This is a genomic window from Streptomyces sp. NPDC006259, from assembly GCF_042870975.1.
GTDB lineage: Bacteria > Actinomycetota > Actinomycetes > Streptomycetales > Streptomycetaceae > Streptomyces.
On record NZ_JBIAHY010000002.1, the window covers coordinates 166,585 to 394,112 of the forward strand.

186 protein-coding genes, 4 pseudogenes and 2 riboswitches (2 of these 192 only partly in view) are annotated in these 227,528 nt (G+C 73.0%); of the genes and pseudogenes, 86 read left to right on the plus strand and 104 right to left on the minus strand.

Annotated elements, in window-relative coordinates; genetic code table 11:
- Both ACFYO5_RS06940 and ACFYO5_RS06945 read left to right on the plus strand, forming a co-directional pair.
- Positions 1–29, plus strand: partial view of a phosphatidylinositol-specific phospholipase C/glycerophosphodiester phosphodiesterase family protein gene (locus ACFYO5_RS06940; RefSeq protein ID WP_388705095.1) — the final stretch only. Its footprint begins 832 nt before the window's first position; the window shows 29 of its 861 coding nt (coding positions 833–861); its start codon lies off the left edge, out of view; the stop codon is at positions 27–29.
- A gap of 142 nt (positions 30–171) precedes the next feature.
- Positions 172–366 carry a hypothetical protein gene (locus ACFYO5_RS06945; RefSeq protein WP_388705098.1) on the plus strand — a complete coding sequence of 65 codons (195 nt, stop codon included), beginning with the start codon at positions 172–174 and terminating at the stop codon, positions 364–366.
- Positions 367–410: 44 nt separating this feature from the next.
- On the opposite strand, the gene ACFYO5_RS06950 is transcribed toward ACFYO5_RS06945, so the two are convergent.
- The 3 genes from ACFYO5_RS06950 to ACFYO5_RS06960 form a co-directional block, all read right to left on the minus strand.
- The gene (locus ACFYO5_RS06950) at positions 411–1,589 is read right to left on the minus strand and encodes a phosphodiester glycosidase family protein (protein ID WP_388705101.1); all 1,179 of its coding nucleotides are present in this window, start codon (positions 1,587–1,589) and stop codon (positions 411–413) included.
- A 203-nt stretch (positions 1,590–1,792) separates the two neighbouring features.
- Positions 1,793–2,335 (minus strand): GNAT family N-acetyltransferase, encoded by a 543-nt coding sequence (locus tag ACFYO5_RS06955; RefSeq protein ID WP_388705104.1) that lies wholly within the window; start codon positions 2,333–2,335, stop codon positions 1,793–1,795.
- A gap of 77 nt (positions 2,336–2,412) precedes the next feature.
- Complete coding sequence (locus ACFYO5_RS06960) at positions 2,413–3,147, minus strand: TioE family transcriptional regulator (protein ID WP_388705108.1); 735 nt, start codon at positions 3,145–3,147, stop codon at positions 2,413–2,415.
- Between the two features lie 58 nt (positions 3,148–3,205).
- Here ACFYO5_RS06960 and ACFYO5_RS06965 point away from each other — a divergent pair, with 58 nt between their 5' ends.
- On the plus strand, positions 3,206–4,408 hold the full coding sequence (locus tag ACFYO5_RS06965) for an erythromycin esterase family protein (protein WP_388705111.1): 1,203 nt from the start codon (positions 3,206–3,208) through the stop codon (positions 4,406–4,408).
- 450 nt (positions 4,409–4,858) lie between these two features.
- Here the strand turns inward: ACFYO5_RS06965 and ACFYO5_RS06970 are convergent, their stop codons facing one another.
- A complete protein-coding gene (locus tag ACFYO5_RS06970; protein ID WP_388705114.1) occupies positions 4,859–5,308 on the minus strand; it encodes a carboxymuconolactone decarboxylase family protein in 450 nt (149 codons plus the stop codon).
- Between the two features lie 311 nt (positions 5,309–5,619).
- On the opposite strand from ACFYO5_RS06970, the gene ligA reads away from it, so the two are divergent.
- Positions 5,620–7,734, plus strand: coding sequence for an NAD-dependent DNA ligase LigA (gene ligA / locus ACFYO5_RS06975; RefSeq protein ID WP_388705117.1), 2,115 nt, complete (start codon positions 5,620–5,622; stop codon positions 7,732–7,734).
- 51 nt (positions 7,735–7,785) lie between these two features.
- Here ligA and ACFYO5_RS06980 read toward each other — a convergent pair whose 3' ends face one another.
- The 6 genes from ACFYO5_RS06980 to ACFYO5_RS07005 form a co-directional block, all read right to left on the minus strand.
- On the minus strand, positions 7,786–9,387 hold the full coding sequence (locus ACFYO5_RS06980; protein ID WP_388705120.1) for a polyamine aminopropyltransferase: 1,602 nt from the start codon (positions 9,385–9,387) through the stop codon (positions 7,786–7,788).
- Between the two features lie 11 nt (positions 9,388–9,398).
- Positions 9,399–9,839 carry a DUF350 domain-containing protein gene (locus tag ACFYO5_RS06985; protein WP_356562981.1) on the minus strand — a complete coding sequence of 147 codons (441 nt, stop codon included), beginning with the start codon at positions 9,837–9,839 and terminating at the stop codon, positions 9,399–9,401.
- Positions 9,840–9,908: 69 nt separating this feature from the next.
- Positions 9,909–10,313, minus strand: a complete 405-nt coding sequence (locus ACFYO5_RS06990) for a DUF4247 domain-containing protein (RefSeq protein WP_388705124.1) — start codon at positions 10,311–10,313, stop codon at positions 9,909–9,911.
- A complete protein-coding gene (locus ACFYO5_RS06995; protein ID WP_388705126.1) occupies positions 10,310–10,801 on the minus strand; it encodes a DUF2617 family protein in 492 nt (163 codons plus the stop codon). The genes ACFYO5_RS06990 and ACFYO5_RS06995 overlap by 4 nt, the downstream gene beginning before the upstream one ends.
- A 236-nt stretch (positions 10,802–11,037) precedes the next feature.
- The gene (locus ACFYO5_RS07000; protein ID WP_388705129.1) at positions 11,038–11,655 is read right to left on the minus strand and encodes a DUF6629 family protein; all 618 of its coding nucleotides are present in this window, start codon (positions 11,653–11,655) and stop codon (positions 11,038–11,040) included.
- Between the two features lie 104 nt (positions 11,656–11,759).
- Complete coding sequence (locus ACFYO5_RS07005; protein ID WP_356562989.1) at positions 11,760–12,173, minus strand: VOC family protein; 414 nt, start codon at positions 12,171–12,173, stop codon at positions 11,760–11,762.
- 167 nt (positions 12,174–12,340) lie between these two features.
- On the opposite strand from ACFYO5_RS07005, the gene ACFYO5_RS07010 reads away from it, so the two are divergent.
- Both ACFYO5_RS07010 and ACFYO5_RS07015 read left to right on the plus strand, forming a co-directional pair.
- A complete protein-coding gene (locus tag ACFYO5_RS07010) occupies positions 12,341–13,423 on the plus strand; it encodes a nitrous oxide reductase family maturation protein NosD (protein WP_388705133.1) in 1,083 nt (360 codons plus the stop codon).
- Positions 13,424–13,469: 46 nt separating this feature from the next.
- Complete coding sequence (locus ACFYO5_RS07015) at positions 13,470–14,498, plus strand: methyltransferase (protein ID WP_356562993.1); 1,029 nt, start codon at positions 13,470–13,472, stop codon at positions 14,496–14,498.
- Positions 14,499–14,567: 69 nt separating this feature from the next.
- On the opposite strand, the gene ACFYO5_RS07020 is transcribed toward ACFYO5_RS07015, so the two are convergent.
- The 11 genes from ACFYO5_RS07020 to ACFYO5_RS07070 all read right to left on the minus strand — a co-directional run bounded on the left by ACFYO5_RS07020 (position 14,568) and on the right by ACFYO5_RS07070 (position 25,028).
- On the minus strand, positions 14,568–14,903 hold the full coding sequence (locus ACFYO5_RS07020) for a TcmI family type II polyketide cyclase (RefSeq protein WP_356562995.1): 336 nt from the start codon (positions 14,901–14,903) through the stop codon (positions 14,568–14,570).
- 17 nt (positions 14,904–14,920) lie between these two features.
- Positions 14,921–15,400 carry an SRPBCC family protein gene (locus tag ACFYO5_RS07025; protein ID WP_356562996.1) on the minus strand — a complete coding sequence of 160 codons (480 nt, stop codon included), beginning with the start codon at positions 15,398–15,400 and terminating at the stop codon, positions 14,921–14,923.
- A 1-nt stretch (position 15,401) separates the two neighbouring features.
- Positions 15,402–15,659, minus strand: a complete 258-nt coding sequence (locus ACFYO5_RS07030; RefSeq protein WP_356562998.1) for an acyl carrier protein — start codon at positions 15,657–15,659, stop codon at positions 15,402–15,404.
- Positions 15,660–15,721: 62 nt separating this feature from the next.
- A complete protein-coding gene (locus ACFYO5_RS07035; protein ID WP_388705137.1) occupies positions 15,722–16,972 on the minus strand; it encodes a ketosynthase chain-length factor in 1,251 nt (416 codons plus the stop codon).
- The gene (locus ACFYO5_RS07040) at positions 16,969–18,237 is read right to left on the minus strand and encodes a beta-ketoacyl-[acyl-carrier-protein] synthase family protein (RefSeq protein WP_356563001.1); all 1,269 of its coding nucleotides are present in this window, start codon (positions 18,235–18,237) and stop codon (positions 16,969–16,971) included. The genes ACFYO5_RS07035 and ACFYO5_RS07040 overlap by 4 nt, the downstream gene beginning before the upstream one ends.
- On the minus strand, positions 18,234–18,695 hold the full coding sequence (locus tag ACFYO5_RS07045; RefSeq protein WP_356563003.1) for a cupin domain-containing protein: 462 nt from the start codon (positions 18,693–18,695) through the stop codon (positions 18,234–18,236). Before ACFYO5_RS07045 ends, ACFYO5_RS07040 begins: the two co-directional genes overlap by 4 nt.
- Before the next feature lie 63 nt (positions 18,696–18,758).
- Positions 18,759–19,913 carry a SchA/CurD-like domain-containing protein gene (locus ACFYO5_RS07050; RefSeq protein ID WP_356563005.1) on the minus strand — a complete coding sequence of 385 codons (1,155 nt, stop codon included), beginning with the start codon at positions 19,911–19,913 and terminating at the stop codon, positions 18,759–18,761.
- Positions 19,914–20,063: 150 nt separating this feature from the next.
- Positions 20,064–20,741, minus strand: coding sequence for a class F sortase (locus ACFYO5_RS07055; RefSeq protein ID WP_388705141.1), 678 nt, complete (start codon positions 20,739–20,741; stop codon positions 20,064–20,066).
- Between the two features lie 115 nt (positions 20,742–20,856).
- Entirely contained in the window at positions 20,857–21,324 is a 468-nt protein-coding gene (locus tag ACFYO5_RS07060) for a hypothetical protein (protein ID WP_388705144.1), read from the minus strand.
- Positions 21,325–21,546: 222 nt separating this feature from the next.
- Positions 21,547–23,235, minus strand: a complete 1,689-nt coding sequence (locus ACFYO5_RS07065) for an FAD-dependent oxidoreductase (protein ID WP_388705147.1) — start codon at positions 23,233–23,235, stop codon at positions 21,547–21,549.
- 218 nt (positions 23,236–23,453) lie between these two features.
- Positions 23,454–25,028 carry a hypothetical protein gene (locus tag ACFYO5_RS07070; RefSeq protein WP_356563010.1) on the minus strand — a complete coding sequence of 525 codons (1,575 nt, stop codon included), beginning with the start codon at positions 25,026–25,028 and terminating at the stop codon, positions 23,454–23,456.
- Between the two features lie 256 nt (positions 25,029–25,284).
- Between ACFYO5_RS07070 and ACFYO5_RS07075 the strand changes: the two genes are divergently transcribed.
- The 12 genes and pseudogenes from ACFYO5_RS07075 to ACFYO5_RS07130 all read left to right on the plus strand — a co-directional run bounded on the left by ACFYO5_RS07075 (position 25,285) and on the right by ACFYO5_RS07130 (position 37,390).
- Entirely contained in the window at positions 25,285–25,578 is a 294-nt protein-coding gene (locus ACFYO5_RS07075; protein ID WP_388705150.1) for a DUF6355 family natural product biosynthesis protein, read from the plus strand.
- A 205-nt stretch (positions 25,579–25,783) separates the two neighbouring features.
- Positions 25,784–27,040 carry an ATP-grasp domain-containing protein gene (locus ACFYO5_RS07080; RefSeq protein ID WP_388705153.1) on the plus strand — a complete coding sequence of 419 codons (1,257 nt, stop codon included), beginning with the start codon at positions 25,784–25,786 and terminating at the stop codon, positions 27,038–27,040.
- Positions 27,037–27,864, plus strand: a complete 828-nt coding sequence (locus tag ACFYO5_RS07085; RefSeq protein WP_388705155.1) for a hypothetical protein — start codon at positions 27,037–27,039, stop codon at positions 27,862–27,864. Before ACFYO5_RS07080 ends, ACFYO5_RS07085 begins: the two co-directional genes overlap by 4 nt.
- The gene (locus tag ACFYO5_RS07090; protein WP_356563015.1) at positions 27,861–28,949 is read left to right on the plus strand and encodes a pyridoxal-phosphate dependent enzyme; all 1,089 of its coding nucleotides are present in this window, start codon (positions 27,861–27,863) and stop codon (positions 28,947–28,949) included. The genes ACFYO5_RS07085 and ACFYO5_RS07090 overlap by 4 nt, the downstream gene beginning before the upstream one ends.
- A 38-nt stretch (positions 28,950–28,987) precedes the next feature.
- Positions 28,988–29,128, plus strand: a pseudogene (locus tag ACFYO5_RS07095) (pyridoxal-5'-phosphate-dependent protein subunit beta); the annotation flags it as partial.
- On the plus strand, positions 29,125–30,156 hold the full coding sequence (locus ACFYO5_RS07100; protein WP_388705158.1) for a mandelate racemase/muconate lactonizing enzyme family protein: 1,032 nt from the start codon (positions 29,125–29,127) through the stop codon (positions 30,154–30,156). The pseudogene ACFYO5_RS07095 and the gene ACFYO5_RS07100, both read left to right, overlap by 4 nt.
- A complete protein-coding gene (locus ACFYO5_RS07105; RefSeq protein WP_388705160.1) occupies positions 30,140–31,411 on the plus strand; it encodes an MFS transporter in 1,272 nt (423 codons plus the stop codon). Before ACFYO5_RS07100 ends, ACFYO5_RS07105 begins: the two co-directional genes overlap by 17 nt.
- Positions 31,408–32,208, plus strand: coding sequence for a class I SAM-dependent methyltransferase (locus tag ACFYO5_RS07110; RefSeq protein ID WP_388705163.1), 801 nt, complete (start codon positions 31,408–31,410; stop codon positions 32,206–32,208). Before ACFYO5_RS07105 ends, ACFYO5_RS07110 begins: the two co-directional genes overlap by 4 nt.
- Before the next feature lie 289 nt (positions 32,209–32,497).
- Positions 32,498–34,072: an ABC transporter substrate-binding protein gene (locus tag ACFYO5_RS07115; RefSeq protein ID WP_388705165.1), complete on the plus strand. Its 1,575-nt coding sequence runs from the start codon at positions 32,498–32,500 to the stop codon at positions 34,070–34,072.
- Positions 34,069–35,040, plus strand: coding sequence for an ABC transporter permease (locus ACFYO5_RS07120; RefSeq protein WP_388705167.1), 972 nt, complete (start codon positions 34,069–34,071; stop codon positions 35,038–35,040). Before ACFYO5_RS07115 ends, ACFYO5_RS07120 begins: the two co-directional genes overlap by 4 nt.
- The gene (locus tag ACFYO5_RS07125) at positions 35,037–35,843 is read left to right on the plus strand and encodes an ABC transporter permease (protein WP_388705169.1); all 807 of its coding nucleotides are present in this window, start codon (positions 35,037–35,039) and stop codon (positions 35,841–35,843) included. Before ACFYO5_RS07120 ends, ACFYO5_RS07125 begins: the two co-directional genes overlap by 4 nt.
- Positions 35,840–37,390 carry an ABC transporter ATP-binding protein gene (locus ACFYO5_RS07130; RefSeq protein WP_388705171.1) on the plus strand — a complete coding sequence of 517 codons (1,551 nt, stop codon included), beginning with the start codon at positions 35,840–35,842 and terminating at the stop codon, positions 37,388–37,390. Before ACFYO5_RS07125 ends, ACFYO5_RS07130 begins: the two co-directional genes overlap by 4 nt.
- A 6-nt stretch (positions 37,391–37,396) precedes the next feature.
- On the opposite strand, the gene ACFYO5_RS07135 is transcribed toward ACFYO5_RS07130, so the two are convergent.
- The 6 genes and pseudogenes from ACFYO5_RS07135 to ACFYO5_RS07160 all read right to left on the minus strand — a co-directional run.
- The gene (locus ACFYO5_RS07135) at positions 37,397–38,146 is read right to left on the minus strand and encodes a YqjF family protein (RefSeq protein WP_388705173.1); all 750 of its coding nucleotides are present in this window, start codon (positions 38,144–38,146) and stop codon (positions 37,397–37,399) included.
- A 205-nt stretch (positions 38,147–38,351) separates the two neighbouring features.
- Complete coding sequence (locus ACFYO5_RS07140; protein ID WP_388705175.1) at positions 38,352–39,182, minus strand: energy-coupling factor ABC transporter ATP-binding protein; 831 nt, start codon at positions 39,180–39,182, stop codon at positions 38,352–38,354.
- Positions 39,179–39,928: a cobalt ECF transporter T component CbiQ gene (gene cbiQ / locus ACFYO5_RS07145; protein ID WP_388705177.1), complete on the minus strand. Its 750-nt coding sequence runs from the start codon at positions 39,926–39,928 to the stop codon at positions 39,179–39,181. The genes ACFYO5_RS07140 and cbiQ overlap by 4 nt, the downstream gene beginning before the upstream one ends.
- A 6-nt stretch (positions 39,929–39,934) precedes the next feature.
- Entirely contained in the window at positions 39,935–40,336 is a 402-nt protein-coding gene (locus ACFYO5_RS07150) for an energy-coupling factor ABC transporter substrate-binding protein (RefSeq protein WP_388705180.1), read from the minus strand.
- The gene (locus tag ACFYO5_RS07155) at positions 40,333–41,034 is read right to left on the minus strand and encodes an energy-coupling factor ABC transporter permease (RefSeq protein WP_356563036.1); all 702 of its coding nucleotides are present in this window, start codon (positions 41,032–41,034) and stop codon (positions 40,333–40,335) included. The genes ACFYO5_RS07150 and ACFYO5_RS07155 overlap by 4 nt, the downstream gene beginning before the upstream one ends.
- A gap of 29 nt (positions 41,035–41,063) precedes the next feature.
- Positions 41,064–41,249, minus strand: a riboswitch (cobalamin riboswitch).
- 108 nt (positions 41,250–41,357) lie between these two features.
- Positions 41,358–41,567, minus strand: a pseudogene (locus tag ACFYO5_RS07160) (phosphatase); the annotation flags it as partial.
- Positions 41,568–41,768: 201 nt separating this feature from the next.
- On the opposite strand from ACFYO5_RS07160, the gene ACFYO5_RS07165 reads away from it, so the two are divergent.
- The 3 genes from ACFYO5_RS07165 (at position 41,769) to ACFYO5_RS07175 (ending at position 44,035) form a co-directional block, all read left to right on the plus strand.
- Positions 41,769–42,254 carry a MarR family winged helix-turn-helix transcriptional regulator gene (locus tag ACFYO5_RS07165; protein ID WP_388705184.1) on the plus strand — a complete coding sequence of 162 codons (486 nt, stop codon included), beginning with the start codon at positions 41,769–41,771 and terminating at the stop codon, positions 42,252–42,254.
- 186 nt (positions 42,255–42,440) lie between these two features.
- Positions 42,441–43,433: a YihY/virulence factor BrkB family protein gene (locus ACFYO5_RS07170; RefSeq protein WP_356563040.1), complete on the plus strand. Its 993-nt coding sequence runs from the start codon at positions 42,441–42,443 to the stop codon at positions 43,431–43,433.
- Positions 43,434–43,486: 53 nt separating this feature from the next.
- Positions 43,487–44,035: a phosphatase PAP2 family protein gene (locus ACFYO5_RS07175; protein ID WP_388705188.1), complete on the plus strand. Its 549-nt coding sequence runs from the start codon at positions 43,487–43,489 to the stop codon at positions 44,033–44,035.
- A 199-nt stretch (positions 44,036–44,234) separates the two neighbouring features.
- On the opposite strand, the gene ACFYO5_RS07180 is transcribed toward ACFYO5_RS07175, so the two are convergent.
- Positions 44,235–45,191 (minus strand): helix-turn-helix transcriptional regulator, encoded by a 957-nt coding sequence (locus ACFYO5_RS07180; RefSeq protein ID WP_388705191.1) that lies wholly within the window; start codon positions 45,189–45,191, stop codon positions 44,235–44,237.
- A gap of 258 nt (positions 45,192–45,449) precedes the next feature.
- On the opposite strand from ACFYO5_RS07180, the gene ACFYO5_RS07185 reads away from it, so the two are divergent.
- The 6 genes from ACFYO5_RS07185 to ACFYO5_RS07210 all read left to right on the plus strand — a co-directional run bounded on the left by ACFYO5_RS07185 (position 45,450) and on the right by ACFYO5_RS07210 (position 53,858).
- Positions 45,450–45,746: an ANTAR domain-containing protein gene (locus ACFYO5_RS07185; RefSeq protein ID WP_356563045.1), complete on the plus strand. Its 297-nt coding sequence runs from the start codon at positions 45,450–45,452 to the stop codon at positions 45,744–45,746.
- 145 nt (positions 45,747–45,891) lie between these two features.
- Positions 45,892–48,840, plus strand: a complete 2,949-nt coding sequence (locus tag ACFYO5_RS07190; protein WP_388705194.1) for a BTAD domain-containing putative transcriptional regulator — start codon at positions 45,892–45,894, stop codon at positions 48,838–48,840.
- Complete coding sequence (locus ACFYO5_RS07195; RefSeq protein ID WP_388705196.1) at positions 48,830–50,869, plus strand: BTAD domain-containing putative transcriptional regulator; 2,040 nt, start codon at positions 48,830–48,832, stop codon at positions 50,867–50,869. Before ACFYO5_RS07190 ends, ACFYO5_RS07195 begins: the two co-directional genes overlap by 11 nt.
- Positions 50,870–51,097: 228 nt before the next feature.
- Positions 51,098–51,970, plus strand: coding sequence for a helix-turn-helix domain-containing protein (locus ACFYO5_RS07200; protein WP_388705200.1), 873 nt, complete (start codon positions 51,098–51,100; stop codon positions 51,968–51,970).
- Between the two features lie 181 nt (positions 51,971–52,151).
- On the plus strand, positions 52,152–53,123 hold the full coding sequence (locus ACFYO5_RS07205) for an alpha/beta hydrolase (protein ID WP_388705203.1): 972 nt from the start codon (positions 52,152–52,154) through the stop codon (positions 53,121–53,123).
- A gap of 18 nt (positions 53,124–53,141) precedes the next feature.
- On the plus strand, positions 53,142–53,858 hold the full coding sequence (locus ACFYO5_RS07210; RefSeq protein ID WP_388705205.1) for an alpha/beta fold hydrolase: 717 nt from the start codon (positions 53,142–53,144) through the stop codon (positions 53,856–53,858).
- A 36-nt stretch (positions 53,859–53,894) separates the two neighbouring features.
- On the opposite strand, the gene ACFYO5_RS07215 is transcribed toward ACFYO5_RS07210, so the two are convergent.
- The 6 genes from ACFYO5_RS07215 to ACFYO5_RS07240 all read right to left on the minus strand — a co-directional run bounded on the left by ACFYO5_RS07215 (position 53,895) and on the right by ACFYO5_RS07240 (position 59,380).
- Positions 53,895–54,878, minus strand: coding sequence for an epimerase (locus ACFYO5_RS07215; protein ID WP_388705207.1), 984 nt, complete (start codon positions 54,876–54,878; stop codon positions 53,895–53,897).
- Positions 54,879–54,959: 81 nt separating this feature from the next.
- Positions 54,960–56,963: a flavin monoamine oxidase family protein gene (locus tag ACFYO5_RS07220; RefSeq protein ID WP_388705209.1), complete on the minus strand. Its 2,004-nt coding sequence runs from the start codon at positions 56,961–56,963 to the stop codon at positions 54,960–54,962.
- A 185-nt stretch (positions 56,964–57,148) separates the two neighbouring features.
- Positions 57,149–57,874 carry a metallophosphoesterase gene (locus ACFYO5_RS07225; RefSeq protein WP_356563061.1) on the minus strand — a complete coding sequence of 242 codons (726 nt, stop codon included), beginning with the start codon at positions 57,872–57,874 and terminating at the stop codon, positions 57,149–57,151.
- Positions 57,871–58,107: a BON domain-containing protein gene (locus ACFYO5_RS07230; RefSeq protein WP_356563173.1), complete on the minus strand. Its 237-nt coding sequence runs from the start codon at positions 58,105–58,107 to the stop codon at positions 57,871–57,873. The genes ACFYO5_RS07225 and ACFYO5_RS07230 overlap by 4 nt, the downstream gene beginning before the upstream one ends.
- A 164-nt stretch (positions 58,108–58,271) precedes the next feature.
- Positions 58,272–58,964 (minus strand): hypothetical protein, encoded by a 693-nt coding sequence (locus ACFYO5_RS07235; RefSeq protein WP_388705212.1) that lies wholly within the window; start codon positions 58,962–58,964, stop codon positions 58,272–58,274.
- Between the two features lie 155 nt (positions 58,965–59,119).
- Positions 59,120–59,380, minus strand: a complete 261-nt coding sequence (locus ACFYO5_RS07240) for a hypothetical protein (RefSeq protein ID WP_388707102.1) — start codon at positions 59,378–59,380, stop codon at positions 59,120–59,122.
- Positions 59,381–59,596: 216 nt separating this feature from the next.
- On the opposite strand from ACFYO5_RS07240, the gene ACFYO5_RS07245 reads away from it, so the two are divergent.
- Entirely contained in the window at positions 59,597–60,355 is a 759-nt protein-coding gene (locus tag ACFYO5_RS07245) for an IclR family transcriptional regulator (RefSeq protein ID WP_388705215.1), read from the plus strand.
- Between the two features lie 101 nt (positions 60,356–60,456).
- Positions 60,457–61,662 carry a PP2C family protein-serine/threonine phosphatase gene (locus ACFYO5_RS07250; protein ID WP_388705218.1) on the plus strand — a complete coding sequence of 402 codons (1,206 nt, stop codon included), beginning with the start codon at positions 60,457–60,459 and terminating at the stop codon, positions 61,660–61,662.
- Positions 61,663–61,774: 112 nt separating this feature from the next.
- Here ACFYO5_RS07250 and ACFYO5_RS07255 read toward each other — a convergent pair whose 3' ends face one another.
- Both ACFYO5_RS07255 and ACFYO5_RS07260 read right to left on the minus strand, forming a co-directional pair.
- Positions 61,775–62,518: a CbtA family protein gene (locus tag ACFYO5_RS07255; RefSeq protein WP_388705221.1), complete on the minus strand. Its 744-nt coding sequence runs from the start codon at positions 62,516–62,518 to the stop codon at positions 61,775–61,777.
- A gap of 15 nt (positions 62,519–62,533) precedes the next feature.
- Positions 62,534–62,752 (minus strand): CbtB-domain containing protein, encoded by a 219-nt coding sequence (locus ACFYO5_RS07260; RefSeq protein WP_266452728.1) that lies wholly within the window; start codon positions 62,750–62,752, stop codon positions 62,534–62,536.
- Positions 62,753–62,814: 62 nt separating this feature from the next.
- A riboswitch (cobalamin riboswitch) is annotated at positions 62,815–62,886 on the minus strand.
- Between the two features lie 113 nt (positions 62,887–62,999).
- On the opposite strand from ACFYO5_RS07260, the gene ACFYO5_RS07265 reads away from it, so the two are divergent.
- Positions 63,000–63,605, plus strand: coding sequence for a histidine phosphatase family protein (locus tag ACFYO5_RS07265; protein WP_388705224.1), 606 nt, complete (start codon positions 63,000–63,002; stop codon positions 63,603–63,605).
- Positions 63,606–63,689: 84 nt separating this feature from the next.
- Here the strand turns inward: ACFYO5_RS07265 and ACFYO5_RS07270 are convergent, their stop codons facing one another.
- The 3 genes from ACFYO5_RS07270 to ACFYO5_RS07280 form a co-directional block, all read right to left on the minus strand.
- Complete coding sequence (locus ACFYO5_RS07270; protein ID WP_388705227.1) at positions 63,690–64,226, minus strand: DUF4396 domain-containing protein; 537 nt, start codon at positions 64,224–64,226, stop codon at positions 63,690–63,692.
- A gap of 109 nt (positions 64,227–64,335) precedes the next feature.
- Positions 64,336–66,618 carry a heavy metal translocating P-type ATPase gene (locus tag ACFYO5_RS07275; protein WP_388705230.1) on the minus strand — a complete coding sequence of 761 codons (2,283 nt, stop codon included), beginning with the start codon at positions 66,616–66,618 and terminating at the stop codon, positions 64,336–64,338.
- A gap of 115 nt (positions 66,619–66,733) precedes the next feature.
- Entirely contained in the window at positions 66,734–67,033 is a 300-nt protein-coding gene (locus ACFYO5_RS07280; RefSeq protein ID WP_388705232.1) for a heavy-metal-associated domain-containing protein, read from the minus strand.
- 752 nt (positions 67,034–67,785) lie between these two features.
- On the opposite strand from ACFYO5_RS07280, the gene ACFYO5_RS07285 reads away from it, so the two are divergent.
- The gene (locus ACFYO5_RS07285) at positions 67,786–68,166 is read left to right on the plus strand and encodes a hypothetical protein (protein WP_388705234.1); all 381 of its coding nucleotides are present in this window, start codon (positions 67,786–67,788) and stop codon (positions 68,164–68,166) included.
- Between the two features lie 75 nt (positions 68,167–68,241).
- Here the strand turns inward: ACFYO5_RS07285 and ACFYO5_RS07290 are convergent, their stop codons facing one another.
- The 4 genes from ACFYO5_RS07290 to ACFYO5_RS07305 form a co-directional block, all read right to left on the minus strand.
- Positions 68,242–69,402, minus strand: coding sequence for an RICIN domain-containing protein (locus ACFYO5_RS07290; RefSeq protein WP_388705237.1), 1,161 nt, complete (start codon positions 69,400–69,402; stop codon positions 68,242–68,244).
- Positions 69,399–70,898: a family 43 glycosylhydrolase gene (locus ACFYO5_RS07295; RefSeq protein WP_388705239.1), complete on the minus strand. Its 1,500-nt coding sequence runs from the start codon at positions 70,896–70,898 to the stop codon at positions 69,399–69,401. The genes ACFYO5_RS07290 and ACFYO5_RS07295 overlap by 4 nt, the downstream gene beginning before the upstream one ends.
- Positions 70,899–70,912: 14 nt before the next feature.
- Positions 70,913–74,188, minus strand: coding sequence for a discoidin domain-containing protein (locus ACFYO5_RS07300; protein ID WP_388707104.1), 3,276 nt, complete (start codon positions 74,186–74,188; stop codon positions 70,913–70,915).
- 474 nt (positions 74,189–74,662) lie between these two features.
- Entirely contained in the window at positions 74,663–75,691 is a 1,029-nt protein-coding gene (locus tag ACFYO5_RS07305) for a LacI family DNA-binding transcriptional regulator (RefSeq protein ID WP_388705241.1), read from the minus strand.
- A gap of 284 nt (positions 75,692–75,975) precedes the next feature.
- Here ACFYO5_RS07305 and ACFYO5_RS07310 point away from each other — a divergent pair, with 284 nt between their 5' ends.
- Genes ACFYO5_RS07310 through ACFYO5_RS07325 form a run of 4 tightly spaced genes read left to right on the plus strand, consistent with a single transcriptional unit; the run spans position 75,976 to position 81,228 of the window.
- Positions 75,976–77,292: an ABC transporter substrate-binding protein gene (locus ACFYO5_RS07310; protein ID WP_388705243.1), complete on the plus strand. Its 1,317-nt coding sequence runs from the start codon at positions 75,976–75,978 to the stop codon at positions 77,290–77,292.
- 53 nt (positions 77,293–77,345) lie between these two features.
- Entirely contained in the window at positions 77,346–78,326 is a 981-nt protein-coding gene (locus ACFYO5_RS07315; protein WP_388705246.1) for a carbohydrate ABC transporter permease, read from the plus strand.
- Between the two features lie 28 nt (positions 78,327–78,354).
- Positions 78,355–79,176, plus strand: a complete 822-nt coding sequence (locus ACFYO5_RS07320) for a carbohydrate ABC transporter permease (RefSeq protein WP_388707107.1) — start codon at positions 78,355–78,357, stop codon at positions 79,174–79,176.
- Between the two features lie 3 nt (positions 79,177–79,179).
- Positions 79,180–81,228: a glycoside hydrolase family 127 protein gene (locus tag ACFYO5_RS07325; RefSeq protein WP_388705249.1), complete on the plus strand. Its 2,049-nt coding sequence runs from the start codon at positions 79,180–79,182 to the stop codon at positions 81,226–81,228.
- A gap of 73 nt (positions 81,229–81,301) precedes the next feature.
- Here the strand turns inward: ACFYO5_RS07325 and ACFYO5_RS07330 are convergent, their stop codons facing one another.
- Positions 81,302–82,768, minus strand: coding sequence for a non-reducing end alpha-L-arabinofuranosidase family hydrolase (locus tag ACFYO5_RS07330; RefSeq protein ID WP_388705252.1), 1,467 nt, complete (start codon positions 82,766–82,768; stop codon positions 81,302–81,304).
- A 953-nt stretch (positions 82,769–83,721) separates the two neighbouring features.
- Between ACFYO5_RS07330 and ACFYO5_RS07335 the strand changes: the two genes are divergently transcribed.
- From ACFYO5_RS07335 to ACFYO5_RS07370, 8 genes are all read left to right on the plus strand, one after another.
- Positions 83,722–85,152, plus strand: a complete 1,431-nt coding sequence (locus ACFYO5_RS07335) for an endo-1,4-beta-xylanase (protein WP_388705255.1) — start codon at positions 83,722–83,724, stop codon at positions 85,150–85,152.
- A gap of 101 nt (positions 85,153–85,253) precedes the next feature.
- Positions 85,254–86,558, plus strand: coding sequence for an RICIN domain-containing protein (locus ACFYO5_RS07340; RefSeq protein ID WP_388707110.1), 1,305 nt, complete (start codon positions 85,254–85,256; stop codon positions 86,556–86,558).
- A gap of 381 nt (positions 86,559–86,939) precedes the next feature.
- Positions 86,940–88,118 (plus strand): SDR family oxidoreductase, encoded by a 1,179-nt coding sequence (locus tag ACFYO5_RS07345; protein WP_388705257.1) that lies wholly within the window; start codon positions 86,940–86,942, stop codon positions 88,116–88,118.
- Between the two features lie 86 nt (positions 88,119–88,204).
- On the plus strand, positions 88,205–89,788 hold the full coding sequence (locus tag ACFYO5_RS07350) for a PfaD family polyunsaturated fatty acid/polyketide biosynthesis protein (RefSeq protein ID WP_388705260.1): 1,584 nt from the start codon (positions 88,205–88,207) through the stop codon (positions 89,786–89,788).
- Between the two features lie 69 nt (positions 89,789–89,857).
- A complete protein-coding gene (locus ACFYO5_RS07355; RefSeq protein ID WP_388705262.1) occupies positions 89,858–95,878 on the plus strand; it encodes an SDR family NAD(P)-dependent oxidoreductase in 6,021 nt (2,006 codons plus the stop codon).
- An 87-nt stretch (positions 95,879–95,965) separates the two neighbouring features.
- A complete protein-coding gene (locus ACFYO5_RS07360; RefSeq protein WP_388705265.1) occupies positions 95,966–103,657 on the plus strand; it encodes a beta-ketoacyl synthase N-terminal-like domain-containing protein in 7,692 nt (2,563 codons plus the stop codon).
- Positions 103,654–105,930, plus strand: a complete 2,277-nt coding sequence (locus tag ACFYO5_RS07365) for an MMPL family transporter (RefSeq protein ID WP_388705268.1) — start codon at positions 103,654–103,656, stop codon at positions 105,928–105,930. The genes ACFYO5_RS07360 and ACFYO5_RS07365 overlap by 4 nt, the downstream gene beginning before the upstream one ends.
- Before the next feature lie 331 nt (positions 105,931–106,261).
- A complete protein-coding gene (locus tag ACFYO5_RS07370; protein ID WP_388705271.1) occupies positions 106,262–107,707 on the plus strand; it encodes a GMC oxidoreductase in 1,446 nt (481 codons plus the stop codon).
- 150 nt (positions 107,708–107,857) lie between these two features.
- Here the strand turns inward: ACFYO5_RS07370 and ACFYO5_RS07375 are convergent, their stop codons facing one another.
- The 4 genes from ACFYO5_RS07375 to xylB all read right to left on the minus strand — a co-directional run bounded on the left by ACFYO5_RS07375 (position 107,858) and on the right by xylB (position 114,398).
- Positions 107,858–109,381 (minus strand): aldehyde dehydrogenase family protein, encoded by a 1,524-nt coding sequence (locus ACFYO5_RS07375; protein WP_388705274.1) that lies wholly within the window; start codon positions 109,379–109,381, stop codon positions 107,858–107,860.
- A 163-nt stretch (positions 109,382–109,544) separates the two neighbouring features.
- Positions 109,545–110,813, minus strand: a complete 1,269-nt coding sequence (locus ACFYO5_RS07380; RefSeq protein ID WP_388705277.1) for a GAF domain-containing protein — start codon at positions 110,811–110,813, stop codon at positions 109,545–109,547.
- Between the two features lie 916 nt (positions 110,814–111,729).
- Complete coding sequence (locus tag ACFYO5_RS07385; protein ID WP_388705279.1) at positions 111,730–112,938, minus strand: ROK family protein; 1,209 nt, start codon at positions 112,936–112,938, stop codon at positions 111,730–111,732.
- Between the two features lie 14 nt (positions 112,939–112,952).
- Positions 112,953–114,398, minus strand: a complete 1,446-nt coding sequence (gene xylB, locus ACFYO5_RS07390; RefSeq protein WP_356563108.1) for a xylulokinase — start codon at positions 114,396–114,398, stop codon at positions 112,953–112,955.
- A 116-nt stretch (positions 114,399–114,514) separates the two neighbouring features.
- On the opposite strand from xylB, the gene xylA reads away from it, so the two are divergent.
- Together xylA and ACFYO5_RS07400 are read left to right on the plus strand one after the other, a co-directional pair.
- A complete protein-coding gene (gene xylA / locus ACFYO5_RS07395) occupies positions 114,515–115,681 on the plus strand; it encodes a xylose isomerase (RefSeq protein ID WP_356563110.1) in 1,167 nt (388 codons plus the stop codon).
- 440 nt (positions 115,682–116,121) lie between these two features.
- A complete protein-coding gene (locus tag ACFYO5_RS07400) occupies positions 116,122–116,379 on the plus strand; it encodes a hypothetical protein (protein ID WP_388705284.1) in 258 nt (85 codons plus the stop codon).
- Between the two features lie 247 nt (positions 116,380–116,626).
- Here the strand turns inward: ACFYO5_RS07400 and ACFYO5_RS07405 are convergent, their stop codons facing one another.
- Together ACFYO5_RS07405 and ACFYO5_RS07410 are read right to left on the minus strand one after the other, a co-directional pair.
- Positions 116,627–117,910 carry an SWF or SNF family helicase gene (locus tag ACFYO5_RS07405; RefSeq protein WP_388705286.1) on the minus strand — a complete coding sequence of 428 codons (1,284 nt, stop codon included), beginning with the start codon at positions 117,908–117,910 and terminating at the stop codon, positions 116,627–116,629.
- A complete protein-coding gene (locus ACFYO5_RS07410) occupies positions 117,907–120,729 on the minus strand; it encodes an SNF2-related protein (protein WP_388707113.1) in 2,823 nt (940 codons plus the stop codon). The genes ACFYO5_RS07405 and ACFYO5_RS07410 overlap by 4 nt, the downstream gene beginning before the upstream one ends.
- Positions 120,730–121,028: 299 nt before the next feature.
- On the opposite strand from ACFYO5_RS07410, the gene ACFYO5_RS07415 reads away from it, so the two are divergent.
- Complete coding sequence (locus ACFYO5_RS07415; RefSeq protein ID WP_356563116.1) at positions 121,029–121,211, plus strand: hypothetical protein; 183 nt, start codon at positions 121,029–121,031, stop codon at positions 121,209–121,211.
- Between the two features lie 52 nt (positions 121,212–121,263).
- On the opposite strand, the gene ACFYO5_RS07420 is transcribed toward ACFYO5_RS07415, so the two are convergent.
- Together ACFYO5_RS07420 and ACFYO5_RS07425 are read right to left on the minus strand one after the other, a co-directional pair.
- On the minus strand, positions 121,264–122,109 hold the full coding sequence (locus ACFYO5_RS07420; RefSeq protein ID WP_388705289.1) for a hypothetical protein: 846 nt from the start codon (positions 122,107–122,109) through the stop codon (positions 121,264–121,266).
- A 136-nt stretch (positions 122,110–122,245) separates the two neighbouring features.
- Positions 122,246–122,581 (minus strand): hypothetical protein, encoded by a 336-nt coding sequence (locus tag ACFYO5_RS07425; RefSeq protein ID WP_388705291.1) that lies wholly within the window; start codon positions 122,579–122,581, stop codon positions 122,246–122,248.
- 98 nt (positions 122,582–122,679) lie between these two features.
- Here ACFYO5_RS07425 and ACFYO5_RS07430 point away from each other — a divergent pair, with 98 nt between their 5' ends.
- Positions 122,680–123,576, plus strand: a complete 897-nt coding sequence (locus ACFYO5_RS07430; protein ID WP_388705294.1) for an oxygenase MpaB family protein — start codon at positions 122,680–122,682, stop codon at positions 123,574–123,576.
- Positions 123,577–123,641: 65 nt separating this feature from the next.
- Positions 123,642–123,955 (plus strand): annotated as a pseudogene (locus ACFYO5_RS07435) (hypothetical protein); the annotation flags it as partial.
- A gap of 3 nt (positions 123,956–123,958) precedes the next feature.
- Here the strand turns inward: ACFYO5_RS07435 and ACFYO5_RS07440 are convergent.
- On the minus strand, positions 123,959–124,558 hold the full coding sequence (locus ACFYO5_RS07440; protein WP_388705296.1) for a class I SAM-dependent methyltransferase: 600 nt from the start codon (positions 124,556–124,558) through the stop codon (positions 123,959–123,961).
- Between the two features lie 152 nt (positions 124,559–124,710).
- On the opposite strand from ACFYO5_RS07440, the gene ACFYO5_RS07445 reads away from it, so the two are divergent.
- The 5 genes from ACFYO5_RS07445 to ACFYO5_RS07465 all read left to right on the plus strand — a co-directional run bounded on the left by ACFYO5_RS07445 (position 124,711) and on the right by ACFYO5_RS07465 (position 129,862).
- Positions 124,711–125,502 carry an MHYT domain-containing protein gene (locus ACFYO5_RS07445; RefSeq protein WP_388705299.1) on the plus strand — a complete coding sequence of 264 codons (792 nt, stop codon included), beginning with the start codon at positions 124,711–124,713 and terminating at the stop codon, positions 125,500–125,502.
- Between the two features lie 46 nt (positions 125,503–125,548).
- Positions 125,549–128,092, plus strand: a complete 2,544-nt coding sequence (locus tag ACFYO5_RS07450; protein ID WP_388705302.1) for a nitrate- and nitrite sensing domain-containing protein — start codon at positions 125,549–125,551, stop codon at positions 128,090–128,092.
- A complete protein-coding gene (locus ACFYO5_RS07455; protein WP_356563130.1) occupies positions 128,089–128,526 on the plus strand; it encodes a roadblock/LC7 domain-containing protein in 438 nt (145 codons plus the stop codon). The genes ACFYO5_RS07450 and ACFYO5_RS07455 overlap by 4 nt, the downstream gene beginning before the upstream one ends.
- A gap of 21 nt (positions 128,527–128,547) precedes the next feature.
- On the plus strand, positions 128,548–128,961 hold the full coding sequence (locus ACFYO5_RS07460; protein ID WP_388705305.1) for a DUF742 domain-containing protein: 414 nt from the start codon (positions 128,548–128,550) through the stop codon (positions 128,959–128,961).
- Between the two features lie 295 nt (positions 128,962–129,256).
- On the plus strand, positions 129,257–129,862 hold the full coding sequence (locus tag ACFYO5_RS07465) for an ATP/GTP-binding protein (RefSeq protein WP_388705308.1): 606 nt from the start codon (positions 129,257–129,259) through the stop codon (positions 129,860–129,862).
- Between the two features lie 14 nt (positions 129,863–129,876).
- On the opposite strand, the gene ACFYO5_RS07470 is transcribed toward ACFYO5_RS07465, so the two are convergent.
- Entirely contained in the window at positions 129,877–130,305 is a 429-nt protein-coding gene (locus ACFYO5_RS07470; protein ID WP_356563136.1) for a PPOX class F420-dependent oxidoreductase, read from the minus strand.
- Between the two features lie 105 nt (positions 130,306–130,410).
- On the opposite strand from ACFYO5_RS07470, the gene ACFYO5_RS07475 reads away from it, so the two are divergent.
- Together ACFYO5_RS07475 and ACFYO5_RS07480 are read left to right on the plus strand one after the other, a co-directional pair.
- Positions 130,411–130,824 (plus strand): roadblock/LC7 domain-containing protein, encoded by a 414-nt coding sequence (locus ACFYO5_RS07475; protein ID WP_356563138.1) that lies wholly within the window; start codon positions 130,411–130,413, stop codon positions 130,822–130,824.
- A gap of 127 nt (positions 130,825–130,951) precedes the next feature.
- A complete protein-coding gene (locus tag ACFYO5_RS07480; protein WP_388705311.1) occupies positions 130,952–131,842 on the plus strand; it encodes a DUF6397 family protein in 891 nt (296 codons plus the stop codon).
- Between the two features lie 10 nt (positions 131,843–131,852).
- Here ACFYO5_RS07480 and ACFYO5_RS07485 read toward each other — a convergent pair whose 3' ends face one another.
- The gene (locus ACFYO5_RS07485) at positions 131,853–132,719 is read right to left on the minus strand and encodes an acyl-CoA thioesterase (RefSeq protein ID WP_388705313.1); all 867 of its coding nucleotides are present in this window, start codon (positions 132,717–132,719) and stop codon (positions 131,853–131,855) included.
- A gap of 40 nt (positions 132,720–132,759) precedes the next feature.
- On the minus strand, positions 132,760–135,273 hold the full coding sequence (locus ACFYO5_RS07490; RefSeq protein ID WP_356563144.1) for a DUF3516 domain-containing protein: 2,514 nt from the start codon (positions 135,271–135,273) through the stop codon (positions 132,760–132,762).
- Between the two features lie 145 nt (positions 135,274–135,418).
- Here ACFYO5_RS07490 and ACFYO5_RS07495 point away from each other — a divergent pair, with 145 nt between their 5' ends.
- On the plus strand, positions 135,419–136,213 hold the full coding sequence (locus ACFYO5_RS07495) for a metal-dependent hydrolase (RefSeq protein ID WP_388705318.1): 795 nt from the start codon (positions 135,419–135,421) through the stop codon (positions 136,211–136,213).
- Between the two features lie 23 nt (positions 136,214–136,236).
- Here ACFYO5_RS07495 and ACFYO5_RS07500 read toward each other — a convergent pair whose 3' ends face one another.
- From ACFYO5_RS07500 to ACFYO5_RS07525, 6 genes and pseudogenes are all read right to left on the minus strand, one after another.
- On the minus strand, positions 136,237–136,491 hold the full coding sequence (locus ACFYO5_RS07500; protein ID WP_388705320.1) for a type B 50S ribosomal protein L31: 255 nt from the start codon (positions 136,489–136,491) through the stop codon (positions 136,237–136,239).
- Positions 136,492–136,569: 78 nt separating this feature from the next.
- Positions 136,570–137,040 (minus strand): DUF5709 domain-containing protein, encoded by a 471-nt coding sequence (locus tag ACFYO5_RS07505; protein WP_356563149.1) that lies wholly within the window; start codon positions 137,038–137,040, stop codon positions 136,570–136,572.
- Between the two features lie 793 nt (positions 137,041–137,833).
- Positions 137,834–137,947, minus strand: a pseudogene (locus tag ACFYO5_RS07510) (aldo/keto reductase); the annotation flags it as partial.
- A gap of 395 nt (positions 137,948–138,342) precedes the next feature.
- Positions 138,343–140,169, minus strand: coding sequence for an ABC transporter ATP-binding protein (locus ACFYO5_RS07515; RefSeq protein ID WP_388705323.1), 1,827 nt, complete (start codon positions 140,167–140,169; stop codon positions 138,343–138,345).
- On the minus strand, positions 140,166–142,022 hold the full coding sequence (locus ACFYO5_RS07520; protein WP_388705326.1) for an ABC transporter transmembrane domain-containing protein: 1,857 nt from the start codon (positions 142,020–142,022) through the stop codon (positions 140,166–140,168). The genes ACFYO5_RS07515 and ACFYO5_RS07520 overlap by 4 nt, the downstream gene beginning before the upstream one ends.
- 581 nt (positions 142,023–142,603) lie before the next feature.
- Positions 142,604–143,053: a MarR family winged helix-turn-helix transcriptional regulator gene (locus ACFYO5_RS07525; RefSeq protein WP_388705329.1), complete on the minus strand. Its 450-nt coding sequence runs from the start codon at positions 143,051–143,053 to the stop codon at positions 142,604–142,606.
- 94 nt (positions 143,054–143,147) lie between these two features.
- Between ACFYO5_RS07525 and ACFYO5_RS07530 the strand changes: the two genes are divergently transcribed.
- Together ACFYO5_RS07530 and mltG are read left to right on the plus strand one after the other, a co-directional pair.
- On the plus strand, positions 143,148–144,959 hold the full coding sequence (locus ACFYO5_RS07530) for an ABC transporter ATP-binding protein (protein WP_388705332.1): 1,812 nt from the start codon (positions 143,148–143,150) through the stop codon (positions 144,957–144,959).
- A 53-nt stretch (positions 144,960–145,012) separates the two neighbouring features.
- Positions 145,013–145,867, plus strand: a complete 855-nt coding sequence (gene mltG, locus ACFYO5_RS07535) for an endolytic transglycosylase MltG (protein WP_388705335.1) — start codon at positions 145,013–145,015, stop codon at positions 145,865–145,867.
- 12 nt (positions 145,868–145,879) lie between these two features.
- On the opposite strand, the gene ACFYO5_RS07540 is transcribed toward mltG, so the two are convergent.
- On the minus strand, positions 145,880–146,965 hold the full coding sequence (locus ACFYO5_RS07540) for an NAD(P)-binding domain-containing protein (protein WP_388705338.1): 1,086 nt from the start codon (positions 146,963–146,965) through the stop codon (positions 145,880–145,882).
- Between the two features lie 92 nt (positions 146,966–147,057).
- Here ACFYO5_RS07540 and ACFYO5_RS07545 point away from each other — a divergent pair, with 92 nt between their 5' ends.
- Positions 147,058–147,480 carry a YjbQ family protein gene (locus ACFYO5_RS07545; RefSeq protein WP_356563661.1) on the plus strand — a complete coding sequence of 141 codons (423 nt, stop codon included), beginning with the start codon at positions 147,058–147,060 and terminating at the stop codon, positions 147,478–147,480.
- A gap of 136 nt (positions 147,481–147,616) precedes the next feature.
- Here the strand turns inward: ACFYO5_RS07545 and ACFYO5_RS07550 are convergent, their stop codons facing one another.
- The 5 genes from ACFYO5_RS07550 to ACFYO5_RS07570 form a co-directional block, all read right to left on the minus strand.
- Positions 147,617–147,838 (minus strand): hypothetical protein, encoded by a 222-nt coding sequence (locus ACFYO5_RS07550; RefSeq protein WP_388705342.1) that lies wholly within the window; start codon positions 147,836–147,838, stop codon positions 147,617–147,619.
- Positions 147,839–148,019: 181 nt separating this feature from the next.
- The gene (locus ACFYO5_RS07555) at positions 148,020–148,610 is read right to left on the minus strand and encodes a hypothetical protein (RefSeq protein WP_388707115.1); all 591 of its coding nucleotides are present in this window, start codon (positions 148,608–148,610) and stop codon (positions 148,020–148,022) included.
- A 402-nt stretch (positions 148,611–149,012) separates the two neighbouring features.
- Positions 149,013–150,281 carry a VWA-like domain-containing protein gene (locus ACFYO5_RS07560; protein ID WP_388705345.1) on the minus strand — a complete coding sequence of 423 codons (1,269 nt, stop codon included), beginning with the start codon at positions 150,279–150,281 and terminating at the stop codon, positions 149,013–149,015.
- Complete coding sequence (locus ACFYO5_RS07565) at positions 150,278–151,546, minus strand: AAA family ATPase (RefSeq protein WP_388705348.1); 1,269 nt, start codon at positions 151,544–151,546, stop codon at positions 150,278–150,280. The genes ACFYO5_RS07560 and ACFYO5_RS07565 overlap by 4 nt, the downstream gene beginning before the upstream one ends.
- A gap of 85 nt (positions 151,547–151,631) precedes the next feature.
- The gene (locus ACFYO5_RS07570) at positions 151,632–153,302 is read right to left on the minus strand and encodes a hypothetical protein (protein WP_388705351.1); all 1,671 of its coding nucleotides are present in this window, start codon (positions 153,300–153,302) and stop codon (positions 151,632–151,634) included.
- A 486-nt stretch (positions 153,303–153,788) separates the two neighbouring features.
- Between ACFYO5_RS07570 and ACFYO5_RS07575 the strand changes: the two genes are divergently transcribed.
- Entirely contained in the window at positions 153,789–155,237 is a 1,449-nt protein-coding gene (locus ACFYO5_RS07575; protein WP_388705354.1) for an alpha-amylase, read from the plus strand.
- Between the two features lie 12 nt (positions 155,238–155,249).
- Here ACFYO5_RS07575 and ACFYO5_RS07580 read toward each other — a convergent pair whose 3' ends face one another.
- The 6 genes from ACFYO5_RS07580 to ACFYO5_RS07605 form a co-directional block, all read right to left on the minus strand.
- Positions 155,250–155,795 carry a DinB family protein gene (locus ACFYO5_RS07580; RefSeq protein ID WP_388705356.1) on the minus strand — a complete coding sequence of 182 codons (546 nt, stop codon included), beginning with the start codon at positions 155,793–155,795 and terminating at the stop codon, positions 155,250–155,252.
- 189 nt (positions 155,796–155,984) lie between these two features.
- Positions 155,985–157,979: a hypothetical protein gene (locus ACFYO5_RS07585; protein WP_388705358.1), complete on the minus strand. Its 1,995-nt coding sequence runs from the start codon at positions 157,977–157,979 to the stop codon at positions 155,985–155,987.
- Entirely contained in the window at positions 157,976–161,452 is a 3,477-nt protein-coding gene (locus tag ACFYO5_RS07590) for a DUF5682 family protein (protein WP_388705361.1), read from the minus strand. The genes ACFYO5_RS07585 and ACFYO5_RS07590 overlap by 4 nt, the downstream gene beginning before the upstream one ends.
- A 413-nt stretch (positions 161,453–161,865) precedes the next feature.
- On the minus strand, positions 161,866–163,035 hold the full coding sequence (locus ACFYO5_RS07595; RefSeq protein WP_388707118.1) for an AAA family ATPase: 1,170 nt from the start codon (positions 163,033–163,035) through the stop codon (positions 161,866–161,868).
- Positions 163,036–163,070: 35 nt separating this feature from the next.
- Complete coding sequence (locus tag ACFYO5_RS07600; RefSeq protein ID WP_388705364.1) at positions 163,071–168,164, minus strand: hypothetical protein; 5,094 nt, start codon at positions 168,162–168,164, stop codon at positions 163,071–163,073.
- A complete protein-coding gene (locus ACFYO5_RS07605) occupies positions 168,161–169,015 on the minus strand; it encodes a DUF4132 domain-containing protein (protein WP_388705367.1) in 855 nt (284 codons plus the stop codon). Before ACFYO5_RS07605 ends, ACFYO5_RS07600 begins: the two co-directional genes overlap by 4 nt.
- Before the next feature lie 203 nt (positions 169,016–169,218).
- Here ACFYO5_RS07605 and ACFYO5_RS07610 point away from each other — a divergent pair, with 203 nt between their 5' ends.
- Positions 169,219–170,586: an alpha/beta hydrolase gene (locus ACFYO5_RS07610; protein WP_388705369.1), complete on the plus strand. Its 1,368-nt coding sequence runs from the start codon at positions 169,219–169,221 to the stop codon at positions 170,584–170,586.
- An 86-nt stretch (positions 170,587–170,672) separates the two neighbouring features.
- Here ACFYO5_RS07610 and ACFYO5_RS07615 read toward each other — a convergent pair whose 3' ends face one another.
- Positions 170,673–171,062, minus strand: coding sequence for a cold shock domain-containing protein (locus ACFYO5_RS07615; protein ID WP_356563685.1), 390 nt, complete (start codon positions 171,060–171,062; stop codon positions 170,673–170,675).
- A gap of 125 nt (positions 171,063–171,187) precedes the next feature.
- A complete protein-coding gene (locus ACFYO5_RS07620) occupies positions 171,188–171,583 on the minus strand; it encodes a DUF5997 family protein (protein WP_388705372.1) in 396 nt (131 codons plus the stop codon).
- 58 nt (positions 171,584–171,641) lie between these two features.
- On the opposite strand from ACFYO5_RS07620, the gene ACFYO5_RS07625 reads away from it, so the two are divergent.
- A complete protein-coding gene (locus tag ACFYO5_RS07625) occupies positions 171,642–172,421 on the plus strand; it encodes a LysR family substrate-binding domain-containing protein (protein ID WP_388705374.1) in 780 nt (259 codons plus the stop codon).
- A gap of 195 nt (positions 172,422–172,616) precedes the next feature.
- On the opposite strand, the gene ACFYO5_RS07630 is transcribed toward ACFYO5_RS07625, so the two are convergent.
- Both ACFYO5_RS07630 and ACFYO5_RS07635 read right to left on the minus strand, forming a co-directional pair.
- The gene (locus ACFYO5_RS07630) at positions 172,617–175,421 is read right to left on the minus strand and encodes a beta-L-arabinofuranosidase domain-containing protein (RefSeq protein ID WP_388705377.1); all 2,805 of its coding nucleotides are present in this window, start codon (positions 175,419–175,421) and stop codon (positions 172,617–172,619) included.
- Between the two features lie 136 nt (positions 175,422–175,557).
- Positions 175,558–176,034, minus strand: a complete 477-nt coding sequence (locus tag ACFYO5_RS07635; RefSeq protein ID WP_388705380.1) for an Lrp/AsnC family transcriptional regulator — start codon at positions 176,032–176,034, stop codon at positions 175,558–175,560.
- 271 nt (positions 176,035–176,305) lie between these two features.
- Between ACFYO5_RS07635 and ACFYO5_RS07640 the strand changes: the two genes are divergently transcribed.
- Together ACFYO5_RS07640 and ACFYO5_RS07645 are read left to right on the plus strand one after the other, a co-directional pair.
- Complete coding sequence (locus ACFYO5_RS07640) at positions 176,306–177,799, plus strand: FUSC family protein (protein ID WP_388705383.1); 1,494 nt, start codon at positions 176,306–176,308, stop codon at positions 177,797–177,799.
- A 739-nt stretch (positions 177,800–178,538) separates the two neighbouring features.
- Positions 178,539–179,579 (plus strand): lactonase family protein, encoded by a 1,041-nt coding sequence (locus tag ACFYO5_RS07645; RefSeq protein ID WP_388705386.1) that lies wholly within the window; start codon positions 178,539–178,541, stop codon positions 179,577–179,579.
- Between the two features lie 163 nt (positions 179,580–179,742).
- Here the strand turns inward: ACFYO5_RS07645 and ACFYO5_RS07650 are convergent, their stop codons facing one another.
- The 4 genes from ACFYO5_RS07650 to ACFYO5_RS07665 form a co-directional block, all read right to left on the minus strand.
- Entirely contained in the window at positions 179,743–180,672 is a 930-nt protein-coding gene (locus ACFYO5_RS07650; RefSeq protein WP_388705389.1) for a sirohydrochlorin chelatase, read from the minus strand.
- Positions 180,673–180,830: 158 nt separating this feature from the next.
- Positions 180,831–181,838, minus strand: a complete 1,008-nt coding sequence (locus ACFYO5_RS07655; protein ID WP_388705392.1) for an N-acetylglucosamine kinase — start codon at positions 181,836–181,838, stop codon at positions 180,831–180,833.
- Positions 181,835–182,512, minus strand: a complete 678-nt coding sequence (locus ACFYO5_RS07660) for a uracil-DNA glycosylase (RefSeq protein WP_388705394.1) — start codon at positions 182,510–182,512, stop codon at positions 181,835–181,837. Before ACFYO5_RS07660 ends, ACFYO5_RS07655 begins: the two co-directional genes overlap by 4 nt.
- 73 nt (positions 182,513–182,585) lie before the next feature.
- Complete coding sequence (locus ACFYO5_RS07665; protein ID WP_388705396.1) at positions 182,586–183,671, minus strand: WD40/YVTN/BNR-like repeat-containing protein; 1,086 nt, start codon at positions 183,669–183,671, stop codon at positions 182,586–182,588.
- Between the two features lie 278 nt (positions 183,672–183,949).
- On the opposite strand from ACFYO5_RS07665, the gene ACFYO5_RS07670 reads away from it, so the two are divergent.
- Positions 183,950–184,522, plus strand: a complete 573-nt coding sequence (locus ACFYO5_RS07670; protein WP_388705399.1) for a hypothetical protein — start codon at positions 183,950–183,952, stop codon at positions 184,520–184,522.
- A 411-nt stretch (positions 184,523–184,933) separates the two neighbouring features.
- Here ACFYO5_RS07670 and ACFYO5_RS07675 read toward each other — a convergent pair whose 3' ends face one another.
- A complete protein-coding gene (locus ACFYO5_RS07675; RefSeq protein ID WP_388705401.1) occupies positions 184,934–186,607 on the minus strand; it encodes an acyl-CoA dehydrogenase family protein in 1,674 nt (557 codons plus the stop codon).
- Positions 186,608–186,680: 73 nt separating this feature from the next.
- Between ACFYO5_RS07675 and ACFYO5_RS07680 the strand changes: the two genes are divergently transcribed.
- Positions 186,681–187,430: a PaaX family transcriptional regulator C-terminal domain-containing protein gene (locus ACFYO5_RS07680; RefSeq protein ID WP_388705404.1), complete on the plus strand. Its 750-nt coding sequence runs from the start codon at positions 186,681–186,683 to the stop codon at positions 187,428–187,430.
- An 87-nt stretch (positions 187,431–187,517) separates the two neighbouring features.
- Here the strand turns inward: ACFYO5_RS07680 and ACFYO5_RS07685 are convergent, their stop codons facing one another.
- Complete coding sequence (locus ACFYO5_RS07685) at positions 187,518–188,324, minus strand: pectate lyase (RefSeq protein WP_356563712.1); 807 nt, start codon at positions 188,322–188,324, stop codon at positions 187,518–187,520.
- Between the two features lie 1,028 nt (positions 188,325–189,352).
- Between ACFYO5_RS07685 and ACFYO5_RS07690 the strand changes: the two genes are divergently transcribed.
- Entirely contained in the window at positions 189,353–190,669 is a 1,317-nt protein-coding gene (locus tag ACFYO5_RS07690) for a PHB depolymerase family esterase (RefSeq protein WP_388705408.1), read from the plus strand.
- 285 nt (positions 190,670–190,954) lie between these two features.
- Here the strand turns inward: ACFYO5_RS07690 and ACFYO5_RS07695 are convergent, their stop codons facing one another.
- On the minus strand, positions 190,955–192,034 hold the full coding sequence (locus ACFYO5_RS07695) for an NADH:flavin oxidoreductase/NADH oxidase (protein WP_388705411.1): 1,080 nt from the start codon (positions 192,032–192,034) through the stop codon (positions 190,955–190,957).
- A 119-nt stretch (positions 192,035–192,153) separates the two neighbouring features.
- On the opposite strand from ACFYO5_RS07695, the gene ACFYO5_RS07700 reads away from it, so the two are divergent.
- Positions 192,154–192,507 (plus strand): helix-turn-helix domain-containing protein, encoded by a 354-nt coding sequence (locus tag ACFYO5_RS07700; RefSeq protein WP_356563718.1) that lies wholly within the window; start codon positions 192,154–192,156, stop codon positions 192,505–192,507.
- A 105-nt stretch (positions 192,508–192,612) separates the two neighbouring features.
- On the opposite strand, the gene ACFYO5_RS07705 is transcribed toward ACFYO5_RS07700, so the two are convergent.
- Positions 192,613–193,992, minus strand: a complete 1,380-nt coding sequence (locus ACFYO5_RS07705; RefSeq protein WP_388705414.1) for an FAD-dependent oxidoreductase — start codon at positions 193,990–193,992, stop codon at positions 192,613–192,615.
- A 189-nt stretch (positions 193,993–194,181) separates the two neighbouring features.
- Positions 194,182–194,826, minus strand: a complete 645-nt coding sequence (locus ACFYO5_RS07710; RefSeq protein WP_388705417.1) for a DUF305 domain-containing protein — start codon at positions 194,824–194,826, stop codon at positions 194,182–194,184.
- A 200-nt stretch (positions 194,827–195,026) separates the two neighbouring features.
- Here ACFYO5_RS07710 and ACFYO5_RS07715 point away from each other — a divergent pair, with 200 nt between their 5' ends.
- Complete coding sequence (locus ACFYO5_RS07715) at positions 195,027–196,529, plus strand: LVIVD repeat-containing protein (protein ID WP_388705419.1); 1,503 nt, start codon at positions 195,027–195,029, stop codon at positions 196,527–196,529.
- On the opposite strand, the gene ACFYO5_RS07720 is transcribed toward ACFYO5_RS07715, so the two are convergent.
- Positions 196,517–197,245 carry a TetR/AcrR family transcriptional regulator gene (locus ACFYO5_RS07720; RefSeq protein WP_388705421.1) on the minus strand — a complete coding sequence of 243 codons (729 nt, stop codon included), beginning with the start codon at positions 197,243–197,245 and terminating at the stop codon, positions 196,517–196,519. The genes ACFYO5_RS07715 and ACFYO5_RS07720 overlap by 13 nt on opposite strands.
- Positions 197,246–197,573: 328 nt before the next feature.
- Between ACFYO5_RS07720 and ACFYO5_RS07725 the strand changes: the two genes are divergently transcribed.
- On the plus strand, positions 197,574–197,834 hold the full coding sequence (locus ACFYO5_RS07725) for a DUF2630 family protein (protein WP_356563728.1): 261 nt from the start codon (positions 197,574–197,576) through the stop codon (positions 197,832–197,834).
- 234 nt (positions 197,835–198,068) lie between these two features.
- Here ACFYO5_RS07725 and ACFYO5_RS07730 read toward each other — a convergent pair whose 3' ends face one another.
- The 4 genes from ACFYO5_RS07730 to ACFYO5_RS07745 form a co-directional block, all read right to left on the minus strand.
- On the minus strand, positions 198,069–198,761 hold the full coding sequence (locus ACFYO5_RS07730; RefSeq protein ID WP_388705424.1) for an HAD family hydrolase: 693 nt from the start codon (positions 198,759–198,761) through the stop codon (positions 198,069–198,071).
- A gap of 75 nt (positions 198,762–198,836) precedes the next feature.
- Positions 198,837–199,508 carry a phosphatase PAP2 family protein gene (locus ACFYO5_RS07735; protein ID WP_388705427.1) on the minus strand — a complete coding sequence of 224 codons (672 nt, stop codon included), beginning with the start codon at positions 199,506–199,508 and terminating at the stop codon, positions 198,837–198,839.
- Positions 199,509–199,563: 55 nt separating this feature from the next.
- Positions 199,564–200,499, minus strand: coding sequence for a M56 family metallopeptidase (locus ACFYO5_RS07740; protein ID WP_388705430.1), 936 nt, complete (start codon positions 200,497–200,499; stop codon positions 199,564–199,566).
- Positions 200,500–200,595: 96 nt separating this feature from the next.
- Positions 200,596–201,153: a DUF5134 domain-containing protein gene (locus tag ACFYO5_RS07745; protein WP_388705433.1), complete on the minus strand. Its 558-nt coding sequence runs from the start codon at positions 201,151–201,153 to the stop codon at positions 200,596–200,598.
- Positions 201,154–201,339: 186 nt separating this feature from the next.
- On the opposite strand from ACFYO5_RS07745, the gene ACFYO5_RS07750 reads away from it, so the two are divergent.
- Positions 201,340–203,052, plus strand: a complete 1,713-nt coding sequence (locus ACFYO5_RS07750; RefSeq protein WP_388705436.1) for an FUSC family protein — start codon at positions 201,340–201,342, stop codon at positions 203,050–203,052.
- A gap of 527 nt (positions 203,053–203,579) precedes the next feature.
- On the plus strand, positions 203,580–204,071 hold the full coding sequence (locus ACFYO5_RS07755) for a MarR family winged helix-turn-helix transcriptional regulator (RefSeq protein ID WP_388707121.1): 492 nt from the start codon (positions 203,580–203,582) through the stop codon (positions 204,069–204,071).
- A 13-nt stretch (positions 204,072–204,084) separates the two neighbouring features.
- Here ACFYO5_RS07755 and ACFYO5_RS07760 read toward each other — a convergent pair whose 3' ends face one another.
- From ACFYO5_RS07760 to ACFYO5_RS07770, 3 genes are all read right to left on the minus strand, one after another.
- Entirely contained in the window at positions 204,085–205,131 is a 1,047-nt protein-coding gene (locus ACFYO5_RS07760; protein WP_388705439.1) for an aldo/keto reductase, read from the minus strand.
- 77 nt (positions 205,132–205,208) lie between these two features.
- Positions 205,209–205,973 carry a VOC family protein gene (locus tag ACFYO5_RS07765; protein ID WP_388705442.1) on the minus strand — a complete coding sequence of 255 codons (765 nt, stop codon included), beginning with the start codon at positions 205,971–205,973 and terminating at the stop codon, positions 205,209–205,211.
- A 71-nt stretch (positions 205,974–206,044) separates the two neighbouring features.
- A complete protein-coding gene (locus tag ACFYO5_RS07770) occupies positions 206,045–206,437 on the minus strand; it encodes a VOC family protein (RefSeq protein ID WP_356563743.1) in 393 nt (130 codons plus the stop codon).
- A 68-nt stretch (positions 206,438–206,505) separates the two neighbouring features.
- Here ACFYO5_RS07770 and ACFYO5_RS07775 point away from each other — a divergent pair, with 68 nt between their 5' ends.
- On the plus strand, positions 206,506–207,045 hold the full coding sequence (locus ACFYO5_RS07775) for a GNAT family N-acetyltransferase (RefSeq protein WP_388705446.1): 540 nt from the start codon (positions 206,506–206,508) through the stop codon (positions 207,043–207,045).
- A gap of 3 nt (positions 207,046–207,048) precedes the next feature.
- On the opposite strand, the gene ACFYO5_RS07780 is transcribed toward ACFYO5_RS07775, so the two are convergent.
- Positions 207,049–207,768 (minus strand): glycerophosphodiester phosphodiesterase, encoded by a 720-nt coding sequence (locus ACFYO5_RS07780; RefSeq protein WP_388705448.1) that lies wholly within the window; start codon positions 207,766–207,768, stop codon positions 207,049–207,051.
- Positions 207,769–208,011: 243 nt separating this feature from the next.
- Between ACFYO5_RS07780 and ACFYO5_RS07785 the strand changes: the two genes are divergently transcribed.
- The 4 genes from ACFYO5_RS07785 (at position 208,012) to ACFYO5_RS07800 (ending at position 211,931) form a co-directional block, all read left to right on the plus strand.
- Positions 208,012–209,409: a DUF6421 family protein gene (locus ACFYO5_RS07785; protein WP_356563749.1), complete on the plus strand. Its 1,398-nt coding sequence runs from the start codon at positions 208,012–208,014 to the stop codon at positions 209,407–209,409.
- Positions 209,410–209,450: 41 nt separating this feature from the next.
- Positions 209,451–210,197: an SDR family NAD(P)-dependent oxidoreductase gene (locus ACFYO5_RS07790; protein ID WP_356564071.1), complete on the plus strand. Its 747-nt coding sequence runs from the start codon at positions 209,451–209,453 to the stop codon at positions 210,195–210,197.
- Positions 210,194–211,264 (plus strand): threonine aldolase family protein, encoded by a 1,071-nt coding sequence (locus ACFYO5_RS07795; RefSeq protein WP_388705451.1) that lies wholly within the window; start codon positions 210,194–210,196, stop codon positions 211,262–211,264. Before ACFYO5_RS07790 ends, ACFYO5_RS07795 begins: the two co-directional genes overlap by 4 nt.
- A 94-nt stretch (positions 211,265–211,358) precedes the next feature.
- Complete coding sequence (locus tag ACFYO5_RS07800) at positions 211,359–211,931, plus strand: transglutaminase family protein (protein WP_388705453.1); 573 nt, start codon at positions 211,359–211,361, stop codon at positions 211,929–211,931.
- Positions 211,932–212,220: 289 nt separating this feature from the next.
- Here the strand turns inward: ACFYO5_RS07800 and ACFYO5_RS07805 are convergent, their stop codons facing one another.
- Positions 212,221–212,949, minus strand: a complete 729-nt coding sequence (locus tag ACFYO5_RS07805) for a lysophospholipid acyltransferase family protein (protein WP_356563755.1) — start codon at positions 212,947–212,949, stop codon at positions 212,221–212,223.
- Positions 212,950–213,139: 190 nt separating this feature from the next.
- Complete coding sequence (locus ACFYO5_RS07810; RefSeq protein ID WP_388705455.1) at positions 213,140–213,556, minus strand: DUF4395 domain-containing protein; 417 nt, start codon at positions 213,554–213,556, stop codon at positions 213,140–213,142.
- Positions 213,557–213,631: 75 nt separating this feature from the next.
- Here ACFYO5_RS07810 and ACFYO5_RS07815 point away from each other — a divergent pair, with 75 nt between their 5' ends.
- The 4 genes from ACFYO5_RS07815 to ACFYO5_RS07830 all read left to right on the plus strand — a co-directional run bounded on the left by ACFYO5_RS07815 (position 213,632) and on the right by ACFYO5_RS07830 (position 216,789).
- The gene (locus tag ACFYO5_RS07815; protein ID WP_356564073.1) at positions 213,632–214,045 is read left to right on the plus strand and encodes a thioredoxin family protein; all 414 of its coding nucleotides are present in this window, start codon (positions 213,632–213,634) and stop codon (positions 214,043–214,045) included.
- A 212-nt stretch (positions 214,046–214,257) separates the two neighbouring features.
- Complete coding sequence (locus ACFYO5_RS07820; RefSeq protein ID WP_388705457.1) at positions 214,258–214,767, plus strand: flavin reductase family protein; 510 nt, start codon at positions 214,258–214,260, stop codon at positions 214,765–214,767.
- A gap of 218 nt (positions 214,768–214,985) precedes the next feature.
- Positions 214,986–215,774 carry an electron transfer flavoprotein subunit beta/FixA family protein gene (locus ACFYO5_RS07825; protein WP_356563759.1) on the plus strand — a complete coding sequence of 263 codons (789 nt, stop codon included), beginning with the start codon at positions 214,986–214,988 and terminating at the stop codon, positions 215,772–215,774.
- Between the two features lie 52 nt (positions 215,775–215,826).
- Positions 215,827–216,789 carry an electron transfer flavoprotein subunit alpha/FixB family protein gene (locus ACFYO5_RS07830; RefSeq protein ID WP_388705459.1) on the plus strand — a complete coding sequence of 321 codons (963 nt, stop codon included), beginning with the start codon at positions 215,827–215,829 and terminating at the stop codon, positions 216,787–216,789.
- A 58-nt stretch (positions 216,790–216,847) separates the two neighbouring features.
- Here ACFYO5_RS07830 and ACFYO5_RS07835 read toward each other — a convergent pair whose 3' ends face one another.
- A complete protein-coding gene (locus ACFYO5_RS07835; RefSeq protein ID WP_388705461.1) occupies positions 216,848–217,777 on the minus strand; it encodes an endonuclease/exonuclease/phosphatase family protein in 930 nt (309 codons plus the stop codon).
- Positions 217,778–217,972: 195 nt separating this feature from the next.
- Between ACFYO5_RS07835 and ACFYO5_RS07840 the strand changes: the two genes are divergently transcribed.
- The gene (locus ACFYO5_RS07840) at positions 217,973–219,277 is read left to right on the plus strand and encodes a DUF6986 family protein (RefSeq protein WP_388705464.1); all 1,305 of its coding nucleotides are present in this window, start codon (positions 217,973–217,975) and stop codon (positions 219,275–219,277) included.
- 98 nt (positions 219,278–219,375) lie between these two features.
- Here ACFYO5_RS07840 and ACFYO5_RS07845 read toward each other — a convergent pair whose 3' ends face one another.
- From ACFYO5_RS07845 to ACFYO5_RS07855, 3 genes are all read right to left on the minus strand, one after another.
- The gene (locus tag ACFYO5_RS07845; protein ID WP_388705466.1) at positions 219,376–219,783 is read right to left on the minus strand and encodes a VOC family protein; all 408 of its coding nucleotides are present in this window, start codon (positions 219,781–219,783) and stop codon (positions 219,376–219,378) included.
- 86 nt (positions 219,784–219,869) lie between these two features.
- Entirely contained in the window at positions 219,870–220,607 is a 738-nt protein-coding gene (locus ACFYO5_RS07850) for a hypothetical protein (protein WP_388705468.1), read from the minus strand.
- A gap of 7 nt (positions 220,608–220,614) precedes the next feature.
- Positions 220,615–221,664: a LacI family DNA-binding transcriptional regulator gene (locus ACFYO5_RS07855; protein ID WP_388705471.1), complete on the minus strand. Its 1,050-nt coding sequence runs from the start codon at positions 221,662–221,664 to the stop codon at positions 220,615–220,617.
- A 201-nt stretch (positions 221,665–221,865) separates the two neighbouring features.
- On the opposite strand from ACFYO5_RS07855, the gene ACFYO5_RS07860 reads away from it, so the two are divergent.
- From ACFYO5_RS07860 to ACFYO5_RS07870, 3 genes are all read left to right on the plus strand, one after another.
- Positions 221,866–222,819: an ROK family protein gene (locus ACFYO5_RS07860; RefSeq protein ID WP_388705474.1), complete on the plus strand. Its 954-nt coding sequence runs from the start codon at positions 221,866–221,868 to the stop codon at positions 222,817–222,819.
- 373 nt (positions 222,820–223,192) lie between these two features.
- Positions 223,193–223,390 carry a hypothetical protein gene (locus tag ACFYO5_RS07865; protein WP_356563775.1) on the plus strand — a complete coding sequence of 66 codons (198 nt, stop codon included), beginning with the start codon at positions 223,193–223,195 and terminating at the stop codon, positions 223,388–223,390.
- Positions 223,391–223,530: 140 nt separating this feature from the next.
- Positions 223,531–224,580, plus strand: a complete 1,050-nt coding sequence (locus tag ACFYO5_RS07870; RefSeq protein ID WP_388705477.1) for an NUDIX domain-containing protein — start codon at positions 223,531–223,533, stop codon at positions 224,578–224,580.
- A 223-nt stretch (positions 224,581–224,803) separates the two neighbouring features.
- Here ACFYO5_RS07870 and ACFYO5_RS07875 read toward each other — a convergent pair whose 3' ends face one another.
- Together ACFYO5_RS07875 and ACFYO5_RS07880 are read right to left on the minus strand one after the other, a co-directional pair.
- A complete protein-coding gene (locus tag ACFYO5_RS07875) occupies positions 224,804–225,520 on the minus strand; it encodes an MBL fold metallo-hydrolase (protein WP_388705480.1) in 717 nt (238 codons plus the stop codon).
- A 65-nt stretch (positions 225,521–225,585) separates the two neighbouring features.
- Entirely contained in the window at positions 225,586–226,941 is a 1,356-nt protein-coding gene (locus ACFYO5_RS07880; protein ID WP_388705482.1) for a dipeptidase, read from the minus strand.
- A gap of 134 nt (positions 226,942–227,075) precedes the next feature.
- Between ACFYO5_RS07880 and ACFYO5_RS07885 the strand changes: the two genes are divergently transcribed.
- Positions 227,076–227,528, plus strand: the 5' portion of a protein-coding gene (locus ACFYO5_RS07885; protein ID WP_388705485.1) for a geranylgeranyl reductase family protein. Its footprint extends 798 nt past the window's final position; 453 of the gene's 1,251 nt are visible here — the first part of the coding sequence; it begins with the start codon at positions 227,076–227,078; its stop codon lies beyond the right edge, outside the window.

Consider the following 227,528-nt stretch of genomic DNA (forward strand, 5'->3'; position numbering starts at 1 on the left):
CCTTCCTCGACGCCCGCGGGAGGGCGTGACCGCGACCGGGGACCCGGCCGGACACCTGGCCGGCCGGTGAACCACTCGTTCGGAGGACAGGTCAGCTGCACGAACGAACCCTCCGCTACGCCACACTTGCGGCCGAATGCCGCGAAATCGGACGTGGCGGAGGAGGTTGACGTGGCCGTTTCCATTTCCGTGGTGCTGTTGCTGCTGATCCTGGCGGTGGTCTTCCTGCGCAGTGGCGGACTGAAGGTCTCGCACGCGCTGGTCTGCCTGCTGCTCGGCTTCTTCCTGGCCGGTACCAGCATGGCTCCCACCATCAACAGCGGCCTCACGGCCACCGCCGACATCGTCAGCAGCCTGCGGCCGTGAGGCTCCGCGGGATCACCGGCTGAGCGCACCCCCGAGGGGAGGATTCACCGTGTGAACACCCCGATGCCGTTCGGCACGGCACGCTCCACCCCGTCGGAGGGGTGGTTGCGCACCGACACCCCGCTCGCGCCCGGCGCGCGGGCCACCAGGGTCGAGGAGCCTCCGCCGTCCAGGCTGAACCCCTCGGTGGCGCCGAGGCTCTTGAGGGCGGCCGCGACCTCGGCGATCGTCAGGCCCCTGCGGTACGCGGGCGCACCGTCGACCGTGAACAGCAGCACACGCCGTCCGCCGTCCGCGATGCCCACCGCGGTGCGCACCGCCGAGGTCCGGGTGTCCAGGCCCGGCAGGGGCCGCCCGCCGCTGAGCACCGGACAGCCGCCGAGGGCGAAGCGGTAGGCGCGCCCCGAGGCGGCGGCGAGGCCGTGGTTCACGGCCACCCGCTGCCCCTCGGCCAGCGTCCTCAGGCGCTGCGCGCCCGCCTCCCGGCCGACCAGCACCGTCGTGTCCGCCGCGATGGCGCCGCTGCCCGGCTTCGCCGAGGCCGACACCATCCGGCCGGCTTTCACCGTCACCTCGTACGTGTCGGTGCCGCACGGCGCGGCCCGCTTGGTATCGGTGCCACAGGTGGCCCGCGCCCGCGAGACACTGCCCCAGTCGGAGTTGTACGCGCCGATGGAGTTCTCCGGCAGCGCGTACTGGTTGAGACCGCCCAGCGGCCACCGCAGACCCGGGGCGGTGACCGTGCCGTCGAGGGTCAGACTGTCCAATCGGGCCTGCCCGTCACCGCTCACCCCGAGCACGTCGTCGGTGTCCGTGCCGGGCGGCAGGGCGGGGCCGAACCGCTGCCCCGTCGGGACGGCGGCCTTGAGTACCTTGCCGTTCGCGATGGCGGGGCCCACGCTCGCGCCGGTCGCGGCGACGCCCGGATGCTGCGCCTCGGAGGTGTTGAAGAAGTCGCCGTTGACGCCGGCGACCGCATTCTGGACGGTGGCCAGCCGCGTGACGGTCGCGCGGGACGCGACCTTCCCCGGATACAGCAGGCCCAGACGCACGTGGGTGTTGGCCAGGTCGACACCGAGCACGTGTACGTGCGTCAGGCCGGCCCCCGCCCGGAGGTCGTACTGCCGGTACACCACGCCATCCGCGATGGTGGTCCCCGTCGCCGCGCCGGCCGGTGCCGCCCCGGTCAGGGCCACGCCGGCGAGCGTGCCGAGCACCGTCACAAGCGCCAGTGACGATCCTCGCGTACGGGACGGATTCTGACTTCGTGTCACATACCCCCCTGTCTCGTGTGGGCGGCCACTTTCTCACGAGGGCCGGGGGGTTCCGCGCAAGGGCGGGCGTGAACACCACGAGAACGGGTGAGGGAAGGCGCGAATCCGGGTGTCCTTCCCCCGTTCCGGCTCGTGCGATGCCGGGCTCCGTGCTAACCGGTCCGCTTGCCGGACACCGGCGCGGCATAGCAGCGCAGCGGCACCACCTGGTCGGGCCCCCACCTCTGGTCCACGCGGCCGAGGTCCTGCCAGCCGAGGCGGGCGTAGAAGGCCGCGGCCGGGTCGGTGGCCACCACGTCGAGCACGGGGTGGCCGCCGAGGGAGCGCGCCTCCCCGACGGCCCGGCCCGTCAGAGCCGCTCCGGCGCCCAGTCCACGCGCCTTCGGTGCCACGAACAGCCGGTTGACGCAGACCGCCGGCACCCCGCTCCCGCGCGCCGCCCACAACGCCGGTGCCGGGTCGCCGTCCTCGCCCCGGCACAGCGCGACGTGTCCGACGATCCGTCCGTCCGCTTCGGCCACCCAGGCCGCCAGGAGGGTCGGCGGGTTCAGCCAGGCGGCGGGTGCGGCCGGCCAGTTGACCGGGTACCGGCTGTGCGCGTGCGTCAGCGCGAGCACGCCGACACAGTCGTCCAGGTCGGCGGGGACACGGGGCCGGACGGAGAGGGCCGGGGTATCAACGGGGTCGGAGGTCACCGCCGTATGCAAGCACGGCGCCCTCGCACCGAGCGACGCGATCGCGGACGACGGGGCGCCGGACCGTGGACGACGGCTCACCCGCGCGCACGGAGATACGCCTCCAGTTCGGCGGCCCCCGCCAGCATCGCCCGGCCGCGCGCGGAGAGCCGGGCGCGCCAGTCGGCGAGGGCGGCCTCCAGCGGCCCCGGTCCGCCTGCCGACCGCACCTGGGCGATCAGCGGGGCGATGCGCTCCAGGGGGTAGCCGCCGCGCCGGAGCTGACGGGCCAGCAGGGCGTCGCGCACGTCGGCCTCGTCGTAGACGCGGTACCCGGTCCGCGGGTCGCGGCGGGGGCTGACCAGCCCGGCCCGCTCCCAGGTGCGCAGGGTCGCGGAGCGGACGCCGAGCCGGCCGGCCAGCGGTCCGATGAACGTCGTCCCTGGTCCCGGCGGTGCGGGCGGTGCGGGCGTCGGTGGGCCGGACTCCAGATCGCGGAGGGCGTTCTCCACGGCGGCGAGAGTCCGCCGGTCCTCGAGGAGTTGGGCATGGCTCTCGTCGACGAGGCGGAACGCCTCGTCGGCCGCGCCCTGGTTCACCGCCCGCATGACCGCGGCCGTCGTCGCGTGGCCGTGGCCCGGCACCAGGGCGAGGAACGCGCCGAGGGCCCGCGCGTGCAGCGGCGTGTAGGTGCGGTAGCCGTGGGGCGTACGCCCGGCGGCCGGAAGGATGCCGGCCTCCTCGTAGTTCCGGACCGCCTGGGTGGACAGACCGTGCGCGCGGGCCAGGTCGACCGGCCGGAGCCGTTCACCGCTTTGAAGGTTTCGCCCCATGATCCTGCCGATACCGTGAGAAAGTCTCCACCGAGTGTTCAAAGATACCGTTGAAGGCATGGCTACCGACATCGAGGACACCGTGTGCGCCGTCGAGGCCGCCTCCGTCATGAGGCTGCTTCCGGCCCGGCCCCGGCTGCTCGCCCTGGGCGAGCCCACACACGGCGAGGACACCCTCCTCCGCCTGCGCAACGAACTCTTCCGGCAGCTCGTCGAGGAGGAGGGCTACCGGACGATCGCCATCGAGAGCGACTGTCTGGCGGGCCTGCTCGTGGACGACCACGTCACCTCGGGCGCGGGCTCTCTCGACGCGGTCATGGAGCAGGGAATCAGCCACGGTTGGGGCGCCTCCGCGGCCAACCGCGAGCTGGTCCGCTGGATGCGCGCCCACAACGACGGCCGGCCCGCGTCCGAACAGGTCCGCTTCGCCGGCTTCGACGGCCCACTGGAGATCACCCACGCCGCGAGCCCCCGGCAGGCCCTCGCCGCACTCCACGCCTACCTCGCGGCCCACCTCGACAAGGACCTGCTGCCCTGCACCGCGGAAACACTCGACCGTCTGCTCGGCGCCGACGACCGGTGGTCCGGACCCGCCGCCATGACGGACCCGGCCCGGTCGGCGGGAAGGTCGGACGACGCCCGGGAACTGCGGCTGCTCGCGGACGAGTTGACGTCCCTCCTGGACGCGTGGACGCCGCACCTGACGGCGGTGACCCCGCGGGACGACCGGGACCGCGCGCGCCTGTACGCGCGCACGGCCACCGGTCTGCTGCGCTACCACTTCTGGATGGCCGACACCTCACCGGCCCGCATGACCCGGCTGGTGGGCACGCGGGACCTGATGATGGCCGACAACCTCCTCGCCCTCGCCGAACGGGGTCCGGTGCTGGCCCACGCCCACAACAGCCATCTCCAGCGGGAGAGGAGCACGATGAGCATGGGCGGGCAGCGGCTGACGTGGTGGAGCGCCGGTGCGCTGGTCGGCGCCCGGCTCGGCGCGGAGTACGCCTTCCTGTCCACGGCCCTGGGCACGATCCGGCACCGGGGGGTGGACGCCCCGGCCCCGGACACGGTCGAAGGGTTCCTGTACGCGCTTCCGGCGGACCGTTGCGTCGTCGACGCCTCCCGGCTGGCCGCCGCTCTCGGCGACCGGCGGCCCGCCGCTCGCGTGTCGCCCTACTTCGGCTACGCCCCGCTCGACCCGGCCCATCTCGCGGACAGCGACGGCATGGTGTTCGTCAGGGACGTCCCGCGCGGCTAGCGGCTGCCGTGACCGGCCGTTCGGGAACGCACGGCGAGGGCTTCCTCAAGCCGGCCGAGGACCCCGACCGGGGCGTCCTGGTCGGCGCGGCCTCGGCGGGACCGGCCGGCGGGGAACCGCTGTACGGCCTGGACGTGGCCGTACCCGCGGAGGTGTCTCGGTGGCGACGCTCCAGCACACGATCTGCCCGCACCCGACGTTCCCTCGCGCCGTGAACCGGCGCCGACGGCATCGCGCTGACGCGCAGGGGGCCTGCGGCACCGCGCGCGGGCGTCGGCGTACGCGGCCTCCCGCGCCGCGGCGTCGGCAGGCAGGGTGGTCGCCTCCGCCAGCGCCCGCGGCGGCACCGCGCTCACGCACCGCAGCCGGCGGCACCGCGCTCACACGCACCCGCGGGGACGCTCCCGCGGGACCGCACGTACGAGAACGCACCCGCGTCGACCGGCCGGGTCAGCGCACCGGGTGCTTGCTCATGACGGACACCCGGTTGAAGGCGTTGATGGTGACCGCCACCCAGATCACCGCCGAGATCTGGTCCTCGGTGAGCGCCTCCCGGGCGTCGGCGTACGCGGCCTCCTGCGCCGCGGCGTCGGCAGGCAGGGTGGTCGCCTCCGCCAGCGCCAGGGCCGCCCGCTCCGCGCGGTTGAACAGTTCGGTGTCGCGCCAGGCGGCGAGCACACCGAGCCGCCGGGACGACTCCCCGGCCCGCAGCGCCGCCCTGGTGTGCAGGTCGAGGCAGAAGGCGCAGCCGTTGAGCTGCGAGACGCGCAGATTGACCAGTTCCACGACGGTGCGCTCCAGGCCCGCCTCGGCGGCGGTCGCGCGCACGGCCTCGGAGGTCTCCAGGAGTGCGTGGTACGCCTTGGGGCTCTGCTTGTCGATGAAGATCCGTCGAGTCATAGGTGAATATAAAACATTCTCGGGAGGGGCTGGGGAAATGCCGCGGACGAGAGGGGCGTCCGAGGAGGCGGAACCCGGCCCGACGCTCGTGTCCCCGGCGCCTCGGCGATCGGAGCCGTCCTCCGCCGATCGCGCCTGCGGCAGGCCGCCGGTCTCACCCGTCGGCGGGCCCCGCGGCGACGCCGGGCTTCCCCGGCGGCCGGAACCGGTGACGGGAGTCCGACGCCGCCCTGGTCCCCGCCTTCGCCCTCGCCCACGTCCTCGGCTTCGCCCGGAGGGCGTTGTCAGTGGTGGGAGGCAGGATGACGGGTATGACGACACCTGCCGCACAGATCGTGGACGCCGCCGCCTACGCGCAGGCGGTCGAGGATGCCGTGCAGGCGTCCGCCGCCTACTACACCGGGGGCACCTCGGTGCTGGACGACGACGCCTACGACCGGCTGGTGCGGGGCATCGCCGACTGGGAGGCCGCCCACCCCGAGCAGGTGCTGCCCGACTCGCCGACCGGCAAGGTGGCCGGCGGCGCCGTGGAGGGGGACGTCCCGCACACCATCGCCATGCTCAGCCTCGACAACGTGTTCTCGCCCGAGGAGTTCACCGCCTGGGCCGGATCCCTGGCCCGGCGCGTCGGCCACGAGAGCGAGCGGTACAGCGTCGAGCCGAAGCTGGACGGCCTGGCGATCGCGGCCCGCTACACCCGGGGCCGCCTGACGCGGCTGATCACGCGGGGCGACGGGACGGCCGGCGAGGACGTGACGCACGCCGCGGGCACCGTCGAGGGCCTGCCCGAGCAGCTGAGCGAGCCGGTCACCGTGGAGGTGCGCGGCGAGGTCCTCATGACGACCGCCCAGTTCGAGCACGCCAACGAGGTCCGCACCGCGCACGGCGGCCAGCCGTTCGCCAACCCGCGCAACGCGGCCGCGGGCACCCTACGAGCCAAGGACCGCGCCTACACGGTGCCGATGACCTTCTTCGGCTACGGCCTGCTGCCCCTCGCCGACACCGAGGCCGGCCTGGCCGCCGCCCTGGGCGAGGCCGCCCACAGCGACCTGATGGCCCGCGCCGCGGCGCTGGGCGTGAACACGACCGCCACCACCTCCGTGCCCGGCGTCACCGTGTCCGGCGTGGAGGACGTCCTGGCACGGGTGCGGGAGATCGCCGCCCTGCGGCCGGAACTGCCCTTCGGCATCGACGGGATCGTGGTGAAGGCCGACCTGGCCGCCGACCAGCGGGCCGCCGGATCGGGTTCGAGAGCCCCCCGCTGGGCGATCGCCTACAAGCTGCCGGCCGTCGAGAAGATCACCCGCCTGCTGGAGGTGGAGTGGAACGTGGGCCGCACCGGCATCATCGCGCCCCGCGCCGTCCTCGCCCCGGTCGAGATCGACGGCTCCACCATCACCTACGCCACCCTCCACAACCCGGCCGACATCACCCGCCGCGACCTGCGGCTGGGCGACCACGTCATGGTCCACCGGGCCGGTGACGTCATCCCCCGCGTCGAGGCGCCCGTCGCCCATCTGCGCACCGGTGAGGAGCAGCCGATCGTCTTCCCCGAGGTGTGCCCGCGCTGCGGATCGGCCATCGACACCAGCCAGCAGCGCTGGCGCTGCGAGAACGGCCGCAACTGCCACCTCGTCGCCTCCCTCTCCTACGCCGCCGGGCGCGACCAGCTCGACATCGAGGGCCTCGGTCACACCCGCGTCGTACAGCTCGTGGAGGCCGGGCTGGTCGCCGACCTCGCGGACCTGTTCACGCTCACCCGCGAACAGCTCCTCGCCCTGGACCGGATGGGCGCGACCAGCACCGACAACCTCCTCGCCGCGCTCGCCACGGCCAAGGGCCGGCCGCTGGCGCGCGTGCTGTGCGCACTCGGCGTGCGCGGTACCGGACGGTCCATGTCCCGGCGTATCGCCCGTCACTTCGCCACCATGGACCACCTGCGCGCCGCCGACGCGGAAGCGATCCAGCGGGTGGACGGCATCGGCACCGAGAAGGCCCCGTCGATCGTCGCGGAACTCGCCGGACTCGGCCCGCTCATCGACAAGCTCGCCACGGCCGGTGTCAACATGACCGAGCCCGGCGCCACCCCGCCCGCCCCGCCGGCCGACGGGGCCGCCGGCACCCCCGAGGCCACCGGCACCACCGGGGCGACCGGCTCCACCGTGTCGGCCGGCGGGCCGCTGGCCGGGATGACGGTGGTGGTCACCGGCGCGATGACGGGCCCGCTGGAGAAGCTCAGCCGCAACGAGATGAACGAACTCGTGGAACGCGCGGGCGGCCGCTCCTCCTCCAGCGTCTCCAGGAGGACCAGCCTGGTCGTCGCGGGGGAGGGAGCCGGCGCCAAGCGCGCCAAGGCGGAGTCCCTCGGGGTGCGCCTGGCCACCCCCGACGAGTTCGCCGTCCTCGTCGCCGACCTCATCGGCTGACCGCCACCGCCCAGGGCGGAGCGGGCCCCGTTCCGGTTCCGCCCGGCGGGCTCAGTAGTTCTTCCACTCGTCGAGCACGTACTCCAGCACCGTCGGCTCCATCAGCGTGCTCGGCCGTACGTCCTGGCGGCGGCGGTCGACCGGGAAGACCGCGGCCGCCTTCAGGACCGCGTCGTCGAGGTAGCGCAGCCGGGGCGCGTCCGGGGCCAGTCGCAGCGGCGGGGGAGTGGTGCCGCCGCGGGCGGCCAGGACGAATCCCCAGTTGCCGAAGCTCGGCACGTCGATCTGGAACTCGGCCGTCGTGTACCCGGCCGCCTCGACGGTCGCCGCGATCGACCAGAACGTCTTCGGCGCGAAGAACGGCGACCCGCTCTGCACCATGACCTGGCTCCGCGGGGTGAGGACCTGGCCGAGCAGCGTGTAGAACTCCACCGAGTACAGCTTGGCCAGCGCCGCCGTGTCCGGGTCCGGGAAGTCGATGATCACCGCGTCGTAGTGCTGCCGGGCGCTGCGCAGCCAGTTGAAGGCGTCGGCGTTGACCACCCGCACCCGGGGATCGGCGAACGACCCGCCGTTCAGCTCGCGCAGGGGTGCGAAGTCACGGCCCAGCTTCGTCATCGCCGGGTCCAGCTCGACGAGCGTCACGTGGCGCACGTCGTCGTAGCGCAGGACCTCGCGCAGGGCGAGCCCGTCACCGCCGCCCAGGATCAGCACCTCGCCGCGTCGTCCGGACAGCGCGGGGTGGACGAGCGACTCGTGGTAGCGGTACTCGTCGACGGAGCTGAACTGGAGGTCGCCGTTGAGGAAGAGGCGCGTGTCGTCACCGCCGGTGAAGGCGGTGGAGCGGGTGACGACGATCTCCTGGTACGCCGTCGTCTCGGCGTGCACGATCGGGTCCTGGTACATCCGCTGACGCGCGGTCACCTCCAGGTCGTCCGCCAGCACGTAGGCGGTACCGAGCACGGCCAGGACCGCCGTCACCCCCGAGAGGAGACCGACCTGGACGAAACGCCGGGTCTGCCGGCGGAAGATGAACAGGACCACGACGACGCCGGCCACCGCGTTGACCGCACCGACCACCAGCGCGCCCCGCAGCTGCCCGAACGTCGGCAGGAGCAGCAGTGGGAAGCACAGCCCGCCGACCAGCGCCCCGATGTAGTCGACGGCGAACATGTCGGCGACGGCGCTGCCCGCCTCCTGCCGCCGGATCCGTTGCAGCAGCGTCATCAGCAGCGGTATCTCGGCCCCGATCAGCAGCCCGACCACCAGCGTGATCACGATCATCGCCGGGGTGTACAGCTGGAGCCAGGCGAACGCCGTGTACAGCACCAGCACGGAGAGTCCGCCGACCAGCGCCAGCGCGGCCTCGACGAGCGCGAACGCGCCGACCGCGCGGCGGCGCAGCGGCTTGGCGGCGAGCGAGCCGAGACCCATCGCGAAGACCATCACGGAGATGACCACGGAGGTCTGGAGCACGGAGTTGCCGATGAGGTAGCTGCCCAGAGCGGTCAGCGCCAGCTCGTAGACGAGGCCGCAGGCGGCGCAGAGGAAGACGGCGAGCAGCAGGAGGAAGCGCGCCCCCCGGGTGTGCCGTACGGCCGGGGGGCGGGAGGGCGCCGCGGTGTCGCGGCCGTGGAGTGCGGTGGTGCTCACGGGTGCGGTGCCTAGGACAGTGCCGCGCCGACCATGAGGGCGGTGCCGAGGTACATCCCGGCCTGCACCCAGGCGGCCGGGTGCGGACGGCCGTCGCTGCCGTCGTCGAGGGCGACCGAGCCCATCTGACCGGGGGTGACGTGGCCGATCACGAGGCCGACCAGCGTCATCACCAGGACCCCGGCGAGACCGTAGAGGAGTGTGCTCAACAGGCCGTAGCCGAGGCCCTCCTCGGACTCGCTGGCCTGGATGGCCTCCATGATGACGAGGCCGACGGCGATCGACTGGCTGCCGAGCAGGACGGCCGCGCCGCGGTTGCGGTCCGTCCAGACCACGTGGAAGAGCTTGCCGGGCGTGACGAGGTCGAGGGCGATGAAGCCGACGGCCATCACGGCGAGGCCCACGACTCCGTAGAGCAGGGCCTGGCCCGTCGACTCGAAGATCTCGGTCACTGTGGTGCCTTTCTTGACGGCGTCGTCAGGGTCTGGTGGTGGGCCGCGCGGGGGCCGGTCGGCCCGGTGTCACTTGCCTTCGCCGGGGCCGCCGCCGCGGAAGCTGGCGCTGTCCGGGTCGGGCCAGTACGTCAGGTAGCGGCTGTGCCGGTGGTATCCGTTGCGGTAGTCCTCGATCTCGATCCGGCTGCCGCTCCGGTACGGCGACACGGTGACCATGTCGTCGCCGTAGCGCAGGAACTGCGTCCGGGCCCCGGTCGCGCGGTCGAGGGCCGCTCGGTGGCCGTGGATGGCGTCGGCGACCTGCTTAGGGGTCCTGCTCGGGACGACCCAGGCCGCGCCGCTCTCGGTGTACTTGTCGCGTATCCAGCCGCGGGGCACTCCGTTGTTGCCGTCGGAGGAGGAGCAGGCGGCGAGCAGGGCCACCGCCAGCACGGCCGCCACCGCCGCGCGGACGAGTCGGGCGCTCTTCATCGGGCCTCCAGCCGCGTGTACGTCGATACGATCTGGCCGTGCTGGGGATAGGTGTGCCAGGTGCGCCAGACGAGCCCGCCGCCCGGCGGTCCGTCGGCTGCCTCGACGACGACGGCCGTCAGCGCCTCCGGCGAACCGGGGAAGACCCCGCACAGGCTGTCGGGGTCGCCGGCGACCCGACGGCGGATCCCCGCCACCCGGTCGCTGAATCCCGCGGGGTCCAGCCGCCGGGTCTCGGCGGTGAAGTCGTAGATCCAGCCGGGCAGTTGACGGGTGTGCGTCCTCGGCAGGCCCTTCACGGATCCCAGCAGGCACGCGACGGTCTCCCGTACGGGGCCGGCGAAGACCTGGTGCGAGGCGCCGAGCAGCCGCAGGCGCACGTCGAGCCCGCCCACGGTCGTCCCGTGCTCGGCGAGGGCCGGTCGCTCGTCCAGGTCCAGCGAGAAGCAGAGCTGATCCGCGTCCGTGTCCAGGTAGGGGGCGTCCAAGGCTATGGCGTGCAGGTGGACCCCCCCGGTCAGATCTTGCTATGAGCGGCGCCGAGTATGGCACATGTGGCGTGGGGGGCCCGACCGGCAGGGGGCGGAGCGATCGATTCCGGGTCCCCGCCGCCGCTCGCCGACCCGCCCGCAGGGTCCTGGCCTACGCGAGTGGCCCGAGGCCGATCGCCGTGCGTGGAGGCGGAGTTGGACGGGTGTCCGGCCCGGGGCCGCCGGGGACGCGTTCACCGGCGGGCGGGCCGCGCGCGGACCCAGCCGAGCAGGAGGACCGAGCACACCGCCGCGAAGGCACACCATGTGGAGACGAACTCCAGGCGCCACAGCGCCCAGCAGGCCAGCGCGCCCACGGCGACGAAGATCCCCAGTACCAGCAGCCGCCGGTCGCCGGACATCAGCAGGGAACCGATCGTGGCCAGGAGGTAGCCGGCGATGAGCGGAACGGGATGTGCCAGGTGGGTCGCATAGCCGATGGTGTGTCCGCGGATCTCGGCCGTCACGGGGCCGACGGCCAGCCCGTGGGCGAGCCCGGCGGCGGTGACGACGCCCACCGCGAGCAGGAGGCCCGAGCCACGGCGGGCGGACGGCGGGGCGGCGCACCAGACGCCCGCGGGCACCCACACCGCCAGCAACGGCAGCGCGATGACGGCCCAGGCGACGGTGGCGGGTCCGCCGCCGCCCCCCGCGTCCCACACCGCCGCCTCGACGAGCTGATGGGCCCCGAGCAGGAGCGGCAGCGCGGCGAGCGGCAGGTCCCGCGCCGCGCGCACCCGCGTCACGCAGGCCACGCCGACGGTGGCGATCCCCGCGCCCGCCACCAGATCGGCCGTCGCACTCCAACACATCGCGCCACCATCGAGTCGACCGTCGCGAGCCCTCGCCCCGCTGTGCGGCCACGCTAACGCCGGGTCCGGCCGAGGCCGCGGATGACGGCGCCGGGCCGCTCGGGTCAGCCCTGCGGCTCGCTGATGTTCACCATCCACGGAATGCCGAAGCGGTCGGTGCACATGCCGAACACGTCGCCCCACATCTGCCTCTCCAGCGGGACGGACACCGAGCCGTCGGCGGACAGCCTCTCCCAGTAGCCGCGCAGCTCGGCGGCGTCGTCGCCGCTGAGGCTGACGGAGAAGTTGTCGCCCGGTGTGACCTGCGTGCCGGGCGGGGCATCCGCGCCCATCAGTGTGAAGCCGTTCGCCGTCTCCAGCATGCCGTGCATGATCTGTTCGGCCTCCGGCGTGCCCTGTCGTCCCGCCTCGCCGTAGGTGTTGAGCGCCAGGGTGCCGCCGAAGACGTCCTGGTAGAACTCCATCGCCTGCCGGGCGTTGCCGCCGAAGCTGATGTACGGGTTGAGGCGCGAGGCCATGACCACCTCCGGGAACGGGACATAACGGTCATATCGGGGGCAGAGTAGCGCGGGACGCCGACGTCGGCCCGTCGGTGCGGAGGGTGGCTGGGGTGCCGGTCCCGCAACACGCCGCCGTACGGCCGATACCGCCGGGCTGCCGACCCGTCGCGCATATCGTCCGGAATATGAAGAAATGCCATTTCGTGTACCTCGCGTGCACCGCGGCGGTCGTGGGGACCAGCCTCGGTGCCGCTCCGGCCTCCGCCGGTCACCCGACCCATGTGGTCCACGCGGGACAGTCGATCCAGAAGGCGGTCGACGCCGCCGCTCCCGGCGACACGGTACTGGTCACCCCGGGCATCTACCGGGAGAGCGTCACGGTGACCACGCCCGGTCTGACCCTGCGCGGCGTGGGCCGCGGCGTGGTGATCCGGCCGGCCGCCGACAAGGCCGCGGACATGGCGGCGGACAGGGCCGCCGACGCCTGCGCCGCGGGCGGCAACGGCATCTGCGTCGTCGGCACGCCGGACCACAAGGTCGAGGACGTCACGCTCGCCTCCCTGACCGTCACCGGCTTCACCCGCAGCGGCGTGTACGCCACCGCCACCGACGGACTGACCGTGCGTGGTGTGACGGCGGTGCAGAACGGGGTGTGGGGCATCGCCCAGGAGGCGTCGACGCGGGGTGTGTTCCGCGGCAACACCGCCCGGGACAACGGTGACGCCGGCCTCTTCCTGGCCAACACGATCAACGCCGAGCAGGGCGCCACCGACACCGGCGGCACCCTCGTCGAGCGCAACCGGCTGGAGGGCAACCGGATCGGCGTCACCGTCCGCCGCCTGCGCAACCTCACCGTCGCGGAGAACCACGTCACCGGCAACTGCGCGGGAGTGTTCATCGTCGGTGACGAGAACAAGCCCAGGGCCGGCGCGGTGACCGTCGCCGAGAACCGCGTCGTGCGCAACAACAAGTCCTGCCCGAAGACGGCGCGGCTGGACGCCCTCCAGGGCTCCGGCATCGTGCTGACCGGCACCGAGTCCACCCTGATCACGCGGAACACCATCAGGGACAACGCCGGGAAGTCCCCGCTGTCCGGCGGCATCGTGCTGTTCAAGAGCTTCGTCGGCACGGCCAGCGAGCGGAACCGGATCAGCGACAACCGGCTGAGCGGCAACTCCCCGGCCGACCTCGTCGACCAGGAGACCGCCAGGACCAACACCTTCGAGGCCAACAGCTGTCAGGTCTCCAGGCCCGCGGGCCTGTGCTGACCGGACGTAGCCACCCGTGAATCCGACGAAAGAGGAAAGGCGGCCCATGACGACCGCAGAAACTGCCCCGGCCCCGTCCATGCGGCTGCGGGAACTGGTGTTCGGGGCGGCCTGTGCCGCCGCCCTGCGCGCGACGGCCAGGCTGGGCGTCGCCGACGCCCTCGGCGACAGCCCGATGGCCGTCGAGGACCTCGCGGCCGCGGTGAAGACCGAACCCAAGCCGCTGCGACGGCTGTTGCGGGCCATGTCCTGCTACGGCGTCTTCGCCGAGCAGGGCGACGGGACCTTCGCGCACACCGAGATGTCCCGCCTGCTGCGCGAGGACGACCCGCACAGCCTGCGCTACATCACCCTGTGGTGCACCGAGCCGTGGACCTGGGACGCCTGGCCCAAGCTCGACGAGGCCGTGCGCACCGGCCACAACGTCGTCGAGGACCTGTACGGCAAGGAGTTCTTCACCTACCTGAACGAGGACGCGCCCGAATCCGCCCTCGTCTTCAACCGGGCCATGACGACGTCCAGCGCGCAGTCCGCGCGGGACGTCGCGCAACTCCTCGACCTGTCGGCGAGCGCTTCGGTCGCCGACATCGGAGGCGGCCAGGGGCACGTGGTGGCGAGCCTCCTGGAGAAGTACCCGACACTGCGCGGGACGCTGCTCGACCTGCCCCGCGTGGTGGAGAACGCCGACCCGCGGCTGCGTCCCGGCGGCGCGCTCGCGGACCGGATGCGCGTCGTGCCCGGCGACTGCCGGGAGGCCATCCCCGTCCAGGCCGATGTGTACATCATCAAGAACATCCTGGAGTGGGACGACGACAGCACCGCCAGGACCCTGCGCAACGTCATGGCGGCGGGCGGTCCCGGCGCACGGGTCGTCGTCATCGAGAACCTCGTCGACGACTCGCCCTCGATGCGCTTCAGCACCGCCATGGACCTGCTGCTGCTCCTGAACGTGGGCGGCGCCAAGCACACCACCCAGAGCATGGTGAGCCGGCTCACGGGAGCGGGCCTGGTCATCGACGACATCCGGCCGGTCAACCCCTACCTGCACGCGTTCGACTGCACCGTGCCCGCGTGACACCCCCCGGACCACCGGCGGCCGGGCACGCGACGAACGCGCGCCCGGCCACCGGTGACCACCGGCGTCTCACGCCGTGGAGTCCCGCTCCCAGCGGTAGAAGCAGTGCGCCATCGCGTCCTTGGGCGAACGCCAGGTCGCGGGGTCGTACGCGCTGACGTACGCGGTCAGCCGCTCACTGATGTCCCGGAACTCGGGGTGCCCGGCCACCTTGGCGATCGCGGGGCCCGGATCCTGCTCGGACTCGATGAGATGCAGGTACACGTCGTCGAACTGGAAGAGACTGCGCCGGGAGACGCCCACGAGGTGCGGCAGTTCTCCACGGTCCGACTCCGCGAACAGCTTCGCGATGTCCGGGGCGGACCCCGGGGCCATCCGGGCGACGATCAGGGCCTGGTGCGTCATCCTGTCCTCCGTCCGGCTCAGTCGGCCAGGCTCGGCACGGGACGCTGCTCCGTGGCCGCCTGCTCGATGCGGTCCCGGATCAGGGCCATCTGGACCTTGGAGTTCCGGTTGATGTTGTCCGTCATCCACGCGTCGTCCACCGGGGCCTCCGGCTTCATCGCGAAGTCCTGGGTCCACACCATCCGGGTGCCCTGCGGCACCTCCTCGTACCGCCACCGGATGTTCATGTGGGCGAACGGTCCGGTCTCGACGCGGCGGGCCCGCACGGTGAGCGTGGAGCGGTCCGCCTCACGCTCGGAGACCCAGCTCCACACCTTGCCGTTCTCGTCGGGGTGCATGGTGAGCCGGAAGGTGGTCTTCTCGCCCTCCTGCCGCAGGATCTCGGCCGAGGCGTACTCGCTGAACAACTGCGGCCAGTTCGCCACGTCGTTGGTCATGTCCCAGACCAGGTCCAGCGGAGCGGCGATGACGATCTCGTTCTCGGTGTGTCCGGACATGTCACGCCCCTGCCAGGAGAGCACTGTTGACCTGATCGAGGAACTGCCGGGGCGTCTTGCTGCGCTCCGCGTCCGGGGGCATCGGTGTGCCGTAGCGGTTCTCCAGCTCGCCCACGATGCCGAGCAGTCCCAGCGAGTCGATGCCGAGGGCGTCGAAGCCGACGTCGTACTGCCGCTGGAGGTCGTCCGGGGCGACGGTGATGCCCGCGGACTTCTTCATCAGTTCGGCCAGTTCCTCGACGGTAATGCGGTCACTCATGCGGATTCCTCTCCTTCGGTTCTGTACCTCTGGTTCTTCTGCGCCTGTTGTTCCGTGCCTCGTCACGAGGTGCCGGCGGCGCCGTGCCGCAGCACCAGCGCCGAGTTCGACCCCATGAGGCCCCGGCTGAGGACCAGTGCCGTGCGCAGTTCGGCAGGGCGGGCCCGGCCGGTCACGAGGTCGAGGTCGTGGCAGACGTCGAAGACGTGCGGGGTGGGCGGGATCAGGCCGTGCTCCATGGCGAGCACCGCCGCCGCGGAGTCCAGCACCGGTGCCGCGCAGTAGCCGCGGCCGGTCCCGGTCTTCGGCGCGGTGACCGGCACCCGCCTGCCGTGCGCGCCGAGCGCGTCGGCGATGGCCAACGCCTCGGCACGGTCCGCCTCCGGCACGCCGAGCGCGTCGGCGAAGACCACGTCGATCTCCTCCGGCGCACAGCCGGCGTCCGCCAGGGCCGCGCGGATCGCTTCCGCGAGACCCTCCCGGGACAGCTCCCACCGGGAGGCGCCGGTGAACGTCGCCGCGTGCCCGGCGAGAGTGGCGCGCACCCGCGCGCCGCGCTGCCGGGCCACGGTCTCCTCCTCCACGACGAACATGGCGCCGCCCTCGGCCGGCACGAACCCGCAGGCCCCCGCCGTGAAGGGACGGTAGGCGCGTTCCGGGTCGTCGCAGGTGCTCAGCTCCTCGTACCCGAGCTGGCACACCATGGAGTAGGGGGCGAGCGGCGCCTCGGTCGCGCCCGCCACGATCACGTCGGTGCCGCGCCGCACCGCCCGGGCCGCGTGCGCCAGGGCGTCCAGCCCGCCCGCCTCGTCGGAGGCGACGACCGAGCAGGGCCCCTTGAAGCCGCGCCGGATGGAGACCTGGCCGGTGCTGGCGGCGTAGAACCAGGCGATCGACTGGTACGGCCCGACGAAGCGGCTGCCCTTGCCCCACAGTTGCTGCAGCTCCCGCTGGCCGAACTCGCCGCCGCCGGAACCGGCCGCGGTGACCACGCCCACGGAGTACGGGGCGTCGCCGGTGTCGGCCTGGCCGAGGCGGGCGTCCTCCAGCGCGAGGTCGGTCGCCGCCAGCGCGAAGTGCGTGAACCGGTCGGTCTGGACGAGATAGCGCTCCTCGACCGCCGCCGTCGGCTCGAAATCCCGCACCTCGCCCGCCACTCGCAGCGGAAGGTGCTCACAGCCCTCGCGGGTGACCCGGCCGAGGGCGCTGAGGCCCTCCTGGGTGGACTTCCAGAAGGACTCGGTGCTGGCTCCGTTGGGCGCGACGACACCGATACCGGTGACGACGGCGCGCCTCGGATGGGGTTCGGTCATCTTTCCCTCTCCCTCGGCCGGTTGAGGACCACCGCCGACTGGAAACCGCCGAACCCGCTGCCCACGGAGAGCACGCTGTTCAGCTTCCGCTCACGTGCGTCACGCGGCACGTAGTCCAGGTCGCACTCGGGGTCCGGGGTCTCGTAGTTGGCGGTGGGCGGCACCACCTGGTGGGCCAGGGCCAGCACGCAGGCGACGACCTCGATCGCGCCGATCGCGCCCAGGGAGTGGCCCACCATCGACTTGATGGAACTCATGGGCGTGTCGTAGGCGTGCCGGCCCAGGGTCCGCTTCACGGCGGCGGTCTCGTGCCGGTCGTTCTGCTTGGTCCCCGACCCGTGCGCGTTGACGTAGTCGACGGCCGTGGGATCGACCCGGGCGTGGTCGAGGGCGTCCTCGATGGCTCGCGCCATCTCCAGGCCCTCGCTGGTCAGACCGGTCATGTGGTACGCGTTGCCGAAGGTCGCGTAGCCGCCCAGCTCGCAGTAGACATGCGCACCGCGGGCCCTGGCGTGCTCCAGTTCCTCCAGGACGAGCACCGCGCCGCCCTCGCCCATGACGAACCCGTCACGGTTGGCGTCGAAGGGACGCGAGGCGTGCGCCGGATCGTCGTTGTTGGACGAGGTGGCCTTGATGGCGTCGAAGCAGGCCATGGTGATCGGGGAGATCGGCGAGTCGGAGGCGCCGGCGATGCAGATGTCGGCCCGTCCCTCCTCGATCGTGTGGAAGGCGTACCCCACCGCGTCGAGCCCGGAGGTGCAGCCCGTCGACACCGTCTGCACCGGCCCGCGCGCCTCGAACCGCTCCGCCACCGTGGAGGCCAGCGTGCTGGGCGAGAACGCGCGGTGCAGATGCGGCTCGGCCCGGCTGTGGTCCACGTCCCAGCGCTGTCCGCCGTGGCTGACCAGCACGTAGTCGTGTTCCAGGCGGGTGGTGCCGCCGACCGCGGTGCCCAGCGAGACGCCCACCCGCCAGGGGTTCTCCCGGCCGAGGTCGAGACCGGAGTCCCGTACCGCCTCCTCCCCGGCGACCAGGGCGAACTGGATGTACCGGTCGCACCGGGCGACCTGCTCCGCGTCCAGCCCGTGCGCCGCCGGGTCGAAGTCGCACTCGGCCGCGATCCGCGACCGCAGCCCCGTCGGGTCGAAGAAGGTGATGCCCCGCGTCGCGGTGCGCCCGTGGGACAGCAGGTCCCAGAACGCCGGTACACCTATGCCGCCCGGAGCGACGACGCCTATGCCGGTGACCGCCACCCGCCGGTTCATGAACCGGCCTGCCGTCGCCCGGCCGTACGGACCGCACCGCCGTGGGCGCCCTCCGCCGCGACGGCCACGGGTTCGGTCTCCTCGGTGTCGACGTGCCCGAGCGGCGGGCTCGGCGCCAGCGGGCCCAGGTGGAAGACCAGACGCGCCTCCACCTTGCCCACATTGCGGAACCGGTGCCGCATGTGCATCGGGATCATCAGCCCCTGCTCGGGCCGGAGCGGGTGCGGTTCGCCGTCGAGGTCGACCTCCAACTGCCCGCACACGACGTACACGAACTCCTCGGAGTACGGGTGGTAGTGCTCACCGATGCGGTCGCCCGGCTGGACGATGGCCACCCCCATGAAGCCGCTGGTGGCGCCGGACGTGGTGGGCGTGAGCATGGCGCGCAGGTCACCGCCGCGCCGGGTGTTGGGCTCGACCTCGCTGAGATCCACGATTCTGGGACGGGATGTGATCACGACGTTGCTCCGTTTCGTGTGCTGTGTCGGCGTGGGCGACCGGCGCCCCGCCTGCCGGGCGGCTCAGGCGTCGGGCGAGCGCCGGTCGGTGACGAGGTCCATGCGGGCGAGCGTGAGGAGACGGTCGGCGGCCCCGTCCCGCAACGCGGAGGCGTCCACGCCCAGCGCGTCGGCGTCCAGCAGGGCCGTCAGCTCGGCCGTCCGGTCCCGGTCCGTCAGACCGAGCACCCGGCCGGCGTCGCTGTCTCCGCCGCGCACGTCGACCAGGCGCACCACGACGTCGTCGCGCTGGAAGATCGTGCTGCGCAGCACCGGGCTCCGCGGGTCGTCCGCCGCCTTCTCGTCCTGCTGGGCGAGGAGTTCGGCCAGCCGCAGGCCGCTGCCCTCGCGCGCCGGGTAGTGGAGCGCGTGCCGTACGGCGTCCTGCCTCGCCTCGCCCGCCGTCACGTGGTGGACGGCCGGCAGGGCTGCGCGGGTGAAGAAGACCCGGGCCGACTCGGGGTCGTCGAGGTCCCGGTCCTGCTCCAGGTAGGGGTTGATGGCCTCCTCGACGGCCCGCACCTCGGGCTGCCGGGCGACGTGCCGCAGGGCGGCGAGCAGGTCGCCGCGCACCTCGATGGCCCGCACGACCCGGTTGCCGTGCATGAACAGGGAGGTGCGGATCAGCCGGGTGGTGTCGTCCACCCGGGGCTCGGGGGAGGCGTAGTCGGCGAGGATCTTCGCGACGGCCTCCTCGCTGCCCGGCTTGACGGTGAAGGTGAGCGCGTGCCGGATCACGCCGTCGCCGATCCGGGGGGACGACTGGAGCCGGCGCTCACCGGGCTCGGCCAGCGCCGCCGGGCCACCGGTCTCGCGCACGACGTGGAACCGCAGCGACCTGGTGTCCCGCACGCAGCTGTGCAGCGGCTCCACCATCCGCACGTGCTCCTCGCTGTTGACCCAGGTCAGGAACGGCGGGGCACTCTCCCACTCACTGGTGATGAGCCACTGGGAGGGGTTCTCGATCGACTGGCACAACTGGTCGCTGACGTGTCCGGGGACCGAGGCGACCTGGTTGCAGAGCTGCTCGTACGCCTCCAGGAACTGCTGCTGGGCCCCGTCGTAGACGTCCACCAGCAGGACGACCCGGAGATGGGAGCCGTCGAAGACGGACTGGGAGACGCGCTGCGACACCTTGCGGGTCAGCGGTGCCGAAGCGGGGGCGGACGTGGTGGTCATCGTGGGGATCTCCTTCGGGGAGCGAGGTGGAACGAACCTCGGTGCGGTGGAGCGACGTGGGCGTGTCTCGATCCTGTGGCGGTCCGGACCGGTGCGCGACCGGGAGGGACTACGCGGGTGACCTGCTCCCCTCGTCCGTGTGAGGTTCCGTCACCTGAGGTGCGCGAAGACCACGAGGTTCTCCGTGTAGTCCTTCACCGTGCGGTCGTAGTCGCCCGCGCAGGTGATGAGGCGGACCTGGGCGTCGGCGGTGTCGCCGTAGACCCGGCTGCTGGGAAAGTGGTCCTTGTCGAACTTCTCGACGCTGTCGACCACGAAGACGGGCGTACGTCCGTCCGCCCGCCGCACGCGGAAGACGTCGCCCTTCTCGAGTTCGCCCAGCCCGGCGAAGACGGCGGCGGAGGTGGCGGTGTCCACGTGGCCGGCGATGATCGCGGTGCCGGTCTCACCGGGGGAGGCCCCCTTGGCGTACCACCCGACGAGGTTGGTGTCGTGCGGCGGCGGGGCCTGGAGCTGCCCGTTGGCGCCGATGGCGAGATCGGTGAAGGGGGCGTCGACGGAGATCTTCGGGATGAGCAGCCGCACGGGGCTGGACCGCGGCAGATGCTCTCCCACCGGCCCGGCGCCGGGCGAGGCCGGTGCGGCCGTCCGCGGGGCGGACAGGACGTCGGGCGGCGGACTGGGCACACCCGCCTGCGGGGAGTCGTCGCCGAGCAGGCGCACCGCCAGCAGCAGCAACCCCCCGACGCACAGCATGGTCAGCCCCCGGCGGGGCTGCCGGGCCGGTTCCGACCCGTCGGAGGAGGAGGCGGAGGAGTGGACAGCCATCTGAGGTGACCTCACTAGCTGGTTCACGGCAGCGGGAGGGGCGGGGCGGAAAGCGAGCCGGGCCGCCACGTGAAGCTCGGGTGGCGGCCACGGCTGCTATGTCGCCCGGCATGGGTCAGGCCAGGCCGTGGGCCGACTTCCTGCGGCGAGCGGCGTACAGGCCGGTCGCGGCGACGGCCAGGACGGCGACGCCGCCCGCGGTCGCGGCGGGCGCGTCCAGCGCGCCACCGCCGGTGTGCATGCCGCCGCGCGGCTTCTCCTCGCCGCTCCAGGACTCCTTCTCCTCACCCTCCTTGGTCCAGGAGGAGTCCTTGCCGGGCTCGCTGTCCTTCTTGTAGGTCTCCGGGTCGTGCTTCGGGTCACGCGCGGTGCCCCAGTCGTCCGCCTCGACGGTGGTCAGCGCACCGCCACCCGTGTGCATTCCACCGCGGGGCGCGTCGTGCTTGGCTCCGTTGTCCTGCTCCTTGCTGTAGGAGGAGTCTTCCTGCTCCCAGTCACCGCCCGCCGCGTAGGCGCCGGGCGCGGCGAGGGCGAGGGCGGCCGAGGCCGCCGCGGTGGCCAGGATCATGCGTGCTGAACGCATAGGGGGTCCTTCCGTCGGCCGGGCAGCTGCCGGTTCGTCAGCTGAGGAGACCCGGCCCCGACGTGATCCACCGTCAGTCACCCCGCGGACTTCCACCACTCAAGGCGCTCAGCCGGGTGAGGGCGGGCGGCGGCCGGGGGAACGGCGAAAGGCCTGTGCCGGCCCTCCGAAGAGCGGCCGGCACAGGCCCCTCGGACGCCCCTCACGGCATCCGACGTCCGGTCAGCTCAGCGCCAGCACCGTGGTCAGGACGCGCCGCAGCAACGCTTCGGGCTCCGGGACCGGGCCGGGCGAGCGCCAGGCGACGAACCCGTCCGGCCGCACCAGTACGGCACCGCCGCTCGCCGTGCCGTGGCGCTCCCGCCAGTCCGCGCCGTCCTCGGGCACCACGTCCGCGTCGGGTCCCGCCCCGACGCGGTACGACACGAGGGGGAGGGACAGCCGGCCGGCCAGCCGGACGGCGGCCTCGTGCCAGCCGTTCGGCCCGTCGGCTCCGGCGTCGCCGTCGCTGAGCAGGACCAGGGACCGCTCGTACAGGTCGAGCGTGGACAGCCGGGTGCCGTCGAGCCGGACCCACAGGTGGGGTGCCCGGGTGCCGGGCTCGCCGGTCAGGGCGAGCTTCTCCGGGACGACCGGCGAGGCGGGATCGGTGCCGACGACGGCGCCCTGGGGGTAGCGGTAGCCGAGGGCCACGTTGAGGATGCCGCGCTGCGGCCCGCCGCCGGCCTCGTCCGCCTTCCCGCCCACGCCGGCCGGCGGGGCGAAGCCGGGGTGGCTGTGCTCGACCGACCGGACCGCGGCCCGGGCACTGGTCGCCTCCGCCACCGGGCGGCGTTCGAGGTCGTAGGTGTCCAGCAGCCCGTGTCCCGCCCAGCCGTCGAGCACGGCGGCCAGCTTCCAGGCCAGGTTGTGCGCGTCCTGGATGCCGGTGTTGGAGCCGAAGGCCCCGGTGGGGGACATCTCGTGGGCGGAGTCGCCCGCCAGCAGGACACGCCCCGAGCGGTAGCCGCGGGCCACGCGCTGGGCGGCGTGCCAGGGCGCCCGCCCGGTGATCTCGATGTCGAGGTCCGCCCGGCCGACCGCGCGGCGGATGTGCTCCGCGCAGCGCTCGTCGGTGAAGTCCTCCAGGGTCTCCCCGCGTTCCGGGTGCCAGGGGGCGTGGAAGACCCAGTTCTCCCGGTTGTCCACCGGCAGCAGCGCGCCGTCGCCGTCGGGGCTGGTGAGGTAGCAGACGATGAACCGGCGCTCGCCCACCACGTCGGCGAGGAGGCGGGACCGGAAGGTGACGCTGACATTGCTGAACAGCTCGCCGGGGCCGCTCTGGCCGATGCCGAGCTGCTCGCGGACGGGGCTGCGCGGGCCGTCGGCGGCGACCAGGTAGTCGGCGAGGATCTTGGTGTGCTCGCCCGTCTCCCGGCTCTTGACCACCGCGGTGACACCGTCGGAACCGGTTTCGAAGGACAGCAGTTCGGTCGAGTACCGCAGGTCGCCGCCGAGCGCGGTGGCGTGGTCGAGCAGGACCGGCTCCAGGTCGTTCTGGCTGCACAGGCACCAGGAGCTGGGGCTGAACCGGGCCAGCCCGCCACCTGGGTCGATGTCCTTGACCAGCCACTCGCCCGGGTCGCCGACCAGGTCGCGGGCCTGGAGGATGCCGTGGTTGTCGGCGAGGGTGGCCGCGGCCCGATGGATCGCCGGTTCCACCCCGGCCACCCGGAAGAGTTCCATCGTGCGGACGTTGTTGCCGCGTCCGCGGGGGTGCCGGGAAGTGCCGGAATGGCGCTCCACCAGGGTGTGCCGCACCCCCAGCCGGCCCAGGAACAGTGAGGTCGACAGGCCCACCAGGGAGCCGCCGACGATCAGGACGGGGACCCTGTGGATCGCGCCGCCCGGTTGGTCGGTTCTTTGGTTCATGATGTGTCTCCAGCACGTCGTGTCCGCCGACTCGGCCGGTACGGCCGGGACGGCCGGGACTCTCATGCATGCCCCACCGGGCGAACGGCGGCTCAGGCTTCACCCGCCTGACCCTCCGGTGACCGGAGCGGCCGGAGCCGTGGCGCACGGGAGGGCCGCCGCACACGCCGGGGAGACGCGACCGGCGGCGACGGCCCTCCGGGGCCGGTTCGGGTTGCTCAGATGCCCGAACCCAGGGTGCGCGTCGTGTAGGCGCACTCCGTGTAGATGTAGCCGGACTCCAGCTTCGCGGTGTCGGTGGCGGGGGTGGAGACGGTGTCCGACGTCGACTTGTGCACGAAGTAGGTGGTGCCGGCCGGCAGGCTGATCGTGCGCTGCGGGTAGTTCTTGCCGCCGCTGCACGGCTCGAAGCCGGGGCTGAGGGTGCTGGACAGGGAGTACGCCTTGCAGCTGCCGCAGCCCTTGAGGGTGAGGCTGCCCGTCACCGGGCCGGTGTACAGGACGGTGACCTCGTCGGGGCTGTCGTTCTTCACCGTGACGGAGATGCTGCCGCCGGACCGTGTCGTGGGCAGGGTCTTGCCGGCGGCCGGCAGGGTCTGGGCGATCTCCGCGCCGATCGCGATCTTCTTCGCCCGAGCCGCGTTCTTGGCGTTCTTGTGGGCCGAGACGTACTCGTTCATCGTCGTCTGCGCGGCTTCGAAGTCACCGTCGCGGTACTGGTCCACGCCGCAGGTGTACGTGCCCGCGTCGGCGCTGCTCGTGGCGCGTCCGGCGTCCTTGGTGAGGGCCGCCTCGATCCCTGCCTCGTCGCCCGGCAGGTCGGCGATGCGGGAGCCGAGGTCGTTCAGCCGCTCGACGGCCGTGCACGGCTCGGCCCCGGAGAGACCCTTGACCTCCCGGGTGACGGCGGCGGCCACGGCCGGTTCGACCTTGGCGGCCTGGTCGGAGTCGGGGAAGGTGGTCAGCAGCTCGCCGAACTGGGCCGCCCAGGTCGACTGTTCGGTGGCCAGGCCCCGCGAGGCGCACTCGTACAGGGCGGTGGCCAGCCGGTCGTCCGGCCACTTCTCCAGGTTTCCGAGGTCGGTGGAGGGCATGGCCTCGGGGACGGTGCGCAGGTAGGTGAGGGGCGCTATCGCCGTGCAGTAGTCGGCGTTCTCGTAGGGGGCGGCGACCGTGGTGTAGAAGGTCTTCATCCGGGTGGGGACCCGCTCGGCGGCGCGCGAGTCGGGATGGTCGGATCTGAGGTCCTCATAGGTCTTGAGCGCTTCGCGGTAGCCGGCCCTGCCGCCGCCGAAGTCCTGCTTGCCGGACGCCGTGACCAGCTTGTCGGCCTCGTCGAGCCGGTCGAGGAGCATCTGCTCCGTCGCCTCCTCCCGCGCGTCGTCGTACAGCACGACGCCCGCGGCCGGTACGGCGAGCAGGACCAGCCCCAGCAGCAGGGCGACGGGCGCTCGCCGCACGATCGCCGTGCGGGAGCGCAGGCCGACGAGCGCGCCGTGCGCCGCGGCCCCGGCGAGGAACACGGCGTACAGGACGAGGGCCGTCACCGGAACGCCGTCCGGGTCGGCCGGGAGGGCCACGAGGAGCAGCACGGCGGTGGCGGTCCAGCACAGCAGCATGAGCACCCAGCGGCGCAGCAGCGCGTATCCGAGCCCCAGGCCGCTGAGGTTGAGGACCGCGACGGCGACGGCCCGCGCGCCGTCCGGCGGCGCGGGCGGGGCCGGTGGCGGCGCCGACGGCATGGGTGGCATGTGGAAACCGTGGTCCTGCATGCCGTACTGATCCCCGGACATGGCTGTCCTCCCCCATCAACAGCGCCCGAACTTCGGTGACTTGTCAGTCTACGGGCGTCGATGCGCGGGTGACAGAGGGGGCGGGTGCCGATCCCGCCGCATGCCGGGTCATGCCCGGGGAGTGGAGGTATCACCCCTTCGGCTCAACGGCGAATCGATTCGCTGGGTGAAAGCGGGGGCGGCGTCCGGCCCGCCGGAGGAACGCGCGGCGATGCTCGGTGGGCCCTTTCACGACCGCTCCTGAAGGAGTCCTGCCTTGCGTGTTCCTCGTACGCTGTTCAGCACCCTCGGTTCCGCCGTTCTCGTCCTCGCGTCGCTGGGCGCGTTGACCGCCGTCACCGCCGCTCCCGCCGCCGCGGACCCGTGCGGCTTCTACGAGACCGGTTCCGACGCCTACTACAACCACTGCACCTCCGACGGCTCGCGGGTGATCATCAAGGTCGAGGTCGCCTGGGCGCCCGACTACGAGCGCTGTGTCGCGCCCGGCAAGACCTGGCTGGGCGCCGCCGACGAGATCCAGGGGGCGTACTACACCGGTCGCACCTGCTGACCGGGGCGCCGGTGGCACGAAGGGCCGGGACGGCTTCGTCCCGGCCCTTCGGCGTGCGGTCATCCGGAACGCCCGGGAAAGGGACTGGTAAATGAAAATGGTTATCGATACCGTGTGGCTGCGCGCAGCCCGGCGTCCTCCCCTCCGGCGAGGACCCGCCGGGCTGCCCTGACGCCTGAACTCGCCGCTGGAACAAAGGGGAATCGTGGCTCATCTGCTGATGGTCGAGAGCTGGGTCGGATCGATGAGCAGGCTGTTGCCACGGGCGATCGCGGAGGGCGGACACACGTTCACGTTCCTCACCCGCGACCTGCACCACTACCTGCGCCCGGCCCCCGAGGGGACGGCGCACCCGCTCCTCGGCGCCCGCCACGTCATCACCGCGGACACCAACGACGTGGACAGGCTGCTCCCCGAGGCCGAACGGCTGCACGCGGCGCTGCGCTTCGACGGCGTCCTCACCTCCTGCGACTACTACCTGCCGGCCGTCGCCCGGATCGCCGCCCGCCTCGGACTGCCGGGCCCCGGCCCCGAAGCGGTCGGGAACGCCTGCCGCAAGGACGCCACCCGCCGCGTCCTCGCCGAGGCCGCGGTGCCCGGCCCGCGCTTCGCCCTGCACGAGGAGTGGGCCGGCCTCGCCCGGTCGGCGCGGGAGATCGGCTACCCGCTGGTCGTCAAACCGGTCGACCTGTGCGCCGGCATGTACGTGCGGCGCGTGGACGACGAACGCCAACTCGGCGACGCCGTGAGAGCCCTGGCCGCATTCCCGGTGAACGCCCGCGGGCAGCGCCGGTCGCCCGCCGTCCTGTTGGAGGAACTGCTGGACGGGCCCGAGGTGAGCGTCGAGACGGTGTCGCACGCGGGCGCGGTCCAGGTGGTCGGCGTGACCGACAAGAGCGTCGGCGGAGCGCCCGCCTTCGTCGAGACCGGGCACATGTTCCCCGCCGACCTCACGCCCGCCGACACCGAGGCCGCCGAACAGACCGCCCTGGCCGCGCTCAAGGCCCTCGGCCTGACCGACGGGGTCGTGGCCCACACCGAGATCAAGCTGACCCCCGACGGGCCACGCGTCGTCGAGGTCAACCCCCGCCCGGCCGGCAACCGCATCACCGAACTCGTCCGCCATGTCACCGGCATCGACCTCGCCGCCGCCTTCGTCGACGTCGCCCTCGGCCGCGCCCCCGACCTGCGGCGCACCGACACCGGAGTGCGCAGCGCCGCGATCGGCTTCCTCGTCCCCGAGCGGGCCGGCACCCTGGAGGCCCTCGACGGCGGCGGCGTACGGGACGCGGACGGCGTCCTGGAGGTGGAACTCACCGAGCCCGGCGGGGCGGTGAGGGCGGCGGGCAGCAACAACGAGTACCTGGGGCACGTCATGGCCGCCGACACCCGCGGCCCCGGCGCCCGCACCCGCGTCGAGGACCTGCTGGCCGGACTGCGCGCGGGACTGGTCGTCCGATGACCACAGCGACCTCCCACGCCTACCAGGACCTCGTCGACCGGGTCCGCGACGGCGCCCTCGGCCCCGACCCGGCCGGGCTGCGCGTCACCGTCGCCTTCACCACCCGGCAGGCCGTACGCCACGACGGACGCGGCACCGGCTACCGCAACGAGGTGCTCAGCCTGCGCCTCGCCGAGGCCGTCGGCTCCTGCGCCGTCGAACCGGGAGAACTCCCGGACGGCGCGCTCGACGACTGCGTCGGCGCCGACGTGGCCCGACTCCTGCGGCACCCCCTGCCGGCGGTCCGGGTCGCGGCGCTGGACGCCTACCTCATGCACGTCACCCCGCACACCCCCGAGCACGGCGCCCGGCCGGTCCCGCTGCCCGCCGGGTCCTCCGTGGAGAAGTCCCGCGCCCGCGCCCGCGCCGTCGTCGAACTGCTCGACCTGCCCGCCGGGGCGACGGTACTCGTCGTCGGTGTCGTCAACTCCCTGCTGGAAGCGCTGCGTTCACGCGGACTGCGCTACCTCCCGAGCGACCTCAAGGGCGGCACCACCGAGTGGGGCGAGCCGGTCCTCACCGACGCGCTCGCCGCGGCCGACCGCTGCCACGCCCTCCTCGTCTCCGGCATGACCCTCGGCAACGGCACCTTCGAACCCCTGCGCCGGCACGCGCTGACACACGGCAAGCAGCTGGTGGCGTTCGCCCAGACCGGCAGCGCCGTCCTGCCCCGCCTCCTCGGCCACGGGCTGACCGCGGTGTGCGCCGAGCCCTACCCGTTCTTCTGGCTCGACGGCGGCCCCGGCACCGTCCACCGCTACGGGTGCCCGGGAGGCGGGCGATGATCACGACCGCCGTCCTCCCCGACGCCCGCCGGGAACTCCTCGCGCTGCTCGGCCGTACGCCCGTGGTGCGCGTCACCGCCGGGCTGCCCGGCGCCCACCCCGGATTCTGGGCCAAACTCGAAGCGCTCTCGGCCGGCGGCATGAAGGCGCGGGCCGCCGTGTCGATGCTGCTGGGAGCCCGCGAACGCGGCGAACTGCGGCCCGGAGCCCCGGTGGTGGAGTCCACCTCCGGCACGCTCGGCATCGGCCTCGCCTTCGCCGGACAGGCCCTCGGCCATCCGGTCGTACTGGTCGGTGACCGCGAACTGGAGCCGTCCATGCGGCAGTTGCTGCGCGCCCACGGCGTCCGCCTGGAGATCGCCGACCGGCCCGCCCTCCAGGGCGGCTGGCAGGCCGCCCGCCTCGCCCGCCTGCGGGAGCTGCTGACCGAACTGCCCGACGCCTACTGGCCCGACCAGTACAACAACCCCGACAACACCGCCGGCTACGCCTCCCTCGCCGCCGAACTCGCCACCCAGCTCGACCACCTGGACATCCTGGTGTGCAGCGTCGGCACCGGCGGCCACAGCGCGGGCGTCGTCGGACCGCTGCGCCGCCACTGGCCCGCGCTGCGCCTGATCGGCGTCGACGCCACCGGCTCCACCATCTTCGGCCAGCCCGCCCGCCCCCGGCTGATGCGCGGCCTCGGCAGCAGCATCCACCCGCGCAACGTCGCCTACGACGCCTTCGACGAGGTCCACTGGATCGGCCCCGCCGAGGCCGTCGACAGTTGCCGCAGACTCGCCCGCGGCAGTTTCGTCACCGGTGGCTGGAGCACCGGCGCGGTCGCCCGCGTCGCCGCCTGGGCGGCCCGCGTGCACCCCGGCGCGGTCGTCGCGACCGTCTTCCCCGACGGACCGCACCGCTACCTCGGCACCGTCTACGACGACGACTTCACCGCCGCGCACGGCATCGACCCCGCCACCGCGGCCACCCGGCCCGTGGAGATACCGCACCCGCACACCGTCGAGGCGACCGGCTGGGCGCGCTGCACCCGCGTCACCGACCCGCTCGGCGCCCTCCGCACCCAGGAGGGGAGCCGATGAAGACCCGCCTGCGCACCGCGCGCCTCGTACTCGCCGAGCACGGCATCGACCCCGCCACCGCGGCCACCCGGCCCGTGGAGATACCGCACCCGCACACCGTCGAGGCGACCGGCTGGGCGCGCTGCACCCGCGTCACCGACCCGCTCGGCGTCCTCCGCACCCAGGAGGGGAGCCGATGAAGACCCGCCTGCGCACCGCGCGCCTCGTACTCGCCGAGCCGCTGCGGATCTCCCGCTCCACCATGGCCGCCCGGGACGCCGTGTGGCTGACCGTCGAGCACGACGGACTGCGCGGCCACGGCGAGGCCGTCACCAGCGTCTACTACGGCCTCGACACCGGCACCCTGTCGCGCCTCCTGGGCGCCGTCGACCTGGACCGCTTCGCCGAGCCGGAGAGCGCCCTGGAGGCCCTGCGCGAGGAGGCGCCGGCATCGCCGCCGGCCGTGACGGCCGCCGTCGAGGCCGCGCTCCTCGACCTCGTCGGCAAGCGCGCGGACGCTCCCGTCCACCGGCTCCTCGGCGCTCCCGCGCCCCCCGTGGCCGCCACCGCCCGCACCCTGGGCATCACCTCGCCCGCACACGCGGCAGCCGAGGCCCGCCGGCTCGCCGCGAGCGGCTTCCGGGTCATCAAGGTGAAGGCCGGCACCCCCGACCCCGAGGACGACATCGAACGCGTCCGCGTCGTGCGTGACGCGGCCCCCGGCGTACGGCTGCTCCTCGACCCCAACGGGGCGTGGACGCCGCGCCAGGCCGGGAGGCTCCTGCCCCGCTTCGCCGACCTCGGCGTCGAGGCCGTCGAACAGCCCCTCGCCCCCGGCGACCCGGAGGCACTGGCCGCCCTGGCCGAGCGGTCACCGCTGCCCGTCATCGCCGACGAGGACGCCGTCGGCATCGAGGACGCCCGGCGCCTCGCCGGACGGGTGCACGGCGTCAACGTCAAGCTCGCCAAGTGCGGCGGCGTCCACGCGGCCCTGCGCATCGCCGCCGCCGTCGAGGGCAGCGGCACCGCGTTGATGCTCGGCTGCCTCACCGCCAGCAGCCTCGGCCTCGCGCCCGCCGTCCACCTCGCCGACCGCGCCCGCTGGACCGACCTCGACGGACACCTGCTCCTCGCGCGGGACCCGTGGAGCGGCATCGGCGGCACCGACGGCTTCGTCCGCGCGAGCGACCGGCCGGGACTGGGGGTGACACATGGGGACCTGGCGTGAGATACGGGGCTTCCCCGTCGCCGTGCGGCTGCTGCTGGTCAACCAACTGGGCGTCAACACCGGCTTCTACCTCCTCATCCCCTACCTCGCCCTCCACCTCGGCGAGAACCTGGGCATGTCGGCGGCGGTCGTCGGCGTCGTCCTCGGCGTCCGCAACCTCAGCCAGCAGGGCCTGTTCCTCATCGGCGGCTCCGCGGCCGACCGGCTCGGCGCACGGGGCGTGATCATCGCCGGGTGCGCCCTGCGGACGGCCGGGTTCGCGCTGTTCGCACTGGGCGACGGACTGCCGGTACTGCTCGCCGCGTCGGTGCTCAGCGGACTCGCCGGCGCCCTGTTCAACCCAGCCGTGCGCGCCTACCTCGCGCAGGAGGCTGGGGAGCGCAAGGCGGAGGCGTTCGCCCTCTTCAACGTGTTCGCCACCACCGGCGCCCTGATCGGCCCACTGCTGGGCAGCGCCCTGCTCCTCGTCGACTTCCGCGCCTGCGCCCTGACCGCCGCCGGCGTCTTCGCCGTCCTCACCGTGGCGCAGGCACTCGTGCTGCCCGCACGGGAGGTGCCGCCCCGGCAGGACAGCGTCCTCGCGGACTGGCGCGAGGTGGCCGGCGACCGGGCCTTCCTCGGCTTCGCCCTCGCCATGGTCGGCATGTTCACCCTGGAGAACCAGCTCTACCTGCTGCTGCCCGACGGCGCCCGCCAGGCCACCGGCTGGGACGGCGCCGCCGGCCTCGTCCTCCTCGTCGGCACGCTCACCAACCTCACCCTCCAGATGCGCGTCACCCGGGCCCTCACAACCGGTGGCCACCGGGCCCGTTGGATCGCGGTCGGGCTCACCCTGATGGGCGTGGCGTTCCTGCCCCCCGCGATGGTGGCCGGATCGTCGTCGGACGGGTGGCTCGACGCCGCACCCGTCCTGGCCGGCGCCGTACTGCTCCATCTCGGCGTCGTGATCGCCTCGCCCTTCGTCATGGAGCTGATACCCGGCTTCGGCCGCCCGGAGCTGACCGGCACCTACTTCGGGATTTTCTACGTCGTCTCGGGCGTCGCCGCCGCCCTCGGCAACACGGTCGTCGGCTGGGCCATGGACACGGGCGGGCGCACCGGAGCCGAGTGGCTGCCGTGGGTGTGCTGCGCCCTGTTCGGCCCGGCGTCGGCGGCCGGAGTGGCATGGCTGCACCGGCGCGGAGCGCTCCCCCCGGGCCCGCCACCCGTCCCCGCGGCCCGAGTGGCCCCGGCCGAGGAGAGGAGCCACGCGTGAGGGACCACACCGCCGGAAACCTCCTCACCGACCACCCCGCCCTCTACGAGGCCCGCTTCCCCGACCCCGACCGGCTCGCCGGACATTGGGCCGAGAACCGCCTGCACCACCACGGCGCCGGCCCGCGCGTCCTCGACATGGGCTGCGGAACCGGCCGCGACGCCGCCCATCTGCACCGGGCCGGCCGTACGGTGACCGGCGCCGACCTCTCCGAGGCGATGCTCGGCCACGCCCGCGTCCACCACCGGGGACCGGTCTACCTCCGGGCCGATCTGCACGGCTTCGACCTCGGCCGGGCCGCCTTCGACGCGGTGGTCTGCCTGGACAGCTCCCTGCTGTACTGCCACACCAACGACCAGCTCGACGGCTTCCTCGCCTCCTGCCGCCACGCCCTCGCGCCCGGCGGGCTGCTGGTCGCGGAGATGCGCAACGGCGCCCATCTCCTCGGCCGTCAGGATCTCCTCGACGGCCCGAGGGCCGACGCGTTCACCTGGCGGGGCGTCACCTACCGCTCGGCCACCCGCCTGTCCGTCGACCGGGAGGCCCAGCTTCTGCGCCGCGTCCGCGTGTGGACCACCGACGACGGCACACCGCCGGTCGAACAGCACTCCGCCTGGCGGCTGTTGTTCCCGCAGGAACTGCGGCACTTCCTCGCCGCGCACGGCTTCGAGGTCCTCGAACTCCACGACGGACCCGGCCCGCGCACCGAACCCCGGTGGCGGGACGGCGATCCGGTCGGCAGGACGGCCGACGGGGACCGTCTGCACCTGGTGGCCCGCCTGCGCATCACGCCCTGACACACCCGCACCTGGTGGCCCGCCTGGGCACCACACCCCGACCCGCTCCTGCGCCTCGTGGCCCGCCTGGGCACCGCTCCTTGACTCACCTGCACCTGGTGGCCCGCCTGGGCACCACACCCCCACCCGCTCCTGCGCCTCGTGGCCCGCCTGAGCACCGCTCTCTGACACACCCGCACCTGGTGGCCCGCCTGGACACCACTCCACGACCCGCCCGCGCCTCATGACCGCCTGAGCACCGTCCCCTGACCCACCGCCACTCCAATCGATCCCACCCGAAGGAACAGCCATGCACGACGAACACCTCCCCGGCCTGCGCCGACGCGGCTTCCTCGCCGCCGGCACGGGGGCCGCCGCCCTCACCCTCGTCGGCTGCGGCAACGGCAACGGCACCGGCGACGACCGGGCCGACAGCGGTGACGGCAGGCCCAGGAAGGGCGGGCGGTTGCGCGCCGCGTTCGCCGGCGGCGGCGCGAGCGAGACCCTCGACCCCCACCTGGCCAACCTGTTCGCCGACGTCGCCCGCGCCAAGGCCCTCTACGACAAGCTCGCCGACTACGGCGCCGACCTCTCCGCGCGGCCCCGCCTCGCCGCGTCCTGGGAGCCCGACAGGACCCTCGCCCGCTGGCGGGTCACCCTGCGCGAGGCCACCTTCCACGACGGCAGGCCGGTCACCGCCGAGGACGTCCTGTACAGCTACCGGCGTATCGCCGACCCGAAGCAGGCCTACCGCGCGAAGGCGTCCCTGGAGCCCATCGACCTCGACGCGAGCCGCGCCACCGGCAACCGGGCCATCGAGTTCGTGCTCAAGCGGCCGACGGCCGAGTTCCCCAACGTGCTGGCCGCGTTCGGCGCGTACATCGTCCCCGAGAACGCCACCGACTTCGACAAGAAGCCGGTCGGCTCCGGGCCCTTCCGGTTCGTCTCCTTCGCACCGGGCCGCTCGGCCGTCTTCCGCCGCAACGACGCCTACTGGGACGGCGCCCCGCACCTGGACGAGCTGGAACTCGTGGTCGTCAACGAGGAGTCGGCCCGCGTCAACGCCCTCCTCGGCGGCCAGATCGAGTACGCCCACGAACTCGCCCCGACGACCGCCCGTGCCCACGAGGGCAAGGGGCGGATCGAGATCGTGCGGTTGCGGGGCAGCGCCATGCAGGCCTTCTGCATGAAGACCGACCGCGCCCCCTTCGACGACAAGCGGGTGCGCGAGGCGTTCTTCCTCATCGCCGACCGCGAGGAACTCGTCGACGGCGCCCTGTCCGGCGCGGGCGTCGTCGGCAACGACCTGTTCGGCAAGGGCTACGAGTACTACGCCGACGACCTCCCGCAGCGCGCCCAGGACCTCGACCGGGCCCGCGCCCTGCTGAGACAGGCCGGCGCCGGGAAACTGAGGGTCACCCTGGACACCTCGGCCGTCGCCGCCGGATTCACCGAGGCCGCCGGCATCTTCCGCGACCAGGCCGCCCGCGCGGGGGTCACCGTCGACGTGAGAATGGGCAGCAAGGACTCCTACTGGAGCGACATCCTCGACAACGGCACCCTGTGCTGCTACCGCTCCGGCGCCATGCCCATCGAGTCCCACCTCTCGCAGCGCCTGCTCACCGCCTCCACCACCAACGCCACCAAGTGGAAGCACCCGGACTTCGACGCCCTGTACCAGCAGGCCCAGTCCACCCGCGACAAGACCGAACGGGCCGCCGTCTACGGGCGCATGCAGCGCCGCCTGTACGCCGAGGGCGGCTTCCTCGTCTGGGGGTTCGCCGACTGGATCATCGCCACCGCCCGCGACGTGCGGGGAGTCGATCCGAAGGCACCCGCCAACACCCTCGACTGGGCCCGCTTCGACAAGGTCTGGCTGGCGTGACGAAGAACCCCGGGACGAGCGGTGTGCGCTCGTTCGTCGCCCGGCGGCTGCTGCTCGGTGCCGCGCAGACCGCGGCCGTCGTGCTGCTGGTCTTCGCGCTCACCGAGGCGCTGCCGGGCGACGCGGCCGTCGCCCTCGCCGGCGACCAGCCCGACCCCGCGCGCATCGCCGCGATCCGCGACGCCATGGACCTCGACCGGCCGGCGTACGAGCGGTTCGCGGACTGGGCGGCCGGCCTGCCGTACGGGGACTTCGGCACCTCCCTGGCCTCCGGCCGCCCGGTGTCCCGGTACCTCGCCGACGGCTTCGGCCCGACCCTGCTGCTGGCCTCCCTCACCCTCGTCCTGCTCGTCCCGCTCGGCCTCGGCCTGGGCGTGCTCGCCGCCCGCCACGAGGGACGGCTCGTGGACCGGCTGGTCAGCTCCGTCACCCTCGCGGTGTACGCGGTCCCCGAGTTCGCCCTCGGCGTCCTGCTGGTGACGGTCCTCGCGCTGAAACTGGCCTGGCTGCCACCGACCGCCGTCGGCTACGGCACCGACCTGCTCGCCCACCCGGACGGCCTGGTCCTGCCGGTGCTCGTCCTGCTCTCCCGGCCGGTGTGCTCCCTGTCCCGGCTGGTCCGCGCCGGCATGGTCGACGCCCTCGCCTCGCCCTACGCCACCCACGCCCGCCGCTGCGGCGTCCACGGCGTCCGCGTCCGCTACGCCCACGCCCTGCCCAACGCCCTCGCCCCGGCCGTCCAGCAACTGGCCCGCACCGCCGACTGGCTGCTGTGCGGGGTCGTCGTCGTCGAGGCGCTGTTCGTCGTGCCGGGCCTCGGCACGGTCCTGGTCAACGCCGTCGCCGAACGGGACGTACCGGTCGTCCAGGGACTGGCCGTGGTCTTCGGCGTGCTGACCGTCGCCCTCAACCTGGGCGCGGACCTGGTGGCGCACCGGCTGACGCCCCGCTCGGATGTGGCCGCGTGACCCGCAGCCGCTTCGCCCTCGGCCTCACGGTCGTCGCCGTCCCGCTCGGCCTCGCCCTCCTGGGCCCCCTGTTCGCCGGCGAACCCGGCCCCCGCTCCCTGTCCTTCGCCCTCGGTGAAGGTCACCCACCGCTCGGCACCGACTTCGTCGGCCGGGACGTCTGGCGGCAGGTCCTGCGCGGCGGCCGTACGGTCGTGCTGTCCGCCCTGGCCGCGACCGCCCTGGCCTACCTGGTCGCACTGCCCGTGGGACTGGCCGCCGCGCTCACCCGCGCACGGCGGCTGGAGGAGCTGCTGATGCGACCGCTGGACGTGCTGCTCGCCGTGCCGTCGCTGCTCATGATCCTGCTCGTGGCGTCCGTGTTCACGCCGGGCGCGACCGGGCTCGCCCTGCTCGTCGCCCTGCTGAACGTGCCCGACGCGGCCCGGATCGTGCGGGCGGCGGCGGGCGAGGCCGCCGCCCGGCCGGCCGTGGAGGCGCTGCGCATGCAGGGCGAGACCTGGTGGCGCGTCGCCGTGGGCTACGTCGGCCGGGCCACCCTGCGCACCCTGGCCGCCGACGCCGGGATCCGGCTGACCGGCGTGCTGTACCTGGTGTCCACGGCAGCCTTCCTCGGCGTCGGCGTCGCACCGGACGCCGCCGACTGGGCGGTCATGGTCGACCGCAACCGCACCGGACTGTTCGTGCAGCCCTGGGCGGTCGTGGTGCCCGCCCTGCTGATCGTGACCCTGACGACCGGCACCAACCTGCTGTTCGACGCCGCCCTCCAGCGGCCCCCGCGACGGAAGGGACGACGGCCGTGAGCCACGACACCGCCTGCGCGGCGGAGATCCGCGATCTGCGCGTGGAGATCGACGGACGGGCCGTCGTCGACGGGGTGAACCTGCGGGTGCCGCCCGGACGGGTCACCGCCCTGGTCGGGGCGTCCGGCAGCGGCAAGACCACGACCGGCCTCGCCCTGCTGGGGGAGTACCCGCCCGGCGCCCGCGTCACGGGGGAGGTGCTCCGCCCCGCGGACGGACCGGTCGGATACGTGCCCCAGCACCCCGCCGCCGTCCTCAACCCCGCCCGCCGCATCGGCGCCCTCCTCCACGACATCGCCCGCCCCCAGGTCCGTCACCTGCCGCGCGCCGAACGCCGCACGGCGGCCCGCGAACTGGTCCTGCGCGCACTGCACGACGCGCAAGTCCCGGACGCCGCGGCCCTGTTGCGCCGCCACCCGCACCAGCTCTCCGGCGGCCAGCAGCAGCGGGTCGTGCTCGCCCAGGCCCTGCTGCTCGGCGCCCGCGTGGTCGTCGCCGACGAACCCACCACCGGCCAGGACGCCCTGACCAGGAGCGGGATCGTCGAGCAGCTGGCGGCGGTCGCGGCCGGGGGCATCGCGGTCGTGCTGCTCAGCCATGACCTGGACGTGGTGCGCGCCCTCGCCGACGACGTCCTGGTGATGCGGGCGGGGCGGGTCGTGGAGTCCGGACCGGCCGAACGGCTGTGGCTCGCACCCCGGCACGAGTGGACCCGCCGGCTCCTCGACGGCCACCGGACCGCGCCACCGCCCGACAGCGACACCGGCGCCGAGCCCGCCCGGCCCGTCCTGACCGTCCGCGACCTGACCGCCGTACACGGCCCCACCACGGTGCTGCGTGCCCCCCACCTCACCCTGGGAGCCGGGGAGTGCCTGGCCGTCGTCGGCCGGTCGGGCAGCGGCAAGACCACCCTCGCCCGCTGCCTCGCCGGACTGCACCGCGACCACACCGGCGAGATCCTGCTCGACGGGACGGCCCTCCCCCGCAGCGTCCGGCACCGCGACCGGGACGGGCTCGCCGCGGTCCAGTACGTGTTCCAGGACGCCCGCGCCGCGTTCGACGAGTTCCGTCCCGTCCTCGCCCAGGTCGCCCGCACGGCGGTCCGGCTGCGCGGCGCCGACGAACGCACCGCCACCGGCGAGGCGTCGACGACGCTGGCCCGCCTCGGCCTCCCCGAGGACCTCGCCCGCCGCCCGCCCGGAGCCCTCTCCGGCGGCGAACTCCAGCGGGCCGCCCTCGCCCGCGCCCTGCTCGCCCGGCCCCGCGTCCTGATCTGCGACGAGATCACCTCCGGCCTCGACACGGTGACCCGGCGCGGCATCCTCGACCTCCTGGCCGGCCTGGTGCGCGACGGCGACGACCTCGCCCTGGTCCTCATCACCCACGACCTGGACACCGCGCGCCTCGCCCACCGCATCACCGTGCTGGAGGCGGGCGAAGTCGTCGAACAGGGACCGGCCGGGACGGTACTGAGCCGGCCCCGGCATCCGTTCACCGTCTCGCTGCTGGAGTCCACGGCAGGTCCGGGGGCGGGAACGCGTCCGTGACGCAGGTCAGGGGGTCGGAATGCCCGCCGGGCGCGCCGGCCGGCCCAGGCGCACCGGCACACCGGGGGAGTACAGGACACTGACCGGTGCCTCCCGCGGCGCCGGCAGTCCGGCCGCGGCGACCAGGTCCTCCTCGCAGTCGAGCAGTTCCGCCCGGTGCAGAGGCCAGCGCGGATGGTCGTTGGGCAGATAGGCGGCGCCGCCGAAGAAGGCGTTGTGCATGCCCCAGCGGGCGGTGAGGAAGTGCTCCAGCTCCGTGGGCTCCTCGATGCGCTCGCCCCGGCGTACGACGATCCGGCTCGACGCACCGCGCGGTCCCGGCCACCGGCGCGCACTGGTGTAGGCGACGGTGTCACCGTCGGCGCGCACCCGCATCCGGGACCACAGGTACGGCAGCCGGAAGCCGACGCGCCCCATCACCACCGGGATCAGCCGCGCGGCGTCCATCGACCGGAACACGACCCCGCGCCGGCCGTGCCCGTCGACCGAGTACAGCCGCACGTTGGTCTCCGGGAACGACCCGAGATACGGCACCCCCGGCAGCCCCAGCCAGCCCACCCGACGCATCCGGAAGGCGACCAGACCGACGTACGTCACCCCGTCGTGGACGTCGGGAACGGTGCCCGGCGGCAGCAGGCCCGCCACCGTCTCCGGAGCCACCGCCCAGTGCACGAAGCAGAGGTCGAGCCACTGCTGGGTCAGCAGCGGCACGCCCACGCGGTCGGGGGCGTCGGGCGTCACGGAGGAGGGCTGCACGGCACCAGGATCGCAGACGGCCGGTGACGCCCGCCCGCCCCCTCCCGCGTCGACGGGGCGCATCCCCGGCGCGGGATCCGTCCGAGGCGCCCCTCGGACGCTGTCGAACGGCCTGTGCGGGCGTGGCCCGGCACAGTCCGAGACGGTCGGCGCGGCGCGGCGCACGACGCGACCGGCGGGGCGGGCCGAGGCGTCCGCCGAAGGCTCAACTCCCGGCCAGCAGCGCCGCCAGCTCCTCCGGGCTGCGCGGCCCGGCCTCCCCCTCGGACAACAGGCCCTGACCGGTGAGCAGCCGGGCGACCGCGATGCCCCAGGGCAGGCGCAGGCCCGCTTCCCGGAGCAGGTCGGCGCGGGCCAGCACGGTGCCCGCCGGGCCGGTGTGCGCGCCGGACGGGGTGAGCAGGGCCGCGTCATCGGCCCAGCGCAGGGCGAGATCGACGTCATGAGTGGCCATCACCACCGTCGTGCCGGACGCGCGCAGCCCGTCCAGCGTGGCGAGCAGCCGCTCCTGGCCGTCCGGGTCGAGCCCGGCGGTCGGCTCGTCGAGGATCAGCACGCGCGGCCGCATCGCGACGGCGCCCGCGATCGCGGTCCGCTTGCGCTGCCCGTAGGACAACAGGTGGGTGGGCCGGTCGGCCAGGGCGCCGATGTCCAGAGCGGCGAGCGCCTCCTCCACCCGCGCCCGCACCTCGGCGTCGGGCAGCCCCAGGTTCAGCGGCCCGAACGAGACGTCCTGCGCGACGGACGCGGCGAACAGCTGGTCGTCCGGGTCCTGCACCACCAGCTGCACGGTCGTCCGCAGCCGGGTCAGCCCCTTGCGGTCGTACGCCACCGGCCGCCCCTCGACCGTCAACGTGCCGGTCCGCGGGCGCAGTCCACCGCTCAGCAGCCGCATCAGGGTCGTCTTCCCGCTGCCGTTGCGGCCCAGCAGGGCGAGGGCGCGCCCCTCGGGCACCGTGAAGTCGAGACCGTCGAGCACGGTCGGCCCGTCCTCGTAGGCGAAGGAGGCACCCCGCAGGGTGACCAGCTCGCTCATGACAGAGACCTTTCCAGGACGAGAGTGAGGACGGCCAGGGCCACCAGCAGTCCGGCCGCGGCCACCGTGAAGCGCACGGAGACGCGGGCCTCGGGCACCAGGACGCGCAGCGTGCCGTCGTAGCCGCGACCGGCGAGCCCGGCCTGGAGCCGTGCCGCCCGGTCGAACGCCCGCACGAAGGCGGTGGCGCCGAGCCCGGCGAGCGAACGCCACTCGGCGGCACGGCCGGTGTGCCCGAGCCGGGCCGCCTGCGCCTCCCGGATCCGCCGCATCGAGTCCAGCAGCAGGAAACTCATGCGGTACGTCACCAGGGCGACGTCGACGACCGGCGCGGGCACCCCCGCCCGCACCAGACGGGGCAGCAGATCGGACATCGGTGTGGTGAACGCGAACAGCAGCACACCGAGGGAAGCGGCCGAGGTGCGCAGCATCAGCTCCCCGGCCCGGACGGGCCCCCCGTCGGTCAGGGACACGAACCCGCCGGGGCCGCCCACCTGGACGAGGAGGGTGAGCGCGCCCGTGGCGCAGAAACCCAACGGGACCCGGTAGGCCCGCCACAGCCGGCGGACCGGCACGCCCGCCGGGCCCAGCAGCAGGGCGAGCGCCGTCACCAGCACCAGGGCGGCACCCGGCCAGGGCGGCAGCGAGATCGCGAGCAGGGTCAGACCGAGCCCGAGCACGGCCTTGTCCACGGGATGACGGCGGCGCCAGCGGCTGCTGTGCGCCGCCGCGTCGATCGGCAGCACGAGCGCTCAGACCCGATCGTGGCGGGAGGCCCCGTCCACGGGGGCCCGAGCGGCGTCGTCGGCTCCCGCCCCGTCCCCGTCCCGCTCCTCCTCCAGACGGGCCAGTGCCCGCTGTTCGCCCTGCCGGCGCCCCCGGCGCACCCCGAAGTAGTAGGCGAGGACACCCGCGCCCAGGGCCGCCTGGACGGCGAACAGCGCCGACTCGATCTCCCCGGACGGCGGCTCGTACAGGGGCGAGAACCACGGCTCGTAGTCCGGCTCCAGTTCGGTGATCGCCGTCTCCGCCTCGCTGTCGGAGCCGGTGAACGGCTGCTCCTTGTGGTCGCCGAGCCCCAGGGCCAGCGGGAGCACCGCGAGCGCGAGGACGGCGAGCAGCAGCAGGAGGTTGATCCTGGTGTTGCGTCTCACCGGGCCACCGCCCCGGTCGTGTCCGCCTTCCGCCCGCCGGTCACCAGCACGCCCAGCCGGGTCAGCTCGCCCTTGCTGGACTGCACGAGGAGACGCATCACCAGAACGGTGAGCAGTCCCTCGCTCACCGCCAGCGGGATCTGCGTGACGGCGAAGATGGACCCGAACTTGCCGAGCGCGCCCAGGAAGCCGCTGCTCGGGTCGGGGAACGCCAGCGCGAGCTGCACGCTGGTCACGCAGTAGGTGGACAGGTCGGCGACGAACGCGCCGCAGAACACCGCGACCATCAGCGGCACGTCGTAGCGCCGCAGCAGCCGGTACAGGCCGTAACCGGCCCACGGCCCCACGATCGCCATCGAGAAGACGTTGGCGCCGAGTGTGGTCAGGCCGCCGTGCGCGAGCAGCAGCGCCTGGAAGAGCAGGGTGATCGTGCCCAGCACGGCCATGATCGGCGGCCGGAACAGGACGGCGCCCAGACCGGTGCCGGTGGGGTGCGAGCAACTCCCGGTCACCGACGGAAGCTTGAGCGCGGACAGGACGAACGTGAAGGCACCGGCGGCGCCGAGCAGCAGCGTGCTCTCGGGATGCTCCCTGACTTCACGGTTGAGCGACCGGGCTCCGTGGACGACGAAAGGCGCCGACGCGACGCTCCAGGCGACCGCGTGCGCCGGAGGCAGAAAACCCTCGGCTATGTGCATGGCTGAGCAGACCCTCTCCAGCACCTCGTGGATGGTTGACGTGCCTTGGCCGGTCTCCTGGCTGACGGGTACCACCGCCCGTGCTCCGCCTTCCCGGGTCCGTGAGGACCCAGTGGCTGCCCGCGAGGGCCGGAGCCGGACTTCCCGATCACAGTGGCGAGGGCCGCACCGGCATCACACCGGATTTCCCGTTCACCAAGGCCTGGTGACAGTAGTGCGAGGACAGGGGCGGTGACAAGCGGGACCGGGGGCGCACGGGCGGCGGACACGGGGTGTCCCCCCGGCGCACACCCGCCGCGCCGGGGCCACCGCGGCGGCGCCGGTCAGCGACCGTGCCCGTCCGGGCACACCACCGGAGCGTCGCCCCGCGCCCCGGATCCGCCGCGGTGCCCGGCCGGTTCGCGCAGCACGGCACGCGGGACCTCGGCCGCCGGCAGCGGACGGGTCGAGCCGATCGCCCGGACGAGGACGGCGTCCCCGTCCGTCTCCGCGCCGGGCGAGGCGAACGCGTGGACGCCGTCGCTGACGAGGACCGCCGTCCGCAGGGCGCGCTCGGCGGTGACGCAGCTGTTCATGAGGGGGACACCACGACGGAAACACCGTTCCTGCGCTCCGCGGCCCGGCTCGGCGGCCGGGGTGTCCCGCGAACGCGCGTGCGGCGCCGCCGCTTCGGGGAGTGAGGAAGGGCGGGGAGCCGCCAGTACCCTGGCGGTCGTCCCAGTGTCTGCGAGAGGGTGACCGTGACTGCCTTCCGCCACCGCCCCGACCCGGACGAGGTCGCACGGGTGACCGCGACGGCCGCGGAACTGCTGGAGGTGCTGTGGGGACGGGCCTCGACGGCGCCCGCGTCCGCGTCCCAGCTGCGCGTGCTGTTCGTCCTGGAACACCAGGAGGGCATCAACCTGCGCAGCCTCGCCCACTCCCTCGCCTCCACACCGCCCTCGGTCAGCCGGCTGTGCGACCGGCTCCAGGCCGCCGGCTTCGTGGAGCGGGTGGTGAACCCCTCCGACCGGCGCGAGCTGCGGCTGCGCCTGAGCGGACCGGGCCGGACGTTCCTCGCCGACCTGCGGGAGCGCCGGGAGCGGGAACTGCGCGCGGTACTGGGCGGGATGCCCGTGGGGAAGCGGGTCGCCCTGCTGGAGGGGCTCGACGCGTTCTGCGACGCGGCGGCGGACCGGGCCCATGACGAGGTCCCGGACCCCCGCAGCCGTACGGCCTGACCTGCGGACCGCGGCACCGGTGCCGCCCGGCGTCGGCGGCCGCCCCGCGGGGCCCGGGCCCGCCCGGAACCCGCACCCGCGTCACACCCGGGGCACTGCCGCCCCGAGCCGCCGCCAACCTGTACCGGCTGTGGCCGGGGCCCGGAAAGCCGCATGGAACGGCCCGCCGGGGTTACTCCGTCTGCTATGGCACGGACATCGAGAACCCGACCGGACGAGCAGGTCGAGCGCCGGGAACCGGACGAACCGGGTCGGCTGCCCAAGCGATCCTGGATGGCGGTGCTGAAGGGCACGGTCAAGGAGTTCAAGGACGACGAGCTGACCGACCGCGCCGCCGCCCTCACCTACTACGGGATCCTGTCGCTGTTCCCCGCCCTGCTGGTCCTGGTGTCGCTGCTGGGCGTCGCCGGCAAGTCGGCGACCGACGAGGTCCTGAAGAACATCCAGAAACTCGCCCCCGGGGCGGCCCGGGACATCATCACCGACGCGGTCACCCAGCTCCAGGGCCGCGGCGGGATCGGCTCGCTCATGGCGCTGGTCGGCATCCTGCTGGCCGTCTGGTCGGCCTCCGGCTATGTCGCCGCCTTCATCCGCAGCGCGAACGCCGTGTACGACATGCCGGAGGGCCGGCCCGTCTGGAAGGTGCTTCCGGTCCGGGTCGGTGTGACGGTGGTGCTGCTGGTGCTGGCCGTGGTCAGCGCCCTGATCGTGGTGTTCACCGGTGACCTCGCCCGCCGTGCGGGCACGACCCTGGGCATCGGCGACACCGCCCTGACGGTGTGGTCGATCGCCAAGTGGCCGGTCCTGGTCCTCCTGGTCGTCATCATGATCGCGCTGCTGTACTGGGCGACCCCGAACGTGAAGGGCCGCGGCTTCCGGTGGATCACCCCGGGCAGCGTGCTGGCCCTGCTGATCTGGCTGATCGCCTCGGCCGGCTTCGCCTTCTACGTGGCCAACTTCGGCTCCTACAACAAGACCTACGGCACTCTGGCCGGCGTCATCGTGTTCCTGGTGTGGCTGTGGATCAGCAACATCGCCATCCTGCTCGGGCTGGAGTTCGACGCCGAACTGTCCCGGCAGCGGGCCGTCGCGGGTGGTCTCCCGCAGGACGAGGAGCCGTACGTGCCGCCCAGGGACACCCGTGCCTGGAGCGAGGAGGACCAGCGCCGCATGACGTGAGGGATGCCCGCCGGTTGCCGTTAGAGACCCGTCGTACCGGGCAGTCGCAGGCCATGAGTGTGCGGACTGATCTCGAGGACGGCGACCGGCGACTGGGCCGGCGGATGACGTCGTGGCGGTGGGACCCGGCGCGGCGGGCGCTCCCGGTGGTGGAGGAGGCGGCGCAGCACACCAAGCTCTGGTGGGGCGCCGCCTTCGTGATGGTCGCGGCCGGCGGGTGGCGGGGTCGACGGGCCGCCGCGGCGGGTGTGGTCAGCATGGCCGTGGCGGAGGTGGTGTCCAACGGCGTGGTCAAGCAGCTCTGGGAACGGCGCCGGCCGCCGCAGGAGTGGGTCCCGGACGAGGTCCCCGACCGACCCGACTCCTCCTCCTTCCCCTCCGGCCACACGGCCGCCGCGGTCGGCTTCACCGCCGCCGTCGCCGGGGTGTGGCCCCTCGCCGGCGCGCTCTGCGCGGTGCCGGCGGCGGTGGTGGCCGGCGAACGTGTGCACGCCGGCGCCCACTACCCCTCCGACGTCGCGGTCGGCGCGCTGATCGGCCTGTCCGCCGCCGCGCTGACCCACCGTGCTCCCCGCCTGGCCGTCCGCGCGGCACTGAAGTGAGGCCGCGCGGCCACCCGGCCTGAGGTGGGGTCGCGCGGCCACCCGGCACTGAGGTGGGGTCGCGCGGCCACCCGGCACTGAGGTGGGGTCGCGCGGCCGCCCGGGCCTTGGACGCGGCCGGGCCCGCCGCTGCGGGGGGACGAGGTCCGCGGGCACGCCGGCGGCCGGTGAGACCTGCCGGACGTCCGCGGGATGGGTCTCAGCCGACGAGCGTGCGGTGCGGCGGGCGGCCGTACGCGGAGCGGTACAGGGTGGCGAATCGGCCGGGGTGCAGGAAGCCCCAGCGGGCCGCGACGTCGGTGACCGTCGTGCCGTCCGTCGGGCTCGCGGCCCGCAGGTCGTCGTGGGCGTGGGCGAGCCGGACCCCGCGCAGGTGCGCCAGCGGGGTGGTGTCGAGGTGTCGCCGGAAGGCGTACTGGAGCGCCCGCACCGTGACATGCGCGGCCGCGGCGATGTCGGCGACCGTGATCGGTTCGTCGGCGTGGTCGTCGATGTAGGCGAGCGCGCGCCGCAGCGTCGCGGGGCGGGCGTCGTTGCGGTCGGTCGCGGTGGCTTCCGTGAGCGCCGTGTTGGGGAACGTGGCCAGGACGCCCGCCGCGAGGTGCTGGGCGGCGGTGGAGGCGATGAGCGGCTGGTCGGCGAAGCCGGGCGCGGCCAGTACATGATCGCGGACGTAGCCGATCGTCTGCCGCAGCTGCCGGGCCGCGGCCGGGGAGTGCGGCCGGTGCCCGGTCAGCCGGACCGGTCCCTGCCTACGGCCCGGGGCCGTCGCGGCCACCTGGGTGAGCAGGTCGGTGTCGAGCATGGTGATGTTGTAGCGGGCGTTGCAGACCCGTCCCGAGTACGGCAGCTCCGGCGGGGCGAAGGACACCACGTCGCCCGGCCCGAACGTGTCCTCGACGCCGTCGAAGGCGTGGTCCCGGATGGTGCCCTCGTGGACCAGGCACAGACAGATCCGGCCCAGCGGCATGACGGAGTAGCTCATCTCGAAGCCGAGGTCGAGTTCGTCGACGGTCACCGAGGGCATCGCGGCGCGGCTGACGCGCGTCCGGCCGGCCCGCGGGTCGCCGCTGCCGATGCGCATCCTGGCGTAGGCCCGGCTGAGGAAGTCCTCGGTCCGGCCGAGGTCGTCACTGTCGAAGAACAGTGTGTCCATGAATCCTTCGTCCGATGGGTGGCGGCCCCGCGCTGTGCGGGCCGGGCGGTCGCCGAAACGGCGATTCGCCCGCTCCGCACGTTTTCCCCGCGTCCTGGCGCGCATTCGTTTTCCGTACCGTCCCCGGCGATGTTGTTCGTCCCGTGTGCGGCCGGACCGGTCAGTTCTGTGCAGGCTGGAGGGGACGGCACGGTGACGCCGAGTGGCCGCCCGCGGTTCGCGGGCTCCTGACGAGGAGAAACACAGGTGGAGTGCGGCATGGTTGGGGAGGAGAAGGCCGAGGCGCGAGTCGCCGCCCTGCGGGAGGAGGTGGCCCAGCTGCGGCAGGCCGTCGCCTCCCATGCCGTGGTGGACCAGGCGATCGGGGTGGTCGTCGCCGTGGGCCGGCTGCGCCCCGAGCAGGGTTGGGAGGTGCTGCTGGAGATCTCCCAGCGCACCAACACCAAACTGCGCGAGGTCGCCGAGTACGTGGTGCAGGGCGCCCACTGCCGCTGGCTCCCCGACGAGATCCACCAGGCGCTGACGGACGCCCTGGCCCGCGCCAGGTCGGCCTGAGCGTCCGGCGCGCCGCGCCGCGGCCGACCCGCGGACGCCGTGTCAGCGCCCCCCACCTGCGGTTTCCCGGCTCCTGGACCGACCGTCGGTAACACCGGCGGTGACGTAGGGTCGGCCTCTGGGAGTGACACCGGAGGGGGAAGACGTGCCGCTGGAATCCGTGCGCTTCGCGGTCCTGGGGGCCGTGCGGGTGTGTCGCGGGGAGACGGAGCTGGCGCCCGCCGGGCCGCGGGAGCGAGCCTTCCTGGCGCTGCTGCTGGTCGGGGCGGGGGAGCCGGTCGGCATGGACGAGATCGTCGACACCCTGTGGGAGACCGACCCGCCGCGCAGCGCCGTCAACGTGGTCCGTCGGCACGTGGGATCGCTGCGGCGGCTCCTGGAGCCCGGCCTCGCCCCCCGCGCGGAGGGCCGCTGGCTGGTGCGGGACGCGGGCGGCTACCGGCTCCTGACCGACGGCGACTCGCTGGACCTGATCCGGTTCCGCGCCCTGCGGGAGACCGCCGGGCGGACCGCACGGGAGTCCCCCGAGCGGGCCCTCGGCCTGCTCACCGAGGCGCTCTCCCTGTGGCGGGGCCCGGTCGCCGCCGGACTGCCCGCCGCGACCCGCGCCCGTCCGGTGTTCGACGCGGTGGACCGCGAACGCCTCGCCGCCGTGCGCGAGGCGGCCGACGCCGCCCTGCGCGCCGGACTTCCCGGCGCCGTCCTGTCCGAACTGCGTCAGGCCGCCACCGCGCACCCCCTGGACGAACCCGTGCAGGCCGCGCTGATCCTCGCCCTGGCGGCAGCGGGCCGCCGGTCCGAGGCCCTCGGTGTGTACGACGCCGTGGGGACCCGGCTCGCCGGGGAGCTGGGGATCGACCCCGGCGCGGAACTGCGCGAGGCCCGGGAGGCCGTGCTGCGGGAGAACCCCGGCGGGCACGGCGCGGGGGTGCCCGGTCCGGCCGTTAGCCGGACGGACGCCGGCGGATCCGACGCCCCCCTCGCGGAGCACCACGAGCCCTCCGCCCCCGTCTCCGCCCTGGAAGAAGCAGCCGTCGGTCCCTCCGCCCACCCGGTCCCCGCCCAGCTGCCGCACGACATCCCGGCGTTCACCGGCCGGGGCGGCGAACTCGACGAGATACTCGCCCTGTCGGGCGGCGACGGGGCCGAGCCCGGCGGGGCGCCCGACACCGTGGTGATCACCGCCATCGGCGGCATGGCCGGCGTCGGCAAGACCACCCTCGCCGTGCACTGGGCGCACCGCGTCGCCGGCCGCTTCCCGGACGGGCAGCTCTACGTCAACCTCCGCGGATACGACCCCTCCGGCGCGGTCATGGAGGCGGGCGAGGCCGTCCGCGGCTTCCTGGACGCCCTCGGCGTACCGCCCGACCGCATACCGCACGGCCTGGACGCGCAGGCTGCCCTCTACCGCAGTGTGCTGGCGGGGCGGCGCATCCTCGTCGTCCTGGACAACGCCCGCGACAGCGACCACGTACGGCCGCTGCTGCCCGGCTCGCCCGGCTGCCTCACCGTCGTCACCAGCCGCGACGCCCTTTCCGGGCTGGTCGCCGGGCACGGCGCCCACTGCCTGACGCTGCGACCGTTCGACACCGAGCAGGCGCGCGCCCTCCTGGTCCGCCGGCTGGGCGCCGCCCGGGTCGAGGCGGAACCGCGCGCCGCCGACGAGATCACCCGACTGTGCGCGGGACTGCCCCTCGCCCTCGCCTGCGTCGCCGCCCGCGCGGCGACCCACCCCCACTTCGCGCTCTCCGCCGTCGCCGCCGAACTGCGCGAGGCCCACGGCAGCCTCGACGCGTTCGCCCGCTCCGACTCCTCCGTGGACGTGGGCACCGTCTTCTCCTGGTCCTCCCGCCAGATCTCCGACGCGGCCGCCCGGCTGTTCCGGCTGCTCGCCCTGCACCCCGGCCCCGACTTCTCCCTGCCGGCCGCCGCCGCCCTCGCCGGACTGCCGGTCCGCCGGACCCGGCCGCTGCTCGCCGAACTGACCGGCCTGCACCTCGTCACCGAACACAGTCCCGGCCGGCACGCCTTCCACGACCTGCTCCGCGCCCATGCCGCCGAACTCGTCGAGGAGCGGCACACCGACGCCGAACGGCGGGCCGCCCTGCACCGGCTGCACCACCACTACCTGCACACCGCCCACGCCGCCGACCGGCTGCTCGCCCCCAACGCCGATCCGCCGCCACCGCCGCCCGCGCCCGAGGACGCACGCCCCGAACCGCTCGCCGACGACGGCCGGGCACTGGCGTGGCTCACCGCCGAACACTCCGTGCTCCTCGCCGTCGTCGACTCCGCCGCCACCACCGGGCAGGAACGTATCTCCTGCCATCTGGCCTGGTCCCTGGAGCCGTTCTTCGACCGGCGCGGCCACTGGCACGACGCGCTGGCCGTCCAGCGCACCGCCCTCAAGGCCGCCCGACGGCTCGCCGAACCCGTCATGGAAGCCCGCGCGCTACGCGGACTCGCCCGCATCGAGGGCCGGCTCGGCCTGCACGACCGGTCCGTGCCCCGCCTCGAGGAGGCCCTCGAACTCTTCACGAAGCTGGGCGACGACACCGGCCGCGCCAACACCCACCGCAGCCTCGGCTGGGAGAGCGAGCAGCGCGGCGACCTGCCGGGCGCCCTGCGCCACAACCAGCTCGCCCTCGCGCTGTTCCGGGCCGTCGGCGACCGGGGCGCCCAGGCCAGCGCCCTGAACTCGGTCGGCTGGTACCACGCGCTGCTGGGCGAGTACCGACAGGCCCTGACACACTGCTTCGAGGCCCTGACCACCCTCCAGGCCCTGGGCGACCGCTACGGCCAGGCGGCCACCTGGGACAGCATCGGCTACGCCCACCAGCACCTCGGCCGTCACCCGCACGCCCTCCTCGCCTACCGCAACGCCCTCGCCCTCCTCGGGGACCTCGGCGCCCCCTACGCCGAGGCCGACATCCTCGTCCGGGTCGGCGACACGCACCGCGCCACGGGCGACGAGGACGGCGCCCGTGCCGCCTGGACCCGGGCCCTCGCCCTGCTGCGCACCCTGGACCACCCCGACGCCGAGCGGGTCCACGCGCGGCTGACCGGACGGGACGGACAGGCCGGTGCCTGCTGACCCCGCCGCGACGCGGTTCGAGGTACTGGGACCGGTACGGGTGTGGCGCGGAGAAACCGAACTCGACCTCGGGTTCCCCCAGCAGCGCGCCCTGCTCGCCCTGCTCCTGGCCTCCGCGGGCCGTCCGGTGCCGACCGGCGAGCTGCTCGCCCTGCTGTGGCCCGAACGCCCGCCCGCCAGCGCACCGAACGTGGTGCGCCGATACGTCGGCGGGCTCCGGCGCCTCCTGGAACCGGACCTGCCGCCCCGCGCCCCCGGCCGACGCCTGCTGCGCCGACCCGGTGGACACCTGCTGGAGACCGCCCCGCACGAGAGCGACCTGCTGCGCTTCCGCGAACTGGCCCGGCAGGGCAAGCGGGCCGCCGTCACCGGGCGGACCGAGACGGCGGCCCTGCGCCTCACCGAGGCCCTGGAGGAGTGGCGCGGGCCCGTGGCGATGGGCATCCCCGCCGCCGCGCGCCGGCACGTCCAGTTCACGGCCCTCGGCCGCGAACTCCTGGAAACGACCCGGATGGCGGCCGACGCCGCCCTGCTCTGCGGCCGGGCCGCACACCTCCTGCCCGCCCTGCGCCGGGCGACCGCGCTGGATCCGCTCGACGAACCGCTGCACGCCCGGCTGATCCTCTCCCTCGCCGCCTGCGGCCTCCAGGCGGACGCCCTCACGGCGTACGAGGATCTCCGGGCCCGGCTGGCCGCGGAACTCGGCGTCACCCCCGGCGCCGAACTGACGGCGGCGCACACGCGTGTGCTGCGCCAGGACGTGGGCCGGCCGGCATCGGGGCCACGCGTGGACCTCGGACGGGCGACTCCCGTCGTACGGCTGCGCCCGGACCCCCGGGTCGACGGCCGCCCGGCCGGTGCCGCTCCCGCCCCACCGGACCCGACGGCATCCGTGGGGTGCGCCCGCCTGCCCGCGGATCCCGCGGGGTTCACCGGCCGCGGGCCCGAGCTGGAGTGGCTGACGGCGGCGGGGGACCGGGTCGTGGGAAGCGCCGGCGCCCCGGCGCCCGTACTCGTCGGGGGCATGGCGGGCGTCGGCAAGACCGCCCTCGCCGTGCACTGGGCCCACCGGGCCGCCGCCCGCTTCCCCGACGGCCACCTGTACGTCGCCCTGCGCGGGAGCGACCCCGCGAGGGCCGCGGCCCAGCCCGAGGAGGCGCTCCGCGCGATGCTCACGGCCCTCGGCGTGCCCGCGGCCCGGATGCCGACGGGGCCGGCCGCCCTGGCCGGCCTGTACCGCACCCTGCTGGCCGGCCGCCGCGTCCTCGTGGTCCTCGACGACGCCGCCGGTACCGAACAACTGCGCCCGCTGCTGCCCGCCGCGCCGGGCTGCCTGGCCCTGGTCACCAGCCGCCTCGCCCTGCCCGGGTTCATCGCCTCGGGGGCCCGCCCACTGCGCCTGGAGCCGCCCACGGCCCAGGACGCCCGCGCGATCCTCGCCGCGCTCGTCGGCGCGGACCGAACGGCCGCCGAACCCCTGGCCACCGACGAGATCGTCGCCCGGAGCGGCCGGCTGCCCCTCGCGCTGGCGGCCGTCGCCGGGCGGGCGTCCGGCCACCGCTCCACGCCCCTCGCGGACATCGCGGCACACCTGCGCGAGACGCGGGGCAGCCTGGACGCCTTCGCCGGCCCCGCGGGGGCGGCCGACCTCCGGGCCGCCCTCATGGGCTCCTACCGGCTGCTGTCCCCGGAGGCCGCCCGGCTGTTCCGGCTCCTGCCCCGCCACCGCGGGCCCGACCTCACCCCGGCGTCGGCGGCGGCGCTCACCGGGCTGCCGGTCCGCGGGGTGCGCCGGCTCCTCGGCGAACTCGCGGAGGCCCACCTGATCACCGAGCACGCGCCCGGTCACCACACCCTGCACGACCTGCTCCGGGTCTTCGCGGCCGAGAGGGCCGAGAGTGCGGGGAGCGCCGGGAGTGCCGGGAGTGCCGAGAGTGCCGCGAGTGCCGGGAGGACCGCGAGTGGTCCTAGCGCCGAGAGTGGTGGAGCGACGGGAGTGCCGAGCGCGGGTGACACACCCCGCGGCTGACACACCCCGCGCGGCTGACACACCCCGCGCGGCTGAAGCGCCGAGCGCGGCTGAAGCGCCGAGCGCGAATGACCCGCCGAGGGCGCCTGACGTGCGGGTCGCCGTCCGCTGTCACTGTGCCGGTCCGCCGTGCGCTGTCACTGCTTCGTCACTCTTTTTGCACATCCTGAGGCCTACCGTCCGGACGACGCGTTCGACAGTCGCTCGCTCCGGAGGCAACGGCGGAAGATGACCACCACCAGCACCATCGACACACCCGTCTGCCGGACGCCCGCGGGCGTCGAGATCACCACCGCCGAGACCGGCCCCGGCAGCCGGCTGCCCGGCGAACGGGGACCGCGGCCGGAGCACCGGCCGCACGCACGGGAGGCCGGCGAGTACCTCTTCGTGGGACTCCGGGGCGCCACCCGCCTGCCGCTCCCCGACCCGGCGAGCGTGCGCCTCGCCCCCGGCGACATCTGCTTCTACGACGCGCACCGGCCGCCCGAGCTGGACTTCCCCGAGCGGTTCCGGGCCACCGTCTTCCTCGTCCCGACCGACCTGCTCGGACTCACCCCCGCCGACGCCGGGCGGATCACCCGCACCCCGGTCGCCCGGACCTCCCGGCTGGGCGCGCTGCTCTCGCCGCTGCTGTCGGACCTGGCGCGCACCGCGGCCACGGCCCGGCCGCCGGTGGGCGAGATGCTCGCCGGGAACGCCGTGAACCTGCTGGCGACCCTCGCCGCCGAACAGCTCGGCACCCGCACCCCGGGCCCCGGCGGCCAGGCGCCGCCCGTGCTGGCCCGCATCCTGGAGTACGTCGAACTGCACCTGACCGAACCGGACCTCTCTCCCGAGATCCTCGCCCGCGCGCACCACATCTCCGTGCGCTACCTGCACAAGCTGTTCCAGGAGGAGGGCACCACGGTCGGCCGCTGGATCCTGCGCCGCCGCCTGGAGGAGTGCCGCCGCGACCTGACACGGCACGACCGCGGAAGCCGCACCATCGCCGCCGTCGCCGGCCGCTGGGGCTTCACGAGCGCCACCCACTTCAGCCGCGTCTTCCGCACCGCCTACGGCATGTCCCCCCGCGAGTGGCGGGACGGCGCGGGCCGGGGCTGAGGTCCGGCCCGCCGGGCCCGGTGTGCCCCCCGGTCGCACCGCAGGGGTTCTCGCGGCGCACCGCGCGCCGTGCGCTCTGAGCACACTGCCGGTGCGCGCGCGGACACGCCCGGCCGTTGGAGCGGGTCTAGCGTGAAGGTGCAGAACGACGCACACCGCCGAACAACAGCAGGAGACTCTCATGTCCGACGTCGTCGAGCCGGCCACGCCGGTGCTGGAACCCGCCGCTCAGGCCTTCGTGGAGGCGACCGCGAACCCGCCGTACCTGTTCGACCTGCCGCCGTCGGAGGGTCGCAAGGCCGTCGACGAGGTGCAGTCCGGGGAGATCGGCAAGCCCGCCGTGGACGAGGAGTGGATCACCGTCTCCGGCGGCCCCACCGGCAGCGTCCGCGCCCGCATCGTCAAGCCCGCCGGCAGCAGCGGCACCCTGCCCGTCATCCTCTACATCCACGGCGCCGGCTGGGTCTTCGGCAACGCCCACACACACGACCGCCTGGTGCGCGAACTCGCCGTCGGCGCCGGTGCGGCCGTCGTCTTCCCCGAGTACGACCTCTCGCCCGAGGCCCGCTACCCCGTCGCCATCGAGCAGAACTACGCCGTAGCCCGCTGGATCGTCGAACAGGGCGCCACCAAGGGCCTGGACGCCACCCGCATCGCCGCCGCCGGCGACTCCGTCGGCGGCAACATGACGGCCGCCCTCACCCTCATGGCCAAGGAACGCGGCGATGTGCCGCTGGTGCAGCAGGTGCTGTTCTACCCGGTGACCGACGCGAACTTCGACACCGGCTCCTACCACCAGTTCGCCACCGGCTACTTCCTGCGCCGGGACGGCATGCAGTGGTTCTGGGACCAGTACACCACCGACGAGAGCGAGCGCGCCCGGATCACCGCCTCCCCGCTGCGGGCCACCACCGAGCAGCTCGCCGGCCTGCCGCCGGCCCTGATCATCACCGGCGAGGCCGACGTGCTGCGCGACGAGGGCGAGGCGTACGCCAACAAGCTCCGCCAGGCCGGCGTGCCCGTCACCGCGGTCCGCTACCAGGGCATCATCCACGACTTCGTCATGCTCAACGCCCTGCGCGAGACGCACGCCGCCCAGGCCGCCATCGCCCAGGCCACCACCGTCCTGCGCGCCGCCCTGCACACGGTCTGATCCGAGGAGATCCGCCACATGAGCACCACTCCCACCGTCGTCCTCGTCCACGGCGCGTTCGCGGACGCCGCCAGTTGGTCCGGCGTCGTCGCCGAACTCCAGCGCGACGGCATCCCCGTGATCGCCCCGCCCAACCCGCTGCGCGGCCTGGCCTCCGACGCGGCGTACGTCGCCTCCGTCGCCGCCCAGATCGACGGCCCCGTCGTCCTGGTCGGCCACTCCTACGGCGGTGCCCTCATCACGGTGGCCGGCACCGCCGAGAACGTCGTCGCTCTGGTGTACGTCGCCGCCTATGTCCTGGAGGAGGGCGAGAGCCTCGGCGAGCTCCAGGGCCGCTTCCCGCTGTCCCCGCTGGTCAGCAATCTCAAGCAGTGGACGTACCCGGTGCCGGGCGGCGAGCCCGCCGTCGAGGTCACCATCGCCGAGGACGCCTTCCCGTCGGTGTTCGCCGCCGACGTGCCGGCCGAGGTCACCAAGATCCTCGCCGCCGCCCAGCGTCCGCTGGCCGCCGCCGCGTTCGAGGAGACCGCCACCGCGGCCGCCTGGCGGACGAAGCCGGCCTGGGCGCTGGTCGCCGGCGCGGACAACGCGATCAACCCCGAGGTCGAGCGCTTCGGAGCCAAGCGTGCCGACGCGACGATCGTCGAACTCGAGGGCGCCTCGCACGCCGTCGCGGTGTCCCGGCCGAAGGAGGTCGCGGACCTGATCCGCGCGGCGGTCGGCGCGACGGGCTGACGCCTGCGGCACAGCCGCGCGAACGGCGTCCCCGCGTCAGGTCCGCGCGGCTCCCCCGGCCTTCCCCGGGGGGACCCCGGCCCCGTCCCGTCTCCGCCGTACCAGGTCCTCCGCCGCTCCCCGCCACTCGGCGTGCTCGAAGGCGAAACCCGCGTCGAGGAGACGGCCAGGAGTGACACGACGGCTCTTGAGCAGGAGTTCCGTGTCCGAGCGGAGGGCGAAGGCCCCCACCGCGGCCATCCACTTCGTCGCGGGGAGGCCCACCGGGACGCCCCACGCACGCCGCAGTGCGCGCATGAACGCGCGATGGGGCAGTGGTACCGGGGCCGCGAGGTTGACCGGTCCGGCGAGGTCCTCCCGGTCGATCAGGAAGCCGATCGCGCGCACGAAGTCACGGTCGTGGATCCAGGACACGTACTGGGCGCCACCGGCGACCGGACCGCCGAGACCGAGGCGGGTCAGCGTCGACAGCACGTCGAAGACCCCGCCCCGGTCCGGGCTCATCACCATGGCCGACCGCAGGGCCACCTTGCGGGTGCGCGGGGTGTCGGCCTCCTCCTGCTCGCGCTCCCAGTTCCTGGCGATGTCGACGCTGTACGACCAGTGGGCGGGGACGTCGGGCTCGGTCCCCCCGACGATGCCCGTGGTCTCGTCGTTCGGCGCGTCGAAACGGTGGGCGTAGAGGGTGGCGGTGCTCATCTGGAGCCAGAGGCGGGGCGGTTCGGCGGCCCCGGCGATCGCCTCGCCCACGACCCGCGTGGAGTGCACCCGCGAATCCATCATCTCCCGCAGGTTGGCCGCCGTGTAGCGGCAGTCGACGCTCCGGCCGGCCAGATTGATCACGACGTCACTGCCGTCCACGGCGTCCGTCCAAGGCCCGGGGGTCCTGCCGTCCCAGGCGAGGTCGCCGGGCCGTTCCGGCCGCCTGCCGAGCACCACGACCCGGTGTCCGGCCGCGGTGAGCGCCCGGCGCAGGACCGTCCCGAGCTGCCCGGTCCCACCGGGTATGACGATCTTCATCGTGAGGCTCCCCCTCGTTCGCGTGAGAGGGAGCCTACCCAATAGTTGAACGCGTTCAAAAGTGGGTCGGCGGTGCCGGCCTCACCGCTGGTGCACCTCCAGGGCCGCCCGCACCCCGGACTCCAGCGCCCCCTCGATCCACGACGGCTTCACCGAGGTGTGGTCGCCCGCGAAGTGCAGCGGACCCTCGGGGGAGCGGATCGCGGTGAGCAGTTCGGTGTGCTGACCGGGAAGCAGGACCGACGCCTCGCCGTAGGCGTACGGGTCCCGCAGCCAGCTCTGGGTGCGTCCGGCGCCCGTGTAGAAGACCTCGACGCGCTGGCCGTACACCTGCTGGAGGCCCCGCAGGGCGTGCGGGTAGCGGGCGTCGTCGTCGAGGGAGTCCCAGCGGGAGGCGTCGTCGGCCCAGCTGTAGGAGGCGAGCACCACCCCGCCCCGGCTGCCCTGGACCGGATGGGAGGGGTTGATCATGAAGCGGTTGGAGTTGTCGGAGACGGAGCCCCCGCCGACGATGTGCGCCGCCTCCGGCTGGTCCCGGCCCACCCACCGGTTGGCGGCGTAGTGCACCCGCTGCCCCGCCGTGATGTGCCCCGGCGGCACGGACGGGTGCACCCCGAGCAGACTCCCGTCCGCCGGGGCCTTCCCCGCCCGGTACTCCTCGTACAGCCCCGCCCGTACGGCGTCCAGCTCCCGCTTCCAGTCGGCCTCCGTGAACTCCCACCAGCGCCGGCTGAACTCCAGCAGCACCTTGGTCGCGCTGTCGTAGTGCAGCTCCGCGACGGCCCGCCGCTTCCGGTACGACATCAGCGGACTGACCTGCACCTGGCGCAGCCCCGAGAACGGCACGGTGACGATCGCGACGTCACCCGTGAACTGCTCGCGCACCACCGTGCCGTCGCGGCCCTCGGAGACGGTGTCGATCCACACGTGCGGGCCGTCCGCCCGGACGTGCGGGGTGCCGTCGGCGCTGGGCCGGTCCGGCGTCCAGTACTCGACGCGGGTGGCGCGCCGGTCGAGGCGCAGCACGTCGGACACCTCCCGCAGCAGCGCGTCCGGCAGGGTCGCCGTGCCGCCGACCAACTCCCAGAAAGCGGTGTCCGGGCTGATCAGCGAGGCGCTGATGAAGCTGTGGATGAAGGAGAGCGGCAGCCGCGAGGTGAGGTTCTCCAGGGTGCCGACCAGATCGATGGTGCGCTCGTCGAGGCCGGCCTCCTCGGTGAGGAAGCGGTACATCGACCAGTCGCCGTACCGCTGGACCACCCGGGCCCAGCCCCGGACCCGCTCCGGCATCGGCTTGTCGACGCGCTTGCCGTCGGCGCCGACCGTGCTGAACTCGTCGCGGACCGGATCGAGGGCCCGGCGCAGGATCGTGGCGGAGGGCGTGTCCCACAACGTCTGCGGCACTCCGAACGACCGGTTGATCCTGCGGGGGGCCTTCGCGTAGGCGGAACGGCGCATGCGGACCCCGTTGACGTGCAGCCAGGCGTTGTTGACCGGCTTGCCCTGGCCGTCGACGTCCACGAGGTGGAAGGGGCGCCGCTGCACGTGGAGCTGGTCGAGCAGGGTCATCACCAGCGGGTGGCTGCCGGGGATCCGCATGGCGCCCGCCTCGGCGTACTGGCGGGCGTCGGCGAAGGCCTGGGGCGCGTTCTCGTGCCCGCCGGTGCGGAAGGTCTTGACGCGGCCCCCGACGCGGTTGCCGTTGGCCTCCACGAGCGTGACGTGGTGCCCGGCCCGCTTCAGCAGCCAGGCCGCCACCAGTCCGGCCGGGCCGGCACCGACCACGAGCACCTTCTTCGAGGTCCTCGTCCCGGCGCGGGGCAGCCCGTCGCCGAGGATCTTCCGGTAGCCGGGGACGAGGGGCCTGTCCTGTTCGTCGACCACCAGCAGCGCCCGTGCGACCTCCAGACAGGTGGCCCAGTCGGCGGTGGACTTCGGCCGGGCCTGAGGTACGGCCGGCGCGGCCGGTGCGGCGGTCGCGCCGGGGGCCGCGGCGAGCAGCGCCGCGGTGGCCGTACCGGCGGTGGCCGTGAAGTGTCTGCGGGAAAGGGAGCGGGGCCCGTCGGAGGCGTGGAGATTGTCCATGTGCCCTGGATACGGGCGGGTGCGGGGCCGGCGAGGCGATCCGCGGTGATCACCACCTGAACGGGGCAGCGCCACGGAGCGAGCACGCGCCGGCCAGTGCCTCGGGACGGCCCGCGCGCAACGCGATGCCCCCCGCGCAACCGAAAAGAGGCCGGCACGGGTTTGGGCGACGCGCGGGCCCCGGCTCAGGCGTCGTGCAACTGGTACACGTTGAACGCCCGCCGGATCACCGGCTGGGCGACGTTGCGCACCCGGACTCCGCCGGCCGTCATCCCGTGCTCCGTTCCCATGTGGGCGTGGCCGTGGACGGAGAGGTCGGCGCCGGCCGTGTCGATCGCCTCCGCCAGCAGGTAGCTGCCGAGGAACGGGTAGATCTCCAACGGCTCACCGGCGAGGGTGTCGGCGACGGGGGAGAAGTGGGTGAGCGCGACCCGTACGTCGCAGCCCTGCCGGCCGAGATCCTCCAGCGCGCCGTGCAGGGCGTCCGCACTGCGCCGGGTGTAGCGCACGAACTCCTTCATCAGCGGCTCGCCGAACTCCCCGGCGCTGCGGCCGACGAACCCGCCGCAGAAACCCTTGGTGCCCGCGACGCCGACGCGCGCCCCGGCGCACTCGACGACGGTCCCCTCACCCTCCAAAACCGTCACGCCCGCCTCCTCGAGGATGCCGGTGACCTTCTCCGGCTGCTCGTCGTGGTGGTCGTGGTTGCCGAGCACCGCGATCACCGGCACCGGCAGACCGCGCACCTCCTGGGCCACCACCCGCGCCTCTTCGGGCGTGCCGTGCCGGGTCAGGTCGCCCGCCAGCAGCAGCAGGTCGGCGCACTCGTCGAGGGTGTCGAAGGCGGGCCGCAGCAGGCCCTGGCTGTCGAGGCCCATGTGGATGTCCCCGACGGCGGCTACGCGGATCATGGCAGGTCCTCCGCATGGTCGGGGGAGGCGGTCTCGGCCACCACCACGTCGGTGTGCACGGCGAGTCCCGCCAGTTCCTCGTGGACGGTCCGCAGCAGCGTCTCGCGGCACTGCGCGGAGGGCACCGTGCCGGACACCACCACCGATCCGGCCCGGACCTCGGCACGTACGCCCAGCTCGCCCAGTTCCTCGGCGGCGAGCCGGTCGTACAGATGGGCGACGCGGTACTCGATGCTGCCGGTGGCTCCGGTGGCTCCGGTGGCTCCGGTGGCTCCGGTGGCTCCGGTGGCTCCGGTGGTCCCGGGGGTCCCGGTCGTGTCGGAAGTCTCGTGGGTCCCGGGGGGCCGGTCGGCGTTGTCCGCGCCGCTGCCGCCCACGGGCTCGGCGACAGGCCTCATCACCGGTCCTCCTCCGCCCTCGGGGGAATGACGTCCAGTCGTTCCAGGAAGTAGAAGAAGGCGTCGGGCATCGGGTCGTCGCCGCAGGCGCGGCGCACCCGGTCCCAGTCCACCTTCTCCCGGAGTGTGCGGGCGATCGGCAGGACCGCCCCGAAGTCGCAGTGGTGCTCGGAGAAGGCGGCGATCCGGCTGTGCACGAGGTCGGTCGGCGACAGGACCGGCATGAAGACCGAGTCGACGGAGAGCTTCTCGGCCCGCTCCAGCAGTTCCGTACTGACCGGCTGACGGGCCAGCTCGAAGATCAGGTCGACCTGCTGGCCGAGGCAGTCGGCCTTCAGCAGCCAGTCCTCCGGCGGCTCGTACACCGTGAGCCCCGCCTCCCGCAGCGTCCCGGCGACGGCTTCCGCGTCCTCGGGACGGATGGCGAAGTCGACGTCGTGCTGGAGGTTCTGCGTGCAGCCGTGGGCGTACACGGCGACGCTGCCCGCCAGGGCGAACGGGTGGCCCTGGCGTTTGAGCAGCGAGCCGACCTGCTTGGCGGCCTGGAGGATCGCCTGGTTCCGGTCGACCGGCAGCTCCTCCTCCCCGAGCACGTCGTTCGGCGCGCCGAGATCCCGGATCCCCGTCGCCAGTCGCAGTTCCGCCATGCCCGCGGGCTGATCCAGAGCGTCGTCGTCCGCGCGCTGCGTCATCGCTGCCCCCTTTCCTGGACCGGTCCGTCGCCCGGCATGCCCGGCGAGCCGGGTCCCGGCCGTGACGTCGAAGCCTTCGGGTACCCGGCGGGACGCCGTCGACACGAGAGTCCGCAGCGGGGCGCCGTCGACACGAGAGTCCGGTGGGCCGGCCGTCAGATCCGGTGACCCTGTCCCGTGAGCCAGCGGTGCACGACGTCCTTGTCGGCCGGGGTGATGCGGGCCGGCCCGTCGACGCGCGGGCCCTCGTCCTCGTTGAAGCCGGTGTCGGTGACCCGCGCGGTGACCCAGGTGGCGAGGTCCTCGGCCGCCCGGGCCGACAGCGACCCCCGGTCCCACCCGGTCCGGGCCTCGCGTGCCGCGGCCGGATCGTGCCGCTCCGTCTCGGCCAGCCAGGCCGGAACCAGCCGCTCCACCGTGTCGCGCTCCTCGGGTGAGGAGAAGCGTGGCGCTCCCTTGCCGTTCGCCTCGTTCGCCTGGTTCCCCTCGTTCTCTTCGCCCTCTTCGTTCACCCCGTTGCTCCCGTTCGTCTGATGTGTGTGCCGTGTGTCGTCCATGCGGACCGGGTGCCCCGAATCGGCGGCTTCTGCGCCCGCCTTGCCCCTCGCGAACCCCTGACGCAGGCTGGACGCATGGGTGCGCAGGGAGGCCCGACGCTGATCACGTCCGTCCAGCGGGCCTTCCGCCTGCTCGAGGCGGTCGGCGCGCACGAGAACGGCGCCCCGGCGAAGCAACTGGCCCGCCAGACGGGCCTGCCCCTGGCCACCGCCTACCACCTGCTGCGCACGCTCGTCCACGACGGATACGTGCGCAAGCTGGAGGACGGCGGCTTCGTCCTCGGGGACAACCTGCAGACGCTGCGCGCCACGGGCCGCGGGCAGGCCCTGCTCAGCCGGGTCCGTCCCGCGCTCGCCGCACTGCGGGACGAACTGGCGACCGCCGCCTACCTCACCTTCTACGAGGAGGGCGAGATCCGCGTCGCCGAGATCGTCGACAGCCCCCGAACGCCCCGCGTCGACCTCTGGGTGGGATTCGAGGACGCGGGACACGCCACCGCTCTCGGCAAGTCCGTCCTGCGCCAGCTGGACGCCGAGGCCCGCCGCGACTACCTCTCCCGCCACCACCTGTCCGATCTCACCCCACGGACGATCACCAGCACGCCCGAGCTGCTGCGGCGCCTGGACTCCGCGCCGATGGCGCCGGCCGTCACGGACCTGGAGGAGTACGCCCTCGGCACGGTCTGCGTCGCCGTCCCCGTGTACAGCGGGGACACCCTCGGCTCGCTCGGGGTGTCCCTGCCGGTGAACCGGCTGTCCCGGCTGGGGGAGATCCGGGAGCGGCTCATCCCGACCGCGGACCGGGTGACCAGGGGCCTGTCGCTCACTATCTGAAAACCCTCTCCTTGTGGCACTCGGATCGAACCCGTATTCCTGGATGAAACAGGTGTTTCAGGGGCGATCCCCCCTACACAGACGAGGACTGCGGACACACCATGAGCCAGGCCCGAGACCGTCGTGACGGCCACCGGACCGTGCGGTCCCCCGAGAACCGTGGGCGCCCGCCCGGGGCGCCGGCGGTCAGGCGGGCCGTCGCCCTGCTGGCCGCCGGGACGGCCGTGCTGCCCGTGCTGCTGGTGACCGCCGTCGTGCTGGCGGTGGACCTCGCCGGCGGAGCCGGCGTGATCTGGCTGCCCCTCCTCGCGGTGGGACCGGCGCTGGCCGCCACCACCAACGGTCCGCGCGGTGTCCTGTGCGTCGGCCTGCTCGCGGCGGCCTTCGGCGTCGTGCACGGCGCGCGGCACGGGGTGGCGGGCCGTGACCTGACCGCCGTACTGGTCGTCCTGGCGGCCGTCACCCTGGCGAGCGGCCTGGCCGGGGTGCTGCGCGGGCGCCGGGAACGCGTCCTCGCCGCCGTCCGCTCGGTGGCCGAGACCGCCCAGCACGCGCTGCTGGTGCCCGTGCCGCCGACGGTCGGCCCCTTCCAGGTCGCCGTCCGCTACAGCGCCGCCGCGGCCGAGGCCCGGATCGGCGGCGACCTCTACGCCCTGGTGTCCACGCCGTACGGCGTCCGCCTGATCGTGGGCGATGTGCGGGGCAAGGGACTGCCGGCCGTGGGCACCGCCGCCCTGGTGGTCGGCGTCTTCCGGGAGGCCGCCCACGACGAGCCGGATCTCCTCGCGGTCGTCGACCGGATCGAACGCAGCCTGGCGCGCAACCTCGGCCCCGACGACTTCGTCACCGCCGTGGTCGCCGGACACCCGCGCCCCGGACACCTCGAAGTGGTGAACTGCGGACACGCGCCGCCCCTGCTGGTCCGCCCGTCCGGAGACGTCGTACCGGTGGACCCCCCGCATCCGGCCCCGCCGCTCGGGCTGCGCGCCCTCACGGACCAGACCCCCGGCCTCCATGTGCTGCCGTTCGCCGACGGCGACCAGTTGCTGCTGTACACCGACGGCGTCACCGAGGCCCGCGACCGCCACCGCGAGTTCTATCCCCTGCACGACGGGCTGGCGCGCACGCTGACCGACGAACCGGCGCGCACCCTCACCGCGCTCCACGACGACCTGCTGCACCATGTGGGCGGCCGGCTGCACGACGACGCGGCGCTGATCCTGATCCGCAAACCGTTCCTGCCCCGCCGGCCGGCCGCCCCGTCCGCGCAGGGCGGTGAGACGCCCGTCGCGCGGGTGGCGCACTGACAGCGGCCGGCCGCGCGGCCGTTCACGGGCCCGCGCCGAACACCGGGCGGAACGCGCACGGCGGGGGCTGTCGGGCGCGCCCCCGGCAGCCCCCGCCGAGGGGGTCGTTGGTTCAGACGGTCAGGGTGGCGACCCGGCCGCGTACGGCTCTCGGTTCGAGAACCCGTTCGGCCAGGTAGCCGAAGAGGAGCCCGAAGGCGGACCAGAGCACGGCCTGGATGCCGATCGAGGCCAGGCGGAACGCCCAGAGGTCGGCGGCGGGGAAGCCGTGGGGGATGGCGTCCCCCTGCGGCAGGCCCGCCATCGCGATCCCGACCGCCGCCACGAACGCGACGCCGGCGGCGATGGAGGCGTTCCAGTTGCCCCACGCCGGGGCGAGCCTGCGGCCCAGCAGGACGGCCGCCGTGCCCAGCAGCAGACTCAGGGCGATCATGAGGACGAACAGGCCGGTGCGTTCGCTGATCGTGTCCGGGTCGCCGACGGCCGGCGGGTTCGCCGGGTACTTCAGGATCGGTACCAGGTAGACCAGGAGGAACCCGGCGAGCGCGGTCAGCGCGGCGGTCGCCCGCGCGCCGAACCGGCCGACACGGCCCAGCGCGAAGCAGAACGCGAGGGCCGCGATGCCGCCGATGGCGACACCGAAGACGAGCACGCCCGTGGCGAGGCCGGCCGTCGACTGCAGGGACCTGCTGACCAGTTCCTCGCCGTGCTCATGGGAGTGGGACTCCTCGAACGCGATGGCCGCGTCCACGGAATGCTCTCCGACGAGGTAGGCGAACACGAAGGCGAGCAGTCCGGCGCCCAGGCCGGCGAGCATGCCGCGCACCAGCAGCGTGCGTACGGTGACGGAGTTCATGGAAGGGGCGTCCCGTCAGTGGCAGGGGAAGCCGAGGAGATGGCGGGCGTCGTGCACCCACTCGTGCACGCCCTCACCGGAGACCAGCGCGGTGGCGCCCTGTTCGGCGCCGACGAAGTACAGCAGGACGAGCATCAGGACGCCGACGAAGACGGCCCAGGGGGCGATCGCCCGCAACGGCAACGGGGTGAGGGTCTGGGTGGTGGGCGTGGGGGCGGCGGTGGACTGCGCCATGGCGAGACCTCCTCGGGAACATCGCGTCCCGCATCGTGTGGAGCACGCGACGACGGCGTCGGGTCTGACTCACCGCCACCTCGGGGAGGGGCGGCACACAGTGGCGCGACCGTGCCGGGCTTGCACCGGCTTCCGTGGCGCCGTCGTCCTTGTCGCCCTGATGGTAGGGGCACCGGCGGCGTCGGCCAACATGGCGTACGCCACCTACGATGAACCGCCCACCGGCGAATCCGGCGAAGGGACCGTCATGACCGTCCGGCTCACCCTGCTCAGCGCCGCCGCCCGCGCGGGGCGCGACGTGCGCTTCGGCGACACCCGGCTCGACGAACGGGCGCTGGGTCGGGCACGTGCGATGGCGGCGACCGTCGCGGGAGCCCTGCCCGAGGCGGCCCTGGTGCGGACGGCGCCCTCGCAGCGGTGCCGGCGGACGGCGGAGGCCCTGGGGTGGGACGCCGTCGTCGAACCGTCGCTGCGGGACATGGACATGGGCGACTGGCGGGGCCGGACGCTCGACGAGGTCGCGGCCGGTGACGGTGGCGGTGACGGTTCAGGGCTGGCGGCCTGGATGACGGACCCCGCGGCCGCCCCCCATGGCGGTGAGTCCGTGGCGGACGCCTGCGGCAGGGTCGCCGCCTGGCTGGACGGGCTGCCGCCGGACGCGGGACGGATCCTGGTCGTGGTGGACCAGGCCGTGGCGCGGGCCGCGGTACTGCGCGCGCTGGAGGCGCCGTTGTCGTCCTTCTGGCGCGTGGACGTCCCACCGCTGTCCGCGGTGCATCTGACCGGCCGCAACGGTCGCTGGAACCTGCGGATGGCCGCTCTCGCCGCGGACGGTCCGGACGGCGACCGCTGAACTGCCGGTAGGAACACGCGCATCGCACCGTGCCCGTGCGGCGCGCGGGGCCGGAACGAGCGGCGGAACCGTCGCCGCCGTTCGTCAGTGGTGGGCGTGGACGACGGCGTGGCCCTTGCCGCGGCCGATCATCCACTTGTTGACCGGCGTGGTGATCAGGAACGCGACCGCGAAGCCGCCGAGCAGGGACGACCAGAACAGCCCGTCGGAGAGGTGCGCGTCCATCGCGCCGGGGACGAGGGCGATGATCCCGTTGTCGACGATCTCCATCACGGTGATGGACACGGTGTCGGCGGCGAGGGCGATCGTGATCGCGCTCCTGAGGTCGATTCCGGCCCGGACGACCGCGAACAGGGTGAACGAGTAGCCGAAGAGGAACGCCAGCGCGATCGCGAGGATCATGGTGGGCACGTTGCCCCACGCCAGGGCCGTGCCGATGACCATGCCGAGGATCTCGCCGATGGCGCAGCCGGTGAGGCAGTGCAGGGTCGCCTTGACCGCCGTACCCCAGGATGCCCCTGGTCCCGGGTGCGTCCCGTGGACCGCACGGCCGTGGTGACCCTCGTGGCCGGCCGGATCGGGCCCGGTTGCCGTGTCCGTGTGGTGAGCGCTGTGATCCATGACCCTCATCCCCGATCCCGTCGAGTGCGGCCTGTTTTTCTGAGGCTCTCAGTTGGTCACTGGTGGTTCCGGATCTGTGTTTCGACAGTAGCCGGTGTCCGTCGGGTGGCTATCGGAAGGAGCGCAGGCGCAGGCTGTTGGTGACGACGAAGACCGACGAGAAGGCCATCGTGGCGCCGGCGATCATCGGGTTGAGCATTCCGAATGCCGCGAGGGGCAGAGCGGCGACGTTGTAGCCGAAGGCCCACAGGAGGTTGCCCTTGATGGTGGCCAGGGTCCTGCGGGACAGGCGGATCGCGTCCGCCGCGACCCGCAGATCGCCGCGGACCAGGGTCAGGTCGCCCGCCTCGATCGCCGCGTCCGAGCCGGTGCCCATGGCCAGACCGAGGTCGGCGGTGGCGAGTGCGGCCGCGTCGTTGACGCCGTCGCCGACCATGGCGACCGTACGCCCCTGCGCCTGGAGTCGCCTGATGACGTCCACCTTGTCCTGCGGCAGCACCTCCGCGATGACCTCGTCGATGCCGACGGCCCTGGCGACCGACTCGGCGACGAGCCGGTTGTCCCCGGTGAGCAGGAGGGGACGGAGTCCGAGCGCGCGCAGCCCGGCCACCGCCTCGGCGCTGGTCTCCTTGACCGCGTCCGCGACCGTCAGGACACCGCGCGCCTCGCCGTCCCAGGCCACCGCGACCGCCGTGCGCCCCTCGGCCTCCGCGGCGGCCTTGGCCCCGGCCAGTTCGCGGGGCAGCTCGATGGACCACTCCTGGAGGAGCTGCTCACGGCCGACGAGTACGGCGTGCCCGTCGACGACGCCCTGGACGCCGAGACCGACGACGTTCTCGAAGCTCTCGGGTACCGGCAGGCTTCCCGCCCGGTCCACGGCGCCGGCCGCGATCGCCCGGGCGACGGGGTGCTCGGAGGCGTGTTCCAGCGCGCCCGCCAGGCGCAGCAGCTCGCCTTCGTCGACGCCCGGTGCGGTGAACACGGAGTGGAGCCGCATCTGCCCGGTCGTGACGGTGCCGGTCTTGTCGAGGACGATCGTGTCGATGCGGCGGGTGGACTCCAGCACCTCGGGGCCCTTGATCAGGATGCCGAGCTGGGCGCCGCGACCGGTGCCGACCATGAGGGCGGTCGGCGTCGCGAGGCCGAGGGCGCACGGGCAGGCGATGATCAGGACGGCCACGGCGGCGGTGAAGGCGGCGCTCGCGTCACCCGTGAGGCCGAGCCAGGCGCCGAGGGTGGCGGCGGCGACCAGCAGGACCGCCGGGACGAAGACGCCGGAGATCCGGTCGGCGAGGCGTTGCACCTCGGCCTTGCCGTTCTGGGCGTCCTCGACGAGCTTCGCCGTCCGGGCGAGCTGGGTGTCCGCGCCGATCCGGGTGGCCTCGACGACGAGTCGGCCGCCGGCGTTCACCGTCGCCCCGGTCACGGCGTCCCCGATGCCGACGTCGACGGGTACGGATTCGCCGGTCAGCATCGAGGCGTCGACCGCGGAAGTCCCTTCGACGACGGTCCCGTCGGTGGCGATCGTCTCGCCGGGACGTACGACGAAGCGGTCGCCCACCGCCAACTGCCCGACGGGTACGCGCACTTCGGTGCCGCCCCGCAGCACGGAGACGTCCTTGGCGCCCAGCTCCAGCAGCGCCCTCAGTGCGGCGCCGGCCTTGCGCTTGGACCTCCCCTCCAGGTGGCGCCCGGCGAGGACGAACGTCGTCACGCCGGCCGCGGCCTCCAGATAGACGGAGGACGAGCCGTCGGAACGGGAGATGGTGAACGCGAAGCCGTGCCGCATTCCCGGCATGCCGGCGTCGCCGAGGAACAGTGCCCACAGCGACCAGCCGAGGGCGGCGAGCGTGCCGATCGACACCAGCGTGTCCATGGTCGCCGCGGCGTGCCGGGCGTTCGTCCAGGCGGCCCGGTGGAACGGGAACGCCCCCCACACCACGACCGGAGCGGCCAGTGTCAGTGACAGCCACTGCCAGTTGTCGAACTGCAGGGCCGGGACCATCGCCATCAGCACCACCGGCACGGTGAGCGCGAGCGAACCGAACAGTCGCTGTCGCAGGGTGCGCGACTCGTGGTCCGCGGCGGACGGGGCGTCGCGGACCGGGCCGCCGTCGCCCGGGGGAGTGGGCGGGGGCGGCGCCGCGGCGGTATAGCCGGTCTTCTCGACGGTGGTGATGAGGTCGGCGACCTCGATCCCGTCCGGATAGGAGATCCTCGCCTTCTCGGTGGCGTAGTTGACGGTCGCCGTGACGCCGTCCATCCGGTTGAGCCTCTTCTCGACGCGGGCCGCGCAGGAGGCGCAGGTCATGCCGCCGATGGACAGCTCCACCTCGGAGGCGGGCGCGGATGCCCGGTCGGGACGGGTCTTCTCGGGAGCCGTGCTGGTCATGGAGGTACTCCTGGGGAAGGCCGGGGCGTACGGCGTCCGTATCAGCGGAGCGGCACGCCACGGCGCGGGAGGAATGCGCGTGGTCCGGGGCCGACCGTCCGGTCCCGGGGCGGGCTCACGCCGTGCCGACGAACTCGTAACCCGCCTCGTCGACGGCGGCGCGGACGGCAGCCTCGTCGAGCGGGGTGGCGGAGGCGACGGTGACCTCGCCGGTCCCGGCGACCGCGGTGACCGTGGTGACGCCGTCCAGTGCGGCGATCTCCTGCGAGACGGCGCCCTCGCAGTGCCCGCAGGTCATGCCGGACACCTTGTAGACGGTGGTCACCGCGCCGTCCCGGACCTCGGGTGCCGCGGCGTCGGAGTGGCAGGAGCCGTCGGTGGAGCAGCAGGAACCGGACTTCTTCGGGTCGCTCATGGCTTCTTCCTCGGCTGTCGGTGCGCAGGTGCGTGAGTCGCTGCCGGAGGAGCTCGATCCGCCCCGCCGACGACTCGACTATATACCCCTGGGGGGTACCCCGGAAGCCGGGACGGCGGCCGAGCGCGTCGAGCCGCGGTGCCGCCGCGTGGACGGCGTCGACCGTGGACGGTGCCGACGCGGCCAAGGGATCTGCTGGTCCTCGGACGTCCGCTACGTCGTCCTTCACGGCGGTGTGCCGTAGCCCGAGGACGGTGCCGGGAGCCGGCCACGGGGAGTCAGCGGTGGACGTCGACCGTGAGCGGACCGCGTTCGACGACGGCCGATGCGCGAGGACGCGAAGCCGTGGAGGTTGTCGTTGTCGTCAGGCCGTCGGGTGCGAGATCACGGGGCCTCGGTACACGGCTGAGGCCGACGGGGATCGAGTTCGGGTCCGGGTAGGGCACGGAGTCCGACTCGGGCGCGGGCGCGGGCTCGGGCTCGGGTGGGGGCGAGGGGTGCTCCCGCGGCGGCAACTGCCCGCCTACGGACTACGATCGGTCCGCACCCACGTCGAGAAGACCGACATCCGGATCCGACAGCGTGGCCGGCGACGGAAGCGGTTACCGACTGCCGGTTCGGGGGCCGGACCGCCTCCCCGTCTGCCGAAGGAAGCCGTTTCGATGACCGCCTCCGCGCCCGTGCCACCCCCTCCCTCCGTGCCGCCGAATCCTGCCGCCGGCCGTCGTGATCCCTCCCGGTGGATCGCGCCGTTGGGGGCTGCCGTCGTCGCCGCCGGTGCGGGCCTCGGCATCGGCTGGCTCCTGTGGGCCGGCCCGGACGACGCGGCGGCCGGGACCGACCTCCACAGCGCGACGGCCGACGCGGCGGGCACCTGCCGGGCGTGGCATCGCGTTCCGGCGTTGAGCGGGATATACAGCGACGACGACAAGGCCTCCGAGGCCTATTACCACCGCGCCGCCGCGGCTGCCGCCCTCGCCCACTCCGCGGCCCTGCTGGACCACCGCCATGACGCTCTGGACAAGGCCTTGCAGGACATCACCAGACGCCTGCAGACCTACGACGTGAAGGGCGCCGGAGCGGTGGCGGCCCACGAGAAGGTGAGCACCCTCTGCGCCGGTCCCCTCGGCTGAGGGGCCCGCAGCGGTCACACGGGTCCGCGCCGGCAGCGGGGCCGCACCCGTGCCCCGCTGCCGGCGCGGTCGGTCTCAGGAGAGGAAGCCTCCGTAGGGGCCGTTCAGGATCTGGTTCTTCTGCCTCTGGTCGAAGTGGGTGTTCGGGTAGTCGTAGAAGGACGCGGACATCGGTGTGCCGTCGGTCGAGGCCGAGTCCGGCAGGCCGAAGGCGTGGCCGAGTTCGTGCACCATGCCGCCGTACCAGCGGTTCATCGGCTGCCCGCCGGTGCCCGCGGCGCCGTCGGCGTCGTGCCCGCTCAGCACCACCCATCCGGGGCTCGCGCCGCCGCCCGCGCCTTCTCCCTCGGCGCTGATCTCGCCCACGTTGAGCCAACGGCTGTCGGGGTTGTTCAAGCCGAACTTCCTGGCGAGCTCGTTCTGCATGTTGGTGACGGCCCACCAGTAACGGTCGCCGCCGTTGGGCGTGTTCTCGTACCAGCTCCGCGGCCGGTCGCCGCCCACCACCTCGACCACGGGGTCGTTCAGCGTGAACGTCCTTCCGAGTTCCTGCTTGTAGTAGCGCTGTGCCTCCCGCATCACCTGGGCGATGCCGTCGGGGTATCGCTGGTCGAATGGAACGTCGGAAGGCTTCAGCCAGTACACCCGGACGGTCTTCGTCGGGGGGGTGGCCGGCCCGCCGCCGCTGCCGGCGAAGCCGGGCAGCCGCCATGCCCGGGACGTCGCGTTGCTGCACGGCAGCTGAACGAGGCCCGTGTTGCCGGCCGAGGAGTCGCCCGACGGCGCGACGCACTTGCCGGAGTGGACCGCCCGCAGGGTGAAGACGTTGTGCGTTCCGTCGATCGTCGCGGGCACGAGACGGAACCTCTGGCCGGCGCCGGAGCCACAGGTCCGCTGCACGACCGCGGCGTTGTCGGCGCCGGACGCTCCGTCGACGTCCACGCACTTTCCGCCGGCCGACGTGCCGATGCCGTATTGGTCGGTGGTCCCGCCGACCGGGGTGAAGGTGAAGGTCTGGTTGCCGCCGCCGTGGCAGGCCCACTGGATGAGCTGGACCCCGTCGGCGGCGGAACCGCCCGGTACGTCGAGGCAGTTGCCGCCGTTCTGGTTGACCGCGGTGGAGGTGAACGCCGTCGCCGCGTGGACGGGCGGCGCGATCGCGGCGGTGCCCGTGACCGAACCGATCAGCACCGTGAGCAGCACCGCCCAGCGGGACAGGAGTGGTGATCGTCTCATCCGGCTTCTCCTGACGGTGAGGGCAGCGTGACGCCGAGCGCCACCGGGGTGCCGAAGTTCGGAGTGCCGTCGGCGTTCCAGGTGAACTTCTGCGCCCTGGTGCTCCGGTTCAGGTCGCAGCCGCCGGAGGCGGAGTTGTTGGCGTGGTAGACCATCCAGTCCTCGCTCCCGTCGGGCGACCTGAAGAAGCCGTTGTGGCCCGGCCCGTACACGCCGTTGGCGTTGGACCGCTGGAAGACCGGGTTCGGTGACTTGACCCAGGAGGAGGAGCTGAGCGGGTCGCCGCCGTTGTAGGTGAGCATCCCCAGCTTGTAGTCGGGCGTCGAGCAGTGACTGGCGGAGTAGACGATGAAGGTCTTCCCGCCCCGCTGGAGGACCTCGGCGCCCTCGTTGACCGCGCCGCCCACCGTCTCCCAGCCGTACGTCGGGGTGGACAGCACACGGCGGGTTCCGCTCGCGGTCCACGGGTTCGACAGCGGCCGGATGAACAGGGGCTGCGAGCCGTTGTAGAAGGTACCGAGGAGGTAGAGCCTGCCGTCCAGTTGCAGGATGCCCGGATCCAGCTCCCAGGTGTTGTCCTGGGCCGGGTCGAGCAGGTCCGCCTTGAAACTGTAGGGCCCCATCGGGTCCAGACCCGCGCTCTCGAGCACGTGGATCCGCTGGGTGCCCAGATCGTACGGCTCCCGTCCGGCCGTGTAGTAGAAGTACCACCGCTTGCCGTTGGGGCCGTCGAGCAGGTGGAACTCCGGGGCCCACATGGTGCCGGCGCCGTTGGGCCGGGTGAGGTTGAAGACCACCTGGTCGGTGGCGGTGGCCAGCCCCGCCAGGGTGCCGGCCTTGCGCATGGTGACCGTCGAGTTCCAGGTGGTGGTGGCGAGGTAGTAGTACCCGCCGTAGTACGTCAGCCAGGGGTCGGGGCCGCGCTGGGAGAGCGGGTTGGTGAAGGTGTGCGGGCTCGTGGAGCCGCCGGTGAAGCCGGGCAGCCGCCATACCCTGCCGTTCGCGGCAGCGCACGGCAGCTGCACCAGGCCGGTGTTCGAGGCAGACGAACCGCCGCTCGGCGTCACGCACTTGCCGGAACCGACGGAGACCAGGTTGAAGGTCTTGTCGGTGCCGCTCGACACCGGCGTGAGCCGCCACCGCTGGTTCGTCCCGCCGTGGCAGGGCCACTGGATGATCGCGGCGTCGTCCGCGGTGGACGCGCCGTGGACGTCGACGCACTGTCCGGACGAGGTGGTGATCGTGTAGGTGTCGCTGGACCCCGCGACGGGAGTGAAGCCGAGGTTCTGGTTCGCTCCGGTACTGCACGCGAATGCGCGCAGCTGGGTCCCGTCGGCCGACGAACTGCCCGGCAGGTCGAGGCAGTTGCCGCCGTTCTGGTTCAACACCGTCGAGGTGAACGTGACGGCCGCGGCAGCTGGTGGAGGCGCCGCCAGGAAGGCGACCACCATGGCGAGCACGGCGGTGAGCACGGACAGGCATCGGGAACGGGTCACTGGGCACACGCCCTTCATCGCTTGGAGGTTGGGGTGGGGCCGTACACCTTGGCCTCCAGAAGCCCGACGGAGTTGCTGCCGTTGCCGGTGAGCAGCACCCGCAGTCGCGTGGTGTTCGTCGCGGTGAACGTGACGGTGTTGTACTGGTTCTTGGCCAAGGGATAGCCGCTCGCCCCCGGTAGGTCGACATAGGCGCTGCCGTTCCAGTACTGCAGCTTCCATGAGGCGGGCATGTCGATGCCCTGGTCGTCGTCGAAGAAGTACACCTCGGCCTTGGCGAGCGTCTTCGCCGACGGCCAGGTCAGCTCGGCCCACTGCTGGCCGGTCTCCGGCCAGGTGCCCCAGCGCGGGTTCGCGGCGTCGTCGGACGACGGTGGGTCGATGCCGTCGTTGATCGCGGCGACGCTCTCCCAGGAGGAGGTGTACGACGCGGACGCCGTGGCGGACACGGCCAGGTTGGGGTTGGCCGGTGGCTGGACGCCGCCCCGGTTGTACACCTTGACCTCGGTGAGCCCCGTCTTCGCCCCGGGGGCGTGGTCGGCCAGGATCCGGACGCGCTGGGCGCTGACCGCCGGGAACCGCACCAGGTTGTAGTTGGCGCGCGGCGCGGCCGGGCTCTTGGTCTGGCTTGGCACGTTCACCCACGTACTCCCGTTGTGGTACTGGATGCTGTACGCGGACGGGGCCCGGTAGGTGGTGCTCGCCGGGCGGCTGTCCTTGAAGTACAGGCGCACCTCGTTCAGCGTGCGGGCCGCGCCGAGATTCAGCTCGTACCAGTCCTGGCTGTTGGGGGAGGAGCCCGCGCCCCAGAACGGTTCGTTGGTGGGAAACCCGTCGACCGCGCCCGAGACGGTGCTGCCGGACGCGGTGTGGGAGGCGGACACGCTCGCCCCGGCGGCGAGGTTGGTCAGGTCCCCGGTCAGGTCGACACCGGCCTTGGCGAGCATGTCGACCATCCGGGGACTGTTCTGCACGACCTGGTGGGGGGCCTTGAGTCCGGCCACGGCCGAGTGGTGGGTGACCGTGCCGCTCGTGGTGACGTCGCCGGTGGCCGGATCCCAGGTGAAGGGCACCAGTGAGCCGACGGTGGCGGCCCGGTTGCCGTTGACGTAGATCGAGTAGCCCTCCGGGACGCCGGGATAGCGCACCACCCCGTCGGCCGGGTCGTCCCAGACGATGGACAGGTCGGCGCCCCGGTAGCGGAGGTTGTTGACGGTGAAGTGACTCCAGCCGATGCCGATCGGATCCAGCTCGACCTTGGCGTCGTTACGGGGCCGCAGGCCGGCGACGTCCTCGATGACCGTCCAGTTGCTGCTGCCCAGGATGTTGTGGTGGATCCAGGAGCGGTAGTTGATCGAGCTGCCGTTCCAGTCGGCCCAGAACTCGTTGGCGTCCGGCCACTGGGTGTTGCCGCCGACGTACTGCGCCCAGGTGTTCCAGTAGAGCAGTTTCTTGTAGTCGGTCGCGTTCATCCAGGAGTTGGGGTAGTCGCGCAGTACCGAGGAGTACAGCCGGAACTGGACGGTCGAGTTGATGGTGGAGAAGTTGTTCGAGCCCGGCTCCCCGGCGTCGGCCGCCGCCTTCTTGTCGACCTGGTTCGCCGTGTAGAAGGGGTAGATCGGGTACTGGGCCGGATCGTCGTACAGCCGCAGGGCCTGCTTGTACGTCGCCGTGTCGGGGACGGCTCCGACCGAGAACGGGTAGTAGTTGTTGATCTCCTTCCAGGGCACCCACTCTCCGGTCGACTTGAGCCGGTGCTCGAACAGCTGCCGGTCGGGGTTCCACAGCACGTTGACGATGGCGTCCTTGATCTGCGTCGCGAGCGTGCGCATCTCGGCGGCCTTGGCCGTGTTGCCGGTCGCCTCGTAGGCCTGCGCGGCGGCGAGCGCACCGCTGTACTGGTAGGCGGACTCGGCGCGGTCCATGCCGCCGGGCTTCCAGTGGAAGGAGACGGCGTCGGCGTCGTTTCCGGTGAGGGCGCCCCAGTCGTACTCGATGAGCTTGTTGTCGTCGTGGTCGTAGTGGGCGAGCTGGCCCTTGACGTCGCCCTCCGCGTAGCGGGCGAGGCTGCCCGCGATCGCGGGCTGGCCGCCGTGGATCTGGTAGCTCCTCCAGGCCGCCTCGGCGATGTACTGGGTGTAGCTGTTGGACCAGTTCTCCGGGTCACCGGGGTTGTCGAGGAAGCGGCCGCCCTTGGAGGTCTGGCCGACCCCGATCCAGTCCCCGTACGCGTAGGCCGGGTCGCGCAGGTACTTGAGATCGTCGATGTGCATCGGCTGGGTGAGCGCGATCGCGTTGTTGTAGCCGAGGACGCCTTCGGTCGAGGTGGGGAACTGGAAGGTCTGCCCGGGGATGTCGGCGTCCAGGCTGTTGAAGCGCATCAGCCACCAGCGGTAGTAGACGTTCTTCTTGATCGCGGCCTCGGGCACGTCGATGTAGGGCACGTTCTCCGCCCACCACAGGTTGTAGGCCCGTACGTGGGTGGCGAAGGCGGTGGCGCCCGAGTAGCCCGCGTAGGCGTGGTACTCGGTGAGCGACTGGGGGATCTCGTCGGTGACGAAGCCCATGACCACCTTGGCGGTCACCGTCGCTCCTGGCGCTACGGTCACGGACCGGTCGAGGCCGCCGCCGGAGACGGCGAATCCGTCACCGGTGAGCCTCGGGCGGATCGTGGTGAGGTTGTTGTAGGCGTTCACCTGCCCGGTCAGCTCGGTGCCGGTGCCGGTGGTGGCGTACGGGGAGGTGGCCCGCAACTGCAGCGTGGTGGAGCTGCTGCCGTTGTTCCTGATCGACAGGTTGGTCACGGCGACGTTGTTGTCGGTGATGAACTTGGTCTGGTCGACCGTGACCGAACCGCTGGTGTGCACGCTCTTCCAGTGGCTGGGTGCCTGCCGGCGCTGGGACACCTGTTCGGTGAAGGTGCCCGGGGTGATGGCGACGGTGTAGGCGCTGCGGTCGTCGATGCTCTCCCAGTAGGCGGCCTTGCCGCCGAACCCGAGCTTGGAGGGGTCGTGCTCCTTCATGAACATCGCGCGCCCCCGGCTCATCAGCCAGGGTCCGGCCGGATCGTTGCCGGAGCGGGCCAGCAGGCGGTCCATCCAGAAGTCGGTCCCCGAGCGCTCCGCGTCGTAGATGCTCCGCATCATGTCGCCCGGCGTGTAGCCGACGGGTGGTGCCGGGATCGCGGGCCCGCTGAACGTGGGGAACCCGATGGTCTGCGCCGCGTGCGCCGGGTTCGCGGTGAAGACGGAACAGACGATGAGGACCAGGGCGACGAGGAGGCGCTTCATCACGGAGCCCGCCGTTCCCGGACGCCCGACAAGCGACGCGCCCGCGAGGCCGCGCTGCGCCGGGGGCCGTACCCGTGATCCGGACCGGAGCCGGAGCCGGAGCCGCGGCCGGGGCAGGAGCCGTGGCCGTGCCGTGGTGCCGTCGCCCCGTGTGCCGGCCTCGTACCGGCTCACGCTGCCGGTCCCTGCGGGGACCGTCGTCCGTCGTCGTCTCATCGGATGCTCCCTGTCCGGTCGACGGCAGGCGTCCGCACCCGGACGTGCGCGGTGGGAGGGCGTCGGCTGCCGTCGCTCGTGTAGTGCTCATGACATATGGCGCTGGGGAGTGCTGGGAGAGCGAGGAAGGGGACCGGTCCGGGGATGGTGCCCCGCGTCCCCAGGAGATGCTGAAAACGAACCTAAAAGGTTTTCGCAAAGTAGGTGTGGGCCCCGCAGGTGTCAAGGGGGGAAGCGAGCGGCCGACGGACTGCCGTGTCAGGACAGGGGTGCGGTGGACCCCCGGATCACCACACGGCAGGGCAGGGTCTCGACGCCGGAGCGCCGCGCCCCGGCGATCGCGCTGAACAGCGCGTGTGCGGCCGCCCGCCCGACCTGTTCGAGGTTCATGTCGACGCTGGTCAGCGGTGGGCGGGAGGCGGAGGTCAGGACCTGCCAGTTGTCGAAGCCCATGACCGCCACGTCCTCCGGCACCCGGTGACCCCGCTCGCGCAGTACGTCTATGACACCGCGAGCGATCTGGTCGCTGCCGCACAGGATGGCGTCGACGTCCGGGTGCTGGTCCAGCAGCATCGAGGCCGCCGCCCGCCCCCACCCCTCCGACCACACCCCGAACCGTGGTTCGCCGACCAGGGCGAGGCCGGCGTCCGCGAGCGCCGACCGGGCACCCTCGGCCCGCTCCTGCGCCGCGAGATACCCGGGGTCGCCGGTGATGTGCGCGATCCGGTCGCGGCCACAGGCGAGCAGGTGGTGCACGGCCATCCGGCCGGCGCCCACGCTGTCGGGGACGATGGACAGATCCGCCGGATCCTCCGACGGCGCGTACGCGTAGACCACCGGAACGGGCAACTCGCGCCCCAGGGACGGGCGCGGATCGGTCCGGCTGCCCACCACGATGAGGCCGTCGACCCGACGGCCCAGCAACGCGCGGACGTGGTGCTGCTCGCGGATCGCGTCCCCACGGGCATCGCAGAGGAACACCGCCACCTCGCCCGCGCCGAAGGCGTCCTCGGCACCCATGAGGATCGGGATGCCGAACCGGCCCTCCAGGTCGCTGGTGAGCAGACCGACGGTGCCGGTGCGCCCGGCGAGCAGGCCGCGGGCCAGCTGGTTGGGCCGGAACGACAGCCGCTCGGCCGCGTCGATCACCCGCTGCCGGGTCTCGGCGCGCACCTGGGTGCGGCCGTTGAGGGCCTTGGACGCGGTGGCGACGGACACGCCCGCCAGCCGGGCGACGTCGCTGAGCGTGGTGGGCTGCGAACGAGAGGGGTCGGTGACCTGTGCCATGGGGTGCTCCTGTCCCGTGTCGCGTGCCGAGGCCGTCGAGGTGACACGTCGGGCTAAAACAGTACGCGAAGGCTTTCGGACGCGGATCGGGTCCGTCTCTCGACGACCCGCAACACTCGCTCGCCGCAGGGGGATTGACGAGCAGCGGGCCGGGTTCTAGCGTTCCAGAAAACCTTTTCGGTCGTTTCCCTTCCCGTCGCGGAGTCCAGCGCCACCACAGCCATCGGAGCCATTGTCCCGACGGCCGGCCGTGCGCGGCCTGCCGCGCAGGAGGAGGAGCGAGCATGGGAATCACCGTCGGACCACGCCGACGCGTCCGCCGCCTCGTCACGGGCACCGTCGCCCTGTTCGCCGCGGCGAGTCTGGCCACGGCGTGCGGGTCGGGAGAAGGCGGCTCGGGCGGCGGGGGAGGAGGCGGGACGGCTGACGCCAACGGCGTCGACGACGGTGCCACGCTGACGATGTGGACGCGTGCGGCGACCCGGCCGCAGAGCGAGGCGCTGGTCGAGGCGTACAACGACAGCCACAAGAACCACATCGAGCTGACCGTCGTCCCCACCGACGACTACCAGGCCAAGGTCGGTGCGGCCGCCGGCTCCAAGGATCTGCCCGACCTGTTCGCCTCCGACGTGGTGTTCGTCCCGAACTACACCTCCAGCGGGCTGTTCGCCGATCTGACCGAACGCCTCGACGCCCTGCCCTTCGGCGACCACCTCGCCCAGTCGCACATCAGGGCCGGCACGTACGAGGACAGGAAGTACGTCGTGCCGCACACCCTCGACCTGTCGGTGCTCTTCTACAACAAGGACCTCTACCGGAAGGCGAAGCTCGACCCGGACAAGCCGCCCACCAGCCTGAGCGAGTGGGACCGGCAGGCACGGGCCGTGGACGCGCTGGGCTCGGGCGTCGACGGCACCTTCTTCGGCGGCAACTGCGGCGGCTGCGGCGTCTTCACCTGGTGGCCGTCGATCTGGGCCGCGGGCGACGAGGTCCTGAACAAGGCCGGAACCGAGGCGGAACTCGCCTCCGACACCGCGAAGAAGGTCTACGACACCTACCGCGGGTGGGTGAGGGACGGCATCGTGGCCCCCGGCGCACGCGACGAGACGGGCACGACCTGGACCGGCGTCTTCCCCCGGGGCAAGGTCGGCATCATGCCCATGCCGTCGACCACCTTGGGGCTGATGCCCAAGGGCCTCGACCTCGGCGTCGCGCCCATCCCCGGACCCGACGGCGGCAGGTCCACCTTCGTCGGCGGTGACGCCATCGGCATCGCCGCCACCAGCGGGTCGGTCGACCAGGCCTGGAACTTCCTCGCTTGGTCACTGGGCGACAAGGCCCAGGTCGACGTGGTAGCCGCGCACAAGGACGTGGTGGCCCGCACCGACCTCGCGTCCAACAAGTACAGCCGGGCGGACCCGCGGCTGGTGACGATCAACGAACTCGTGGCCGACGGCCGTACCCCGTACGCGCTCAAGTTCGGCCAGACCTTCAACGACCCCAACGGGCCGTGGCTGAGCCTCATGCGGGACGCCGTCTTCGGCGACGGGGCGTCCGTCGACAAGGACAACGACGCGGTCAGCGCCTCCCTGTCCGACTGAACGGCACCCGGCTCCCGCGGTACCCCCTCCCAGTCACACGGCAGAGGAGAGTCATGCAGCTGAAGGCAGCCGGCCCGGCGGCGGCCGGACCCCGGCCCCGGCCGCAGCCCCGGACCCGGTGGGAACGCCGGGTCCGTCCGGCCGGCTCCCTCCCGCCCCGGTGGCGGTCCCGCACGGCGAAAGGTCTCGCCTACGCGGCCCCGACAGCCGTGTTCGTCGCGGTGTTCTTCCTGCTGCCGCTGCTGCTCGTCGGGCAGATGTCGCTCAGCGACTGGCCGCTCCTCGCGGGCGACCGGGGCCTCAACGCCCCGGAGAACTACACCGACGCCACCGACAGCACCCTGTTCTGGCCCGCGGTCCGCTTCACCCTCCTCTACACCGGGATCGTCACGGTCGTACTCCTCGGCCTCGCCCTCGGCCTGGCCCTGCTGGTGCAGGAGTCACGGCCCGGAGCGGGCTTCTTCCGCACGGTCTACTTCCTTCCCGGCGCCCTGGGACTGGCCTCGGCGTCCCTGCTGTTCTGGGGCCTGTACAGCCCCACCACCGGTCCGCTCAGCCGCGTCCCGGAACAACTCGGCCTCGTCGACCACCCGGTGTCCTTCCTGGGCACACCGACCTCGGCCCTGCTGTCGACGGTCTTCCTCATCGTCTGGAAGTTCGCCGGCTTCTACATGCTGATCCTCCTCGTGGGACTCCAGCGCATCCCGCAGGAGGTGTTCGAGGCCGCGCGCATGGACGGGGCGAGCCGCGGCCAGATCTTCCGCTCCGTCACGCTGCCGCTGCTGCGGCCCTCCCTCGCCCTGACGCTGCTGCTGTGCGTCACCGGATCGCTGCTCGCCTTCGACCAGTTCTTCATCCTCACCAAGGGCGGACCGGACAACAGCACCGTCACCGTCGTCCAGTTGATCTACCGCGAGGCCTTCCAGCGCATGGACCTGGGCACCGCGGCGGCTCTGTCGATCACCGTCCTCGCCGTGCTGCTCCTGCTCAACGCCCTCCAGTTCCGCGGTCTGCGCCGCACCGACGCGTCATGAGCCGCCGCTCATGAGAAGGGACCCCACGGTGCTGACCCGCACCCTCGGCCGGACGCCCCACTACGTCGTCGCCGGAGGTCTGGCCGTCGTCTTCCTCTTCCCGCTGCTGTGGAACGCCTGGGCCTCCGTCAGCGGACAGCCCGGCACCGCACAGGAGTCCGGTCACGGCCTCGGCAACTACCGCACGCTCCTCGACTACGACGCGGGCCTGTGGAGGTACCTCCTCAACAGCACCGTCGTCTCGGCGCTGACCGTCGCCCTGACCCTCGGGGTGTCACTGCTGGGCGGCTACGCCTTCGCCCGCTTCGACTTCCCCGGGAAGAACCTGCTGTTCCTGGTGACCCTGGCCATCCTCATGGTCCCCTACGCCACCCTCCTCATCCCGCTCTACGTACTGCTCGGCAGACTCCACCTCCAGAACTCGCTGATCGGGCTGAGCCTGGTGCTGGCCATGTTCCAACTGCCGTTCGCCACCTTCATGATGCGGATCTCCTTCGAGTCGGTGCCGCGCGAACTGGAGGAGTCGGCCCTGGTCGACGGCTGCGGCACGGCGGGCGCGCTGCGGCGGGTCCTCCTCCCGGCGGTGCGCCCCGGACTGATCACCGTCGGTCTCTTCGCGTTCCTCGCGGCCTGGAACGACTTCATCGCACCACTGATCCTCATCTCCGACAGCGAGAAGGCACCCCTGCCGCTCGCCGTCGCGAACCTGCGGCAGCAGAGCATGGGCGCCGTCGACTACGGCGCCACCGAGGCGGGCGTGGTCGTCCTCACCGTGCCCTGCCTCCTCCTGTTCCTGCTGCTCCAACGGCACTACGTGCGGGGCTTCATGTCCGGCGCGCTCAAGGGCTGACCGATGGCCGACGCGACGGATGGACCCGGCCGGACGAGCGAGACGACCGAAGGGACGAACCGAAGGCATGAAGTGGTGAAGGAGAACACGGCGGGATCACCGGTCCTGCCGGTGGCGCCGACCCGCGGCAGGCTGCGACCGCTCGGTCTCGACGAGGTCAGGATCACCGGGGGGTTCTGGGCCCACCGCCGGCACACCAACGCGAGCGCCACCCTCGGCCACTGCCGCGACTGGATGGAACGCGTCGGCTGGACCGGCAACTTCCGCGCCGTCGCGGAGGGCCGCGTCCACCGGGACCGGCGCGGCCGGGAGTTCGCCGACTCCGAGCTGTACAAGCTCCTCGAAGCCATGTCCTGGCAGTCCGGCACCGCGAGCACGTTCGACACGGACATCACCGCGCTCACCGAGGCCGTCGCACCCGCCCAGGACCCGGACGGCTACCTCAACACCGCCTTCGGCCACCCCGGACAGCAGCCCCGCTACAGCGACCTCGAATGGGGCCACGAGCTGTACTGCCACGGGCACCTCATCCAGGCGGGTGTGGCCCGGTCCCGGACGCGGGGCGAGGACGAGCTGACGAAGATCGCCCGACGGGCCGCCGACCACGTCTGCGCCACCTTCGGACGGGGTGGTGTCGAGGGCGTCTGCGGCCATCCCGGGATCGAGACGGCCCTGGTGGAGCTGGCCAGGCTGACGGGGGAACAGCGCTACCTCGACCAGGCCGCGCTCTTCGTCGACCGCAGAGGCCACGGCACGCTCGCCGACGGCGAGTTCGGCCGTGTCTACCACCAGGACGACATGCCCGTACGCCGGGCCACGGTGCTGCGCGGCCACGCGGTCCGCGCCCTCTACCTCGCCGCCGGCGCCGTCGACGTGGCCGTGGAGACCGGCGACGACGACCTGCTCGACGCGGTCGTACGACAGTGGGAGGCGACGGTCGCCCGACGGACCTATCTGACGGGCGGCATGGGCTCGCACCACCGGGACGAGTCCTTCGGCGACGACTTCGTCCTCCCGCCGGACCGCGCCTACTCGGAGACCTGCGCCGGCGTCGCCTCCGTGATGCTCAGCTGGCGGCTGCTGCTGGCCACCGGCCAGCCACGCTTCGCCGACCTCGCCGAACGCACCCTGTTCAACGTGGTCGCGACCTCCCCGGCGGAGGACGGCCGGGCCTTCTTCTACGCCAACACCCTGCACCGGCGCCACCGGGGCGGGGTGCCCGCCGCGGACGCGGTGAGCCCGCGCGCCGAGTCGAGCCTGCGGGCGCCCTGGTTCGCGGTCTCCTGCTGTCCGACCAACGTGGCGCGGACGCTGGCCCAGCTGCCCGCGTACCTCGCGACGGCCGACGACCACGGCGTGCAGCTGCACCAGTACGCCGACGCGGAGATCTCCACCTCGCTCGGAGGCGGCCACCGGGTCGCGTTGCGCGTGCGTACCGACTACCCGTCGGACGGCAGCGTGACCGTGCGCGTCGACCGGTCGTCGTCGGACCGCCCGTGGACCGTGTCGCTGCGCGTCCCCGCGTGGACGGCGGGCGCCACGGCGCTGCTGGTCGCCCCGGACGGAACCCGCCGTACGGTGGCCCCCGGCACGACCGAGGTGACCCGCTCCTTCCGGCCCGGTGACGAGATCCGGCTCGAACTGCCCGTACGGCCGCGCTGGATCCGGGCGGACCCGCGGGTGGACGCCGTCCGCGGCACGGTGGCCGTCGAGCGCGGGCCGCTGGTGTACTGCGCCGAGTCCGTGGACCTGCCGGACGGACACGACGTCGACGTGGTCCGGGTGGACCCGTCCGTCGTGCCGGAGGACGGGCCGGACGGCACGGTGGTCACCGCCGGGCGGATCACCGTCCACGACGTGCGAGGTGAGGAGACCTGGCCGTACCGGCCGCTCGACGGGGCCGCGGTCCCGCGGTCCGACGACAGCACGGGGATCGTCCTGGTCCCCTACCACCGCTGGGCGAACCGAGGGCCTTCGACGGTGCGGGTGTGGCTGCCGGCCGTGCGGCCGGACCGCCCCGCCGCGCCGGACAGCACGCCCCCGGGGACGTAGTCGCGGGCGGGCCCGGCCTTCCGCCGAGCCCGCCACACCGGCTCCGTACCGGAGCCGGACGCGTGTCGCGCCGTCAGCGCCGCGCTGTCAGCAGACCCGGACGGTAGGGCAGGAGGCCGTAGTCGCCCCCGGAGTCGGGGCTGCGCCCCTGGTAGAGCAACTGCAGGTTGCACGGATCGACGGTCATGGTCTGATCGGGGCTCGTGCGGATCAGCTCGCCGTGGCTGATGTCGTTGGTCCAGGTGGCCCCGCTGTTGGCCTTGCCGGCGAACGGGTTGCTCTCGGTGGCGGCCTGGGGCGTCCATGAGCCGTTCAGGCTGGTGGCCGTGAACGAGCGGAAGTAGCGGCCCTGCGAGCCGATGGCCTCGACGATCATGAGGTAGCGGTTCTGGCCCTGGAGCTTGTAGACCTGCGGGGCTTCGAACAGGTTGTTCGTCGTATCGCTCATGATCACTGTCGAGGTCGTGCCGAAGCTGCCCGGGAAGTTCCCGATCGGCATGGCGGCCCGGTAGATCTTGCCGTTGTCACCGGCGAAGAACAGGTACATGTTCGTCCCGTCACCGATGAGCGTCTGGTCGATGGGGCCTGTTCCGGAGCCGGAGATGCTTCCGGAGAAGAGCACCTGCGGGGACGACCACCCATTCGGGTTGGTGGGGTCGCTCGACGTCCGGTAGGAGAAGGCGGTCCCACCCCACTGGTAGGCGAGCACCCAGATGTTCTTCGGCGCGAAGTAGAAGAGCGTGGGCGCGACGGTGGCGGCCGACATCGTGTTCTGGCCGGCCGAGGCCATCTCCGACCAGTTGGTGAACGGGCTGAAATTCATCGAACCCCAGCTCGTCCCCGTGTCGTGCGTCGTCGCGTAGACGAGTTGCCTGCCGTTGTAGGGGACGACGGTGAAGTCCTTGAGCGAGGCCCAGCCCGGCTTCGGCTGCGCCAGCGCGCCCGTCGACGTCCAGCGGTATGCCGACGGGAGATCGCACGGACCGGGGTTGTCGCCGCCGACCCTGACGAGCTGCCACTGCTGGTTGGTGCCGCCCCAGTCGTCGTACTGGACGACGTTCGCGTTGTCGGCGGTGGAGGCGCCTTGTATCTCGAGGGCCTTGTTGCTGTGGCGCGAGACCAACCTCACGTAGCCGTCCGAGCTGTCGGCCAGCCGCCACTGCTGGTTGGTGGCGTTCAGGTCGGTCCACTGGACGATGGAACCGCCGTTCGCGGTGGACCAGTTGTGGACGTCCAGCACCTTGCCCGAGTGACGGGACTTGATGCGGTAGTAGCCGCCCCCGGAATCGACGAACTGCCACTGCTGCTGGTTCTGATCGTTCCTGGTCCACTGGGTGAGGCGGGCGCCGTCGTTGGTCGCCAGGTTGTAGACGTCCAGGGCCTTGCCGCTGTTGCGATTGACCAGCACGTACGAGGCGTTGGGGTCCACGGTCGCCGCGTCGGCGGGCTGGGCGCCGAGGAAGGTGGCCGCGAGCAGCAGAGGCGCGAGGACGGCGAGTAAGCGTCTCAGACGGACCGGGGACGAGGGGCGAAACCACATCAGAAGGCCTCCTTCGCGGGGGCGGGGTGAGGTGACCCCGATGAACAGGGAGCGGGGAGCGGCATACCAGGGGTAAGGGAAATCTCGAAAGTTTCGAAGAATTCTCGGATGCTTCGACGCCACAAGCTAGGAATGCGGAGCGGACCGGTCAAGGGCTGTCACCGATCTGTCCACAAAAAGCGCCTGTCTCCGCCGGCCTGACGAGCCGTCCTACCGATCAGTCCGTTTCTGCGGTTCGCCTTTTGGCGTGCGGGATTCGAAAGGTTCGGTTGAGTAGTCGAAACTTTTTCTGCTGGAAGTATTGACGATGCATCGTCAACACCTCAATCATCCCTGTCTGAGAACCGGCCATGGTTCGAGATGTCGAACCGCGTCGGGCCAAGCAAGGTGGTGCCGCACGGCGGATCACTGCACAGACGCACAGACGCACAGACGCGCAGATGCATCGACATACCCAGCCGCACGACTGATCCGCGCACCACAGCACCTGCGCCACCCCGTTTTCGTTCCGGTGAGGTTCGCCCCAGCGCATCCTGGCTTCGCGCGGTTGGAGAGGTACGCGAGGCCGCGTGGCGGATCCCCCGGCTGAGCCGCGATGGAGTACCCGCATGCCCCACGCCTGCGTCGGAACACCCCGCCGCCCGCCCTAGGTCACCCGACGGCCGACCTGGTGCGTCCGTCCCGGCCGGGACGGTCCCGGTCCGGTGACCCGCGGTGCCGTCCGGTGCCGGCCGCGAGGGTCGGGGTTCCGTGACCGCGGTGTCGTCCGTGCCGGTCGGAATGGTCCCGGTCCCGTGACCGCGGTGTCCGGTGACGCCGTGCTGCCCAGGTTCCGTCCACCGCCCGTCCGCCTGTCCGCCCGTCCGTCCACCCGTCCGTTCGCCGAAGGGAAGCGGACGCCGCGTTCCTCTGCGTTTCCGTCCTTCCGTGATCTCTACCTTGGAGGCACCTTCATGGGCTCCTACGCCCTTCTCGGACCCGTCGTCCGCCGGAAGATCCGCGGCCTGCTGCCGGCGCTGGTCGTCGGCGTTCTCGGCGCGGTCGCCCCACTGGCCGCGCCGCCGACCGCACACGCCGCCGAGAACACGCTCGGCGCCGCGGCGGCGCAGAGCGGCCGCTACTTCGGCACCGCCATCGCCTCGGGCAGGCTCGGCGACTCGGCGTACACGACGATCGCGAGCCGTGAGTTCAACTCGGTGACGGCCGAGAACGAGATGAAGATCGACGCCACCGAACCGCAGCGGGGCCAGTTCACCTTCACCGCCGGTGACCGCGTCTACAACTGGGCGGTACAGAACGGCAAGCAGGTGCGCGGCCACACCCTGGCCTGGCACTCCCAGCAGCCCGGCTGGATGCAGAGCCTCAGCGGCAGCACGCTGCGCCAGGCGATGATCGGCCACATCAACGGCGTGATGGCCCACTACAAGGGCAAGATCGCCCAGTGGGACGTCGTGAACGAGGCCTTCGCCGACGGCGGTTCGGGAGCCCGGCGCGACTCCAACCTGCAACGCACCGGCAACGACTGGATCGAGGTCGCCTTCCGCACCGCGCGCGCCGCCGACCCGGCCGCCAAGCTCTGCTACAACGACTACAACGTCGAGGACTGGAACTGGGCCAAGACCCAGGCCATGTACTCCATGGTCCGGGACTTCAAGCAGCGCGGCGTGCCGATCGACTGTGTCGGGTTCCAGTCGCACTTCAACAGCGGCAGCCCCTACAACAGCAACTTCCGCACCACCCTCCAGAACTTCGCCGCCCTCGGTGTCGACGTGGCCATCACCGAACTGGACATCCAGGGCGCCCCGGCCACGACCTACGCCAACGTGACCAAGGACTGCCTGGCCGTCCCGCGCTGCCTCGGCATCACCGTCTGGGGTGTGCGCGACACCGACTCCTGGCGATCGCAGGACACGCCGCTGCTGTTCAACGGCGACGGCAGCAAGAAGGCCGCCTACACCGCCGTCCTCAACGCGCTCAACGGCGGCACCTCCACGCCCCCTTCGGGCTCCGGGCAGGTCAAGGGCGTCGGGTCGGGCCGCTGCCTGGACGTGCCCGGCAGCAGCACCACCGACGGCACCCAGCTCCAACTGTGGGACTGCAACAGCGGCACCAACCAGCAGTGGACGTACACCGCCGCCGGTGAACTCAGGGTCTACGGCAACAAGTGCCTGGACGCCGGCGGCACCGGCAACGGCACCAAGGTGCAGATCTACGGCTGCTGGGGCGCCGACAACCAGAAGTGGCGCCTCAACTCCGACGGATCCATCGTCGGCGTCCAGTCCGGCCTCTGCCTCGACGCCGTCTCGAGCGGCACCGCCAACGGCACCCTGATCCAGCTCTACTCCTGCTCGAGCGGCGGCAACCAGCGCTGGACCCGCACCTGATGGGACCCGCCACGAAACGAAAGGGTGAATCGATGACGTCCTACGGCGCGGCTTCCCCCGCCCGTTCGAGAGGACCTCGTTGGTGGTCCCGGGTCGCCGCCTTGGTGGCGGCGACCCTCGCGATCGGCATGCTCGCCGTGGCGAACCCAGCGCCCGCCGAGGCGGCGACGGTGGACACCAATGCCTGGTACGTCCTGGTCAATCGCAACAGCGGCAAGGCGCTGGACGTCTCCGACACGTCCACCGCCGACGGCGCGCGGGTCAGCCAGTGGACGCGCCACGACGGAGCCAACCAGCAGTGGCAGTTCGTGGACTCCGGCGACGGCTTCTACCGCCTCAAGGCCCGGCATTCGGACAAGGTTCTCGACGTGGCCGGCGCCTCGACCGCGGACGGTGCCGCGATCCAGCAGTGGACCGACCACAACGGGGCCAACCAGCAGTTCCGCCTGGCCGACTCCGACGCGGGCCACGTCCGGCTGATCAACCGCACCAGCGGCAAGGCGGTGGAGGTGCAGGGCGCCTCCACCGCCGACGGCGGCAATGTCGTCCAGTACGCCGACTGGGGTGGCGCCAACCAGCAATGGCAGATGATCAAGCTGTCGTCCGGTGGTGGCGGCGGCGGATGCGGTAGCGCCCCGACTCTGGCGAGCGGCACGCACACGATGCAGAGCGGCGGCAAGACCCGCAGCTTCATCCTCCGGGTTCCCGCCGACTACGACAACAGCCACCCCTACCGGCTGATCTTCGCGTTCCACTGGCGGGGCGGCACCGCCGGCGAGGTCGCCTCCGGCGGCACGAGTGGGAACGCCTGGTCCTACTACGGCCAACAGGAACAGTCGAACAACAGCGCGATCCTCGTCGCTCCCCAGGGCCTCGGCAATGGCTGGGCCAACTCGGGCGGTGAGGACGTCACCTTCGTCGACGACATGATCCGGCGCATCGAGGGCGGCCTCTGTGTCAACCCGGCACAGCGGTTCGCCACGGGATTCAGCTGGGGCGGCGGTATGAGCTACGCACTCGCGTGCAGCCGGGCGAACGTCTTCCGGGCCGTCGCGGTCATGTCCGGCGCCCAGATCAGCGGATGCAGCGGCGGCACCCAGCCCATCGCCTACTTCGGGATCCACGGCATCAGCGACAACGTCCTCAACATCGGGCAAGGGCGGTCCCTGCGCGACACATTCGTCCGCAACAACGGGTGCACCGCGCAGAGCCCGCGCGAGCCCGCGCCGGGCAGCCGGACGCACATCACCACCACCTACGCGGGCTGCCGTGCCGGATACCCGGTCCAATGGGCCGCGTTCGACGGAGGCCACATACCCGGTCCGGTCGACGGCTCCTCCGGCGAGAGCGGCGTCACCACCTGGACCAAGGCAGAGATCTGGAGGTTCTTCGCACAGTTCGGGTGATCCGCCCTCCCGCATCACAGGTGGGGCCGGGACAACCCTGGCCCCACCCCGTCCACGTCTCTTCCGTATCGAAGGACGGGGAGTCCCATCAGTCGGGTCAGGGCGCCGGCACGACCCTGCCGAAGACCTCGCGGCCAGGCGACGCTTCCCTCCCGAGCCTCTTCGGCTGCCGGTGGGACATGCCTGGCACCACAGCCTCCCCTGCACGGGCCGGGAGGCCGCAACTCACGCCCATGGCGTCACCCATTCCCCTGCAATCGAATAGGCGTATTTCCACCGCCCACTTGGAGCCATCCGAGTGAAGTTCGGGGATCGTGCCAGTCCTGCCGTTTCCATGCCACCGGCCCGTTGGTTGTCCAGGGCGGAAGACCGACCCGTCCCATGGCGGCGGGTTCCTCATCCTCCGAGACTTTGGAGTCGCTGACAGTGCGAGTCGCTCTCACCGGGGCCACCGGGTTCCTCGGACTGCGCCTTCTCCGGGAGTTGCTCGAGCGCCACGACTCGCTGACGGTTCTCACGCATGCCGGGTCGGGAAGCGCGCTCAGGCGGATCACGCGGTTCATGGAACTGACGAACACGCCCGGCGAGGTGATCGCGGAGCTGCCCAACCGGCTTCGTGTCGTGGAGACCGATCTGGCACAGCCACAACTGGGACTGTCGACCGCGGTCTTCCGGCAACTGGCGGACGAACTCGACGTGATCTGGCACAGCGCGGGCAACATCAATCTGGACGACGATCTCGTGGCTCTTCGCCGGGTCAACGTCGAGGGAACCCGCAACGTGCTGGAACTGGCTGCCGTAGGCGTGGGAAAGCCGATGGTCTTCCACGTCAGCACCGCCTTCGTCGCCGGTGCACGGCCTGAAGGCGTGATCTACGAGGACGAGTTGGACGGCGCGCACGGCTTCGAGAACGGCTACGAGCGGTCCAAGTACGAAGCCGAGGTCCTGGTGCACGAATGGTCGCGGGCCCACGGGCGACCGGTGGGGATCATGCGGCCCGGCATCCTGGTCACGGACCTTGCCCCCGACGCCGAACTTCCCCAGCACCCACTGCAGTTCATCTCCCGCATCGTGCAGGCCTCCGCGCGCGGTGACGGTCTCGCTGTCGCCGGGAGGGGCGTCGCCGAGGAGGACCGGCCGGTCGTACGGATGACGGGACGCCACGACGGGCACCTGAACCTGATGCCGGTGGAACACGCCGCCGCCGTCATGGTCCGGTTGGCGAGCGGGGCGCCCTCCGGACGGGTCGACACCTATCAGATCGTCCATGATCACGAGGTCGCCACGACGGTGCTCGTCGCGCTGTTGGAGCGGCTGGTGCCGGTGAGAGTGCGGCTCGTCGAGAAGAAGCCGCACGACCCGACCGCACTGGAGGCCACCGCGGATCTCTACCCGGGATTCACGCCGTACCTCAGTCACCGCCGTCGTTTCGACGACACCCGGGTGCGGACCCGGCTGGGCCCGTTCTCGTCCGGGATCCGCGTCGATCTCGACTACCTGACCAGCGGGCTGAGCCCCAAGCAGTCCACGCAGTCCACGTCCGCCGCCGGAGTGCGCTGACGGCACCCGTTGCTCCCGCTGTCGCGGCGCCGGGTCCGGATCACGACACGCTCTTCGAATGCCCCGTCCACATGGGAAGTCGACTCTTGTCCGTACTGGCATGTCCCGACGAAGCCGTCACCGCCTCGCCGGTGTTCGATCCGGAGCAGATCGCGGCCTGTGTTCGCCGGGTCAGGGAACACGCGCACATCGTCACCGGCCCCACAGGCCGGGAGCTGGGGCTGGTGATGGGGGCCCGGCCCGTCGGGGACGTCGTCGGCACACTGCCGCCGCTCTATCCGGAGTGGCTGGGCGGGCGAACCTTCTGCGAGGCGCACGGGGTCCGCTTCCCTTATGTGGCGGGCGAGATGGCGAACGGCATCGCCACGACGCGAATGGTGACGGCGATGGCCCGCGCCGAGATGCTCGGCTTCTTCGGAGCCGGCGGTCTCGGCCTGCCCGAAGTCGAGCGAGCTGTGCGGGAGCTGGCCGGAGACCTGGCCGGTATGCCGAACTGGGGCGTGAACCTGATCCACTCCCCGAACGAACCCGAGTTGGAGTACCGGGTCGCCAAGCTGCTGCTGCGGCACGGCGTTCCCTGCGTCTCGGCGTCGGCGTACATGGGGCTCACCCCGGCCGTGGTGCTGTGCTCGGCCGCAGGGCTGCGCCGGGGCCCGGAGGGGCAGATCGTGCGGCGTACGCGCCTCTTCGCCAAGGTGTCGCGCCCGGAGGTCGCCGAACGCTTCCTCTCACCGGCTCCTCCGGACCTGTTGCGTCACCTCGTGGAGCGGGGGGAACTCGGCGCGGAGGAAGCCGCCCTCGCGGCGCGGGTTCCTGTGGCGGAGGACATCACGGTGGAGTCCGACAGCGGTGGACACACCGACAACCGGCCACTCGGCGTCCTGCTGCCACGCATCCTGAACCTGCGGGACCGACTCGTCCGGCGATTCGGGTACCCGCGGGCGGTCAGGGTCGGCGCGGCCGGTGGACTGGGCACACCGGACGGGGTCGCCGCCGCGTTCGCACTCGGCGCGGCCTATGTGGTGACGGGATCCGTCAACCAGGTCGCCGTGGAAGCCGGCATCTCGGACGACGCGAAGGCGATGCTGACCGAAGCCGACATCGCCGATGTGGTCATGGCGCCCGCCGCCGACATGTTCGAACTGGGCGTCAAGCTGCAGGTCCTGCGCCGGGGCACCATGTTCGCCCAGCGGGCCGGTCAGCTGTACGAGGCGTACCGGGCTCACCCGTCGCTGGAGGAGCTGCCGCCGGAGGTGCGCGCGAAGATCGAACGGGACGTGCTCGGAGCGCCGGTCGAGGAGGTCTGGGACCTCACGCGGCGATTCTGGGAGCAACGCGACCCGGCGGAGATCGCCCGCGCGGAACGGGACCCCAAGCACCGTATGGCACTGGTCTTCCGCTGGTACCTGGGCAACTCCAGCCGTTGGGCGATCACCGGGGAGACAGCCCGGCGCGGCGACTACCAGCTCTGGTGCGGCCCGGCGATGGGGGCGTTCAACCAGTGGACCGCCGGAAGTGTCCTGGCGGAACGGGACAACCGATCCGTGGTGCAGATCGCCCTCAACCTGCTCGAAGGGGCGGCCGTGAGCACCCGCGCGCACCAGCTCCGCACGTACGGCGTGCCGGTGCCTCCCGCGGCGTTCGCCTTCACACCGTGTCTCTTCGCCTGACCGCGCCTTCCCGGGCGCGGTTCTCCGCGCCGACCGCCGACCGCGCCGACCCACAAGGAAGTTGAGAGTATGTCCGACCCTCGCCCCCGACAGGTTCCGATCGCCGTGGTCGGGATCGGCGCTCTGCTGCCCGGCCCGCACGGCGCCGACGGGTTCTGGCAGACGGTCGTGGCCGGCCGCGATCTGATCACCGACGTCCCCGCCGCGCGCTGGCTCGTCGAGGACTACTACGACCCCGATCCCGCCGCACCGGACAAGACGTACGCCCGCAGGGGAGCCTTCCTGTCCGAGGTCGCGTTCGACCCGATGGCCTTCGGTATCCCGCCCAACACCCTCGCGACGACGGACACCGTGCAGTTGCTCGCGCTCACGGTCGCCGAGCAGGTCCTCACCGATGTCGGCGGGCTTGCGGGAATGGACCGCGACCGCGTGTCCGTCGTCCTTGGCGCCGGCGCGACGGAACTGCTGACGCACATGACCGCGCGGATCCAGCGGCCGGTGTGGCTCAAGGCCCTGCGGGAGAACGGGATCCCGGAGGAGGAGGCCCAAGCCGTCTGCGACAGCGTGACCGATCACTACGCACCGTGGCAGGAGTCGACCTTTCCGGGGCTGCTGGCCAACGTCATCGCGGGCAGGATCGCCAACCGGTTCGACCTGCACGGCACCAATCACACCACCGACGCCGCGTGCGCCAGTTCCTTCGCGGCACTGTCGGTGGCGATGAGCGAGCTGTCCCTGGGCCGGTCCGACCTCGTGATCAGCGGCGGTGTCGACGCCTCGAACGACGCGGGCACGTTCATGTGCTTCTCCAAGACACCCGCCCTGTCGCCCAGTGGCGACTGCAGGCCGTTCTCCGACCAGGCCGACGGCACGATGCTCGGCGAGGGCATCGCCATGTACGCCCTGAAGCGGCTGTCCGACGCGGAGCGCGCGGGGGACCGGATCTACGCCGTCGTCCGTGGCATCGGCACCTCGTCGGACGGCAGAAGCGGAGCGATCTACGCCCCGGTGCCCGAAGGACAGGCCCGGGCTCTGCGGCGCACCTACGAGGAGGCCGGCTACGGGCCGGAGACCGTCGAACTGGTGGAGGCCCACGGCACCGGGACCCGCGCGGGAGACGCCGCGGAGTTCGCCGCGCTGCGCCAGGTGTACGAGGAGTCCGGCCGCGACGACCGGCAGTGGTGTGCGCTCGGCTCGGTCAAGTCGCAGGTCGGCCACACCAAGTGTGCCGCCGGTGCCGTGGGACTCCTCAAGAGCGTCCTGGCTCTGCACCACAAGGTCCTTCCGCCGATGATCAAGGTTGATCGGCCGGATCCCGCGATGCGAATCGACGACAGCCCCTTCTACGTGAACACCCGGTCGCGTCCGTGGGTGCGCCCCGCCGGCCATCCGCGCCGGGCGGCTGTGTCCAGTTTCGGCTTCGGCGGCAGCAACTTCCACGTCGCACTGGAGGAGTACGAGCCCTCCGCCGAATCCGGTGGCCGTGCGGCATGGCGCGCCCGCACCGCCCCCACCGAACTGGTGCTGTTCAGCGCTCCGTCCGCGCCGGCCCTGCGGGAACGGAAGATCGACAGCTCCCGCCCGCCGGCCGATGTGGCACGGGAGAGTCAGCGGGACTTCCGCGTGAGCGACCCGTTCCGCCTCGCGATCGTCGCGGCAGACGGCGACGACCTGTCCGCGAAGCTCGAGCAGGCTCTCGCGCTGATCGGCCGACAGCCCGACGCACCGTTCTCCACACCGACCGGAATCCACTACGCCACCGGCGCGGCGGCCGTCGGACGCATCGGGTTCCTCTTTCCGGGGCAGGGCGCTCAGTACGTCGGCATGGGCGCGGACGTGGCCATGCTGTCCCCGGCCGCCCAAGCGGTCTGGGACCGGCTGGGAGCCCTGGAGTTCGATGGTCGCCCGCTGCACCGCGTGGTGTTCCCGCCGCCGGCCTTCAGCGACGAGGAGCGGGCCACTCAGCAGGCTCTGCTGACCGAGACGGAATGGGCGCAGCCCGCGCTGGCGGTGCACAGTCTCGCCCTGCTCCAGGTACTGAACGGTCTCGGGCTGCGACCGGACTGCGTGGCAGGGCACAGCTTCGGCGAGCTGGCGGCGCTGCACGCCGCGGGCGCACTGGAGGCCGAGTCGCTGGTGGGCCTCGCTCGCAGGCGCGGTGAGCTGATGCGACAGGCTGCCGCCGCGCCGGGCGCGATGTTGGCCGTGGCGGCCGGCCGGGCACAGGTCGAGGACATCCTCGTCGGCAGTGGCGCCACGGACGTCTGGCTGGCCAACCACAACGCTCCGGCCCAGGTCGTGGTCTCCGGCACGACCGGAGCGATCGAACTGATCGAGCGGAAACTCGCCGCCGAGGGCATCACCGCACGCCGGCTTCACGCCGCGACGGCTTTCCACAGCCCGATCGTCGCCCGGGCGAGCGAACCACTGCTGGACCACCTCCGCGCGCTCTCGGTCAGCGAGCCCCGGCTCGAGGTCTACGGCAACGCCGACGCCGCGGTGTATCCGTCCGCACCCGAGGAGATCCGGCGCAGGATCGCCGACCACATCGCCTCACCGGTGCTGTTCCACGACGAGATCGAGTCGATGTACGCCGCCGGAGTGCGCACGTTCGTCGAGGTCGGCGCCGGTGACACGCTCACGGGCCTCGTCCGGCAGATCCTCGGGGACCGTGAGCACCTGGCGGTCGGCCTGGACCGCCAGGGACGCAGCGGTGTCACCTCGTTGCAGGACGCGCTCGGCCGGCTCGCCGTATGGGGCGTCCCACTCGACCACGAAGACTTGTGGGCGCCGTACGCGCCCCCCGTAGCAGCAGGCGAGGAGCACAAGCCCAGGATGACCGTGAAGATCGACGGCAAGAACCACGGTCGGCTCTACCCGCCCGCCGGCGGGGCGACCGCGCTGCCCGCGCCCAACCCGCCTCGACGACCCGACGTACCCTCACCCGCCGCACAGCCTGCGGCCCCGGCAGCCGCCGTTCCGGTCGCGCAGCCTGTGGCCCCGGCAGCCGCCGTTCCCGCCGTCGTCGAGTCGCCCGCTGGGCCGCCCGCTGTGCCTGCCCTGTCTGCCGGTTCTGCCGCACCCGCCGCGGCCGGCGCTGACGGCAACTGGTTCGCCCTGCTCGACAACGTGCAGCGTCACACGGCGGAGGTCCATCAATCCTGCCAGCGCATGCTGATGGACAGTCACCTGGCCTTCCTCCAGATGACCGAGACGACCATGACCGCGCTGCTGGGAGCAGTGAGCGGGGAACGGGCGCATACGTATACGCAGACGCAGGCCCTGTTCGCGTCACCCGGCACCGGCACCGGCACCGGCACCGGCACGGGCACCGGCACCGGCACCGGCACCGGCACCGGCACGGGCGCCGTGCCGACGGTGCTGCCCTCGCCTCCCGAGGACTCCGCTGCTGCCGCGCTCCTCGTGCCCTCGGTGACGCCGACAGCCGCCTCTCCCGTCGTCGTTCCGGAACCTCCGCCGGTCCTGGCGGCGCCCGCTCCGGGCGTGCCCCAGGATGTGTCCGCCGCGGGTTTCGAGGAACTGCTGCTGTCCGTGGTGGCGGACCGGACCGGCTATCCGGTCGGAATGCTGAACGTCGACATGGAACTCGAGTCGGATCTCGGGGTGGATTCGATCAAACGGGTGGAGATCCTGTCCGCCATGAGGGAGCGGGTGGGCGACCGTCCCGGCGGGGACGTGGGAGAGCTGTTGAAGCTCCGCACCCTGCGGCAGATCGTCGAAGCGTTCACCGCCGCCGTCACCGGTGGCGCTCCCGCCACCTCCGTTCCGGCCGCAAGGCCCGGCACCGACCACGAGACGTCCGCACCTCGGCACGAGCCCGCCGGGCGGACGGACCTCGGCAGGCTCGCCCTGCGGGCGTTCGACACCCCGGCACCCGGACTGGCCCTGGCCGGTCTGGGGGACGAGCCGATCGCGGTGACCGAGGACGGCTGCGGAACCGCCGAACTGGTGGCGGCCAAACTGGTCGACCACGGTTTCCGGGCCACCGCCGTGTCCACCGTTCCCGCGGGCTGCCGGGCGGTCGTGCACCTCGGCGGACTCGCGCCGCTCAGTTCACCCGAGGAAGCGCTGGAGTTGCAGCGGGACGCCTTCCGAACGGCGCGGTCGGTCGCGTCGGACTTCGCCGACCGGGGCGGGGTCTTCGTCACCGTGCAGGACACCGGCGGTGACTTCGGGCTCCGCGGCCGTCGGCCCGAGCGGGCGTGGCTGGGAGGAATCGCCGCGCTGGCCAGGACCGCGGCCAAGGAGTGGCCCTCCGCGTCGGTCAAGGCGATCGACTGCGAGCGCGGAGACCGCGACGCCGTCGGCGTCGCCGAAGCGATCGTCCGGGAACTGCTTCGCGGCGGTCCCGCGACGGAGGTGGGCCTGCGCGCGGACGGCACCCGCACCACGCTCGTCGCGGTCCCGGCGCCCGTGAACCCCGGGCCCACGGCGGGCATCGGACCGGACTCGGTGGTCGTGGCCACCGGTGGCGCCCGGGGAGTGACCGCGGCCGCGCTGCTGGACCTAGCCAGGACCCACCGGCCCCGGATCGTGTTGCTCGGCCGCACCGAACCGGCCGAGGAACCGCCGGGACTGGCGGCGGCGACGGACGAGGCCGCACTCACCCGTGCCCTCGCCGAGCGCTCCGGAACGGTGGCTCCCGCCGCGATCGGCGCCCAGGCCCGCGGCATCCTGGCGGCCCGTGAGGTCCGGACCACGCTCGCGGCACTGGAGAGCGCCGGTTCCCGGGTCAGGTACGTGCCGGTGGACGTCCGGGACGGCAAGGCCCTGCACGACGCCTTGGAGGAGGTCCGCCGGGACTGGGGGCCGATCACCGGGATCGTGCACGGTGCCGGAGTGCGAGCGGACAAGCTGATCGCCGACAAGACCGACGAGCAGTACGACCACGTCCTGACGACCAAGGTGGGCGGGCTGCGCGCGCTGCTCGCGGCGACCGAGAGCGATCCGCTCGACTCGATCGTCCTGTTCTCCTCGGTGGCCGCCGTCTTCGGCAACGCCGGGCAGAGCGACTACGCCATGGCCAACGAGGTGCTCAACCACGTGGCCCGCGCCGAACGAGCCCGCCGCCCCGACCGCCTGGTGCGGTCCATCGCCTGGGGCCCGTGGCAGGGAGGGATGGTCACCCCCGAGCTGGCCGCCCACTTCGGCCGGTCCGGGGTCCCGCTCATCTCCCTGGCGCAGGGCGCCGCGGCCTTCACCGCCGAACTGGGCGCTCCGGGCGCCGACACCACCGTGGTCGTCGCGGCCGGTGACGACCTGAACCCCATGACCGTCACCGGACCGGCCCCGGCGCAGGTGCGGATCGACGCTCACACACACCCCCATCTCGCCGACCACGACATCGCCGGTGTCCCGGTATTGCCGGTGGCACTGGCCCTGGAATGGTTCGCCGGCGCCGCCACGGCCTGGCGGCCGAACGGCCGCCACCTGGTGCTGCGGGACGTCCGCGTCTTCAGCAAGGTCGCTCTGCCGCACCTCGACGGCCCCGGCCACCGGCTCACCTTGCGCGGTCGCGGAGGGCCGGCCGAAGCGCCCTCGGTCCTGGAGGCCGAACTGGTCGGGGAGGACGGCCTGCCGCACTTCCGGACCCACCTGGAGTTCGGGACGGACGCTTCGCGGTCCGCGGGGTGGGACACACCGAAGGGCCTCACCGCGCCCGCCCGCGCCGAGATCTACGACGGCCGGGTGCTCTTCCACGGCCCGCGCTTCCGGTCCATCCGCGCGGTCCACAAGATCGGCGCGGACGGAGCCGAGGCCACGGTGACCGGTGTGAGCGAACTCGGCTGGGACGGTGACCACTGGCAACTCGACCCGGCCGCCGTGGACGCTGCCCTGCAACTCGCTTTGCTGTGGGCCGAGAACGCGTTCGGTGACGCGACCCTGCCGATGGCCGTCGCGGAGTGCCGGGTGCACCGGAGCGGTCCCGTCGAGGGCACCGTGCGGTGCGTGGTGCGGGCCAGGAAGGTGCACGACACGGGAGCGCGCTGCGATGCGGCCCTCGTCGACCCCGACGGCCTGCCCAGGGTGGAGCTGCTCGGCGTGGAACTCGTACGGCGCCCCTCCTGAGCCGGCGTCACCGAGCCGGCGAACCCCCTCTCTCCGCATCCGTGACAGCCACACGCGCGTCCGTGTTCGTCCTGAAATGAGACCGGAATGGTATTCGAACCGATCGCCGTCGTCGGCCGGGGCTGCGTGTTCCCCGACGCCCTCGACCCCGACGCGTTCTGGGACAACATCGCCGCACGCCGGTGCAGTCTGGCCCCGGTCCCGGACGGTCGCTGGCGGTTGCCGCATCGTTGGGCGACGGGCACCGTCGACGACCACCTCGACCGGACGTGGACCGATGTCGGCGGCTACGTACGGGACTTCGAGTCGGTCTTCGATCCCACCGGGTTCCGCGTCGCCCCCGAGGAGATCCTCGGTCTGGACCCGCTGTTCCACTGGGTTCTGTACGGCGCCAGGCAGGCGCTGCGCGAGGCCGGACACGACGGGGCGTCGGCCCGCGCGGGACTGGTGCTGGGAAACCTGTCCTACCCGACGAGTGCGGGTTCCGCCTTCGCCGAGCACGTATGGCTGTCCGAGCGGGCACCGTCGCTGCTGTCCGCCCTGGGCCGGGCCAGGCCCGACGCGCGCAACCGCTTCTCCGCGGGGCTTCCGGCGCAGTTCGCGGCCAGAGCGCTCGGCCTCGGCGCGGGTGCCTTCGCGCTCGACGCGGCCTGCGCCTCCTCCCTGTACGCGATCAAGCTGGCCTGTGACCGCCTGCACGACGGGACGGCGGACGTCATGGTCGCCGGCGGGGTCAACCGGGCCGACAACCTGCTTCTGCACGTGGGGTTCTGCGGCCTGTCCGCGGTGAGCCGCACCAGCCGCAGTCGGCCCTTCCACCGGGAGGCCGACGGGCTGCTCGCCGGCGAGGGCGCCGGGTTCGTCGCGCTGATGCGCCTGCGCGACGCACTCGCACACCGTTCGCCGGTACTCGGAGTCATCCGGGGGATCGGGCTGTCCAACGACGGGCGCGGCAGGGGCCTGCTCAGCCCCGCGCAGGAGGGGCAGGAGCGTGCGATGCATCTGGCGTACGCCATGGCGGGCGTCGCACCGCGGACCGTGTCCCTCGTCGAATGCCACGCGACGGGGACTCCGGTCGGAGACGTGGTGGAAGCCCGGGGTATGGCGCGGGTCTTCGCGGACAGTGCCGACGTACCCATCGGCTCGGTGAAGTCCAACGTCGGGCACCTGCTGGCCTCGGCCGGAGCCGGAGGACTGCTCAAGGTGCTCGGTGCGATGCGGGCGGGCGTCCGTCCCGCCACGCTCGGCGCCGAGGACCCGCTGACCGAACTGCACGGCACACCGCTGCGCGTGCTCGGCGAGTCCGAGCCGTGGTCCGGGCGTCGCCGGGCGGCGGTGAGCGCCTTCGGGTTCGGCGGCACCAACGCCCACCTGATCGTCGACGCCTGGGACGGTACGGACGGCGCCACGGTGGCGGTCCCCGGCATCCCGCGCCCACCGGGTACGCCGCTGGCGATCGTGGCGCTCGCGGCCCGCGTCGGCGAGGGAGCCGACACCCAGGACTTCTGCCGTGCGGTCCTCGACGGCCGGCGGAGCGGGCCGGCCTCGAAGGTCGAGGTGGCCCTGCCGGGTCTGCGCGTGCCGCCGCTGGCGGTCGAAAAGGCACTGCCCCAGCAGATCCTGATGCTCGAAGCCGCAAGGGAAGCGGCGCGAAACATCCGCCTGCCGCGTGAGCGCACCATGGTGGTCGTCGGGACGGAGGTGGACACGCAGAACTCCCGTGCCGGCGCGCGCTGGCGAGCCCCTTCCTGGCTGGAGGAGGCCGGGAAGGAGATCGGCCCGGACCTGGTCGAGCGCGTCCGTGACGCCTTCTCGGCGCCGATGGACGCGGAGCGGGTCGTCGGCACGTTGCCGAACCTCGTGGCCAACCGGATCAACACCCAGCTCGATCTCGCCGGACCCGGCTACACCGTGTCCGCCGGGGAGGCCTCCGGTCTGGTCGCCCTCGGCCTCGCGGCGCGTGCGATCAGAGCCATGGAGGTCGACGCCGCACTGGTCGGCGCCGTCGATCTCTCCTGCGAGGCCGTCCACCAGGCAGCCCTGCGCGAACTCGGACACGAGACCGACACCGGGGACGCCGCTGTCGTGGTCGTACTGAAACATCTCGCCGACGCCCGCAAGGAGGGCGACACCGTTCTCGCCCTCCTCGACGAGGATCCCGTCGACGGGCCGGACGTGGTCCTCGGGAACGGCCCGGACGCCGGATTCGACCCGGCCGACCTCTTCGGCCGCGCCCACGCCGCCCAGGGGCTGCTGGCGGTCGCGGCCGCGGTGACCGCTCTGAGACACCGCGCGCTCCCGCGGAGGGAGGGCCCCGCCGACGCCCATCCGGGCATGCGCACCGCGCACGTGGTCATGTCGCCGCCGGACGGACCTCCGGCGCGGGTGCACATGAGGGCCGCCGACATCGGGCCGTGGGCGGACGGACCGGCGCCCCGCCTGCACGTGTACTCCGGCGTCGACCGGCGAACGGTCCTGGCCGCGCTGGAGGCGGGCACCGAGTCCCGCGAAGGACCCGCCAGGCTGGTCCTCGTGGCGGACGGCGATCCCCGAGCGCACCGGGATGCCGTACGCCGGTGGCTCGCCGAGGGCGGGGTCAAGCCGCCTGGGGCGGCGTATCGCGATGCGCCGGTGCCGGGCGAGGTCGCCTTCGTGTTCACCAACGGGTCGGCCGCCTACCCGGGCATGGGCCGTGAGGTCCTGCTGGCCCTTCCCTCACTCGGCGACGCGGTCGCGGCCACGTACGGGAACGCCATCGGGCGGCCGACGGCCGGTTCCGCGCCGACGGTACTCGACCAGATCTGGGGGGCCGCCCAACTCGCCGCGGTGCACGCGGAGTTGAGTCAGGAGCTACTCGGCCTGAAGCCGGACGCCGCCATCGGCTACTCCTCCGGGGAGTCGGCCGCCCTGGTCGCCCTCGGAGCGTGGAGGGACGTCGCGGCCCTGTACCAGGACACCTGGGACAGCGGCCTGTTCACCAGTGAACTCACCGGCGAACTGCGAGGGGTGCGCCGTGCCTGGGAACGGCTGGGCGTCGAGGGTGATCGCTGGTCGAGCTACTTGGTCACGGCGCCTCTTGAGCGGGTTCACGCGGCACTGGCGGACGAACGCGCCGTCCATCTGATGGCGGTCAACGCCCCCGACGTGTGCGTGGTCGGCGGCGAATCACAGGCGTGTGCCGCCGTCATGGCACGTCTCGGCACCGCCTGTGCCATGCCGATCGCATACGACCTGGCCGCCCACGCTCCCGAACTGTCCGAGGTCCGCGACCGCTGGTGGAACCTCCATCACCGTCCCACCAGCGCCGTGCCCGGGGTGCGGTTCTACAGCGGTGCCACCACGCGCTGGTACACCCCGACGGCCGCGCGCGCCGCCGACGCCGTCACGGCGCAGGGCCTGGGCACGATCGACTTCGCGGGGACCGTCGAACAGGCCTGGGCCGACGGAGTCCGCGTCTTCGTCGAGCACGGGCCGCGCGGCCTGTGCACCGGGTGGATCAAGCGGATCCTCGGCCCTCGCGAGCACGTGGCCGTCGCACTCGACGCCCAGGACAGGGGGCTGCGGCAGCTGACTCTCGCCGTGGCCGAACTCGTCGCCGCCGGCGTACCCGTACGCGCCGAGGAACTCTTCGGGCAGCTGCGAGCCGCAGCACCGGCAGGGACCGAGGACGTCCCCGCCCTCACCGTTCCCGCCCACTGGGAGATCACCTTGCCGTCGCTCGAGCAACCCGCGGTGACCATGCCGAGGGCCCCCCGCCTGGCACCGGTCCCGCCCCGGCCGGCCGCCGGACCCGTCGCCGCCGACCTCGTCGCCACCGCGGTCGGCACCGAGACGCAGGTGACGGACGCGCGGACGCTCGTCGCGCGGCAGATCCACCGCGTGACCGAGCTGCACCAGGACGTGCTCGCCCGACACGTCCAGGTGCACCAGAGGTTCCTCCAGGTCAGGGCCCAGCTCAGCGCCGCACTCGTCCAGGCGGCGGCGGGGGCCGCGCCCTCGCCGCCGACACCGGTCATGCCTTCACCCGCTGTCCCTTCGCCAGCTGTCCCTTCGGCCGCCGGCCCTTCGCCCGCTGCCGTCGACAAGGGGCGACTCAGCCCCCTGCCAGGGCCGGTGTTCGACCGGCGCCAGCTGGAACACCTCGCCTCACAGCCGGTCTCCACCCTGTTCGGTCCCAAGTTCGCCGCGCAGGACGGGTACGAGGTGCAGACCAGGATGCCCGGACCGCCGATGCTGCTCACCGACCGGGTCACCGGCATCGACGCCGTCCCGGCGGCCCTGGCCGAACTCGGGCCGGAACACGCGACCGGCACGATCCGGACCGAGACCGACGTCCGCCTCGACAGCTGGTACCTCGACTCCACCGGCCGCATGCCGGCCGGCCTGGTGATCGAGGCGGGCCAGGCGGACCTGCTGCTGATCAGCTGGCTCGGAATCGACCTGCTCAACCGCGGCGAACGGGCCTACCGGCTGCTCGGCTGCGAACTGACCCACCACGGCAGCCGGCCCCGGGCGGGAGAGACGCTGCGATACGAGATCCACATCGACCGGCACGCCGAACACGGCGGCGTCCGCCTCTTCTTCTTCCACTACGACTGCTACGCCGACGGCGAACTGCGGCTGAGCGTCCGCGACGGACAAGCGGGCTTCTTCACGAAGGCCGAACTCGACCACAGCGACGGCGTGCGCTGGGACCCCGCCGACCGCCCGCCGGCCGGGGACCTCCCGCTCGACCCGCCGGCGGTGCGCTGCACGCGGTCGTCCTTCACCGCCGAACAGGTGCTGGCCTTCGCCGGCGGCCGTCCGGCGGACTGCTTCGGCGCCGGGTGGGACATCACCAGGTCACATGTGCGCTCACCCGGGTTGGACGAAGGCCGCCTGCTGCTCCTGCACGAGGTCACCGCGTTCGACCCGGCGGGTGGCCCGTGGGGGCGCGGCTATCTCCGTGCCGAGACCCCCGTCTCACCGGACGACTGGTTCTTCGAGGGCCACTTCGACCACGATCCGTGCATGCCGGGAACCCTGATGCTCCAGGCGGGCCTCCAGGCGATGGCCTTCCACCTGGCAGCCCTCGGCTTCACCGTGGCCAGGGACGGGTGGCGCTTCGAGCCGGCCACCGAGCGGAGCTACACCGTCCAGTGCCGTGGGCAGGTCACCCCGGCCAGCGAGCGGGTCGTGTACGAGGTGTTCGTGCACGGCGTCTCAGCCGGCCCGGAGCCGACCCTGTACGCCGACATCCTCGGCACCGTCGACGGGGTCAAGGCGTTCCACGCCCACCACGTCGCCCTCCGGCTGGTGCCGGACTGGCCCCTGTCGTACTGGCGGCAGCTCGGCGGCCACAGGGAGCAGACCAGCGGAACACCGGTGCCGCTCGCCTCACTCGGCGGACTCGTCGGTCATCGCGAGTCCAAGGCGGTGGTGGAACACGAGGGATTCGCCTTCGACTACGCCGCGTTGCTGTCGTGTGCGTGGGGACGACCGAGTGAGGCGTTCGGCAGCGCGGCCCGTCTCTTCGACGGCACGCGCAGGATCGCGCGGCTGCCCGGGCCGCCCTACCACTTCATGACCCGCGTCGTCTCCGTGGGCGGGCCGCAGCGCGGCATGCGCCAGGGGAGCCGGGTGGTCGCCGAGTACGACGTGCCCGACGAAGTGTGGTACTTCGAGCAGAACGGCGACCAGGTGATGCCGTTCGCCGTGCTCATGGAGATCGCGTTGCAGCCGTGCGGATGGCTCGCCGCCTACGTCGGCTGCCCTCTGACCGCCGACATCGACCTGCTCTTCCGCAACCTCGACGGGACGGGAACGATCACCGGCGAGGTCACGCCGAAGACCCGGATCGTGCGTACCGAAGCGGAACTGACCACGATCTCGCGGACCGGCGAGATGATCATCGTGTCGTTCGCGGTCCGGTGCTCCGCCGACGGCCGAGACGTCTTCACCCTGTCCACGGTGTTCGGGTTCTTCCCGCCCTCGGCCTTCGATCATCAGATCGGACTGCCCGTGTCGGAGACCGATCGGGCCGCGCTGGAGGAGCCCTGCGCGCGCACGGTCGATCTCACGACGAGTCCCGCCCGCTACTTCGCCGGTACGGCCGGGCTGCCCGGCCCGATGCTGCTGATGCTCGACCGGATCACCGGTTACTGGCCGGACGGCGGCCGTGCGGGACTGGGGCGGCTGCGGTCGGAGAGGGACGTGGATGCGGGGGAGTGGTTCTTCAAGGCCCACTTCTTCCAGGATCCGGTCCAGCCGGGCTCCCTGGGGATCGAGGCCATGTGCCAGTTGCTCCAGTTCTATCTGATCGAGCGGGGGCTCACGGATGACGTGCCGTATCCCCGGTTCGAACCCGTCATGCTCGATCACGAGGTGATCTGGAAGTACCGCGGCCAGATCACCCCCCGTAACCGTCTCATCAGGATCGATCTGGAGATCCTGGAGGTCGCCGAGGACTCCCGAGGGCGGCACGCGATCGCCGAGGCCCGGCTCTGGGGGGACGACATCTGCCTCTACCACGCCCGCGGACTCGGCGTCCGGGTCGTGTCCGGGCACGGCCCGTCCGGCGCGACGGAGGGGACGGAGGGGACGGAGAAGCCGGAGGAGTCGGGGGAGCTGGAAGGGAGGGAGGAGACGCTCGATCCCGCGGTCGAGACGTGGACCGGTGACCACTGCCCGACCTGGACGATCCCCGCACTGCCGATGATGTCGGTCGTCGACCGGCTCGCACAGGCCGCGGCGGACCACGCCGGCCAGAACGTGGTCGCCGTGCGCGACGTTCAGCTCCGGCGCTGGATTCCGCTCGCCGGGCCCGTCCGGTTGCGGACGGAGGTGGCACCGGCGGAGGCGGGACTGGACGTCACGCTGCTCATGTGGCGCGAGGCGGCGACGCCCGCGCTGTCCCGGTTCGAGGAAGTGGCCAGGGGCACCGTCCTGGTGGGCGCCTGGCCGGAGCGCCGTCCCGATCGGTTCGCCCCGATGCCGGACGCCGAGGCGCAGCCGGACCCCTACGCGTCGGCCGAACTGTTCCACGGCCCGGCGTTCCAGTACCTGACCTCGCTGGCCGTCGGAGCGACCGGGTCCTCCGGCGTGACCGAGGTGGCCCGGGGCACGGTGCCGAGAGGATGCCTGCATCAGGGACTCCTGGACGCGCTCCTCCAGGTGATCCCGTCCGGCAGCCTCTGGCGGTGGTCCCCGCAGATCGGTGACGACGTCGTCGGCTATCCCCTCCGCCTGGTCTCCCTGGAGCTGTTCGAAGCTCCGCCGGAGACGGGCGAGGCCGAGATCGAGGCCCGCTTCGGCGGGTTCGTCACCGAGGAGGCGAGCCCCGGACCCATGACGGCGGTCGACATCCAGTTGTGCGTGGACGGGCGGGTCGCCGCCGCGCTGCGGCTGATCAACGTCCTGCTGCCCGTCGGCCCGCTCTCCCGCGCCTCGCTCGTCGAACGCCGGGACTTCCTGGTCCGCCGTCGCGCCATGGCGGGGGTGGGTCTGTGCAGAAGCGTCGACGGGACGACGGAACTCCTCGCCGACGAGGTCGACCAAGTGGACTGGCTCAGGGGGACAGTGGCGTACGCCATGGGACTGCCGCCCGGCTCCCGGGGGCGGGACCATCTGGAGGTCATCGCCGTCAAGGACCACGTCGGCCGGCTGACCGGAGTGCACCCGTGCGACATCGAGGTGAGCGAGGACCTGCGGTCCGCCCGCACCCCCTCCGGGCACGAGCACCCCGTCGAGGTCGTCCGCACCGGCGACAGGGTGACGGTGCGCCGCGGGGATGAGCGATGACCCCGGGCGGCGAGGGCCTCGGCCCCATGCGGCCCAAGGGCGCCGAGCGGCTGGTGCACCTGCGGTCCCGGTGGCGGTACGCGTTTCTCGCGCTGACCGTACTGGTGACGGTCGGTCTGGCGTTCGTCGGCCTCGGTGTGTTCGGCCGGCTCACCGGGGGCGGATGGACTCCTGCCGACGCGGAGTCCGCCCGGGCGGACGCGGTGCTGCGGAAGGACTTCCACTCCGGCAACCCCGACCTGGTTCTCCTCGTCGGCGCGCCTCGGTCCGTCGACGAGCCGCGGGCGGCAGCCGCCGGCCGACGTCTGACGGAACGGCTTCGTACCGACTCACGCGTTCAGCACCTCGACTCCTACTGGCCGCGGCGCGACCCCTCACTGGTGTCCCGGGACCGCCGGACCGCGCTCGTCAGCCTCCGACTCCTCGGCGGGGAACGCGAAGCGACGCGCACCGCCGAGAGCATCCGCCGTGCCGTCGCGGGCACTACGGGGCCGCTGACGACGTCCGTCGCCGGTCGCGCGGTGGCCAGCCGAGAACTGGAGGCGCAGAGTCAGCGGGACCTCGTACGAGCGGAACTCATTGCCGCTCCGCTCGTCCTGCTGATCCTCGTCCTGATCTTCGGCAACGTCCTGAGCGCTCTGCTCGCCCTCTTCGCCGGCGGCATCGCCGTGGTGGGCACGCTGGCACTGTTGCGCGTTCTCACCGAGTTCACACAGGTGTCCGTCTTCGCGGTCAACCTCACCACGGCGCTGGGCTTCGCACTCGCCATCGACTACGGCCTGTTCCTCATCACCCGCCATCGAGAGGAGCTGGCGGCCGGACGCGACGTCGGGCAGGCCGTTCTGGTCAGCCTGCGTACCGCGGGCCGGACCGTCTTCTTCTCCGCGTTGACGGTCACGCTGTCGATGTCGGCGCTGCTGGCCTTCCCGCTGCACTTCCTGCGCTCGCTGGCCTACGCGGGGATGAGCGTGGCGGCCCTGGCCGGACTGACCGCCGTGCTCGTCCTGCCGGTGTGCCTGCTCGTCGCCGGTCACCGGGTCGGTCACCGGGTCGGCCGCCGGGTCGGCCGTCGGCGCGGCGCGGCATCGTCGGCCGGAGCAGCCGCCGACAGTGCCGGCACCTGGCGCGGACGTGGCTTCTTCGACCGCACCGCGCGGACCGTCATGCGCCGTCCTCTCCTCACCGTCGTCCTGGTGGTTCCGGCGCTGCTGTGTCTCGCCAGCCCGTTCCAGCGCGTCGAGTTCGGCCTGTCGGACGACCGCGCGCTGTCCGCTTCGTCACCCGTGCACCGGGCCACCGACGTGATGCGCAAGGATTTCGACACGCAGGCGACGGACATGGCGAGCATCGTGCTGCCCGGCCTGACGAACGCGTCGTCGCCGGATCTGGCCGACTACGCCCGGAGGGTGTCACTGACGCCGCACGTGCTCAGGGTGGACACCGTGACGGGTTCCTACACCGCAGGAGTGCGGCAGGCGCCACCCACGCCGATGTCCGCCCGCTTCTCCGGACTCGGCGGCAGTTGGCTCTCGGTCGTCACCGACGCCGAGCCCTACTCCGCCGAAGGCGGTCGACTCGTCCGCGCGCTGCGCGCGTTGTCCGCCCCGGTACCCGCTCTCGTGGGCGGTGACGCGGCGGCACTCGTGGACACCCGAGCCGTCGTGGGCGACGGGCTCGGACGGGCCGCCGGGATCATCGTGCTCGTCATCTTCACCCTGCTCTTCCTCTTCACCGGCAGTGTCCTCGTCCCGGTGAAGGCCGTGGTCCTCAACATGCTCAGTCTCACCGCCACGTTCGGAGCAGTCGTCTACCTGTTCCAGGAGGGTCATCTGCGGTGGCTGGTCGGCGACTTCATCGTCACCGGCACCACGGACACCCTCCTTCCCGTCCTCATGTTCTGTGTCACCTTCGGAGTCTCGATGGACTACGAGATGTTCCTGCTGTCCAGGATCATGGAGGAGTACCGCCGTACGGGCGACACCACCACGGCCGTGGCCGGCGGTCTCGAGGAGACCGGTCGGCTGTTCACCGCCGCGGCCCTGGTCATCGCCGTCACCATGGCGGCGATGGCCACCTCCCACCTCACCCCGCTGAAGCTCCTGGGCGTGGGGCTCACGCTCGCGGTCGTCCTGGACGCGACACTGGTGAGGATGCTCCTGGTGCCGGCCATCATGAAGATGGCGGGGAGGGCGAACTGGTGGTGCCCGGCGCCCCTGCGTCACGTGCACGCCAAAGTCGGCTTCACCGAGGCGGCATCGAAAGCAGCGGCCTGAGCGCCACTCTCCCAGGAGGGCGAGCACGTCCCCGCCACTGCTCCCGAAAGCAGCGGTCTCTACGCCGGTCTCCCAGGAGCCGAGCACGTCCCCCGCCATTGCTGCGCGTCGTCGGGTCGGCGGAAGTCGCGTGTGCCCGGGAGGCGGGCGCCCACCCCGCACAGCCGTCCGTCCTCGACCACAGGAGTGCGCCATGTCCACGTTTCGCCGTCGTACCGTCCTCGGATTGGCGGCCCGAGGCACGTTGGCCGGGCTCAGTGCCGCGAGTTGGAGCCATCTCGGGGGTCGTGCCGCGGCGTCGCAGGCGTCACGCACGCGGTTTCGCGCTGTCGTGATCGGTTCGGGATTCGGTGGCTCGGTCGCCGCCCTGCGCCTCGGCCAGGCCGGTGTGGACACCGTCGTGCTCGAACGAGGCCGGGAGTGGCCCACAGCCCCGGACAGACCCGTCTTCGGTTCGGCCCACGGCATCACGGACACGATGTTCTGGTTCCGTGACACCGCGTGTTGGCCGGCCATGCCCCCTGCGCCCATCGCCCGCACTCCGGGGGTGATGGAGGTCTCGCGGGAACGGCATCTGGACATCGCCTGCGGGGCGGCGGTCGGCGGCGGATCCGTGGTCTACACCGGAGTCACCCTGGCCCCGCCCCGGCGCTACTTCGAGGCGCTCTATCCCGCCGGGCTGGCATACGAGGAATTCACGCAGACCTGGTTCCCCACAGTCCGCGCCATGCTGGGAGCCGACCGGATGCCGCGGGACGTGTACCACTCGGCCCCCTTCACCCACTCACGTCTGTGGGACCGCCAGATGGGCAAGGCGCGCATGCCCTGCTTCCCTCTCGACTCGGCCTTCGACTGGAATGTCGTCCGGGACGAACTCTCCGGCCGGGCAGCGCTGTCGGCCACCGTCGGCGACTCGGATTTCGGCTGCGGAAACGGTGCCAAGAGGTCGCTCACGCGCACCTACCTGCCGGCCGCACTCGCCACCGGACATGTGCAGCTACGTCCGTTGCACGAGGTCCGGTCCATCAGCCGCGGCGCCCACGGCCGCTATCGGGTCGTGGTCCGCCGACTCGGCCTGAACGGCGCCGTTCTCGGCACCACCGAGTTCTCCTGTGATCTGCTGTTCGTCGCCGCGGGCACCCTGAACACCAATCGTCTGCTCGTCGCTGCCCGCGAACTGGGCGACCTTCCCGACCTGCCCGACAGCGTGGGGAGCGGATTCGGCGACAACGGCGACCAGATCAATCTCCGCTCGCAGCCCCTGCGCCCCATCGGCCCCTGCCAAGGCTCACCCAGCGCTTCCGGCGCCTTCCTCCACCACGAGTTCGAGCTGCCGCTGCTCACCCAGAGCTGGGTCCTGCCCGGTTATGCGGCTGTCCCCGCCACGGTCACCTTTGCCATGACCGTCGATACCGACCACCGTGGAACGTTCCGTTTCCAACCGGAGTCCGGCCGGGTGGTGCTGTCCGACTGGACCCGGGAGAAGTCCGCGGCCGCGGCCCGGGCCACCCTCGCGTACGGCTCCCGCGTCCTGGAGGCCAATCCCGGCAGCCTTCCCGTCACGCTCGACAACCCCCGCACGCTGACCGCGCATCCCCTGGGCGGATGCGTCATCGGCAGGGCGACCGACCTGGAAGGGCGGGTCAAGGACAACCCGGGACTGTACGTCGTCGACGGCTCGCTCATCCCGGGGAACGTCGGCGGCGCCAACCCCTCACTCACCATCGCCGCCCTGGCGGAGAGGGCGATGTCCCGGATCATCGCCGCCGGCGGTTGAGGTCCCGCCCGGCGGCCGCGAGCCGTGGCGGTCCACCTCGGTGCGGGAGGAAAGGGGAGGTGGCGCGCGAGCCGGGCTTGGCCGAGAGCGGATTCGGCGAAGGACGCCTGACCGGTGAGAACCCAGGCCGGGCGCCCATTTCGCGTGCGTCTAGAAGAAGCCCAGCTTCTTCGGCGAGTAGCTGACCAGAAGGTTCTTCGTCTGCTGGTAGTGCTCCAGCATCATCTTGTGCGTCTCGCGGCCGATCCCCGACTGCTTGTAGCCGCCGAACGCCGCGTGGGCCGGGTAGGCGTGGTAGCAGTTCGTCCAGACGCGGCCGGCCTGGATCGCCCGTCCCGCCCGGTACGCCGTGTTGATGTCCCGCGTCCACACCCCGGCGCCGAGGCCGTACGACGTGTCATTGGCGATCTCGACGGCCTCGTCGAAGTCGTCGAACGAGGCCACCGAGACGACCGGGCCGAAGATCTCCTCCTGGAAGACCCGCATACGGTTGTCGCCCTCGAAGATGGTCGGCTGGACGTAGTAGCCGCCCTTCAACTCACCGTCGTACTCGACACGTTCGCCACCCGTCAGGATCCTGGCGCCCTCCTGGCGGCCGATGTCCATGTAGGAGAGGATCTTCGTGAGCTGGTCGCCGGACGCCTGGGCACCGATCATCGTGTCGGTGTCGAGGGGGTGTCCGGGCCTGATCAGCTCGGTGCGGGCGACGGCGGCCGCCATGAACTCGGAGTAGTTGCCCCGCTGGACCAGACCGCGGGACGGGCAGGTGCACACCTCGCCCTGGTTCAGCGCGAACATCGTGAAGCCCTCCAGGGCCTTGTCGCGCAGATCGTCGTCCTTCTCCCAGACGTCGTCGAAGAAGATGTTCGGCGACTTGCCGCCCAGTTCCAGCGTGACCGGTTTCAGGTTCTCCGCCGCGTACCGCATGATCAGCCGCCCGGTCGACGTCTCCCCGGTGAACGCGACCTTGGCCACCCGCGGACTGGACGCGAGCGGCTTGCCCGCCTCCTCGCCGAAGCCGTTGACGATGTTCACCACGCCCGGCGGCAACAGGTCGGCGACCAGACTCATCCAGTAGTGCAGCGAGGCCGGTGTCTGCTCGGCGGGCTTGATGACGACGGCGTTGCCCGCCGCGAGGGCCGGCGCGAGCTTCCACGTGGCCATCAGGATGGGGAAGTTCCACGGGATGATCTGCGCGACCACACCGAGCGGCTCGTGGAAGTGGTACGCCACGGTGTCCTCGTCGAGTTCGCTGAGCGACCCCTCCTGCCCGCGGACGGCACCCGCGAAATAGCGGAAGTGATCGATGGCCAGCGGGATGTCCGCCGCCAGCGTCTCACGGACCGGCTTGCCGTTCTCCCAGCTCTCGGCAACCGCCAGCGGCTCCAGGTGCGCCTCCATCCGGTCCGCGATCCTCAGCAGGATGTCCGAGCGCTCGGTCGCCGACGTGCGGCCCCAGCCCGGCGCGGCCGCGTGCGCCGCGTCGAGCGCCCGTTCCACGTCCTCGGCCGTGCCACGCGCCACCTCGGTGAACGGCTGCCCGTTCACCGGAGACGGGTTCTCGAAGTACCGGCCGCGGGCCGGCGGCACGTACTCGCCGCCGATGAAGTGGTCATAACGTGCCTGGTAGGAGACGATCGCGCCGTCGGATCCGGGCGCCGCGTAACGGGTCATGGTGGATGGCCTCCCTCAGCGGCGCTGCCCGCCGTCGGGCAGCTCTGCGCGCGAGGCTAGGGAAGCCGACGTTGCAGCCAGGTTGCGCGGGGCGGGTGGCGGCCGGGTCGCGTGAGCGGCGGGTCCTGCCGGCCTGCCGGCTCGTGCGCGGGCGGGCCGGTGTTCAACGGCGCGTCCACGACGCCGGTGCCGCCAGCTCCGACTCCAGCGCGGTCAGCCGAGCCCGGACGGCGGCCGTCGGCCGTACCGACGCCAGGGCCCGCCACACGTCGAGGTCGTCCTCGCCCCATGGCGCGTGCGCCCAGTCCGCGAGCAGGTCGGGGTCCCGGCCGGCGATCAGGGCGGCACGCAGGCCGTCGGCCAGGCGGGTCCGCAGGCGCACCACCGCCGGCGCCTGCGACGCGGGCAACAGCGGCCCGGCGTACGCCGTGACCGCGGCCGTGACGGCCCCGGCCGTCAGACGCCGCTCCACGACGGCGACGTCCGACTCGACGGGCACGGTGAGCCGGTACGGCCGCGAGGCCAGCAGCCCGGGACCGAGCACCCCGCGCAGCCGGGCGAGTTCCGCCCGCAGAGTCACCGGAGTCACCGACTCGTCCTCGTACGACGCGCACAGCAACTCGTCGCCGGTCAGGCCCTCCGGATGGCGGGACAGCAGCAGCAGGATCTCGCTGTGCCGCCGACTGAGCCTGATCCGTCGCCCGCCCACCGCGAACCGCGCCTCGTCGCGGCCGAGCGCGGTCAGCTGGGGCGGGTCGGTCTCCGGCCGCGCCGGGGCGAGCAGCGCGAGGTGCGACTCGGCGGCCCGCGCGACCGCCTGGACGAAGCCCAGGCTGTGCGGATGCGCCAGTCCGTCTCCGCCGGTGATGTCCACCGCGCCCAGCACCCGCCCGGTCCGCGGATCGTGCACCGGCGCCGCCGCGCACGTCCACGGCTGCACCCTGCGGATGAAGTGCTCGGCCGCGAACACCTGTACCGGCCGGTCCACGGCGACCGCCGTCCCCGGGGCGTTCGTCCCCACCGCGGTCTCCGCCCACCGCGCGCCCGGTACGAAGTTCATCCGTCCCGCCTGCCGCCGCGTCGCCGGATGACCCTCGACCCACAGCAGGCGGCCGTGCGCGTCGCACACCGCGAGGAGGTGCTCTCCGTCGGCGGCGAACGTGCCCATCAGCTCCCGGAACAGCGGCATCACCCGCGCCAGTGGATGCTCGGCCCGGTAGGCGCCGAGGTCCGCGTCGGTCAGCTCCACGTTCGCCGTGCCGTCCGGCCCGACTCCCGCCCGCGCCGAGCGCCGCCACGAGTCGGCCACCACGGCTCGCACCGGTCGCGGCACCGTGCCGGCCCGGGTGAACGCATCGTGGGCCCGCCGCAGGGTCCGTACCCGCTCGGCAGGGTCGGCCCCCGGCTCCAGGGCCACCCAGGGATCGGTCACGTCGTCCTCCCGGAAGGCGATGCGGCTGGGGACATCGTCACGCCGGGGGTGCGCCCCGACAACCGTTTGGACGGCGGTCGCCCGAAAGAGGGCGGTGGGGGAGTCCGGCGTGCTCGGTTGCCGGGCGAAGCCGACGAGTCTCGGGTGGTCGCCTCGGCGCGACGCGTGCCACGGGCCGCGCGCCGCCGGACGTCCAGGCGTCTTCGTCCGGTGGGGACGGCAGGGTCGGGATTCGGGGATCGGGCATGGTGCACAGCTCCGTTCCGGGCAGGGCCAATGAGGGGCTGAGGACGGGACGTCGGGGCGATCAGGGGACGAGGACGGGACGTCGGCGGATGAGGGGATGAGGACGGGACGTCGGCGGATGAGGGGATGAGGACGGGACGTCGGGGAGATGAGGGCGGGACGCCGGCGGGGACTTGGTCGGTTGCGTGACGTGTCCGGGATGGCGTCGCCGGCTGCGCCCCGCGTGGATCACGTTACGGCGCCGGGCCACGGGGGAGCGGGACACGGCCGCCTCCGGTGGACGGCCGCGGCACTGTGGACAACTCGCTCACTAGAAGGGGGAGTTCCGGACGGGTGGGAGGCCTCGTGGGGGGTGCGCGGCGGACTGGCGGTCAGCCGCCTTGCGCGTCCGCTCTCACGTGCCGTCGGAAGGGCTCGGCCCGGCCCGGCTCCACAGCCGTATCGCGGGAGGGCACCGCTGACGGTCGCCGGGTGAGTCTCCCGTGAGCTGATCGGCCGTCTGCCGAAGGGTGCGGCCGCGCCGAGCGCGCAGCCCACCCCGGTCACGGTCGACCGGCGGTCGGCACTCGGTAGGTGTAGTCGGCGGTCGGTACTCGGCGGTCGGCGGTTGACAGTCAGCGGTCGGCAGTGGCGGTCGGCCCCGCCGCCAAGTCCCCCTGCCTCCCTGCTCTCAGCCCCGCGCCGCCACGCCCGCCGGGTCGTCCAGCACCGCCCGCACCACGGCGTGCGCCGCGCCGAGCAGAGGTCCCTCGGGACCCAGCCGGGAGACGGACACCGGGCAGGGCGGGCCGGCCGTGCGACGGGCGAGTTCGGACTCCAGGGACGGCAGCAGCCAGGGCGCGAGCCCGGAGAGGGCACCGCCCAGCACGACCGCCTCGGGGTCCAGCAGGTTGAGCGCTCCGGTGAGGGCGACGCCGAGCGCCGTCCCCGCCGCGCGCAGCGCTCGCCGGACGTCCTCGTCGCCGTCCGCGGCACGCCTGGCCAGCAGTCCGACGCGATCCTCGCCGAGTTCCAGGCCGGCGGCGCGCAGGACCGCCTCCTCGCCGGCGTACTGCTCCAGGCAGCCCCGGCCGCCGCACACGCAGGCCGGCCCGTCGGGATGGACCGGCACATGCCCCAGTTCGCCGGCGAAGCCGCGGGTGCCGCGCAGCAGGCTGCCGTCGACGACGAGGGCGGCGCCGATGCCGATCTCGGCCGAGACGTGCAGGAAGTCCCGCGGCGTCTCCGCGCCGAGCCAGAGTTCCGCGAGACCGCCGAAGTTGGCCTCGTTGTCCACGGTCAGCGGGAACCCGCCGGGCAGCAGGGCGCCGAGATCGACGTCGTGCCAGTCGAGGTTCGGGGCACGGACGACGGTGCGGGCGTCACGGCCCACCAGGCCGGGTACGGCCACCGCGAGCCCCGCGGGCCACAGCCCCTCGGCCTCCCCCTCGGCCACGACCCGGCGTATGAGCGCGGTGAGTTCCCGGAGCACCGGTTCGGGGGCACGGCCCCGGTTCGTGCCGTGCCGCACGGCGCGCGCCCGCACCTCGCCGCGCAGGTCGACGGCGCAGACCGCGAGGTGGTCGACGCCGATCTCCGCGCCGATTCCCGCCGGACCGCGTCCGCTGACCGCGAGTGCCGAGCCGGGCCGGCCCACCCTGCCGGGCCGTTCGGGGCCCAGCTCCTCGATCAGTCCGGCGCGTACGAGTTCGTCGACGAGCGTCGAGACCGCCGCGCGGGTCAGGCCGATGTGCGAGGCGACCGCCGCCCGTGACAGCGGCCCCTCGGCGCTGACGGCGTGCATCACCCGTGCCAGGTTGCGGCGGCGCATGCCCTGCTGGGTGTCGGGCAGCGCTCGCCCGGGGCCGGTCGGGCGGGCCTCGTGCGGCGGTGCGCTCATGCCTCCGTCGATCCTCAGTGGGTGTCCGTGCCCCGCTCCAGCAGCGGGGACGCGTCGGAGAGTACCCCGGCGATCCTGGACAGGGCGGCCTCGTCCCGCTCCACGGCGTCGAGGACGGGACCCCGCGCGGTGTCCCACCGCCGGGCGACGGCGGCCGGATCCTCCCCGGTCAGCAGGCCCGCCGCCTGTGCCGCCGCACCCAGTGCGACGAGTTCCTTGGCGTCCGGGATCTGCACCGGCCGCCCGGACAGCCGGCGCACGGTCTGCTGCCATGCCGTGCCGCGGGCGCCACCGCCGATCAGCAGCAGTGGGGCGGAGCGGTCCGCGTCCTCGTCGAGGACGAGGTCCAGGGCGCCGAGCAGGGAGTGCACGGCACCGTCGTAGGCGGCCTGGAGCAGCTGGCCGGCGGTGGTGTCGTGGCGCAGACCGTGCAGGAGACCGGAGGCGTTCGGCAGGTTCGGGGTGCGCTCGCCGTCCAGGTAGGGCAGGAGCGTGAGGCCGGCGGCGGGCTCGACGGCCTCGCGGTCCAGGCCGAGCAGGGCGGCGATCCGGTCCACGGCGAGAGTGCAGTTCAGCGTGCACGCCAGCGGCAGCCAGGCGCCGTGCGCGTCGGCGAAGCCGGCCACCGTGCCCGTGGGGTCGGTGGGGCGCCGCTTCGACACGGCGTACACCGTGCCCGAGGTGCCGAGGCTCAGCACCGGAGTGCCGGGGCGCAGCCCGAGACCGAGCGCCGCCGCCGCGTTGTCGCCGGTGCCCGCGGCGACCAGGGTGCCCTTGGAGAACGGCAGGTCGTGACCGTCGCGCACGGTGCCCGCCACCTCGCCTGGCCGCACCACGCGCGGCAGCAGCGCCGGGTCGAGACCCACATGGGCCAGGATCTCCTCGTCGTACGCCTCGCTCCCGGACGCCCACCAGCCGGTGCCGGAGGCGTCGCCGCGGTCGGTCGTGCCCTCACCCGTGAGGCGTTCGGTGAGGTAGTCGTGGGGGAGGCGTACGGCCTTGGTGGCGCGCAGGGCCTGCGGCTCGTGTTCGGCGAGCCAGGCCCACTTGGTGACCGTGAAGGACGCGGCCGGCACCAGGCCGGTGCGCTCCGCCCAGAACTTCGCGCCGCCCAGTTCCTCCGTCAGCCGGCGGGCCTGCGGGGCCGAGCGCACGTCGTTCCACAGCAGCGCCGGGCGCACCGGCTCGCCACGCTCGTCGAGCGTCACGAGCCCGTGCTGCTGTCCGCCGATGGACACGGCCGCCGCTTCGTGGGCGGCGTCACCGCACTGGCGCAGGGCCTCGTGCAGGGCGTCCCACCACTGTCGGGGGTCGCTCTCCCGGCCGGCGCCTGAGGACACCGTGTGCGGTGCCTGGCCGCTCGCGACGACCCGACCGGTGGCCGCGTCGACGACCAGCACCTTGGTGGACTGGGTGGACGTGTCCACGCCGACGACGAGCGGACCCTCGGCTGCTGACATCGGGATCTCCCTAACTTTTTCCGCGGCTCCGCGGGATCTGACTTCCCAGAGATGCCTTCGCATACTAATTTGTAAACGGCCATGACGAAATAGTCTGCAAGCAAGGAGCCGCGGCAATGAGCTACCAGCCCACCCCCGACGACAGGTTCACCTTCGGTCTGTGGACCGTCGGCTGGCAGGGACGTGACCCGTTCGGTGACGCCACGCGCCGCGCCCTGGACCCGGTCGAGACGGTGCAGCGCCTGGCCGAGCTGGGCGCGCACGGCGTGACCTTCCACGACGACGACCTGATCCCCTTCGGGTCCTCCGACAGCGAGCGCGAGGAGCACATCAAGCGCTTCCGCCAGGCCCTGGACAGCACCGGCATGAAGGTGCCCATGGCCACCACCAACCTCTTCACGCACCCCGTCTTCAAGGACGGCGCCTTCACCGCGAACGATCGTGACGTGCGGCGTTACGCCCTGCGCAAGACCATCCGCAACATCGACCTGGCCGCCGAGCTGGGCGCGAAGACCTACGTCGCCTGGGGTGGGCGCGAGGGCGCGGAGTCGGGCGCCGCCAAGGACGTGCGCGTGGCCCTCGACCGCATGAAGGAGGCCTTCGACCTCCTCGGCGAGTACGTCGTCGAGCAGGGTTACGACCTGCGCTTCGCCATCGAGCCCAAGCCGAACGAGCCGCGCGGCGACATCCTGCTGCCCACCGTGGGTCACGCGCTGGCGTTCATCGAGCGCCTGGAGCGCCCGGAGATGTACGGCGTCAACCCCGAGGTCGGCCACGAGCAGATGGCGGGCCTGAACTTCCCGCACGGCATCGCCCAGGCGCTGTGGGCCGGCAAGCTCTTCCACATCGACCTCAACGGCCAGTCCGGCATCAAGTACGACCAGGACCTGCGCTTCGGCGCCGGTGACCTGCGCTCGGCGTTCTGGCTGGTCGACCTGTTGGAGACCGCCGGATACAGCGGCCCGCGTCACTTCGACTTCAAGCCGCCGCGCACCGAGGACCTGGACGGCGTGTGGGCGTCGGCCGCGGGCTGCATGCGCAACTACCTGATCCTCAAGGAGCGTGCGGCGGCCTTCCGCGACGACCCGGAGGTCCAGCAGGCCCTGCGTGACTCCCGCCTGGACGAGCTGGCCCAGCCGACCGCCGCCGACGGTCTTCAGGCCCTGCTCGCCGACCGTGGTGCCTTCGAGGACTTCGACGCGGAGGCGGCCGCCGCCCGAGGCATGGCCTTCGAGCACCTCGACCAGCTCGCCATGGACCACCTGCTCGGCGCCCGCGGCTGACGGCAGACGCGCGTGGGTGCACCGGCCACTGCCCGTGGCCCCACGCGCGCCGCTCACCACGCACACGCGTGTGTCGTCCACCGCCCTGGGGAGCGGCCTCCGCGTGAGGTACGCCGGAATCATGCCGTCCGTGGCATGAGTCGGTATCAACTTCCCCGCGGGGGTCGCGCTTCGGCGCGTCCACGGCGACGCTGGACGCCATGGCCATGCCGCCCGTACCACCCAAGCCGCCCGGTCCGCCGGGCGACACGCCGCCTCCGGGCGGCTTCGGACCGCCTTCCCCGGGCTTCGGCCCAGGTGGCCACTCGGGGGGCGGTGATCAGCCACCGTCCCAGCCACCCCCTGCGCCACCCGGGCCGCCCCATGGCCCCGGAAGGCGTGGGAGCCCCCTCTTCGCCGTCCTCGCGCTGCTGGTCGCCGCCGCAGTCGTCCTCGCCGTGGTGCTGTGGGCCTCCGGTGACGACGACTCGCCGGACGGCGACCCACCGGCGGCGACGAGCCCCTCGCCCCGCCCCTCGCTCGGTCTCCCGACCGTGCTGCCCAGCGAGCTCCCGAGCGAGCTGCCGTCCACGTTTCCGAGCGAGCTGCCCAGCGGGCTCCCGAGCGGGCTGCCGTCCGAGTTCCCCAGCGACCTGCCGACCGCCCTGCCGAGCGATCTCGAGTCGCTCCTGCCGTCCCTGGAGGAGCTGCTGCGGTAGCCTCGCCGCCGTGCGGCACACGCGCGTGAGGGTCGCGTGCCACGGACCCGTGTGCCGCACGGCACGGCGGGCGTCAGCCGGTGTCACACGGCCTTCGTGCCGCATGGCGCGGCGGGCGTCAGCCGGGAGTCACACGGCCTTCGGCGGGCGCGGTCCTGCCCGCTGCCCGCCCACCCGATCCTTGCTGCACCGCATCCTCGCTGCACCGCACCCTTCGGGCACCGCATCCTTCATGGGCGGCTCCCCTTCAGGAAAGCGCCTCCTCGGTCCCGAGGGCGGCCAGGGCCGTCGCCGGATCCTGGGCCGGGCCGCCGGCCGGCACCCAGCCCCCGCGCTCCTTGCGGTACGGCCACCAGCGGCCGTCCCGGCCCAGGCGTAGTTGGCCGGCCGATCCGACCACCGTCCACCGGTTGCCCCGCGCCCGCAGCACCGGCCGCTCGTCCCCCTCCCAGGCCGTGGCCAGGGCCGCACGCGCGCGTGCGAGAGCCTCGCCCTCCACGGCCCACTCCTCCTCGAGAACCGCCAGGGCGGACGGTCCGCCGGAGTGCCAGGCCCGGACGGCGAGTTCCAGCTGCTCACGGCTGCGTCCCGAGCCGGCGGCGAGCCTGCCCCACCCGAGGTGCGTGGTGCCGGCGGCTCCAGGGCTGCCCGCCGCCAGCCGCACCGCGTCCTCACCGACCGTCAGGACCCGTACCGAGGGCCGCCGCTCCGCTCCGTCGCGCAACGCCTCCGCGAGCAGGGCGTGGGCCCGCGCGGCCGTGCGGGCGGCCAGGATCTCCAGGGCCGCCGGGTCCACCTCGCCGGTAGGCGGAACGTCGGTGTCCAACGACGGCGGCACGCCGGGATGCTCAGGCAGCTCGGGGACGGCGGGCAGCGGAGGCAGGACATGCCCGGCGAGGTACGCCTCCGCCGCGTCAACGCCCTCCCGCGGGCCGGGAGCGGTCTCGGCCGGCGCCGCGGTGCCGTGGGCCTGGAGGTCGGCGAGGAGGGCCCGTTCCGTGCGCCCGCGCAGGAGCAGCAGCACGAACGGATCCTCGTCGAGCAACCGCGCCACCTGATAGCACAGGGCCGCCGTATGACCGCAGTGGTCCCAGGCTCCGCACCCGCACTCGGCCTCCAGGTCGCCCAGCCCCGGCAGCAGGTCGATGCCCGCCGTCTCCGTGTCCTCGACCAGATGCGGCGGCATCTCACGGTCGAGCAGCGCGGCGACATGCCCGGACCGTTCCACCGTCAGATCCACGAACCGGTCCCACTGGGCGTCCGTCAGGACGTCGAGCAACACGTCGGCCCGGTACCCCGTGCCGTCGCGGTCCCGGACGACGGCCGTGATCCGTCCCGGTCGCACCGACACCGCGCCCACGGCTCCCGCGCGCGCGAGCCGGCGGCCCGTCCGCACCTGCTCCCCGTCCAGCGCCCCGCCCTCCAGGGCCGTCAGCCACGCCCGCCCCCACCAGGACTGCGCGAAGCTCCGCCCCTGTGCGGGAGCCAGAGCCTCGAAAGTACGTTCCTGCTCGCTGTCGTAGGAGTTCATCGCGTGGCCCCTCGCAGTTCCACCAGTTCGGCCAGTTCGGTGTCCGACAGCTCCGTGAGCCCCGCCTCCCCGGAGCCGAGCACGGCGTCGGCCAGCTCCCGTTTGCGACGCAGCATGTCGGCGATGCGGTCCTCGATCGTGCCCTCCGCGATCAGCCGGTGCACCTGCACCGGCCGGGTCTGACCGATGCGGTAGGCCCGGTCGGTGGCCTGCGCCTCGACGGCCGGGTTCCACCAGCGGTCGTAGTGCACGACGTGCTCGGCGCGTGTGAGGTTGAGCCCGGTCCCGGCCGCCTTGAGCGACAGGAGGAAGACGGGAACCTCGCCGTCCTGGAAACGCGCCACCATCGCCTCACGCGCCGCGACGGGCGTGCCGCCGTGCAGGAACAGGGTCGGCACGCCCCGCGCGGCCAGATGGCGTTCCAGGATTCGCGCCATGCGCACGTACTGGGTGAACACCAGAACGCTCGCACCCTCGGAGAGGATCGTGTCGAGCAATTCGTCCAGCAGCTCCAGTTTCCCGGAGCGCCCGCCGGTCCTCGGCCGTTCCTCCTTGAGGTACTGCGCCGGGTGGTTGCAGATCTGCTTGAGGCCGGTCAGCAGCTTCACGACCAGTCCGCGCCGTGCCATGTCGTCGGCCTCGGCGATCGCCGCGAGAGTCTCACGCACCACGGCTTCGTAGAGACCCGTCTGTTCCTCGGTGAGGGACACCGGGCGATCGGTCTCGGTCTTCGTCGGCAGTTCGGGCGCGACCCCCGGGTCGGACTTGCGGCGGCGCAGCAGGAACGGGCTGACGAGCCGGGCGAGCCGCTCGGCCGCGCCCGGGTCCCCGCCTTCCTCGACGGCGCGGGCGTACCGCGTGCGGAACGTGCCGAGCCGTCCCAGCAGTCCGGGGGTCGTCCAGTCCAGGATCGCCCACAGCTCCGACAGGTTGTTCTCGACCGGGGTGCCCGTGAGCGCCACACGCGCGCGTGCGCCGACGGTGCGCAGCGCCCGCGCTGTCTCCGAGTGCGGGTTCTTCACGTGCTGCGCCTCGTCCGCCGCCACGAGCCCCCAGGGCACCTCGCGCAGCCGGCCCGCGTCCAGGCGCAGCGTGCCGTAGGTGGTGAGGACGAACTCGCCGTCGGTCAGGTGCTCGAGATCCCGTCGCGGCCCGTGGAAGCGGCGCACGGGTGTGCCGGGGGCGAACTTCTCGATCTCCCGTTGCCAGTTGCCCATGAGGGACGTGGGGCAGACCACCAGGGTGGGGCCGGCGGTGGACGGGTCCGTCCGGCGGTGCAGATGGAGGGCGATCAGCGTGACGGTCTTGCCGAGGCCCATGTCGTCGGCCAGACAGCAGCCGAGCCCCAGGGACGTGTTCCTCGCCAGCCAGCCGAGGCCGCGCCGCTGGTAGTCGCGCAGTGTCGCGTCGAGCGCGGCGGGTTGATCCATCGGCTCCTGGTCCGCGGGGCGCGTCAGACGCTCCCGCAGGGCCGCCAGCCATCCGCCGGGCTCGACCTCGACCCGGCGGCCGTCGACCTCCGCGGAGCCCGTCAGCGCGGCACCGAGCGCGTCGACCGGAGTTACCTTGCGGTCCTGCTGAGCCCGGGCCCGACGCACTTCCCGGGGGTCGATCAGCACCCACCGGTCGCGCAGGCGCACCAGCGGCCGGTTCGCCTCGGCGAGGCGGTCCAACTCCTCGCGGGTCAGGCGCTGGTCGCCGAGCGCGAACCACCAGCTGAAGGTCAGGAGCGCGTCCGCGGACAGGAACGACGGTGTGCCGGAGCCGGAGCCGGAGCCGCTCTGGTCCGGTCCGTGCACGTCGTCCGGCGGGCCCACCACCGCGCGCGCGGTGAGAGTGCGGGCCAGTTCGCGGGGCCAGTGCACCTCGACCCCCGCCGTCGCGAGCGCCCGCGATCCGTCGCCCAGGAGTTCCGAGATCTCCTCGTCGCACAGACCGACGGCGTCCGGAGTGGCCGCCGACAGCAGGGGCGAGAGCGCGGGCCAGGCGCGGGCGGCGCGGCGCAGGGCGAGAAGGGCGTCCATCCGCGCGCGCGGGCCGAACGCTCGGTGACCGGCGTCGGATTCCTGCCAGATCTCGGAGGCGTCCGCGACGAGCGCCGGATCGCTCAGGCTGTGCACCTGCGGCACGGCGCGGAAGGTCGGCGCCGTCCCCTCAGGGGCCGCAGGGGAGAGCCCCGATATCTCGATCCGCAGCGACACCCGTACGCCGGCGTCGTGGCCGGCCGCCACATCGGCGGCCCAGGCCCCCAGTTGCGGCACCCGCACGGGCTGGGGCGCCGCATAGGCCGGACCGCCCGTCAGGAGGGGTGCGGCGGGGGAGCGCGGGAGGGTGTCCGCGACCGCGTCCAGGAAGGCCCGCAGCAGTCGCTCCTGATCGGGCAGTCGCAGGGGCGGGACATCGTCCAGTGGTACGGCATGAGCCTCGGGTGGCATCGCGGCGGCCAGTCGGCGCACCCGCTCGACGTCGTCAGGCCCGAGAGGTCCCGCGCGCCAGGCGTCGTGTCCGTCCGAGGAGAGACCGGGCAGCAGCAGTCCGCGCGCGGTGAACTGCAGTGCCGTCACCGCCGCGGCGCCCCAGAACGCGACAGCGCGGTGCGCCTCCGGGACGGCACGCGTGCGGGTGAGGACGGGCAGGGCCTCGCGGATCGGCAGCAGCAGGGCGGGGACGCGGACCAGTTCCACGCCCGTCGGGGTGGGCCGGACCACCGACACGTCTTCGAGCGACCCCCACCCCGACCCCGACACCGGGGCGGACGGATCGTCGCCGTCGGGCCGCAAGAAGGCGACGCGGCCCGTACGCGCGGGGACAGCGGGCATGAACACGGCCGGCCAACGTGCCAGTTCCACTGTCTCGGACGGTTTTTCCGCGAAAACCCACTGCACGGAGATGCCTGCTCCTCAAACTTGACTACGAGGTCGGCCGCCGAGGGTACAGCACTCCGCCACCGAACACGCATCATCGTCCGAAGGGCACCGGGCAGGGACGGAGGGAAGGGGTCTCAGGGGTGGCTCAGGGTGTAGGTCAGGGACGCCTCAGGGGTGATGCTGGAACCGCGCGCCGCGCAGAGCCGTTTTCAGAGCAGAGAGCGGCAGTGGCCGCGGAGGAGGCGACGCACATGTCGAAGAAGGCGAAGATCGCCGCAGGAGGGGTGGCCGTAGGGCTCCTGCTGCTCATCTGGCTGCCCTGGTGGGCGGCTCTGCTGATCGTGCTGGGGGTTCCGGCGGTGGCGTACCTCACGCTGGATCCCTCGCAGCGGCGCAGACTGCGTCGTGTCACCCGCAAGGAAATCGGCCGGTGAGGCGCGGGGGCCGCCCCGCGGCCCCCGTCGTCCGGCACGCCCCGGTTCCGGCTCAGCTCGGCCGTACGGCCATCTTGTCCAGCGCTTCGAGCAGGCCGGGCAGCTCGGGCCCCCGGCCGATCGGCAGCACTTCGCCGGGTTCCTCGTCGAGCAGGACGAAGGCGATGTCGTCGGTCCGCGCAACCAGCGACCAGCCGGGGCCGTCCGCCCGCAGGGTCCGCGCGTCACCCGGCGCGAACGACGAGCGCACGCGCCCCAGCGGCGGCGGTGTCTCCACGTAGGCACGGACCTCCGCGAGGACACGTCGGACGCCGCCGTGTCCCCCCGCGCTGCTGCTCCCGGGCTCCTCCGCGCCGTCGGTCGGATCGGCGGCCGCCGGCCCGTCCGGTGCGGGCGAGAACTCGGCGTCGTCGATCTGCTCCCGCCACAGGGCCCACTGGAGCGCGATCTCGTCGGCTCCCAGGCGCCGCTGCGCGGGACCCCAGGTGGTCGTCTCCGGCGGGCACAGGACGGGGCCGCCGGCCGTCTCCGGGTCGGGATCGTGCGGGGCCGGCACGCCGGGCGCCGCGACGGCCACCGCCAGGGGCCACCCCGGCAGGGCGGCGACCACCGTCCGTTCGTCGGGCGACAGGTCGTACTCCATGCCGCAGTCCCACGACGCGATGGCGACGGCCACCAGCGACACGTCGTCGATGGCGACCGTCCACCGGGCGCCCTCGCCGTCCTGGCCCAGCACCAGGCCGTAGCCGTCGGCGAGCGGTGCGAGACCGAGTGCGGCGCAGGCCTCCGGATAGTCGTCGCCCAGCACGCTCGGGAACTTCGCCGGCGTCAGCAGCACCGCCGTGAGCACGTAGAGCGCATCGTCCGCGGCGACGGCGTCCTCTTCCGTCCCGGCCATCCCAGCCTCCCCTTCGGTTCGTCCATCGGCGCGCACCCTAGTGCCGCGACAAGCAGCTTGTCACGACTCCCCGACCCGCCCGGAGCTGCAGTTTTCCCACCGGACGGGGGCGAATCGCCCCCGGTCGCCTGGAGCGTCACCCCGGCGGCAGCCCCAGAAGAGTCCGCGCGACGGCCCGCGGCGACTCGTCACGCTCGCGCGCGAGGGCGATGACCGCCCGGCAGGCCAGTTCGTTGACCCCGAACGACAGCGCCTCGGGCGACACCCAGCCCGCCGCCTCCTCGATCGCGTCCTGATCGTCCTCCACGCACGCCGAGACGTGTGCGGCGGCCGCCTCGAACAGGTTGTGCGCACGCCTGGCGCCGGCTCCCCGCGCGGCCCCGGTGGACCGCTTCCGCTCCTCGTCCGGACGCGGCCGCCCGCGTGTGGCGTCGAGCAGCCGTCCCCAGTTGCTGCGGACCGAGTCGAACATCGCCGACCACCTTCCCTGCGTCGTCGTATCCACCGAGCGTTCGTCCTCTGTCGCCCAAAGTAAGGTTGGCGCTCCGGCGGCAGAAGGGGGACGGCGCGGTGAAGCGTTATGAGCGGCTCGCACGGATCCGGAGCATGGACCCCGTGGCGGAGGCCTCCGAGATCTACCGGCTGACGGTCGCGTACGAGTTTCCCTGGGACTTCACCCGAGCTTTGGAACTCGCCCTCTACCGCACCTACGCGGTGCCGAGCATCGGCAGGCTGCTCGCCCGCACGGCGGAACTCACGGACCGTACGCAGAAACGCTACGACGACACCTCGTTGCTCCTCGACGCCGTCGTCGAGCACGGATTCGACAGCGAGGCGGGCCGAACGGCCGTCCGCCGCATCAACCACATGCACCGCGGCTACGACATCAGCGACGACGACATGCGTTACGTGCTCTGCACGTTCGTCGTCATGCCCAAGCGCTGGATCGACGCGTATGGATGGCGCAGGCTCTCCCGCCACGAGATCGTCGCCTCCACCGTCCACTACCGCACCCTCGGGCAGCGCATGGGCATCAAGGACATCCCCTCGTCGTACGAGGAGTTCGAGGCCTGCCTCGACGCCTACGAGAAGGCGCACTTCGGCTGGGACGAGGGCGCGCGGGCGGTCTCCGACGCCACGCTCGGCCTGATGGCCTCCTGGTACCCGCGGCCACTTGCCCCCGTGCTGCGCACCGCCACCCTCGCCCTGCTCGACGAACCACTGCTGCGGGCCTTCCGGTACACCCCGCCGGCACCCGCCACGCGCGCGCTGGTCCGCCGGGCGGTACGCGCGCGTGGACGCGCGGTCCGGCTGCTCCCGCCACGCCGCGCACCGCACTACGCGCGCCAGAACTGGGAGATCAGGAGCTACCCGCAGGGCTACCGCCTCGACGAGTTGGGCACCCGCCCGGTACCCGGACTGCGAGGCTGCCCCGTACGGCGTGGCGACGGCTCAGCCGGCCAGTGACTCCAGCGTCTCGCGCAACCAGGTGAGTTCGGCCCGCGACGTGGCCCGCGCGACGGTCGGCACGGTGGACGGCGACCGTGCGCCTTGCCGACCCGAGCGGCCTGCACCGCACCGCCGTCGGCCTGCACCGCACCGCCGTCGGCCTGCACCGCACCGCCGTGGGACTGCGGCACGGATCGCGACCGGTCATGCGCGCCATCCTCAGGAGGCTCGACAAGGTCGACCGCGTCCACCTGCAAGGGGAGTTGAGCGGTCCGCTCGACGGCGCCGACGCCCTGGCCGCGGCGGGCGTACGCGTCGTGACCGTGCCGGCCGCCGGTCACCACGTCATTTCGACAACCCCGACTCCTTCGTGCGGGCCGTCGCCGGAGGCGCGTGAGCCTCAGTCCTCACGCACGGCCAGCGCCAGGAACCGGGCGTCCTCGTCGACGTACGACGTCAGGCGCCATCCCGAACGCGCCAGGAGCGGACGCAGGTTCGGCTCGGCGCGCAGGTCGTCCGGGGTGATGCCGCGGCCCTGGCGTGCCGCGAGGGCGGCTCTGCCGATGGGGTGGAAGAGAGCCAGCGTGCCGCCGGCCCGCACCACCCTCGCCAGTTCACGCAGGTTCCGCGCGGGATCCGGCAGGTGGGCGACGAGCCCGGCGGCGAACACGGCGTCGAGCGAACCCGAGCGCAGGGGGAGCGCGGCGACGTCGGCGAGCAGCAGCCGCCCGTCCCGGTCGCGTCCCGCCCGTACGGCGGCCTCCAGCATCGCCGGAGTCAGATCCGCCCCGACGACCACCCCGGAGGGTCCCACGGCGCCGCGCAGCGACGGCAGGGCCCGTCCGGTCCCGCAGCCCGCGTCGAGCACTCGGCCGCCCTCGCGCAGACCGAGTTCCGCGACCGCGGCCGCGTAGGCGGGACCGTCGTCGGGGAACCTGCTGTCCCAGTCCGCCGCGCGCGGGGTGAAGAACTCCCGGACATGTGTGTGGTCGTCGCTCATGGTCCGCATGATCCCTCACCGGCACGGAGGATGTCTCGGTGCACATGTTCGAGCGTGAGGCGATCGCTCCGGCGCATTTGTGCGTCATATTGCGGCAGCTTTCGAAATGCGCCCCCTTCGTGCTCCCATGCTCCGGCTAGCGTCCCGGAGCCATGGGACACCTGGACCACGCCACCTTCGGCTGGCTGACACCCGTGCTGTCGTACGCGATGGCCTGCATCGGCGCCGCCCTCGGGCTGCGCTGCACCGTCCGTGCGCTGGGCGCGACCGGGCGCTCGCGCCGCAACTGGCTCGTCACGGCGGCATCGGCGATCGGCACCGGCATCTGGACCATGCACTTCGTGGCCATGCTGGGGTTCGGCGTCAGCGGCACCGACATCCGCTACGACGTTCCCCTGACCGTGCTGAGCCTCCTGGTCGCCATGGTCGTCGTCTGCGCCGGCGTCTTCGCGGTCGGCCACAGCCGGGACCGCACGCGCGCGTTGCTGATCGGCGGCCTCACCACCGGGCTCGGTGTGGCGAGCATGCACTACCTGGGCATGGCCGCGGTGCGACTGCACGGTGACGTCACCTACGATCCGATGCTCGTCGGACTCTCCGTCGCCATCGCCGTCGTCGCGGCGACCGCGGCGCTCTGGGCGGCACTCAACATCAAGTCGCCGGTCGCGGTCACGCTCGCCTCCCTCGTGATGGGCGCGGCGGTGAGCAGCATGCACTACACCGGGATGCTGGCGGTCCATGTGCGGGTCACGCCCTCGGGCGAGTCCCTGACCGGGGCCACGGCGATGCAGTTCATCTTCCCCCTCGCCGTCGGCCTCGGGTCCTACCTCTTCCTGACCTCGGCCTTCGTCGCGCTGTCGCCCACCACGGGGGAGCGCGAGGCGTCCGCCGCCGCCCAGCAGGCCGAGAACGCCGCCGTCCGTCAGCGGGCCCGGACCGTGTGACGGGAGCGGACACACGCCCTGCGAACCACTGAGGAGCGAGGAGGCCATGCGCAAACCCCGTAGGACCCCCACGGACGGCGCCGAGACGCCGACCCCCGTGCGCGGGCGTCGCGCCCACGCCGGACCACCCGCGGACGAGGGGCCGGACGAACAGATGGCCGTACCGACGGACGCGCCGCTCCCGCGCGCGGGACACTGGCGGATCCGGCCGCGCACCGTGCGCGCCAAGATCGTCTGCCTTCTCATGGTGCCGGTCGTCTCCCTGCTGGCCCTGTGGGCGTACGCCACCGTCACCACCGCCCAGGACATCTCGCGGCTGCGCCAGCTCCAGCGGGTGGACTCCCAGATCCGCACCCCGGTGGCGGCCGCCGTGGCCGCGTTGCAGGCCGAACGGGCGGCCGCCGTCCGCCACGCCACCGACCCGGCCGCAGGACAGGGCGGCGACCTGACGAAACTCGGCGAGGCGACCGACCGAGCGGTGGCCGAACTCCGCCTCGGAGACGACGGGACGGTGGCCGACGGCCAGGACCTGCCCGCGGGAGTCGCCCAGCGGCTGGAGGCGTTCGTCTCCGGAGCCGAGGAACTGCGCCCGTCGCGGGCCGCGGTGCTCGGCGGCAGCGCGGACTGGGAGCAGACCTACGGCCGCTACACGCGCGCGATCGCGTCCGCGTTCTCCGTCGGCGGGGCTCTTTCCGGCATCCAGGACGCCGAACTCGGCTCGGACGCGCGCGTGCTGGTCGAGTTCTCCCGTGCGGGGGAGGCGCTCGCCCAGGAGGACGTCGTACTCGCCAGTGCCCGTCTGGCCGGCCGCCTCGACGGTGAGCGCATGCGGCTGTTCACCGGCGCCGTCGAAGCGCGCCGCTCCCTGACCGAGACGGCCGTCGTGGACCTCCGCGGCCCCGAGCGCACCGCCTGGGGCAGTCTGGCCGCGGGCAGCGCCTACGCCGCCGTGGACTCCGTGGAGGGCAAGGTGCTCGACGCCGGGCCGGGTGCGAAGGCCGTCGCCGCCGCACCGGAAGAGACCTGGGGCAGGGCCCACGCACGCGTGCAGGACGGCATGCGGACCATCGAGGCGGACGCCGCGCGCGATGTCGCCGAGCGCGCCGACCCCTTCACCCGCGGGCTGCTCACGCCGGCCGGCGCCGCGGTCCTCTTCGGCCTCGCCGCCGTCGCGGCCTCGCTCGTCATCTCCGTACGCATCGGCCGCGGCCTCGTCGTCGAACTCGTCGGCCTGCGCAACGTCGCCCTCGAGATCGCCCGCCGCAAACTCCCCGAGGCGATGCGGAGGCTGCGGGCGGGCGAGGAGATCGACCTGCGGGCCGAGGCCCCGTCCGGACCACCCGCCGAGGACGAGACCGGCCAGGTCGCCGAGGCCCTGGGCACCGTGCACCGAGCCGCGCTGCGGGCCGCCGTGGAACGCGCCGAACTCGCCAGCGGCATCTCCGGGGTGTTCGTCAACCTCGCCCGCCGCAGCCAGGTCCTCGTCCACCGCCAGCTCAGCCTCCTGGACAGCATGGAACGCCGCTCCGAGGATCCCGACGAACTGAGCGACCTCTTCCGGCTCGACCACCTCACCACCCGTATGCGGCGCCACGCGGAGAGCCTCATCATCCTCTCCGGAGCCGCTCCCGGACGGGCCTGGCGGATGCCGGTCTCCCTGACCAACGTGGTGCGCGCCGCCGTCTCCGAGGTGGAGGACTACGCGCGCGTGGAGGTGCGACAACTCCCCGAGGCCTCCGTCGAGGGAACCGCCGTCGCCGACCTCACCCACCTGCTCGCCGAACTCGTCGAGAACGCCGCCCAGTTCTCACCGCCGCACACGCGGGTGCGCGTCACCGGCGAACCCGTGGGCAACGGCTACGCCGTGGAGGTCGAGGACCGTGGCCTGGGCATGGGCAAGGAGACCCTGGCCGAGGCCAACAGGCGCATCGCCCAGTCCGAGGCCCTCGACCTGTTCGACAGCGACCGGCTCGGTCTGTTCGTGGTCAGCAGGCTCGCGGCCCGCCATGACGTCAAGGTCCACCTGCGCACCTCGCCCTACGGCGGAACCACCGCGGTCGTCCTGCTGCCCACGGCCCTGCTGCACAGCCACACGCCGGAACGTTCCGCTCGGGAGGTGGCAGGGGAGGAGCAGCGCCTGGAACACGAGTACGCGCGTGTGTCCGCCGCCGACCGCCGGCAGGAGGCCGTCCCCCCGACCGTCCGGCGGCCGGCGCTGGTCGCCCCCGTCCGGGCCGCCGCGGAACCGGCGGCCGCCGATCCCCCGCCACCTGGAGTCACCGCCTTGCGCCTGCACCGCCCGTCGGACGACTCCGACAGCTCGGACCGGCCTGGTGAGCCTGCCGGACCGGGCGGATCGGAGGACCTTCCGCGCCGGGTCCGGCAAGCCAGCCTCGCCCCTCAGTTGCGCCGGTCGACGACGAGGGAACCGGCGCAGGCCCCCGGCCCGCGGAACGACGACAGACACACCCCGGAACTCGTACGGAACCGTATGGCCGCCTACCGCGACGGCTGGGCGCGTGGCGGCGGCAGGCAACCCGGCCGCGGCGCCGCACCGGGCCGCGAAAGCACCGAAGGAGACCCCGCATGATCCAGGACCCGAGCATGAGGCCGGCCCAGCGGTCCGGCGAACTCGACTGGCTGCTGGACGACCTGGTGATGCGCGTGAACGAGGTACGGCACGCCGTGGTGCTGTCCAACGACGGTCTCGCCGTCGGCTCCTCCACCGGCCTCAGCCGTGAGGACGCCGAACACCTCGCCGCGGTCGCCTCGGGCTTCCACAGCCTCGCCAAGGGCGCCGGCCGGCACTTCGGCGCCGGCGGGGTACGCCAGACCATGGTGGAGATGGACGACGGCTTCCTGTTCGTCGCCGCCGCCGGCGACGGCTCCTGCCTCGCCGTCCTCACCGCGGTGACCGCCGACATCGGCCTGGTGGGCTACGAGATGGCACGGCTGGTCAAAAGGGTCGGAGAACACCTCCGCACGGCACCGCGCACCTCCGCGCGGCCGCCCACCGCCGGATGAGGCGAGAGGTGACCCGCGCAGATGAACGAGCACATGACGACCGGCGCCCCGCACGAACAGGGCAGCCAGTGGTACGACAACGAGGCGGGGCCCCTGGTCCGCCCCTACGCGATGACGGGCGGACGCACGAAACCCGGTCCCACCGGGGTGCGCTTCGACCTCATCGCCCTGGTCACCCTGGACCCCGCCGCCCCGGGTGCCGACGGCACGGGGATCGGGCCGGAACACCTCGCCCTCGTCGACCTGTGCCGCCCGGAGACGCAGTCCGTCGCCGAACTCGCGGCGGGCTCGGACCTGCCCGTGGGCGTGGTCCGGGTACTCCTCGGCGACCTGCTGGAACTCGGCTGCGTCACCGTCAGCCGTCCGGTCCCGCCCGCGCAACTCCCCGACGAGCGGATCCTGCGCGAGGTCATCGAGGGGCTGAGGGCGCTGTAGATGGACGTTCGGAGGGACCCGGAAGCGTACGGACCCACCCCGAACCGAATCGCGCACGCCTTCGGACAACGAACCGGTAGCAGGCGGTCACATAGTGGAGACAACGGTCGAACCAGCCGGAAACGGGCCCCCCATTGTCATGATGCTGCTGCCTTCGCAGTCCCGCACCGTAGCCCTGAGCGCAGAACCGCACCGCACCGCCGCCCGGACCGCAGCCGCGCGCGGCCGAGCCGCCCCAGCGCCCGAACCCGGTACCCACGTCGACCGTTGCCGACACTCCCGAGAGAAGTGATCCATGGTCTCCGAGCACTCCGACACCGCGGGTGGCGACAGCGCCCCGCTGGCGTTGAAGATACTGGTCGCCGGCGGGTTCGGCGTGGGCAAGACCACCCTCGTGGGCGCGGTCAGCGAGATCAGACCGCTGCGCACCGAGGAACTGCTGAGCGAGGCAGGCCAGTTGGTCGACGACACCGACGGCGTCGACCAGAAGGTCACCACGACCGTCGCCATGGACTTCGGCCGGATCACCATCCGCTCCGGACTCTCCCTCTACCTGTTCGGCACCCCGGGCCAGGACCGCTTCTGGTTCCTGTGGGACGAACTCTCACAAGGTGCGCTGGGCGCCGTGGTCCTCGCCGACACCCGGCGGCTCGAGGACTGCTTCCCCGCGGTCGACTACTTCGAGCATCGCCACATCCCCTTCGTGGTGGCCGTCAACTGCTTCACCGGCGCACGGTCGTACGGCGCCCCGGAGGTCGCGCGCGCCCTCGACCTGGACCAGGGGACCCCGGTCGTCCTCTGCGACGCCCGTGACCGCGACTCGGGGAAGGAGGTGCTGATCCGGCTCGTCGAGTACGCCGGGCGGATGCACACCGCCCGGCTGCTCGACTCGGTGAGCTGAGGGAGGCCCCCGCGTCAGTCCGCCACGGCCCTCTGTGCCAGCACCTTCTCGATCGCGACCCGGACGAGCAGCTCGCCCGGGACGCCGTTGCGGGCGCCGAACGCCTCGGCCCGGTCCTCACCCATGTACCGCGCCGCGATACGGGTCGCCCAGAGCCGCACCTGATCGAGATCCTCCGAGATCCGGGCGCGGCCCTGAAGCACCACGAAATCGAACGGCGGCCGGTCGTCGTCGACGCACAGGGCGACCCGGCCGTCCCGCGCGAGATTGCGCCCCTTCACCGTCTCCTTTCCCGTGTTGAACACCACGTCGTCCCCGTCGAGCAGAAACCAGACGGGTGCCACATGCGGACTTCCGTCGGCCCGTACCGTCGACAGTTTTCCGGTGCGGGTGCCCTGCGAGACGAACGCCCGCCATTCCTCGTCGGTCATCTTCTGTGCCATGCCCCCATCCTCCTTGCCCGGTGGCCGGTGGTGGGGAAGGCTGGCGAAACGGACCCGTCGGCCAGGCGGGAGCAGCACACGGGGAAACGTCACGGGGAGACGGACATGGCACGGAAACAGGGCCTGGGATGGCTGTTGGACGACCTGACCGAGCGCGTCGCACAAGTGCGCCACGCGCTGGTCCTGTCCAACGACGGGCTGGTCACGGGTGCCAGCACCGGACTGCGCCGGGAGGACGCCGAGCACCTCGCAGCCGTCTCGTCCGGACTGCACAGCCTCGCCAAGGGATCCGGCCGCCACTTCGGCGCCGGTCAGGTGCGCCAGACGATGGTCGAGTTCGACGACGCGGTGCTGTTCGTCACCGCGGCCGGCACCGGAAGCTGTCTCTGCGTGCTCAGCGCCGCGGAGGCGGACATGGGACAGATCGCCTACGAGATGGCCCTGCTCGTCAACCGGGTCGGAGAACACCTCACCGTGGACGCGCGCCGACTCGGCAACGATCCGTCCACAGGCCTTTGACCTCGTCTTTCACAGCTTCTCGTGGAGTTGTCCACAGGCCCGCCACGAGGTGTGAGGATCCGGCTACGGTTTTTCCCGAGGCCACCGCGGACGGCGCGGGGCACATCACTCCACGGGGAGACCGGCCATGTCGGGCAACACCGTCGCACCACCGCACACCCTTTCCTGCACCTACAGTCGCGCGGCACGCGAACTGGGCCTCAAGCGCAACCAGTTCGACCTCGCCGTGCACCTCGGACGGATCAGGACCGTGCCCGACGAAGGGGGCGGGGGCCGACGGGTGACCCGTACCGAGATCGACCGTCTTCGCGCGGCGCACGGCTTCCCCGAGGCCCTCGCCAGGAGCGTCGAGGCCGTCGGCACCACGGAAGCGGCGGCCGTCATGCAGGTGCCCCCGAGCCGCTTCACCCGCCTGGCGAGGCTGGGGCTCGTGGCACCCGTGACCTTCTATCTCAACCGGTACCGGGCCGTCGTGTGGCTGTATCTCACCGACGAACTACGGCAGTTCGCCGCCGACGAGGGCAATGCGTCCTTGCTGACGGGCCGGACGCCCGAGGCGATGCGCGACCGGCTGGCCGCCGGCCTGGACCTACGGGCCCGCAACTGGCGCGGGCGGCATCTCGGATTCCTGCTGCGGCAGGCCGAGGGCCCCTGGCAGCGGGCGGGAGCCCTGGCCGCGCTCCTGGACCCGCTACAGGTCGCCGAGATCGCCAGGGACCCCTACGAACGCTCCCACCTGAACCGCTTCCGGCCCGGACCGCCGACACACAGCGCCCCGGGCTCACCGGCCGCACACCTGGTCGAGAGGATCATGACGGCGGCCGATCCGGACGAGATCGCCTGGCTGCGCTCCGACCTGGCCCACACCCTGGCAGAGGCTCGCGCCCACCATCCGGCACCACGGCCCACCGCGAAGTCCGTCCCGCCACGGACGGCGGCGGAACCGGGGCGGACCGCGAGGACCGAGCGGCCCAGAAGCGGACTCCTGGGCTGGCTGCGCCGTAGTGGAAGCGCCTGAATCACCGGGCCTACAACTTCCGGAACAGCCCCTCCTGGACGACGGACACCAGCAGACGCCCCTGAAGGTCGTAGATCCGCCCGCGGGCCAGACCCCGGCCCCCGGTCGCGACGGGCGACTCCTGGTCGTAGAGGAACCACTCGTCCGCGCGGAACGGCCGGTGGAACCACATGGCGTGATCCAGGGACGCCATGTCGAAGTTGCGCGGACCCCACAAGGGTTCGACCGGGAGACGGACAGCGTCCAGGAGGGTCATGTCGCTGGCGTACGTCAGCGCGCAGGTGTGCACCAGCGGGTCGTCCCCCAGCGGCCCGACGGCACGCATCCACACCGCACTGCGCGGCTCGGCGTCCTTGATCTCCTCGGGACTCCAGCGCAGCCGGTCGGCGTAACGGATGTCGAAGGGCTGGCGACGCGCCATCCGCTCCAACTGCTCGGGCAGCGCGCCCAGATGCGTCCGGACCTCCTCGACGACCGTCGGCAGGGACTCCGGGTCCGGCACCTCGCGTGCCGGCGGCAGCTGGTGCTCGAAAGGACCTTCCTCAGGCTTGTGAAAGGAGGCGGTGAGATTGAAGATCGTGCGCCCCTGCTGCACGGCGGTGACCCGCCGGGTCGTGAACGACCGCCCGTCCCGCACCCGTTCCACCTGGTACACGATCGGCACGCCCGGCCGACCCGGCCGCAGGAAGTACGCGTGCAGCGAGTGCACGGGCCGGTCGCCCTCCGTCGTCCGGCCGGCCGCCACCAACGCCTGGCCGGCCACCTGGCCGCCGAAGACCCGCTGGAGCGACTCCTGCGGGCTGCGGCCGCGAAAGATGTTGACCTCGATCTGCTCGAGGTCCAGCAGGTCGACGAGCCTCTCGGCCGGATTCGTCATGTGTGTGCTTCTCCTGTGCCTGGGCTGCCTTGTCCGGCGCTCACAACTGGCCGACGTCGGTGACGCGGACCACCGCGCGACCCTCGGCGTCCGACGCCGCCAGGTCGACCTCCGCGCTGACTCCCCAGTCATGGTCGTCGTTCGGGTCGTCGAAGATCTGGCGGACACGCCACAGCCCGTGCTGCGGCTCCTCCTTGATGACGAGCAGCTTCGGGCCGCGGGCGTCGGGACCGGTACCGAGGTCGTCGTACTCGTCCCAGTACTTGTCCATCGCCTCGCCCCACGCGTCGGCGTCCCAGCCCGACTCGCCGTCCATCTCGCCCAGCTCCTCCACGTGGTCGAGAGCGGCGAGTTCGACGCGGCGGAACATGGCGTTGCGGACGAGGACGCGGAAGGCACGCGAGTTGGCGGTGACGGGCTTGACCTCGTCGGCCTTCTCCTGGGCCTCCTCGGCGGTCATCTCCTCCGGATTCGCCAGCTGCTCCCATTCGTCCAGCAGACTGGAGTCGACCTGGCGCACCATCTCACCCAGCCACTCGATCAGATCCTGCAGGTCCTCGGACTTCAGGTCGTCCGGGACCGTGTGATCGAGGGCCTTGTAGGCGCTCGCCAGGTAGCGCAGCACGATGCCCTCGGTGCGGGCCAGCTCGTAGTGCGACACCAGCTCGGTGAACGACATGGCCCGCTCGTACATGTCGCGGATCACCGACTTCGGCGACAGCGGATGGTCACCCACCCACGGGTGACTCTTGCGGTACGTGTCGTAGGCGTGGAAGAGCAGCTCCTCCAGCGGCTTGGGGTACGTGACGTCCTGGAGGCGCTCCATGCGCTCCTCGTACTCCACACCGTCCGACTTCATCGCGGCGACCGCCTCGCCACGCGCCTTGTTCTGCTGGGCCGCGAGGATCTGCCGCGGATCGTCCAGCGTGGACTCCACGACGGAGACCATGTCGAGCGCGTACGACGGCGACTCCGGGTCCAGCAGCTCGAACGCGGCCAGTGCGAACGTGGACAGCGGCTGGTTCAGCGCGAAGTCCTGCTGGAGGTCCACCGTGAGGCGGACGACGCGGCCCGTGGCGTCCGGTGCGTCGAGCTTCTCCACGATCCCGCCGTCCAGCAGCGAACGGTAGATCGCGATGGCCCGCCGGATGTGCCGCAACTGCTGCTTGCGCGGCTCGTGGTTGTCCTCCAGCAGGTGCCGCATCGCCTCGAAGGCGTTGCCCGGACGGGCGATCACCGACAGCAGCATGGTGTGCGTGACGCGGAAGCGGGACGTCAGCGGCTCAGGCTCGGAGCCGATGAGTTTCTCGAAGGTGTTCTCGGTCCAGGCGACGAAACCCTCGGGCGCCTTCTTGCGGACCACCTTGCGGCGCTTCTTCGGGTCGTCGCCCGCCTTCGCGAGCGCCTTCTCGTTCTCGACCACGTGCTCGGGGGCCTGCGCGACCACCAAGCCGGCCGTGTCGAAGCCGGCCCGGCCGGCCCGGCCCGCGATCTGATGGAACTCACGAGCCCGCAGTGTGCGCACACGAGTGCCGTCGTACTTCGTCAGCGCCGTGAACAGCACCGTCCGGATCGGCACGTTGACGCCGACACCGAGCGTGTCCGTCCCGCAGATCACCTTCAGCAGACCCGCCTGGGCGAGCTTCTCCACCAGCCGCCGGTACTTGGGGAGCATGCCGGCGTGGTGCACGCCGATGCCGTGCCGTACGTAGCGCGAGAGGTTGCGGCCGAACTTGGTGGTGAAACGGAAGTTGCCGATCAGCTCGGCGATCCGCTCCTTCTCCTCGCGCGAGCACATGTTGATGCTCATCAACGCCTGCGCCCGCTCCACCGCCTGCGCCTGCGTGAAGTGCACGATGTACACGGGAGCCTGCTTCGTCTCGAGCAGCTCGGTGAGCGTCTCCGTGAGCGGCGTGAAGCGGTACTCGTAGGACAGCGGTACGGGCCGGGTCGCCGAGCGGACGACCGCGGTGGGCCGGCCGGTGCGCCGGGCGAGGTCCTTCTCGAAGAAGGACACGTCGCCGAGCGTGGCCGACATGAGGATGAACTGCGCCTGCGGCAGTTCCAGGATCGGGATCTGCCAGGCCCAGCCGCGGTCGCCCTCCGCGTAGAAGTGGAACTCGTCCATGACTACCTGGCCGACGTCCGCGTGCTTGCCGTCGCGCAGCGCGATCGAGGCGAGCACCTCGGCGGTGCAGCAGATCACCGGGGCGTCGGCGTTGACGGACGCGTCGCCGGTGAGCATCCCGACGTTCTCCGTGCCGAAGATCTTGCACAGCTCGAAGAACTTCTCCGACACCAGCGCCTTGATCGGAGCGGTGTAGAAGGTGACCTCGTCGCGGGCGAGTGCCGCGAAGTGCGCACCCGCCGCGATCATGCTCTTGCCGGAGCCGGTCGGCGTCGACACGATCACGTTCGCCCCGGAGACCGCCTCGATCAACGCCTCCTCCTGATGGGAGTAGAGCGTGAGACCGCGTTCCTGGGCCCAGGACTCGAAGGCTTCGTACAGGGCGTCGGGATCTGGGGTCGGCGGCAACTGATCGATGAGGGTCACGCCCCCATCTTGCCTGCCTCGGTGCCGGAGGGGGGAATCGGCTGCGGGACCGAAGATCACGGCAGCTACGCTGTGTCGCCGACGGAGCGTCATCGCACCCGGTCAACTGGACAGCGGCGCATGAGGAATGGGGCGGGGAACGGCCATGATGGGACCAGCACACTCACTGTCGGGCGCCGCCGCCTGGCTCGGCGTCGGCGCGGCGGCAGCCGCGGCCGGCCACTCGATGCCGTGGCCGGTGCTGCTCGCCGGTGCGCTCATCTGTGCCGGCGCGGCGCTGGCCCCGGACCTCGATCACAAGGCCGCGACCATCTCCCGGGCCTTCGGACCCGTCTCACGCTGGCTGTGCGAGATCGTCGACAAGCTCTCCTACGCCGTCTACAAGAGCACCCGCAAACAGGGCGACCCGCGTCGCTCCGGCGGGCACCGCACCCTGACGCACACCTGGCTCTGGGCCGTCATGATCGGCGCGGGTGCCTCGGCGTTGGCGATCAGCGGGGGCCGCTGGGCGGTGCTGGCACTTCTCTTCGTCCACATGGTCCTGGCGATCGAGGGACTGCTCTGGCGGGCGACGCGGGGTTCCAGCAGCGACGTGCTGGTGTGGCTGCTGGCGGCGACCAGCGCGTGGATCATCGCCGGCGTGCTCGACAAGCCGGGCAACGGCGCGGACTGGCTGTTCACGGATCCCGGCCAGGAGTATCTGTGGCTCGGGCTGCCGATCGTGCTGGGCGCCCTGGTCCACGACATCGGGGACGCGCTGACCGTCTCCGGCTGCCCGGTGCTGTGGCCCATCCCGGTCGGGCGCAAGCGGTGGTACCCGATCGGTCCGCCCAAGGCGATGCGGTTCCGGGCCGGCAGCTGGGTCGAGCTGAAGGTGCTGATGCCCGTGTTCATGCTGCTGGGAGGGGTGGGCGGCGCCGCCGCGCTCAACTACATCTGAGCCGTGCCGGCGGCGGGACCGGGTCAGGTCGGCGTGCCTTCGCCGTAGCGCCGCTCGAAGCGAGCGATCCGGCCCTCCGTGTCCACGGTGCGGGCCTTGCCGGTGTAGAACGGATGGCTCTCCGAGGAGATCTCGACGTCCACGACGGGGTAGGTCTCGCCGTCGTCCCACTCGATCGTCTGGTCGCTGCTCGCGGTGGACCGGGTCAGGAAGGCGTAGCCGGCGGCACGGTCGCGGAAGACGACCGCGTGGTAGTCGGGGTGCTTGTCCTGCTGCATACGTGCTCCTCGTTCGGTGGGTGCGGGACCGGCGGCCCGACGCGGGCCGTGGCAGCCGGTCAGGACGTCCGGGGCGGTTCAGCCGGGCAGGGCGTCCTCGTCCACGATGTGCATCGCGGCCTCCTCGGCGGAGGCGGCGGCGCCGTCGATGCCGACGTCGGTGGCGACCAGGGCGCTCTCCTCGTCCTCGTGCGCTCCCTCGTCCGGTGCCACCAGGCGGCCGGAGCGGGCGGCGCCGACCTCCTTGTCCAGGAGTTCCCCGTCGGTGCCTTCGCAGTCACCGAGACCGTCGCCGCCAGGCACCGCGAGGTCCGGCAGTTCCTCCGCGAGCCGCTGGTCCAAGGACTCGCCCCGCCGGCGCTCCGCGGCCGTCACGCCGGAGTGCTCCACGGCCCAGGGCCGCTCGGGAGGCGACCATCCCCGGTCCAGTGGGTCGTCGACGTCGTCGCTCTCCAGGGTGTCTTCCCCGTTGAGCAGTCCGGCGTCGTCCTGGATGTCGGAGGCGTCGGGCTGGTAGACGTCGTCTCCCCATCCGTCGGCGCTGTTCACGGGTACCTCCAGGGGGTGAAGGGCCCGTTCTCGCCGTGTGGCCGGTGGTGGACCGCCGGGCACGGGGCACCGTCCGGCTGGGGGGTAAGCCGGACGGGCCGGCCCGGCTGCCTTCCGCGGGTGCCGCTCTCCAGCGTTCCACCCCCCTTCGGGAGCGCGCAACGCCAGAACGCTTCTGTGGCACCCGGGGCGCCAGCGGAAGGCCGCCACTCGGCGCCGCCGGAACCCCGGCCACGACCCCTCGCCGACGAGGGCCGCATGGGCCTCGCACGGCGATCCGCCGCGCGATCCGCCGCGCGATCCGCCGCGCGATCCGCCGCGCGATCCGCCCCCGGCTCGGCCCCCGGTCCCCGCCCGGTGGTGATCCGGCCGCGGCGGAGTGCCGTAGGTCTCCCGGGTGGCCGGCCCGGGGCAGGCTCCGGCCGGCCTTACGGGCGGCGGACCGGGGAGAAAGCGCTCCGGCCTCGGTCGAACCCGCAGCAGGCTCCCGTCGGGCTTACGAGCGGCGAGCCGGGGAGCCAACGCTCCGGCCTCGCGAGGGTCGCACCCGCGGCAGGTTCCCGCTCGCCCGCTCGGCGCCCGCTCACGGCCGGGTCTCGCCCCCCCCGGATGCCGACCGACCGACACCTTGCTCGTTTTGCCCTGGCGGTGACCGGCCGTCGCTTCCCGGAGGTGTTCTGTCGCCGCCGTCGGCCGAGGGGCTCAGCGGCGCCGCGGAGCCGGGTCGAGCGGTGCGGGCGGGGTGTCGTGCTTCTCGCGTGCGGCCAGGTCGGCGCCCGGGGAGACGACGATGGATGGCGATGGCCTCACCCTGGGTGGTGCGTCCGATCGCGCCGAAGTTCATCGCGCCGAGCACGAGCGAGCCGACCTGTACACCCACCGGTACGCACGGGGTGCGGTACCTCATGACTGTGTCTCCTCCGTGGACGGGTGCGGCGTGCGACCGGCCCCCCTCCACGGCCCAGCTTTGTGCGTGCCGACCAGCTCCCGGCGGAACGGTGCGCCGGCGAGCCGGTCACGGTCAGTGCGCGCCCGTCTCGGCGCGAGTCCGGCAGCTCACTGCCGCGCGCCTCGACGCAGCCCGCCGACAGCCCGGCATCCCGCTTCCGCTCACGCCGCGGGAGACCGGCATCCCGTCTCCGCTCACCTGGCGGGAGCCCGGAGGCGGGCCCTCGCCAGCCTCACCGGAGCCCGGCCGCGGCCGTCCCCCGACCCCCCTCACGGCGACCCGGCCCAGCCGGCCCTCACCGCCCGCCGTCGCCCGCCGCCTCTCGCCACCCGTCACCTCCCGCATCCATCCGCTCAGCCGTGCCAGGACCGCCACAGGGCCGCGTAGGCCCCGTCAGCGGCGACCAGCTCCGTGTGGCTGCCCAGTTCGCTGATGCGGCCGTTCTCCACCACGGCGATGACGTCCGCGTCGTGAGCGGTGTGCAGGCGGTGGGCGATGGCGACCACGGTACGGCCGTCCAGGACGCGGGCGAGGGAGCGTTCCAGGTGGCGGGCGGCGCGGGGGTCGAGCAGCGAGGTCGCCTCGTCGAGGACCAGCGTGTGCGGGTCGGCCAGGACGAGGCGGGCCAGCGCGATCTGCTGGGCCTGTGCCGGGGTGAGTACCTGTCCGCCCGAGCCGACCTCCGTGTCCAGTCCCTCGTCCAGCGCGCGTGCCCAGCCGTCCGCGTCGACCGCGGTGAGCGCCGCCCACAGCTCGGCCTCCTCCGCCTCCCCTGCCTCGGCCGGCTCCGTCCCGCCCTTCTCGAGGCGGGCGGGCGGAAGGGCCAGCCGGAGGTTGTCACGGAGCGAGCCGACGAACACGTGGTGCTCCTGGTTGACGAGCGCGACGTGCGAGCGGACGCGTTCGGCAGTCATGCGGGACAGCTCGGCGCCACCGAGGGCGACCCTGCCGTCCCGGGGAGCGTAGATGCCGGCGAGGAGCCGGCCCAGTGTGGACTTTCCCGCGCCGGAAGGGCCGACGAGGGCCAGCCGGGTGCCCGGCGCGACCTCCAGGGACACCTGGCGCAGCACGTCGACGCCCTCGCGGTAGCCGAAGTGGACCCGGTCGGCGAGTACGTCCCGCCCGTCCGGTTCGAGCCCGGAGTCACCGGCGTCCGGCTCGATGTCGCGCACTCCGACGAGCCGGGCCAGCGACACCTGCGCCACCTGCAGCTCGTCGTACCAGCGCAGGATCAGGTTCACCGGGTCGACGAGCATCTGGGTCAGCAGCGCGCCCGTGGTGAGCTGACCGACCTCGATCCATCCCTGGAGGACGAACACCCCGCCGACCATGAGGACCGACCCGAGGACGGTGACGTGCACGAGGTTGATGACCGGGAAGAGGACCGACCGCAGCCACAGCGTGTAGTTCTCCCAGGCCGTCCACTGCTTGACCCGCAGCTCCGACAGTTCGACACGGCGGTCACCCAGCCGGTGCGCCTCGACGGTGCGGCCGGCGTCCACGGTCTCGGCGAGGGCGGCGGCGACGGAGGCGTAACCGGCGGCCTCCGAGCGGTACCCGGCGGGGGCACGCTTGAAGTACCACCGGCAGCCGGCCACCAGCAGCGGCACCGCGACCAGCACGGCCGGCGCCAGCGGCGGAGCGGTGACGACGAGTCCGCCGAGCAGCAGCGCCGCCCACATCACGCCGATCGTCAGCTGGGGCACCGCCTCGCGCATGGCGTTGGCCAGCCGGTCGATGTCGGTGGTGATGCGGGACAGCAGGTCGCCCGTGCCGGCCCGCTCCAGCACACCCGGCGGCAGCCGCACCGACCGGACGAGGAAGTCCTCGCGGAGGTCGGCCAGCATGCGCTCGCCGAGCATCGCCCCGCGCAGCCGTACCTGCCGTACGAAGAAGGCCTGGACGAGGAGGGCGACGACGAACAGCGTGGCGACGAGGCCCAGATGGAGTTCGCGGGCCCCCTGCGAGAGCCGTTCCACGACGTCGCCGAGGAGCCATGGACCCACCATGGAGGCGACCGTGGCAACCGTGTTGACGACCAGCAGGATGACGAACGCGCGGCGGTGCCGGCGCAACAGTTCGGCCACATAGGCGCGTACGGTCGCGGGGGCGCCCACGGGCAGCGTGTTCGCTGTCGTCGGTGCCGCCGGGTCGTACGCGGGTGGCGCCACGCCGATCATGCGGACTCCTCGATCTCTTGCCGTTCGTCGTCGTGGAGTTCGTGCAGTTCCTTCAGCACACCGCTCAGCGCGGTCGCGTCGGTCGCCACGGTCGGCGCGGTGTCGGTGATCCCCGCGGTCTCTTCCTCGGTCTCGCGGGTCACCACCGCGCGGTATCGCGGCTCCGTGTGGAGCAGTTCGCGGTGTGCCCCGGCCGCGACGGCCAGACCCTCGTGGACCAGGACGACCCGGTCGGCCCGGTCCAGCAACAGCGGGGAGGAGGTGAACATGACGGTGGTGCGCCCCGTCCTGATCTCCCGCAGTCCCTCGGCGATCCGTGCCTCGGTGTGCGAGTCGACGGCGGAGGTCGGTTCGTCCAGGACGAGAACCTCGGGGTCCGTGAAGAGCGAGCGGGCCAGGGCCAGTCGCTGGCGCTGGCCGCCCGACAGGGAGCGCCCCCGTTCGGTGATGTGGGCGTCCATCGGATCGTCGGCGTCCAGCGAGCCCTGGACGAGGGCGTCGAGGACGTCCCCGCACTGGGCGGCCGCGAGCGCCGCCGCCGCGCCGACCTCGCCCGAGGCGGGCACGTCGAGCAGGTCGCGCAGGGAGCCCGACAGCAGCACCGGGTCCTTGTCCTGGACGAGGACGGCCGTGCGCGCGCTGTCCAGCGGCAGTTCGTCCAGCGGTACTCCGCCGAGCAGCACGGAGGGGCCGTCCTCGGAGGGGTGTCCGCCGAGGCGTTCGGCCAGTCGCCCGGCGGCGTCCGGGTCGCCGCACACCACGGCGGTGAGTCGTGCGGCAGGGGCCAGCAGCCCGGTGGCGGGGTCGTACAGATCCCCGGAGGGCAGCTCCGCGGCGCGTGACCCACCCGCGTCCGTGACCCGTTCGAGCGACAGCACGCGGGCGGCGCGTTTAGCCGACGGACGGGAGAAGGAGTAGGCCATCGCGATCTCCTCGAAGTGCCTGAGAGGGTACGCCAGGACCATGACGGAGCTGTAGACGGTGACGAGTTCGCCGACGGAGATACGGCCCGCGCGGGCCAGGTGGACGCCGTAGAACACGACCGCGATCAGCAGCAGGCCGGGCAGCAGGACCTGGATGGCGCTGATCAGCGACCACATGCGGGCGCTGCGCACCGCCGCGTGACGGACCTCCTGGGAGGCGCGGCGGTAGCGGTCGAGGAAGAGGTCCTCGCCGCCGATGCCACGCAGTACCCGCAGGCCGGCCACGGTGTCGGAGGCCAGCTCGGTCGCGCGTCCGGCCTTCTCGCGCTGGAGGTCCGCGCGTCGCGTCGCGTGGGGCAGCAGGGGCAGCGCCGCGAAGGCGACGACGGGCAGGCCCACGGCGACGACGACGCCGAGGGCCGGCTGGTAGACCACCAGGCCGACGCAGACGAACACGACCGTCAGGGCGGCGGCGGAGAAGCGCGAGACGCCTTCGACGAACCAGCCGATCTTCTCGACGTCACCGGTGGAGACGGCGACGACCTCACCGGCCGCGACGCGTCGGCTGAGGGCGGAGCCCAACTGCGAGGCCTTGCGGGCGAGGAGTTGCTGGACGCGGGCGGCCGCGGTGATCCAGTTGGTGACGGCCGCTCGGTGCAGGAAGGTGTCCCCGAGCGCGGTCGCGGCGCCGAACAGGGCCATCAGCCCACCGGCGAGGGCCAGCCGCGCTCCGGAGCGGTCGATGACGGCCTCGATGGCGAACCCGACGCAGAACGGCTGTGCCGACACCGCCATGAAGTGCAGCAGGCCCCAGGCCAGGGATCTGAGCTGGCCGCCCAGCTGGTTGCGCCCGAGCCACCACAGGAATCGGGAACCCGAGCGGACGTCCGGCACGCCCGGGTCTGGATACGGAAGGTCTTGGATCTGCATGACGTCCCAGTGGCTCGTGTCAGGGATAGGGCGGAAGGGGCCGCGGGGAGCGGCGACAGCAAACCGTGAAAGGTTCGCTTCGCACGGTGGTCAAAATCAACCTGTTTTTCAGGGCGCCGCATGGTTTTGCCCGCCGCCCACCGCCCGCCCCCCGGGGACCCGCCGCACCCACGCGAGGAACGCACGACCACCCGCGGTGCCGACCATCCGCAGGGCCGGCCATCCGCGGTGGGTACCTCCTGCGGTGTCGACGACCGTCGGTGTCGGTGACCGTCGGTGTCGATGACCGGCTGTTGACCGACGGCCGAGGAGCCCCCGCCCCCAAGGCCACTGACGCGACACCGGTCACCAGTCACCGCTCACCAGTCACCGCTCACCGGTCACCCGGAAGGGCCATGTCGGCCGCCCCGGCCGCGACGAATGCCCCGGCCGTGACGAGTGCCGAGAAGTGCCGCGGCCGTCGCCCCGGCGTCACGGGGCGGCGCCCGCCGTCCTTGCCCTGGAGCTGCGACGGCTCGATGAAGAGGCAAGGCCTCAGCCGCAACGGCGAAGCGGCGCCGCCTCGATGAACCGGCGGCGCCTCAACAGTGCGGGGCCGCCGTGCCGTCGATCAAGGTGTCCAGCAACTCCCCGAGCACGGCCCGCTCCACGGTCGTGAGGGGGGCCAGGATCTCGTGGGCCGCCGACTGGCGCGCCCGGTGCAGTTCGCGCAGCGCGGCGCGCCCCGCGTCGGTCAGCTCGATGCGGATCACCCGGCGGTTGGTCGGATCCGGGACCCGGCGCACCTTGCCGTTCGTCTCCAGCCCGTCGACCAGTGTGGTCACCGCCCGCGGCACGACCTCCAGGCGTTCGGCGACGTCCGCCATCCGCGGCGGGGCGCTGAAGTGGGAGAGGGTGCGCAGCAGGCGGGACTGGGCGGGCGTGATGCCCAGGTCCGACAGCTCCAGATGGCGCTTCTGGATGCGGTGCACCCGGCGGGTGAACCGCAGCAGCTGCTCGGCGAGCGCGCCGTCGGGATCGGGGGTGGTCATGCGGGAACAATATCAGGATGCCGTTCATTGTGAGTATAGGTAACAATGAGCTACGCTCCCTCCGTCCCGCTCGACTCACCTCCCGTAGGAGCCCATGCATCCCGACAAGCCAGATTCCTGGCACCCGTCCGGCGACGCCGAGGAACAGCCTCGGCAGGTGCGCCGCATCCTGAGACTCTTCCGCCCGTACCGTGGTCGGCTCGCCGTCGTCGGCCTGCTCGTCGCCGCCTCCTCGCTCGTCTCGGTCGCCACGCCCTTCCTGCTGAAGGAGACCCTCGACGTCGCCATCCCCGAGGGCCGGACCGGCCTGCTGAGCCTGCTCGCCCTCGGCATGATCCTCAGCGCCGTCCTCGCCGGTGTCTTCGGCGTCCTCCAGACGCTGATCTCCACGACGGTCGGCCAGCGCGTCATGCACGACCTGCGCACCGCGGTCTACGGCCGCCTCCAGAGCATGTCGCTCGCGTTCTTCACGCGCACGCGTACCGGCGAGGTCCAGTCCCGCATCGCCAACGACATCGGCGGCATGCAGGCGACCGTCACCTCCACCGCCACCTCCCTGGTCTCCAACTTCACCAGCGTCGTCGCCACCATCGTCGCGATGGTCGCCCTCGACTGGCGTCTCACCGTCGTGTCGCTGCTCCTGCTGCCGGTGTTCGTGTGGATCAGCCGCCGGGTCGGGAACGAACGGCGGAAGATCACCACCCAGCGGCAGAAGCAGATGGCCGGAATGGCCGCCACGGTCACCGAGTCGCTCTCGGTCAGCGGCATCCTGCTCGGTCGCACCATGGGCCGCGCCGACTCCCTCACCCATTCCTTCGCCGACGAGTCCGAGCGCCTCGTCGACCTCGAGGTGAGATCGAGCATGGCCGGACGCTGGCGCATGTCGGTCATCGGGATCGTCATGTCGGCCATGCCGGCCGTCATCTACTGGACCGCGGGCATGACCCTCCAGCTCGGCGGCCCCGGCGCCTCCCTGGGCACGATCGTCGCCTTCGTCTCCCTCCAGCAGGGCCTGTTCCGTCCGGCCGTCAGCCTCCTGTCGACCGGCGTGCAGATCCAGACCTCCCTCGCGCTCTTCCAGCGCATCTTCGAGTACCTCGACCTGCCCGTCGACATCACCGAGCGGGCGGACCCGGTCCACCTCGACCAGATCAAGGGCGAGGTCCGCTTCGAGAACGTGGAGTTCCGCTACGACGCCGACGACGACACGGTCCCGCCCGTCCTCGACGGCATCGACGTGACCGTCCCCGCCGGCAGCAGCCTCGCCGTCGTCGGGCCGACCGGCGCCGGCAAGTCCACGCTGGGCTACCTGGTGCCGCGTCTGTACGACGTCACCGGCGGCCGCGTCACCATCGACGGGGTCGACGTCCGCGACCTCGACTTCGACACGCTGGCGCGGGCGGTCGGCGTCGTCTCGCAGGAGACGTACCTCTTCCACTCCTCGATCGCCGACAACCTGCGCTTCGCCAAGCCGGACGCCACCGAGGAGGAACTGCACGCGGCGGCGCGCGCGGCCCAGATCCACGACCACATCGCCGCCCTGCCCGACGGGTACGACACGGTCGTCGGCGAGCGCGGGCACCGGTTCTCCGGTGGTGAGAAGCAGCGCCTGGCCATCGCCCGCACCATCCTGCGCGACCCGCCGGTGCTCATCCTCGACGAGGCGACCAGCGCCCTGGACACCCGGACCGAGCACGCCGTACAGGAGGCCATCGACGCGCTCTCGGCCAACCGCACCACGCTCACCATCGCCCACCGGCTCTCCACCATCCGCAATGCCGACCAGATCGTTGTCCTGGACTCCGGCCGGCCGGCCGAACGGGGCACGCACGAGGAGCTTCTGCAGCGCGACGGGCGGTATGCGGAGCTGGTGCGCCGGGACGCCCGACTGGAGTCGACAAGCTGACAATGAGTCGAGTGATGCCGGAATTGTGATGATATGCGGGTTACCGTGCCCGCATGCAGATGAACACTCCGCCACGGAGCACGATCCGACTGACGCGCCGGGGCCGCCTCGTCCTCATCGCGACCGGAGCCGTCGCGGCCGGCACCGCTGTGGCGGTGCCGCTGCTGAGCATGGACAGCCCCGGGAAGAAGACGACGGCGCTGGTGATCCCGGAGGGCTGGCGCGCCGGCCAGATCTACGAGGCCGTCGACAAGGCCCTCGCCCTGCCGGCCGGTACGACCAGGAAATCGCTGCCGAAGGCCGGACTGAAACTGCCGCCCGACGCCGGGGGCAACCCGGAGGGCTACCTCTTCCCGGCGACGTATCCGCTGGACGGGAAGCCGACACCGCAGGCGCTGCTGAAGCAGATGGTCTCCACGGCCAACAGGAAGTTCAGCGGCGCGCCGGTCACCGCCGGGGCCCAGCGCAACGCGATGAACGTCTACCAGGCGGTCACCGTCGCCAGCATCGTCCAGGCCGAGGCGGCCACAAGGGCGGACATGGGCAAGGTGGCCCGCGTCGTCTTCAACCGTCTGGAGCGCGGCATGCCGTTGCAGATGGACTCCACCATCAACTACGCGCTGAACCGCGCCACGCTCAGGACGAGCACGGCGGACACCCGCGTCGACAGCCCCTACAACTCCTACCAGCGCATGGGCCTGCCTCCCACGCCCATCGACAACCCCGGCGAGGAGGCCGTGCGCGCCGCTCTCACCCCGACGCCCGGCGACTGGCTGTACTTCGTCACGGTCAGGCCGGGCGACACGCGCTTCACCGCCAGCTACGAGGAGCACCAGCGCAATGTCGCGGAGTTCAACAGGGTCCAGCAGAGCGCTCAGGCCTCGCGGACTCCGACGAAGGCCCCCTGACCCGGCGGCACGTCAGGCGGCGGCCGGCTCCCCGGCCGGCTCGGCGAGCAGCCGCCTGATGTCCCGTACGGCCGAGCGCCCCGCCCGATTGGCGCCGACGGTGCTCGCGGAGGGACCGTAGCCGACGAGGTGGACGCGGGGGTCGGCGACGGCGCGCGTGCCCTCGACACGGATACCGCCGCCCGGCTCGCGCAGCCGCAGCGGCGCCAGGTGGTCCACGGCGGGCCGGAAACCGGTCGCCCACAGGATGACGTCGGCGGACACGTGCCGCCCGTCCTTCCACTCCACTCCGTCCGGTGTGATCCGGTCGAACATCGGCAGCCGGTCGAGCACCCCGTCCGCCAGCCCCTGCCGGATCGCGTCGTTCAGCGGCAGGCCGGTCACGGACACGACGCTCCTCGGCGGCAGCCCCTGCCGTACCCGCTCCGCCACGAGCGCGACCGCGGCGCGACCCGCGTCCTCGTCGAAGGGGCCCTCGCGGAAGACGGGCGGGCGCCGCGTCACCCAGGTGGTGGCGGCCGCGTACGGGGCCAGCTCCAGCAGGTGCTGGGTCCCCGACGCACCGCCGCCGACCACGATCACCCGCAGCCCCGCGAACGCCTCCGGCCCCGGATAGCGCGCGGTGTGCCACTGCCGGCCGCGAAAGGTCTCCTGCCCGGGGTAGTGCGGCCAGAAGGGCCGGTCCCAGGTGCCGGTGGCGTTGATCAGCGCCTTCGTGGCCCACGTGCCGTCGGAACTCTCGACGAGCAGCCGACCGCCCGTCCCCTCACGCACCGCCGTCACATCGACCGGCCGCCGCACCCGCAGGTCGAAGGCGCGCTCGTACGCCGTGAAGTACTCGGCGATCACCTCGGAGGAGGGGCGCGCCGGATCCGCTCCCGTCAGTTCCCTGCCGGGCAGCGCGTGCATCCCGTGCACCTTGCCGTACGTCAGTGAGGGCCACCGGAACTGCCAGGCGCCGCCCGGGCCGGGTGAGTGGTCGAGCACCACGAAGTCGCGCTCCGGCTCGAAGCCGGTGCGCCGCAGGTGGTAGGCGGCGGCCAGCCCCGCCTGACCGGCGCCGATGACGACCACCTCGACCTCACGCATGTCGTTCACATGTGAATCAACAGAGCCGAGGTCGTGGATCTTCCCGCCGGGCCGAGCACGTGACGATCGTCGACCGGGCGCGAATGGGTCAGGATGGGGGCATGTCAGATGCGTTCACCACCCGGGTACTGCACATCGCCTCCGGCGCCCAGGAGAGGGTCGTCGACCTCACCCGTGACTGCGAGGCCTTCCTGCGGGAGACGGCGGCCGGCCGCGACGGCCTTCTCAACGTCTTCGTCCCGCACGCCACGGCGGGCATCGCCGTCATCGAGACCGGTGCCGGGAGCGACGACGACCTCCTTGCCGCCCTGCACGCCCTCCTCCCCGCCGACGACCGCTGGCAGCACCGCCACGGCAGCCCCGGCCACGGCCGCGATCACGTTCTCCCGGCGTTCGTCCCGCCCCACGCCACCCTGCCGGTGGTGGACGGAACCCTGCGGCTGGGAACCTGGCAGTCGGTGTGCCTCGTGGACACCAACCGCGACAACCCCGAACGTCAGGTGCGGTTGTCGTTCCTCGGATAGTCCGGTGGCGCCACGACCGCGAGGGCCTGATCGGGCATCTCTCGCCTCCCCCGCGGGCATTGATCCGGCGTCCCGGAGCGCCGCGGTGATCGTGGGCGGTCCCCGGAAGCGGCGGCCCCACGCCGCCCGCGGCGCCTCACACCTCGTGCCGTGCGAAGAGTTCGAGATGATCGCAGTCGCGGCAGCGGTGGGCGTCGATCTGGAACCGGCGTCGGCCCCAGCGTTTGGCGCCGCCCAGGAGCCCGCGCTGGAGCGGCCCCGGGATCCACCGCGCGTACCCCTGCGAGTGGTCGCCGGCGTCCTCGACGAACCCCGGCTCGAGGTCGAAGCCCTGGCATTGCGAGCACCTGATCTCCATACCCGCACTGTAGAAGCAGGACGGGTATCGACGGACGGTCGGGGGACGTCGATCCGCCGAACTCCGGGCGGCGGCGACGCCGGTGGGCCGAATCCCTAGCGGTGGCGACGCCGGTGGGCCCAACTCCGGGCGGTGGCGGCGCCGGTGGGCCTGCCTGCCCAGATCCACCAGTGCCTGGCGCTCAGCACGCGGGGGCCAGAACGGGCCGGACGCGGACGGCGGGCACGAGCGCGGTGGGCACGGCCGGCACGAGTGCGGTGGGCGCGGGCGCTCCGCCGCGCGGGTCCGCGGCCGTCCCGTGCCGCGCGGGGTCCGCGAACACGAACAGCCGCAGCACCAGGAAGCGCCCCGTGCCCGCCAGGGCGGAGGCGCCCAGGTACACGGCCTGCTGGGTGACCAGGCCGGGGGAGGACTGGACGGCGTACAGGACGAACACCGCGGCGCAGGTGGTCCCGTAGGCGACCGTGGCCGACCCGGCGGACTGCATGTGCCGTCGCCACCCGGCACGGCGCCCGGTGCCGAACGTGAACAGGGCGTGCAGTTCGGTGCAGAGCAGGGTCGACGCCACGGTGATCGCCGCGTTCGCCAGCGCCCAGGGCATCAGCGCGGCCAGCAGCGGGACGGCGGCGCCGGAGAGGAGGCCGACCCCGCCGCCGCAGACCACGAACCGCACGAAGGACGCGAGCGGGCCGGGCGTCGTCGACGCGGCCGCCGGCGCGGCGGCCCCCGCTCCGGTCGCGACCTCCGTCCGCGGTGGTTCCTGCACGGACATCGCCTGTGCCTGCGGCTGCGGCTTCGACAGGACGGGCGATGTCATCGCGGTTTCCTTCCGGGTGGAACTCGGGCTTTGAGGGCTTGGGGGCCTTGACGGCTTTGGAGGCTCTGGGTGCCGGCCGCACGACAGCGGCCGACTCTCCGCCGAACCGCGGCCGAGCCCGAACCGCGGCCCAGCTTCGACCGGGCTTCGGATCCGCCGACTTGAACGATGCCCTGTTCTCCGCCCCGTAACGAGGGAGCGGCCTACCGGACCTGAGGTAGGGCTAGCTCCACCACGGAGGTGGGGCCGGCAGGCGGAGCCGTGCTCGCGCACGCCCCGCGTCGCCCTTGCGCACGGCCCGCGCGAGGAAGCCCGCACCCGCCCCGCCGAGGACGCCGTCGACACCCGTTCGCCCGTTCACCTACGTCCTCCCGAAGGCACCGAGCCGATCTCCACGACCCGTGCCCAGGCGGGCGGCGTGTCCGGCACGTAGTCGGGATCGTCCTCGTCCCACGCGTCGTTGGCCGCCCCCCTCCTGGGGAACAGCCCCACCACCGTCCGGCAGGGCGGTCGGGAGGCCGGCCAAGGGGTCTGACCATCCGTCAGGACGACGATGGCGTCGGGCCGGGGCGGCGACCGGAGCGCCTTGGCGAAGCCCGTGCGCAGGTCCGTGCCGCCACCGCCCATCAGCGGGATGCCCTCGCCCTGGCAGAGCGGGTGCACGATCCGGGCCGACGCGTCGCAGGGCAACACCGTGACAAGGTCGCGGCGACCGCCCACGGCGCGCGCGATCGCGGCCACCTCGAGGATCGCGCTGCCCAGTTCGGCGTCGCTGACCGACCCCGAGGTGTCGATGATCACCGAGACGTGGGGCGGTCTGCGCCGCAGGCTGGGCAGGACGACTCCGGGCACCCCGGCCGAGCGCCGCGACGGCCTGCCGTAGGTGTAGTCCTCGCCCGCACCGGGACCGGAGGCCGCCGAGCGGACCGCCGCGCCCAGCAACTCCCGCCACGGCTGCGGCGGATGGAACGCCTCCTCCGCCCACCGCTGCCACTTCTCCGGGGCGTGCCCCGGACGGCCGACGATGCCCTGCGCGACGCGGAACCGGACGGCGTCCCGCTCCTGCGCGCTCAGCCCGTGCGCGCCGTCGGGGCCCAGATCCCACTCCCGGTCCAGTCCGTCGGCGCCGCTGCCGCAGTCCAGCCAGGCCATCTCCCGCGTGCGCGGCCCCAACCGGAACTGGCGCAGGTAGTCCTCCATCAGCTCGCCCTGGGACAAGCCCAGGGTCTGGGGCCGGACGGCTCCCTCAGGTCGCAGGAGTCCGTCGCCGAAGGCGTCGTCGTTGATCTCCATGTCCGCGGCGATGTTCATCCGCAGCCGCTCTCCGGGCCCCGTCAGGCCGCGCGTGCGAGCGACCCGGTCACTGCGCCCGTGGTGGTCGCGGAGCAGGTGCGACACCTCGTGCACCCAGACGCCGGCCAGTTCCTCCACCGGCGTCCGGTCGACGAACGACGGTGAGACGTAGCACCGCCAGTGCTGGTCGACGGCCATCGTGGGCACGTGCCGCGACTCCACGGTGTGCAGGGCGAACAGCGCCGTCGCCAGGTAGGGACGGGCCCGTGCGGCGTGCAGCCGGGCGGCGAAGAGCCTGTCGAGGTCCAGGGTGCCCGCGGTGTCCTGGTTCATCGGCCGGACCGCGCGGGGACGGAGCGGGCCGCCGCCACGTCCGCCCGCCGGGACAGGGACACCACGCCGGCGAGCCGCTCGATCGTCGCCGGAACGTCCCAGTCGGCCTGGCGGAGCGAGGCCAGCGTGGTCGCGGGGACGACCACCAGGTCGGGCGCCCCCGTCTCCACCGCCCGGACCAGCAGCGTCCACGCCGCTTCCCATCGGTCCCTGTCCGGACGCCTGCGGACCGCGTCCACCACCGCGTCGAGCACGGCCTGGCGCAGATCCCCCCGCTCGGGCAGTTCGACACCCGTCGGATCGGCCAGTACGGCCTCGGGGTCGGGCAGGTCCATCCGGTCCAGGCTCGCCAGCAGCTCCAGCCCCGGACCGTCCCCCACGGTCCCCCGCACCAGCAGGGACAGCACCTCCCGGGAGGAGGCGGCCGCCGTGGCGAAGGCGATCAGGGTCAGCGTCATGTCCCAGGTCCGGGGCGAGGGCCAGGCACCGCCCCGGCGGGCCTCCCCGCCGGGCAGCCGGTGCACCAGCGTGGGGCGGGCGGACAACAGCCCGCACACCGCCCGCCGCGCGAAGTCCACGGCCTGCGGCACCTTCCGGGCGTCGAGCCGGGGCAGCGTGGCCCGTGGCCAGGTCCCGCCGAGCCCGCGTACGACGACCTCCTGGTCGTGGGTCCACTGCAGGTGGACGAACCGGTTGGCGAGCGGCGGGCTCAGTTCCCAGCCGTCCGCCGCCGAGGAGCGCGGGTTGGCGGCGGCCACGATCCGCACGCCCGGCGGCAGTCGCAGGGCGCCGATCCTGCGCTCGAGCACGAGCCGGAGCAGGGCCGCCTGCACGGCGGGCGGCGCGGTGGACAGCTCGTCCAGGAACAGCAGTCCTCGACCGGCCCGCACCAGCCGCACCGCCCAGTCCGGCGGTGCCATCGGGACCCCGTGCACGGCCGGATCGTCCCCTACGACGGGCAGACCCGAGAAGTCGGACGGCTCGTGCACGCTGGCGATCACCGTGGTCAGGGGCAGGTCCAGGGACTCGGCGAGCTGGGTCAGTGCCGCGGTCTTGCCGATCCCCGGCTCGCCCCACAGCAGTACGGGCAGGTCGGCGGCCACGGCCAGGGTCAGCGCCTCCAGCTGGGTGTCGGGACGCGGTTCGGTCGTCGTATCGCGGAGTACGGCCAACAACTCACCGGCCACGTCGAGTTGAGAGGCGGGGTAGCCGGGTGAAGCGGCGGTGACGGTGGCGGTGACGGGGGCAGGGGTGCGAGTGGGCATATGTGATCACCTTGAGTTCTGTGGTGCGACGAGTGAGGACGGGGCGGGGAGCAGGCAGGTTCTGGGAGTAGGGAGGGCGTGACCTTCAGCGCGAGGTGCCGTGTCGTGGGCGCGAGCGGCCCACCCGCGGGTGGCGCACGTCCTCGAGGCGGACGCGACCGCGTCCGATCAGACCCGCCCGGTACAGCCCGTACGTGATCCGCTGCCGGGCGGCCGCCTCCAGGGCGTCCCGCAGCGCGCCGTCACGCAGCAGCGCGTCGGGGCCCAGCAGGCCCTCCACGACGGCGAGCGCGCCCGCGATGTCGCCGTGGACCAGGCGTTCGCGGACGCCGGTGAGACAGTCCGGGTGGCGGTGGGCCTCGTCGACGGCCTGGAGGCACGGAAGGGGGGTGCCGGTCAGCGCGACCAGCAACTCCTCCCGCCGGATCTCGTCCGGGCCGTGGTCCAGCGGGGCCAGTACCCCGTCGACCAGGCCGATCCGGTGCCGGGCTCCCCGGCAGTCCACGAGCCGTGGCTGCCCCGCCGGGTCGGAGGAACGCGACGGACCCGCGCGCAGACGACCCGGTACCAGCGCCGAGGCCACCAACGGGTGCAGCCGATCGACGTCGATCGCCCCGGCCCGGATCAGCTCCAGGTCGGGCGGCACCCAGGTCGCCGCGTCCGGCAGGACGGGCAACACGGAGGCCGCACCGGCCGCGTCCGGAAGGACACGCCACCGGGCCGCCGACCCGGTTGCCTCGGGCAGCCCGTGGTTGGTGGACGCCGAGTCGGCCGCCGCGGGCAGGCCATGTGCCCCGGATGCCGAGTCAACCGCCTCGGCCGGGCCACGCGCCGCGAACGTCGCACCGGCCGCGTCCGGCAGTACGGGCCACACGGAGCCCGCACCGGCCGCGTCGGGAAGCACCCGCCACCGGGCCGCCGACCCGGCTGTCCCGGACAGCCCGCGTGTCGAGGACGGTGAGTCGGCCGGGGGTGCTTGTGCGTCCCGTGTCGGGGGCGGTGAGTCGGCCGGGGACGCTTCCACGTCGAGCACCAGCCGGTGCCGTCCTCCGCACCGCACCAGCACGGGTCCGGCGGGGCGCCCTTCGGCGCGGAGCAGGATCTCCGCCTCGGCCGCCCATCGGTCGACGGCGAGGGCTGAGCGGTGCCCTTCGGGGATCGCGTGCGGCACGGCGGCACGGCCGTCGACGGGCGGCCGATCCGCTCCCGACCGGACCCGCAGTTCGTCGGCGCGGCCCGCGTCCCACAGGTGGCGGTGCAGGTCGAAGCGGAACCGACGGCTGGGGCGAGGGTGCGGATGGCGGGCGGTTGCGGCGCCGTAGTCCGCGCCGGAACCGTCCCACAGCGCCAGGCTGATCCGCTGACCGGCGTCCGCCCAGGCCGGCGGCGTCCGCACGACGAGGTGGACCGGGCTCACGCCGTCCCGCCCCGAGGAGTCGTAGCGGGCGAGTGTGAGGGTCAGCCCGGGGCGCAGCAACCCGTCGGGAGCGATCCTCGGCATGTGCCAGCGCAGCAGGTCGGGGGCGAGGCACCGGAGATCGGCCCGGATCCGGGCCGCGAGGTCGGGGTGATGGGTACGCGCCACGGAGCGCAGAGGGAGATCGACGTCGAAGCCTGCGGCGGCGCACGCCCCGGCCCAGTCACCGGTGAGCCGGCGGGCGGTCGCAGTCTCGATCATGGAGGGCGACACGGCGAACTCGCGCACGCGCAGCCAGAAGGAAAGCCGGGAATCCCCGATCGCGGTGGGGGTGAGCATCAGCGCTCACCTTGCGCGGTGGGGTCCCCCAATCTGTCAACAGAGTGAGTTGTCATCGCGATGATCGTAGCGTTGGCCCGCCTGGCTGTGCCAGGGCTTTCCACCGACCCCGTCGGCCCGCCCCTGGGCGGCACTCGTCGGCACCCGCCGTCACCGGCCCGGAGCCCTGCCCTTGCGATCCCGCACGGCTGGTCCGACTGTGGAGGCACACGCGAGGTGGGCAGGAGGACGGGTGATGACCGACGGCGCGGGCGCGGCGGACCCCGGACGACGGCGGCTCGCGGAGGCCGACGACGAGGTGGCGCCCTGGCAGGGCCGGGCCCGGGGCCCGGACCCGAGCGAGCGGCGACGCGGCACGGCCCGGGAGGGTCACGGTGCCGACGGTGACGCCTGGCCGTCCTCACCCAGGACCTGGCCCGGTCTACGTGGACCAGGCGCGGACGCGGTGGCGGCACCGGCGGTCCGCCGACGCGAGCGACCGCTGCCATGACGGTGATCCACGAGATCAACACCGCTGTCTGGCTGACCGGGTTGAGCGAGCGATACGGGCGCCGCGTCACCCTGGGCGACGTGCCCGAGGAGGTCTGGGACGGGATCGCCCTGCCGGGCATCGACACGGTCTGGCTGATGGGCGTCTGGGAGCGCAGCCCGGCCGGGGTGCGGATCGCGCTGCGCGACGACGCCCTGCTCGCCTCGTTCCGTGCGGCCCTGCCCGACCTCACCGAGGCGGACATCGCCGGATCCCCGTACTGCGTACGCGACTACGTCGTCGACGCGGCCCTCGGCGGACCGGACGGACTGGCCGTCGCCCGCGCCCGGCTGGCGGCCCGCGGACTGCGACTCGTCCTCGACCACGTCCCCAACCACGTGGCCCCGGACCATCCCTGGCTCACCACGCACCCCGACCGTCTCGTCCAAGGCACCCCGGACGACCTGTCCCGCGCGCCGGAGGCCTACGTCGAGATCGGCGGGCGGATCCACGCCCGTGGCCGCGACCCGTACTTCCCGCCGTGGCCGGACGTCGTGCAGCTCAACGCCTTCAGCGAGGACCTGCGCCGGGCGACCGTCGACACGCTGGTCTCCATCGGCGAGCAGGCGGACGGCGTGCGCTGCGACATGGCGATGCTGATGATGAACGACGTCTTCGCCAGGACCTGGGGCGAGGCCGCCGGACCGGTGCCCGCCGAGGACTTCTGGCCGTACGTCCTCCCGCGCGTCCGCGCCCGCCATCCGAACCTGCTCCTCGTCGCCGAGGCGTACTGGGACCTCGAACAGGCCCTGCGGCGGCAGGGGTTCGACCACTGCTACGACAAGCGGCTCCACGACCGGCTGCTCGACGAGGACGCCGACGCCGTCCGCGCCCATCTGCGGGCCGACCCCGCCGACCAGCGCGGACTCGTTCGCTTCCTGGAGAACCACGACGAGGCGCGGGCGGCGGTCACCCTGCCGGGCGAGCGGGGACGGGCGGCGGCCCTCGTCGTCGCCACCCTGCCCGGCGCGACCCTCTGGCACGAGGGTCAGTTCGAGGGCCGGCGCGTGCGCCCGCCGGTCTTCCTCTCCCGCCGTCCCCCGGAACCGGTCGACGAGGCGCTGCGCGACTTCTACGGCCGGCTCCTGGGCGCCGCCACGGCCGTACGGCGGGGGGAGTGGCGGTCTTCGACGCCGACCGGTTGGCCGGACAACGACAGCCACCGCGCCCTGCTGAGCTGGACCTGGACCCACCCCGACGCGCGCCACCTGGTCGTCGTCAACCACTCCGGCCGGCCGGCCCAGGCACGGCTGCCCCTCCCCTGGGACGATCTGCGGGACCGCGAACTGCGCCTGACCGACCTGCTCACCTCACGGACGTACGACCGCGAGGGCGACGAACTGGCCGACCGGGGACTGTTCGTCGACCTCGGACCCTGGCAGGGTCACCTGTTCCGGGTGTCCTGACGGGGAGCCGGCTCATCCCATGGTCTTCGCACCGTCCAGCGACTCGCGGATGATGTCCGCGTGCCCCGCGTGCTGGGAGGTCTCGGCGATCACGTGGAGCAGCACCCGACGGGCCGACCACGTCCTGCCCGGCTCGAACCACGGCGCCGACGGCAGCGGGTGCGCCGCGTCGAGGTCGGGCAGGGACGCGATCAGTTCGTCGGTGCGGCGAGCCACCTCGGCGTAGTTCTCCAGCACCTCCGCCAGCGTCTCGCCGGGCAGCATCCGGAACTCGTCGGCGCGTCGGGCGAAGTCCTCCTCCGTCATGTTGTGGAAGTCGCCCATCACCGACGGGCCGTCGACGATGAACGAAACCCAGTTCCGCTCGACCGAGGTGACGTGCTTGATCAGACCCCCGACACACAGCTCGCTCGCGGTGGTCCGCAGCCCGGCCTGCTCGTCGGTCAGGCCGTTGGCGGTGAAGCGCAGGAAGCCGCGGTGCTTGGCCAAGGTCTCCAGCAGGTCGGCGCGCTCACCGGTGAGGACCGGGGCGGGGGTGGCGGGGTTGTTCGGCTCCATGACATGTCTCCGTCTCCGTGCGTGTGTTCCGCGTTCGTGGACCACGTTAGGAGCCATAGAGGTCAGATCCTGTCCTAGCAGGGCGGGAACCGTGCATCGCCCGCACAACGGGATCGCGGTCCCCCCTGCATGAGCGCTCGGGCGGGCCGCGGTCACCCCCGCACGCCCGAGCGCTCGGGCGGGCCGCGGTCACCCCCGCACGCCCGAGCGCTCCGGCATCGCGGTCACCCCCCATGCCTGCGCGCACAGCGCCCGCTCGACCTCACCGGTGTACAGCGCCGCCGCCAGCCACGCGCCCGCGAAACGGCCCGAGTCGGACGGCAGGAACCGCCCGAACACGTCCCGGGCACGGTCCGCCGCGGCGGTGTGCAACTCGTCGAGGAGGTCGCCCGCGGTGCCGAGACCCACGCGGCGCAGACGGGCACCGTCACCCGCCGCGCTCCCGGGGAAGGCCAGCACACGACGGCCCCCCGAAACGGCCTGGTGGACCCGCCGGCGCAGCAGGTGGAGCGGGGCCTCGTCCACGGCCGCGGGCGCGGCCGCGGCCGGGAGCGCCCCCGCGGGCAGGTCCGCGTGCTGGAGCCGGTCCAGTCCCAGGTCCACCCGGGCGGCCGGGTCGCCGGGATGCTCCACGGCCAGCAACAGCGCGCGGGGCACCGGCCCGGGCGCCAGCCGGGCGACGACCCGCAGCCCGCTGCCCCCGGCCGCCGCCAGGAGACGCAGGTTCTCGCGGTACGGCAGACCGGGCGAGTCGTGGGCCGTGACCAGCCGCAGGGGCATGCCCGCGCAGTCGGCCAGCAGACAGTCGCCCGCCGTCTCCCGGACCGTGCCCGTGAGCGTCACGTCGAGGAACAACAGGTCATGGCCGCCGCCGAGGGCCTGTGCCACCTGGTCGGCGGCGGGTACGGCCCACAGCCGGTCGAGCGGCTCCTCGCGCCACGCGGCACCGGAGGCGCGCACCGCCCGCACCCCCGCCCCCGCGCCCAGGCGTCCTGTCGGAGAGACGGTGGCGCCCGACACTGCGAGTCCCGCGCGCGCCAGCTCACGGTGTGTCAGCGAGGTGTCGCCGATGCGCACGGCCCGGTCGGCGGCACCGGTCGCGCGGCCGGGACCGCCGGGCGCCACGTCGGACACGGTGTAGAGGCGGCCGTCGGCGTCGGCGGTCCAGGTCACCGCGCCCGCGTACCCGGTGGCCGTGAGCACCGGCTCGGAGAACAGGCCGTACAAGCGCAGTGAGCCGTCGGGGCGGTACGGCTGCCGTGCCGTGCCGCGCAGGCCGGCCAGGTCGGCGCCGGTGGCGCGGGGGAGGCGGTGGGCCACGCCCAGAGCGCCACCGAGTGCGTCCGCGAGGTCGGCGAGACGGTACGCCGGGTCGGCGGAACGGGCCGCGCGCACCCCGGTGACCACGGAGACCGCCGCGGCCGAGGCCCGGGGGAGACCCGCCAGGCGTGCGGTGTGCGCGGCGCGCAGCAGCTCCGCCTGGAGCACGGCGCCGGCCCCGTCCGTGCCGGCCTCCAGGACGGCGGCCGCCGCGTCGTACACCGCGCGGGCGGCGGCGCGCTCCTCGGGCCGAGCGGTCCCGGAGTCCGGCTCCGCGTGTCCCTCCGGTGCCTCCCGCTCCTTCCGCGCCTCCCGTGCCGTGTCCGTCCGTTCGTCGGCCGACGGGGCCGGGGGGTCGTCGGCGGCGACCGGCGCGGCCGACGCGGCGGCCGCGCGGTGCAGACAGTCCGGCGCCAGCAGGCACCCGCAGCGGATCGCGTCCACGGTGGTCACCGTCCCACCGGGGGCGTGGAGTTCGAGGTCGGTGTCGTCGTCGACGGCGATCCGCACCGTGTCGCCGTCGCGCACCACCGGACGGGCCGTGAGCTTGGTGACCCCCGCGTCCAGCCGCTTGCGGAGCCGGGGCGAGAGCGCCCCCACCAGCTCGGCGGTGACGGACGGGGCGACCGGAGGCAGCCCGGCGCCGACGCGGTCCGACGAGGAGTCCGCGCCGACGCGGTCCGACGACGGGTCCGCGTCGGGGCAGTCCGACGACCGGGCCGGGCCGGCCGGGTCCGACGACAGGGCCGGGCCACGGTGATCCGACGACGGGGCCGGGCCACGGTGGTCCGACGACGGTCCGGGGCCGTGGCGGCCCGACGACGGCTCCGGGCCCGGTGGTCGCGCGGACAGGTCCCGGCTCATGCGATCTTCTCCCCTACCCAGCGGGCGAGTTCCAGTGGACTGAGGGCGGCCACCGGCATGCCGGCCGCGACGAGCTGACCGGCGACGCCCGTGGAGTAGCGCGGTCGGCCCGTGTCGTCGAGGCTCGCGCACCCCAGGACGTGACAGCCCGCCCCGACCAGGGCGCGGACCTCGGCGAGCAGCCCGCCGAGCGGATAGCCCTCCTCGAAGTCGCTCACGACCACGACGAGGGTGCGCGAGGGTACGGTGACCAGCTCGCGGGCGTGCCGCAGGCCCGCCGCGATGTGCGTGCCGCCGCCCACACTGACCTCCAGCAGCAGCGACAGCGGGTCCTCGACGTGCCCGGTGAGGTCGATCACCTCCGTCGAGAAGGCCAGGAAGTGCGTGGACAGGGTCGGTACCCCGGCCAGCACCGACGCCGTGAGCGCGGCCCACACCGTGGACGCCTCCATGGACCCCGACACGTCCGTGACGAGGATCAGCCGCCAGTCCGCGGACCGCCGGGCACGCGTGCGGAACACGGGGTGCTCGGGGATGACCTGGATCGTGCCGTCCGGGGCGCGGCGCGCGGTCGCCAGGTTGGCACGCAGGGTGCGGGGCAGATCGAGGCCGCCACCGGGACGCCGGCTGGGGCGCGGAAGGGCCGTGCCGTGCAGGGCGGGCCGCAGCCGGGTGGCCAGTTGCCGGGTCAGGGCCTCGACCAGCCGCCGGACCAGCGGACGCAGCGCGGCCAGCCGGGCCTCGGGCAGACCGCCCGCGTGGCTCAGCACGGTCCGCAGCAGGTCGACCGAGGGGCGCACGCTATCCGCGTCCAGCTCTGTGAGCACGTCCTTGCGGCCCGACGCGGCGGCCGCCGCCAGCACCTCCTCGCGGATGCCCGGGCCGAACAGCATCGCCAGCTCCTGCGACCACTCCCGCACACCCGGATACGGCACATCCCGGCCGCCGCCCGAGCCGCGCCCGCTCAGATCGCCCCTGCTGCCCTCCCCGCGTCCGCTGCCGTACAGCTCGTCCAGCGCGGTCGCCAACGAGGCCGCGGAGGAGGGCAGCCGGTCCTTGCGGCGGCCCAGGACGAGCCGCCAGCGGTCGCCGGGGGCGAGCCGACCGCCCCCGACCCGAGATGCGGGGGATCCGAGGGGGACGTCCGCCTGTGTGATGGGGGATCCGAGGGGGACGTCAGCCTGTGTCGTGGGGGACCCGACGGGGACGTCCGCCTGCGTCGGGGGCGGTGCGGGCAGCAGCTCCAGCGTCCGCAGGGTCTCGCGCGCGGCGAGGTCCGCCCGCGTCCACGCGGCGAGCGCGGCCGGGTCCACACCGCCGGTGTCCGCGATCCGCGACACGCCGAGGCGTTCCTCGACGGCCGCCGACAGGCGGTCGCGGGCGGCGGGGCTGAGGGCGTCGAAGCCGCCGCGCAGCGCCGGGAGCCGGTCGAGGAAATGCCGGTCGGGCAGTTCCGAGACCCGGTCGAGCAGGGGCTCCAGCGCGGGGGCCGCCGCCTCCAGCAGGGGACCGGCGGCGGTCAGCAGCCCACCGAGGCGCGCGGTGAGCGCGGCCCGCGAGTCGGCGTCGACGGCCCCGTCGACCCAGGAGGCCACCCGCTCCCCGAAGACCCGCGGATCCTCCTGCCCGAGCAGCACGCGTACGGCCCCGGCGGCGCCGCGCATCAAGGGGGAACCGTCGGCGGCCAGCCGGGCGAGGGCGTCGGTGAGCCGGATGCCCCCCAACAGATCGGCACGGTGGGCGAGTTCCAGCAGAGCGTGGGCGTCCGCCGGGTCCTCGGAGCCGGTCAGGCCGTCCACCTGCTGCACCGCCGCCGACGTGAGCTGCACGGCCACGGCCGCCGCCCGCGCCGTACGGTCCTCGTCGTCGCCGAGTCCGGGGATGTGGCCGGCCCGAAGCCGGTCCAACAGGGCGAGTCCGGTGAGCAGTTCGGGCAGCGTGCCGGCCAGGGGGAGGGCCTCGGCGATGTCGCCGAGCCGCTCGTCCGCGAGCACGGGCAGACCGCACCCGGCGGCCTGCGCGAGCCCGTCGAGGGCCTGCGCGGCCGTCGGTCCGCCCTCGTGCAGCTCGGCGCGGCGCCGCTCGCGCAGCACCCCCTCGGCGGCCTGGGCCGCGGTGACCCCGCGCACCCCGGCCGCCGTCAGCATGGCCGCCGTCGCGGGCGTCCAGCGCACCTCCCAGCGCGAGGTGAGCGCCTCGGCACCGCCCGCGCCGACGACCTCCTTCGCCTCGCCGTACGGCACCCCGCACACCGCCAGCCGGCGCAGCAGCAGCTCGCGGCGCCGGTCCAGGTCGGAGCGGAGGGGGTCCAGACGCAGATCCCGCGCCGTGGGGGACGCCCCGTCCGCCGGTCCGGGCAGGCCCAGTTCCGCCACCTCGGCCTCCACCGCCGGGGCCAGACCGCAGCGCGGCGCGTCCGGCGCGGGCCGCCCGGTGCGGGTGCCGACCAGCACCCGCTCCATCGCCCGCGCCACGGCCCGCCCACGCCCGTACGGCTCACCCTGCGTCAGCACCGTCTGCACGGCCTCCACCAGCTCACCCCGGCCCGCCGCGGGCAGCCCGCGCAGCCGGGCCAGATCGGAGGCGAGCCGGACGATCTCCCGCGCGTCGGCTGGCCCCGAGGGGTGACCGAGGCTGCGCAGCTCGGCGCAGACGCGGACGACGGCCCGCGTTAGCGTTTCCCCGAGCGCCTCGGGATCGCCCGCCGCGCGCAGGACCATGTCCTGCCACTCCGGGTCCCGGATGCCCGCCGGATAGCCGGAGCGCTCGTCCAGCAGGGCGTAGGTGTAGGGGATGAGGGACGTGGTCCACGCGGGGCGCCGCGCGTCGGAGGCGGAGTCCTCGACGTCCTCGACGTCCTCGACGTCCCCGGCGTCTCGCCCCACCAGTGCCGGGGCGTGGAAGGCCCCGACCACCACGGCGGCCCGCTGTCCGCCTGCGGTGGCCTCCGCGAGCCGCGCCCGCATCCACCGCTCCCGCCGCACGTCCAGCTCCGGCACGCCGCCGGCCGCGGCCGCGTCCTCGCGCAGGGCCCAGCCGGTGAGCAGGGCGGCGCGGCGCAGGGCCTCGGGCGGGGAGCCCGGCGCGGTGGCCTCGACGAGCCGGTCCCACAGGTCGTCCCCGGGACGGCCGCTCAGCCCGGTCCGCAGGGCGGCGGCCAGCCCGCGACCGCCGGCGCCCGGTGCCGGGGCGGCCCGACCGTCGCCCCACGCCCGGTCGGCGAGCGGCAGGTCGCAGGCGACCACCGGCACGCCCCTGCGGTTCGCCCAGCGCACGGCGGCCAGCTCGGGGGAGAAGTCCGCGAACGGAAAGAACGCCGGACCCGCGCCGCCGCTCCCGTCGGCGGGAGCGGCGGCGAGCGCCACCGGCGCCCGCGTCTCCTCGTGCCCGAGCCACGGCAGCCACTCCTGCATCTCGGCCGGCAGCTCGACGAGCAGCACGTCCGGGCTCGCCTCGGCCAGCAGCAGGGGCATCGCCGCGGCCAGGGAGGGCGCGTGATGCCGTACCCCGACGAGGTAGGGCGCCGCCGGCCCGGTCAGGGCCCTGAGCGCCTCCTCGGGTGCACCAGGACAGAGGCGAGAGCCGGTAGCGCCGGGACCCGAGCCGGTAGCGCCGGGACCCGAGCCGGTAGCGCCGGGACCCGAGCCGGTAGCGCCGGGACCCGAGCCGGCAGCGCCGGGACCCGAGCCGGCAGCGCCGGGACCCGGAAGAGAGCCGGGTGCGCCCGGACCGGAATCCGGATCAGGTGCGCCCCGACCGGGAAGAGCGCCGGGTGCACCGGGACCAGCACCGGAATCGGTGCCGGAACCGGCACCGGAATCGGGACCCTGACCGGCATCGGGACCGGCCGGATCCGGACGGACGTGGGAGGGGAGGGACACGGCCGTCAGCCCTCCAGGACCGTGCGCAGGTCCCACAGGGTGCGCCAGGTGGCGGAGCCCTGTTCCGCGCGGCGGCGGACGGGACCGTCCCAGTAGCCGCGCAGCCGGGCCGCGTCGGCGGGGTCGTCCTTGCGGACCACGCCGAGGAGGTGCCCCGGCAGCAGACCGAGCACGTCACGGTCGCCCGGGAAGTACGCCGCCGCGAGAGCCAGGGCTCCCGCCACGGAGACGGCCTCGGCGGTGCTCATCACCGTGGACGGCCGCTCCACCTCCCAGCCCTCCGCGGACCGGCCCTCGCGCAGATCCCGGAAGGCCGTGACCAGCGCCTCCAGCACCGCGTCGTCGACGTGGAACGGCGCCCCGGCCCGCTCCACCGACGCCCGCGCCTGGCTGCGCACGAGCGCCGTCTCCGCGTCGAGGTCCGGGATGGGGCCCACCGTCTCGAAGTTGAAGCGCCGCTTGAGAGCCGCGGACATCTCGGAGACGCCCCGGTCGCGCAGGTTGGCTGTGGCGATGAGGTTGAAACCGGGCGCGGCATGCGCCAACGCGTCTTCCGAACCGGCCAGTTCGGGTACCGCGATACGCCGCTCGGAGAGCAGCGACACCAGGGAGTCCTGCACCTCGGGCAGACAGCGGGTGACCTCCTCGACCCGCGCGATGCCGCCGCGCCGCATGGCGGTCAGCACCGGCGAGGGCACCAGAGCCTGTCGGCTCGGCCCCTGCGCCAGCAACAGGGCGTAGTTCCAGCCGTACTTGAGCTGGTCCTCCGTGGTGCCCGCCGTGCCCTGCACGACCAGGCCGCTGGTGCCGCACACGGCGGCCGACAGCAGCTCCGAGAGCATGGACTTGGCGGTACCCGGCTCGCCGACGAGCAGCAGGCCGCGCTCGCCCGCGAGGGTCACCACGCACCGCTCCACCAGGGCCCGGTCGCCCACGAACTTGCCCTCGATCACCAGCCGGCGCGGCACCCCGTCGGCGGCCCCGGCGCCCTCCGGCCGTTTCAGGGCCCGCCCTTCGCTGCCCATGACGAAGGTGACGACGGCCCGTGGGGTCAGCCGCCAGGCGGGCGGCCGGGGCCCGTCGTCGTACGCGGCGAGGAAGGCCAGTTCGGTGGCGTGCAGGTCCTCGGGAGGGATGATCTGGCGGGCCGGGGCGGGGGAGAGGGCGGTCGTCATCGGCGCGTGTTCTTCCAGGTGGGGAGGGACGGTGGTCATCGGCGGCGGCCCTTGCGGGTGGCGCGGGTGGTGAGTTCCTCGTAGGCCGGGGCGTCGCCGGAGCGGACGCGGTCCCACGCGCGCGTGAACAGTTCGGGCACGGGCACCAGCGGCACCGCCCGGGAGCGCTCGCCCACCGGGTAGAGGCGCTCCTTCCACACCTCGACGGGCAGCGCGGGCGCCTTCAGGTCACGCCAGCCGCACGGCAGGAAGAGGGTGCGCCCGGCGCGCGGCCGCTTGGCCTCCACGACCAGTTCGGTGGCCGCGAGTTCCGCGCGGGCCTTCTTCACGCGGGCGGGCTTCCAGCCGGTCCAGCGGGCGCAGTTGCGGTCCGTGGGGTCGGGCAGCGCGAGCAACTGGAGGTACAGCGCCGCCGCGTCCTCGCTCAGGGCGTGTGCCGCGGCGACCTCCGCCACCAGTTCCGGCGCGCTGACCGTCGGGTCCTGGGCGTGCCCGGCGGGTTCCTCGGAGCCGGCGTCGAGCGCACGGGGGAGGTCGTCGCCGAGCGCCCGGGGGAGATCGTCGCCGAGGATGGCCCGCAGCGCGCGCAGGCCGCCGCCGCGCCCCGGCCCGGCCAGCCCCTCGACGAGCCCGAACACGGAGTCGTCCGGTCCGGTCAGCCCGGCCGGGAGTACCAGGACCGCCTCCTGGTCCTGGTACCAGGGGCGCAGCACCAGCGCGTCGCCCAGTCGCGTCAGACCGTCCGCGTCGGCGCCGCCGGTGGCGGGCATGCCGTAGGCCTTGCGCAGTCCGGGCGCGGTGGTGCCCTTCTCCGCCCAGGAGATGTCGAGATCGAGCAGCAGCCCTGGATCCGTGAGGCGGCGGCGCACCGCGGCCAGCCCTTCGGGGAGGGCGGCGCGCAGCGGATGGCCGTACGGCAGGGTGTAGGCGAGGCCGGCCAGGGCGGCCACGGCGTTCGTCAGCTGGTAGCGGTTGGGCAGCGCCCGCGCGTCGTCGGGGACGAGGTCGCCGTTCTTGTCGGGGCGCTGGACGGTGGTCCGGCTGATCCAGGGCGTGCGGGTCGGGTTCAGCACGTCCTCGACGGAGCCGATGGGCACCCCGGCGAGTTCGAGATCGGCGGCGATGTCCTCGGGGAGCCGGACGAACCCGCCGAACCGGTCCTCCCAGATCCGGCCCGCGGCCGCCGTGTCCGGCCCGGCGGTCCACAGCTCACCGGGGCTGTCGGGCAGCAGGGCACCGACGAGGGCGGGACCGTCGCCGGACCGCAGGGAGGTCAGCAGGCCGTCGCCGAAGGTCTTCTGTCGGGGCTTCAGTCCGATCGTCGCGAGTGCCTCCGTGGCCACCTCGGCAGGCTTGCCGGCCAGCAGCAGCGTCGACTGTACGGGGCCGAGCCCGCCCGCCGTCGCGGCGGCGAGCGCGTCCGGCGCCTCCGGCTGCCAGGGCGCCGGTCCCTTGTCCCGGATCAGCTCGGTGACGGCGGCCAGGGCGTCCGCGGGGAACACGGGCGGGTGGGCGGTCTCGCGCTCCAGCACGAAGTGGGCGACCGCGCCGAACGCGCCGGACGGATCGTGGTCCAGGGCCAGCCAGTGCACCCGCCCCTTCTCCCGGTCGACCTGCCGGCAGCCGAGCACGACGACGGTACGGCCGCCCCGGCGCAGCACCTGGCCGAGGCGTTCGTGCTTGTCCTGCGGCTCGGTCAGCACGATCTCCCGCGGAGCGGCGCCGTCGGCAGCGGCCAGCGGCCCGTCCACGATGGCCTCGAACAGCAGGAGGAGTGCCTCCCGGTGGGCCTCCGACACGACGGGGGAGGCGGCACGGTAGGCGAGCGGGCGCAGCACGTCGAGCACCGACAGCCAGGGCAGACCGATGCCGGGGACGGTGAACTCGTCGCTGCGCCAGCCCTCGGCGGACCCGGTCGACCGGGTCCGCTCGGGCAGTGGCCGGCCGTCGGCCGGCTTGCCGGACAGCACGTGGTTCACGGAGCGGATCTGGCGCAACGCGGTCCACTGCTCCCCGCTCTGCCACCAGCCCTGCTGGTCGGCGAGGCCCGCGGTGGCCTCCCGAAGCGTCCGGTCCTCGCCGTGGCGGGGGCTGAGGTCGGCGAACATGCCCGCCGTACGCCGCCGTTGCACCGGCTTGAGCTCCACCGGAGGCGCCACGAACGCGGCGGTCGACTCCGTGAGCCGCAGCACCGCGCGCACCAGGGAGGAGACCCCGATGAGCAGGCGCGGCTCGGTGAGACCGGGCAGACAGCGGGAGACCGCCCCGCGCAGGACCTCGTCGGCGGTCGGGAGGACCGGCTTGGCGTCGTGGGCGGTGGCGGAGGCGGTGCCGTTCGCCGCCATCGGACTCCCCGTCACAGCCGCCGCGGATCCTTCGGCCGCACCCGCCGCGGGCGCCCTGGTCACCGCCACCCGCGCCGCGCGCTCGGCGAGCGCCTCCGCCCCGACGCGCAGCACCGTGGCCGCCTGCTCGTCGCTGAGCGCCCGCAGGACCGCCGACGCCGCCTCGTCGCGTGGCCGCAGCGCGTGCCAGAAGTCGATCGGCGGGACGAGCCGGGTGCCCGCGGCGAACTCGCCGCCCCGCTCCAGCGGGGTCACCCGCCCGGACTCCCCGGTCTCGGAGGTGTCGTCCGCCGCGTAGAGGGCGATCCCCCGGTACAGGGCGACGACGACGGGTTCGGCACCGCCGGGGAGCCGCAGCGCGCCGACGGGGACGCCGCGCGCGATGCCGTCGCGGTTCTTCGGCAGGGACACCGTGCGTCCGTCCGGTGAGCCGGCGGTGACGCGGGCGTCGGCGCCCTCGCCCTCCTCGCGCACCCAGCGGCCGAGGACGGTGCCGTCCGTGCCGAACGGGCTGTGCTCCAGACCGGGCTGGAGCGGCAGCACCGCGCAGTGCTGCTGGAGCAGGGCGGCGTCGTCGCTGATGCCCGTCCGCAGGAACGCGGGCAGCGAGGCACGTCCGTGCGTGCCGGTGGCCGGGTCGTACTCCAGCCACACCTGCTTGGTCCCCTGTCGGCCCTGACGCCAGTACGAGGCGCCGTCGCCGATGACGCGGCGGCTCGGCGGCAGGACCGTGTCGCCGGTGTGCAGCGTGCGTCCGCCGGTGGCCCGGCCGCCTCCCGGCAGCGGTATCGAGGGCTCGCCGGCGTCGTTGGCGCCGTACCAGTGGGGGACCCGTTCGCCGGCGAGGGGGAACGTGTCGGAGGGGCGGGCCGACCAGTAGCCGTACTGCTTGCCGTCCTGCGGCCACATCACCAGCAGTTCGCCGTCCGTGAACCGGAACGACGGACGCTGCCAGCGGTCCAGGCCGTCGGGCAGCCGCAGGTCGTGTTCGAGGAGGATGCCCTCGGGGCCGACGACGATCGCCTTGTGCCGGCGGGCGAGGATCAGCGCGGGCCAGGCCTCCTCCACGCGCAGGGTGTCGTCGGGGCCGCGCCTGGTCTCGGCGTCGAGCCGGTCCAGCGCCTCGTCGAGGGCGGGCCAGCCCAGTTCGTCCGGGATGCCGGCGCGCAGGGTGCGGCCGAGCAGCGGCGCGGCCCGGTGCGCGGCGACCTCGGCGACGGCGGCGGGGCTGACCCGGGCCGCGATCGCGCGGAACGGGCGCAGCTTGTCCAGCGCTCCGCGCGCGGCAGGCAGGCCGGCCGCGGTGGTCAGCTCGTCGGCCGCGTCCTCCAGCCACTCGCGCAGCACGTCGGCGAGGACGGGATGACCGGCCAGCCCCTCGAGCAACTGAGTGTCGGGCCGCCGGCCGCCGAGCGTGCCGACGGACAGGTGGAGCAGCCGGCGGCTGCGGGGGTCCGCCGCGACGGCCGTCAGGTCGCGCCGTCCCGGAGCGCGGTCCTTCAGCCACTGGTCCAGCGGCAGGAAGACGTTCTGGTCGGCGCCGGGCACCGTCAGCGGCACGCCCTCGGCCAGGCACAGGTCGAGCAGGTCGAGGTCGGCGCCGGCGTGCCAGCGGCCGGTGAAGAGGTCGACGGGCCGGCCGCGGTCGCGCAGCCGTGACGTCATCCGCCGGACGAGTTCCAGCGTGGCCGGCGATCGGTCGCCGACCGACCCGCCGTGCTTGCGGTGCAGGGACCAGCGGCTGAGCCAGTCCGCCGCGTCGACGTCGGACTCGGTCTCGCCGGTCAGCAGCAGATCGGCGCCGCACTCGGTGAGCAGGGCCAGCCAGAACTCGTCGTCCCGTGTGGAGCGGCCCAGGCCGGTCGGCATGATCTCCAGCAGTCGCGCCCGCACGGCGGGCTGCCGTTCGGCCAGCAGTACCAGCGTGGCCCGGTAGGTGTTCCAGAAGGAGGCGGGCGCCCGGACCGCCGCCGGCGAGGTGAGCAGGTCGGCGACCAGCGCGCACTCCTCGGCGACCCGGTCCAGCCCCGCGGCCTTGATCAGCCCGCGCGCGTCCTGCGGCAGCGAGGCGTACGGCGGCATGCCGGCCGCGCACCGCTCCACCGTCAGCTGCCGGAACTGGGACCAGGCCTCGGCCGGACTGAGGCGCGCGGCCAGGGCCTTGACGTGCTCCTTGAGCGCCTTCACCGTCAGCGCTCCGGCGAACGCGAACTCCAGGAACACGGCGCGCTGCCGCTCCTCGTCCACGGCCAGCGCGTGCACGCGCTCGGCCTCGCGGGCCCTGCCGAAGAACGCGGCGGCGTACGTGGTGTTCTCGTGCTGGAGGAAGACGCGGGCGGCCTGCTCGTAGAAGGTGGGCAGAAAGTGCGGTACGGCCCGGCCGAGCCGTTCGCCGAGCGCCTCGAAGCCCTCCTTGGCGGTGCCGGGGCGCGACTTGGCCTGTCGCGCGAGCCGCTCGACGTCCTTGACGAGGGCCAGCGCGTGGTGGCCGTTGGCCGGGTCGTTGACCAGCGCCCAGGCGGGGAAGCCGAGCGTCTCCCGGCGGACCTGGCCGACCTCCGGCGTCTCCGGCTCCCGGACCAGGCCGAGGAAGTCCAGCGCCAGGTCCTCCGCCTCGCCGAGGGTGCCCGGCACCAGCCGCACGATCCTCCGCTCGTCCAGCGCGGGATGCGTGTACGTGCGCACGGTCAGGACGTCGGCGTCCTCCCGGCCGGTGGTACCCGGCGGCAGGACCGCGCCGGCTTCGAGCAGGACAGCGGAACTCGTCTCGTCGTACGTCGTCATGCCGCCTGCTCCTCGTCCTCGATGTCCCGTCCGGCGTACAGCGAGGCCGCCATGCGCATGCCCTCCGACCAGGCGACCGGCCCGATTCGGCCGAGTCTCAGGGCCCGGCCGGCGGAGTCGGTGAAGGTGAGGGGACCGGTCTCCGTCTCCTCGTAGCCGTCGTAGTCGCCGATCCAGACCCTGGCCTCGACGCCCCGGCCGTCCTCCAGGACGGAGCAGACGGCGTTCCCGCCGCGCACGCGGTAGCCGAGCTGGGCGGCCCTGCCGTGCAGGAACCGCAGCTCCTTGAAGGCGCCGCCCGCGTACTCCTGCACGGAGGTGCCCTCGGCGTCGAGGGTGGCGGGCCGGTGCCAGACCTCGCGGAACAGTTGCCGGGCGCGCTGCTCGACGCCGAGTTCGACGGCGAACTCCCGCAGATCCTCCAGGTCTTCGAGGAGCACCGGGTGCGGCAGGCGGACGAGGCTGGGGGTGATGCGGACGGTGTCGCCGTCGAGGTCGACCAGGCCGAGGCCGCGCGCGGGGTCGGCGTCCCGCAGGAATCCGGCCACCTGGCCGTCCTCGCCGGTGACGACGAGGTCGCGCAGGGCGGACCGCCAGGCCGGGTCCGGCCACACCCGCGCGAGGACCGCGAACGGCACCGGAAGCGAGCGCACCATCCAGCGCTCCACGTCGGTCAGGCACCGCTGTTCGTGCCGTTCCAGCCATTCGACGAGCTGACGCAGGCCCACCACGGCCGGATCGTCGGCGATCTTGGGCGGAACGGACTTCAACCGTCGCCCCGCCGCGTTCCGGCACGTCACCTTGCCGTCTTCCAGAGCGACTTCATAGCCGCCGGCCGACACCCACCCCATGTGTGCCTCCCGCACCCGCACCGATCAAGTGACCGGAACTCTAGATCAGGCCACTGACAACGACTCCTGACAGGAACCGGCGATGCGCCAATGTTGTGCACCTCGTTGACGCCAGTGACGAGACAGCCATAGATTCCGGTCGTCAGTGCACTGAGTATCCGCACGTTCACCGCTCCACCCCCCCACCGACAGGAGCCGTCCTCATGCGTCCTCGCACCCGACCCCGCACCGCCCTCGCCGCCCTGGCGCTGACCATGTCCCTCACCCTCGCCGCCCCCGCCGCCGAGGCGGACACGCAGGCCGCCGCCCGCCTCACCGGCACCCTCGCCGACGGCGCCACCTGGATCGCCGACGTCCCCGACGACTGGAACGGCACCCTCCTGGTGTTCAGCCACGGCTTCGGCCCGACCGTCGCCCGCAATGCCCCGTCCGAGGCCGTCCGCACCGAACTCCTCGCCCAGGGCTACGCGTTGGCCGGCTCCTCCTACGACCCGAACGGTCCGTGGTGGGCCCTCGAAAGCGCGGCCCGCGACCAGTTCTCGACCATCGACGCGGTCACCGCGAAGATCGGCACGCCCCGCCGCACCCTCGGCGTCGGCCAGTCCATGGGCGGCCTCGTCAACGCGCAGCTCGCCCGCGACGGCGCCGGCCGCGTCGACGGCGCGCTCGGCCTGTGCGGACTCGTCGCCGGCGGCACCGACCTGGACAACTATCAACTGGACGCGGAGTACACCATCGCCCGCCTCCTGCTGCCCGAAGGACAGCAGCCTCCGGAACTGGTCGGGCTGGACACCATGGCGGAAGCCGCCGCCACCGCCGACACGCTCACCGCCGCGGTCACCGCCGCACAGGCCACCGCACCGGGCCGCGCCCGTATCGCCCTGGCCGCGGCCTTCCTGAACCTGCCCGCCCGGGCTCCGGGTGAGACCGCGCCCGCCCCGACGGACTGGGCGGAGCAGCAGGAACAGCAGTACGCCTGGTTCGCGCAGGGCGTTCTCAGCTTCATCGAGACCGGCCGCCACCACGTCGAGCGGTCCGTCGGCGGCAACAACTCGTGGAACCGCGGCGTCGACTACGCCCGTCTCCTCGCCGGTTCCGCCCACGCCCCGCAGGTACGCGCGCTGTACAGGTCGGCGGGCCTCGACCTGCGCACCGATCTGGCGAAGCTCACGGCGGGCGCCTCGATCACCGCGGACCCCGAGGCCGTCCGCACCGCCGAGCGCACCTCGTCCGCCGGCCAGGGACTCGCCGTACCGCTGCTGAACGTGCACACCGTCGCCGACAACCTGGTGCCGGTCGAGCAGGAGCGCCGCTTCGGCGACCGGGTCCGCGCGGCCGGGGACGGAGCACTGCTGCGGCAGGCGTACGTCGAGCGGGTCGGCCACTGCGCCTTCACCACCGCGGAGACCGTCGCCGCGCTGCACGCGCTCGAACACCGGGTGGACACCGGCCACTGGGACCGGGTCGCGACCCCGGCCGCCCTCCAGCGCGCGGCCACCGGCCTCGGCCTCGACGGAGCGGCGTACGTCCCCTACCGCCCCGCGCCTCTGACAGTGGGCCGCGACCGCTGACCGCGGCACCGGGGACGGAGGAGGGCCCGGCCGGGGACGGAGGAGGCACCGGCCGGGAATCCCGGCCGGTACATCTCAGCCGTCGGTCAGCCCTCGACCCAGCCGTGGTTCTTCGCGAACTGGGCGAGTCCGGAGCGCACCTGGAGGATCTGCTCGGCGGTCAGCGAGGGCGCCGCCGTGAGCAGGGCCTCGGTGACGTCACGGGTGAACTCCTCCGTGCTGAGCACGTCGCACAGCACGTCGTCGTCGGCCGCCAGCGGCTTGCCGTCCGCCCCGCGCGCGAGCCGTACGCCGGACGCCTTCGGCCCGCGCTCGCCGTCCTCGATCTCGAACTCGACGACGATGCCCCGGCGTACCTGCGACTCGGGCATCAGCATGTCGTTGACGTGCAGGAAGACGTCCTCCCCGCCGTCGTCCGGCGCGATGAACCCGTAACCCCGCTGGTTGTCGAAGCGCACCACACGACCAGCAACCATCCCAACCCCCAGCAACCTCGAAACACCCACGTCGGTGAACCTGAGCAGATCGTAGTCATCGCCACGGCCCGGGGCGACCATCAGGGGCGCTCCGGGCACGGTTCGACGCCGTGGCGGGACGCGGGTCAGGACTCCGCGCCGTCGGCCTTATCGGCGTCGCGCTGCTTGAGGCGCGCCGCCTCCTTGCGGACCTCCGCCTGGGTGGCGCGCTCCTTCTCCAGCCACTCGGGCCCGGCGTCCCTGATCTCCTGGATCTGCTCGGTGGTCAGCGCCTCCGTGACGCCGCCGCGGGCCAGTCCGGCGATGGACACGCCGAGCTTCGCCGCGACCACGGGACGGGGGTGCGGGCCGTTCTCCCGCAGGGCGCGCAGCCATTCCGGCGGGTTCGCCTGGAGTTCGTTCAGCTCGGCGCGCGTGACGACACCCTCCTGGAACTCGGCGGGGGTGGCGGGGAGGTACACACCCAGCTTCTTCGCCGCGGTCGCGGGCTTCATCGTCTGGGTGCTCTGGTGCGACTTCATGCCGTCCAGACTATCGGCCGCGGACCGGGCCGCCGACCACAGCCGGTAGCCTGGCGGGATGACCGACTCGGCGGATTCCCCCTCGTTCCGGCTCGCGTACGTCCCCGGAGTGACCCCCGCCAAGTGGGCGCGGACCTGGCATGAGCGCCTGCCCGACGTGCCCCTCGCCCTCCTCCAGGTGACACCCGCCGAGGCCCCTGAGGCGCTGCGCGAGGGCACCGCGGACGCGGCGTTCGTGCGGCTCCCGGTGGACCGTACGGCGTTCAGCGCGATCCCCCTCTACACCGAGACGACCGTGGTCGTGGTCCCCAAGGACCACGTGATCACGGCGGCGGACGAGGTGACCCTCGACGACCTCGCCGACGAGGTGGTCATCCACCCCCTCGACGACGTCCTGGGCTGGGAGGAGCTGCCGGGGGAGCCGGCCTTCGAGCGCCCGGAGACCACGGCCGACGCGATCGAGCTGGTCGCGGCGGACATCGGCGTCCTGGTCGTGCCCCAGTCACTGGCCCGTCTGCACCACCGCCGGGACCTCACCTACCGGACCCTCGTGGACGCCCCGCAATCCAGCGTCGCCCTGTGCTGGCCGGAGGACGCCACGACCGACCTGGTCGAGGACTTCATCGGCATCGTCCGCGGCCGCACCGTCAACAGCACCCGGGGGCGTGGCCAGCAGCCGCCCGCCGAGCCGAAGGCGGAGCGCGCCAAGCCGAGGACCGCAGCCGCCCCGCGCAAGGCGGGCTCGGGCGGGGCCGCGCGCGGTCGCGCCGGCGGCGCCAGGAGCGGCAGCCGGCGCGGCACCGGCGGTAAGCCCGGCAAGCCCCGCCGCCGGTCGTAGCCAGAGTCTTTCGTGCGGATCATGCCGGGCTCGCGGGGTCCGGCACCGCACCTCGCCGCGTTGTCGTCGTTCCCCCGGCTCTCGACCCCCACGGGCTCCGCCCCGGCTCCCTCCTCCGCCTGGCGATGCACGGCACCGGCCGCCGCGCCCTGATCCCGGCCCGAGCCGAAGGCAAGATACTGGCGGCCCCTGGGCTCACGGCACGAACGTCGCCCCCCGCGCGGTGCTCACCACCTTCTCCCCGTCGGCCCGCCCGAGCAGTCCGTCGGCGACCCACGCCGCCACCACGCTCCGCACCCGCGTCACCAGCGCCGCCTTCCCCCGGAACGGCGCGGCGGCCCACACCTCGTCGAGCAGCGTGGTGCCGTCCGCCTTGGCGGGATTGGCCACCCCGGAGTCGGTGTTGCCGAACACGACACGGGGCTCCGTCCGCCGCACGTAGGCGTGCGTCGGGTCCTCGGTGCCCTCGAAGAAGGGCGCGAACTCGGTGCCGTCGAGCGTGTGGTGCAGCGGCTTCCCGCTCACGGGTGTCAGCGAGGGCAGCAGGTCGCCGGAGAGGGCGGCGTTGCGGTACAGGCCGAACTCCAGGTACGACGTCGACGGGTCGCGGGCGACGAGGTTGACCGGGCCGAGGAACAGGGTCTGCGTCGACGGGTCGTCCAGGGCCTTCTCGACGCGGAGCCGGAACGGGGCCGACACGCGCACGGTGTCCCCGTCGCGCCAGGTCCGGGAGAGCGTGAAGTAGGTGCCGGGTGTGGGAGTGCCGCTCGCCTTCCGGCCGTTGACCGTCACCCGGAACCCGGCGGTCGCCCAGGACGGCACCCGCAGCCGCAGCGCGAAGGACGCCGTACGGCCCCGGACGGTGAGCGTGGTGCCCTGTTCGCGCGGGAAGTCGGTGCTCTGCGTGACGGTGACGCCCTTCTCGGCCCAGGTCAGCGTCGACGGACTGTAGAGGTTGACGTACAGCGCGCTGCCGTCGGCGGCCTTGAAGTACACCGAGTCCTGGTACTTGGTGGCGCTCTCCATGCCGGTGCCCTCGCAGCAGGTGGTGCCCTGCTTCGGCGTGTAGTCGCGCACATGGCCCGGCGTGAGGCCGATGAAGTACGTGACCAGCGGCTTCTCCGGGTCCGCTCGGTCCTGCTTGGAACCGAGGACCTGGTTGAGCAGGGCCCGCTCGTAGTACTCCATGTACTTCGGGTCCTGGTCGTGGAAGAACAGCGCCCGGCTGAGCTTGAGCAGGTTGTACGCGCAGCACGTCTCGGCCGTGGTGGCACTGATCGTCCCCGCGACGACGTCCCGCGCCTTCCAGAATTCGCCCGTGCTGGTGCCGCCGATGCCGTACATCCGGTGCGGTACGACCATGGACCAGAAGTTCCTCGCGGCGGTGAGGTAACGCTCCTCGCCCGTCGCGTCGTACAGCCGGACGTACCCGGTGAAGATCGGTATGTGCTGGTTGGCGTGCAGGCCGTCGAGGACGTCGGTGTTCGCGGCGCACGCGTCGATGAGCCGGTCGAGGTCGAACAGCCGGGCCAGCGCGAGGTGTTCGGCCTTGCCGGTGAGCGCGTGCAGATCGCAGATCGCCTCGACGACGCCGCCGAACTCGCCGCTCGAGAACAGGCCCCACATGCGCTGGAGCGTGGACTCGGGCAGCTTCGACAGCCGGGAGTACATCCAGTCGGCCATGCCGGCCGCCAGATCCAGGGCGCGGGCGTCGCCGGTGGCGAGGTGCGCGTCCAGCAGCCCCCGCAGGATCTTGTGGGCGGTGTAGTAGGGCGCCCACACGCGCGTGTAGTCGCTGGCGGTCATCGACTCCAGCTGGATGAACTGCGTCTCCGGGTACGCCGCCAGGAACCCCGGATGGCTGGGGGCACCCCAGGTACGGCGCAGGGTCGCGGTCAGGCCGCGCCCGGAGGAGTCCGCGAACGAGGACCCCGACGTCTCGTCGAAGGCGTACGAGGCGAGGTCGCCGCGGACGCGGGCGGTCTGGAGCCCGGTGATCTCGTCGGCGGTCAGCGCACGTGACCACACGTCGAATCCGCCGAACGCGCCCGCGAAGACCGGGTCGGAGGCGTAGTGGGAGCGGCCGAGCCAGTGGTGGGCGAGCGTGCCGAGGGCGGCCGGGGTCAGGGACATCGCGGGGTTCCGGGCGACCGCCGCGCCGTTGACGTAGAGCGTCCCGGTGCCGCCGCCGATCGTGACCGCGAGGTGGTTCCACCGGTCCGGGGGGAGTGCGGCGGTGCCGTCGAGGCCCTGTTCGGCACCGGGCCCGCCGGTGGTGACGGCGAACCGGGGCACACCGTTCCCGTTGCGCGCGACCAGGTACAGATAGCGGGTCGTGTCGTCGCCGAAGTCGAGGACGCGGGCCCAGTCGCCGTCGTGCGTGGGCTTCACCCAGGCGGCCAGGGTCACCTCGGCGGCCCCGCCGAGCACTCCGGCGGGCAGGTCGACGTAGCGGTGGGAGCCGCGGACGTTCTCGGCCGCCGGGCCGAACCGTCCGTCGACGCTCAGTACGGCCGGGTCGTGGCGCAGCGCCTCCCGCACCTCGGTCAGCGCACCGACCATCGTCTCGATCCGGTCCGCGTAGCCCTGCTCGCCGCTGCCCGCGTAGGCCTGGGACAGCATGGTGAGGAAGTGGCCGGTGTAGTGGCCGCGCAGGTTGCCGTTGGCCTCGCCGTCGAGCCCCTCCCAGCCGCCGGGGGCGACCGCGCCCAGGGTGGACAGGCCGGCGTTGGCGCGGAAGACCTGGAGCAGCCGGTTCACGTCGTAGCCGCGGGCGTGGTCGAGCATCAGCTGCCGCTTGGCGGCGAACACGCCGGCGCCGAGCCGGACGCTGTCGAGGGCGAAGGGCTGGATCTGCCAGGCGGCCGGGGGCGGCGGCATTGTCGCCGTCGTCGAGGCCGGAGCCGCCGAGGCCGACGCCGCCACGCCCCCGACGCCGGGGACGGCGGCGGCGAGGATCGCGCTCTGGAGAAGAGTCCGTCTGGTGAGGGGCGATGCCATGGTGCTGCTCCTCCGGAGTCCACATTGTTCGATATCACGGACGACGTGCGAAAGACCGACCAGACGTTATGAGGAGCGACGGGGGGCGTCAACGGTACTGACGGGATTGACGAAGAGTGGCCGCAGTCAGCCGCCGTCAGCCGCCGGCCGTGCGGCCGACCGACTCCACCAGGGGCAGCAGGCGGTACGGCACCCGCTCGCGCAGCGCCACCTCCGTGCGGGTGCGGACCACGCCGGGCAGGCTGATCAGTTTCTGGATCACGTCCTCCAGGTGGGCGTTGTCGCGGGCCACGACCCGGGTGAGGAGATCGCCGCCGCCGGTGATCGAGAACACCTCGACGATCTCCGGTACGGCGGCCAGCGCGTCGCCCACGTCGTCGAGGTGCCCCTGGGTGACCTCGATGTGCACGAACGCGAGCACGGGGTGGCCCAGCGCGGCGGGGGAGAGGGACGGGCCCGTGCCGGTGATCACCCCCTCGCGCTCCAGTCGGTCGAGGCGGGCCTGGAGCGTGCCGCGGGCCACGCCGAGAATGCGCGCGTACTCCCGCACGCTGGTGCGGGGCTGCTCGAGCAGCAGGCGCAGGATGCGGGTGTCGAGCTGGTCGACGGCCATGGTGCCCGGACTCCTCGTCCTCGTCGGTGATCGCGGCCGACTGTACCAATGGTCCAGCCGGGCGTATTCCGGGCGGACCGTCCCTTCCTGGTCCGTTGGCCCTTCAACGGTCCTTGGCAGCAGGTGAACGGTGGACCAATGGATCAGCCAATTCTGTGCCACTTGAGCCAGCGGTGGCACGAGTGCTGTCATGGGAGCGTCGATGGCGCTGCGGATCCCGCGGCGCCTTTCTCATGCCGGTGTTCCTGATGGCCGATGGGGGCGGGAAGCAGTGTTGAAGAGGGTGTTCGTGGCTCCGGATCCGGGGCGGGTACGGCTGCGCTTCGCCGCGCGGGCCGTCCTCGGCATCGGCCTGGCCGTCGTGGTCTGCGGCCTGGCCGGGTACTCCCTGGTCGGCGCCGTCACCGGCGGGCTCGCCGCGCTGCTCGCCCTGTTCACCGTCACCGACAGCACCGTGCGCGGCCAGGCGGTCACCACCGCGCTGCTGCCCGCTGTCGGCCTGCCCGTCCTGGCCGCCGCGGCCCTCCTGCACGACCACCCCCTCGCACGCGACCTGACCTTCCTGGCCGTCACCGGCGCGGGCGTGTACGCACGCCGGTGGGGGCCGCGCGGACACAGCCTCGGCGTGTTCGCGTTCATGATGTTCTTCGTCGCCCAGTTCCTGCACGCGACCGGCGGACGGCTCCCCGAGCTGACCACGGCCGTCGTCCTCTCCGTCCTCGCCGCGGCGGCCGTGCGCTTCGGCCTGTGGTGCTACGAGCGCCGCCTCCCGCCGGCCCCCGTCCCCGCCCCGCCGGGCGGCCGCGGCCTGGCCCGGGTCACCACCCGTCAGGCCGTCCAGGCGACGGCCGGCGCGGGCTTCGCGCTCCTCGTGGGCCAGCTGGTGTCCGGGGAGCGCTGGTACTGGGCCGTCGGCGCCACCTGGTGGATCTTCGTCAACACCACCTCCCGCGGCGAGACGCTGGTACGCGGCTTCCGCCGGGTGCTCGGCACCGTCATCGGCATCGGTCTCGGCTTCCTCGTCGCCGTCCCCGTGCACGGCGCCGACGCGCCCACGGCCGCCCTCGTCGCCGTCTGCGTCTTCGGCATCTTCTACACGGCCGCCGTCTCCTACACCTGGATGATGCTCTGGGTGACCCTGCTGGCCGAGCTGCTCTACGGGCTCCTCGGCGTCCTCAGCCCCGGCCTGCTGGCGGTGCGCCTCGCCGAGACCGGCGTGGGGGCGCTCGGCGCGGTCCTCGCCGTGCTGTTCGTGCTGCCCGTCACCACCCACGCCGTCACCGACGCCTGGATCCAGCGCGCGCTGCGCTGCGTCCACGCCGGCACCGCCGAGGCCGCCGCCCGGCTCGCGGGCGACACCGCCGCCGACCCCGGCGCGCGCGTCGCCGAGCTGGAGCAGCTCCTCGGCCGCGTCCGGCTCTCCGTGGCCCCGCTCACGCACCCGCTGAACCCGATGCTGGGCCGCAAGGCGCGCGCCCGCCGGGTCCTCGCCCTGCTCGACGACTGCGCCCGCGAGATCCGCGGACTCGTCGCCGTCGCCGCCGACCCGGAGGCCTCCCACGACGCCCGCCTCGCCGCCGCCTGCTGGCGCGTACAGGCCGCGGTGGAGGCCCTGACCGAGGGCGGCACGGAACACCTCACGCCCGCGGATCACCCCACGGCCACCGAACCCGCCCTGGCCCACCTGCACGGCCTGGAACGCGCCCTGGCGGAACTCGCCCATCCCCTGCGCACACCGCCCGGCTCACCCCTGGTGGGTGCCTGAACACCCTCGCCCCGGCGGTGCGGTTCTCCCCGGGTGACGGTGTTCGCGTTCTCGTGCACGCACAGGGAGCTGCTCCTGACCCGGTCGGCGGCGGGCACGTCGGTCGACGGCGAAAGGGTCGACGGAAGCCGTCAAAGGCTTCGGTGACGGCACAGCCGTCGTGGTCCCGAGGGGCTGATCCGCTCCCGCGCGGGGTGGTTCCGTGCTCCCGCGCCGGGTGGTCCCGTACCTCCTGGCCGGGGATCCGCCGGGTCGGTCTCACCGGTCGAGTGGGCCGTGGCCCGAGCCGCCGGGGACGTCTTTGGGGGTGAGTGGGCGGTTCCCGGCCCAGCGGCGTTACCCCTGCCCGAGCGGGCGTCGTACCCGGCCGGGCACTCCGCACCCGGTGGGCCTGGTCGCCGCCGTCGTTCGACCGTCCGAGCGGTCAGAGCGGCTCGGGCGGTCGCGGCGGCCCGAGCCGACGCGCCCCCGGCGCCGGCGCCTGCCCCCTCGCCGGCGCCTGCGGCGTCGCGGGCGTCTGCGGCGTCGCGGCAGGCGCCGGGCCCAGCGGGGCGCGCCTGCTCCGAGCCGGCTCCGCCGCCACGCCCGGTCGGACGGTGTCCCGTCGCCGCGCGCCGTCGGCGCGGCGCGTCGGAACCCCGTGGCGAGCTGCCGTGTCACCCCCCGTAATTTGGTCTAGACCGCGTCTGATCGACTGCTACCGTCACCCCCGACATCGGCGGCAGGAGAGGGGACAGCGGTGGCAGACGTCGGCAGGCGGCCCCAGCGGGCGTTCATCGGGTCGTTCACCGCGGCCGGAGGACCCGGGATCGTGGCGGCGGCCGTCGATCCGGGCAGTGGCGCGCTGACCGTCCTGAGCAGTGTGAACGACCTCCCCGATCCCTCGTACCTCGCCCTCTCGCCGGGCGGCGGCACGCTCTACGCCGTCAGCGAGACGGCAGAGGGCGCGGTGGCCGCGTACAGCGTGGCGGGGGACGTCCCGGAGCAGGTCGGGCCGCTCGTGCCGGTCGGCGCCGGCGGTCCCACTCACCTCAGCGTGTTCGACGGGCACGTCCTGACCGCCAACTACGGCTCCGGCAGCGTCACCGCCGTCCCGGTCCGGCCCGACGGCACCCTCGCCCCGGCGGCCTCCGGGACGCTGCGGCACAGCGGCTCCGGCCCGTACGGCCCGCGACAGCAGGGACCGCACGCCCATCAGGTGCAGCCGGATCCCAGCGGACGCTGGGTGGTCAGCGTGGACCTCGGCACGGACTCCGTGCGGGTGTGCGATCTGCGTGACGGCAGCCCGGTCCTGCACCGGGAGTTCTCCCTGCGTCCCGGCTCCGGCCCCCGCCACCTGGCCTTCCACCCCGGCGGCGGCCACGCCTACGTCGTCAACGAACTCACGCCGACCGTCACCGTCTGCCGCTGGGACGCCCGGGACGGCGCCCTGAAACCGTTGGCGGAGGTCCCCGTACTGCCCGGCGCGCCCGCCGGGGACGCCTACCCGTCGGGCATCGTCGTCGCGCCCGACGGACGGTTCGTGTGGACGGCGACCCGCGGCGAGGACGTTCTGTCGGTGTTCGCCGTCGAGGGCGGCGGAGAGGCGCTGCGGCTCGTCGGCGCCGTGCCCTGCGGGGGCCGCTGGCCGCGGGCGCTCGCCGGGTCCGCCGGCTACCTGTACGCCGCCAACGAGCGCTCCGGCGACGTGACCTGGTTCACCCTCGACCCGGCCACCGGTCTTCCCCGGCGCGGCGGCTCGATCCGGGTGCCGGCGGCGTCCTGCGTCGTCCTCGGCTAACAGCCGCGGCGGTCGCCGCCCCCACCCTCGCGCTCCGTCAGCCGACCGGCACAGCCGCCAACCCGCACACCCGCACACCCGCACGACGAAGGGCCCGCCCCCAGGTCGGGAGCGGACCCTCTCGGCGTCCTTGCGGGTCGTACGGGCTCACACCCCACGTCTCTTACGACTGGCGGACCGGTGCGCCCTGCGGCTGCTGCGGCGCGATGCCCAGGGCCGTCGTGTACTTGGCCACGGCGAGCTTGCCGATGGCCGGGTACGGGCCGAGCGCCTCGGCGGACGCGCAGCCCGCCTCCCTGGCCGCCTCCTCCAGCAGCGTCGAGTCGATCTCCGGGCCGATGAGGTACGGCGCCAGGGCGAGCTGCTGGGAGCCGGAGCCACGCAGCTGCTCGGCGACGGAGGCGATGGACCCCTCCTGGTCGAGGGCCGCGGCCATCACCGGCACGGCGAGACGCGCGGCCAGCAGCATGCCGGTGATCCCGGCGGCCTGCACGGCCTCCTCACCGCCCACGGAGGCGAGGATGATGCCGTCGGCGGCCGTGGCCACGGTGAACAGGCGGGCGCGGTCCGCGCGGGCCAGACCGGCCTCGGAGAGCCGCACGTGCAGGGCCTCGGCGAGCAGCGGGTGCGGGCCGAGCACATCGGTCAGGTCCGCCGCGACGCGGCTGTCCATGACGGCCTGGCGAACCTGGCGCAGCAGCGCGCTGTCCGGGCCGGCCAGCAGCGGTACGACGACGGCGACCGGGCCGTCGGGCTCCTTGACGTCCACCCCGGCGGCGCGGGCCCGCTCGTACCGGGCGGTGCGCTCGTCGGCGGCGTACGCCAGGACGGACTGCAGGGCGGGGAACTCGGCGTCGTTGCCGTCGAGGTACCCGATGCGCGCGTCGAGGCCGGGAAGCTCGGAGCGGGCGATGCTCACGACCTCCTCGGCGAGGCCGCGGGTGGCGGCGCTCGGCGTGCCCGGCACCGCGAGAACGAGCGCGGGCGCGCCCTCGGGAGCCGCCAGGGGCTCGGGTCGGCGGTGCCGCCCGGGCTGGCGGGGGCGCGGCATTCGTACAGGGAGGCCGGACGCGGGCCCAGTGGGGGAGCTCATGGCGCCGCATGTTACTGGCTTCCTGGGCTCCCCTGTTCGGGGAGGGTGCAGGTGAGCGGTATCCGTCCGGTTTTGTCTGATGAGTTACGTACGGATCAGAAGTGATCAGCATGTATTCCAGGCGACTTGCCCCCGAAGGGGTCAATTCCCCCTTTCCGTCATGACGTGCCGTTCACCCGGCCGGTCACGTGCAGCATCGTGTCGTCGGCCGGCAGGCCGAGCGCGCCGGACGCAAGATCGGCGGCGATGCGGACGGCGCCGTCCAGCGGATCGCCGACGGCCGCCACGCGCCGCGCGTACGGCAGCCGCCGTGCCAGTTCCTCCGCCAGCGGTACGAGGAGGGGGGCGCCCAGATGCACCAGACCGCCGGTGACGGCGACGCGGGGGCGGGGTTCCGTGTCCCGCGGGCAGACCGCGGCGGCCGAGTCGGCCATGTGCCGGGCCGCCGCCCGAAGGATGTCCGCGGCGACCGGGTCGGCCGGTGCGCGCGCGGCCACTCGGGGTGCGAAGGAGGCGAGGACGGCGGGACGGTCCGAACGCGGGTAGAGCAGGCCGGGCAGGCCGGGCATCGGCCCGAACTGTTCCTCGGCGCAGGCCAGAAGCGCGGCCGAACCACCGGCCCGGCCGTCGTGGGCGCGCAGCGCGGCCTCCAGGCCGGCCCGCCCGATCCACGCGCCGCCGCCGCAGTCGCCCAGCAGATGGCCCCAGCCGTCGGCCCGGTGCCAGGCCGTCAGATCGGTGCCGACCGCGATGAGTCCCGTCCCGGCGGCCACCACGGCACCCGGTCGGGTGCCGAGGGCGCCGGCGTAGGCGGTGACGGCGTCGGCGGCCAGGACGGTCGTGAAGACCCCGAACTCCCGCGCCAGCGCCCCTGGCAGCTCGGCACGCAGGGCACCGCCGAGCGTGCCGAGACCCGCGGCGCCGACCACCGCGACGACCGGCCGCACCACACCGGTCTGCGCGGACAACGCCCGCACCATGGGCACCAGTTGTGCCATCAGGTGCTCGGGGTCGATGCCCCGCGCGCCGGTGCGCACGGGAATCCGTGACGACCGTACGGCCGGGGCGCCGCCGTCGGCCCTGCCGAGGGCCACCCGCAGGCCCGAGCCGCCCGAGTCCACGGCGAGGACGCCGGGGGAGCGCTCCGGACCCGCGGGCGAGGTCACGGCAGGCGCCAGTCCACGGGTTGGCCACCCTGCCGGATCAGCAGGTCGTTGGCCCGGCTGAACGGTTGGGAGCCGAAGAAACCCCGGTCCGCCGACATGGGCGAGGGATGGGCCGACTCCACCGAGGGCAGGTCGCCGAGCAGCGGACGCAGGTTGCGCGCGTCGCGGCCCCACAGGATGGACACCAGAGGCTTGCCCCGCGCGGCCAGCGCCCGTATCGCCTGCTCGGTGACCTCCTCCCAGCCCTTGCCGCGGTGCGCCGCGGGTTTGCGCGGGGCCGTCGTGAGCGCCCTGTTGAGCAGCAGCACGCCCTGCCGTGTCCAGGGCGTCAGGTCGCCGCTGGACGGCTGCGGCAGCCCCAGGTCGGTGTGGAGTTCGCGGTAGATGTTGATCAGGCTGCCGGGCAACGGCCGTACGTCGGGCGCGACCGAGAAGGACAGGCCCACCGCGTGACCCGGCGTCGGGTACGGATCCTGTCCGACGACCAGGACGCGGACGTCGTCGAAGGGCTGCTGGAAGGCTCGCAGGACGTGGGGTCCGGCGGGGAGGTAGGTGCGTCCCGCGGCGATCTCCGCGCGCAGGAAGTCGCCCATCTCGGCGATCCGTCCGGCCACGGGTTCCAGGGCCTTCGCCCAGCCCGGTTCGACGATCTCATGCAAGGGTCGTGGTGCCACGGGCGTCACCCTACTGCCGTAGAGGCGGCGGCGATCAACCGGTGGCCAGGACCCCGCGCTCCCCCCGTCGGACTCATCCGACCACCGCGGCCCTCACGCAGAGCACGTCCGGCAGATGCGAGGCCAACTGCCGCCAGCTGTCGCCGTCGTCGGCCGAGGCGAACACCTCGCCGTTGCGATTGCCGAAGTACACGCCCGCCGGGTCCGCGTCGTCCGTGCAGAGCGCGTCGCGCAGCACGGTGCCGTAGTGGTCCTCCTGCGGCAGACCGGCCGTCAGGGGCTCCCAGCTCCCGCCCGCGTCCGTCGTGCGGTAGACCCGGCAGCGGCGGTCCGCGGGCACCCGGTCCGAGTCGGCGGTGATCGGGAAGACGTACGCGGTGTCCCCGCGGTGCGGGTGCGCGGCGACGGCGAAGCCGAAGGTGGACGGCAGGCCGGCGCCGATGTCCGTCCAGTGGCCGCCCGCGTCGTCGCTGCGGTACACACCCCAGTGGTTCTGGAGATACAGCCGGTCCGGGTCGACCGCGTCCCGGGCGACCTTGTGCACGCACTGGCCGAACTCCGGGTCGGGATCCGGCAGGAACACCGCGGAGACACCGGAGTTGGAGGGCGTCCAGCTCGCGCCGGCGTCGGTGGTGCGGAAGACGCCGGCCGTCGACACGGCCACCGTCACCGCGCGTGGATCCCGCTGGTCGGTGAGCACGGTGTGCAGGCCCTCGCCGCCGCCGCCCGGCACCCACCGGGAGCGCGTGGGGTGCTCCCACAGCGGGCGGACCAGTGCGAAGCTCTCCCCGCGGTCCTCGGAGCGGTACAGCGCGGCCGGTTCCGTCCCCGCGTAGACCACGTCCGGCTCGCCGGCCGCCGGGTGCAGCTGCCACACCCGCTCCAGCGAGGCCTCGGTCTCCTGGGGGAACCTGACGGCCGGCTTCGCCGGTTCGGTCCAGGTCCGGCCGAGATCGTCGGAGTGGAACACCGACGGTCCCCAGTGGGCGCTGTCCCCGCCGGCGAGGAGCCGTGTGCGGCCGCCGCGCGTGTCGATCGCCACCGAGTAGATCGCCTGCGCGTTGAAGTAGGGGGATGCGTCGAACTCCCATGTGCCCCCGCGCCCGCGCCCGATGAAAAGGCCTTTGCGCGTGCCCACGGCGAGCAGTACGTCGGTCATGCCGGTCACCTCCGCTGTGCTGTGACGTCTTTGTCCCAGCCACCGGCCAGTCTGCACCCAGCCACTGACAGTCACCCCTGGAATCGACGTCGCCGCAGGTCACAGCGGCGACGGCGGTCCGGGACCGCAAGGTGTCGGCCACCTTCGGCGGGAGGCCCGCGCGTCGGCCGCGTCCGTGGGACCGTCGGGACGAGGGACTCGTCCTGAGCATCCGCACCGCCGGCCCCGTATGGGAGGGCGGTCGGGATGTTCACGCGCGCATGAGGAGGAAGCCTTCGATGGCGTTCCGTGGTCCGAGGGTGTGGCTGTGGCGCTGGCGGCGCAATCCGCTCAAGCGGCGCTCCGACACGGTGGAGGCCTGGGTCGTGCTCGGTTCCTGGGTGCTGACCGTCGTGTGCGGGGTGCTGGCGGGCTGGACGGCCGCCGGATCCGTCGAGCGGAGTCTGGCCCGTGAGCGTGTCGAGTGGCGGCCGGTCGCCGGACGGCTGACCGAGCGGGCGCCCGGGGAGGCCGGCGCGCACTCCGGCGAGCGGGTCTGGGCCGAGGTCGGCTGGACCGGGCCCGACGGCTCCGCCCACACCGGTCAGGTCAGGGTCGTTCCGGGCAGTGCCGCCGGCACCACGGTGACGGTGTGGACGGATCGCCGGGGCCGCCTGGTCACGGAGCCGGCCACCGCCGCCCAGGCCCGGGTGCGGGCCTCGCTCGTCGGTGGCCTGGCGGGCGTGACCGTGGCGGTCCTGCCGTGTGCCGGCGGCCGGTGGCTGCGCGGTCGGCTGGAACGCCGACGGCTCGACGGCTGGGCCGTGGAGTGGGCCGTGTTCGACGCGGTCCGGGAGCGGCCGACGGGCTGAGTGCTGTCGTCGGGTGTGAGGGGCGTCAGCGGCGTCGGGAGCGTGTGGCGGGACTGAGCGGTGCCGTCCGGCGTCAGGGGCGTCGGGAGTGTTGTGGAGGGACTGAGCGGTGCCGTCGGGAGCGCCCGGCGGGCTGACCCGTGCCGTTCGGTGTCAGAGCGGGCCTCGGCCGTGGCCGTCCGGACGTTCGGCCACGTCTGCGGCCCCGGGTCGGGAGCGGCGGCGCGGGGGCACGTCCGCCTGGGCCTGGGCGCCGGTCCGGGGCCCCCGTGTCGGAGCGCGGGAAGCCGGCGGGGGAGTCGCCGTGGACGCCCGGTGCCCAGGTGGACGCCGCCCCTTCACCATGGCGGTGAAGGTCCGCAGGGGGACTCCCGTGTCGGGGCGCGCCCGCTCGGTGGCCGGGGGCAGGCGTCAGGCGGCGGCGGAAGGCAGCGCCCGCCCCAGGATCCCGTCCAGGTCGGCACCGTCGGGGAGAGTGCCGAAGGAGTGTCCCCAGTCACCGCCGAGCCGGGTCGCGCAGAAGGCGTCGGCGACCGCCGGCGGGGCGTACCGGACCAGGAGGGACGCCTGGAGGGTGAGGGCCATCCGCTCCACCAGCCGACGAGCCCCGGCCTGCGTCGCCTCGCCCGGTGCGGACCTGAGCCGGGTGACGGCCGCGTCCAGCCGGGCGTCCGCCCCCTGCGCCAGGGCGAGTTCACCGAAGAAGGCGTCCGCGGTGGCGGGCTCGCGGGTCAACGCCCGGAGCACGTCGAGGGCGTTGACATTGCCCGAGCCCTCCCAGATCGACAGCAGGGGAGCCTCGCGGTAGTGCCGGGGCATGCCCGACTCCTCCACGTAGCCGTTGCCGCCCAGGCATTCGAGGGCCTCCGCGGTGAAGGCCGGCCCCCGCTTGGTGACCCAGTACTTGCCCACGGCCGTCGCGACGCGTCGGAAGGCCCGCTCGTCCCCCTGGCCGTCGGCGCGTACCGTCCGGTCGGCCGCCCCGGCCAGCCGCAGGGTGAGCGTGGTCGCCGCCTCGGACTCCAGCGCCAGGTCCGCCAGGACGTTGCGCATCAGTGGCTGGTCGAGCAGCCGCGCACCGAACGCGCCGCGGTGGCGCGCGTGATGGCCGGCCTCGACGAGGGTCTTGCGCATCAGCGCCGCCGACATCATCACGCAGTCCAGCCGCGTGCAGTTGACCATCTCGATGATGGTCTTCACACCCTGCCCCTCGGGCCCGACCAGCCAGGCCACCGTCCCGTCGAACTCGGGCTCGGAGGAGGCGTTGGAGCGGTTGCCCAGCTTGTCCTTCAGCCGCTCGATGCGGAAGGTGTTGCGGGTGCCGTCGGGCAGCACGCGCGGCACCAGGAAGCACGACAGACCGTCCGGGGCCTGGGCGAGGACCAGGAACACGTCGCACATCGGCGCCGACGTGAACCACTTGTGCCCGCGCAGCGTGTACACCCCGGGCTCGGCGGTGGGCGTGGCCGTGGTGGTGTTCGTCCGGACGTCCGAACCGCCCTGCTTCTCGGTCATCCCCATGCCGGCGAGCAGCCCGCGCTTCTCCGTCGGCACCCGCAGCCCCGGGTCGTACGCGCGGCTGGTCAGCAGGGGTTCGTACACCTTGGCCAGTTCCGGCTGGCGGCGCAGGGCGGGGACGGCGGCGTACGTCATCGAGGTGGGGCAGCCGTGCCCGGCCTCCGAGTGGCCCCACACCAGTCCGCCGGCCGTGCGGGCCACGTGGGCGCCCGGCCGGTCGTCCGCCCACGGCGCCCCCGCCAGGCCCTCGGCGACCGCGACCCGCATCAGGGCGTGCCACGCGGGGTGGAAGTCGACCTCGTCGACTCGGTGGCCGTACCGGTCGTGGGTGCGGAGCACCGGCTCGTACCGGTTCGCGAGATCGCCCCACTCCTGCGCCTCGCTGCCACCGGCCAGCAGTCCGAGCCGGCGGACGTCCGTCTCCGCCCATCCGGCGCCCTCGCGCCGCAGCCCTTCCAGCAGGGCCACGTCGTCGGAGGCGTCGTACGGGGTCAGCGGCGGGGGCTGGTTGGTGACCTCGTGCGTGACGGGGGACGGGGGCAGGGGCTGTGCGTCCGGGAGGTTCATGGCCCCAATGTTGCATCTTCTGTATGGTCGCAGCAATAGTGCAACATCGAGGGCGGACGTAGAGTGCGTCCTCATGCACAGGAACGTGACCTCCGGGCCCGGAGAGGTGGAGCTGCCCCCGCTATCGGCCCGGTCGGTGGTGCTGAGCCTGCTGCTCGGCACCCATCCCCCCGAGCTGCCGGTGAAGGACCTCGTCCGGCTGGTGGAGCCCTTCGGCGTCGGCGGTTCCACCCTGCGGGCCGCGCTCAGCCGGATGGTGGCGGCGGGTGACCTGCGGCGCACCGGTTCTGTGTACGGCCTCAGCGACCGCCTGCTGCGACGCCAGCGCCGGCAGGACGAGGCCGTCCATCCGGCGACCCGGCCCTGGGACGGCGACTGGGAGATGGCCGTGGTCACGGCGACCGGCCGGAGTCCCGCCGAACGCGCCGAGCTGCGCACCGCGTTGACGCGTCTGCGCCTGGCCGAGCTGCGGGAGGGGGTCTGGCTGCGCCCCGCGACCCTGGCCCGGCCGTGGCCGGCCGAACTCGGGGCCGTGGCCCGGTACTTCACCGTCGGCCCGGACACCCCCGCCCGGGAACTGGCGGCGGACCTGTGGCCGTTGGAGGGGTGGGCCGCCGAGGGCCGGGCCCTGCTGGCGCACCTCGCGCGGGCCGATGGCCCGGCCGACCGCTTCACCGCCTTCGCAGCCGTCGTACGGCATCTCCTCGCCGACCCCGTCCTGCCCCCGGAACTGCTGCCGCGGGACTGGCCCGGCGCCGCTCTGCGCGCCGCCTACGCCGACTTCCAGCGGGAGGTGGCGGCCCGCACGCGCGACCACGCGTGACGGCCGGAGGAAGCGCGTGAGGGTCGCTTCCTCCGGCCGTCCGTGGGGCGGACCCCGTCAGCGGGTGCCCGGCCCGCCTGTACGGGCCTACTTGTAGGTGATGTCCGAGCTGGAGTACTTGCAGTACGTGCCGTCGGGGCCCGAGCCGTTCGTCGTCGGCTCGTCACCGTCGTCGTTGCCGATGTACTTCTGGCAGGGGATGATCTTCTTGCTCGTGTCCCCGACGATCGTGATGCCCCGCAGGGTCGCGCTGTCGCCGTAGTTGGTGTTGATGCCGACGAGCCTGCTGCCCTTGTAGGTCGCCTCGATGGTGTTCAGGTTGATCGTCCGCTTGTACTGCGTGGAGCAGTTGCCGCACGAGCGGATGAAGGTGCCGAAGTTCTTCACGGCGAAGTTCGAGACGTTCAGCGTCCCGGCACCGTTGAACTGGAACACCTTGTCGCTGGCTTCCTTCGCGCCGCCGCCGACGACGTTGTAGACGTTGGAGGACGAGGAGCCGCGGAAGGTGGCCGCGTCCTCGCCGACGTCCTCCCACCAGACGTTCTGGAGCGTGCAGCTGCCCTTGCAGTGGATGCCGTCGGCGGCGGGCGCGCCGATGATGACGTTCTTGAGCACGGCGCCGGCGGCCAGTTCCAGGATCGGACCCTGGTCCTCGTCCTGGCTGCCGCTGCCCAGGTCGCCCGTGCCGTACAGGCGCTTCATCCCGTAGTCCTTGGTGCCGGAGACCGGGATGGTGGCGGAGACGCCCTGGCTGCCGTTCGCGGTGGGCCAGGTGGCGGCGCTCGCGGGGGTGAGCGCTCCGCTAGTCATGATCATGCCAACCGCGAGGCCGACGGCGGCCAGTGAGCCGGTCAGGGCGCGCCCGCGGGGGCGCGTGGGTGCTGGGGAAGTCATGTCCCGATGCCTTCTTCCAGGTGGGGGATGGTCGAAGCGTTCCGGTGGTCGAGCCGGTCGTCACCGAGGCGACGACTGGTCAAGACTGTGAACAGCGTGCGTGATGTTGAACGTTGCGTGCTATCGGTGTGGACGCCGACGGATCGCGCCGGGCGGCTCGTCCACACTTCTGAACGGAAGGTAGGGGGCAAGCGCTTTCTAGTCAACGCTTCGCGCAGAACACATCCGGCCACGGGGAGAGACCGGAAGGGCCTCCCGGCAAAGGCGTGGGAGCGCTTCCATGGAGAGCGTGGGCATGTCACTATGCGCTTCGGACGCTTCCCATCCGTTTCGGAGAGAGGGGCGAGTCGATGCCGACTCCGCGCACGCGTACGGCCTCCGGCGCCCTGTGCCGCTCCCTGTCCGCGGGGCCGCCCTTGTCCCGTTCCCGAGCGTCCTGGCCGCCCTGGCCCTGCCACCGGGCTCTGTCGCGGGCCGGCGCCGCGCCGCCGGCACCGCTCGGCACCGACCCGGACATCGGCGGCCCGTACGCGGCCGCGCCCCAGGCGTGCCACCCCGCGTCACGGACGAAGTGACACATGGTCCGCCGGACCTCTCCACGCTGCCGCTCGACCAGCGACGACCCGTCGAAGTCGGCCGGTCGGGGCGTGCCGACCGACTTCCTCACCGATGAGCCGAGGGTGGTGACCGACACCGGAGCCACGGGCCACCGGCGCCACGGGCCACCGGCGACCGGCCTGCCCGGTCGACTGGCGGCGCCTCGTCCGCGCGCGGACGGCCGCGGTCCCGGCGGCGCCTGGACCGAGCCGGCCGACACCGGGGCGCACGCGTTCCCGCGTGCGGAACAACGTCACGATCCCGATCCCGATCCCGATCCGGATCCGGATCGGTCGGGCCGCCTGGCGCGTGGACCCCGCGGCGGCCGGGACCGCTCCCGACCGCCCTCGCGACCGTCCTCGGTGACCTGGACGGACCCCGCCTGTCCACCTCCTTCCGTGCACGACGAGCCGCTCACAGAAGGGACCAGCGTGATCAATCCCGACTCCGCCAGGAGAGCGCCGCGTTCGGTACTCACGGTGCTGGTGCTCCTCCTCACCGGCGCCCTCCTCGCCGTCCCCACCGCCTCCGCCCTGCCGAGGACCGCGCCGGCGGCGGTCCCGCCGGCCACCCTCACCGAGGTCACCGGCTTCGGCGCCAACCCCAGCAACCTCCAGATGTACGTGTACGCGCCGGCCAACGTGACCGCGCACCCGGCCGTCCTGGTCGCCGTGCACTGGTGCGGCGGCTCGGGTCCGGCCATGCACTCCGGCACCGAGTACGCCCGACTCGCCGACCGGTACGGCTTCGTGATCGTGTATCCGTCCGTCACCCGAACCAGCAAGTGCTTCGACGTGTCCTCGCCGCAGGCGCTCAGGCGGGGCGGCGGCAGCGATCCCGTCGGCGTCAAGTCGATGATCGACTGGGTGAGCGCCACGTACTCCGCCGATCCGGCGCGCGTCTTCGCCACCGGCATCTCCTCGGGGGCGATGATGACCAACGTCCTGCTCGGCGACTATCCCGACGTGTTCGCGGCGGGCGCCGCGTTCTCCGGGGTCCCGTTCGGCTGCTTCGCCACCACCGACGGCTCCGAGTGGAACAGTGCCTGCTCCGGCGGCACGGTGATCCGCACCCCACAGCAGTGGGGCGATCTCGTGCGAGGCGCGTACCCCGGCTACACCGGGCCCCGGCCGCGCATGCAACTGTGGCACGGCACCGAGGACGACGTGCTGCGCTACCCCAACTTCGGCGAGGAGATCAAGCAGTGGACCGAGGTGCGGGGGATCGGCCAGAGCCCGGCCGCCACCGACTCGCCGCAGACCGGCTGGACCCGCACCCGCTACGGCTCCACCGGTGACCGGGCCCAGGTGGAGGCCATCAGCCTCCAGGGCGTCGGACACAACCTCTACGCCTGGGGCATGGCCGACAAGGTGCTCACGTTCTTCGGCCTGGACACGGGCGGTGAACCGGGACCGGGTCCCCAGCCGACCGGCGCCTGCGCGGTGACCGTGTCCACCAGCGCGTGGAACACGGGACTGACCGCCTCGGTGACGCTCACCAACACCGGCACCACCGCGGTGAACGGCTGGCGGCTCGGCTTCACCCTGCCCGCCGGCCAGACCGTCACCAACGGCTGGGGTGCCACCTACACCCCGTCCTCCGGGACGGTGACGGCCACGAACGCGTCGTACAACGGCACGATCGCGCCGAAGGCGAGCGTCACCGTCGGGTATCAGGCGAGCCATACCGGCGACAGCGGTGCACCCTCCTCGTTCACGCTCAACGGGTCGGGGTGCACGATGAGTTGACACCGGTCGCCGCGACGCGGTGCGCGAACTCGCGGCCGGGGGAGCGGGCGGGGGGCGCGGGGAACTCGTCCCGCGCCACCTCGCGGAGCGCGGTTCCGAGGCCGGCCGGACGGAGTCCGAGCGGGGGGCCGACGACCGGCCGCGCTCTGGTGCGAGGACGGCGCGGCCCACCGTGTCAGGCTGCGCCGCTGACCGCCGGTCGACCTGCGCCACGTGGACCGGCGCAACGCTGTTCACCGCTGTCCTCCGAGGACACCGTGGCGCGCGACCGACCGGGACGCTGGCTCAGACCGAACGGTGGTACTGGTCAGGCACCCGTACCTCGGCGCCGGTCTCGCGTGCCGCCTGCCGTGCCCAGGAGGGGTTGCGCAGCAGTTCGCGGCCGAGCAGCACCGCGTCGGCCTCGCCGTTGGCGAGGATCTTCTCGGCCTGCTCGACGTCGGTGATCAGACCCACCGCGGCGACCGGCATCGGCGTCTCGGCCTTCACCCGCGCGGCGAACGGCACCTGGTAACCGGGGCCGACCGGAATGCGCACGCCCGAGGCGTTGCCGCCGGTGGACACGTCCAGCAGGTCCACGCCGTGCGCGTGCAGCTCACGGGCGAAGCGGACCGTCTCGTCGGGCGTCCAGCCGCCGTCCTCCAGCCAGTCGGTCGCGGAGACGCGGAAGAACAGCGGCTTGTCGTCGGGCCACACGGCCCGTACGGCGTCGACGACCTCCAGGGCGAACCGGGTGCGGTTCTCGTAGGAGCCGCCGTACTCGTCGGTACGGTGGTTGGAGTGCGGGGAGAGGAAGTTGCCGATCAGGTAGCCGTGGGCACCGTGGATCTCGGCGATCTCGAAGCCGGCGGCGAGGGCGCGACGGGCCGCGTCCGCGAACTCCCCGACGATATCCGCGATCTGCTGGGTCGTCAGCTCGACCGGCACGGGGTGGTCCTCGGCGAAGGGCACCGGACTCGGACCCACCGGCTGCCATCCGTGCGCCTGCGGACCCACCGGCGCCCCGCCCTTCCAGGGCCGGTCGGTCGAGGCCTTACGGCCGGCGTGGGCGAGCTGGACGGCAGGGACGGTGCCCTGCCCGACGAGGAAGCGGGTGATCCGGCGGAACGCCTCGACCTGGGTGTCGTTCCAGATGCCGAGGTCGTACGGCGAGATCCGGCCCTCCGGCGACACGGCGGTGGCCTCGACGATGATCAGGCCGGTGCCGCCCGTCGCGCGGGCCGCGTAGTGCGCGAAGTGCCAGTCGGTGGGGGTGCCGGTCAGCGGCCCCTCGGGTGCGGCCGAGTACTGGCACATGGGCGGCATCCACACCCGGTTCGGGATGGTCACTTCGCGCAGGGTGTAGGGCTGGAAGAGCGCGCTCACGGCGGACTCCATTCGTCACGGGGCCGGTGGTCGACTCGTACGATAGGCATCGTAGTACGTTAGATGTCAAACTACGAGGACTCTCGTACAATGGGGGTTCCCGACGAAGTGGAGCAGCCGTGACCGCCCCCGCAGTGAGCAGCCGCGATCTCCCGCATCCGGCGCGCGAGGAGATCCGGCTGGAGGCCGTGCTGCACGCCCTCTCCGATCAGATGCGCCTGCGGATCGTGCGAGAACTCGCCGCCGACGGCGACGAGTTGTCCTGCTCGCACTTCGACCTGCCGGTCACCAAGTCGACCACCACGCACCACTTCCGGGTGCTGCGCGAAGCCGGCGTCGTCCGGCAGGTCTACCGGGGCACGGCCAAGATGAACGGCCTGCGGCGGGACGACCTGGACGACCTCTTCCCCGGCCTCCTCGGTGCCGTCCTCGACGCCGCCGCCCGCGAGGCGCTCCGGTCGCACGACGGGTGAACCCGCGGTCCCGGCAAGGGGGTTGAACAGCAGATTCCGTACGATTGCGGTCGCACGGCCCGAATCGATGGCACCCCGGTGCGAGCCTTGCGCGGTTCGTCGAATTCACGGGTGGCGACGCCGCTGGGTGTCCCGTGCGACGATCTGGGCCGGACCCGCCGCGGACCGCAGCGCGGCCCAGTCCGGGAGCTTCACCACGCCCCGCCCCAGCGAGGCGCCCAACGCCGCCTCGGCCCGCTCGATCGCCAGCCAGCCCGCCCACGGGACCGGCTCGGCACCCGCCTCCCGGAGCAGGTCGAGGGGGTCGCCCCGCAGTTCCCGGCGGGCGAGCGCGGGGGCGTCCGCCAGCAGGGAGGTCGCCGTCTCCTTCGCGCACGGCCGGTTGGTGCCGATGACGCCGGTGGGGCCGCGCTTGATCCAGCCCGCCACGTACTCGCCCGGCACGGGAACGCCCTCGCGCAGCACCCGCCCGGCGAGCTGCGGCACGGTACCCCGCTCCGCGTCGAAGGGCAGCCCCTCCAGTGGCACTCCTCGGTAGCCCACCGACCGGAGCACCAACTGGGCCCCGATGTCCTCGAACCGGCCGGTTCCGGTCACCCCGCCGCCCTCGCCCGGCGCGGTCCGCTCGAAGCGCACGGCGGCCACCCGGCCTCCCTCACCCGCCAGCAGTTCGCCGGGCCGCAGGAAGAAGCGCAGGTGGACGCGGCGCCGTAGCCCCCGTGGCCGCGCGGCCGCCCAGCCGCGCAGCACCTCGAGGTTGCGGCGCGGGGCCGCAGGCAGCGCGGACGGGTCGGCGTACGCCGGGTCGAGCGCGAGTTCGGCCTCGTCCACCAGGACGTCCGTGTCCGGCAGGGTGCCCAGCTCCCGCAGCTCCTTGGTGGTGAACCGGGCCTGGGAGGGGCCGCGCCGACCCACCATGTGGATGTCACGCACCCCGCTCGCCGTCAGCGCGGTGAGCGCCCCCTGCGGCATGTCGGTCGGACTCAGCTCCGCCGCGTCGCGCGCCAGGATGCGCGTGACGTCCACGGCGACATTGCCCATGCCGACCACCACGGCGGAGCGGGCACCGGACAGGAAGCCGTCGGGCGCGGCGTCCGGATGGGCGCTGTACCAGGCCACGAACTCCGTCGCCGAGAAGCTGCCCGGCAGTTCCTCGCCGGGAATCCCCAGCCGCCGGTCCGCCGCCGCGCCCACGCAGTACACCACCGCGTGGTACAGCTCGCGCAGCCGCGCCGCGGGCACGCCGTCCGCCCCGACCCGCACCCCGCCGAGGAACCGCACCCGCTCGTGCTCCAGGACCGTGCGCAGGTTCTGCTGGAGCGACTTGATCTTCTCGTGGTCGGGGGCGACGCCGTACCGCACGAGTCCGTACGGGCAGGGCAGCCGGTCGAGGACGTCGACGAGCACCTCGGGGTCCTGCTGGACGAGGCTCTGGGCGGTGTATACCCCACTCGGCCCGGAGCCGACTACGGCGACACGCAGCACGGCCGAACTCCTTACCCCAGGGGGACGCAGGAGAGCGCTGGTGCTTCCAGCATGGCACCGCGACGGCTCCGCCGACAGGGTGCCGTACGCCGACCGGGCGGGCGTGGATGTCCGCGGGGGCGTCCGCGGGCGGAGTGATCACCAGGTCACCCGGGTGTCCGGCGTGCGGGATGGGGTCCGCGCGGCTCGTCAGAGCATCGCGCGCATCCGGGTGATCTCCGTCGTCTGCTCCGCGACGACGTCGTCGGCCATCTCCTCGATCCGGATGTTGTTCCCCTGTGCCTTCACGTCCGCGGCCATGGTGATGGCCCCCTCGTGGTGAGTGATCATCAAGGTCAGGAACAGCCGGTCGAAGGGTTCGCCGCTCGCCGCCCGCAACTTCTTCAACTGCGCCTCGGTCGCCATTCCGGGCATCGCCGCGTGCTCGTGCCGGCCGCCCGTCCCGCCGGTGCCGTCCTTGTCGTAGGTCGTCAGCCAGCTCTCCATGGCCTCGATCTCCGGGCCCTGCGCGGCGGTGATCCGCGAAGCGAGCGCCCTGACCTTCGCCGACTCGGCCTGCTTCGGGGCGAGTCCGGTCATCTCCAGGGCCTGGCGGTGGTGTTCGACCATCATCCGGGCGAAGTCGATGTCGGCGGAGTTGGGAGTGTCGTCGTCGACGCGCTGCTCGGCAGCGTCCTGGGCGGAGAGTGTCCGGTTCTCCTCGCCCGGTTTCCCCGGCGCGATCACCGACGGTCCGGCGGCCGCGCCCGACTCGGTGTCCGATCCGGCGTCGCAACCCGTCAGGACCAGGGCGAACAGCGTGGCGGCGACAAGGGGCGCGCGGCGGACGAGCACGAAGACCTCCGATTGCGGGCGGGTCGAGAACCGGCCAGGGACGTGCGGACGGTCCTGGACCGTCCTGGTACGAGTCTGCGCCTCACCGGGCGATGTCATTTATGACGAGTGCGTTGCCGACTGTTGATCTGTGCATGATGAAGACGATACTCGGGGGACCGTGAACCGTTCCTTGCGGACGGCGACTAGGGAAGGACGCAGTGATCCTGTTGAACACATCCCGAACGCGGCACAGACGACTGGGAGTTGTCGCGGCGTGTGCCGGACTCCTGGCCACGCTGCTCTCCGCGGTACCGGCCGCCGCCACCCCCGACCCGGGGGACGGCCCGGCCGTGGAGCGCGAGGTCTCCCAGAAGGCGCGGGCCGACGTGGCCGAGGCGATCGCCGACGGCGAGATACCCGGCCAGGACGAGATCGTCCACTCCGCCAACATCGAGCATCTCGCCAACATCCCCAAGGACGCGCTGCCCGGCCTGAACACGGACCTGGCCTTCCAGGGCAAGTACGCCTTCTCCGGCAACTACGACGGCTTCCGCATCTTCGACATCAGCGACCCGAAGTCCCCGAAGACCGTCTCCCAGGTGCTCTGCCCCGGTTCCCAGAACGACGTCTCCGTCTCCGGCGACCTGCTGTTCCTGTCCACCGACTCCTCGCGCAGCGACAGCAGTTGCAGCAGCACCACGCAACCCGCGACCGAGAAGTCCTCCTGGGAGGGCATGAAGGTCTTCGACATCAGCGACAAGGCGAACCCCCGGTACGTCGCCGCCGTCGAGACCGCCTGCGGTTCGCACACCCACACGCTGGTGCCCCAGCGCAAGAACGTCTACGTCTACGTCTCGTCGTACTCGCCCAACGCGGCCTACCCCGACTGCCAGCCCCCGCACGACGGCATCTCGGTCATCAAGGTGCCGCGCAAGGCGCCGGAGCGGGCCGCGATCGTCAACTTCCCCGTGCTGTTCCCGGGTGAGGGACCGGACGGCGGCGGCAACCCGGGCGGGCCCACCAACCCCGGTGTCTCCAAGACGACCGGCTGCCACGACATCACCGTGCTGCCGGACAAGGACCTGGCGGCCGGTGCCTGCATGGGCGACGGCATCCTGTTCTCGATCAAGGACCCGGAGAACCCGAAGATCATCGACCAGGTCCAGGACAACGTGAACTTCGCGTTCTGGCACTCGGCGACCTTCAACCAGAAGGCGAACAAGGTCGTCTTCACCGACGAGCTGGGCGGCGGAGGCGCGGCCACCTGCACAGCGGAGATCGGCCCGAACAAGGGCGCCGACGGCATCTACGACATCGTGGGCAAGGGCGACAAGCGCAAGCTCGTCTTCCGCAGCTACTTCAAGATCGACCGCCCCCAGGCGCCGACCGAGGTGTGTGTCGCGCACAACGGCTCGCTGATCCCGGTCAAGGGCAAGGACATCATGGTCCAGGCCTGGTACCAGGGCGGCGTGTCCGTCTGGGACTTCACCGACTCCGCCCACCCGAAGGAGATCGCCTACTTCGAGCGCGGCCCGGTCGACACCGTGCGGCTCACGACCGCCGGCCCCTGGTCGGCGTACTACTACAACGGATACATCTACTCGAACGACATCGCCAAGGGCTTCGACGTGCTGAAGATCAACGACCGGCGCACGGACCCGGCGAAGCACGTGCGACTGCGTGAACTGAACGTCCAGACCCAGCCGGACTACTTCGACTGATCAATCGCCTGCGGCGCGTCGACGTCGTGCGGCGCGTCCGCGGGGGTCGGCTGATCCGCCGCGGGCCGTCCCGTCGCGAAGAAGCGCGAGAAATCGGAGTCACAGGACCCGTCGGGCGCCTCGGTGTCCGGCGGGACCCCCTGCTCCCAGTCCAGCCGGTAGCGCGCGAACAGTTCGGCCCGCAGCGGCGTGAGGGGCATGCCCGCGTTCGGCAGCACCATCGCGTAGACGGAGCCCATGAGCAGTGAGCGCAGCATCGGATAGTCGCTGTCGACGTCCGGTGAGCCGTGCCGGGTCACCGTGTCGCGCAGCAGTTCGGCCAGCCGCCGCTGCTCGGGACACTGCACGAACCCCTCCGCCTGGAGCAGCCCCGCCATGTGCTGACGCATCAGCACCGTCCGGTCCCGGGCCAGGCCCAGGATCGCGTCGACGGCCCGCGCCATCCGCTCCCGGCCGTCCTCGGTGCGCGGCTCGCGCTCCAGCGACTCCTCCAGCGTGCGGTGCATCAGCCGGTGCACGGCCGACTGCACCAATTGGCGCTTGCCGGGGAAGTAGTACGACACCAGGCCGCGGGCCGAGCCCGCCCGGTCCGCGATGGCGCCGAGCGTCGTCGCCTCGTACCCACGCTCGCTCACCAGCTCGACGGCCGCCTGGAGGAGCCGTTCCCGGGAACGCCGACGCAATTCTTCATTGACCGAGGCGCTGCGCGGGGACATGCTGTAACTCCTGCGTTGACTGGCTGCCAGCCAACTATACTCAGCGCAGCCCGGTACGGATCCGCTTCGGAGCCGTCCCGGGGGCCGCCCGCTCTGGGCGACGCGGGGGATCGTCCAGAGTGGGCGTGCTTCTTCCCCGATAGTGGCCTGAGGCTCCTTTCGGGTGGTTCTCGTTCCGTCCGGTTCTCCGGTTCTCCGGTCACCCGAGTCCGCGCCGTTCCACGCCCCGGTTCTGTTCTCTCCGCGCACTCCCTCGCCCCATCGGTCGCCTGGTGACCGAGCCGTCCCTACAGTGGCAGGAGTGCCGAGCCGAGGAGGGCGTAGCGCCATGGCAGCCGACAGCGGGCAGGACCGGGAGATCTTCACCCGGATCACGACGATGGTCGAGGACGAGCGCAGGCTGCGCGAGGACCTGGCGGCCGGCCGGATCGACGACGCCACCGAACACCAGCGGCTCGGCGAGCTGGAGCGCGCCCTCGACCAGTGCTGGGACCTGCTGCGTCAGCGGCGGGCCAAGTCCGAGTTCGGGGACAACCCGGACGACGCGCGGGTGCGGCCCTCGTCGCAGGTCGAGGGCTACCGGAACTGACCCGCCGCTCACCCTCGGACGTGGGCCACCGGAACCGAACGGCCGCCCAGTGCCGGAGGGGGGCCCACCGGAACTGACCCGCCGCTCACCCTCGGACGTGGGTGGGCAACCGGGACCGACCCGCCGCCCACTGCCGGACGGTGAGCCACCGGGACCGACCCGCCCCCAGCCTCGGCCGGTGGTCGCCGGGAGCGACTCGCCGCTCACCCTCGGGCCGCGAACGGCCGGGCGGGCTCAGCCCGCCAGGTCCAGCACCGGTCGCAGGCCGTCCGGCCGTTCGGCGGCCGGCAGATGGTCCACGAAGTACACCGAGCAGCCGAGCGCCGCCGCCCCGCCGTCGGCCGGCCGGCTGTCGCCGACCATCAGCGTGGTGCGCGGATCGGCGCCGAGCGCCTCGCAGGCCGTCGTGAACAGCCGCGGGTCCGGCTTCTGCACCCCGTGCTCGTACGACAGCACGTACGCGTCGACGTACGCGTCCAGACCGTGCTCGCGGAACACCGGCCGCAGATCCCACCCGATGTTGCTCACCACACCCACCCGGACCCCGCGCTCGCGCAGGGTGCTCAGCACGTGCCGGGCGTCCGGGTACGGAGTCCAGGCGGCCGGCCGCATGTGCCGGTCGTACAGCGCCTCGTGCAGGGCCGGGTCGGGCAGCGGCACCTGACGGGAGAGCCCGGTGTAGGCGGCGCGGTGCAGCTCCGCGCTCTCGTCGCGCACCCGCCACAGTCCCGCCAGTTCCCGCGGAACGCGCACCGGATCCGCCCCGCCGGGCAGCGCACCGGCCGCCTCGAGTGCCCGGGCCGTCCCCCCCACCTCGCTCTCCGGCAGCACCGTACCGGTCGTTTCCAGCACGGCCCGCAGCCAGCGCTCGGCGGACTCGATGCGGAAGAGGGTGCCGGAGAAGTCGAACAGCACGGTGGAAGTCATGGAGTTGATCTTAGGGAGGAGGCGAGTCGGGGTTCCACGCCGCGGAGAGGTCCGCGTCCGCGGTCGTCCGGCGGTTCATGGCCGCCACCGCACGTGTGCCGCGATGGCCAGGGATACCAGCATCGCGCCCATGAGCCAGCCGCCCAGGACGTCCGTCGGCCAGTGGACGCCCAGCCAGACGCGGGTCAGGCCGACGCCCGCCACCGAGACGACGACCACCGCCACGGCCGTACGCCACGGGGCGCGGCCGGCGCCGTGGCGGTGCAGGAGCCACAGCAGGAGGCCCAGGACCACGGTGGCCGTGAGGGCGTGTCCGGAGGGGTAGGCCGCGTAGTGGGCGGAGTCGACGGGGTCGGTCCAGACCGGGCGTTCGCGGCCGACGGCGGCCTTGAGCCCCTGCTGGAGCACGGTGCCGACCGCTGACACGGTGACCAGCCACACCGCCGTCCACCACGCCGAACGGCGCCACACCAGCCACACCGCCACCGCCGCGCACAGCAGTCGCATCGTGAGCGGGTCCCAGACCCAGTCCGTCAGGATGCGGCACGCGTGGGTGACACCGGGGTCGGCGACGGCCCAGCGATGGGTCGTGCGTGAGATGTCTCCGTCGGCGGAGACCAGCGGATGCCACTCGGCCGCCACCAGGATCGACACCAGCAGCGAGCACAGGCCCAGCCCGATGGCCGTACGGACGGCGGTGCCGTACGGCGACGGGGTGGGCGGCGAGTCGACGGAGGGGGTGTGCATGAAGTGATCCTTGCCGAACTGCGCGGTGTCAAGCCAACCCGTTCGGCCCGGCGCCTCAGCCGAGTGCCCGCAGCGCCGGCACCAGTGTCACCAGCATGGGGACCACCGGGACCAGTGAGGCCGCGGCCGTCAGCCTGAGCCGACGGGCCACCGTGAGCCGGTCCTGGGCCGCCAGCAGCCGGTGCACGCGCCGCGGGACGTGGGCCTGCGGGCCGGGGGAGGGGTGGAACACGCCTCGGTCCTCGTTCAGCTCCACCAGCGCGAGCGCGGTCGTCAGTCTGCCGAAGCGGCGGGAGGCCGTGTCGTCGGCGGCCAGCTCCACCAGCCGGTGCATCTCGTCACGGAACGCGGCGAACACCGGCACCTGCGGGAAACCGGCGGCCAGCGCGGCCGAGCAGTGCAGCAGCCAGTCGTGCCGGGCGCGGGCGTGCCCCTGCTCGTGCGCCAGCACCGCGTCTAGCTGACGCCCCTTCAGGCGACGCAACGCGGCCGTGGTGACGACCAGTCGGGGAGCCCCGCCGGGAAGCCACCAGGCGTCGGACCGCTCACCCTCCAGCACCACGAGCCGTCCGGACGCGGGCTCCTCACCGGGCAACAGCGGTGCCCGAAGGCCCAGTTCGTCCCGTTGGTGGCGTGCTCTGGCGCGGGCCGCCGCTATCTCGCGGACGAGCATCGCCCCGCTCCACAGCCCGGCGCACGCCAGGGTCACCGCGGTCGTCGCCGCCCAGGGGCCGGTCGCGCTCAGGGCGTAGGCCTCCACCACCGCGTGCGGGGCCGGCGCGAAGACGTGTCCGCGCACCGCCTGCCAGGCGGCCGCGGCGCTCAGCGTCATCGCCAGCGCGCAGCACATCAGCACCGCCGCCACCACGCACTGCCACACCCACAGCGCGACCACCGGTTCACGGTCGGGCCAGTCCGCACGCGCCAGCAACCGGGGAGCGACGACGGCGGTCAGCGCACCGAGCAGCAGCAGGACCGCGGGGACCATCATGGTCAGCACCCTATGAGCGCCGTGCCGCTCAGGGGTACGGCTCGGTACGGCAAAGTGACGCAGGCCACGGATGCCGTGCCCCACCGGGGCGACGCCTCAGACAGCCAGCAGCATGGCCAGCATGCCGATCCCCATCGACAGCCGGCATGCGCGCGCCAACTCGGGCCGGTCGCCCCACGCGACCGCCCGCCCCGCGGCGGTGCCCCCCGTCACTCCGGCCACCGGCAGCAGGCGCACCCCGGAGACAAGGACGTACGCCGTGAAATAGACCAGCAGGCCACCTGTGAGCACGGGCACCCCGGAGCCGCCGTGCCCGTGACCGGTCGCGGGGGAGGAGGTCATCACGGCCGCCATGTAGACCATGGCCGCGGCCCCGACCAGGTGGTGCAGGTGGTGCGGGCAGGCCCGCGCCACCCACAGGGCCCGCAGCGCGGCCCCGCCGAAGACCGCCGCGTACGTCGGCCAGACCCACGTCGGCGGGGTGAACGCCGAACCCGGCACCGCCATCACGGCCATGCCGAAGCCCATCAGCGCCTCATCGCCCGCGGCCCGGCGCTGCGTCTCGTCGCTGCTGCGCATTCGCAGGAGGCAGTAGGCCCCGGTCGCCGCGCACAAGGCGACCAGCAGCCAACCGGGCGAAGCCGGTCCGTGCACGCGCACCTCCCCGTTCGACTGACGGTCCAGGAATGCGATGCCCACGGCATGCGGCGCGCACGCGAGCGCAAGGATGTACACGGGGGGCATTCGGCGGAGCACACTGGGTGAGGAGCGGGGTGACGGGCGGCTTCCCCTGCTTCCCGCCAATCATTCACTAGTAAAACACCTGATAAATTAGTGGGAGTGAGCAGAAGCAGTGCGACCCCCCGGTCACCCCGTCCCCGTCCCCGTTCTGGGTCCCACGCCCGGCCTCGATCCCGCGTCCGCCTGCCGGTGGCCGGTGTCCTGAGGCTCGGGCGCCCTTCGGACATCTGGTTCAAGCCGGCGTTCAGCGTGGTCGCGGCGGTTGCCCCGCCCAACCTGACCCTGCTGGCGCTCGGGCGCCTCGACCTGGCGATGTACACGATGGCCGGATCCCTGTGCGCCCTGTACGCCCACAACCGCCCCTACGCCGCCCGCGCCCGCGTCCTGGCGCTGGTGGTGCTGGGCATGACCGGCGGACTCGCCGTCGCGCTGCTCGCCGCCGCCCTCACGGCGAACGCCGTCGTCCTCGTCACCGTCGGAGCCGGCCTCGCCGCCGTGCAGAAAGCGCTCTGCGACGCCACCCGGATCGGCCCGCCCGGCAACGTCATTTTCACCTTCATCAGCTCCGCCGCGCTGTTCGCGCCGCAGACCACCGGTCAGATCCCCGGCCACCTCGGTCTCGCCCTCGCGGCAGGGGCCTGGTCCTGGATCGTCGGCATGACGCCGGGCCTGCTGCGCCCGCACGGCCCGGAGCGCCGCGCCACCGCGCAGGCGCTCGACGCGGCCGCCGCGTACGCCGCCACGGGCGGTGCCGGCGAGGGGCACGCCCGGGCCCGAGCCGCCGCGGCCGCAGCGGTGCACGCCGCGTGGCAGACGCTGCTGTCGGCCCGCGACGGGGTCACCGGCCGGGCCCTCGAACGGCTCGTGGTCCGCGCCGAGGTGGCCCTCGCCGCGCCCACCGACACCGACCCGCTACGGCTGCGCGGCTGGGCCCGCGCACTGCGCGGCACCGGCCCCGTCCCCCGCCCCCACGACCTCGTGGGCGACGACGAACTCCTCGGTGTCGACACCGAACTGGCGTCGCCGCGAGCGACGTTGCGCCGCCGCCTGCGCCCCCTCGCCCCGCTCGCCGTCCGCACCGCGGTCGGCTGCGCCCTGGCCGGCTACGCCTCCCTGGCGCTCGGCGTCGGCCGTCCCTACTGGGCGCTGGTCACCGCGGCCTCCCTCTACCAGGCCAACGTCACCCTCACCTGGAGCCGCGGCGTCCAGCGCGTCGTCGGCAACCTGGTGGGCGTCCTCGCCTTCGCCGCGATCGTGCCGCTCGCCCACCTCCACCAGGCCGCCCTGGTCTTCACCTGCCTCGCCCTGAACTTCGGCGCGGAGGCCCTGATCAGCCGCAACTACTGGCTCGGCAGTGTCTGCGTGACCCCGATGGCGCTGCTGATCACCGAGTTCGCCCGTCAGCAGGACGCGGGCACGCTGATCACCGAGCGGGTCGTGGACACCCTTGTCGGCGCGCTGGTCGGCTTCGTCGCCGCCGTCGCCGTCACCAACCGCCGCTCCGGCGACCGCCTCGACGACGCCCTGACGGCCGCCGAACGCGCCCGCGAGGGCGCCGCCCGCCTCCTCGCCCGGCCGCACCCCGCCCCGGCGGAGCTGGACTCCGCCCGCCGCGGCCTCGCCGCCGCCCTGGTCGACCTGCGCGCCACCGCCGACGCCGCGAGCGGCGAGTGGTGGCAGCGTGCCCTGCCGCAGGAGCGGGTCGTCGCGGCCGAACAGAACGGACACCGTACGCTCGCGGCGACGGTCCGGCGCCAGGGACTCCTCCTGACCGGGCACAACGAGGCGACACCGGAGGATGTACGGCCATGACGGCGACGCGGGGACAGCCTGTGGACGGGGATGACACGGGCGGGCCGGACGGCGGGGACGAGACCGGGCAAGGACGGCTCGGCGGCGGGGACGAGACCAGGCAAGGACCGCTCGGCGGCGAGGGCGAGACCACGCACGGACCGCTCGCCGGCGAGGATGAGACCACGCACGGACCGCTGGGCGTGGACGAAGCGGCACAACGGCAGCCCGCCGGGCCGGACGCCGCGCAGGGACGGCTCGGCGGCGGGGACGAGACCACGCACGCACCGCTGGGCGTCGGCGACGCGGCACAACGGCAGCAGCCCGCCGGGCCGGACGCCACTCCGGGCCGGCCCGCCCCCCGCCCTGACAGCACCCGTGGCGAAGCCGCCCGCGGTGACGGCGGCCCCCGTGGCGAAGCCCCCCGCCCTGACAGCACCCGTGGCGAAGCCGCCCGCGGTGACGGCGGCCCCCGTGGCGAAGCCCCCCACCCTGACAGCACCCGTGGCGAAGCCCCCCGTCGTGACGGCGGCCCCCGTGGTGACACCGTGGCCTCCGTGGTGCGGCAGTGGCAGGCCGTGCGGCCCGACCTGGACACCGGGCCCATGGAGATCATCGGGCGGGTCAACCGCTGTGCCGCCCTCCTCCAGCAGGCCGAGGACGCCCCGCTGCGGCGTGCCGGGCTCAGCCGAGCCGAGTTCGACCTGCTCGGTGCGCTGCGCCGCACCGGCCATGAGCTGACGCCCGGCGAACTCGCCCGCGAGACGTTCTCCTCCGGAGCCGCCGTCACCAAACGGGTCAGGCAGCTGACCGAACGTGGACTGGTGGGGCGCCGCGGGGACACCCGGGACCGCCGCGTCGCCCACCTGAGCCTCACCGAGGCGGGCCGCGCCCTGGTCGACGGGATCATGCCCGAGCAACTCGCCTACGAGAGCGCCGTACTGTCCGCCCTGGACGCCGGCCGGCAGGACGAACTCGCCGGACTTCTCGGCGAGTTGCTCACCCGCCTGGAGGGGCACATGCAGGCGCTGCGGATCTGAGGGCGCCGGGCGGTCACCGCACGTCGTGGACCGTGCGGCGGTAGGTGGAGCGCCGGTCGTCGACGGACTGCCAGCGGTCGCCGTAGACGGTGCGGGTGACGCCGGGGTCGCGCAGGAAGTCGTGCGGGAAGCCGAGCGGCACGGCGCTCGCCTCGTCGAGGCGGGCGACGGCGTCGGCGTCCAGGCGGACGTCGAGGCAGCCGAGGTTGTCCGCGAGCTGGCTCTCCCTGGTGGCCGAGACGATCGGCACGACGTTGCCGGGTCGGCCCAGCAGCCAGGCGAGAGCGACCTGCGCCGGACTCCAGCCGCCCTCCTCCGCGATCTCCAGGACGGCGCTGATCACCGCGGCCTCGCGCTGGTCCTCCTCCCCGGAACCCAGTCGGCCGGACTCGCCCCGCCGGTACTTCCCGGTGAGCTTGCCGGCCGCGAGCGGCGCCCACGCCAGGACCGCCAGGTCGAAGGCCCGCGCCTGCGGGAGCAGTTCGCGTTCGGGCGTACGCTCCAGCAGGTTGTACCGCAGCTGCGAACCGGCGAACGCCGTCCAACCCCGCAGCTCCGCGAGGGTGTTGGCCTGCGCGATCTCCCAGGCCGCCCAGTCAGAGACGCCGACGTAGAGCACCTTGCCCGCGCGGACCAGGTCGTCGAGGGCGCGCATGACCTCGTCGACGGGGGTGAACTGGTCGCGGGCGTGGACCCACAGCACGTCGAGCCGGTCGGTGCGCAGCCGGTCCAGGCTCGCCTCCACCGACTGCACCAGGTTCTTGCGGTGGTTGCCCGCGGCGTTGACGTCACCCTCGCGGATCGCGCAGGTGTACTTGCTGGCGAGGACGAACTCGTCGCGCCGCCCGTCGAGCAGCTCCCCGAGGAAGCGCTCCGAGTCGCCCCCGGTGTAGATGTTGGCGGTGTCGACGAAGTTGCCGCCCGCCTCCGCGTAGAGGTCCAGCATCCTGGCGCTGGTCTCCTGGTCCGCGCCCCAGCCCGGGTCACCGCCCATGGTCATGGCGCCGAGGCTCAGCTCGCTCACGCGCAGGCCGGTCCTGCCGAACAGTGTGTACCGCATGTCGTACTCCCCCAGAAGGCGTTGGTGGGGCCGACGCTAGGCGCTGAAGCGCGCTCGAAGGCAAGCGGGCGGCGGGCTCAGGGCCGCTCGCCGGCCCGGTACACGCCGAACACGGCTCTCCCGGGGTCCCGCAGGACGGCGATCCGTGGTCCGTCGGGCAGGGAGGTCGGCTCCATCAGCACCGTGCCGCCCGCCTGGCCGGCCGTCGCCGTCGAGGCGTCCACGTCGGCGACCGCGAAGTACGGCAGCCAGTGCGGCGGCACCTCGTGCGGGAACTTGTCGTCCATCGTGATCATGCCGCCGAACTCGGCGCCGCCGACGCCCCACCGGGTGTAGTGCTCGGAGGTGGCGACGGTCCAGCCGAACACGGTGGTGTAGAAGGCCTCCGCCCGCGCCGCGTCGCGGCTCAGCAGCTCCACCCAGCCCAGCGAGCCGGGCGCGTTGAACAGGCCCGCGCCGGGGAAGGTGCGCGCCTGCCACAGCTGGAAGGCGGCACCGCCCGGGTCGAGGGCGACGACGAACCGGCCCACGTCGAACACGTCCATCGGGCCGACCAGCACCTTGCCCCCGGCCTCCTCGATCATCCGCGCGCTGACGTCGGCGTCGGACACCCCGAAGGACACGTTCCAGGCGACCGGCCGGCCCTGCTGGTACAGCGGGGTGAGCGCGGCGACGGCCGCGTCCCCGAGATGCGCGACGGTGTAGCCGCCCGCCTCCTGCCGCGGATCGGTCTCGAACCGCCAGCCGAACAACTCGGTGTAGAACCGCCGGGCGGCGGCCGGGTCGTCGGTCCCCAGCTCGGCCCAGCAGGGCCCGCCGGGCACGGGCGCGTCGAGCTTCATGGCGTTCCTCCCGAAGAAAACACCCCCTCCAGCACGCTAAGCCCGGGTCCGCTCCGCGGCATCCGCTGAGGTCAGGTGCCCGGCCGGTACCGCAGCGGATGGTCGGCGGGCACCTCCACCAGCACGATGGGGGTGCCGTCCGGGTCGGCGATCCACATCTCGACCAGGCCCCACGGCTCCTTCACCGGCGGCCGGACGATGTCCACCCCCGAGGCGGTCAGCTCCTCGTGGGCCGCCGTCACGTCCGGAACCTGCATCCACAGTCGTACGGCGGGGTCCGGCGGCGTCTGAGCCCGCCCCGAGACCTCCAGGAAGCCGCCGCCGAGGAAGTAGACGGTGCCGCGCTCCGGGCCCGTGCCGAACTCGCGGTACACGGGGAGGCCCAGTCGTTCTCCGTAGAAGGCGCGGGAGCGCTCGGGGTCGGTGGGGTGGAGCAGGATTCGGCTGCTGAGTACATGCACCATGCATCCGCAGCGTAGGCGACCGTTAAGCTCGGCGCTGCCCAGTCGCACCACACATCCGGAGAGTCCCGATGGACACCACCGCCACCGAGTTCAGCTTCCTTGACGCCACCGAGGCAGACGTGGACGCGCTCGTCGCGCTCGTCCAGTCGGCCTACCGCGGGGACTCCAGCCGGGCCGGCTGGACCACGGAGGCGGACATCCTGGAGGGACAGCGGACCGACCCCGAGGGCCTTCTGGAGATCATCAAGGGGCACGACACCCGGATGCTCACCGCCCGTCGCGACGGCCGGATCGTCGCCTGCTGCCAGCTCGAACACCGTGGTTCCTCCGCGTACTTCGGCATGTTCGCGGTCGATCCCGCCGTGCAGGGCGGCGGCCTCGGCAGGACGGTCCTGGAGGAGGCCGAGCGCCAGGCCCGCAGCGACTGGGGCGTCACCGAGATGCACATGACGGTGATCTCCGTGCGCGACGACCTGATCGCCTGGTACGAGCGGCGCGGATACCGCCGTACCGGCCGGATGACGCCGTTCCCCTACGGCGACGACCGCTTCGGCGTGCCCCAGCGGGACGACCTCCAGTTCGAGCTGCTGGTCAAGCCCCTCGGATGAGGTTCACGCCGTGAGGCGGCCGGGGTGCCCGATCTCCGGCCGGTCGGTGGTCGCGCCGTCCAGCCCGAAGGCCCGGACCAGCCGCAGTTGGTCCGCGGTGTTGACCACCCAGCCGATGATCCGCAGATCGTGCCCGCGGGCCGCCTCGACGGTCTCCAGGGTGAGCCGCCGAAGGTTCAGACACACGGTTCCGGCACCGACGGCCACGGCCCGTTCCACGATGTCGAGGCCGGCCGGGGTCCCCGCCGTCGAGTCGGGTCGGGGGTGGTGGAGGCTGCTGATGAGGGCGGTGCGCGCGCCGGGCACCAGGCGGGCGATCTCGGCGACGGCCTCGTCGTGGAAGGAGGACACCTCCACCCGTTCCACCAGGTTCCCTTCGAGCATCACCTCGGCGAGCGCCCGCGCCGCCTGCACGTCCTTGATCTCCGCCTGGAGCGGCACCGACACGGCCGCCAGGACCTCCTCGAAGACCGGCACCCGCTCGCCCTGCCCGGCGTCCAGGGCGCGCAGCTCCGCGAGGGTGTGGTCCGCGATCGGGCCGCTGCCGTCGGTGGTGCGGTCCACGTCGGCGTCGTGCATGACCACCAGAGCGCCGTCCTTGCTCAGGTGCAGGTCCAGTTCGACGGCGTCGAGACCGGCCCGCTCGGCGGCGACGAACGACCTGAGGGTGTTCTCGGGCTCGACGCCCATGACTCCGCGGTGACCGATGGTCAGGAGGTTCACGACACGCTCGCTTTCCCTGGACGGTTCCGTGCGGCCGGTGCGCACCGCGGGACCCCTACCCAGCGGCCGGCGCCGAAAGCCTCCGCGGACCTTCCGTACAAGCCTCCGCACACTCGGGGTAACGCAGGAAAAAGAGCGGTGACCATGGGGGTGTGCAGGACGTTTTCCCGAAGGTCATCTTGATGAGGCAACCTCTTCCGCGTACGGTGTCCGTACGAAAGCTTCTCCCGTGGAGGATGGGACATGACGGAAATTCTTGCGCAGGTGGGTGCGGAGGGGCGGGTTCCTCCCGTGGTCAGGGTGGTGGAGCACCCGGCCTGGCCCGTGCTCAAGGATGCCGTGGAGCGGATCCGCCCCTGGCAGTCGAAGGACGGATCGATCGACTTCACGGCCGAGGGTGCCCCCGAGCGCGCCGACGCCGACCAGGCGGTGCACCGGGTGGCGGCCGCGGTCGAGGAGCTCTCCCCGCTGCTCCCGCACGACGCGGACTACCACCGGGCCCTGGTGAAGGACCTGCGCCGGTGGGCCGAGGGCGGCTTCGAGGTGCCGGACTTCCTGGACTCGCTGCTGGCCTTCCAGCCCGCCGCGAACCGCGCGGACGGCCTCCAGCACCTGGTCGTCTTCCCGATGTACACGCAGAACGGCAACCCGGACCGCAACCTCGAGGCGGTCGTGCTGCGCATGGTCTGGCCGGACTGGCTGGCCGAACTGGAGCGCACCCGCTACGACAACCCGCTGTTCTGCGGCATCACCTTCGAGGACTTCACGGCGGGCTACGACACCAACTCCGCCGTCCTCTTCCCGGAGACCATCGCCGTCCGCGAGGCGCCGGAACGATTCTCCTGGGGCGGCATCTTCTGCGACCGCGAGGCCGCCCGCTTCCGCCGTGTCACGGACGCCGCCGTCGGCATCCTGGGCCTGGAACTGCCCGAGGACGTCGCCGCCCTGGTCCACGACCAGAAGCGGTGCGAGGAGGCCTTCGTGCTGTGGGACATGGTCCACGACCGCACCCACAGCCACGGCGACCTGCCCTTCGACCCCTTCATGATCAAGCAGCGCCAGCCGTTCTGGATGTACGGCCTGGAGGAGCTGCGCTGCGACCTCACCGCCTTCAAGGAGGCCGTGAAGCTGGAGGCCGACGGCGTCCCGCAGGCCCGTGACGTGCAGTACGCGGTTCTCTTCGACCGCATGTTCCGCTTCCCGGTCACGGGCGAGCGCGTGCGCAACTACGACGGTCTCGGCGGCCAGCTCCTCTTCGCCTACCTGCACAAGCGCGACGTCATCCGCTGGACCGACAACAACCTGCACATCGACTGGCAGCGCGCCCCGCAGGTCACCAACGAGCTGTGCGCGGAGATCGAGAAGCTGTACCGCGACGGCATCGACCGCCCGAAGCTCGTGCACTGGTTCGCCGGCTACGAGCTGGTCTCCACCTACCTCGCCCCGCACCCCGGCTCCAAGTGGGCCAAGGGGCCGGACGCCCTGGACCTGACCCAGCCGCCCCGTAAGCTCGTCGACGACGTGCTTCCGGACGAGTTTCCGCTGAGCATGTTCTATGAGGCACTGTCCAAGAAGCTGAAGAACGTGATCGCCTCCACCAAGGGCATCACGGCCGACGGTGCCGAGCGGATCGCCGCATGAGCGACCTGCGTACCGAGAACACTGCTCAGGAGGCGAAGACCATGGGGAACGGGGCTCTCAGTGGTGCGGTGATCGCGGTGGCCGGCGCGGGCGGACCCGCCGGCCGGGCGGCGCTGATCAGACTCGCCGAGGCGGGCGCCACCGTGGTGGGCGCGGACAACGACCCGGAGCGTCTCGCGGAGGCCGTGGACGCGGCGAGCTACGCGTCCGGCGGCGCGACCGTCATGGGCGAACCGGTCGACCTGCTCGACCTGCGTTCCACCCAGGACTGGGCGGCCCAGGTCGAGAAGGACTTCGGCCGGGTGGACGGTCTGGTGCACCTCGTGGGGGGCTGGCGCGGCAGCGAGACCTTCACCAAGACCAGCCTGGACGACTGGGACTTCCTGGAACTGCTGCTCATCCGCACCGTGCAGCACACCACACTCGCCTTCCATGAGGCACTCCAGCGCAGCGACCGCGGCCGGTACGTCCTGATCAGCGCCGCGGGCGCGAGCAGCCCCACCGCGGGCAACGCCGCGTACGCGGCCGGAAAGGCCGCCGCCGAGGCGTGGACGCTGTCGATGGCCGACTTCTTCCGCAAGGCCGGGGGCCCCGACGGGCCGACCTCCGCGGCGGTGATCCTGGTGGTGAAGGCGCTGGTGCACGACGTCATGCGCGCCGATCGACCCAACGCGAAGTTCGCGGGGTTCACCGACGTCAAGGACCTGGCCGAGGCCATCGCCGACGTCTGGGAGAAGCCCGCCGCCGAAGTGAACGGACACCGTCTGTGGCTCACCGAGAAGCCGTGAACCCACCCCGTACCGACGCCCGTCGTCATCACGACCCGCAGACCCGAGGTTTCGCCAGCGACAACTACGCGGGCGTCCACCCGGAGGTGATGGCCGCCCTGGCCCTAGCCAACGGGGGCCATCAGGTGGCGTACGGCGAGGACGACTACACCGAGAACCTCCAGCGGATCGTCCGGGGCCACTTCGGGCCGACGGCGGAGGCCTTCCCGGTCTTCAACGGCACCGGTGCCAACGTCGTCGCGCTCCAGGCGGTCACCGACCGCTGGGGCGCGGTGATCTGCGCCGAGAGCGCCCACATCAACGTGGACGAAGGCGGTGCGCCCGAGCGCATGGGCGGCCTCAAGCTGCTCACCGTCGCGACTCCCGACGGCAAGCTCACCCCCGAGCTGATCGACCGGCAGGCGTACGGCTGGGAGGACGAGCACCGGGCGATGCCGCAGGTCGTCTCGATCACCCAGAGCACCGAACTGGGCACGCTCTACACGCCGGAGGAGATCCGCGCGATCTGCGAGCACGCCCACGCGCACGGCATGAAGGTGCACCTGGACGGCTCCCGCATAGCCAACGCGGCCGCCTCGCTGGACGTTCCGATGCGGACGTTCACCAACGCGGTCGGCGTCGACATCCTCTCGCTCGGCGGGACGAAGAACGGCGCGATGTTCGGCGAGGCGGTCGTGGTCATCAACCAGGACGCGGTCTCGCACATGCGGCACCTGCGCAAGCTGTCCATGCAGCTCGCCTCCAAGATGCGCTTCGTCTCGGTGCAGTTGGAGGCGCTGCTGGCCAAGGACCTCTGGCTGCGCAACGCCCGCCACGCCAACGACATGGCGCAGCGGCTGGCCGAGGGGGTGCGCGCGGTGCACGGCGTGGAGATCCTGCACCCGGTCCAGGTCAACGGCGTCTTCGCCAGGTTGCCGCACGAGGTGGGCGAGCGCCTCCAGAAGCGGTTCCGCTTCTACTTCTGGGACGAGGCGGCGGGTGTGGTCCGCTGGATGTGCTCCTTCGACACGACGGAGGAGGACGTGGACGCCTTCGTGGCGGCGCTCAAGGAGGAGATGGCCCGGTAGGGGCTGCCGCCCGCCACGACGATGTGCGCATAGGTATGCGGTCACCTGGAAAACGATTGACGCCCGGGTGATCGCTTTCCTATGCTCTCGAAGCATGGAGCTGATCCAGGAAACCCCCGACCTCTCCGCCTACCTGGCCGCCGACGAGGTCATCGACCATCACCACCCCCTGGTCCGGGACACCGCCGCACGGCTGGCGTCACAGGCAGAGGACTCGTATGCCTATGCGCGACTGGCTTTCGAGTTCGTGCGGGACACCATCCCGCACTCAGAGGACTCCGGCGATCTGCGGGTGACCTGGCGCGCCTCCGACGTACTGGAGCGGCGCACGGGCATCTGCTACGCCAAGGCCCACGCGCTGACCGCGCTGCTGCGCGCCGAGGACATCCCCACCGCCCTCTGCTACCAGACGTTCGACGTCGTCCACGGGCTGGTCGCCGTCCGCTTCAACGGCGCCTGGCACCGCCAGGACCCGCGCGGCAACAAGCCCGGCGTCAACGCCCAGTTCTCCCTGGACGGCGAACAACTGGCCTTCGTCCCCGACACCGCCGCCGGTGAGCGCGACCACCCCGTCCTGTACGCGGCACCGCCCCCGCCCGTCCTGCGCGCGCTCCGGGCCGCCTCGGACCGCCCCCACCTCTGGAAGACGCTCCCCGCCACGCTGTGACACCCCCGTCGCGGATGCCGGGGGTGTCGATGAGTGCGGGGGGAGGTGGGGGAGAGGCGCCGGTGCGACGGGAGCGGTGGACCCAACTGCGGCAGGGGGCCGGACCGCCGGGAAGCCGGCCACCCGACCTGTTGATCCGGCCGCTCCTCGCCCCTGTGACGCGTCCGGCGGGCGAGGCCCGGCCGACGACCGAACCCCGGTCACGGCACGGCCACCGGGCTTCCGGTTCGCGGTCGGGACCCTCATCGGCTGCCGGACCCCCGCCCGCGGGCGGGGGAGGGGGAGCGGGTCAGCGGGCCTCGGCCGCGCGCACCTGCTCCGGCGTGGGCGCCGTGCCGCCCAGATGGGCCGGCATCCACCAGGTGTCGCTCGCGTCCTTGGGGCGGACCGGGTAGGCCCGCTGGGCGGCCTCCAGCAGTTCCTGCACCCGCTCGCGGACCTGGCGGGTGATCGCGCCGGCGTACTTGTCGCGCGAGGCCTCGAGCGCCTCGCCGACCCGCATGGTGACAGGGGTGTGGCTGCGCTTGAAGTTGCGCGGGTGCCCCTTGGTCCACAGCCGCTGTGTCCCCCACACCGCCATCGGCACCAGCGGCACGCCCGCCTCCTGGGCCAGCCGCGCCGCGCCGGTCTTGAAGGACTTCAGCGTGAACGACTCCGAGATGGTGGCCTCGGGGAAGACACCGATGATCTCCCCGGAGCGCAGCGAGTCCAGCGCGTGCGCGTAGGCCGCCTCGCCCTGCGTGCGGTCGACGGGGATGTGCTTCATCCCGCGCATCAGCGGGCCGGAGACCTTGTGGCGGAAGACGGACTCCTTCGCCATGAAACGCACGAGCCGCTTCTGCGGGAGCGCCGCGAGACCGTTGAAGATGAAGTCGAGGTAGCTGATGTGGTTGCTCACCAGCACGGCTCCGCCCGAGCGCGGGATGTTTTCCGACCCCTGGCAGTCGATCTTGAGGTCCCAGACCTTGAACAGGGTCTGTGCGAGGCCGACGACGGGGCGGTAGACAAGCTCTGCCATGGACGAGGCGGACCCTTCCTGATCTCCGCCCGGGGGCGGCTCCCCGGCGGCAAAGTTACGCAGCCGTAGGTTTACGGCATCTCGCAGATCGTGCCCGAAGAACGGCCGGGTAGCCAGTCCTCGTGCCCGCCAACCGCGAGATTCTCGTCACGTCCGCGCCGTTGCTCCACCTCGGCCTTTCGGCCCGCCTTCACTCCGCTCGAACCGTGGCCCGCCGCACCAGGAGGTACATCTCGCAGCCCAGGCAGTACCCGAAAGCGGCATTGAGGAAAGCCGCCGCGAGCGCGGCCCCGGTGGCCGCCGACCCCAGCCAGTCTGGCCCGAGGGCGAATCCGATCAGACCCAGCCCCGCGAAGCCCAGCCCCACCGCCTGCGCGAACCGCGGCGGCTGCGGCGCCTCGAACTCGGTCGGCGGCCCCAGCCTGGGGCGCACGACCGCCCGGAACACCCACCCGTACGGCGAACGGCCGACCCCGCCGGCCGCGCCGAGCGCGAACGCCAGCGTCTGCCAGGCCAGCAGCCACGGGCTCCGGGTGATCAGCACGACCGCCAGTACGACGGTCGTGACGGCCGCCCCGAACCGCGGCCCTCTCGCATCGATGTCCATGAATCAAGCATTCCGCAACGGACAGGCGAGGGGGAGGCGGGAATCTTTGCAGTCTCGTGAATGCTGGTGCCGATGATGACCGGACTCATGGTGTGCGTGGCGGTGCTCGCGGTGGCGAGCGCCTACGGAGTGCTGCACCGACGGCGGAGCGGGAGGGTGCGCGTGCGCGGGCGCGACGAAGGACAGCGGCTCGGGGCCGACCGGCTGGGCGGCGAACTCGGCGAGCGGGCCACGCTCGTGCAGTTCTCCAGCGCCTTCTGCGCCCCCTGCCGGGCGACCCGGCGGATCCTCGGCGAGGTGGCGGACCTCGTCCCCGGCGTCACCCACATCGAGATCGACGCCGAGGCGCGCCTCGACCTCGTCAGGGAACTCGCCGTCCTCAAGACCCCGACCGTGCTGGTCCTGGACGCCGACGGGCACGTCGTGCGCCGCGCCACCGGACAGCCCCGCAAGGCCGACGTCATCGCGGCCCTGGGCGAGGCGGTGTGAGTCCGTGCCACCGACGCCGAGTCCGCTCCCCGACGCCGGCACGCACTTGACCGCGCGTGCCACCGGTCGTCAGCCTGGCCGTATGCCCGAGGAACTCCTTCTCCACGGACGGGCGCACGTCGACCTCGTCCGTACCGCGAGTGCGCGCTGTCCGGTCCGTTGAGCAGCCACGCATCCACTCGTCACTCCCGGCAGAAGGACCAGGACCAGCCATGACGGCCACGCCCGACCTCGGTACCCCCCAGCTCGCCTCGCCCGACCTGCTGCGCTCCGTCTTCCGACGGCACGCGGCCGGGGTGGCCGTGATCACGGCCGTCGGAGAGAGCGGGCCGGTCGGCTTCACCGCCACCTCGCTCACCTCCGTCTCGGCCGAGCCCCCGATGCTGTCCTTCGGCATCGGCGCCGGCGCCTCCAGCTGGCCGGCCGTCTCCACGGCCGACCACGTCGGGGTGCACATACTCGGCGAGCACCAGCGGGAGCTGGCCGCCACCTTCGCGCGCAGCGGGGCCGACCGGTTCGGCGCGCCGACGTCCTGGCGGGAGGGCCCCGAGGGGGTTCCCGTCCTCGACGAGGTGCTGGCCTGGCTGGTGTGCCGGGTCGTCGCGCGCATACCCGCGGGGGACCACCGGATCGTCCTCGCCGAGGTGGTGGTGGGCGATCCCGCGGGCGCGGGCCGCCCGTTGCTCTACCACCAGGGCCGTTTCACCGCTCTGCGGGATTGATCACGGTCCGGCGCCGCTGCGGAGGCGTCGAGTTCCGGTTACGGTGCGTTGCGGAGGTCACAGTTCAAAGCGCTTGCTTAGCGGGCAGGAACTGGGTGTACTGACGAGTAATATTCCGTTCGGGAGCGCAGGCCGCCCCGATCGGGATCGGCCGCTTGTGGCGCCTATGCTGCCTGAAAGAAGGCAGCCAGAACTGACGATGCAGTAGGAGAGCCGGCGTGAGCTTGAGGATCGTTGTCACTGTGAAGTACGTGCCCGACGCCACTGGCGACCGGCACTTCGCCGATGACCTGACCGTCGACCGGGACGATGTGGACGGTCTGCTCTCCGAGCTGGACGAGTACGCGGTCGAGCAGGCGCTGCAGATCTCCGAGAACTCCGACGACGACGTGGAGATCACCGTTCTGACGGTCGGCCCCGAGGACGCCAAGGACGCGCTCCGCAAGGCCCTGTCCATGGGTGCCGACAAGGCGATCCACGTCGAGGACGACGACCTGCACGGCACCGACGCCATCGGCACCTCCCTGGTGCTGGCCAAGGCGATCGAGAAGGCCGGCTACGACCTGGTGATCTCCGGCATGGCCTCCACCGACGGCACCATGGGCGTCGTCCCGGCCCTGGTGGCCGAGCGCCTGGGCGTCCCGCAGGTGACCCTGCTGTCCGAGGTCTCCGTGGCGGACGGCACCGTCAAGGGCCGCCGTGACGGGGACACCGCCTCGGAGCAGCTGGAGGCGTCCCTGCCGGCCGTCGTGTCGGTCACCGACCAGTCCGGTGAGGCGCGGTACCCGTCCTTCAAGGGCATCATGGCCGCCAAGAAGAAGCCGGTGGAGTCCTGGGACCTGTCCGACCTCGACATCGAGGCGGAGGAGGTCGGCCTGGACGGCGCCCGGACCAAGGTCGAGTCCGCGAACGCGCGTCCGGCCCGCACCGCCGGCACGATCGTCAAGGACGAGGGCGAGGGCGGGAAGCAGCTCGCCGAGTTCCTCGCGGGCCAGAAGTTCATCTGAGTCCCCACTCGCCGACCCGCCCCTCAAGTTCCGTACCCAGGAGAGCAATCCCATGGCTGAAGTCCTCGTCTACGTCGACCACGTGGACGGCGCCGTCCGCAAGCCCACCCTGGAGCTGCTGACCCTGGCCCGCCGCATCGGCGAGCCGGTCGCCGTGGCCCTCGGCAGCGGCGCCGCCGACACCGCCTCCGTCCTCGCCGAGCACGGCGCGGTCAAGGTCCTCACGCACGACGCGTCCGAGTACGCCGACTACCTGGTCGTGCCGAAGGTGGACGCGCTCCAGGCCGCCGTCGAGGCGGTCTCCCCCGCCGCGGTGCTGGTGTCGTCCTCCGCGGAGGGCAAGGAGATCGCCGCCCGCCTGGCGCTGCGCACCGGCTCCGGCGTCATCACCGACGCCGTCGACGTCGAGGCCGGCGACGAGGGCCCGGTGGCCACCCAGTCGGTGTTCGCCGCGTCCTTCACCACCAAGTCCCGCGTCGTCAAGGGCGTCCCGGTCATCACCGTGAAGCCCAACAGCGCCGCCGTCGAGGCAGCTCCGGCCGCCGGCGCGGTCGAGGCCCTCGCGGTCACCTTCTCCGCCCAGGCGACCGGCACCAAGGTCACCGGCCGCACGCCGCGCGAGTCGACGGGCCGCCCCGACCTGACCGAGGCCGCGATCGTCGTCTCCGGCGGCCGTGGCGTCAACGGCGCCGAGAACTTCTCGATCATCGAGGCCCTCGCCGACTCCCTCGGCGCGGCCGTCGGCGCCTCGCGTGCCGCGGTGGACGCCGGCTGGTACCCGCACACCAACCAGGTCGGCCAGACCGGCAAGTCCGTCTCGCCGCAGCTGTACATCGCCAACGGCATCTCCGGCGCGATCCAGCACCGCGCCGGCATGCAGACCTCGAAGACGATCGTGGCCGTCAACAAGGACGCCGAGGCCCCGATCTTCGACCTGGTCGACTACGGCGTCGTCGGCGACCTGTTCGACGTCGTCCCGCAGCTCACCGAGGAGATCAAGACCCGCAAGGGCTGATCCCCGAGCGCCGCTGTCCCGAGGCCCCCGTGACCCCACCGGTCACGGGGGCCTCGGCTCATCCCAGGGACACCGAGGCGCACACCGGCAGGTGGTCGCTCGGATACCGGCCGTCCAGCGAGAAGGTGTCCACCCATGCCCGGTGGACCGTGACGCCCGGCGTCGCCAGGATCCAGTCGATGCGGTCCCCGCCCGGCTGCGGACCCCGGTACGCGTGGAACGTCCCGTACGCCGGACCCCGCCGCTCCGCCGCGTCCCAGGTGTCGACGAGGCCGCCGTCCAGCAGCGTGTCGTGGATCGTGCCGCGGCGCGCGGGGGTGTTGAAGTCGCCGGTCACCAGCAGGGGCAGGCCGGGGTCGAACGAGGCGACCCGTTCGGCGATCATCGCGGCGGCGCGTTCGCGGGCGTACTGACCGGCGTTGTCGAGATGGGTGTTGAGGAGGCAGAACCGCCGGCCCGCCGCCCCGAGATCGCGGAAGCGGACCCAGGTGACCATCCGGGGATGGGCGCCGCCCCAGGTGTTGGAGCCCCGTACCTCCGGGGTGTCGGAGAGCCAGAAGTGGGCGTGCTCGACCGGGGCGAGCCGCCGCGTGTCGTAGAAGACGGCCATCGACTCGTCGTCACCCCCGCCGCGTCCGGTGCCGATCCAGTGGTAGTGGGGCCCGAGGTCGGCCTCGATGTCACGCAGCTGGGGCGGCTCGCCCTCCTGGGTGCCGATGACGTGCGGCGCCGCCGCGCGGAGCAGGGCGCGCATCGCCGGACGGCGGGCCGTCCAGCTGTGGGGTTCCCTCGCGCTGGGGAACCGGAGGTTGAAGGTCATGACCTCCAGGGGTGGGACGGCGGCGGCCCTCGGCGGCGACTCCTCCTCGGCCGAGGGGACCCGGACGGCCGAAGAGGCCCGCAACGCCCCGATCAGGGGAACGCCGACGGCGGCGGCCGTCACGGTCCGCAGCCCCGTACGTCGCGTGAGTCCCGCGGTGTCCGCCAAGTGGCCTCCCCTTCCTCTCGTACGCCAGGGTGAGTGTACGAACGGATCGACGGAAGAGGGCCTCGCGACGCAAGTGAGGCAGGGAGTCCGAAGGGACCAGGGCGTGGACAGGGTGTTGACCCGCGAGAAGCCCCGCGGTTAGTTTCCTTCAACGGATTGTTGATTCCGTAAGGCGGAAAACAGGAGGGTGTGGGAATGGGTCAGGGTCAGCAGGAGACGGTGTCGAGGAGCCTCGCGGGTGCCGTCGGCGAGGAGATCAGCGCCTCCCTCGCCCCGGTCGACGCCGAACTCCAACGCCGCTACCCGGGCGACCCCGGCACCCGCCAGCCCGTCCACACGGTCTACGTCCCCGGCGACGCCTTCGCCGCCGACACCCTCCGCTCCTGGGGCGACCGGGCCCTCGCCGCGCTCGACGAACACGCTCCCGACGCCACGTCGTTCGCCGCCGTCCTCGGCCTGTCCGAGGAACTCGCCGAGCCCGTGTACACACGCGTGCGCGCCAAGCTGGAACGCGAGCCGATCGAGGACCTGCGGGTGGACTTCGAGGACGGCTACGGCCCGCGCCCGGACGCCGAGGAGGACGAGGCGGCGGCCCGCGCGGCCCGGCTGATCGCCGAGGCGTACGCCGAGGGCACGGCGGCCCCGTACATGGGCATCCGCATGAAGTGCATGGAGGCCGCCGTCCGCGACCGGGGCATCCGCACCCTGGACATCTTCCTCACCGGGCTGACGGAGGCCGGCGGCCTGCCCGACGGGCTGGTGCTGACGCTGCCGAAGGTGACCTACCCCGAGCAGGTCGCCGCGATGGTCCGGCTCCTGGAGGCCTTCGAGCGGGCCCGCGGGCTCACCCCCGGCCGGCTCGGCTTCGAGATCCAGATCGAGACCAGCCAGGCCATCCTCGCCGCCGACGGCACCGCCACCGTCGCCCGCATGATCCAGGCCGCCGAGGGCCGCGCCACCGGCCTGCACTACGGCACCTTCGACTACAGCGCCTGCCTCGGCGTCTCCGCCGCGCACCAGGCCAGTGACCACCCGGCCGCCGACCACGCCAAGGCCGTCATGCAGGTCGCCGCCGCCGGCACCGGCGTACGCGTCTGCGACGGCTCCACGAACGTCCTGCCGGTCGGCCCCGCCCACCAGGTCCACGACGCCTGGCGCCTGCACTACGGCCTCACCCGCCGTGCCCTCGCCCGCGCCTACTACCAGGGCTGGGACATGCACCCCGGCCACCTCCCGACCCGCTACGCGGCGGTCTTCGCCTTCTACCGCGAGGGGTTCGCGCAGGCCGCCGAGCGCCTCGCCCGGTACGCCGACCGGGCGGGCGGCGACGTGATGGACGAGCCGGCGACCGCCAAGGCCCTCAGCGGGTACCTGCTGCGCGGCCTGGACTGCGGCGCCCTGGACACGGCCGAGGTGACCGGCGCGACCGGGCTGACGCGCGCCGCCCTGGAGGACTTCGCGGCACCGCGCCGAGGTGATCTGACGGCCTCCGCGCGGTAGCCGCGGTGGCCGCGGTGGCCGCGGTGGCCGCGGTGGCCGCGGTGGCCGCGGAACGAGCGGACCGGCCGGGGCGTCGCGCCCCGGCCGGCCGTAGGTGCTCAGCTCCCGCTGTTTCCGCCACCGCCCGGGAAGGTGTACGGGGCGGTGATGATCTCCATCCCGTGCCCCGCGGGATCCATGAAGTACAGGCCCCGCCCGCCGTGATGGTGGTTGATCTCGCCCGGCTGCTTCCCGTGCGGATCGGCGAAGTACGTGATCCCGGCTTCCCGGATCCGCGCGAACGCGGCGTCGAACTCCTCGTCGGAGACGAGGAACGCGTAGTGCTGCGGGGTGATGGATCCCGCCGGGACGGTGGCGAAGTCCAGGGTGACGCCGTTGCCGGTGGCGACCGGGATGAAGGGGCCCCATTCGTCCCCTGCTTCGAGTCCCAGCAGGTGGGCGAGGAACTCGGCGGACTCCCGGTTGTCACGGGAGTGGACGATCGTGTGGTTCAGGTCGACGGACATGTGTGGAATGCCTCCGTAAGGCAAACTCACGGGCACCTCCATGCCTCACCCAGCCGGTGACCGACACGCGATGCCGTATGACGATCCTAACGGACGCGAAGGTGCTCCAGCCCGGAGAGCGTCACCATCTTCTCCTTCGCGAACCATTGCGTGCCGCGCTCGCACAGCCGCGCGTCGGCCCTGGCCCGAGCGCAGAACTCCTCCGGCGTCACCCCGAACATCTGCCTCAACTTGGCCGAACCCTCGAGTAGTTCGCTGATCAGGGAACGCTGCCCCGGATGGCTGCGCGGCACCCCGTCGCCGTTGTGCAGGACACCGTGACGGTTGACGTACGCGAACACCCCGGACACGATGCCGCCGTCGCCCGACTCGATCCGCGCCGACGCCTCGGGCAGCCGGACCCGGTCGAAGTTCGGCTCGGTCGCGTCGACGACGGCAAGCTGCTCGGCGTCCAGCCAGATGACGAACAACTCCCGTCGGACACCGGGCGCGTCGACGGGGGACGCGGACACGTACCCCAGGACGCTCACATGGGCCGACACCCCCACGTCGATGCCCGTGACCCGGGTCCGGACCATCGGGATCGCCGAGGTGAGCGCGGACTCGGCCATCTTGTGCCGCAGTTGGCCGGGGCAGGCGTTGGAGCCGACGGCCAGGACGGGGGTCCGGTCCGGGAACGTGAGGCGGTCCAGCGGCAACAGCCGGTCCCCGTCGAGCAGTCCGGACTCCGCCGGCCACGTCCCCGGATACGTCAGCGGATGGTCGCGCGGCGCGTCGGCCAGACCCAGCGCCTCCAGCGTGCGGTGCCCCTCGTGCCCGTCCATGCCGGCCTCAGTCCGCCGGGGGCAGCTCGCCCGAGCCGCGGGTGACGAGACGGGTGGGCAGTTCGATCCGCTCCGGCGCCAGCAGGGTGCCGTCCAGCTGCCGGAACAGACGGTCGGCGGCGGTACGGCCGATGGCGGCGGCGTCCTGCGCGACCACCGTGACGCCCGGCTGGAGCAGGTCGGCCAGCTCCAGGTCGTCGAAGGCCACCAGGGCCACAGGGCGGCTCTGCTCGGCGAGCACCCGGATGACGGTGACGGTCACCCGGTTGTTCCCCGAGAAGACCGCGGTGACCGGCGCCGGCCCGGACAGCATCTCCTCGGCCGCCCGACGCACCCGTGCGGGATCGGTGGCGCCCAGGGACGTCCAGGCCTCGTCCACGGCTATGCCCGCGTCCTCCATGGCCGCGCGGTAACCCCGCAGCCGCTCGGCCGCGGTGTGGATGCGCGGCATGTCCCCGATGAAGCCGATCCTGCGGTGCCCGTGGGCGACGAGGTGGGCGACGCCCTCGCGGGCCCCGCCGAAGTTGTCCGACAGGACGCAGTCGGCGTCGATCAGCCCCGCGGGCCGGTCGACGAAGACCGTCGCCACGCCCGCCTTCATCTCCGGCTCCAGGTACCGGTGGTCGTCACCGGCCGGGATGACCACCAGCCCGTCCACCCGGCGGGCGCACAGGGCCAGCGCCAACTCCTGTTCCCGGTCGGGGTCCTCGGCGCTGGAACCGTTGATGAGCAGCGCGCCGTGCGCCCGCGCCACCTCCTCCACGGCCCGGCTCAGGGGGCCGTAGAACGGGTCGGCGAGGTCTTCGAGGACCAGGCCGATGCTGGCGGTGGTGCCTTTGCGCAGGACCCGCGCGCTGTCGTTGCGGCGGAAGCCGAGCGCGCCGATGGCCTCCTGGACGCGGCGCTCGGTCTCCGGCGTGACGCCCGGCTCGCCGTTCACCACGCGCGAGACGGTCTTCAGGCCGACCCCCGCGCGTGCCGCCACGTCCTTCATGGTGGGACGATTGCCGTAGCGGTTTCCGGAGATGCCGACTGCGCGGCGGGGCGTCTCGGGCACGGGGCGGGTCCTGTCCTGTTGTCCACGAGGACGCGGGCGGCGCGCGCGTCCCTGGGGGTGGTGGAGGATGTGTCGCCGAGCATAGGGCCTGGACAACGTTGTCAGATGCGGGAGAGACTGTCCACCGCGATCCCGGCCCACGTCCCCACCGCTGGACCGGCCAGCCCTTTTTCCGATGGTTGACGGGGAGAACCGAGACTGATGCACACCGACCTCGTGGCCGCGCTGGACATCGGCGGCACCAAGATCGCCGGCGCACTGGTGGACGGCGCCGGCACGATCCTGGTCCGCGCCCAGCGGCCCACGCCCGCCCAGCAGGACGGCGACACCGTGATGCGGGCCGTCGAAGAGGTGCTCGGGGACCTGACGGCCTCGCCGCTGTGGGAGGGTGCCCGCGCCCTCGGCATCGGCAGCGCCGGCCCGGTGGACGCCTCCACCGGCACCGTGAGTCCGGTCAACGTGCCCGGCTGGCGCGACTACCCGCTGGTCGAGCGGGTGCGGGCCGCCACCGGGAACCTCCCCGTCGCACTGATCGGCGACGGCGTGGCGATCACCGCCGCCGAACACTGGCAGGGCGCCGCCCGCGGCCACGACAACGCCCTGTGCATGGTGGTCTCCACCGGCGTCGGCGGTGGTCTGGTCCTGGGCGGCCGACTGCACCCCGGCCCCACCGGCAACGCCGGGCACATCGGCCACATCAGCGTCGATCTCGACGGCGACCCGTGTCCGTGCGGTGCGCGTGGCTGTGTCGAGCGCATCGCCAGCGGGCCGAACATCGCCCGGCGCGCCCTGGAGAACGGCTGGCGCCCCGGCCCGGACGGCGACCCCTCGGCCGCCGCCGTGGCCGCCGCCGCGCGCGCGGGCGACCCCGTCGCCGTGGCGTCGTTCGAGCGGGCGGCGCAGGCCCTGGCCGCCGGTATCGCGGCCACCGCGACCCTCGTCGAGGTCGACATCGCGGTGATCGGCGGCGGCGTCGGCAAGGCGGGCGACGTCCTCCTCACGCCTCTGCGGCGGTTCCTCGCCGACTACGCCACCCTGTCGTTCGTGCGGCGGCTGACCGTGGTGCCCGCGCAGATGGGCACCGACGCGGGCCTGGTGGGCGCGGCCGCCGCGGCACTGGCGAGCGGGCCGGAGATGACGGTGGCGGGGGTCTGAGGGGCACTGGCGGGCGGGCCGGGCGGACACAAGGGGCCTCGCGGACACAAGGGGCCGCGCGGGCCCAGGGGACCGGGCGGGCCTCGCGAGCCCAAGGGACCGGGCGTCTCGGGCGGACGGGGCGAACGACAGGGACAGGGCAGGCCGGGGCGGGTCCAAGGCACCAGGCGAACCGGATGGGCCGGGCGGCCGGGCGGGTTGGGCGGGCCGGGCGGACCCAAGGGACGGGGCGGACCGGGCGGACCCAAGGGACCGGATGGGCCGGGCGGCCGGGCGGCCGAAGGAACGTTCCCTCACCGGAACGGCCCCTCCGGCCCCCGAGCGTGTCGCGGTCGGCGCGTGACCTCACGCGGGCTGCGCAGTTGATCCGGGCATGAAGAAGCGCAGCATGCTCGCCATCGCCTCATTCGCCACCGGTCTCGTCGTCGCGGCCATCACCCCCTCGCACGGTCTCGGGGAGGAGGACCTCGGCGGACTGAACGTCGGGGACACCCTCAGCACCCTCGACCACACCGCCATCGCCAGCGACAGCCTGGCCGTCGACGAGGACGCCGTGGACCTGGCCGACTGACGGGTTCCGCACGAGGCCGTGGCGCCGGTCCCCACCGTCCGGGGACCGGCGCCGCGGTGTTCGCGCGCCCTCAACGGGAGCCGGTTTCCGTGGCAGGGTGGAGCGGGCAAGCCACAGGGGCCGACCGAAGAGGGGGACTCGTGACCGTCGTCTGGATCAACGGCGCGTTCGGTGCGGGGAAGACGACCACCGCACGGGAACTGATCGACCTGATCCCGAACAGCACCCTCTTCGACCCCGAGGTCGTCGGGGCGGCGCTCCCGCACCTCCTGCCGCCCAAACGCCTCGCCGAGGTCGGCGACTTCCAGGATCTGCCGATCTGGCGCCGGCTCGTGATCGACACCGCGGCCGCGCTCCTGGCGGAACTGGGCGGCACCCTCGTCGTCCCCATGACCCTGCTGCGCCAGGAGTACCGCGACGAGATCTTCGGTGGCCTCGCCGCCCGCCGGATCGCCGTCCGGCACGTGCTGCTGGCCCCGGCGGAAACGATCCTGCGCGAGCGAATAGCCGAGCGGGACCTCCCGCCCGACCTCCCCGACGCCGAGATACGGGTACGGCAGTGGTCCTACGACCACATCGAGCCGTACCGCGCCGCCCTCGCCGGCTGGCTCACCTCGGACGCCCACCCCGTCGACTCCAGCGACCTCACCCCGCACGAGACGGCCGTCCGTATCGCGCGGGCCGTCGACAGCGGGTCGGTCGCCGCCTGCGACATCGTGCAGACGCCCGAGCCGACCGCCGAGACGCTGGCCGCCGGGGTACTCCTCTTCGACGAGCAGGACCGGGTGCTGCTCGTCGACCCGACGTACAAGCCCGGCTGGGAGTTCCCGGGCGGAGTCGTGGAGCCGGGCGAGGCGCCCGCGCGCGCGGGCATGCGCGAGGTCGAGGAGGAGACCGGCGTCCGGCTGGACGACGTACCCCGGCTGCTCGTCGTCGACTGGGAGCGGCCGGCGCCTCCCGGCTACGGCGGTCTGCGTCTCCTCTTCGACGGCGGCCGGCTCGACTCCGCGGCGACCGCGGGCCTGCTGCTGCCCGGTCCGGAACTGCGGGGCTGGCGCTTCGTCACCGAGGAGGAGGCCGCCGACCTGCTGCCCCCGGTCCGCTACGAGCGGCTGCGCTGGGCCCTGCGGGCACGGGAGCGGGGCGCCGCCCTCTACCTGGAGGCCGGGGTCCCCCTCGGATGCCCCTGAGGCGGCCGCGCCGCGGCGCGGTGTCGTCCGCGGGGTGGGGCTAGCTCTCCTGGCGCGACCGCCGCCCGAAGCCGGTCGTCGCGTCGGCCACGCGTGTGTGGCGTTCGTTGGCGGTCGTCCGATCGTCCGGTCGTCCGGTCGTCCGGTCGTCCGGTCGCCCGGTCGGCCGAGGGGCGGTGGCGTGGGCGCGGCGGCCGGTGCGGCCGGGGCACGGTCCCCGTCCTCAGGGCGCGGGGCGATGACTGGCCGCCGCCTCGCGCAGGACGGCCGAGGCTCGCTCGGTCACCGGGTCGCCGTGGCCGAAGCAGGCCACGTCCGCGTCGAGCGCGGCGAGCCGGTGCAGGGCGGCGACGGTCAGGGGCCGGTCCAGGTTGAACACCCCCGGCATCACCGACCCGTCGACGGGCGAGGCGGCGACCGTGTCCCCCGTGAACAGCACGCCGTGGCGCGGCAGATGGAGCGCGATACTGCCGTCGGTGTGGCCTGGCACATGGATCACGTGCGCTCCGCCGCCGAAGGCGAGGACCTCGCCGTCGGCCAACTCCGTGATCGACGCCGGCGGTTCGACGTCGCGTACGGGCAGGAGCCGGAGGGCGGCGGCGTGCAGCGGTCGCTCCCACTCCGCCAGCACCGGTGGGGGAGCGGGGACCCGGCGTCGGAGCACCGCGGCGTCCGCGGTGTGCGCCAGCACCTCCGCCCCGGTCAGGGCGGCCAGTTCGGCGGCGCCGCCCGCGTGGTCCTCGTGGAAGTGGGTGAGCACCACACGGCGTACCGCCGCCGGACCGTGCCCCAGGGCGGTGACCGCGTCGACGATCGCGCGGCCGGAGCCGGGCGGTCCGGCGTCGACGAGGGTCAACTCCTCGGCGTCGCGCCAGAGATAGGCCTGGCCGACCGGGAAGCGCAGCAGGTGCAGACGGGGGAGGAGCGCGACGACGTCCATGTGACGACCGTAGAGAGGGCCCCGCCCGCCGGGCGAGGCCCTCTGCCGAGAGCAGAGCGAGTGGCTCAGCCGGCCGCGTACGTGCGCAGGAACAGGGCCTCCGCCACCGACAGGCGCTCCAGTTCCTCCGGGGACACGCTCTCGTTGACCGCGTGGATCTGGGCCTCCGGCTCGCTCAGTCCGATGAGGAGGATCTCCGCGTCGGGGTAGAGCGCCGCGAGGGTGTTGCACAGCGGGATGGAGCCGCCCTGGCCGGCGTACTGCATCTCCTGGCCGGGGTAGGCCACCGCCATCGCCTCGGCCATCGCCGCGTACGCCGGGCTCGTGGTGTCGGCGCTGAACGGCTGGCCCTGGCCGATCTGCTCGGTCTGCACCCGCGCGCCCCACGGCGTGTGCGCCTCCAGATGGGCCTGGAGCAGCTTCGTCGCCTCGGCGGCGTCCACGCCCGGCGGCACCCGAAGGCTGATCAGTGCCCGCGCGCTCGACTGCACCGAGGGGGTGGCGCCGACGACCGGCGGGCAGTCGATGCCGAGCACGGTGACCGCGGGGCGGGCCCAGATCCGGTCGGCGACCGTGCCGGACCCGATCAGTCCGACGCCTTCGAGGACCTTGGCGTCCACGCGGAACTGCTCCTCGTCGTACTGCAGCCCTTCCCAGGCCGGCCCGTCGGTCAGGCCGTCGACGGTCGTCGAGCCGTCCTCGGCGCGCAGCGAGTCCAGGACCCGGATCAGCGCGCCCAGCGCGTCCGGGGCGGCGCCACCGAACTGGCCGGAGTGCAGGTTGCCCGCGAGGGTGTCGATCCGCACCCGCATCATGGTCATGCCGCGCAGCGTGGCGGTGACGGTGGGCAGACCGACCCGGAAGTTGCCCGCGTCGCCGATCACGACGGTGTCGGCGGCGAGCAGCTCGGGGTGCGCCTCGGCGTACCGCTCCAGGCCGCCCGTGCCCTGCTCCTCCGAGCCCTCGACGATCACCTTCACATGGACCGGCACCCCGCCGTTCGCCCTGAGGGCGCGCAGGGCCAGCAGGTGCATGATGAAGCCGCCCTTGCAGTCGGCGGTCCCCCGTCCGTACCAACGGCCGTCGCGCTCGGTCAGCTCGAACGGCGGGGTGGCCCAGCCGGCCTCGTCCAGCGGCGGCTGCACGTCGTAGTGCGCGTAGAGCAGCACCGTTTTGGCGCCTTCGGGTCCCGGCAGGAAGCCGTACACCGACTGCGTGCCGTCCGGGGTATCGAGAAGGGCCACCTCCTCGAAGCCCTCGGCGCGCAGGGCGGCGACGATCCAGTTCGCCGCGGCCTCGCTCTCGGTGCGCGGGAACTGGTCGAAGTCCGCCACCGACCTGAAGGCCACCAGTTCGGCCAGCTCCGCCTTCGCCCTGGGCATCAGCGAGGCGACGGTCTCGGCGACCGGATTCGACGACATGGGCACGCTCCTTGTGGGTGCGACGTTGTACCGAAGGGTGTTGCCGATCCTCCCACAGCCGACCGTGACGATCTCGGTCGTAGGATGCGGGGGACAGGTGCGGCAGGCGGCTTGATCGGGAGCAGTAGACCATCGTGAGCAGCGAGAACTCTTCGGCGGACGACGTGCAGCAGGTGTGGGACGTCGTCGTGGTGGGCGCGGGACCCGCGGGGGCCTCGGCCGCCTACGCGGCGGCGGTCGCGGGGCGGCGCGTGCTGTTGCTGGAGAAGGCGGAACTGCCCCGCTACAAGACATGCGGCGGCGGCATCATCGGTCCCTCCCGCGACGCCCTCCCACCGGGCTTCGAGCTGCCCCTCCTGGACCGGGTGCACGCGGTGACGTTCTCCAACAACGGACGCTTCACCCGCACCCGCCGTTCCCGGCAGACGCTGTTCGGGCTGATCAACCGGCCCGAGTTCGACCAGCAGCTCGTCGAACACGCCCAGAAGGCCGGCGCCGAGCTGCGCACCGGGGTCACGGTGACCCGGGTGGAGCAGCACGGCTCGGCGGTGCCCGACCGGCGCACGGTCGCGGTCGTCCTCCAGGGC

What these genes read in the sequence shown, in the direction of transcription:
- ACFYO5_RS07140 (WP_388705175.1), bottom strand. Translation starts at nt 39,182, where the DNA reads ATGAGCGAGCTGGTCACCCTGCGGGGTGCCTCCTTCGCCTACGAGGAC.
- ACFYO5_RS07610 (WP_388705369.1), top strand. Translation starts at nt 169,219, where the DNA reads ATGCGTCCTCGCACCCGACCCCGCACCGCCCTCGCCGCCCTGGCGCTG.
- ACFYO5_RS07550 (WP_388705342.1), bottom strand. Translation starts at nt 147,838, where the DNA reads ATGGAGATCAGGTGCTCGCAATGCCAGGGCTTCGACCTCGAGCCGGGG.
- ACFYO5_RS07415 (WP_356563116.1), top strand. Translation starts at nt 121,029, where the DNA reads ATGTCGAAGAAGGCGAAGATCGCCGCAGGAGGGGTGGCCGTAGGGCTC.
- ACFYO5_RS06965 (WP_388705111.1), top strand. Translation starts at nt 3,206, where the DNA reads ATGGCTACCGACATCGAGGACACCGTGTGCGCCGTCGAGGCCGCCTCC.
- ACFYO5_RS07235 (WP_388705212.1), bottom strand. Translation starts at nt 58,964, where the DNA reads ATGACGCAGCGCGCGGACGACGACGCTCTGGATCAGCCCGCGGGCATG.
- ACFYO5_RS07685 (WP_356563712.1), bottom strand. Translation starts at nt 188,324, where the DNA reads ATGACTTCCCCAGCACCCACGCGCCCCCGCGGGCGCGCCCTGACCGGC.
- ACFYO5_RS07040 (WP_356563001.1), bottom strand. Translation starts at nt 18,237, where the DNA reads ATGAACCGGCGGGTGGCGGTCACCGGCATAGGCGTCGTCGCTCCGGGC.
- ACFYO5_RS07275 (WP_388705230.1), bottom strand. Translation starts at nt 66,618, where the DNA reads ATGACCAGCACGGCTCCCGAGAAGACCCGTCCCGACCGGGCATCCGCG.
- ACFYO5_RS07470 (WP_356563136.1), bottom strand. Translation starts at nt 130,305, where the DNA reads ATGGCACAGAAGATGACCGACGAGGAATGGCGGGCGTTCGTCTCGCAG.
- ACFYO5_RS07345 (WP_388705257.1), top strand. Translation starts at nt 86,940, where the DNA reads ATGGCGGCGGGTTCCTCATCCTCCGAGACTTTGGAGTCGCTGACAGTG.
- ACFYO5_RS07405 (WP_388705286.1), bottom strand. Translation starts at nt 117,910, where the DNA reads ATGAACTCCTACGACAGCGAGCAGGAACGTACTTTCGAGGCTCTGGCT.
- ACFYO5_RS07425 (WP_388705291.1), bottom strand. Translation starts at nt 122,581, where the DNA reads ATGTTCGACTCGGTCCGCAGCAACTGGGGACGGCTGCTCGACGCCACA.
- ACFYO5_RS07005 (WP_356562989.1), bottom strand. Translation starts at nt 12,173, where the DNA reads ATGGCCTCGCGCCTCAACCCGTACATCAGCTTCGGCGGCAACGCCCGG.
- ACFYO5_RS07830 (WP_388705459.1), top strand. Translation starts at nt 215,827, where the DNA reads ATGGCTGAAGTCCTCGTCTACGTCGACCACGTGGACGGCGCCGTCCGC.
- ACFYO5_RS07665 (WP_388705396.1), bottom strand. Translation starts at nt 183,671, where the DNA reads ATGACCGACGTACTGCTCGCCGTGGGCACGCGCAAAGGCCTTTTCATC.
- ACFYO5_RS07560 (WP_388705345.1), bottom strand. Translation starts at nt 150,281, where the DNA reads ATGAACCAGGACACCGCGGGCACCCTGGACCTCGACAGGCTCTTCGCC.
- ACFYO5_RS07875 (WP_388705480.1), bottom strand. Translation starts at nt 225,520, where the DNA reads ATGGACGTCGTCGCGCTCCTCCCCCGTCTGCACCTGCTGCGCTTCCCG.
- ACFYO5_RS07290 (WP_388705237.1), bottom strand. Translation starts at nt 69,402, where the DNA reads ATGAGACGATCACCACTCCTGTCCCGCTGGGCGGTGCTGCTCACGGTG.
- ACFYO5_RS07820 (WP_388705457.1), top strand. Translation starts at nt 214,258, where the DNA reads ATGACGGCCACGCCCGACCTCGGTACCCCCCAGCTCGCCTCGCCCGAC.
- ACFYO5_RS07000 (WP_388705129.1), bottom strand. Translation starts at nt 11,655, where the DNA reads ATGTGTTGGAGTGCGACGGCCGATCTGGTGGCGGGCGCGGGGATCGCC.
- ACFYO5_RS07175 (WP_388705188.1), top strand. Translation starts at nt 43,487, where the DNA reads ATGAGTGTGCGGACTGATCTCGAGGACGGCGACCGGCGACTGGGCCGG.
- ACFYO5_RS07605 (WP_388705367.1), bottom strand. Translation starts at nt 169,015, where the DNA reads ATGGGGTGGGTGTCGGCCGGCGGCTATGAAGTCGCTCTGGAAGACGGC.
- ACFYO5_RS07115 (WP_388705165.1), top strand. Translation starts at nt 32,498, where the DNA reads ATGCACGACGAACACCTCCCCGGCCTGCGCCGACGCGGCTTCCTCGCC.
- ACFYO5_RS07265 (WP_388705224.1), top strand. Translation starts at nt 63,000, where the DNA reads ATGACCGTCCGGCTCACCCTGCTCAGCGCCGCCGCCCGCGCGGGGCGC.
- ACFYO5_RS07250 (WP_388705218.1), top strand. Translation starts at nt 60,457, where the DNA reads ATGAGCCAGGCCCGAGACCGTCGTGACGGCCACCGGACCGTGCGGTCC.
- ACFYO5_RS07775 (WP_388705446.1), top strand. Translation starts at nt 206,506, where the DNA reads ATGGACACCACCGCCACCGAGTTCAGCTTCCTTGACGCCACCGAGGCA.
- ACFYO5_RS07545 (WP_356563661.1), top strand. Translation starts at nt 147,058, where the DNA reads ATGTCAGATGCGTTCACCACCCGGGTACTGCACATCGCCTCCGGCGCC.
- ACFYO5_RS07675 (WP_388705401.1), bottom strand. Translation starts at nt 186,607, where the DNA reads ATGAACCTCCCGGACGCACAGCCCCTGCCCCCGTCCCCCGTCACGCAC.
- ACFYO5_RS07300 (WP_388707104.1), bottom strand. Translation starts at nt 74,188, where the DNA reads ATGAAGCGCCTCCTCGTCGCCCTGGTCCTCATCGTCTGTTCCGTCTTC.
- ACFYO5_RS07360 (WP_388705265.1), top strand. Translation starts at nt 95,966, where the DNA reads ATGGTATTCGAACCGATCGCCGTCGTCGGCCGGGGCTGCGTGTTCCCC.
- ACFYO5_RS07580 (WP_388705356.1), bottom strand. Translation starts at nt 155,795, where the DNA reads ATGGAGCCGAACAACCCCGCCACCCCCGCCCCGGTCCTCACCGGTGAG.
- xylA (WP_356563110.1), top strand. Translation starts at nt 114,515, where the DNA reads ATGAGCTACCAGCCCACCCCCGACGACAGGTTCACCTTCGGTCTGTGG.
- ACFYO5_RS07010 (WP_388705133.1), top strand. Translation starts at nt 12,341, where the DNA reads ATGAAGAAATGCCATTTCGTGTACCTCGCGTGCACCGCGGCGGTCGTG.
- ACFYO5_RS07840 (WP_388705464.1), top strand. Translation starts at nt 217,973, where the DNA reads ATGGGTCAGGGTCAGCAGGAGACGGTGTCGAGGAGCCTCGCGGGTGCC.
- ACFYO5_RS07480 (WP_388705311.1), top strand. Translation starts at nt 130,952, where the DNA reads ATGTCGGGCAACACCGTCGCACCACCGCACACCCTTTCCTGCACCTAC.
- ACFYO5_RS07205 (WP_388705203.1), top strand. Translation starts at nt 52,152, where the DNA reads ATGTCCGACGTCGTCGAGCCGGCCACGCCGGTGCTGGAACCCGCCGCT.
- mltG (WP_388705335.1), top strand. Translation starts at nt 145,013, where the DNA reads ATGCAGATGAACACTCCGCCACGGAGCACGATCCGACTGACGCGCCGG.
- ACFYO5_RS07330 (WP_388705252.1), bottom strand. Translation starts at nt 82,768, where the DNA reads ATGTGGTTTCGCCCCTCGTCCCCGGTCCGTCTGAGACGCTTACTCGCC.
- ACFYO5_RS07770 (WP_356563743.1), bottom strand. Translation starts at nt 206,437, where the DNA reads ATGGTGCATGTACTCAGCAGCCGAATCCTGCTCCACCCCACCGACCCC.
- ACFYO5_RS07020 (WP_356562995.1), bottom strand. Translation starts at nt 14,903, where the DNA reads ATGACGCACCAGGCCCTGATCGTCGCCCGGATGGCCCCGGGGTCCGCC.
- ACFYO5_RS07100 (WP_388705158.1), top strand. Translation starts at nt 29,125, where the DNA reads ATGAAGACCCGCCTGCGCACCGCGCGCCTCGTACTCGCCGAGCCGCTG.
- ACFYO5_RS07525 (WP_388705329.1), bottom strand. Translation starts at nt 143,053, where the DNA reads ATGACCACCCCCGATCCCGACGGCGCGCTCGCCGAGCAGCTGCTGCGG.
- ACFYO5_RS07575 (WP_388705354.1), top strand. Translation starts at nt 153,789, where the DNA reads ATGACGGTGATCCACGAGATCAACACCGCTGTCTGGCTGACCGGGTTG.
- ACFYO5_RS07590 (WP_388705361.1), bottom strand. Translation starts at nt 161,452, where the DNA reads ATGCCCCTGCTGCTGGCCGAGGCGAGCCCGGACGTGCTGCTCGTCGAG.
- ACFYO5_RS07860 (WP_388705474.1), top strand. Translation starts at nt 221,866, where the DNA reads ATGCACACCGACCTCGTGGCCGCGCTGGACATCGGCGGCACCAAGATC.
- ACFYO5_RS07730 (WP_388705424.1), bottom strand. Translation starts at nt 198,761, where the DNA reads ATGACTTCCACCGTGCTGTTCGACTTCTCCGGCACCCTCTTCCGCATC.
- ACFYO5_RS07450 (WP_388705302.1), top strand. Translation starts at nt 125,549, where the DNA reads ATGCGCAAACCCCGTAGGACCCCCACGGACGGCGCCGAGACGCCGACC.
- ACFYO5_RS07355 (WP_388705262.1), top strand. Translation starts at nt 89,858, where the DNA reads ATGTCCGACCCTCGCCCCCGACAGGTTCCGATCGCCGTGGTCGGGATC.
- ACFYO5_RS07260 (WP_266452728.1), bottom strand. Translation starts at nt 62,752, where the DNA reads ATGGCGCAGTCCACCGCCGCCCCCACGCCCACCACCCAGACCCTCACC.
- ACFYO5_RS06970 (WP_388705114.1), bottom strand. Translation starts at nt 5,308, where the DNA reads ATGACTCGACGGATCTTCATCGACAAGCAGAGCCCCAAGGCGTACCAC.
- ACFYO5_RS07585 (WP_388705358.1), bottom strand. Translation starts at nt 157,979, where the DNA reads ATGAGCCGGGACCTGTCCGCGCGACCACCGGGCCCGGAGCCGTCGTCG.
- ACFYO5_RS07880 (WP_388705482.1), bottom strand. Translation starts at nt 226,941, where the DNA reads ATGTCGTCGAATCCGGTCGCCGAGACCGTCGCCTCGCTGATGCCCAGG.
- ACFYO5_RS07485 (WP_388705313.1), bottom strand. Translation starts at nt 132,719, where the DNA reads ATGACGAATCCGGCCGAGAGGCTCGTCGACCTGCTGGACCTCGAGCAG.
- ACFYO5_RS07595 (WP_388707118.1), bottom strand. Translation starts at nt 163,035, where the DNA reads ATGACGACCGCCCTCTCCCCCGCCCCGGCCCGCCAGATCATCCCTCCC.
- ACFYO5_RS07025 (WP_356562996.1), bottom strand. Translation starts at nt 15,400, where the DNA reads ATGTCCGGACACACCGAGAACGAGATCGTCATCGCCGCTCCGCTGGAC.
- xylB (WP_356563108.1), bottom strand. Translation starts at nt 114,398, where the DNA reads ATGTCAGCAGCCGAGGGTCCGCTCGTCGTCGGCGTGGACACGTCCACC.
- ACFYO5_RS07065 (WP_388705147.1), bottom strand. Translation starts at nt 23,235, where the DNA reads ATGAACCAAAGAACCGACCAACCGGGCGGCGCGATCCACAGGGTCCCC.
- ACFYO5_RS07530 (WP_388705332.1), top strand. Translation starts at nt 143,148, where the DNA reads ATGCATCCCGACAAGCCAGATTCCTGGCACCCGTCCGGCGACGCCGAG.
- ACFYO5_RS07765 (WP_388705442.1), bottom strand. Translation starts at nt 205,973, where the DNA reads ATGAAGCTCGACGCGCCCGTGCCCGGCGGGCCCTGCTGGGCCGAGCTG.
- ACFYO5_RS07495 (WP_388705318.1), top strand. Translation starts at nt 135,419, where the DNA reads ATGATGGGACCAGCACACTCACTGTCGGGCGCCGCCGCCTGGCTCGGC.
- ACFYO5_RS07600 (WP_388705364.1), bottom strand. Translation starts at nt 168,164, where the DNA reads ATGACGACGTACGACGAGACGAGTTCCGCTGTCCTGCTCGAAGCCGGC.
- ACFYO5_RS07670 (WP_388705399.1), top strand. Translation starts at nt 183,950, where the DNA reads ATGGCGTTCCGTGGTCCGAGGGTGTGGCTGTGGCGCTGGCGGCGCAAT.
- ACFYO5_RS07315 (WP_388705246.1), top strand. Translation starts at nt 77,346, where the DNA reads ATGCAGCTGAAGGCAGCCGGCCCGGCGGCGGCCGGACCCCGGCCCCGG.
- ACFYO5_RS07650 (WP_388705389.1), bottom strand. Translation starts at nt 180,672, where the DNA reads ATGAGCTCCCCCACTGGGCCCGCGTCCGGCCTCCCTGTACGAATGCCG.
- ACFYO5_RS07735 (WP_388705427.1), bottom strand. Translation starts at nt 199,508, where the DNA reads ATGCACACCCCCTCCGTCGACTCGCCGCCCACCCCGTCGCCGTACGGC.
- ACFYO5_RS07215 (WP_388705207.1), bottom strand. Translation starts at nt 54,878, where the DNA reads ATGAAGATCGTCATACCCGGTGGGACCGGGCAGCTCGGGACGGTCCTG.
- ACFYO5_RS07090 (WP_356563015.1), top strand. Translation starts at nt 27,861, where the DNA reads ATGATCACGACCGCCGTCCTCCCCGACGCCCGCCGGGAACTCCTCGCG.
- ACFYO5_RS07520 (WP_388705326.1), bottom strand. Translation starts at nt 142,022, where the DNA reads ATGCAGATCCAAGACCTTCCGTATCCAGACCCGGGCGTGCCGGACGTC.
- ACFYO5_RS07225 (WP_356563061.1), bottom strand. Translation starts at nt 57,874, where the DNA reads ATGATCCGCGTAGCCGCCGTCGGGGACATCCACATGGGCCTCGACAGC.
- ACFYO5_RS07070 (WP_356563010.1), bottom strand. Translation starts at nt 25,028, where the DNA reads ATGTCCGGGGATCAGTACGGCATGCAGGACCACGGTTTCCACATGCCA.
- ACFYO5_RS07105 (WP_388705160.1), top strand. Translation starts at nt 30,140, where the DNA reads ATGGGGACCTGGCGTGAGATACGGGGCTTCCCCGTCGCCGTGCGGCTG.
- ACFYO5_RS07445 (WP_388705299.1), top strand. Translation starts at nt 124,711, where the DNA reads ATGGGACACCTGGACCACGCCACCTTCGGCTGGCTGACACCCGTGCTG.
- ACFYO5_RS07305 (WP_388705241.1), bottom strand. Translation starts at nt 75,691, where the DNA reads ATGGCACAGGTCACCGACCCCTCTCGTTCGCAGCCCACCACGCTCAGC.
- ACFYO5_RS07180 (WP_388705191.1), bottom strand. Translation starts at nt 45,191, where the DNA reads ATGGACACACTGTTCTTCGACAGTGACGACCTCGGCCGGACCGAGGAC.
- ACFYO5_RS07630 (WP_388705377.1), bottom strand. Translation starts at nt 175,421, where the DNA reads ATGGCATCGCCCCTCACCAGACGGACTCTTCTCCAGAGCGCGATCCTC.
- ACFYO5_RS07800 (WP_388705453.1), top strand. Translation starts at nt 211,359, where the DNA reads ATGGAGCTGATCCAGGAAACCCCCGACCTCTCCGCCTACCTGGCCGCC.
- ACFYO5_RS07500 (WP_388705320.1), bottom strand. Translation starts at nt 136,491, where the DNA reads ATGCAGCAGGACAAGCACCCCGACTACCACGCGGTCGTCTTCCGCGAC.
- ACFYO5_RS07410 (WP_388707113.1), bottom strand. Translation starts at nt 120,729, where the DNA reads ATGCCCGCTGTCCCCGCGCGTACGGGCCGCGTCGCCTTCTTGCGGCCC.
- ACFYO5_RS07625 (WP_388705374.1), top strand. Translation starts at nt 171,642, where the DNA reads ATGACCGACTCGGCGGATTCCCCCTCGTTCCGGCTCGCGTACGTCCCC.
- ACFYO5_RS07565 (WP_388705348.1), bottom strand. Translation starts at nt 151,546, where the DNA reads ATGCCCACTCGCACCCCTGCCCCCGTCACCGCCACCGTCACCGCCGCT.
- ACFYO5_RS07635 (WP_388705380.1), bottom strand. Translation starts at nt 176,034, where the DNA reads ATGGCCGTCGACCAGCTCGACACCCGCATCCTGCGCCTGCTGCTCGAG.
- ACFYO5_RS07725 (WP_356563728.1), top strand. Translation starts at nt 197,574, where the DNA reads ATGGCAGCCGACAGCGGGCAGGACCGGGAGATCTTCACCCGGATCACG.
- ACFYO5_RS07375 (WP_388705274.1), bottom strand. Translation starts at nt 109,381, where the DNA reads ATGACCCGTTACGCGGCGCCCGGATCCGACGGCGCGATCGTCTCCTAC.
- ACFYO5_RS07460 (WP_388705305.1), top strand. Translation starts at nt 128,548, where the DNA reads ATGAACGAGCACATGACGACCGGCGCCCCGCACGAACAGGGCAGCCAG.
- ACFYO5_RS07865 (WP_356563775.1), top strand. Translation starts at nt 223,193, where the DNA reads ATGAAGAAGCGCAGCATGCTCGCCATCGCCTCATTCGCCACCGGTCTC.
- ACFYO5_RS07570 (WP_388705351.1), bottom strand. Translation starts at nt 153,302, where the DNA reads ATGCTCACCCCCACCGCGATCGGGGATTCCCGGCTTTCCTTCTGGCTG.
- ACFYO5_RS07255 (WP_388705221.1), bottom strand. Translation starts at nt 62,518, where the DNA reads ATGAACTCCGTCACCGTACGCACGCTGCTGGTGCGCGGCATGCTCGCC.
- ACFYO5_RS07365 (WP_388705268.1), top strand. Translation starts at nt 103,654, where the DNA reads ATGACCCCGGGCGGCGAGGGCCTCGGCCCCATGCGGCCCAAGGGCGCC.
- ACFYO5_RS07155 (WP_356563036.1), bottom strand. Translation starts at nt 41,034, where the DNA reads ATGCACATAGCCGAGGGTTTTCTGCCTCCGGCGCACGCGGTCGCCTGG.
- ligA (WP_388705117.1), top strand. Translation starts at nt 5,620, where the DNA reads ATGACGACACCTGCCGCACAGATCGTGGACGCCGCCGCCTACGCGCAG.
- ACFYO5_RS07555 (WP_388707115.1), bottom strand. Translation starts at nt 148,610, where the DNA reads ATGTCCGTGCAGGAACCACCGCGGACGGAGGTCGCGACCGGAGCGGGG.
- ACFYO5_RS07085 (WP_388705155.1), top strand. Translation starts at nt 27,037, where the DNA reads ATGACCACAGCGACCTCCCACGCCTACCAGGACCTCGTCGACCGGGTC.
- ACFYO5_RS07060 (WP_388705144.1), bottom strand. Translation starts at nt 21,324, where the DNA reads ATGCGTTCAGCACGCATGATCCTGGCCACCGCGGCGGCCTCGGCCGCC.
- ACFYO5_RS07030 (WP_356562998.1), bottom strand. Translation starts at nt 15,659, where the DNA reads ATGAGTGACCGCATTACCGTCGAGGAACTGGCCGAACTGATGAAGAAG.
- ACFYO5_RS07220 (WP_388705209.1), bottom strand. Translation starts at nt 56,963, where the DNA reads ATGGACAATCTCCACGCCTCCGACGGGCCCCGCTCCCTTTCCCGCAGA.
- ACFYO5_RS07455 (WP_356563130.1), top strand. Translation starts at nt 128,089, where the DNA reads ATGATCCAGGACCCGAGCATGAGGCCGGCCCAGCGGTCCGGCGAACTC.
- ACFYO5_RS07615 (WP_356563685.1), bottom strand. Translation starts at nt 171,062, where the DNA reads ATGGTTGCTGGTCGTGTGGTGCGCTTCGACAACCAGCGGGGTTACGGG.
- ACFYO5_RS07465 (WP_388705308.1), top strand. Translation starts at nt 129,257, where the DNA reads ATGGTCTCCGAGCACTCCGACACCGCGGGTGGCGACAGCGCCCCGCTG.
- ACFYO5_RS07035 (WP_388705137.1), bottom strand. Translation starts at nt 16,972, where the DNA reads ATGACCGAACCCCATCCGAGGCGCGCCGTCGTCACCGGTATCGGTGTC.
- ACFYO5_RS07055 (WP_388705141.1), bottom strand. Translation starts at nt 20,741, where the DNA reads ATGGCTGTCCACTCCTCCGCCTCCTCCTCCGACGGGTCGGAACCGGCC.
- ACFYO5_RS07845 (WP_388705466.1), bottom strand. Translation starts at nt 219,783, where the DNA reads ATGTCCGTCGACCTGAACCACACGATCGTCCACTCCCGTGACAACCGG.
- ACFYO5_RS07805 (WP_356563755.1), bottom strand. Translation starts at nt 212,949, where the DNA reads ATGGCAGAGCTTGTCTACCGCCCCGTCGTCGGCCTCGCACAGACCCTG.
- ACFYO5_RS07270 (WP_388705227.1), bottom strand. Translation starts at nt 64,226, where the DNA reads ATGGATCACAGCGCTCACCACACGGACACGGCAACCGGGCCCGATCCG.
- ACFYO5_RS07170 (WP_356563040.1), top strand. Translation starts at nt 42,441, where the DNA reads ATGGCACGGACATCGAGAACCCGACCGGACGAGCAGGTCGAGCGCCGG.
- ACFYO5_RS07815 (WP_356564073.1), top strand. Translation starts at nt 213,632, where the DNA reads ATGACCGGACTCATGGTGTGCGTGGCGGTGCTCGCGGTGGCGAGCGCC.
- ACFYO5_RS07680 (WP_388705404.1), top strand. Translation starts at nt 186,681, where the DNA reads ATGCACAGGAACGTGACCTCCGGGCCCGGAGAGGTGGAGCTGCCCCCG.
- ACFYO5_RS07810 (WP_388705455.1), bottom strand. Translation starts at nt 213,556, where the DNA reads ATGGACATCGATGCGAGAGGGCCGCGGTTCGGGGCGGCCGTCACGACC.
- ACFYO5_RS07620 (WP_388705372.1), bottom strand. Translation starts at nt 171,583, where the DNA reads ATGAAGTCGCACCAGAGCACCCAGACGATGAAGCCCGCGACCGCGGCG.
- ACFYO5_RS07210 (WP_388705205.1), top strand. Translation starts at nt 53,142, where the DNA reads ATGAGCACCACTCCCACCGTCGTCCTCGTCCACGGCGCGTTCGCGGAC.
- ACFYO5_RS06960 (WP_388705108.1), bottom strand. Translation starts at nt 3,147, where the DNA reads ATGGGGCGAAACCTTCAAAGCGGTGAACGGCTCCGGCCGGTCGACCTG.
- ACFYO5_RS07785 (WP_356563749.1), top strand. Translation starts at nt 208,012, where the DNA reads ATGACGGAAATTCTTGCGCAGGTGGGTGCGGAGGGGCGGGTTCCTCCC.
- ACFYO5_RS07790 (WP_356564071.1), top strand. Translation starts at nt 209,451, where the DNA reads ATGGGGAACGGGGCTCTCAGTGGTGCGGTGATCGCGGTGGCCGGCGCG.
- ACFYO5_RS07740 (WP_388705430.1), bottom strand. Translation starts at nt 200,499, where the DNA reads ATGATGGTCCCCGCGGTCCTGCTGCTGCTCGGTGCGCTGACCGCCGTC.
- ACFYO5_RS07760 (WP_388705439.1), bottom strand. Translation starts at nt 205,131, where the DNA reads ATGCGGTACACACTGTTCGGCAGGACCGGCCTGCGCGTGAGCGAGCTG.
- ACFYO5_RS07420 (WP_388705289.1), bottom strand. Translation starts at nt 122,109, where the DNA reads ATGGCCGGGACGGAAGAGGACGCCGTCGCCGCGGACGATGCGCTCTAC.
- ACFYO5_RS07245 (WP_388705215.1), top strand. Translation starts at nt 59,597, where the DNA reads ATGGGTGCGCAGGGAGGCCCGACGCTGATCACGTCCGTCCAGCGGGCC.
- ACFYO5_RS07185 (WP_356563045.1), top strand. Translation starts at nt 45,450, where the DNA reads ATGGTTGGGGAGGAGAAGGCCGAGGCGCGAGTCGCCGCCCTGCGGGAG.
- ACFYO5_RS07015 (WP_356562993.1), top strand. Translation starts at nt 13,470, where the DNA reads ATGACGACCGCAGAAACTGCCCCGGCCCCGTCCATGCGGCTGCGGGAA.
- ACFYO5_RS06990 (WP_388705124.1), bottom strand. Translation starts at nt 10,313, where the DNA reads ATGAAGAGCGCCCGACTCGTCCGCGCGGCGGTGGCGGCCGTGCTGGCG.
- ACFYO5_RS07720 (WP_388705421.1), bottom strand. Translation starts at nt 197,245, where the DNA reads ATGTCCCCGCGCAGCGCCTCGGTCAATGAAGAATTGCGTCGGCGTTCC.
- ACFYO5_RS07475 (WP_356563138.1), top strand. Translation starts at nt 130,411, where the DNA reads ATGGCACGGAAACAGGGCCTGGGATGGCTGTTGGACGACCTGACCGAG.
- ACFYO5_RS07335 (WP_388705255.1), top strand. Translation starts at nt 83,722, where the DNA reads ATGGGCTCCTACGCCCTTCTCGGACCCGTCGTCCGCCGGAAGATCCGC.
- ACFYO5_RS07440 (WP_388705296.1), bottom strand. Translation starts at nt 124,558, where the DNA reads ATGAGCGACGACCACACACATGTCCGGGAGTTCTTCACCCCGCGCGCG.
- ACFYO5_RS07515 (WP_388705323.1), bottom strand. Translation starts at nt 140,169, where the DNA reads ATGATCGGCGTGGCGCCACCCGCGTACGACCCGGCGGCACCGACGACA.
- ACFYO5_RS07850 (WP_388705468.1), bottom strand. Translation starts at nt 220,607, where the DNA reads ATGGACGGGCACGAGGGGCACCGCACGCTGGAGGCGCTGGGTCTGGCC.
- ACFYO5_RS07310 (WP_388705243.1), top strand. Translation starts at nt 75,976, where the DNA reads ATGGGAATCACCGTCGGACCACGCCGACGCGTCCGCCGCCTCGTCACG.
- ACFYO5_RS07280 (WP_388705232.1), bottom strand. Translation starts at nt 67,033, where the DNA reads ATGAGCGACCCGAAGAAGTCCGGTTCCTGCTGCTCCACCGACGGCTCC.
- ACFYO5_RS07200 (WP_388705200.1), top strand. Translation starts at nt 51,098, where the DNA reads ATGACCACCACCAGCACCATCGACACACCCGTCTGCCGGACGCCCGCG.
- ACFYO5_RS07050 (WP_356563005.1), bottom strand. Translation starts at nt 19,913, where the DNA reads ATGACCACCACGTCCGCCCCCGCTTCGGCACCGCTGACCCGCAAGGTG.
- ACFYO5_RS07385 (WP_388705279.1), bottom strand. Translation starts at nt 112,938, where the DNA reads ATGAGCGCACCGCCGCACGAGGCCCGCCCGACCGGCCCCGGGCGAGCG.
- ACFYO5_RS07325 (WP_388705249.1), top strand. Translation starts at nt 79,180, where the DNA reads ATGGCCGACGCGACGGATGGACCCGGCCGGACGAGCGAGACGACCGAA.